The following is a 225,885-nucleotide window of genomic DNA, read 5'->3' on the forward strand; positions in this document are numbered from 1 at the left end:
GAGCCGTGTCCCGCGTCGTACCGGTACACCTCGTGGACGGCGCCGCGGGCCTCCAGGCGCTTGACGTAGTTGTCGATCTGGCGGATGGGACAGCGCGGGTCGTTGACGCCCGCCGAGATGTAGACCGGGGCCTTGACGCGGTCGACGTAGGTGAGCGGGGAGGACGCCTCGAAGCGCTCCGGGACCTCCTCCGGGGTGCCGCCGAGGAGCGTGCGGTCCATGGCCTTCAGGGCCTCCATCTCGTCGTGGTACGCGGTGACGTAGTCCGCGACCGGGACGACCGCGACGCCCACCGTCCACGCCTCGGGCTGGGTGCCGAGGCCGAGCAGGGTGAGGTAGCCGCCCCAGGAGGCACCGGTGAGGACGAGGCGGCCGGGGTCGGCGAGGCCGGAGGAGACCGCCCACTCGCGGACCGCGGCGACGTCCTCCAGCTCGATCAGGCCGACCCGGTGCTTGAGGGCGTCGGTCCAGGCGCGGCCGTAGCCGGTCGAGCCGCGGTAGTTGATGCGGATGACCGCGTAGCCCCGGTCGACCCAGGCGGCCGGGCCCGCGGCGAAGGAGTCGCTGTCGTGCCAGGTGGGGCCGCCGTGCAGGTCGAAGACGGTGGGCAGGGGGCCGCTCGCACCCGCCGGCTTCTGGATCAGGGCGTGGACGCGGCCGCCGGGGCCCTCCACCCAGACGTCCTCCACCGCGACCGACGGCGGGCAGGCCAGGCCGGGCGGGTCGAGGACGATGCCGCCCTTGGTCGACCGCACCGCCGGGGGCTCGGCGGCCGACGACCACAGGTACTCCACGCTGCCGTCGGGCCGGGCCGTGGCACCGGAGACCGAGCCGGGCGGGGTGGGGATGCGGGTCAGCTCGCCGTCCGCGAGGCCGTAGCGGAACAGTTCGCTGCGGGCCTCGAAGCTGTGGGCGATCAGCAGGGCCGCGCCGTCCGGGTACCACTCGGCGCTGACGTCACCGGGCAGGTCGAGGGCGAGGTCGGTCTCCCGGCCGGTGGCCACGTCCCACACCAGCGGCTCCCAGCGGCCCCGGCGCTGGTGCCCGATGAGGAGCCGGCTGTCGCCCTCGACCGGGGCGAAGCCCAGCACCTCCAGGCCCAGCTCCTCGGTGCCGCCCTTGGTGTCGTCCAGCTCGGCGACGGTCGTGCCGTCCGGGCGCAGCACGCGCAGCGCCGAGTGCATGGCGTCGCCGTGCTCGGTGTGCTCGACGGCGATCAGGGAGCCGTCGTGCGACAGGTCGCCGACGCCCGCCGACTCGCGGTGGCGGTAGATCTCGACGGTGCCCGCGCCCTCGCGCGCGAGGTGGATCGTGGTGCCGTCCTCGTCCGTGGAGCGGCCGACGACCGCCGTGCGGCCGTCGCGGGCCAGGGCCAGGCCGGCCGGGTAGGAGGGTTCGAGGCCCGGGACGCCCGGCTCGTCCGGCCCGCCCGTGAAGGGCTGGCGGCGCCAGACGCCGAACTCGTCGCCGTCCTTGTCGTCGAACCACCAGATCCAGGCGCCGTCCGGGGAGAGCACGCCGTCCGTCGTGCCGTTCGGCCGGTGTGTCGCCTGCCGTTGCTCGCCCGTGGCACGGTCCCAGGCGTACAGCTCGTACGTGCCCGTCGCGTTCGACACGAACAGGGAACGGTCCGGCGCGTCCTCCGCCCAGTCGGGCAGGGAGACCCGCGGCGCCCGGAAGCGCTTCTCCCAGTCGGGCGTGTCCGGCGTCTGCTGCGCGGGCGACGCGCCGCTCTCACTCATGGCCCCAGTCATGCGCCCATACTGCCTGGCCGCGGCGACAATTGGGTGGCGGGTGTGCGCAGCCTGTGGATAACTTTCCGATCATGAGCGCAACGACCGCGGCCGCGTCCGTCCCCGAGGGCTGGCGCGAGGACAACCGGGCCCTGTGGGACGAGCGGGTGCCGGTCCACCTCGCCGGTGAGTACTACGACCTCGCCGGCTTCCGCGCCCGCCGCGACGTGCTGCGGGACTTCGAGACGGCCGAGGTCGGCGACGTCACCGGCAGGACCCTGCTGCACCTGCAGTGCCACATCGGGCTCGACACGCTCTCCTGGGCGCACCGCGGCGCCGCGCGCGTCGTCGGCCTGGACTTCTCCGCCCCGGCCGTCGAGGCGGCCCGCTCCCTCGCCGCCGGCCTCGGCCACGGTCCGGAGCGCGCGGCCTTCGTCACCGGCGACGTGTACGACGCGGCGCGGACGGTGCCCGAGCCGTCGTACGACATCGTCTACACCGGGCTCGGCGCCCTGTGCTGGCTGCCCGACATCCGGCGCTGGGCCGAGACCGCGGCCTCGCTGGTCGCCCCCGGCGGCTTCCTCTACCTCGCCGAGTTCCACCCGATCACCGAGTCCCTGGACGACGCGACCGGCACCCGGATCGTGCGCGACTACTTCTCCCGGGACGCCCAGGTGTACGACGAGCCCGGCACCTACGCCGACCCGGACGCCGCCACCGTCCACAACCGCAGCGTGGAGTGGCAGCACACCCTGGGGGACGTCGTCTCCGCGCTCGCCGCGACCGGGCTGCGCCTGGAGTTCCTGCACGAGCACGACGTGTCGCTCTTCCCGCGCTTCGGGAACTTCGAGGTGCGCGACGGCTACCACCGCTTCCCGGCGGACCACCCGCGCATCCCGCTGGTCTACTCGCTGAAGGCCGTCAAGGACTGACCCCCGGGCGGGGCCCCGGCGGGGGCGCCGTACCGTGGAGGGCGTGTACCGGTTTCTGCTGACTCCCCGCTGGTGGGGCATCAACGTCTTCGTGCTGCTCGCCATCCCGTTCTGCATCTTCATGGGGACCTGGCAGCTGAGCCGGTTCGAGGGCCGGGTGCACGACAGCCGCGCCGCGACCCGGCAGGCCGCGTCCGACCAGCAGGAGGCCGCACGGCCGCTGGACTCGATGCTGCCCGTCGACAAGGCCACCTCGGGCCGCCGGGTCACCGCGCACGGCCACTACGGCAGTCAGCTGCTGGTGCCCGGCCGGCAGCTGGGCGACAGGAACGGCTTCTACGTGCTGACCCTGCTGCGCACCGGCTCCGGCAAGTCGCTGCCCGTGGTGCGGGGCTGGCTGCCGGGCCGGGCCGACGCGGCGAAGGCACCGGCCCCGCCCGCCGGCGAGGTGACCGTCACCGGCGCGCTGCAGGCCTCCGAGACGCCCGGCGACAACGGGGTCGGCGCACAGAGCGGACTGCCGGCCGGGCAGACCGCGGCGATCAGCTCGGCCTCGCTGGTCAACCTGGTGCCGGACCGGCTGTACGACGCGTGGGTGACGCTGGACCGGGCCGACTCGGGGATGAAGGCCGTGCCCGCGACCGCGCCCGAGGGCACCGGTCTCGATCTGAAGGCGTTCCAGAACCTCGGCTACACGGGCGAGTGGTTCGTCTTCGCCGGCTTCGTGGTGTTCATGTGGTTCCGCCTGGTGCGGCGGGAGGCGGAGGCGGCCCGGGACGCCGAGCTGGGTCTGGTGCCGGAGCAGGACTCCCCGGTCACCGTCGTCGGCGGCTGACCCCGCCGCGCTACGCCCCCGCCAGCACCCCGGTGTAGTACACGGTCCCCGCGCACTCCCCCGGCACCACCGCCGACGCGGCCGGCGAGCCGGTGGGGGCGGTGTGGGTGACCAGCACGCTGCCGTCGGCCGTGCCGTCCTCGGAGTACAGCTGGGTGGTGGTGCCGGCCGAGCCGCCGGTGTCGGTCGTGCCGTCGGTGGCACCCGCGTCCTGGGTGGGGGTCGGGTCGGGCGTCGCGCCGCCGCCGTCCGTGCCGCCGGTCGTGCCGCCGCCCGTGGTGGGGCAGGTCTCGGAGGGCACGAAGGCGAACTTCTCCTGGTAGGCCGAGCCCGGCTGGAGGACCAGTCCGGAGACCTCGAGGGACGGGTCGGGCAGGCCGGTCGCCGCGTCCCCGGACGTGTGCCGGGTGAGGACGATCTTGGCCTGGTCCGCGGCGCCCTGCGCGCTCGCGCCGATGGTGCCGGGACCGCCGACGGTGCAGGCGGTGGAGGAGACGTTCATGACGCGGAAGCTGCCGTAGACCACGCCCGCGGAGTCCGGTGCCGCGGCGCTGCCGGTGGCCGAGCCCAGCTGGGCGGCCGTGCACACCGGGACGCCCGCGGTCTCGCTGGCCGAGGGGTCGGCGCCGGTGGAGCCGGTGGCGCCGCCGCCGTCGCGGCCCTTCTGGTCGTTCTTCCCGGGCTCCTTGCCGGGCTTGACGCTGCTGCTGCCGGCGTCCTTGCCGCCGTCCGGGCCGCCGCCCTTGCCCTTTCCGGGGCCGGTGCCGCCCTGGGCCTGCGAGGACTGGCCGGCCATGGCGGTGTTGGGGTCGGTGCCGCCGCCGGAGTCCGAGACGTGGACGAGGGCGGGAACGGCCGTGCCGAGGAACAGGGCCGCGGCGGCCATGCCGACGGCGGCCTGCCGCTTGCGGGCCCGCCGGGCGGGTACGGCCCGGCGCAGGTGCTCCAGCGTGCCGGTGCGCGGCTCGATGTCGTCGACCGTGGAGTGCAGCAACCGGCGCAGGGCCGACTCGTCCGATTCGAGCCCGTCGGGGCCCTGGTCGAGCCCCCCGGTGCCCTTTTCGTCGGGGCCGTGGTTCACAGTTCTGTTCCCAGCGTGCGGTGACGTGTGGTCGTGCTCGTGATGCTTCGTCGGTTCAGGTCGTCCCTCATGCCGGCGCCTCCATGGCCACCCGCAGCGCGGCGATGCCCCGTGAGCCGTACGCCTTCACCGAGCCCAGCGAGATGCCGAGCGTCTCGGCGACCTGGGCCTCGGTCATGTCGGCGAAGTAGCGCAGCACGAGGACCTCGCGCTGGCGGCGCTGCAGGCCCTTCATCGCCTTGATGAGGTCCCGGCGCTCCAGCTGGTCGTAGGCGCCCTCCTCCGCGCTCGCCATGTCGGGCATCGGCTTGGAGAGCAGCTTCAGGCCGAGGATGCGCCGGCGCAGCGTGGAGCGGGAGAGGTTGACGACCGTCTGCCTGAGGTAGGCGAGGGTCTTCTCGGGGTCGCGGACGCGCTTGCGGGCCGAGTGGACGCGGATGAAGGCCTCCTGGACGACGTCCTCGCAGGAGGCGGTGTCGTCGAGGAGGAGGGCGGCGAGACCGAGCAGCGAGCGGTAGTGCGCCCGGTAGGTCTCGGTGAGGTGGTCGACGGTGGTCCCGGCGACCGCGGTGGTCTCGGCCGCCGCGGTCTCGTCGGAGCCGTCACGCTGACTGGGTATGCGGGCGGGCCGCGCTGCGGGCATGGGCGCGATCACCGGCATGCCGCCGGGCGTGCGGGGCCGGAGCGCCGCACGCGGCGGCCGGAGGGCCGCGGTGCCGCGGGCCGCAGTGAGTTCGAGTACCTCTGCCACGCCAGTTGGACACGTCTGCCCCCGCCAGGGTTGTACGTGCCGGGCGTCACATGTGCGACAGACGGTGGTGCCCCAAGTGCCGTCATGCGTCCCGCTCTTCCCCTATGTCCGGTATGGACGGGCGTGTCGACGCCCGGCCCGATCACGGCGCCCCCACGCCCCGAAGAGTGACCGCAAAGACGCTCCCCGCACTCCGCGCGGTTGCGGAGGGCGGGGAGGAAAATCCTCTGTTGCCCGGGGAAACGATTCAAGTGGTTTGGACCATGCTCCCGGCCACACTTCTTACCCGGATCCTACAAAGCGGCTACCCGAGGCCTTCGGGCCCGGTCCCCTCCTGCGCCACCAGCTCCGCGATCTGAGCGGTGTTCAGCGCGGCTCCCTTGCGCAGGTTGTCGCCGCACACGAACAGTTCCAGGGCGGTCGGGTCGTCCAGCGCCCGCCGCACCCGGCCCACCCAGGTGGGGTCGGTGCCCACGACGTCGGCCGGGGTGGGGAACTCGCCGGCGGCCGGGTCGTCGCAGAGCACCACGCCGGGCGCGGTGGCGAGGATCTCGCGGGCGCCGTCGACCGTGACCTCGCCCTGGAAGCGGGCGTGGACGGTCAGCGAGTGCGTGGTGATCACCGGTACCCGCACACAGGTCACGGCGACCGGCAGCCTGGGCAGCCCGAGGATCTTGCGGGACTCGTCGCGGACCTTCATCTCCTCCGACGACCAGCCGTCCTCCGCCAGCGACCCGGCCCACGGCACGACGTTCAGCGCGACCGGCTCCGGGAACGGCCCGGTGCTGTCCCCGACGGCCCGCCGCACGTCACCGGGGGCGGTCCCCAGCTCGGTCCCGGCGACCAGCGACAGCTGGGCCCTGAGCGTCTCCACACCGGCCTGCCCGGCCCCGCTCACCGCCTGGTACGACGACACCACCAGCTCGCGCAGGCCGAACTCGGCGTGCAGCGCGCCCAGGGCGACGATCATGGTCAGGGTGGTGCAGTTGGGGTTGGCGATGATCCCGCGCGGGCGGTTGCGCACCGCGTGGGCGTTGACCTCGGGCACCACGAGGGGCACGTCCGGGTCCATCCGGAACGCGCCCGAGTTGTCGACGACCACCGCGCCACGGGCGGCGGCGACCGGCGCCCACTGGGCGGCGACCGCGTCCGGGACGTCGAACATGGCGATGTCGACCCCGTCGAAGGCCTCCTCCGACAGGGCCACCACCTCGACCTCCTCGCCGCGCACGGCCAGCTTGCGGCCGGCCGAGCGCGGGGAGGCGATCAGACGGATCTCGCCCCAGACGTCCGCGCGCTGGGACAGGATCTGGAGCATGACCGCACCGACGGCTCCGGTCGCTCCCACGACCGCGAGCGTCGGCTTCGCGGTCATCGGCCGGTGCCTCCGTAGACCACGGCCTCGTCCGTGTCGGAGTCCAGCCCGAAGGCGGTGTGCACGGCGCGGACGGCCTCCGGCACGTCGTCCTTGCGGGTGACGACCGAGATGCGGATCTCGGAGGTGGAGATCAGCTCGATGTTCACGCCCGCGTCGGACAGCGCCTCGAAGAAGGAGGCGGTGACGCCCGGGTTGGTCTTCATGCCCGCGCCGACCAGGGAGATCTTGCCGATCTGGTCGTCGTAGCGCAGCGAGTCGAAGCCGATGCCGGAGCGGCCTCGCTCCAGTGCGTCGATCGCCTTGCGGCCCTCGGTCTTCGGCAGCGTGAAGGAGATGTCCGTCAGGCCCGTGGAGGCGGCGGACACGTTCTGCACGACCATGTCGATGTTGATCTCGGCGTCGGCGATGGCGCGGAAGATCGCGGCGGCCTCGCCCGGCTTGTCCGGGACGCCGACGACCGTGATCTTGGCCTCGGAGGTGTCGTGCGCGACACCGGAGATGATGGCCTGCTCCACCTTCTGGTCCCCAATCGGCTCACTGCTGACCCACGTGCCCTGCAGTCCGCTGAAGCTGGACCGGACGTGGATCGGGATGTTGTAGCGGCGGGCGTACTCCACACAGCGGTGGAGCAGCACCTTGGAGCCGGAGGCCGCGAGCTCCAGCATGTCCTCGAAGGAGATCCAGTCGATCTTCTTCGCCTTCTTCACCACGCGCGGATCGGCGGTGAACACGCCGTCGACGTCGGTGTAGATCTCGCAGACCTCGGCGTCGAGGGCGGCGGCGAGGGCCACGGCCGTCGTGTCGGACCCACCGCGGCCGAGCGTGGTGATGTCCTTCTTGTCCTGGCTGACGCCCTGGAAGCCGGCGACGATGGCGATGTTGCCCCGGTCGAGCGACTCCCGGATCCGGCCCGGCGTGACGTCGATGATCCGGGCTTTGTTGTGGACCGAGTCGGTGATCACACCTGCCTGGCTGCCGGTGAAGGACTGGGCCTCGTGGCCCAGGTTTTTGATCGCCATGGCCAGCAGGGCCATGGAGATCCGCTCCCCGGCGGTCAGCAGCATGTCGAATTCCCGCCCGGCAGGCATCGGAGAAACCTGCTCGGCGAGATCGATCAGCTCGTCCGTCGTGTCGCCCATCGCGGAAACGACGACGACAACCTGGTTGCCGTTCTTCTTCGCTTCCACGATCCGCTTGGCGACGCGCTTGATGCCCTCGGCATCGGCTACGGAGGAGCCTCCGTACTTCTGCACGACAAGGCCCACGTGCGCTCCTCGCTCGGTTCGTTTGTGTCGGCTCAGTCTATCGAGCGTCCGAATTCCACCATCGCGCTCCCGCATGGTGAGACATCGGCCGCTCGCTTCCGGAAGGGCTCTTGCCCACCACACGGGCGACCACGCGGAAAGTGCCCCGGGTCACAGAGACCCCGGTTGAATCGGCATTCAAACGTTCCGACGGCCAGGGGGGCCTGTCCATGACCGACACACTGCTCGCGGCGATCGTGCTGCTCGGTGCCTGCGTCCAGTGGCTGACCGGAATGGGGTTCGCCCTGGTCTGCGTGCCGGCGCTGGTGCTGCTGCTGGGCCCCGCCGACGGGGTGGTGCTCGCCAACTGCGCGGCCGGGGCGATCAGCGTCGTGGGCCTGGCGGGCGGCTGGCGGCGGGTGCGGCCCGCGGCGATGGTCCCGCTGTGCCTGGCCGCGGCCTGCACGGTACCGGCGGGCGCCTGGCTGACCCGCCATCTCCCGCACCCCGTACTGCTGTTGGTGATGGGCGGCCTGGTGACGGCGGCCGTCCTGCTCGTCATGCGCGGCGCCCGGGTGCCGGCCCTGCGCGGCGGCCGGGGCGCGGTGACCGCCGGGGCGCTGGGCGGCTTCATGAACGCGGCGGCGGGCGTGGGCGGCCCGCCGGTGTCCCTCTACGCCCTCAACGCGGGCTGGACGGTACGGGAGTTCGTGCCCAACGCCCAGTTCTACGGCGTGGTCGTCAACGCGTTCTCCCTCGCGGCGAACGGGCTGCCCCGGCTGGCCCCGCCCCAGTGGGCCCTGGCCGCCTCGGCGATGACCGCGGGCGCCCTCGCCGGCCACGCGGTCGCCGCCCGCATACCCGAGCACCGGGCCCGGCACCTGGTCCTCGTCCTGGCCCTGGCGGGCGGCGCCACGGCGATGACCAAGGGCCTGTGGGGGCTGTGGCCCGGCTGAGGCCGGCCGGGCCCGAAGGCTACCGGCCCTGCTGGATCCCCAGGGGGCCGCCGATCTCCTCCGCCATCACGCGGCCCGCCTCGAACTCCAGGGTCTCGTCGCCCATGGCGGGCTGGTCGGTGTCGAGACCGTCGAGCTCCTCGAGGGGCTGGTTGAGGCGGACGTGGATGAGGACCGACTGCAGGGCGCGCAGGACCGCGGACGCCGTGGGACCCCAGTTGGAGAAGTAGGAGAACTGCCACCACCACAGGGCCTCCGTGGTGCGGCCCGCACGGTAGTGCACCATGCCGTGGCGCAGGTCGGTGATGATGTCGGCCAGGTCGTCGGAGATACGGGCCGGCACGGGGGCGCGGCGCGGCTCGTAGGGGTCGAAGACCTCGGAGTAGACGTCGATGGGGTCCAGCAGACGCGCGAAGTTCTCGCGGATCGCGTCCACGTCCGCCTCGGGCCCCGGGTCGGGCTCGTAACGCTCCTCCGGAACGATGTCCTCGTGGGCGCCCAGACGGCCGCCGGCCAGCAGGAGCTGGGAGACCTCCAGGAGCAGGAAGGGGACCGCCGATTCGGGTTCGTCGCCCTTCGCCACCTCTGTGACGGCCACCAGGAAGCTCTCCACCTGGTCCGCGATCTGGACCACGAAGTCGTCCGGGTTCTGCGTCGTGTCGTGCAGCGTGGCGTCAGACATCTAGGAGTCGTCTCCCCTCGAAGGCGCGGCCGAGGGTGACCTCGTCCGCGTATTCCAGGTCGCCACCCACCGGGAGGCCGCTGGCCAGGCGGGTGACCTTCAGGCCCATGGGCTTGATCATGCGCGCGAGGTACGTGGCCGTCGCCTCGCCCTCGAGATTCGGATCGGTGGCCAGGATCAGCTCCGTGACCGTCCCGTCGGCCAACCGCGCGAGAAGTTCCCGTATACGCAGGTCGTCGGGTCCCACACCCTCGATCGGGCTGATCGCGCCGCCGAGCACGTGGTAGCGGCCGCGGAACTCGCGGGTGCGCTCGATCGCGACGACGTCCTTCGGCTCCTCCACGACACAGATGACCGTGGGGTCGCGGCGCGGATCGCGGCAGATGTTGCACAGCTCCTCCTGTGCCACGTTGCCGCAGGTCGCGCAGAAACGGACCTTCGCCTTGACCTCCAGGAGCGCGTGCGCGAGCCGTTTCACGTCCGTCGGCTCCGCCTGCAGGATGTGGAAGGCGATCCGCTGCGCGCTCTTGGGACCGACGCCGGGCAGCCGCCCCAGCTCGTCGATGAGGTCCTGGACCACGCCTTCGTACAACGGACTGCCCTTCCTGGAGACCTTTCGGTACGTACGCTAGTTGGCCCGGACTCAGAACGGCAGACCGGGGATGCCCGTGCCGCCGCCGAGACCCTGGGCCAGCGGTCCGAGCTTCTGCTGCTGGAGCGCCTGCGCGTTCTCGTTGGCCGCCTGCACGGCCGCCACGATCAGGTCGGCGAGGGTCTCGGTGTCGTCCGGGTCCACCGCCTTGGGGTCGATCTGCAGGCCGCGCAGCTCACCGGCGCCGGTCACGGTGGCCTTCACCAGGCCGCCGCCCGCCTGTCCCTCGACCTCCGTGTTCGCCAGTTCCTCCTGCGCCCGCTGCAGGTCCTGCTGCATCTGCTGGGCCTGCTGGAGCAACTGCTGCATGTTGGGCTGGCCACCACCGGGGATCACGATCAGCTCCTCTACGTTCTTCTCCTTGGCACGAGCCTACGTGGTCCGCGCGACCATCACACCGCCACTCTTTCGAGTGAGAAAGGTGCCAGTCCTATACCTGATCAAGGCGCCCTTCCGGGCGGAAAAGAGAGGAAAGCTACGTCCGGGCCACCCATTGGGCGGTAGGAAGGGTGCCGCGCGTCGGCATGGAATGTCACGCAACGTGACCGGTCGTGATCAGTAGGGAGTGCCGGGTGGGTCAGCCGGAGATGCAGCCCGAGGGTCCGCCTCAGGACGGGCGGGGCGAGGGTGCGGCCGGACTGCGGCCGGGTGATCTGACCGGTCGTGCCTTCCCGCTCGGGGACTGGGGGGAACCCGCCGAGCGGCTCGACGAGCTGTACCGGTGGGTCGAGCAGGGCGCGCTGCGGACGGCCGACTGGTACCTGCGGGACCGGGTGTGGAAGCGGCGCGGGGCCCGGGTGCTGCGGTCCGGGGCGGCGGCGGGCGCGGTTGCCGGGGCCGCGCTGCCCCTGCTGGACCTGACCGGGGCGGCCGCCGGGGTGGCGCCCTGGGGGTGCCTGGCGCTGCTGCTCGCGGTCTCCTGCGTGGGCGTCGACCGGTTCTTCGGGGTGACGTCCGGCTGGATGCGCGACGTGGCCACCGCGCAGGCGGTGCACCGGCGGCTGCAGGCACTTCAGTTCGACTGGGCCTCGGAGAGCGTCCGCGAGGTGCTGGGCCCGGCGGAGGGCACCGCGAGCGAGGCCGCCGACCGGTGCCTGGGCGTGCTGCGGCGCTTCTCGGAGGACGTGACGGAGCTCGTGCGCACCGAGACCACCGACTGGATGGTGGAGTTCCGCACCGGCGCGGCACCGCTCGGCATCCAGGCGGCGGTGGCGTACGTGCCGCGGCAGGAGTCGGGGGGCCCGGGCGGCCGTTTCCCGCTGCCGCCGGCGAACGGGACCCGCCCGAACATGCCCCGGCAGCGGCCGCCGGAGCCCCGGTGACCCGCCGGGCGGTTCCCCGGTAGCCCGCCAGGCGGCTACGCGCAGAGCTTCATCCCCTCCGGGGTCCAGCACGGCACGTGCCCGTGGGTGCGGATGACGTCCTGGCCGTTGCCCCGCGACAGATACGTCAGGAAGCTGGAGACCAGGGAGTCCGCGGGGGGCCGGCCGTAGGTGTAGGCGTACTCGATCTCGCGGTAGGGATAGCGGCTGTGCCCGTGCTCGATCGCGTCCACCGAGGGCGCGTCCCCGTCCAGGCCCAGCACGCGCAGCCCCTTCGCACCGGTCGCCAGGTTCAGCTCGCTGTAGCCGATCGCGCCGGGCAGCTGGGCCACCTCGGCCAGCACCTGGTCGGTGGAGTCGAGTTCGCAGCGGGTCACCGGCGCCGAGGGGTAGTCCTTGTGGACGCAGTCGACGGAGGAGTTGGCCGTCTCGCCCCGCCCCAGCACCCGCCGCTGGAAGACCTGCCGGGTCCCGGAGTTGGCGTCCCGGCTGACCAGGTGGACGGGGAGCGGACGGCCGCCCAGCTGGGCCCAGTCGGTGATCTGCCCCTGGTACAGCCGGCGCACGTCGGCGGTCGACAGGTTCCGCACGCCCACGTCGTCGTTGACCACCAGCGCGAAGACGGACAGCGCGACCCGGTTCTCGCGCAGCTCGGGCATGCCGCCGGGCTTGGGCCCGTCGGAGAGGGCGACGACCGGCGGTGAGCCCTTGGCCTTCCAGGCGGCGCCGTCGGCGGCCAGCTCCCGTGTCCCCGCGGTGGATCCGTGGGCGTCGACGGTGATGACGGCCCCCTTGCAGTCCTCCTGGTACTTCTTCGCCACCTCCCGCACGACCGGCTCGAACGCGGTCGACCCGGTCACGGTCAGCCGCCCCTTCTCGCAGCCGATCGGCGGCGGGCTGCCGTCGCGGGCGACGACGATCGCGGCCAGGGTCACCACGCACACGGTGAGCATGATGGTGATGGACCGGGAGGCCCGGCTGAACAGGGGCGGCTTGTCGTCCGGCGTGGCGCTGCGGTTGGGATGGACCTCGCCCTCCCGGATCCCGCCGATCAGCCGAATCCCGTGGCCCACGTCCCCGCCCGAGAGCAGCACCAGCAGCTTGAAGTGGTCGCCCTTGTTGAGCGGGACACGCGGGATGTGCAGGGTGTTGTCCGCATAGCCGAAGCCGCGCTCGGCGGTGAAGTGGTCCATCAGGTGGTCGGTGCCGCTCGGCTGGGTCACCGAGACCCCGCGGACGGTCCGGCCGGTGAACACCGCGGTCAGGCCGTGCCGTTCGGGGCCGGTGTAGTCGTCGCGGTCGATGCCCTGTGAGCCGTCGTTCTCGACGCGCAGCAGGACGAGCGTGGCGTCCGACATGCCCGGCACCTCGTCGAAGAGCCCCAGGCGCCGGTTGGCCCGCCCCGACCGCACGTCGTCACCGATCGGGTTGTCCATCTGCACGCGGTAGCCGACCCGCTTGCGCCGCGGCACCCGGCGCTCGTACCAGACCATGCCCGCGGACGCGGCGATGCCCAGCAGCGCCGTACCGACGGCGACGACGTTCTCCGCGCTCAGCCACTCCATGTGGGTGCCCCCGCCACTCCCCGGAGCCGGATGGAGGAGTCACGGTACGCGCCGGAAAGGGGACGAACGGGACGCGTCCACGGAAGTTCGCCGGACGTTCAACCACCCCGTGGGGCACGGGAGTCGGCCGCCGCCACCCCGTCACTGCTTGCTGTACGTCAGGCTCTCCCCGCCGCCCTGCTGGGTCCGCTTCAGCCGGCCGCCCGAGAGCAGGGAGACCTCGGTGGCCTCGCCGGGGGAGCAGGAGGAGGCCGGGGCGCCGGAGGTGACGGTGGACGGGCCGATCTCCAGCGGGCCGGGGCCGGGGGCCTGGGTGAGCTTGGCCGTGAAGACGCAGTGGTACGTCCCGCCGTCGTCGGTGGGCCCGTCCGCGACCAGCGTCAGCACGCTGTCCCCCACCTCGCCCTGCCGGATGGTCAGTTGGCGGGTTCCGGTCCCGCCGGTGCTGTCGATCGTCGTGGCCCAGGTCCCCAGGTACGCCTCCGGGACCGCCCCGTCGGAGGGGGTGGCGGCGGAGGCGGAGGGGGACGCCCCGGACGGGGCCGGGGTGGGCGCCGCGGAGCTCTCGGGCGGTGCGGGGGTGGCCGTCGGCGCGGGGCTGACCGTGCCACCGCCCTTGCCGTCGCCGTCGCCCTGGTTCATCAGCGCGTACACCGACCCGCCCGCGCCCAGCGCGACGACCAGCGCGATCACGACGAGCAGCGCGGTCGAACGGCCGTTGCGCCGCTCCGGCTCCGGCGGCACGCCGACCGGGACGGGCCCGTAGGGAGGAGTGGAGCCGAGGCCGCCGCCGTAGGGGCCCCCGGCGTAGGACTGGTACGGCTGCGGCGGGTACCCGTAGGCCGCGGCGGGCTGGGGGTGCTGCTGGGCCTGCTGCGGCGGGTACCCGTACGACCCCTGCGCCGCCCCGAACCCCGGGGGCAGCCCGGACGACGGGGTCCGCCCCGACACGACGGTCGGCTGGTACCCGTCCGCGGACCCCCCGTCAGCCACCCCCGGCACGGTCCCGTCGGAAACGGGGGCATGCTCGGGAGACCCCGCACTCCCGGGCCCGCCACCGGCACCGGCACCGGCAGCACCGAAGCCGTCAGACGCCCCGCCGAATCCCCCACCCGCCGGGGCCGCTCCCGCTTCACCGGAGCCACCCGCAGCCGCCGACGGTGCTCCCGCCCCACCGGGGCCACCCGCACCCGACGACGATGGCCGCACGGGTGGTGCGGGTGGGAACCCGGACCCGGCCGCAGGCCGGGTGCCCCCCGACGCACCGGCACCGGACGACGCACCGGACGACGCCCCCGCCCCGGAGGACGTCGTCCCCTCCGGGTCCTCCACCTCCAGCAGGCCCACCGCGTGCCGCCCCAGCTGGGCGACCAGCGAACCCGGGAGCCAGGGGTCGCGGGACCGGCCCCCGGTCACCGTGTCCTCCGCGCCGGTCCGTTCGAGGACGGCGTCCAGCGAGGGCCGGGCCCCGGGATCCTTGCGCAGGCAGTCCCGGACCAGGTCGGCGATCCCCTCCGGCACCCCCTCCAGGTCCGGCTCCTCCTGTGCGATGCGGAACATCAGCGCGTGCACACCGCTGTTGGAACTGCCGAACGGCAGCGCCCCGGTCGCCGCGTACGCCAGCACGGACCCGAGGCAGAACACGTCGCACGCCGGCGTGATGCGGTCACCCCGCACCTGCTCCGGCGCCATGAACCCGGGCGAGCCGACCAGCGAACCGGTCCGGGTCAGCCCCTCCCCGCCCACGGCGGTCGTCTCCAGCGCCCGGGCGATCCCGAAGTCGATCACCCGGGGGCCGTCGATGGTCACCAGCACGTTCGACGGTTTCAGGTCCCGGTGCACGATCCCGGCCGCGTGGATGTCCTTCAGCGCGTGCGCGAGCCCGGCCGCGAGGATCCGTACGGACCGCTCGGGCAGTGCGCCGTGGTCATGGCCCACCACCTGCTGCAGGCTCGGCCCGGCCACGTACCCCGTGGCCAGCCAGGGCACCTCGGCCTCGGTGTCCGCGTCCAGCACCGGCGCGGTCCAGTACCCGCCGACCCGCCGCGCGGCCTGCACCTCCTGCCGGAACCGCGCCCGGAACTCCTCCTGCTCGGCGAGCTCCTCGCGGACCACCTTCACGGCGACGGTACGGCCCCGGTCGGACCGGGCCAGGTACACGTGCCCCATGCCGCCCGCACCGAGCCGCGCCAGCAGCCGGTAGCCCCCGATGCTTCCCCGCGCCTCGCCCGGGGGCGCCCCCTGCGGGTCCCCCGGTCCCAGCTTCTCCATGGCCGCCCCGCCTTCCCCCCGGACATGTGCAACAGACCGAGAATAGTGCGGTCGTACAAGGTGCCGGGCGGGGCTGTCTCTACGGTTCCGTAACAGGCTCGCCCGGCCTCGGAAGCGGCCCGCGGGGGCCTGCGGGCACCTCCTGTCGACAACCTGTCGCTAAAACCCCCCGCCCACGGAACAGGACGCCGATACCCCGTCCGCATGCCGGACATTTACGCTCGCCCGCATGACCCCTCAGCCCAACCCCGGAGCCGGCGCCGCAGTGAAGGCCGCGGACCGTGCGCACGTCTTCCACTCCTGGTCCGCCCAGGACCTCATCGACCCGCTCGCCGTCGCCGGCGCCGAGGGGTCGTACTTCTGGGACTACGACGGCACGCGGTACCTGGACTTCACCAGCGGGCTCGTCTTCACCAACATCGGCTACCAGCACCCCAAGGTCGTCGCGGCCATCCAGGAGCAGGCGGCGACGATGACGACGTTCGCGCCCGCCTTCGCCGTCGAGGCCCGTTCGGAGGCGGCCCGGCTGATCGCCGAGCGCACCCCCGGCGACCTGGACAAGATCTTCTTCACCAACGGCGGCGCCGACGCCGTCGAGCACGCGGTGCGCATGGCCCGGCTGCACACGGGCCGCCCCAAGGTGCTCTCCGCCTACCGCTCGTACCACGGCGGCACCCAGCAGGCCGTGAACATCACCGGCGACCCGCGCCGCTGGGCCAGCGACAGCGGCACCAGCGGTGTCGTCCACTTCTGGGCGCCGTACCCGTACCGCTCCCGCTTCTACGCCGAGACGGAGGAGCAGGAGACCGCGCGGGCCCTGGAGCACCTGGAGACGACGATCGCCTTCGAGGGCCCGAGCACGATCGCCGCGATCATCCTGGAGACCATCCCCGGCACGGCCGGGATCATGGTCCCGCCGCCCGGCTATCTGGCCGGGGTGCGCGAGCTGTGCGACAAGTACGGCATCGTCTTCGTCCTGGACGAGGTCATGGCCGGCTTCGGCCGCACCGGCGAGTGGTTCGCGGCCGACCTGTTCGGCGTCGTACCGGACCTGATGACCTTCGCCAAGGGGGTGAACTCCGGCTACGTGCCGCTCGGCGGTGTGGCCATATCGCCGCGGATCGCGGAGACCTTCGGCAAGCGTCCCTACCCCGGCGGGCTCACCTACTCCGGGCACCCGCTGGCCTGCGCCGCCGCCGTCGCCACGATCAACGTGATGGCGGAGGAGGGCGTGGTCGACAACGCCCGCCGGCTCGGCGAGACGGTGCTCGCGCCGGGCCTCGCCGCCCTGGCCGACCGGCACCCGAGCGTCGGCGAGGTCCGCGGCGTCGGCATGTTCTGGGCGCTGGAGCTGGTGCGGAACCGGGAGACCCGCGAGCCGCTGGTGCCGTACAACGCGGCGGGCGAGGCGAACGCCCCGATGGCCGCGTTCGCGGCCGCCGCGAAGAAGCACGGCCTGTGGCCCTTCGTGAACATGAACCGCACCCACGTCGTGCCGCCCTGCAACACGACCGAGGCCGAGCTCAAGGAGGGTCTGGCCGCGCTCGACGCCGCGCTGGGCGTCGCCGACGAGTACACGGTGTGACACCGTGTGACCCCAGGCGTGGGCATCACGGACCGTGACCGGTCCAAGGCTGCCGCCGGGCCGATCCGAACGCGTAAGGTGACGTGCTCGTAAGACTTAGCGAGTACGTACGAGTACGTCACCCGGACGCGTGAGGAGAGGCCCGGACCATGCCCGCCAACGGCGCCGTGACGCGCAGCACCCTGCGCCAGCAGATCGCGGACGCCCTCCGTGACGAGGTGCTGGCGGGGCGGCTGCGGCCGGGCCGGGCGTTCACCGTCAAGGAGATCGCCGAGCAGTACGGCGTCTCGGCCACCCCCGTCCGCGAGGCGCTGGTCGACCTGTCCGCGCAGGGCATCCTGGAGGCCGACCAGCACCGCGGCTTCCGGGTGCCCGAGTACTCCCTCGCCGACTACCGGAACATGATCGAGGCCCGGGGCCTGGTCACCGACGGCATGTTCCGGGCACTCACCACCGGCCACCCCGCCTTCCGGTCACCGCCGGACGACCCCCGCACGGCGGCGGTCCTGGCGACGGTGCGGCGCCGCGGCGAGGAGGCCCAGCGGGCCGCCGCCGCGGGCGACCTCACCATCCTCATCGGCTACGACCTGCGCTTCTGGCGCGAGCTGAGCGTGCTGTTCGGCAACCCCTACCTCGCCGACTTCCTGCACCGGCTGCGCGTGCAGTCCTGGGTCTGCGCGGTGCAGCACCTGCTTCGCCTCCCCGACCTGCGCGGCCGTCTCTGGGCCGGGCACACGGAGCTGGTGGACGCGCTGGCCCGCCGCGAGGCCGAGACCGCCCGCCGGATCGTCGCCGCGGCCAACGCCCATTCCCTGGCGCTGCTCGAAGGACTGGCCGGTAGCTGAGCGGACGAGAGGGTATGGGACCCGCACCGCACCGACTACCCTTCCCTGACCACCTGCTGCCGTGCGGGTACGCACGCGCCGATGCGAGGAGCCCTCTTTGGCCTGTGACCTGTGGCTGGTACCGCTCGTCGACGTGTTGTGCCACACCCCGGACAACCCCTTCGCCGACGAACTCGCGCTCTACAACAACGCGCTGGCCGCGGCCGGGCTCCCACCGGTACCGGTGTACCAGTACATGCCGGGCCTGACCGGCGAGGTCGCCCCCGTGGCCGGCTTCGACTACGACGCCCTGCACTTTCTGCGCCGGGCGTATCTGCTCCAGCTGTGCGGGCTGCCGGTGACCCCGGTGGACGAACTGGGCGGCGACTACGAGCAACTGCTGGAGATGTTCGAGTCCACGGCCCAGCAGTCGCACCTGGTCTGGCACTACGACCACGCGGGTGCGTACGTGCCGGTCGACTTCCCCGAGCCGCTGTCCAACGACGAACTCCTCGCGGGCGGCGGCCCCTTGGGGTCCTCGCAGACGCTGCTGCGGGAGCTGCAGTCCGTGGCCCCGGCGATCGGGATCGATCCTGCCAACCCCCCGGCGGCGCCCGCCCCGCCGTCGGCCCCCACGGAGCTGGAGGAGCCGGCCGTCCCCGCCCCCTACGACCCCAGCCCCTTCGCCCGCGAACGCCACGTGTGGCTGGGCCTCCACGCGGCGGCGACACGGTCCCTCGCCCAGGGCTCGATGATCGTGTTCAGCTGAGTGCCGGGCAGGCGGGGCACCGGCAGCCCGTCGCACCCGCGGTGCGGCCCGTGCGCCCGTGTCCGGACGCACGGGCCGCACCGCGGTGCCACGTGCACGGCCCCTCCGGACCCCGGCGGGGTCAGCCCTGGGGCAGGGGCCGGCCGAGCTGTGCGAACAGGCCGAGGCGGGCGCCCTCACCCAGCGGCTCGTCCACCTCGTGTCACGGACGCCCGGCTCAGAAGACCGGCGTGCCGTTCTGCGTCAGCTTCCAGTTGGTGTCCGCGAAGTCGGCCGGGTCGAGGCTCTTCTTCGCCGTCACGTAGTCGATCATCAGCTGGCGGATCTCGTTGGTCGAGCTGTAGGCGATGTCCGCCGCGGCGATGTGCGGGTAGCCCGAACCACCGTTGGCACGGTAGTTGTTGACGGCCACGACGAAGACCTGGTCGGCGGCGACCGGGGCGCCGTTGTAGCTCAGGTTCTTGATCCGGGACCCCTCCGGCTGGGCGATGTCGATCTCGTAGTCGACGCCCGCCGCCGTGTCGTACATGTAGTCCCAGAAGCTGTTGGCGTTGGTGAGGGTCGCGGTGTCGACCTTCGTGCCCGCGGGGACCTGGTGGTAGTACTTCGCCGCGTACTCCAGGTAGTCCTTCAGCTGGGCACCCGTCAGCTTCTTGCCGTAGAGGGTGTTGTCGTAGATGTACAGGCCGGCGATGTCCTTGATGGTGACGTTGCCCTGGGGGATGTCCGCCGTGCGGCTGAAGGGCGCGGCCACGGAGATCAGCGGGAGCGCCGCGTCCGCCGCCGACAGGCCCGCCTTCACCGTCTCCGTCTGGACCTTGTGGATGAAGTCCATGATCGGGACGTCCTTCCAGCAGGAGTCCGCCGCCGAGAGGTCCGCCGTGCAGGTGCCCACGGGCGTGTTCACGTACTTCACGACCAGCTCGTGGTCGGCCTGCAGGAGCTTCTTGATCTCCGGGTCCTCGTCCACCGTGTTGGGGTTGAGGGTCTGGGCCTTCTTGCTCGTCACCTTCCACTGGCCGTGGTGGAGTTCGAGCTCGAAGTCGAAGACGCTCAGCCGGTAGCCCCAGCAGTACGGCTCGGAGAGCAGGACGTCCTCGCCGGTCTGCTCGTTCTTCACGGCGTACGACGGCACCTCGACGTGGGTGTGGCCCACCAGGATGGCGTCGATGCCGGGCACCTGCTCCGCGACCAGGTTCGAGGCGTTCTCCACGTAGGGGAGCTCGTCGCCGTAGGAGGACGAGCCGTCCAGGCCGGAGTGGTCGGTCAGGAACACCACGTCACAGCCCAGCGCGCGCAGCCGCGGCACGTACTTCCTGGCCTGCTCGACGAGGCCCGGGAAGACCATCTTGCCGCTGACGTTGTCCTTGTCCCACAGCGCGATGCCGGGGTTGGTGAGGCCGAGGATGCCGACCTTGATGTCGGGGGCGCCGGGGACGCGGATGCGCTTCACCGTGTACGGGTGGAAGGCGGGGCGCAGGGTCTTGGCGTCCAGGGCGTTCGCGCCGAGCAGCGGGAAGCGGCACTGGCTCTCGAACTTGCGCAGGACCTCGATGCCGTAGTTGAACTCGTGGTTGCCGAGCGCGGCGGCGTCGTAGCGCATGTGGTTCATGGCGACGGCCATCGGGTGCTTGGGGCCGGGCTTGCCGTTCGTGCCGGTGATCGGCTCGACGCGGGCGAAGTAGTAGGCCAGGGAGGTGCCCTGGATGATGTCGCCGGCGTCCACGAGGAGGACGTGGTCCTCGCCCTTGGCCTCGCGCTGCTGCTTGATGAGGGTGGCGACCCGCGCCACGCCCACGGAGTTGCCCGCCTTGTCGCTGTAGGCGGCGTCCAGGTAGTAGTCCCAGTCGAAGACGTGACTGTGCAGGTCGGTCGTGCCCAGGATGGAGAACGACCAGGTGCGCGGCTTGTGGCCGTGCTTCTGCTCGGCCGCCTGCGCGGGGGTCGCCGCGACGGTTCCGGCGGCGGCGACGGCCGCTCCGGTGACAGCCGACTTCTTCACGAACTCCCGGCGGTTCATGGGACTGTGAGGCATTCAGGGCTCCTGGGAGGACTGGAGTGCGAAGGGGGTGCGACGGTGCCGTGGGGAGGCTACCCGCGTAGATGGTTCTCGTCCACGCATCAACCGGGAACCAGGAGATGACCATGTCCGGGTCAAGGATGAGTCAGTACCGGGGAGTTCATGGACGGCGGGTGAACGTCAGGGGGCACCGGTGAACAGAGGGGAACGCCCGACTCGCCTCCCGCGCCGGGGAGTTCGGGAGCCTTCCGCGTCCGGCGCCGCCGGTGTCAGACGCGGCCGATGAGCTTGATCTCCGGCGGCCACAGCACCCCGCTCGCCACCAGCAGGGAGGGCCCGAGATGGATCGGGCACACCCGCAGCGGCGGCTTGTTGTGCCGGGCGACCTCGAAGACGGCGGGGTCGGAGCAGTCCGTGCCGTCGGCCCGGCCGCCCTCACCGCCGTACGGTCCCCGGCACAGTGCGTTCCGGTGGACGCTCATGGCTCCATTGTCCACCGGGCCCGGGACGGAGGAGCGCCCGCCGATCGCGCCCGGAGGCGGATCGGCGGGCGCTCCCACCAGCGGGTGTCGCCTAGAGGAACGAGTTGATCTCGATCGTCTCGTCCCGGCCCGGGCCCACGCCGATCGCGGAGATCGGGGCGCCGGACATCTCCTCCAGCGCCTTCACGTAGTTCTGGGCGTTCTTCGGCAGGTCGGAGAAGGACTTCGCCTTGGTGATGTCCTCGGACCAGCCCGGCAGCGTCTCGTAGACCGGCTTCGCGTGGTGGAAGTCGGACTGCGAGTACGGCAGCTCCTCGACCCGCTTGCCGTCGATCTCGTACGCCACGCAGACCGGGATCTGCTCCCAGCCGGTGAGCACGTCCAGCTTGGTGAGGAAGAAGTCGGTCAGGCCGTTCACGCGGGTCGCGTAGCGGGCGATCACGGCGTCGAACCAGCCGCAGCGGCGGTCACGGCCGGTGGTGACACCCCGCTCGCCGCCGATGCGGCGCAGCGCCTCGCCGTCCTCGTCGAACAGCTCGGTCGGGAAGGGGCCGGCGCCGACGCGGGTCGTGTACGCCTTCAGGATGCCGATGACCCGGCTGATCTTCGTCGGGCCCACACCGGCGCCGGTGCAGGCACCGCCGGCGGTCGGGTTGCTGGACGTCACGAAGGGGTACGTGCCGTGGTCGATGTCCAGGAGCGTGCCCTGGCCGCCCTCGAAGAGGACGACCTTGTCCTGCTCCAGGGCCTGGTTGAGGATCAGGACCGTGTCGGCGACGTACGGCCGGATCTGCTCGGCGTAGCCCAGCAGCTCCTCGACCACCTGCTCCGCGGCGATGGCCCGCCGGTTGTAGAGCTTGGTGAGGATCTGGTTCTTGACGTCGAGGGCCGCCTCGACCTTCTGCTCCAGGATCGACTCGTCGTACAGGTCCTGGACCCGGATGCCCACGCGGTTGATCTTGTCTGCGTAGGTGGGGCCGATGCCGCGACCGGTCGTGCCGATCTTCCGCTTTCCGAGGAAGCGTTCCGTCACCTTGTCCACCGTGACGTTGTACGGCGTGATGACGTGTGCGTTGCCGCTGATCAGGAGCTTGGACGTGTCCACGCCGCGCTCGTTCAGACCGCTCAGCTCGGAGAGCAGGACCGACGGGTCGACGACGACACCGTTACCGATGACCGGCGTACAACCGGGAGAGAGGATTCCGGAAGGGAGGAGGTGGAGTGCATACTTCTGGTCGCCGACGACGACCGTGTGGCCGGCGTTGTTGCCGCCCTGGTATCGCACCACATAGTCCACCGAGCCACCGAGCAGGTCGGTGGCCTTCCCCTTGCCTTCGTCACCCCACTGAGCACCGAGCAGCACAAGTGCGGGCACGCGCGTACACCCCTTCCGGGCGGGGCATGTCCAAGGTCAGGAGCGTGGGCGTAAGGTTCACCGCCGCGTGCCCACCGCGACCGTCGTTGGCCGCACAACCGTCGGACCGGATGCCCCGGAATAGACGAAGCCCCTGGCGCAATAGCGCAAGGGGCTCTTGCACAAAGATGCTACCCGAGGAAGCGAGGCAGGACCGAGGTGGCGACTTTCGCGACGTCCGATCAGCTGCTGGTGATCATCGATCCGGCGGCACGGCAGACGGACGGAGAGTCCGTACGCATCGTGAAAGACGTGCTCAGCGCGGGTGCGGCGGCCAAGGTCTGCCTCCCGGACGGGCCGGAGGAATTCGCCCGGGCCCTGGGCCGGCGGGGGTCCCGGCGGCCGGTGGTGGTGGGCGACGACCGCGCCCTGGTGCGTGCCGTGACCCTGCTGCACCGCCGGCGCGAGCTGACCGGATGCGCGCTGTCGGTGGTGCCGGTGGGCGGCTCGCTCGCCCTGGCGGCCTCCCTGGGGGTGCCGACGGGCGCGGTGGCGGCCGCGCGGGCGGTCCTGGACGGGGCCGAGCGGTGCCTGGACCTCCTCGTCGACGACAGCGACGGCCTGGTGCTGGGCGCGCTGGGCATCCCTCCGGCGCCGCCCCGGGCGGCCGCCCCGGCACGGATGCCCGTCGCCGCGGGCCGCACCTGGTACCGCTCGCTGGTCCGCACCCTGGCCCCGCGCCCGCCCCGGCTCGCGGCGGTGCCCTCACCCGGGCCCGCGCGGCTGCGCGTGGAGGTCGACGGCGAGACGGTGGTGGATCTGGGCCAGCCCGTGGAGGCGGTGTCGGTGACACCGGGCACGGGCGGGGTGGCCGAGGTGGAGGTACGTCCGCTGTCGGTGGGCGCGGAGGCGACGCCCCTGCGCGTCTCGGGCCACACGGTGACGGTCACGGGCGCGGACTTCCGCTACCGGGCGGACGCGGCCGTCTCGGGCCCGGTGCGCCGCCGGACCTGGCGGGTGGCGGAGGCGGCCTGGCGCCTCACACTGCCCCCGGCGTGACGTCGGAGGTCCGGCGACACCCGCGCGACCGCGCCGGCCCTTTGCCCGGCACCGTGGCCGGTGCCCCCAGGCGCGGCGGAGCCGTGCAGCTCGGCGGCAGCGAGGCCGGTGCCCCGGTCGCGGCGGCGGCGCGGTTCAGCTCCGTGGCAGCGAGGCCGGTCTCGGCGGCACGGTTCAGCTCAGCGGCACCGTGACTGGTGCTCCCGGTCGCGGCGGAGCCGTTCAGCGGCCGTACTTCTGCTCCCGGTAGGCCCGCCAGCGCTCCATCATCGCGGCCACGTCCTGCTCGACGAACTCGAAGAAGTCCAGCGTCTGGGCCAGCCTGCGGCCCGCCGGGGTGTCCGGGCCCAGGCTGGTCACGCCCTCGCGCAGGGCCTCCTCCCAGCGCTTGATGATCGCCTCGCGGCTGGTGAGGGCCTCGTACCACTGGTCGCTGTGCACCCGGTACCGCTCCCGGCGCGAGCCGGGCTCCCGCTCCCGCGAGACCAGGTGGACCTGGGCGAGGTAGCGCACCGCGCCGGAGACGGCCGCGGGACTGATCCGCAGCCGGTCGCCCAGCTCGGCCGAGGTCAGGGTGCCGGTGTCGGAGGCCAGCAGCGCGGCGAAGACCCGGGCCGGCATGCGCGGCACGCCCGCCTCGACCAGCTGGGCCGCGAAGCGCTCCACGAACTGCGAGACCGACTCCGGGTCCCGCTCCACCGCTCCCGTGCTCGACTCCGTCATGCCGCCACCCTATCGGGGATTCATGCCCTTCCTTAACTTCACAAATTTCTGAAGCGAGCGTACGTTCTGAAGCATGACGAAGGCAATCACGGCCGCCGGACTCCACAAGTCCTTCGGCCGTACCCACGCGCTGGACGGCCTGGACCTGGCCGTCGAGGCCGGTGAGGTGCACGGCTTCCTCGGCCCCAACGGCGCCGGCAAGTCCACCGCCATCCGGGTGCTGCTCGGGCTGCTGCGTGCCGACGCGGGCGCCGCGCAGGTGCTGGGACGCGACCCGTGGCGCGACGCCGTGGAGGTCCACCGGCGGATCGCCTACGTGCCCGGCGACGTGACCCTGTGGCGCAACCTCTCCGGCGGCGAGGTCATCGACCTCTACGGCCGTCTGCGCGGAGGCCTCGACGGCCGGCGCCGCGCCGAACTGGTCGAGCGCTTCGAACTCGACCCGACCAAGAAGGGCCGCACCTACTCCAAGGGCAACCGGCAGAAGGTCGCCCTGGTCGCCGCCTTCGCCTCCGACGTGGACCTGCTGATCCTGGACGAACCGACCTCGGGCCTGGACCCGCTGATGGAGGAGGTCTTCCGGCGCTGCGTCGAGCAGGAGCGCGAACGCGGCCGCACGGTCCTGCTCTCCTCCCACATCCTCAGCGAGGTGGAGCAGCTCTGCGACCGGGTCAGCATCATCCGCAAGGGGCGGACCGTGGAGACGGGGTCCCTGGCCGAACTGCGCCATCTGACCCGGACCAGCGTGAGCGCCGAACTCGCTGCCCCGCCCGACGGACTGGCCGGTCTGCCCGGCGTGCACGACCTCGACGTGCACGGCCTCCGGGTCCGGCTCCAGGTCGACACCGACAAGCTCGACGGCGTCCTGCGCGCGCTCGGCGCCTGTGGCGTCCGGACGCTGACCTCGACCCCGCCGACGCTGGAGGAGCTGTTCCTGAGGCACTACGCGAACGACACCGCGGACACCGGCGAGGTGCCGGTATGACCGCGCCCGCCCTCCGCGAACGGACCGGCGGCTCCCGCCCCTTCGCGGGCACCGGCACCCTGGTGCGCTTCGCGCTGCGCCGCGACCGGGCCATGCTCCCGCTGTGGATCGCGGTGATCGCGCTGATGGTCCTCTCCATGCCGGGCGCGCTGCAGAGCGTGTACGGCACCCCGGCCGCCCGTGCCGACCTGATGCGGCAGATGGCGACGAACACCTCCCTGCGCGCCATGGTCGGACCCGTCTTCGCCGACTCGCTCGGCGCGCTCACCGCCTGGCGCGTCGGCGTCTACGCGGGCGCGCTCGCCGCGGTGATGAGCCTGCTGGTCGTCATCCGGCACACCCGGGACGAGGAGGAGAGCGGGCGTCAGGAACTGGTGTCGTCCGGCATGGTCGGCCGGCGCGCCCCGCTGACGGCCGCCCTGCTGACGGCCGCGGCCGCGAACGCCGTGCTGGCGCTGCTGATCGCGGTGGGTCTGGCCGGGCAGGGCGGCGCTGGCGCGCCGGCCTTCGGGCTCGGGGTCGGCGGCGTCGGGATGGTCTTCGCCACCATGGCGGCGATCGTCGCCCAGCTGACGGAGAGCGCGCGGCTGGCCCGCGGACTGACGGCTGCGGTCCTGGGCGCGGCCTTCGTGCTGCGCGCGGCGGGTGACTCGGCGTCCGCCGACGGCTCCTCGGTGCTGACCTGGCTGTCGCCGATCGGCTGGCTGGAGAACGTCCGCGCGTTCGCGGCCGAACGCTGGTGGCTGCTGCCGCTGTTCGCGGTGGCCGCACTCGTCCAGGGCGCGGTCGCCTACGAGCTGGCCGGCCGACGGGACGTCGGTATGAGCTTCCTGCCCACCCGCCCGGGACCGGCCGCGGGCCGTCTGGGCACGGCGGGCGCCCTGGCCTGGCGGCTGCAGCGGGGCAGCCTGCTGGGCTGGAGCGCCGGGTTCCTCGTGGCGGGCGTGGTGTACGGCGGCGTCGCCACGGGGGCGGCCGATCTGGTGAAGGGCAACAGACAGGCCCAGGAGATCTTCCGGCGGATGGGCGGCCAGTCGGGCCTCACCGACGCGCTCCTGGCCGCGCTGATCGGCATGCTGGCCCTGGTCGCCGCCCTGTACATCGTGCAGTCGGTGCTGCGTCTGAACGGCGAGGAGACCTCCGGCCGGGCCGAACCGGTCCTCGCCTGCGCGGTCGGCCGGCTCCGCTGGGCCGCTGGTCATCTGGTGATCGCGTTCGGCGGCGCGGCCCTGATCATGCTCCTCGCCGGCCTGGGCTTCGCCGCCGGCTACGGCAGCGACGCCGGACCGATCCTGGGCGCCTGCCTGGTCCAGCTCCCGGCGGTCTGGACCGTCGGCGGCGTCGCCGTCCTCCTCTACGGCGCCCTGCCGCGTGGCGCGACGGCCGCGTGGGGCGTCGCGGGCGCCGTCCTGCTCGTCGGCTGGGTCGGCCCCGCCCTGAACGCGCCCCGGGCGCTGCTGGACCTCTCCCCCTTCGCCCACCTGCCGAAGCTGCCGGGCGGCGCGATGGACTGGACCCCCGTGCTCGCCCTCACGGCGCTGGCGGTGCTGCTGGTGGCGGCCGGTCTGGCGGCGCTGCGGCGCCGGGACATGACCGGCTGACGGCACCGGCCGGCCGGGGTGGTGCACCGCGGCCGGCCGGTCAGCCCACGGTCACCGGCAGCCCCCGCAGCCCCCTGATCACGAAGTTGGACCCCCGCTCCGGCTCTGCCGCCAGGGCCAGCGCCGGGGCCCGCTCCAGCAGGGCCCGCATCGAGGCGGCCAGTTCCATACGGGCCAGGGGCGCGCCGATGCAGTAGTGGATGCCCGCGCTGAAGGAGATGTGGGGGTTGTCGCCGCGGGTGAGGTCCAGGCGGTCGGGGTCGGTGAAGACCGCCGGGTCCCGGTTGGCGGAACCGAAGAGCATCGCGATCTCCGAGCCCCGCGGGATCGTCGTGCCGTCGATCTCGATGTCGTCCAGGACCCAGCGCTCGAAGAGCTGGAGCGGGGTGTCGTAGCGCATCAGCTCCTCGATCGCGGACGGGATCAGGGAGTGGTCGGCGCGCAGGGCGGCCAGCTGGCCGGGGTTGCGGAACAGCGCCCACCAGCCGTTCACCGTCGCGTTGACGGTCGCCTCGTGGCCCGCGTTGAGGAGCAGGACCGCCATGGAGATCATCTCCTGCTCGGTCAGCCGGTCGTCCTCCTCGTGCGTGGCGATCAGCGCCGAGATCAGGTCCTCTCCCGGCTCCTTGCGGCGGGCCGCGATCAGCTCGCGCAGATAGTCCGAGAACTCCACCGAGGCCCGCACCGCCCTGGCCGCCGTCTCCTGCGACGGGTTCAGCTCGTACATCCCGCAGATGTCCGCCGACCAGGGCCGCAGCAGACCCCGGTCCGCCTCCGGGACGCCCAGCATCTCCGCGATCACCGCCACCGGCAGCGGCTCCGCCACATCGGTCAGCAGATCGCCGCCGCCCGCCCGGACGAGGCCTCCCACCAGCTCGTCCGCCAGACCGTGCACATACGGCTTCAGCCGCTCCACCGTGCGCGGGGTGAACGCCTTCGACACCAGGCGCCGGATCCGGGTGTGGTCCGGCGGCTCCAGGTCGAGCATCCCGTGGTCGTTGAGCGTGTGGAACGGCTCGTGCTCCGGCGGGGGCGCGGTCCGGCCGAACTCCTCGTGCGAGAACCGGTGCAGGTACGTGCGGCCGAGCCGGCGGTCACGCAGCAGCGCGGAGACGTCCGCGTGGTGCGGGACCAGCCACTGGTCGGTCGGTTCGTACCGGATCACCCTGCCCCGCGCCCGCAGCTCGGCGTAGGCCGGGTACGGGTCCGCGACGAACGCCGGGTCCCAGGGGTCGAAAACGATCTCCGAAGCAGCTGCCATGGACGGACGTTAGCCCCCGGCATCCCCTGCTGACCAGGGCCTGCCGCACCCTCAGCCGGGCGTCACCAGCCGTGCCTCGTAGGCGAACACCGCTGCCTGGGTGCGGTCCCTGAGACCCAGCTTCACCAGGATCCGGCTCACATGGGTCTTGATCGTCGACTCCGCCACCACCAGCCTCCCGGCGATCTCCGCGTTCGACAGGCCCTGGGCGATCAGTACCAGCACCTCCGTCTCCCGTTCCGTCAGCTCCCCGTAGGCCGCCTGCGCCGACGGCATCAGACGCGGCGCCTCCGGCATCCGCGAGAACTCCGTGATCAGCCGCCTGGTGACCGACGGCGCGAGCAGTGCCTCACCGGCCGCCACCACCCGCACCCCGTCCGCCAGCTGCCGCGCCGAGGCGTCCTTGAGCAGAAAGCCGGAGGCTCCCGCCCGCAGCGCCTGGTACACGTACTCGTCCAGGTCGAACGTGGTCAGCACCAGCACCTTCGCCGCCGCGTCGGTCGCGACGATCTCCCGGGTCGCCTCGATGCCGTTCATCTCCGGCATGCGGATGTCCATCAGCACCACGTCGGGGGCGAGTTCCCGCACCCGCTCGACCGCCTCCCGTCCGTTGACGGCCTCGCCGACGACCTCGATGTCCGGCATCGCGTTCAGCAGGACCGAGAAGCCCTCGCGGACCATCATCTGGTCGTCCGCGATCAGTACGCGGATCGTCATGCCCCGTCCTCGATGCCGGTGTCGGCGGCCGGCACCGGCAGGAACACCGACACCTCGTAGCCGCCCTCGTCCGTCGGGCCCGCCGTCATCTCACCGTTCAGCATGGTGACGCGCTCCCGCATGCCCGTGATGCCGTGCCCGGCGCCGGGCGAGGCCTTGACCAGATTCGGGGCGGGCGGCGAGCCGTTGACTATGCGCAGGCCCAGGCCCCCCAGCACGTACCCGATCTCGACCCGGGCGCCCGCCCCCGGCGCGTGCCGCAGCGTGTTGCTCAGCGCCTCCTGCACGATCCGGTACGCCGACAGCTCCACGCCCTGCGGCAGCTCGCGCACCGCGCCGGTCACCGCCTTCTCCACCTCCAGGCCGGCCTCCCGCACGTTGGCGAGCAGCCCGCCCAGATCGGCGAGCGTGGGCTGCGGGGCGTCCGGCACCTCGTAGTCCTCGGCGCGCACGACCCCGAGGACCCGGCGCAGCTCGGTCAGGGCCGCCACCGCGTTCTCCCGGATGGTGGCGAACGCCTTCTCCAGCTCCGGCGGCGGGTTCTCCACCCGGTAGGGCGCGGCCTCCGCCTGGATGGCGACCACCGACATGTGGTGGGCCACCACGTCGTGCAGCTCCCGGGCGATGGTGGTGCGCTCCTCCAGCAGCGTGCGGCGCGAGCGCTCGTGCAGGGTCACCGTCTGCTGCGCGGTCACCTCCCGCACGGCCTGCCGGCGTATGTGCCGGACGGTGACCACGAGCAGGAGCAGCGCGGACAGGACCAGCATCTGGGCCACGTCGACGTCGTAGTGCGACCCGGCGAAGAGGCTCTGGGCGAAGAAGCCGTAGACCCCGGTCAGCACCCACATCCAGGCCGCGGTGCGCGGCCGGGTGCGTATCGCGACGACCGTGAGCACCACCAGGTGGGAGAAGAAACTGCTCGGCTGCCAGGGCCAGCCGCTCCACTCGTCCGAGGCGACGGCCGCGGTGACCGTGGACGCGGCGAGGGAGAGCCAGAACGCCCCGGCCGGACGCGCCAGGGTCAGCAGGACCGGCGCCAGGGCCAGCAGCCCGCACAGCAGGGACGGCACCCCGGAGTCGCCGGTGCGCGACAGTCCGAGCAGCATCGCCACCGCACCGAGGGCGACCACCACCGCGTGCGGGGCCCAGGTCGCGTACTCCCTCATGCGGCCGGAGCGGCGGCGGACGAGCGCACTGTCGGCACCCAGGCGGGGCAGCGGACGGTAGGCGAAGGCCTCGTGGAACAGGTCCTGCCGCAGCCCGCTCAGGGCGTCCGCGGCCAGCCGGAACTCCGGGCTGCGCGGCCTGCCCGCCACGCCCGGCGGCGTCGTCTGCGTGTGCGTCGTCTCGGTCACATCGAAAACGGTAGGCCCGGTCCGGGGGTCCGGTCGTCACCTTGGAGAGGGGTTCCGCCGGATCCCTCTCAGGTACTACGGGTCGCCCCGCAAGGGTTCAGCGGCTGCCGGGACGGACCACCCCGGACTCGTAGGCGAAGATCGCCGCCTGGGTGCGGTCGCGCAGGCCCAGCTTCACCAGGATCCGGCCCACGTGGGTCTTCACGGTCTGCTCGGCCACGACCAGGCGCTCGGCGATCTCCGCGTTCGTCAGCCCCTGTGCGATCAGCGCCAGCACCTCGGTCTCCCGCTCGGTGAGGTCGCCGACGCGCTGCCTGAGCGGGGTCCGGTGCCTGCCGTCCAGCCGGGAGAACTCCGCGATGAGACGGCGGGTGATGCCGGGGGCGAGCAGCGCGTCGCCGGCCGCCACGATCCGCACCGCCTCGGCCAGCTTGTCCGCGGAGGCGTCCTTGAGCAGGAACCCGGAGGCTCCGGCCCGCAGGGCGTCGTACACGTACTCGTCCAGGTCGAACGTCGTCAGCACCAGCACCTTGACGGCGGGAGCGTCGGCGGTGATGCGCTCGGTCGCCTCGATGCCACCGAGTTCGGGCATCCGGATGTCCATCAGCACCACGTCCGGGACCAGTTCGGCGGTCCGGGCGATCGCGTCCCGGCCGTCCACCGCCTGCCCGATCACCTCGATGTCGGGCTGGGTGTTGAGCAGCACGGTGAAACCCTGCCGGACCATCTCCTGGTCGTCGGCGATGAGTACGCGGATGGTGCCGGCGCCGCTCGTCATGGGCTCTGTTCTCCTGTCGGGGACTCGGGTCTGTGCGCATCGGACGCGGACGGGGGCAGGGACGGCGGCGGGGACCGCCGGGCCGGTGGCAGGCCCGGCGCCGTTCCGGCACGGTCCGGGGCGCCGTCGCGGGGGAGGAACGCCGAGACCAGCCAGCCGCCGTGCGGGTTCGGGTGCGCCTGGACGTGGCCGCCCAGCATCGCCGCGCGCTCCCGCATGCCCAGCAGTCCGAGGCCGCTGCCCGGCGACGGCTGGACGGGCCGCCGCGGCGGGCCGTTGACGACGCCCAGGTACATCCCGTGGGAGAAGTACCCGACCTCGACGCGGACCGTCGCACCGGGTGCGTGCCGCAGGACGTTGCTCAAGGCCTCCTGGACGATCCGGTACGCCGAGAGCTCCACCCCGGGCGGGTAGGCGCGCGGATCGCCGTCCACGACCTTGCGCACCTCGAGGCCGGCCGCCCTGGTGTTCTCGATCAGCGAGTCCAGGCGGGCCAGGTTCGGCTGCGGGGCGTCGGGGGCGGTGCCGGAGCCGGGCGCGGACAGCCCGTAGGCGTCCTCGGCTGCCTCGGGACCGTCCGGGCTCTCGGAACGCAGGACGCCCAGCACGCGCCGCAGTTCGGTCAGCGCCTCCAGGGCGTTGCCACGGATCCCGGCCAGGTTCTCCTTCAGCTCCTCGGAGGGGTTCTCCACCAGGTGGGGGGCCACCTGGGCCTGGATCGAGATCACCGCCATGTGGTGGGCGACCACGTCGTGCAGCTCCCGGGCGATACGGTTGCGCTCCTCCAGCAGGGTGCGGCGGGCCCGCTCCTCGGCGGTGATCGTCGTCTGCTGGACCAGTTCCTCGCGGGCCTCGCTCCGGCTTCGCAGGGCGGCGCCGATGACGGCGGCGGCGGCGAACAGCCCGACGGCGACCCGGCCCGTCGGGGAGTAACGCAGCGCCCCTATGAAGCCCTCGACGACCGCGGTCACCAGGACGGTCCCGCCGAGCGCCCCGACCGTGACGCGGAAGCGGACCCGCAGCGCGAGGAGGAGGAGCACGGCCGTGTGGGCCAGCAGCGTGGCCGTGGACCACGGCCAGTCGGGGCCCGCGAGCTGGAACCTCTCGATGTTCTCGCGGGCGAGCAGCGCGGTGAAGGCGGCGGCGGACAGGGACAGCGCCCAGGCGGGGAGGGGCCGCCGCAGGGCCAGGACGACGGCGGCGGCCTGGGTCACGGTGCTCAGGTACGCCACCGCGGGGAGGAAGCGGTAGCTGTGGGACAGGTCCTCCGCACCGGCAAGCGCTATGCCGTAGGCCAGCCAGCCGACGAGGAGATAGGTGAGGAGGCGGAGCCAGCGGTACTTGGAGAAGGGGGGCGACTGGCTGGAGGGCGACTCGCCCAGCCAGGCGCCCAGCCGGCTCTTCGGATCGGGCCCGGTGTCCGGGGTGGCGGCCGCGGGGGCGGGTACGGTACCGGCCGACGTGGGGGGCTTGTCGAGGTCGTCGCGGTCCGCGGGTTTCACGATGTCAACTTTAGGCACTGGACTCGGACTTCGCTCCGGGCACATGGCGGTGGACCACGTGCGACCTGCGGTTACGGGGACGGCGGGGACCCTGTTCGTGGTGGCGGAAGGCCGTCCAGCACAGGGCCAGCACGAAGGCGAAGACGGGCAGCCACAGGAGGCGGGAAGCCACCCAGTCGAGGGAGCCGGGCACGGTGTGCAGGCCAGGCAGCCGGCCGGCCAGGAGGCTCGTCGCCGTCGTCGCCATCATGGCCGTCTGGTGCCAGAGGAAGATCGTCATCGCGGACAGGTTGACCAGGGCCGTGGCCGCCCAGGGGACGGGACGCGCCATCACGCGGCGCAGGCGGTCGCGCAGCAGGAGCGCCAGACCGCACTGGGCCAGGCCGAAGGTGACGGCCGCCAGGGTCGGCGGGTCGAGGTTGGAGATCGCCTCGCCGGGCACGCCGACCATGGACGCCGGGTAGCCGGCCCAGAGGACCAGGGCCGCCGTGGCCGCGCCGCCGCCGAGGAGGAGCACCCAGCCCGAACGGCGGCTGCGCAGCTCGCCCCGGGCCCAGGCCGCTCCCAGGGTGTACGGGACCAGCCAGCCGGCCGCCACGTTCACCCAGCCGAGCCAGGACGGGCCGAGGTGCAGGCCGAAGCGGAGGACGTCCACGTGCAGGACCACGGCGAACGGCCACAGCGGGTGGAGGCGGGCGACCAGCGGGGTGGCGGCCGTGAGCGCGGCGAAGACCAGGAGGAACCACAGCGGGGACAGGGCCAGTTTGACCAGCGTGTGGACCGTCTCTTGCGAGGCGCCGGTGAGCAGGAGCGCCGCGGTCGTCACCGACCACAGGACGAGCAGCGCGGCCACGGGGCGGAGCAGGCGGACGAGGCGGGCGCGCAGCCAGGCGCCGTAGGTGTCGCCTCTCGTCCGGGCCGTGGCCAGGCCGCGGGTCGCCACGTGGCCGCCCACCAGGAAGAACACGGCCAGGGTCTGGAACAGCCAGGAGACGGGGGCCAGCCAGGGCATGTGCTGCAAGGGGCTCGCGGTGTGCAGGCCGCCGTCGCCCGCGACCAGTGCCGTCACCAGCCAGTGGCCGAGGACGACGCCGAGGATCGCGAAGGCGCGCAGGGCGTCTGTCGCTCGGTCCCGGGAGGCGGGGGTGACGGCGTCGACCTGGTGCGCGGCTCGGCGCAGGGCTTGGAGGGGGTTCAGGGCGTGGGGGGCTCGCGGGGATCGGGGGGCCTGGTGGCGGGGGTCGGGGAGTGCGGGGGGTGCGGGGGGTGCCGGGCGGGCTGTGGGTGTGTCGGCCGGGGGCTGTTCAGGCATGGGGCACCTCCGAGGTCTCGCCGAGGGTGATCCGGGCGAGGTTGGCCAGGGAGGCCGAGCCCGGGGTGAAGTAGCCGCTGTGGTCGGCGTCGGCCGCGTCGAAGACCCTTGCGCCGAAGGCGCGGGAGACGGGGTCGGTGCCGAAGCCGAGGGTGATGCCGAAGAGATGGGCGCGGACGTGCGGCACGTTCGCCACCCAGTCCTCGCTGCCGCGGGCCGCCCAGACGCGGGCGCGGGTGTGCAGGGCGGCGACCGAGTCGGCGCCGGTGCCGGGGCTGCCGAGCAGCGCCATGTCGTCCGCGTCCAGGCCGGCCGCTGCGCGGCCGCACACGACCGTGCCGTAGGAGTGGCAGACCAGGGTCATGTGCGCCTGCGCGGGGGCCACGGTGCGCAGTTGGCGTACGAAGGTGCGCAGGTGGGGGGCGGCTTCGTCGGCGCGGGTGGTGGTGGTCACCGTGGCGCTGACCGTCGCCGGGGTCTGGTAGCCGAGCCAGGCGACGACGGCGACGTGGGGAGTCGGGGTGGTGGGGGTGGTGGGGGTGGTGGGGGTGGTGAGGGCCGTGTACAGCGCTGCGGCCGCCTTGTGGAAGCGGGCGTAGGTGTCCAGGGAGGTGTCCGAGCCGGGGACCAGGACCGCGATGTGGTCGGCGTGGGCGAGGTCGCCCAGGACCTCCGTGGCCAGGCCTGTGCCTCGGCCGTCGAAGGAGAGGAGGTGACGGGACGGGGAGGCGAGGGCCTGGTCGGCGGCGGCGCGGTGGGGGTCGCCGTGGGAGGCGGCCATGCGGGCGGCCTGGGTGGCGTTGGCTCGGTTGGCGGCGTAGGTGGTGGAGAGGGTTGCCGCGGTGAGTGGGGGGAGGGTTGCGGGGGTGGGGGCGGGGATCGGGGGGCGGCCCGCGGCGGAGAGGGGGGCGGCTACGGCGGTGGTCAGGAGGGTGGCGAGGAGGGTGCGCAGCCACTTCTTTGGGCGGCGGGTGGGGTGGGGGTGCGCGTGTGGGTCTGGGTTCGGGTGCGGGTGCGGGTTCGGGTTCGGGTGCGGGTGCGGGTTCGGGTGCGGGTTCGGGTGCGGGTTCGGGTGCGGGTTTGTGGGTGGGTGCCCGGCCTCCGGCCGGGTCTGGATTCCCACCCGCACCCCCCGTGCAGCTTTCCTCGCCGACTGCGGGTGGCCCCCGCGGGGCGGAAGCGCCGTCGGCGGGTGCGGGTCGCTCCCGTGCGACGCGCGCGCGGTCGGCGGGAGTGGGTCGCCCTCGGGCAGCACGAGCAACGTCGACGGATGCGGGTCGCCCTCGGGCAGCGCGAGCGCCGTCGACGAATGCGGGTGGTCCTTGATGGGCGGCAGCGAAGTCGGCTGACTCAAGGTGCCCTTGTGGGGCGAAAGCGCCGTCGGCGGGTGCGGATCGCCCCCGGGCCGCACCAGGACCGTCGGCGGGAGTGAGACGTCCTCGGGCCGCGCGAGCAACGTCGGCGAATGCGGATCGCCCCCAAGCCGAGCGAGAACCGTCGGCGAATGGCAGTCGCCCTCGGACCGCGCGAGCACCGTCGGCGGATGCGCGTCGCTCCCGTGCGGCGCGCGCCCCGTCGGCGCATGCGGGTCGCCTCCAGGCTGCGCCGCGGCCGTTGGCGGATGTGGGATGCGGTCGGGGCGCGTAGGTGTTGTTGGGGGGTCGGGTGGGGTGGGCCCCATGGGGGGTTCCTTTCAGGTGGCCCGGCCATCGGGCTTTTCTGAAAGGGAAGTTAGGGATCGGGGCCTGTCGTCGGCGTCCCGCCAGGGGGCTGTCCTGCGGGGTAGCTCTCAGGTACTACGGGTATGACCGGGTCCGGTCTCAGGGGCGGACCCGGGTCGTCACCACGCCAGTTGGGCGATCTCCTCCGCCACCACCGCGCAGGCGTCCGCCGCCGGGTCGATCAGCGGGAAGTGGCCCACGTCCTCCAGCAGCGTCAGCCCCACCATCTCCCCCGCCTTGGCCGCGGCCTCCGCGTACGACTCGGCCACCGCGTGCGGCACCTCCAGGTCCGCGCGGCCCTGTACGAGCGTCGTCGCGATACCCGTGGGGAGGAGCAGGGCGGGATCCGCGTACGGGCGGCGCTCGGCGAAGTGAGCCTGTCCGCCGAGGAGTTGGAGGGACGCGTTGCCGCAGACGTCGAGCTTCTCCGCCACGGCGAAGTCGGCGATCGGGGCGAGTGCCACCACACCGCGCAGCGGGATGGGGCGGGCCGTGCGCCAGGGGGCGTCCGCGGGGAGGACGTGCCGGGCCGCCGTCCACAGGGCCAGGTGGCCGCCCGCAGAGTGGCCGGTGAGGACCATACGGCGGGCGTCGGCCTGCGGGAGCGCCTCGCGGGCCAGGGCCGGGAGCACGTCCAGGGAGGCCGCGACGTCGTCGAACGTGTCGGGCCAGCGGCCGGCGACCGGGGTGGCGCCGGTGCCCGCCGCCTCGGCCCCGTTGTGCTGCGCGGGGATCGGAGTGTCGGCGCCGCGCCTGTACTCGACGTTGGCCACCGCGAAGCCGCGGCGGGCCAGGTAGTCCGCGAAGGGGGTGATGTGGCGGCGGTCGTAACGGGCACGCCAGGCTCCGCCGTGCAGGACCACGACGAGGGGGGCGGCCTGCTCACCGGAACGGGGGGCGTAGAAGTCGATCACCTGGTCGGGGTGGGTGCCGTAGGCCGCGGTGGCGTCCGGGTCGACCGGGGGGTGCGAGAAGGCGGACTCCTCTTCGGCGGCGGCGCGGGCTGCGGCGGCGTCGTCCGGCATGCTCCAACCTCTCAGCGACGGGACGGGTTTGGCGCTCGGCGGACCAGGTGGGGACTGATCGTCGGTCGTTGGCGGGGACGGTATCAGGCTGGTGACGTGCGGGGACATGGGGATGTCACGCACGGTGAGGGGGAACGGTTCTGCGCCGGGGGGGAGCGGGGCGGAGTGGCCGAGCTGAGTCGAGTCGCGTTGCGGTGGGCTGCGTCGGGGTCCGGACCGCCGCGCGGTGCCGACCCGGTGTCCCGCGTTGTCGCCGGACACCGGGTCGGGTCGCTCACCGGCGCTCGCCGGGTGCCGCAGCGCCCACCCGTGCCGCCCCAGCGGCACGACTGCCCGCAGCGGGTGCCCGTACCGAAGCCGCACGACCGCCCACAGCGGGGGCCGGCCCCGAAGCCGCCCACCAGCCGCACGACCGCCCGCTGCGGGGCGGCGACGACAGCCGCTAAGCCGTCGTCAGTACGTCCGCCAGCGTGCGGGCTGCGCGTTCCGTGTCGGTGAAGGTGGTGTACAGGGGGGTGAAGCCGAAGCGGAGGACGTCAGGGTGGCGGAAGTCCCCCACGACGCCGGACGCGATCAGGCGCTTCATGACCTCCCCCGCGTCGTCGCAGCGCAGGGCGACCTGGCTGCCGCGCTCCTCGTGCGGCTCCGGGGTCACGGACTGCACGCGGCCCGGCTCCGTGTACGCGCCCACGCACTCCAGGAAGAAGTCCGTCAGGGCGAGGGACTTGGCGCGGACGGCGTCGATGCCGACGTCGTCCCAGACCTCCAGGGCCGCCTCCAGGGCCAGCATGGAGACGATGTCCGGGGTGCCGACGCGGCCGCGCAGCGCGCCCGGGGCCGGTGCGTAGGACGGGTTCATGCCGAAGGGCTCGGCGTGGGAGTTCCAGCCGGGGAGCGGCGAGTCGAAGCGGGGCTGCAGCTCCCGGCGCACATACAGGTACGCGGGTGAACCCGGGCCGCCGTTCAGGTACTTGTAGGTGCAGCCGACCGCCAGGTCGACCCCGTGCTCGTCCAGGCCGACCGGCAGTGCGCCCGCGCTGTGGCACAGGTCCCAGACCGCGAGGGCGCCCGAGGCGTGGATCGCGGCCGTCAGGGACGGCAGGTCGTGCAGCCGGCCGGTGCGGTAGTCGACGTGGTTGAGGAGCACCGCCGCCGTACGGGGACCGAGCGCACCCGGCACCTCCTGCGGTGTCACGGCGCGCAGGGTGCGGCCGGTCAGACGGGCCGCCGACCCGGCGATGTAGCCGTCCGTGGGGAAGGTCGTCGCGTCGACCAGGATCTCGGTCCTGTCGTCGCCCACCATGCGCGTGGCCGCGACAAGTGCCTTGAAGACGTTGACACTCGTGGAGTCGCCCACCACGATCTGGCCGGGTGCCGCGCCGACCAGCGGGGCGATCCGGTCGCCGATCCGCTCCGGCGCCGTCCACCAGCCGCTCTCCTCCCAGGAGCGGATGCGCAGCTCGCCCCACTGGCGGCGGACGACGTCCGCCACGCGGTCGGGGACGTTCGCGGGCAGCGCGCCGAGGGAGTTCCCGTCGAGGTAGACGACGTCGTCCAGGACGAAGCGGGACCGCAGCGGCGCGAGGTCGTCCGCGGCGTCCAGCTTTTCCGCCCGCAGTGCCTGCTCAGACATGGGACCTCGCCGTCCACAGCTCCGGGAACACGTTCTTGCGGGCGCGCTTCTCCAGCCAGGCCACGCCGGCGGAGCCGCCGGTGCCGGCCTTGGCGCCCATCGCGCGGCGGGTGGCGACGAGGTGGTCGTTGCGCCAGCGCCACACCAGTTCGGCCACGTCCGTCAGCGCCTCGCCGAGGCGGGCGGTCTCGGCGTCCTGGTCGCCCGCGTAGATCGCGGCCCAGGCCTGCTCGACCTCCTCGGAGGGCTCGTAGCGCTGGGTGAGGTCCCGCCGCAGGACGGGGTCGGGGATCGCGTGGCCGCGGCGGGCCAGCAGCCGCAGCACCTCGTCGTACAGGCTGGGCTCGTGCAGCGCCTTCTCCAGCTCCGCGTGGGCGCGGGGGGCGCCGCGGTGCGGTACGAGCATGGACGCGGACTTCTCGCCGAGCAGGAACTCCAGGCGCCGGTACATCGCCGACTGGAAGCCGGAGCCCTCGCCGAGTGCGCTGCGGTACGAGTTGAACTGGGCGGGGGTGAGCTGGCCGAGCGGAGTCCAGGAGGCGTTCAGGGCCTCCAGCTCACGCACGGAGCGCTTCAGCGCGGCGATCGCCGTCGGGACGTCGTCCGAGCGCAGGGCGTTGGCCGCCGTCTCCCACTCGTGGACGATGACCGTGAACCACAGCTCCATGACCTGGGTGGTGACCAGGAAGACCATCTCTCCGGGGTCGTCGGAGAGGGTGTGCTGCAGGTGGGTGAGGACGTCCGCCTTGACGTAGTCCTCGTACGGCGTGGTGCCCGCGAAGTCGAGGTTCGGGTCGAGATGCGGGGTCTCGGGCTCAGCGGCCTCGTGGGGGTGAGCCTTTTGGGACATCGCTGTCTCCTGTTGTTGCTACGGGTAGCGGTCCGCCCCTGCCGATGCCGGCACGGGGGCCCCGGTCCCCAACCGGCATCCTCCGCAATCACCTCCGTCACGGCAAGGCCCGTCTGCTGCCAGACGGGCCACACCGGTGACTCCTGACTCAGCCGAGGGTCTGGGCCGCCGTGGGCGAGGAGTCCTTCAGGAACTGGCTGCAGCGCTCGTACTCGTCCTGCTCGCCGATCGTCTGTGCGGCGCGGGCGAGGGCGTGCAGGGCGCGCAGGAAGCCGCGGTTCGGCTCGTGCTCCCAGGGGACCGGGCCGTGGCCCTTCCAGCCGCTGCGGCGCAGGGCGTCCAGGCCGCGGTGGTAGCCCGTACGGGCGTAGGCGTACGACTCCACGGCCGCGCCGCGCTCGAACGCGTCGTCGGCGAGCTGGGCCCAGGCGAGGGAGGAGGTGGGGTACTTCGCCGCGACGTCCGTGGGGGCGGTGCCGGACGCGAGCAGCTCGCGGGGCTCCGGGTCGTCGGGGAGGTGAGTGGAGGGCGGGCCGCCGAGGAGGTTCTCGTGAATCGTCATGCCCTCAGTCTCCCGCACGTGGCTCCGCCGGGTGTGCGGGGCGACCCGGCACCCTGAGCTGTCCGGGTGCCCCGCGCCCCGAAGGGGCGCGGGAAACTGCGCGCCCGGCCACGAAGCACCCGCACCCGGCGCCCGAGCCCAGCCACCCCCAAGCCCACCACGCCTCACACCTGACGCCCGACCCCCGCCACCCCCAAGCCCCGCACCCGCCCCTCGGACCCAGCCGCTCCCGAGCCCGCCCCGCCCCACACTCACCCGCACCGGCAGGCAACCAGGCCCGCCACCCCCTACCCCCGCCGCCCCCGCTCCAGCGGCGGAGCCGTCACGCAGCCGTGGGTCACGCATTCCGGCCGGCGGCAGTCGGGGGCGGGGCGGCGGACCAGGGTGAACGCCAGCAGCGAGCCGACCACCAGCACCCCCGCGCAGATCGGCATCGCCCACCGGAACGCCGCGTCGAAGGCCGCGGGAACCCGGTACGCCTCCGGTCCCATCCCCGCGAGCAGCGGCAGCGCGGCCACGGCGACGAGGCCCGCCGCCCGCGCGGCCGCGTTGTTGATGCCGCTGGCCAGGCCCGCCCGCGCGGTGTCCACGGAGGCCAGGACGGTGGCGGTCAGCGGGGCGACGAGGGTGACCATGCCGGTGCCCATGACCAGCACGGCGGGCAGGACGTGCGTGACATAGTCGGCGCCCGGCCCCACCCGGAGCATCAGCAGCATCGCCGCCGCGCACAGCAGCGGGCCTACGGTGAGCGGCAGCCGGGGCCCGATGTGGTCGGCGAGGGCGCCCGAGCGGGAGGAGAACAGCAGCATCAGGGCGGTGGTGGGCAGCAGGGCCGTACCCGCGGCCAGCGGCGAGTAGCCCGCGACCACCTGCAGCTGGAGGGCGGTGAGGAAGAAGTAGCCGCCGAAGGCCCCGTACACGCACAGGGTGACGAGGTTGACCGCGGTGAACTGGCGCGAGGAGAAGATGTCCGGCGGGAGCATCGGGTCCGGGCGGTGTCTTTCGACGTGGACGAAGGCCACGGCCGCCGCCAGTCCCGCCACCCCGGTCACGGCCACCGCCACGGTGCCGCCCTGGGCCTCGATCAGCGCGTAGGTGAGCAGCGCGAGGGCGAGGGCGCCGAGAGCCGCGCCGAGGACGTCGAAGCGGCCGTGCTCGCCCTCGTCGGCCGATTCCGGCACGTGCCGCAGCGCCACCGGCACGCACAGCAGGGCCAGCGGCACGTTGAGCAGGAACACCCAGCGCCAGCCGGGGCCGGACACCAGCCAGCCGCCGAGGAACGGGCCGACCGCCGCGCCGATCCCGCCGAAGCCGGACCAGAGGCCGACGGCCCGGCTGCGGTCGTCCCGGTGGAAGGAGGCCTGGATCAGCGCCAGGGAGCCGGGGGTGAGCAGCGCGCCGCCGACGCCCTGCAACGCGCGCGCGGCGACGAGCAGGACGGGGCTCGGGGACAGGCCGCACAGCAGGGAGGCGACCGCGAACCAGACCACGCCGAGCACGAAGATCCTGCGGCGGCCGTAGCGGTCTCCGAGCGAGCCGCCGAGGAGGATCAGGCCGGCCAGCGTGACCATGTAGGCGTTGACCGTCCACTGGAGCGCGGCGAGACTCGCGTCGAGGTCGCGGCCGATGGTCGGCAGCGCCACGTTGACGACGGTCGAGTCCAGCATGGCCATGCTGGAGCCGAGGACCGTGGTGAACAGGATCCACTTGCCCTGGGACGAGGCCAGCCGGACGTCGGGCACGTACCCAGGTATACAGCGAGACGGCGGGCCCGGCGGCACCAACGGCCGCGGGACCCGCCGGAACCACGTACCGCCTACTTGATCCGGTTGCCCGCCGAGCGCAGGTTCTGCGTGGCCTCGACGACGCGCGCGGCCATCGACGCCTCGGCCAGCTTGCCCCAGGTGCGCGGGTCGTAGGCCTTCTTGTTGCCGACCTCGCCGTCGATCTTCAGGACGCCGTCGTAGTTCGCGAACATGTGGCCCGCGACCGGGCGGGTGAACGCGTACTGGGTGTCGGTGTCGAGGTTCATCTTCACGACGCCGTTGTCCAGCGCGGTCTGGATCTCCTGCTCGGTGGAGCCGGAGCCGCCGTGGAAGACGAAGTCGAACGGGGACTCCTTGCCGAAGCGGGCGGCGACGCCCTCGTTCAGCTCCTTCAGCAGCTCGGGACGGAGCACCACGTTGCCCGGCTTGTAGACGCCGTGCACGTTGCCGAAGGAGGCGGCCAGCAGGTAGCGGCCCTTCTCGCCCAGGCCGAGGGCCTCCGCCGTACGGATCGCGTCCTCGACCGTGGTGTACAGGGAGTCGTTGATCTCGTGCGAGACGCCGTCCTCCTCACCGCCGGTCGGGGTGATCTCCACCTCCAGGATGATCCTGGCGGCGCGAGCCTGCTCCAGCAGCTCCTGCGCGATCTCCAGGTTGTCGGCGAGGGTCTCGGCGGAGCCGTCCCACATGTGCGACTGGAACAGCGGGGCGAGACCGGCGTCGACGCGCTTCTTCGACAGGGCGATCAGCGGGCGTACGTACCCGTCGAGCTTGTCCTTCGGGCAGTGGTCGGTGTGCAGCGCGATGTTGACCGGGTACTTCTCCGCGATGATGTGCGCGTACTCGGCGAGCGCGACCGCGCCGGTCACCATGTCCTTGCTGTACTGGCCGCCGAGGAACTCCGCACCACCCGTGGAGATCTGGACGATGCCGTCGCTCTCCGCCTCCGCGAAGCCGCGCAGCGCCGCGTTCAGGGTCTGGCTCGAGGTCACGTTGATGGCCGGGTAGGCGAACTTGCCTGCCTTCGCCCGGTCGAGCATCTCGTTGTAGACCTCGGGGGTTGCGATGGGCATCTGTCCGCTCCTTGTGTTGCGGTTGGCGTTCTGCGTTACGGCCCTGACCTAGACCTGAGGGGTGACGTCGTCGTCGCCCCTCATCCTTCCAGACACGTGGTGCTGGTCGACGCCCCCAAGTCCAGGTCAAAGGGGCGTGTCAGTCCAGACCCAGTTCATCCTTCGAGAAGGCGAACCGGTACGGAACGCCCGCGCCGGCCTCGATCTTCTCGGCGGCACCGGTCGCGCGGTCGACGATGGTCGCGACGGCGACGACCTCGGCCCCGGCCTCGCGCACGGCCTCCACGGCGGTCAGCGGGGAGCCGCCGGTGGTGGAGGTGTCCTCGACGACCAGGACCCGGCGGCCGGCGATGTCCGGGCCCTCGACCCTGCGCTGCATGCCGTGCGCCTTCGCCGCCTTGCGGACGACGAAGGCGTCCAGCCGCCTGCCGCGCGCGGCGGCGGCGTGCAGCATGGCGGCGGCGACCGGGTCGGCGCCCATGGTGAGGCCGCCCACCGCGTCGAACTCCAGGTCGGCGGTCAGATCCAGGAGCACCTGGCCGACCAGCGGAGCGGCCTCGCCGTCGAGGGTGATGCGGCGCAGGTCGACGTAGTAGTCGGCCTCCAGACCCGAGGAGAGGGTCACCTTGCCGTGCACCACGGCCTTGTCCTTGATCTGCTGCAGGAGCTCAGCACGTACGTCCGTCATGGCAGCCAGCTTAAAGGCGCCGCCAGCTCCAGGTCGTCGTCGCCTCCAGCGGCTCCAGGGGCGTGACCAGGCGCGGGTGGGTGTTCAGGCCGTTGGGCGGGCCGGTCTGCGGCTCCACGCAGACGGCCTCGGCCTGCTCGTCGTAGACGACGGCCCACTCCTCACGGCTCGCGACCTTCAGCTCCAGCCGGCCGGGCCAGGTGAGGGTGACGTCGACGCCGCCGGGCATGCCGAAACAGTCGTCCCACGGGCCGGGCCTCGGGTCGATCCGGTTCCCGGTGGGCAGGTGGTCGGCGCCGCGCTCCTCCTGCCAGCCGGGCTTGAAGTCCAGGATCACGTCCTCGCCGCCGAGGTTGCGGTGGAACCAGGGGTGCCAGCCGATCTGCGCCGGGAAGGAGTCGTCGTACGTCTCCACGGCCATCGTCAGCGTCAGGCTGTCCTCGGCGAGCGTGACGATCTGGGTGACGCGGCCGGAGTGCGGCCAGGGGTCGACCAGTTCGTACGTGATCACCGCCTCGGCCTCCGAGACGCGCGCGGTGCGCCAGGCGCCGTCGCGGACGGTGCCGTGGATGGCGTGGGGCGGGGAGTTGAGCGGCATCTGGCGGACGGTGGCGCCGTCCAGGAAGCGGCCGTCCCGGATCCGGCCGCACCACGGCACCATCGGGAAGCAGCCGAAGCGCTCGCCCTGCCGCAGCAGTTCCGTGCCGTCGATCCGCAGCCCGCCGATCCGGCCGCCGTTGCCCGGCTGTACGGTCACCTCCGCGTCGCCCGCGGTCAGCGTGATGTCTTCGTTACTCACGGCACGACCCTACTGGGGCGATCAAGGGGGCGTCGCGCGTACACGGGGTGCAGGGTGGGTCCGTGAAGTACATGGTGCTGATGTACGCCGATCCCGCGGCGACCGAGGCGATGACCGCCGGGCAGCGTGCCGAGGTGTTCCGCAGGCACGAGGCGCTGCACGCCGATCTGGCCGGTACCGGCGAACTGGTGAACGGCGCCGGGCTGGCGTATCCCCGGGACACCAGGACGCTCCGGTGGCGCCCGGACGGCCCGGCGACGGCGGCGCGGGGGCCGTTCGGGGAGGCGGCCGTGCACCTGACCGCCTACTACGTCGTCGACTGCGCGACCCCGGAGCGGGCCCGGGAGATCGCCGGACGCGTCCTCGACTTCCACGTCGTCGCGGTCGAGGTGCGGCCGGTCCACGACTCGTTCGGGATGGACCGGGACCCTTCGTGAGGCCGGGCCCGCGGGGCGGTTCCTAGGGCCTGTCCGACCATTCCCGTCTGCCGCGCGACGCCATGCACGCACTCTCGCCGCGCGGCCGCCCTTCGGGTCCGACGCGAATGGTCAGACGGGCCCTAGCGGCGGCGGCGCAGGGCCCGGGTCACCACGATCGCCGAGGCCAGGGCGAGGGCCGCCGCGGGGGCCGCCCAGCGCAGGGCCTGGCTGCCGGCGACGGTCTGGGGGGCCGGTACGGGGGCGTAGCGGCCGCGGGGCGGGGCGTGGTCGACCTCTTCGGCGCTGCGGCCGATCATCGTGCGGCGCGCGTGCGCGGCCTCGGCGGGCGGTACGCCGGTGTCGGCGAAGTCTCCCGCGGGCCGTTCCGCCGCGTCCTCGCCGGTGCTCCCGCTCTCGCCGTCCCCCGCGTCCCCGGCGTCCTCGTCGTCCTCGTCGGCGTCGAGGGACGGCGGGGGGATCTCGGTGTCGAAGACGGAGGTGTGCCCGGGCTCCGGCCGCGACGCCGACTCCGGCTCCGGGGCCGCGCCCTCCTGTGCCCCGAGGGATTCCAGGAAACGGTTCAGCAGCCGTGCCGCCGCCGAGGCCACCGCCTCCCCGGGCAGTTCCGTGATCCGGCCGTCCGCGTCCGCCGTGCCGGTCACGGTGACCGTGGTGCCGCCCTCGGCCCCGGCGACGCGCAGGGTGAGCGCGAGCTTGACCGACCCGGTGCCGCGGGCCTCGGTGGCGTCGCCCTCGACGGCGTACGTGCCGTCCTCGCGGGCGGCCACCCGCACCGCGCCGCGGTAGGTGACGGAGTGTCCGCCGACGCGCAGCTTCAGCCGCCCGGCGACGGGTTCGGCGCCGGCGTCCTGCTGGAGCCCTGGGACGGCTCGGGCGACTCGCGAGGGGTCGGCGAGTGCCGCTGCGAGCCGTTCCACCGGAACCGGAACGAAGACCTGGTGCTCCATGTCGGCTGAGCCTACCCAGGTGGGGCCGGATCGTACCCTCGGATGGACGCGCACATGCCCGGGTCGCCCCTCAGTAGCGCGGATGAACCAACGTGGAGGCCGGCAGCCCGCCGATCCGCGTCCGCTCGGCCGCCCTGCGGTCCGCCGCCAGCACGGCCCGCGTGAGGGTGCGCGGGTGATCCCCGGCGTCCAGGCGCAGGGGCGGGGCCAGGCGGCCCGGGGCGGCCAGCAGGAATCCCCAGTCGTGCGGTGCCCCGGGGGCGCCGGCCGAGCGGTCGGGGCCCGCCGGGAAACCGGAGTCGTGGCCGAGGACCCGGTAGGGGGTGGTGGCGAAGCCGGCCGCGCGCAGGGTGGCGGCGACGGTCCAGAAGGCGCGGGGGCGCGCGGCGACCGGTCCGGCGTGCACCAGGAGGCGGCCGCCGGGGGCCAGGACGCGGCGGGTCAGACCGTAGAACTCCTGGGAGTACAGCTTGGTGCTGGCGGTGATGCCGGGGTCGGGCAGATCGGCGATCACGACGTCGTACGCCCCCGCCGGGGCGTCGCGCAGCCACCCGAGGGCGTCGTCCGTTATCAGGCGGACGCGGGGGTCCTCGAAGGCGTGGCCGTTGGCGGCGGACAGCCCGGGGTCGCGACGGGCCAGGCGGACGAGCCCGGGGTCGAGTTCGACGACGTCGACGCGCCGCACCCCGCGGCGGCGCAGCACCTCGCGGGCGGCCAGGCCGTCGCCGCCGCCGAGGATCAGTACGCGCGCGTGGGACCCCGACATGGCCGGGTGGACCAGGGCCTCGTGGTAGCGGCGTTCGTCGCGGCCGCCGACGCGCAGCCGGCCGTCGAGGAAGAGGTCGAGGGGTTTGCCGTCGGTGCCGCCGGCCAGGACGACCTCCTGGACGCCGGTCTGCACGGCGACCCGCACGTCCCCGCCGTACACCGCGCGCCGGGCGGCCCGTTCGAAGTCGCCGGCGAGGGCGGCGGCGGAGCCGAGGACGCCGAGCACGGTGAGGCCGACCAGCAGGAGGGTCCAGCGGGCGCGGCGGGTGAGGTCGCGGCGGAAGAGGCCCAGCACCAGGGCGCCGCCCGCCACGACGTTGACCGTGCCGGTGAGCAGGGCGCCCGTCAACTGGCCGAGGAACGGCAGGAGAAGGAAGGGGAAGGCCAGCCCGCCGACCAGCGCGCCCACGTAGTCGGCCGCGAACAGGTCGGCCACCGCCCCGCCCGCGTCCTGCCGGCGGATGCGCTGGATCAGCTCCATCAGCAGCGGGACCTCGGCACCGATGAGCAGGCCGATGGCGAGGGAGAAGGCGACGAGGAGGCAGCGCGGGCCGTCGGCCCACACGCCGCCCCAGCCGCCGGTCCAGGCGAACACGGCGTACAGCGCCATCGCGCTGCACCCGCCGATCAGCGCGAGGGCCGACTCGACGGCGCCGAAGCCGGCGGCCGCGTGCCAGCGCAGCCGTTTGGCGCCGAGGGAGCCGATGCCCATCGCGAACACCATCACGGACAGCACGACGGAGGCCTGGGTGACCGAGTCGCCCATCAAGTACGACGCGAACGCGACCAGTTCGAGTTCGTAGACGAGCCCACAGGCGGCGCAGACGAAGACGCACACCAGGACCAGGAACCGCCCCGTGCCGGGTCGCACGGGCAGCCGGGCCGGCCCTGTCCAGGAGGGCGGGGCGCCCGGGGGCGCGGGGGCGTGCGGTTCGATCACTCCCCGACGTTACGTCACACGCCGGGTACGCCTCGTCACCCACACGTGTGGATCTGGGGACAGTTGACGCCTGGTGGGTTTATGCCGTTCCCGCCGTGGCACGGCGTGCCTCAGTCGGGCCGCGCCACCCGCACCCGTGCCCCGACGCGGGTCCTGGTGGCGACCAACTGGCCGTCCTGCGGATAGGCGTGCCAGGTCAGCCAGTGCACCTGCCCCTCCTGCCGCTTGGCCAGCATCGCGGTGAAGGCGTGCGGGCTGCCGGGGAAGACGCCCGCGAGGCCGTGCGGATGGTCGGAGACGAGGGCCAGCAACTCCTGGGCGCGGCCCGCGAACGAGCCGGGGGTGAGCACCTCGACGCGCGCCGCGAACTCGTACTCCCAGTCGCCGACGCGCTTGGCGACGCCGAGCGGCAGCGGGGTGCTGGAGCCGGCGATGCACGCGACCGTCTCCGAGCACACGCCCCGCTGCTCCTCCAGGAGCACCTGGTGGGACGCGCCGAGCAGCCGCAACTGGAGTTTCACGCCGGTCAGTTCGAGGTCGAGGGTGGCCAGTGCGGGCAGCGGCTCGCGTCCCAGGGCCCAGGCCAGGTCGGCCGCACGGGTATCGGTGTAGGTGGTGTTCAGGGTCGTGAGCATGGATCGGCTCCGCTAACACGCATGGAGGGGGAGTTCGGCCATGTCAGCCCGGCCGGCCCGGCCGGGAGGGGAGTCTGCGGGACGTCCGAGGGGCTGCGTTGGCGATTTAGAGGGAATCATGAACAGTGACGACGCCACAGCGTTTTTACCCAACTTCGTGGGGTTTCCATCCCTCAGAGGGCTCCTCTGCTCAACTGTTCAACCACGGCGCCCGCCGGGCGGGGTCCCGGGGCGGGCGGACGCCCGCCGGATGCCCAGCCCGGCGGGCGCCGTGGCGCGGCAGGCGCGGGCGCCGCAGGGCCGGCCCTCGCGGGTCAGTGGCCTCCTCCCCCGCAGCCGCCCCCGCCGCAGGAGTGACCCCCGCCGCACGAGTGACCGCCGCCGCAGAAGTGGTGACCGCCGCCGGAGTGGTGCCCTCCGGAGTGGTGCCCTCCGGACGAGCCGGAGTCCGTGCCACCGGCCCACCAGCTGCCGCCGTCGGACGACGAGGACGACGAGCTCCGTGCGCCGGACGACCGCCCGCCGCGCCCCTTGCCGCTCCTGTCGGCCACGGACGTGGCGATCACCGCGCAGACGATCACGACCGCCGCCACGACGAAGAAGGTTCCCATGACGCCACCTGCTTTCCGTTCCCCCGAGACAGCCCCCCGTGGGCCGCGGTGACCGGGGGATGCCCGGGCGCCACGGCGGCCAAAGCGGAGTTGAGGAACTTCAGAGGGTCCTTCGCCCGCCGGCGGTGCCTCTAGAGCTTCGGCTCCCAGGGGACGACCGTGAAGTCGCCGCTCTCCACCTTCTCGAACGGGGCGGAGCTCACGCACTTCGGCAGGTCGTCCGTGTCGCGCGGGCTGCCCGTCGCCGCCCAGCTGTAGCCGAGCCGATCGCCGTGCCCGCCCTTGTCGTCGACGGTGAAGCCCACCCGCTTGTCCACGGACCCGCTCAGGGTGGACCTGGTGATGACGCCCGTGGCCACGGCCACCTTGCCGCCCGTGACCAGGCAGTCGATCCGGCCCTGCGCCCACGCGCCCTCGCCGTGCAGGTAGTGGCTGAAGCGGAAGGTCCCGTGCGCCTTGTCCGGGCGCATCAGGTCCTTGGCGCCCAGGTGCGCGTCGAAGGTGAAGTGGATGTCGTCCCCCAGGGAGCGGTACAGCTTGCCGGTGCCCGTCAGCGAAGCGGCCTCGCGCCTCGGCCCGTGGCTCCCGGCCGCGTCGTCGGAGGCGACCGCCGTACCGGCGGCGGCGACGGCGATCAGCAGTGCGGCGCCCGCCGCGGCGGTCCGGATGCGGCGGCCGGGCATGACGGAACGGTTCATGGGAGGTCCTTCGCGATCGACCGGCGGCCGAGACCGCCGGGCCGGCGTCTCCGGCCGGATCCCAGCCTCCGCCTGGCATGCGCCGGACACATCGCGCCGCGGGCTGATCGCCCCTCACCCGAGCGAGGCAGGAACCATGGGACCTCGGTAGGACCGCGGGGGCCCGGAACAGGACACCGGTCACCTGCGCAGGCGCTCGTTCGGGGCGGCCGGTTGAGGAACTCCGGAGCTTGGGCGCAGGATGACCGCCATGACCTCCACCGCGCGCCCCCACCTCAATCGCCGGCTCGCCGAGTTCGGGACGACGATCTTCGCCGAGATGTCCGCCCTCGCCGTGGCCACCGGGTCGATCAACCTGGGGCAGGGCTTCCCCGACACCGACGGCCCCGAGGAGGTCAGGGAGGCGGCCGTGCGGGCGCTGCGCGACGGCCGGGGCAACCAGTACCCGCCGGGCCCCGGCATCCCCGAGCTGCGCACCGCGATCGCCGCGCACCAGCTGCGCCGCTACGGACTGTCCTACGAGCCCGACACCGAGGTGCTGGTCACGGCGGGCGCCACGGAGGCCATCGCGGCCTCGCTGCTGGCGCTGCTGGAGCCGGGCGACGAGGTCGTGGCCCTGGAGCCGTACTACGACTCCTACGCGGCGAGCATCGCCATGGCGGGCGGCAGGCGGGTACCGGTGACCCTCAGGCCGCACGACGGCAGCTTCCGCCTGGACCTCGACGAACTGCGCGCGGCCGTCACGGACCGCACCCGCCTGCTGCTGGTCAACACCCCGCACAACCCGACCGGCACGGTCCTCACGCGCGCGGAGCTGGCCGCGATCGCCGAGCTGGCGGTGGAGCGGGACCTGCTGGTGGTGACGGACGAGGTGTACGAGCACCTGGTCTTCGACGACGCCGAGCACCTGCCGCTGGCCACGTTCCCCGGGATGCGCGGGCGCACGGTGACCATCGGCTCGGCGGGGAAGACCTTCTCCTTCACCGGCTGGAAGGTGGGCTGGGTGACGGCCGCGCCCGAGCTGGTGACGGCGGTGCGCTCGGCGAAGCAGTTCCTGACCTACGTCTCCTCGGGCCCCTTCCAGTACGCGGTGGCCGAGGCCCTCGCCCTGCCCGACTCCTACTTCGAGGAGCTGCGCCGGTCCATGCTGGCCCGCCGGGACATCCTGGCCGAGGGGCTGGCGGAGGCCGGCTTCGAGGTCTTCCGGCCGGCCGGCACCTACTTCGTGACCACCGACATCCGGCCCCTCGGCGAGAAGGACGGCTTCGCCTTCTGCCGCGCCCTGCCGGAGCGCGCGGGCGTGGTCGCCATCCCCAACGCGGTCTTCTACGACGACCGGGAGGCGGGGGCGCCGTTCGTGCGGTTCGCGTTCTGCAAGCGCGAGGAGGTGCTGCGGGAGGCGGCGCGGCGGTTGCGGGCCATGTGAGGGACAGGGCACCGCCAGTTGGCCGCGCCCTGCTCGCATCCGCGCCCGGGCCCTTGCAAGGTGCGGAGGTGTGACTCACGCCAGCACCGTCCTCGCTCCGTCCGTCACCACACCCGAACCGGCGCCCGGGGAGCGGACCGCCACGTCCCTCGTCAGGGCGAGCGGCGTCGCCGTGGGGCTGTTCCTCGGCGTACGGCTCGCCGGTGCCGCCGTCCTGGCGCTGCTCGCCGAGGCCGTGGGCAGACATCCGCTGTCCCTGCTGGCCCGGTCCTGGGACTCGGTCTGGTACCTGGGCATCGCCGCCCACGGCTACGGCCGCGCCCTGAACAGCCACGGCTACAGCGACCTGGCGTTCTTCCCGCTCTACCCGGGGCTGGTGCGGGCGGTGACCGCGGTGACCCCGTTCGGCGGGGGCGGGGCCGGGCTGCTGGTGTCGTGGACCGCGGCTGCCGTGGCCGCGGCCGGGATCCACGCGCTGGGAACCCGGCTGTACGGGCGGGCCGTGGGCATCGCGCTGGTGCTGCTGTGGGGGCTGCTGCCGCACTCGGTGGTGCTGTCGATGGCGTACACCGAGCCGGTGCTGACCGCGTTCGCGGCCTGGTCGCTGTACGCGGTGCTGACCGGGAGATGGCTGTGGGCGGGCTCGCTGGCGGCGCTCGCGGGGCTCGCCCGGCCGAACGGGTTCGCGGTCGCCGCCGCGGTCCTGGCGTCGGCCGCCTGGGAGGTGTGGCGGCGGCGCGGCCGGGTTTCCCACAGGCTGTGGACGGGCGCGGCGCTCGCCCCGCTGGGCTGGACGGCGTATCTGCTCTGGGTCGGCCGGCGCCGGGGCGATCTGCTGGGCGGCTACTTCGACGTGCAGGCGCGGTGGGGCTCGCGGTTCGACTTCGGGCGGGGCTCGCTGCACGTCGTGCACACGCTGGTGACGCACCCCAGCCGCCTGGTGTTCCCGGTGACCCTGCTGCTGGTGGCCGTGGGGGTGCTGCTGTACCTGCTGCTGGTGCTGGACCGGGCCCCGCTCCCGCTCCTGGTGTACAGCGGGGTGCTGCTGCTGGTCGTGCTCGGCGGGTCGGGGGTCTTCGAGTCCAAGCCGCGCTTCCTGCTGCCCGCCTTCCCGCTGCTGCTGCCGCCGGCCCGGGCGCTGGTGCGTACGGCGAGAGCCCGGCCCTGGCACGCGACCGTGCTGGTCGCGTCCCTGGCCGGGCTCTCGTACCTCTACGGCGCGTACCTGGTCGTGCTCGCGCACGCGCCGCTGTAGAAGGCTGCGGAAGTCCCTCGGACCTACTCCTCGCCGTCCTCGGGCTCGTCGGTCCCTTCGGCCTCCTGCTCCAGGCCGAGCTGCTCGACCAGCCACTTGTCGAACTCGATCGCGGCCCGCACCCAGCTGACCGTGGAGGAGACGAAGTGGTTGAGGTCGACGCCCGCGCCGATCAGCATCTGGGCCTCGCCGATGAGGCGGACGGTGCCGTCGTCGTGGGTGTGGGTGTACACCTTGGGCCACAGGGTGCGGCGGTTCCAGTCGTCGACGGACTCCAGCAGCTGGGGCTTCTCGTCGATCTTGTGGGGGCGGTCGTAGAAGGTCCGCACCGAGAAGACCGCCTGTTCGGCCTCCCCACGGAACATGAAGTACGTGCGGAACTGCTCCCACGGCGCCGCGAGGTCACCCTCCTCGTCGACGACGTACTTCAGCTCCATCTGGTCGAGGAGCTGCTTCACGAGGTCCTGATCCGGGACGACGGGGCCACCCGGTCCCTGGGGCTGCGGCTCGGGCTGGCCCCCGAAGTTCGGAATCGAGGACGGGTCGATGCTCACCGTGTTTTTCCCTTCGTGCGGATTCCGCCATCCTCCCCCATCCGGGGAGGGGGGTGGCAAGCCCCGCCGGGGCCTGTCAGCCTTTGGCCGACATGATCCGGCTGCCGGGGTGGACGGCCGGTGGACGAGTGGGGGTCGGTGTGACGGGACGGGTGGCCGTCAGGTGGATTCTGATCACGCTCGCCGCGGGGCTCTGCTTCACGGCCGTGATGTGGCTGATCCCGCGGGTCGTGGGGTTCGTGGCCGGCCAGGCGGTGCAGCGGGCCACGGCTCCGCGCAGGGCGCCCTGCGCCGAGGCGCTGGCCTTCGGCGGGGCGAAGCTGCCCGAGGAGGCGTCCGGCGCGCACTGCACGGTGCAGGTCTGGCTGGACACCAGCTACGACGGCTCCTTCCGGATGCCGAGGAGCGGGGTACGCGGCTGGCTGAAAGCCGCCTATCCGCATGCGCCGGAACCGGAGACGGGTACGGACGACTGCGGCAAGGGGACGGACCTCTGCCTCTACCTCAACGGTCAGGGCGACGAGGCGCCCCCGGCCGGCACCGGGGCGGGACGCGGTCGAGGTGGAGGTGGCGTACGAGGGCCCGGACCGGGCCCTCGTACGGTTCAGCGCGTACACCGTGTGAGCGTCACAGCGTCTTCCCGGTGGCCGGGCCCACCAGCAGGCCCTCGCCGAAGCGGTCCACGCGGACCGTGTCGCCGTCCTTGATCTCGCCGGAGAGGATCTCCCGGGCGAGCCGGTCGCCGATGGCGCTCTGCACCAGGCGGCGCAGCGGACGGGCGCCGTACGCCGGGTCCATGCCCTCCTCCGCGAGCCAGGCCAGCGCCTCGGGGGTGACGTCCAGGGTGAGCCGGCGCTCGGCGAGCCGCCTGCCGAGCCGCTCCAGCTGGAGCGCGGCGATCCGCTCCAGCTCGGGCTTGGTCAGCGCGGAGAACACGACCAGGTCGTCCAGCCGGTTGAGGAACTCGGGCTTGAAGGACGTCCGGACGACCTCCAGCACCTGCTGCTTCTTCTCCGCCTCGCCGGTGAGCGGGTCGACCAGGAACTGGCTGCCCAGGTTGGAGGTGAGCACCAGGATGGTGTTGCGGAAGTCGACCGTGCGGCCCTGACCGTCCGTCAGGCGGCCGTCGTCCAGCACCTGGAGCAGGATGTCGAAGACCTCGGGGTGGGCCTTCTCCACCTCGTCCAGCAGGACGACGCTGTACGGGCGCCTGCGCACGGCCTCGGTGAGCTGGCCGCCCTCCTCGTAGCCGACGTAGCCGGGGGGCGCGCCGACCAGCCGGGCCACGCTGTGCTTCTCGCCGTACTCCGACATGTCGATGCGGACCATGGCCCGCTCGTCGTCGAAGAGGAAGTCCGCGAGCGCCTTGGCGAGTTCCGTCTTGCCGACACCGGTGGGGCCGAGGAAGAGGAAGGAGCCGGTGGGCCGGTCGGGGTCGGCGATCCCGGCGCGCGAACGCCGTACGGCGTCGCTCACCGCGCGGACGGCCTCGCCCTGGCCGATGAGCCGCTTGCCCAGCTCGTCCTCCATGCGCAGCAGCTTCTGCGTCTCGCCCTCCAGCAGGCGCCCGGCGGGGATGCCGGTCCAGGCGGCCACGACGTCGGCGATGTCGTCGGCGCCGACCTCGTCCTTGACCATCGTGTCCTTGGCGACCTCCTCCTCGGCCTCGGAGGCGGCCTCCAGCTCCTTCTCCGACTCCGGGATCTCGCCGTAGAGCAGCTTGGCCGCGGTGTCGAAGTCGCCGTCGCGCTGGGCGCGTTCGGCCTGGCCGCGCAGGTCGTCCAGCTTCTCCTTCAGCTCACCGACCCGGTTGAGGGACTGCTTCTCCTTCTCCCAGCGGGCGGTGAGTCCGCGCAGCTCCTCCTCCTTGTCGGCGAGGTCGCGGCGCAGCTTCTCCAGGCGCTCGCGGGAGGCCGGGTCGGTCTCCTTGCCGATCGCCAGCTCCTCCATCTTGAGCCGGTCGACGGCGCGCTGGAGTTCGTCGATCTCGACGGGCGAGGAGTCGATCTCCATGCGCAGCCGGGAGGCGGACTCGTCGACGAGGTCGATGGCCTTGTCCGGCAGGAAGCGGGAGGTGATGTACCGGTCGGACAGGGTGGCCGCGGCCACCAGGGCGCTGTCCGCGATCTGCACCTTGTGGTGGGCCTCGTACCGGCCCTTGAGGCCGCGCAGGATCGCGATGGTGTCCTCGACGGTCGGCTCAGCGACCAGCACCTGCTGGAAGCGGCGCTCCAGGGCGGGGTCCTTCTCGATCCGCTCCCGGTACTCGTCGAGGGTGGTCGCGCCGACCATGCGCAGCTCGCCGCGGGCCAGCATCGGCTTGAGCATGTTGCCGGCGTCCATGGCGGAGTCGCCGCCCGCGCCGGCCCCGACGACCGTGTGCAGCTCGTCGATGAACGTGATGATCTGCCCGTCGGAGTCCTTGATCTCGGCGAGGACGGCCTTCAGCCGCTCCTCGAACTCACCGCGGTACTTGGCGCCGGCCACCATCGCGCCGAGGTCCAGCGCGACCAGCCGCTTGTCCTTCAGCGACTCGGGCACGTCGCCCTTCACGATCCGCTGGGCGAGCCCCTCCACGACGGCGGTCTTGCCGACACCGGGTTCGCCGATGAGGACGGGGTTGTTCTTGGTGCGGCGGCTCAGCACCTGCACGACCCGCCGGATCTCCTGGTCCCGCCCGATCACCGGGTCGAGCCGGCCCTCGCGGGCGGCGGCGGTGAAGTCGGTGCCGAACTTCTCCAGGGCCTTGTACTGGCCCTCGGGATCGGCGGTGGTCACGCGGCGTCCTCCCCTGGCCTTCCGGAAGGCCTCCAGCAGCTTCTTCGCGGCGGCGCCCTGCCCCACCAGCACCTCGCCGGCCGCGCCGCCCTTCGCGGCGATGCCGATCAGCAGGTGCTCGGTGGACAGGTACTCGTCCCCGAGGTCCTTCGCGCGCTCACCGGCGTCGGCGATCACGGCCAGCAGCTCCCGGTTGGGCTGCGGGGGCGCGACGGTGGAGCCGGTCACGCTGGGCTGCCCGGCCAGCAGCTTCTCCGTGCCGGCGCGCACGGCGGCCTGGTCGGCCTCGACGGCGGCGAGCAGGTCGGTGATGTTCTCGTTGTCCTGGCCCTGGAGCAGAGCCAGCAGCAGATGAGCGGGGGTGAGGTCCGGGTGCCCCTCGGTCACGGCGCGGCTGCTTGCCGCGTTGATCGCGTCCCGGCTCCTGTTGGTCAGCTCGGCGTCCACGTTCGCGTTCTCCTCCTCGGCATCCCACTGCTGACTTGACCAACTTACACAAAGTTGAGTCTATTCCACTCAAGGCTATGGATGCACGGCCCTCCGGCTAGGTTTCCGGACATGGCGACATACTCCGTGGATCCGGGTGCCCCGGACGAGGCGTACCTCGACTTCTGGCGGGAGCGGCACCTGTGCACGCTGACGACGCTGCGGCCGGACGGCAGCCCGCACGTGGTGCCGGTGGGGGTGACGTACGACCCCGCGGCCGGTCTCGCGCGGGTGATCGCGAGCCGGGAGAGCGCGAAGGTCTCCCATGTGCGCGCGGCCGGCCCCGGGGGCGCCCGGGTCGCCGCGTGCCAGGTGGACGGGCGCCGCTGGGCGACGCTGGAGGGACGCGCGCGCGTGCGCACGGAGCCGGAGCGCATCGCGGAGGCGGAGCGGCGCTACGCCGAGCGCTACGGGCGCACGCCCAGGCCGAACCCCCTCCGCGTGGTCATCGAGATCGAGCTGGAACGGGCGCTCGGGCGGGGCTGACACACGGCTGTTTCCAGCCAGTGTGGAAGCACATCCATACCCCGAAATGTCTCCGCAAACTGCAGCGGGGTCACCGTGTTCAGGTCACGGTGACGCCGCTGCGGGGGGAAGCGCCTGAGCGATCTTTTACGACGGGGGAATCGCGTCAGGCACTGCGGGGGGTGGCCGAGATGGTCCTCAGATCGGGGTCCGCCGGCTCGGACAACCGGTGGTCCCGCTGGTCCAGATTCACAAAGATCATTCCGTACCGGATGGCGCAGCGCACCGGCTGTGGTGCGCCGCGCGGCTTGCGCAGGCACCGGAACGCCCGCACGTCGCCGTCCTCGTCCCGCGTGACGACGACCGGCTCACCGAACACGGTCACCATCAGCGAGTCACCACTGTGGGGGATGGCGGTGACCAGGTCGATGAAGTGCCATCCGGAGCGGTAGGCGGTGGCCATTTCACGACGGAAGGAGCGGTCGTCAGGCGGGGTAGTCACGTCAGCTCCTCACACCGTCCGTGGATTGCATCGGCCACGTGGTGTCACTGGCGACGGCGTGCCTTGCGGCCACGGTCGGCCAGGTGGTGTCCGCTCGTGCGTCACCCTTCTCACTCGTGAGGCCGCCGAGCGCCCCCACGGTCACCAGGACGGAGAATGCGGCGACAAGTATCGAGCGAAGCAGTCTCTTGCCCATAGTCGGCTTCGTCCTCACTTGAAGGTCCCCTCTTCCCCCGTCGAGTACGACGATGGCTCATTCGGGCACGTCGTGGCCACATAATCGATGCATCATGTTCCTGCATGTTCAGGACCCTGGGGGGTGGAGATTTGGCAACGAATCAGACTAAAGCTGCACATCCCCATGCGGTGACCGAGATGTGCGAGCAAGGGGGCCGCCTCTACGCCGACGCGCTGCGGGCCGGACGCATCGCCCGCGCCGAGGTCGAACCCGCCCCCTGCCTGCTGGAGTTCGCCCTTCTGCACCCCGACCCGGACGATCCGGAATGGCTGCGCCCGCTTCCCGCGCCCGTGGCCCTGGCACAGCGGCTCAGCCCCATCGAACGGGAGATCACCGAACGCAGGCGGTTGTCCATCCAACTTGCCGACGCTTTCGAGCCGTTCATGGCCCTCAGCAGCCACATGGCGACGACCAGCGACTCCATCACGGTGCTGGAGGGCGGCGAACGCATCAACGCGGCGCTGAACCAGGCCACCTCGCAGTGCCAGACCGAGGTGCTCACCGTCCAGCCCAGCGAGCGCCTGTCCGAACGGAGCCTGCTGCGCGGCCTGGAGCGCGACCGGCCGCTGATCGAACGCGGGGTGCGCATCCGCACCCTCTACCAGCACACCGCGCGCTACAACCCGGAGAAGCTGGCCTACGTCTCCCAGCTCGCCAACGGCAAGGCCGAGTACCGCACCATCGACGAGCTGGTGGAGCGTCTCATCATCTGCGACGAGACGGTCGCCTTCATCCCCATCCGGGACGACCAGCAGGTCGCCCTGGAACTGCGTCACCCGGGCCTGGTCCGCTACCTCATCAAGGTCTTCGAGTTCATGTGGGACCGGGCGGTCCCGCTGAGCGCCGGCGCCCGCTACGAGACGGCGCCCGACGGCATCACCGAGATCCAGCACTCCATCGCCAAACTCCTCGTCGAGGGCCACGTGGACGAGGCGATTGCGCGCCGCCTCGGCATGAACGTACGGACCTGCCGCGCGCACATCGCCAAACTGGCCCTGGCCCTGGGCAGCGGCAGCCGCGCCCAGCTCGGCTACCTCATCGCACAGTCGGGCCTGCTGGACCGGGACCACTGACGCGATGACAGGGCCGACACCCCACCCGGAGCACGGCATCGAGGAGTTGTGCGCCCAGGGCACGGCGCTGTACGAACGCGCCCTGCGGGACGGGCGGATCAGGGCCGCGGACGCCGAAGCCGCCCCCTGCCTGCTGCGGTTCGGGCTGCTGCAGCCGTCCCTGGCCGACATGAGCCGGCTCGAACCGGTCGCCGCCGCCGTCGCCCTGCAGGAACTGCTGTGCGCCTCCGCCGAACGCGTCGCGGACGAGCGCCGGCGCGAGGCACGCATCGCCAAGGCCCTCGAACCCCTGCTGCGGACGGGACCCGGCCTGCCGGACACCGCCCCCGGCGACCCGCCGACGATCCGGGTGCACAGCGGCATCGACCGCATCAACCAGGTCATCACCCACGCCATGACCGACGCCCGCACCGAGTGCCTGGCGATCCAGCCGCACGTCACCCACACCCGTACGACACCCGAGCTGCACGCCCTCGCCTTCGACCGGGACCAGGCCCTGCTGGACCGCGGCGGCCGCATCCGCACGCTCTACCAGCACACCCTGCGCCACGCCCCCACCGTCCAGGCCCGCTACGAGCGGCTGAGGGGCGACGTACAGGCCCGCACCCTGAACGAGATCACCGAGCGCCTGCTCGTGCTGGACCGCGAGGTGGCCTTCCTCCCGGCGAGCAAGGACCGCACCCTGGCGCTGGAGGTCCGCCACCCGGCGATGGTCGGCTATCTGGCGACGGTCTTCGACCGGCTGTGGCGCCTGGCCACCCCGCTGCACCCGCAGGCCGTCTCCCGCCCGTCCCTGGACGGTGTCACCCCGCGCCAGCGGGCCATCGCCGCCCTGCTCGTCGAGGGCCTCACCGACGCCGCCGTGGCCGAGCGCCTCGGGATGAACATCCGCACCGCCCGGCTGCACATCGCCAAGCTCGCCGCCACCCTCGGCAGCGACAGCCGCGCCCAGCTGGGCTACCTCATCGGGCGGTCGGGGATCCTCGACGCGCGTGAGGGGACGGCCGGGTGACCCACGGCCGCGCCCGGCCCGGACGTCTCAGCGCACGCTCGGGGACTCCGGGTCGGGAGCGCCGAGCCGGGAGGCCGGCAGGCCCCGGTGCCGGCCGTCCAGCCCCACCTGGGCGATGCGCACGCCCAGCTGGGCACGGCTCGCCGCGCCGAGCGTCTCCGACAGCCGGGCGATGTGCGCCCGGCAGGTGCGCACGCTGATGCCGAGCCGCTCGGCGATCACCGCGTCCTGATGGCCCTCGGCGAGCAGCGCGGCGATGGACTGCTCGCGGTGCGAGATGCCCTCGATACCGGTGTCGGGCAGCGGCGCGGTGAGCGGGATGGCCAGGCGCCAGAGCCGTTCGAAGACGGTCACCAGGTACTGCACCAGCGCCGGGTGGCGCAGTTCCAGGGCCATCGTGCGCTCGGCGTTGGCGGGGACGAAGGCCACCGTGCGGTCGAAGAGGATGAGCCGGTCGATGACCTCGTCCAGCGTGCGCGCCTCGACCGTGCCGCCCATCAGCTCCAGATAGTTGATGAGTCCCTGCCCGTGCCGCGCGACGTGCGTGTACAGGTCGCGCATCCGCACGCCCCGGCCGCGCAGGGCCAGGGCCCGGTGCAGCCCCTCGCTCAGCTCGGCCTCGCGCCGGATGCCGCCCGGCTGCACGGTGAGCACCTCGGTGGTGCACGCCTCGGTCGCCTCGTCCATCGCGGCCTGGATCCGGGAGAGCCCGTCCAGCACCCGCACCGCGCTGCCCCCGGCAGGTGCCGGCGACGCGTGCAGCTGCCCGAGGCCGGCGTACCACTCGAACGCGGCCACCGCCGAGCCCACCCGGCGCTGGCTCTCGCTGACCTCGTCGTGGACCCCGCGCAGCAGCCTGGTCATGACCTCCTGCGGGGAGGTCGGCACCAGCCAGTCCATGTCGTCGGGGTCGGGGTGCAGCAGGGCCAGTTCCAGCAGGCAGGGCACCGCGTCGGCGTCCGTGCGAGGCACCCGTCCCCGGCGTACGGCCCGGGAATACAACCGATCCCCGGCCTCGCACAGCCGGTCGGCACCGTGAGGATGCTCCTCCGCCCTCCGCCCGGCCATCGCCCATTCCACCCCCGGTGTGCTGCCACTTCCGCAGCGCAACTATGCGCGGCGCCGACCGGGTCCGCAACACGGCTCACCCCATCGTGGGAGTCGTAAACCGCCGATATGCCCCGGAATCGTCCAGGCTCCGCCCCTCGCATTGCAACAAGCTGACGGTTGGGGCGGGCACATGACCACGGCATCGTCGGCGTCGCTCCCCCGGGCGCCCGGAGCGGCACCGGCCCCGGTCCCCCGTCGCGCCGGGACCGCCGTGTCGCGCCCACGGGGGCGGCGCGCTGCCCGGGAGGGCCCCCAGGGGCCGTGGCGCGGCCCCACACGGCTGCGAGCCGTACGACCGGGGTCGTACGGCTCGCGGTACGCGCGGGGGCGGCTACTTCAGGCCGACGGCCAGGCACGCCGCCTTGTACTTGGGGGTGCAGATGTCGCCGACGGTGTAGATGCCGTCCGCGATGACCGTGTCCTTGACGGTCTTCTTGGTCAGGGCGGTCACCTGGACCAGCCGCGACGGGATGCCCTTGGTGGTGGGGCTGTCCACCTTGTCCTGGGTGAGGGCGTCGAACTGGATGTCCTTGCCCTGGACCTTGGCGACGGCCATCTGCGCGGCGGCCTGGGCCTCGTCGGGGTAGGACTTGTAGACGCTCATGTACTGCTCGCCGGCCACGACGCGCTGCACCGCGTCGAGTTCGGAGTCCTGACCGGTGATCGGGGGCAGGCTGGTGACGCCGGCCGCCTTCAGGGCCTTGATGACACCGCCCGCCATGCCGTCGTTGGCGGCGTAGACGGCCGCGATGTTGCCCTTGCCGATCTGGCCGATCGCCTGGGTCATCTCGGCCTCGGCGTTCTCCGGCTTCCAGTCCTTGGTGTCGAAGCTCGCCGCTATCGTCACCTTGCCGGTCAGCTCGGAGAGCGCGCCCTGCTTGAACTGCTTGGCGTTCGGGTCGGTCGGCGAGCCGTTCACCATGACGATCTTGTCGGAGGAGCTGGCGTTCGAGCCCAGCGCCTCCAGCAGGGAGCGGGCCTGCACCTCGCCGACGAGTTCGTTGTCGAAGGAGATGTACGCGTCGATCGGGCCCTCGGCGAGCCGGTCGTAGGCGATGACCGGGACGCCCGCGTCCTTGGCCTTCTTCACCTCGGAGGCGATGGCGTGCGAGTCGACCGCGTCGAGCAGGATGATGTCGACCTTCTCGTCGATCATCTTCTGCATCTGCTCGGCCTGCCGCGAGGCGTCCGCCGCGGCGTTGGCGTAGACGACCTTGCCCTGCTTGCCGGTGAGGTCGGACACCTGCTTCTTGATGATGGGGTAGTCGAACTTGTCGTAGCGGGTGTTGGCCGTCTCCGGAAGCAGCAGGCCCACGGTGATGTCGTTGCCCTTGGTCGGGCTCGCGCTCGCGCTGTCCCCCGTCGCGTCGAGCATGCCGCAGCCGGCGAGCGAGAGGGTCATGGTGGACGCGGCCACGGCTATGGCGATACGACGCATTCGGGGGCTCACTTCAGGTGCGTTCCGGACGTGGGCGCTGCAATACGACCCAGGTGTCTGAAAAGACAACGCGGAGGCCACACCCGGCGTCAAGAAGAACTACTTAACGAGTCCGCAACATCACGCACAGCTGACTCTGTGAAGGCATCGCGGAATCACCTCCAAACACTCTTTACGGACCCTCCATTCAAAGGGAGTTCATGGACCGGCAAAGAGCGGCACAACCGGATCGGGCACGACGAGGGCCCGCGGACGGGGTACGTCCGCGGGCCCTGGCCGTTCGTCCGACGGGCGTCAGTCGCCCGGCTGCTGCTGTCTCTTGGGCCGCCACACCACCAGCGCGCTGGTCTGCTGGACCTCCTGGTACGGGACCAGGTCGCGTCGGTAGGAGGCGTGGACGGCGGCCTCCCGCTGCTGCATCGCGGCCGCCGCGCCGTCCAGGGCCGCCTGCATCTCCACGAGACGGGACTGCAGGGCGGCGACCTGGTTCTCCAGTTCGATGATGCGCTTGATACCGGCCAGGTTGATGCCCTCGTCCTGCGACAACTGCTGCACCTGGCGGAGCAGTTCGATGTCACGGGCCGAGTAGCGCCGGCCCCGGCCCGCGGTGCGGTCCGGGGAGACCAGGCCCAGGCGGTCGTACTGGCGCAGCGTCTGGGGGTGGAGTCCGGAGAGCTGGGCCGCCACCGAGATGACGTAGACCGGGGTCTCCTCGGTCAGTTCGTACGGGTTGCGCCGACGCCCGTCCATCACTCTCAAGCTCCCTTCGCGGCCTCGAACAGCTCCGCCCGCGGGTCCTCGCCCGCGGTGGCCTCGCGATACGCCTCCAGTGCGTCACGAGCCTTCCCCGACAGGTCCTTGGGGACACTCACCTCGACGGTGACCAGGAGGTCGCCGCGGGTGCCGTCCTTGCGGACCGCGCCCTTGCCCCGCGCCCGCATGGTGCGGCCGTTGGGGGTGCCGGGCGGGAGCTTCAGGGTGACGGGCGGGCCGCCGAGGGTCGGGACCCGCACCTCGCCGCCGAGCGCCGCCTCGGTGAACGTGACCGGCACGGTGACGGTGAGGTTGTCGCCCTTGCGCCCGAAGACCGGGTGCTCGCCGACGTGCACGGTGACGTACAGGTCGCCCGCGGGTCCGCCCCGCTCGCCGGGCGCGCCCTTGCCGCGCAGCCGGATGCGCTGCTGGTCGGTGACGCCCGCCGGGATGCGGACCTGCATGGTGCGGGAGGACTTGGCGCGCCCGCTGCCGCTGCACTCCAGGCAGGGGTGCTCGGCGATCAGGCCGCGGCCCTTGCAGTCGGGGCAGGGGTCGGTCAGCGAGAAGCCGCCGCCGGAGCCCCGCGCGACCTGGCCGGTGCCGACGCAGGTCGGGCACACCCGCGGGGTGCCGTTCTTGTCGCCGGTGCCGGAACAGGCCTTGCAGGGCTGCTGGGAGGTCATCCGCAGCGGCACCGTCGCGCCCTCGATGGCCTCGGTGAAGCTGAGGGTCACTTCGGTGTCGATGTCCTGGCCGCGGCGCGGCTGGGTACGGGTCGTCCCCGTGCCGCCCCGGTTGAACAGGCCCCCGAAGACGTCACCGATGCCGCCGCCGAAGCCTCCGCCCTGGGCGTTGGTGCCGCCGCCCCCGAAGAGGTCGCCCAGGTCGAAGTTGAAGGAGCCGCCGCCCGCGCCCGGCCCGGGGCGGAAGCCGCCGTTGCCGAACAGGGCGCGAGCCTCGTCGTACTCCTTGCGCTTCTTGGGGTCGCCGAGGACGTCGTTCGCCTCGGAGATCTCCTTGAAGCGCTCCTCGGCCTTGACGTTGCCCTTGTTGGCGTCCGGGTGGAACTCGCGGGCGAGCTTCCGGTACGCCTTCTTGATCTCGGCCTCGGTGGCGTCCTTGGGGACGCCGAGGACCTTGTAGTAGTCCTTCTCGATGAAGTCCTTGGTGCTCATCCCCGACGTCCCTCCTTCCGGGCTCCAGTGATTACGTCAGCCCTCCTCCGGGCCACCGTTCTCCTCGTTGTCGGCGGCACCGGCCTTCTTCGGCTCGGTGTCCTCCTCGGCGTCCTCGGCCTTGACGGTCTGCGCGCCGGGCTGCGGTTCGGCCACGGCCACCCGCGCGGGGCGGATGGTGCGCTCGCCGATGCGGTACCCGGGCTGCAGGATCGCCACGCAGGTCGTCTCGGTGACGTCCGGCGCGTAGCTGTGCATCAGGGCCTCGTGGATCGTCGGGTCGAAGGGCTCGCCCTCCTTGCCGAACTGCTGCAGGCCCATCTTGGCCGCGACGGTCTCCAGCGACTCGGCCACCGACTTGAAGCCGCCGACCAGCTCGCCGTGCTCCCGCGCGCGACCGATGTCGTCGAGCACGGGCAGGAGTTCGGTCAGGAGGTTGGCGATGGCGATCTCCCGGACCGCGACCCGGTCCCGCTCGACCCGCCTGCGGTAGTTCTGGTACTCGGCCTGGAGGCGCTGGAGGTCCAGCGTGCGCTCGTTCAGCGCCGTGCGGACCTGGTCCAGCTGGGCGACCAGACCGGCGTCTGCGTGTCCGTCCCCGGCCGGGGCCGCCCCCTCCTCGGGGGCGGCCTTCGGCTCGGCGTCGTCGGAGGTGGCGCCGGAGGGGACGTCGGGCTTCTCTTCGAAGCCCGGGGTCTCCTCCGTCACGCGGCACCGTCCTTGCGCTCGTCGTCGACGATCTCGGCGTCGACGACATCGTCATCGGCCTTGGCCTCGCCGGCACCGGCGGACTCGCCGCCCGCGGCCTGCGCGCCCTGGGCGTCGGCGTACATGGCCTGGCCCAGCTTCTGCGAGACGGCCGCGACCTTCTCGGTGGCGGTGCGGATCTCGGCGGTGTCCTCGCCCTTGAGCGTCTCCTTCAGCTCGGCGACGGCGGCCTCGACCTCGGTCTTGATCTCGCCCGGGACCTTGTCCTCGTTGTCCTTGAGGAACTTCTCGGTCTGGTAGACGAGCTGCTCGCCCTGGTTGCGGCTCTCGGCGGCCTCGCGGCGGCGGTGGTCCTCCTCCGCGTACTGCTCGGCCTCCTGGCGCATCCGGTCGACCTCGTCCTTCGGCAGCGAGGAGCCGCCGGTGACGGTCATCTTCTGCTCCTTGCCCGTGCCCAGGTCCTTGGCGGTCACGTGCATGATGCCGTTGGCGTCGATGTCGAAGGAGACCTCGATCTGCGGGACGCCGCGGGGCGCCGGCGGCAGACCGGTCAGCTCGAACATGCCGAGCTTCTTGTTGTAGGCCGCGATCTCGCGCTCGCCCTGGTAGACCTGGATCTGCACCGACGGCTGGTTGTCCTCGGCCGTGGTGAAGATCTCCGAGCGCTTGGTCGGGATCGTGGTGTTGCGCTCGATCAGCTTGGTCATGATGCCGCCCTTGGTCTCGATGCCGAGGGACAGCGGGGTGACGTCGAGCAGCAGGACGTCCTTGACCTCGCCCTTGAGGACACCGGCCTGGAGCGAGGCGCCGATGGCGACGACCTCGTCCGGGTTCACACCCTTGTTGGCCTCCTTGCCGCCGGTCAGCTCCTTGACGAGCTCGGCGACGGCGGGCATACGGGTGGAGCCACCGACGAGGACGACGTGGTCGATCTCGTTGATGGAGATGCCGGCGTCCTTGATGACGTTGTGGAACGGCGTCTTGCAGCGCTCCAGCAGGTCCGCGGTCAGCTGCTGGAACTGGGCGCGGGTGAGCTTCTCGTCCAGGTGCAGCGGGCCCTCGGCGGACGCGGTGATGTAGGGCAGGTTGATCGAGGTCTCGGTGGACGAGGACAGCTCGATCTTGGCCTTCTCGGCGGCCTCGCGGAGGCGCTGCAGGGCCATCTTGTCCTTGGACAGGTCCACGCCGTGGCCGGACTGGAACTGCTTGACCAGGTAGTCGACGACGCGCTGGTCCCAGTCGTCACCACCGAGGTGGTTGTCGCCGTTGGTGGCCTTCACCTCGACGACGCCGTCGCCGATCTCCAGCAGGGACACGTCGAAGGTGCCGCCGCCGAGGTCGAAGACGAGGATCGTCTGGTCGTCCTTGTCGAGGCCGTAGGCGAGCGCCGCCGCGGTGGGCTCGTTCACGATGCGCAGGACGTTCAGGCCCGCGATCTCGCCGGCCTCCTTCGTCGCCTGGCGCTCGGAGTCGTTGAAGTACGCCGGGACGGTGATGACCGCGTCGGTCACCTTCTCGCCCAGGTAGGCCTCGGCGTCCCGCTTCAGCTTCTGCAGGATGAAGGCGCTCATCTGCTGCGGGTTGAACTGCTTCCCGTCGAGCTCGATCTTCCAGTCCGTGCCCATGTGGCGCTTCACGGAGCGGATGGTCCGGTCCACGTTCGTGACCGCCTGGCGCTTGGCGACCTCGCCGACCAGCACCTCACCGTTCTTCGCGAAGGCGACGACGGACGGCGTGGTCCTGGCACCCTCGGCGTTGGTGATGACGGTGGGCTCGCCGCCCTCCAGAACGCTGACGACGGAGTTAGTCGTGCCCAGGTCGATGCCGACCGCACGTGCCATGGTTGATTCCTCCAGCTGACTTGAGTGGAACAGGCTCAAGTGTGCACGAGCGGATCGCTGGGGTCAACAGACCTGAGTCGACAAGGCTCAAGTCTTATCCGTTCCTTACACGCAACTGCCCTCTGACCTGCGTCGATGCCGTGCGGCGAGGTTGCTGGACAGGGATGCGAAGGAGTACGAGCACGGCGAGCAGCACCCCTCCGGCGACCCACAGCGCCCCTTCCTCACCCGTCCAGCCGGTGTGCACCAGCACCCCGACGAGCACCGTGGCGAAGGAGCCGGCACCCAGCAGCACCACGGACCCCTGTGGGGTCAGCCCGAGCCGCCGCAGCCGGTGCGCGAGGTGGTCGGGGCCGCGCCTGAGCAGCGGGCGCCGGGCCAGCAGCCGGGCGAGGACCACCAGGACGGCGTCGGCGGCCGCGACCGCGCCGAGACAGAACACCACCGCCGCGCTCGGCCCGAGTTCGTACCCCGCGCGCGTGAAGACCACGGCGGAGGACAGCAGGAACCCCGTGAACAGCGAGCCGCAGGCGCCGAGCCCGATCCGTGCGGGGTGCCAGTTGTGCATCAGGAAGCCGGTGAGGGCGGCGGCGAACACGCTCAGCAGCACGGCGAGCCCGTCCATCACCTCGGCGGCGGCGCAGACGCCCGCCCCGAAGGCGGTGACCACCCCGACCGTGCCGGCCAGCCCGTCGGCGTGGTCGAGCCCCTTGAAGGCGACGGTGGCGAGGACGATCCAGCCGACGGCCAGCACGCCTCCCGGCACACCGGTCACGTCGTACGGCACCACACAGGCGGCCGCCACGGCCGTACCGGCGACGAGCACGCGCGTGCGCAGCCGCCACACGTCGGCGACCAGGCCAAGCGCGGCGACCGCGGCGGCGGCGACCAGCAGGTTCCCGACCCCGTCACCGAGAGGGGCGATGCGGGTGTACTCACCCGTCCACGCGACCAGGCAGGTGACGACCACGACGGCGAGGCCGCCGAGGAGCGGGAGGGGCCGCTGCCTGCGCCGGTCGACGACTCCCGCCCGCCGGGCGGGCACTCGCAGGAGTGCCGCCAGCACGGCGGTGAGCAGCAGGGCGGCGGTGGCCGCGGCGATCCCGTATAGCACGGATCTAAGGTAGGGGCAAATGTAGCAATTCGGTACGAATAACACGATCTGATTGCCTGCGGCATGATGGCGGAGGCGGCCCTCAGCGATCCAGATCACCCCGCGACCGGCTGCGTCGCGGCGGAAGATGGGGGTAGTCTCAGACGGACTGGATAAGTTACCGCTTAGTAATTTCGCACGGTCAATCCACTCAGCTACCTTCGCTCAGTCAACTCGAGGCCGCCTCAGGAGCCCCAATGCAACTCGCCGCGATCATCGTGTCGCTGGTCCTGATCGTGGTCGGCGTGGCACTGTTCGGCCGCGCCCTCCTCCAGATCTACCACTTCATGCGCCTCGGCCAGCCGGTACCGGCCGGGACCAGGACCAACGACCCCAAGCAGCGCACCATCACCGTGGCCAAGGAGTTCCTCGGCCACACCAGGATGAACCGCTGGGGCGTCGTCGGCGTGGCGCACTGGTTCGTGGCGGTGGGCTTCTTCTCCCTGCTGCTCACGATCGTCAACGCGATCGGGCAGCTCTTCAAGGCCGACTGGATCCTGCCGGTCATCGGCGACTGGGCGCCGTACAACGTCTTCGTCGAGTTCCTCGGCACGATGACCACGCTGGGCATCCTGGCCCTGATCGTCATCCGCCAGCTGAGCAAGCCGAACAGGCCGGGCCGCAAGTCCCGCTTCGCCGGCTCCAACTTCGGCCAGGCGTACTTCGTCGAGGCCGTCATCCTCATCGTCGGCATCTGCATCTTCACGCTGCACGCTCTGGAGGGCGCCCAGCACCACGTCGACGGCTACGAGGCGTCGTTCTTCGTCTCGTACCCGGTCGTCGCCTGGTTCAAGGGCATGAGCGTGTCCACGCTCCAGAACCTCACCTACTTCTTCGCCGGCCTGAAGATCGCCACCTCCTTCATCTGGATGATCACGGTCGCCCTGAAGACCGACATGGGTGTGGCCTGGCACCGCTTCCTCGCGTTCCCGAACATCTGGTTCAAGCGCAACGCGGACGGCGGCACCTCCCTCGGCGCCCTGCTCCCGATGACCTCCGGCGGCGAGCCGATCAACTTCGAGGACCCGGGCGAGGACGACGTCTTCGGCGTCTCCCAGGTCGAGCAGTTCTCCTGGAAGGGCCTGCTGGACTTCTCCACCTGCACCGAGTGCGGCCGCTGCCAGTCGCAGTGCCCCGCCTGGAACACCGGCAAGCCGCTCTCCCCGAAGCTGCTGATCATGTCGCTGCGCGACAACGCCCACGCCAAGGCGCCCTACCTGCTCGCGGGTGGCGGCAAGACCGTGGAGGGTGAGGAGAAGGCCTCCGAGGAGCAGCTGAAGGACGTTCCCGCCGCGGCCCTGGCCGAGGCCGAGCGCCCGCTGATCGGCACCGCCGAGGAGAACGGCGTCATCGACCCGGACGTCCTGTGGTCCTGCACCACCTGCGGCGCCTGCGTCGAGCAGTGCCCGGTGGACATCGAGCACGTCGACCACATCGTCGACATGCGTCGCTACCAGGTCATGATCGAGAGCGCCTTCCCCTCCGAGGCGGGCACGATGCTCAAGAACCTGGAGAAGAAGGGCAACCCCTGGGGCCTGGCCAAGAAGCAGCGCCTGGAGTGGACCAAGGAGGTCGACTTCGAGGTCCCGGTCGTCGGCAAGGACATCGAGGACCTCACCGAGGTCGAGTACCTGTACTGGGTCGGCTGCGCCGGCGCCCTGGAGGACCGCGCCAAGAAGACCACCAAGGCCTTCGCCGAGCTGCTCCACATCGCGGGCGTGAAGTTCGCGATCATGGGCGGCGACGAGAAGTGCACCGGTGACTCCGCCCGCCGCCTGGGCAACGAGCCCCTGTTCCAGGAGCTCGGCATGGAGAACGTGATGGCCCTGAACACGGCGTTCGGCGAGGAGCTGGACGACGACGGCAAGGTCACCGCGGAGTCGAGGAAGCCGAGGTCGGCGAAGAAGATCGTCGCCACCTGCCCGCACTGCCTCAACACGATCGGCAACGAGTACCCGCAGCTCGGCGGCGACTACGAGGTCATCCACCACACCCAGCTGCTGCAGCACCTGGTGGACGAGGGCAAGCTCGTCCCGGTCACCCCGGTCGAGGGCATCATCACCTACCACGACCCCTGCTACCTGGGCCGCCACAACAAGATCTACACGCCCCCGCGCGAGATCATCGGCAAGGTCCCGGGCCTGCGCAACGAGGAGATGCACCGCCACAAGGAGCGCGGCTTCTGCTGCGGTGCCGGTGGCGCCCGGATGTGGATGGAGGAGCGGATCGGCAAGCGCATCAACAACGAGCGCGTCGACGAGGCCCTCTCCCTCAACCCCGACATCGTCTCGACGGCCTGCCCGTTCTGCCTGGTCATGCTGACCGACTCGGTCAACGGCAAGAAGAACGAGGGCAAGGCCAAGGAGTCCGTCCAGGTCGTGGACGTGGCCCAGCTGCTCCTCGACTCGGTGAAGACCCCGGTCGACCCGGCCGGCGAGGCCGAGACCGAGACCGAGCCGGAACCGGAGCCGGTGAAGTAACGCCCCTTCCGAGACCCGACGGCGCCCCCTGACCCGCACAGGCAGGGGGCGCCGTCGTGTTCCCGGCGGGGGCGTGTCCCCGGGGCGTATCTCTGGGGGGTGTCCCCGGGGGCGCCGTCCGGCCGCTAAGCGCCCTTCGGGCCCGCCTGCTGGACCACCTCGAAGGACCACAGGGTGGAGCCGGAGGCGGCCGGCTTCGGGCGCTCGGCGCCCTCGCCGCCGCCCTGGTGCGCGGACTTCATCGGCCCCTCCATCCAGGCCTGGAAGGACTCCTCGTCACGCCAGCGCGTGTACACGAGGTAGGTGTCGGTGCCCTCGACGGGGCGCAGCAGCTCGAACCACTCGAAGCCGTCGGAGTTCTCCACGGCGTGGGCCCGCGAGGCGAACCGCTTCTCCAGGACCTCCCGCTGCTCAGCCGGGACGGTCAGCACGTTGATCTTCACTACGGTCATGCCACCATCCTGCGGCAGCCGCACGCTTCCCGCCGCCGCGGCCCCGTGCCGCACGCACCGAGCCCGCCATGTTTACCGAAATCACGTACAACCCTTACGCACCACGGTGGGTCTCATGATCGCCGACCGCTCGGTGAACCGCGGGACAACTCGCGACGAACACGGACGGTCCGCACCCCATCCTCTGCGGATGCCCGCCAGGCATCCCCCGCATGGCGCAGGAGAACACATGCACATGCCCACCCGGCTCGCCCTCGCGACGGCCACCGCGGCCGCGCTGACGGGCGGTCTCCTCACGTTCGCCGCCTCGCCCGCCACGGCCGCCGACTCCGCCAAGGTCGCGAAGGCCGACTTCAACGGCGACGGCATCGGCGACGTCGCCACCTCCGCGGCCGGCGCCTACGTCAGCGGCCGAACGCCGGCCAGGTCGTCGTCCTGTACGGCACGACGAGCGGCGTGACCTCCGCCAGGCACACCACCATCAGCCAGAACACCTCCGGCGTCCCCGGCACCGCGGAGGCCGGCGACTTCTTCGGCGCCGAACTGGCGTACGCCGACTTCAACGGCGACGGCTACGACGACCTCGCCGTCGGCACCCCGGACGAGAAGGTCGGCAGCGACACCAACGGCGGCGGACTCGCCATCCTCTGGGGGTCCAAGAGCGGCCTGACCGGCAAGGGGACCGACGTCCCCGACCCCGCCCCCAGCTCCCACGACTTCTGGGGCAAGGACCTGGCCGCCGGCGACTTCGACGGCGACGGCAAGGCCGACCTGGTCGTCGGCAGCTCCTCCAGCACCCTCTACCTCTACAAGGGCGGCTTCAGCACCGCCGGCACCCCGGGCAGCCGCACCACCGTCAAGCCGCCCATCATCTCCGGCACCAACGACGACCCCTACGGGCCGATGAGCCTGACCGCCGGGGACGTCAACGGCGACGGCCGCACCGACCTGGTGGTCGACGGCTACGAGACGAAGACCCAGTACGGCTGGAACACCAACTACTGGCTGCCGGGCAGCGCCGCCGGCCTGAGCGGCTCGACCGCCAAGGCCCTCAAGCCCGGCATCATCACCGCGATCGGCGACATCAACGGCGACGGCTACGGCGACATCGTCAGCGGCGCCGGCTGGGACTCCACCACCTCCGACGGCACCCCCGTCCCGGACTCCTCCGACGGCGGCCGGGTCAACGTCACCTACGGCTCGGCGTCCGGCCCGGCCTCGACGACCGGCATCAGCCAGAACACCGGCGGCGTGCCCGGCACCTCCGAGAAGGGCGACGGCTTCGGCTGGGACCTCGACCTCGGCGACATCAACGGCGACGGCTACCAGGACCTCGTCGTCAGCAGCCCCGACGAGGACATCGCCGGTGTCACGAACACCGGCATGGTCACCGTGCTGTACGGCTCCGCGTCCGGCGTGAACACCGCTTCCGGCGCCCAGTCCTTCGCCCAGAGCACCGCGGGCGTCCCCGGCAACGACGAGAAGAGCGACCTGTTCGGCGCCGACGTCAAGCTCGACGACGTCACCGGCGACGGCCGGGCCGACCTGGTCGTGGGCTCGTACGAGAACAGCGGCAACGGCGGCATCACGTACCTGCCGTCCAACGGCACGAAGATCACCACCAGCGGCTCGCGCTCCTTCGGCCCGTCCAACGTGGGCGTCTCGACGACCGGCACCCCCCAGTTCGGCGCCCTCTTCGCCGACTGACCCGCGAGGCACCACACCCCTGAGGAATCCCGGGGCAGGACCCGTGTCCTTCCCGGGTCCGCACCCTGACGGTCCCTTAGGGGATGTCACAGGTCGGCCGCAAAGCCGGGCCCGGACCGCCGGGCCCGGCACGTCACTTCGCGGGACCAGGTACGTTCGATGACGTGGCTGGATTCAGGATCGGACGTGGGGGCCGCGACAACCGCACCCCCCAGGGACAGCAGGCGCCGCAGGGACCGTCGTACGGCCGCCAGCGGCCGTCGGACGGACGGCAGGAACCGTCGTACGGGCAGCAGAGGCAGCCGTACGGACAGCCCGCGGGCCCCTCGTACGGGCAGCCCTCGGGGCCGTCGTACGGCTACCCGTCGGCGACCCGGCGGCCGTACCCGCAGCAGGGGCAGCCGAACGGCTACCCGGGCCGGCCCGACGACGGCCCGGAGTACTTCGACGACCGCGGTCACCCGGGCCGGGGCGGCGCGCCGGACCCCTATGCGGCCAACAATCCGGGCCACACCCAGGCCTTCTCGGTCGACGAGGCCGCCGGCTACACCCAGGGCTCGACCTACCAGGCCGGCTCCGCCGCGCCCGCCGCTCCGCTCGGCCCGCCGCTGCACTGGAAGGAACTGCTGAGGGGGATCGTCCTCTCCCCCGACCAGACCTTCCTGCGGATGCGTGACTACACCATGTGGGCCCCCGCCCTGATCGTCACCTTCCTCTACGGCCTGCTCGCGGTCTTCGGCTTCGACGGCGCCCGCAAGGAGGCGATCGACGCCACGCTGTCCAACGCGGTCCCGATCGTGCTGATCACCGCGGTCGTGATGGTGCTGGGCCTGTTCATCCTGGGCGTGGTCACCCACACCCTGGCCCGCCAGCTCGGCGGCGACGGCGCCTGGCAGCCCACGGTGGGCCTCTCCATGCTGATCACGGCCCTCACGGACGCGCCGCGCCTGGTCTTCGCGATGTTCGCGGGCGGCGACGCCGGCTTCGTCCAGCTGCTCGGCTGGGCCACCTGGATCGGCGCGGGCGCCCTGATGACCCTGATGGTCTCCCGCTCCCACGACCTGCCCTGGCCGAAGGCCCTGGGCGCCTCCGCGATCCAGCTGATCGCCCTGCTGTCGATCGTGAAGCTGGGCACGTTCTAGAGCCCGCGCCACGACACACGAAGGGCCCCCGGCGTGCCGCCGGGGGCCCTTCGCACGTCCTTGACGGCCTAGGCGTCGAGCACCTGCCCGGACCGCTTCACCACGGGCGACAGGACGCTCCACGGGAAGTTGATCCAGTCGTCCGTCCGCTTCCAGACGTACTCGCACTTCACGAGCGAGTGGGACTTCTCGTAGATCACCGCGGAGCGCACCTCGGCGACGGTGTCCAGGCAGAAGTCGCGGACCAGCTTCAGCGTCTTGCCCGTGTCCGCGACGTCGTCGGTGATGAGCACCTTCTTGTCGGAGAAGTCGATGACGTTGGGCACCGGCGCCAGCATGACCGGCATCTCCAGGGTGGTCCCCACGCCCGTGTAGAACTCGACGTTCACCAGGTGGATGTTCTTGCAGTCGAGGGCGTAGGCGAGCCCGCCGGCGACGAACACGCCGCCGCGGGCGATGCTGAGCACGATGTCGGGCTCGTAGCCGTCGTCGGCGATCGTCTGCGCCAACTCGCGGACGGCGGTCCCGAACCGCTCGTACGTCAGATTCTCCCGCACGTCACTCATGCCGCGACCGCCCTCACACCTGGGTCCGATGGAAATTCACGTAGGACCGCGAGGCCGTCGGCCCGCGCTGGCCCTGGTACCGGGAGCCGTAGCGCTCGCTGCCGTAGGGGAACTCGGCGGGCGAGGAGAGCCGGAACATGCACAGCTGCCCGATCTTCATGCCGGGCCAGAGCTTGATGGGGAGCGTCGCCAGGTTCGACAGCTCCAGGGTGACGTGTCCGCTGAAGCCGGGGTCGATGAACCCGGCGGTGGAGTGCGTGACCAGCCCGAGCCGGCCGAGCGAGCTCTTGCCCTCGAGGCGCGAGGCGAGATCGTCGGGCAGCGAGATGACCTCGTACGTGGAGGCGAGCACGAACTCGCCGGGGTGCAGGATGAACGGCTCGTCGCCCTCCGGCTCGACCAGCCGCGTCAGGTCCGGCTGCTCGACCGAGGGGTCGATGTGCGGGTAGCGGTGGTTCTCGAACACCCGGAAGTACCGGTCCAGCCGCACGTCGATGCTCGACGGCTGCACCATTGATTCGTCGTAGGGATCGATCCGTACCCGCCCGGCGTCGATCTCGGCCCGGATGTCCTTGTCTGAGAGAAGCACGTAGCGAGGATACGCAAGGCGCGCGGAGCCCAGACAATCGTGACGGCTCCGCGCGCCTGGTGTTACCGCGCGACTACGGCGGGTTTCGCCGCCGCGGCTCCCTGTCCCTGCTTCATCCCTGCTTCATCGTCTCCAGGGCGACCGGCACCACACTGCGGAGCCGGGCGCACCGGGGACACCTCATGAGCCGGCCGGGGCCGAGCCGGTCGGCCTGCTGCATCGGGAACGAAGCGGCGCTGAAGACGTGTCCATCCGCACAGCGGACGACGGTGCGTTCCATCAAGTCCCTCAAGTCCCTTCCCCAAGACCCTCGTCGGGCTTCCCGGCCCGACGGCGAAAGCCACATTACGGGATCAAAGAGACGACTCTCCAGGCGGCACTCCGGCCCCACCCGGAGCCTCTTCCACCCCTCCACGGTACGCCCCAACTCCGGTCGCCCACACCCGGATCCCCCTCCCGGACACGACGAAACCCCCGGGCCGTGAGCACCGGGGGTCCGCGATGAGGTACAGTGAGCGAGCGTCGGGCACCGGCCCCACCAGGCCGATCGTCCGTAGTCACGCGGGTGTAGTTTAATGGTAGAACATCAGCTTCCCAAGCTGAGAGCGCGAGTTCGATTCTCGTCACCCGCTCCAGTAGAAACCCCAGGTCATTGGCCTGGGGTTTGTTTGTTGTCTAGTCCAATTTGAGGGTGGCGTGCCCTCTGCGTGCCCTAAGTCGAGGCTGAGCGGTCATTTCAGGGGTTCCTGGACGCCTCTCTGGCCGCCCCCGCCCTGGTTAGTCTCGAATAGCGAGACGTATTTCGCATGATCCGCGCCACAAGTTGTGCAAATGATGGTGAAGTCGCTTACGCAAAGGGCGGCTTGCGGGCTGGCACGCAGCTGTCGACCATCCGGACTGCACTTCGGTCGTTTCGCAGCGGCAGCATGAGCGGGTGGTTCACAATGCGCGCCATGCCCACGAGGTACGACCGTTCTCGAAGACGCCGAACGTCATCGCGTTGTGGGCGTCCCACGAAGAAAGGGACGCCCTGCAAGCTCCCCCAGGAGATCGGCCGAGGCTGTCGGCACCACGCCACCCGAGCTGAGCGTGAAGCTGCCGCCGAGGAGGCAAAAGCTCGGACCGAAACGGCGAGGCAGCAGGCAGAACGAGAACAACGGACGATCAGAGTCGTGCTCTCGCTCGTCACCCTGGCCGTGTTTGTTGGCCTTGGCGTCGGTGTCTGGGATGCCTGGAAGGACGATCAGCACGAGTCCATGTGCCGGCCACACCGAACCGAGGCCCTTGCGCTGAGCGACAAGGCTCGCGCCGTACGGATTCCTTTGGTGTTCGCCGGCGACCCGAACATCAGCATCCTGCAGCTCGGGACCAAGCTCCCCGACGATCTCGGAAACCTCGACACCACATCAGCCACCGAGCTGGACATAGCAACGGCGTACGCCAAGAAGCGCGACCTGGCTGGTCAGGCTGCACGCTTCGTTCTCGACCATCAGGAGTGCTTCGACAGCGACTTCATCGCCGAGGCCACCCGCATAGATCAGGCCCCTACCGAGGTCAGCCGGGTAGAAATGCCCTCACCCGCTCACTGCAGCGACGGGTGGCCGTCCAGCTCCATCGGCCGACGAGGTGCATGTTCGCACCACGGCGGCGTTGCCGCTGGGCTCCCATGGGCCACGTTGTTCTTCGACTGATCACGTAGGACGCGGCAACCCAGGGCTTCGACCTTTGCCTTAGGCAGGCACCAGGTCTCCCAACGCTTCACGAAGGGCGGTGCCTACGACAGGTCCTGCCACGGCTACCTGCCGAAGCTCTTCGCCCTTCATGTAGCGGTAGCTCTGTGGAGGGTGGAAAGCCCCCGCGGAGCGCAGCGCGCTGAGCGTCACCGGCTCGCCGAAGGAGACGGGATCCTCCAGCGTGAGGCCGCTCGCCTGAGTCGCGCCACTCATGTAGGCGTCGTACTCACGCCGAGTGATTCCCGTCTGGGTGCTGTGGGCGGACCACACCTCCTTTGGGGAGGCGACATGGACTGAAGCGATGCGCGCCATGCCCACCACAGCCATGGTGGGCGCGGTCGCGTACAGCAGAACCGGGGTTCCGGGTGGCGCAGCGACGCGTTGGCGGCGGACCTCCACCGTCTTGCTGCCGGCCAAAATCGCGGTGGCGAAGCGCGGGTGGACGGACAGCAGCATCGCGCGTTCCGGATCGTTCACGTCGTTCGGTGCCCCTCTTGGTAGATCGCCTGGAACAGCTCCTCGCTGATCTTGGACAGCGAGATCAGCGAACTCGGCGACCACGGTAGTCCCCGCTCCCTGGCCAGCGAGGTCAATCGCCGCAGCGTCACCGGCTTCGGGAAGATCTCGGTGTCCGAGAACCTCAGTGCCATGGCGTGGCCGGAGGTGTCAGCAGCTGCTTGAACCTCAGCCCGACCATATACGCCCAGGTGTTCGAATTTCGAGAAGAGGGTGTCGGGCGTGTCGATGAGCACCTCGTCGAGTCGCGAACTGCCCACCACCATTTGGCCTTCGCCCGGGGAGCTGCCCTCGCTGACGTACCAGAGCAGGCGAGCCGGGACGCTCTCCCCACGACGGCCCGAGGAACGGTAGTAGACGTGCTCCCTGCTGATGCCCAGGGCGTCACTCCGAGGAATGAGCATGGCCGGGACGTTGAACAGCTCGGTTGACCAGCGCGGCTTGATGGGCACCAGGAAGGACGGCAGCTCCGAGTCGATGACCTTCGCCGGCCACCACGCCCGCTCCACCACGGCGGCCACCTCGGCGGGCATGTCGGCGCGGAGCGCGGTCGTCTCCACGGTCAGCTCGCGGGCCAGTCCGCCAGCCACAGCCTCCACCTCGGCAGCCGTCCCGCACACATTCACGAGGAGGGCGACAAGCCTGCCGTCATGCTCGAAGAACCCGTCGTCGCCTGCCGCGGACTTGGCGGCCGCGGAGGGATGCGGATCGCTGATGCGGATGATCTCTGCACCGCAGTCCCGGCCAAGCCGCTTGATCAGGAAGAGGAGCTGCCGGGCCAGAGTCTCTTCCAGTGGGTGGCTGGCCGTACGAAGGACGGGGACAACCAGCGTTCGCCCATCCAGCGCCCATGCGTAGAGGGCAACCGGGTGGCCCTGACCATCCCTGAGCAGTTCGCGGCGCCAGGCGACCGCACCCCCGTTCAGCGACCGCAGGCGCTCGGCGAAGGCCGAGCCGTCGTCGCCACCCGCCTGGTGGAAGAAGGCGACCAGTTCGCCCTCTGCGCCTGGTGCCACCTCGCCGGACCGGAACTCCGTCCCCATCAGATCGGCCGGGCGATACACCTGGGCCTGCCGCAACTCATCCACGTGCAGCGTCACGGTGGAAGGCGAGACGACCCGGACCCGGGCGACCTCCCAGGCCACGTCAGCCAGGCGGGACAACAGCGGATCGCGGGTCGCCAGGACTTGCAGACCGGCACATGAGGTCTCGGCCACGTACCGCAGGCAGAGCCGAAGCTCAGCGCCGACGGTCAGACTGGGGATGGCCTGCGTGGCGGCCACGAGCAGTTCACGGGTTCGCTCGTCCACAGCTGCCGAGTCGGGGGACAGCTTGCGCAGGCCGGTCAGAGCCGCCCGCTGGTGCTGACGCTCTGCCGTATCTGCGAGGTCCCGGATCTGATGAACCAGCTGGGGTGTGTAGGCGAGCTCGACGAGATCCGCCATCCATCCGGCTTCCAGTGCGCGGGATTCCTCCGCGCCAGCCGTGTCAGCGAGGCCGCGCAGATCGGCCAACACTCCATGGTCGACCGTCACCACCAGAAGCGCGTCGCTCTCCATCTCCGTGAACAGGTCCGGATGGCCGAGGTCCAACCACCATCCATCCAGGATCTCGCCGTCACGGCCCCGCCCTCGGACCTCGCCATCCGGGACGAAGCCCAGACTCTGCCACATCCCGCTCAGGTTGTAGTCCCGTCGGCACTTGGCCTTGATCCCGAGTCGTTGCGGGTACCGCTCTTTGATGCCCTCCACCAGCCGGCGGGCGATTCCCCGGCCGCGCTGTTCCTCCGCCACACACAGGTGTGCGAGCCGAATACGCGCGCTCCTCTTCGGCAGTCCGAACAGCGCATAGCCGAGCACCTCGTCCGCTTCAACCGCGGCCAGAAGGCCGCCATCCTCCGCTGCCTTCCGGTAAGCAGGAGGCGTCAGAAGCCCCAGCGTCTTCGTGTAGCGATCACCCAGGGCTATGGCCTTGTCGATCAGCTCGTCCTGCGCAGGCGAAACGGACACCAACTTGATAGCCATTGCTCCCCCTCCGGTTGGGCCGATCACGGCCGCCCACAACTCCCCTGTCAGTGCATGCAGGAAAAGCTGATCTCACTCACGGCCGTCTCTCAAGGGGGCACGAGGGGCGCACGGCACTGCGGAGGCTGTCGCACGCGGTGCCGACGTGTCGGAGTCCGGCCGACGAAACCGTCCGGCCGGACTCCGTCGGTCAGGGTTTCCTCACGCCTCCATGGCTCCCTGCTCGACGGCTGAATCACGAAGCTGTTGCCGCACCTCGGCGTCGATGCCCCGCGCCAGCTTGCGCTGGTGCTTCGTCGTCGAGTGCTGGTAGATCAGCTGGGCCCGCTCGGAGGACTGGCCAGCGCGGACCATGAGGTCCTTCAGCTTGGCTCCGGTGTCGGCGGCGAGGGTGTTGCCGGTGTGCCGGAGATCGTAGAAGCGGAAGTTGTCCGCCATGCCGACCTTCTTCCTGGCCTTGCGCCACTTCCGCCCGAAGGTCGAGCGGCGGAACGGTGCGCCCTTCTCCCCGACGAAAAGGAGGCCGTCCGGCTCCTTCTCGGCGAACCACTGCAGGTGGCGGCGCAGCTCGGGGAGCAGGAAGTCGGGCAGGTAGACGGTGCGCTTGCCCGCCCGGGACTTCGGATCGCCGGTGACCCGCTTGCCGTTCGTCAACTCCGGGGAAGCCTGCGTGATGCGCACGGAGCATTCGTCGAGATCGACACTGCGACGGCGCAGCTCGGCCAGCTCCTCGGGGCGGAGTGAGGCGAACGCGCCGAGCAGGACCATCAGGCGCCAGCGCGGGCCCATTGGTCGGCCAGGTCGAAGACCTGCTCGATCGTGGCCGTTGGACGCTCGTCGGCCTCCTCCTTGCCGACGCCCTTGATACGGCATGGGTTGCTGCGGAGCAGGTCATCGTCGACCGCCGTCTGCAGGATGGCCTTCAGCAGCCGGTACGACTTCGCGACAGTGGTGGCGCCGGTCGCCTTCAAGCGCTCGGCCCGCCAGGTACGGACGCTGGGCGGGGTGATCTCGTCCAGGTCCTTGCCCCCGAAGCTCGGCAAGATGTGCAGGTGCAGGAGACCGCTGTAGCGGTCGACCGTCGTGGGGGCCAGTCCACGCTCCTTCAGCCAGCGCTGGGCGTACTTCTTGAAGTTGACCGCACCGGCGTCCGGATCGCGCCACTGGTTGCGCTCGATGTCGGCGCGGGTGAGGTTGAGCCACTCCTGCGCGTCGGACTTGGTGTCGAACGTCTCCGGCGCGGTGTACCGCTGCCCGTCCGGTCCCAGGTAGCGGGCCTGCCACCGGCCGGAGGAGAGCTTGCGCACCGTGCCGAACTCGCGCCCCGCTGCGGCTTGCGTCCCGCCATCAGGCCGCCTTCCCGTAGCGGGCGCGGATGCGGCGGACCGGCTCAACGGTGCGTGCCTCGATGTACTCGGCAATCGCGCTTTCCGGAATGCGCACCGGGCGGCCGAGCTTGACGTAGCGGATCCGGCGCTCGGCGATCAGGCGGCGGACGAAACGCTCGCCCGTGCCGAGCAGGTCGCCGGCCTCGGCCACCGTCAGCAGTCGGTCAGCCATTCGCGGTCACCTCCTTGGCGGTGCGCTGGGGGTAGGGAAGGGCAGGGGGTATTGCGGGTCGGCGCAAAGGCGGTACGTCCTTTACTCGGAGAGGTTGTTTCGAGGCAGCAGCCCAGGCCGAGACAACACGGGCCTACGCGGCATGCACCCCGTGGAGAAGAGCCAGGGGTGAGACGCGGAGGGCCTGGGCGAGAGCGACGAGATCGTCGATGTCGCAGCGGCGCTGGGCGCGTTCGATGCGGGACAGCATCGTGTTGGACATCGGGCGGCCGAGGGCGGTGACGCGGGCGGCGAGCTCGCGTTGGGCGAGACCGCGCTCGGTACGGAGGATTTCGAGAGTGCGGGCGGTCCGTATTCCGCGGGACCTATTTCCAGGGATCGCGCTGCCATGGCTCCAAGTAGTAACTTGCGACCGCCGGTTTGGATAACCGGCGATCGTCGGCTATGTTTCGCCCGGCGCGCGGCCGGGCGTTGCCTCCGGGTGGGGTTCTGGGTATCCGGCAGAGGTTGGCTACGCCAGCCCGATGAGGCCCTCTGACGTAGGGTGTTGTGTTGTAGCTGGCCGCCGCAGCGGGGGTCAACGGTTTCCCGAAGTGATCCTTCTGCCTCGACATGCAGGGCAACTTTTTTGTCAACCGGCGATCCGGGTTTATGGTTTTGGAATTGCCGCGCACAGGACACGTTCGCCGTCAGCTGTCTGATTTCTCCGGCGGAATGCTGGACTCGTGCGGCATCCATGTGGCTGTCTTGGCTATACGGCGCCACCAGCCCTCCCCGGCGCCTTCGAGCCGGGGACCGTGCGCCGCCCCTCCCCGTGCACCCCCCCGAGGGCCAACCGCACCTTCCCGACCTAACCTAGGAGCCGCCACCCCATGAGCCACGACGCCCGCGAGTGGGTGTGGGACCACAGCCGCAGCAAGGGCACCGCCCGCATGGTGCTCGCCCTGATCGCCGACCGCTGCCGCGACGGGCACTGCATCGCGTACGCGTCCGTACCCGCCCTCATGAAGCGCGCGAACGCCTCCCGCACTGCCGTGCGCGATGCGCTGGACAAGCTGATCGCCAGTGGTGAGCTGGTGCAGCTCGCCAGCCGCAAGGGGCCGCGGGGAGAGACGTACTACCACCTCCCGGCCGCCGCCCGGTTCCTCGCCGAACAGGCCACAGCAGGGGGCCAGAATCCGGCCCTCTCGGGGGATCGGATTCCGACCCGCGGGGGACCGGAATCCGACCCTGCCGACCCCTTCGAGCGGGGACCGGAATTCGACCCGGGGGAACGGAATCCGGCCCCCGGGGGATACGGATTCCGACCCGGAGGGGGCACGGATTCCGACCCCCAGAACAGTAGAGAACCGAAGGTGAACGGTAAGAGCAGCAGCAGCTCGGCCCCGCTCATCGCAGCCACCGAGTGGCAGATCGACGACGAGGCCCGTGCCTGGCTCCAGCAGCACGGCCACCTCGACCGGCTCGGCGAGCACGCCCTGCAAGCGGCCGACGAGAAGTGGCGCTCGTACCGGGCGGCGTGGGCCCCTCGCACTGCCGCCGCATGGGCCGCCGACTGGCGCGCATGGATCGCCCGCGAACGCCTTCCCGCCCCTGGCCGGCCGAACCTCTACGCCCTGCCCGGCGGCGCTCCCACACCCACTGCGGGCATGACCCGCGCCGAGGCCCACACCGCCGCCCTGCTCGCCGCCCTCGACGAACCGACCGGATCGGAGTAATCCGCCCTTGGACCGACGCGAAATCGCCGCCATCCTCGCCTACATCGGCCGCCTCGATCCCCGGATCACCCGCAGCGGCACGGGCGAAGCCCGTGACCAGATCGCCCAGTGGCACGAACTGCTCCACGACGTACCCTTCGCCACCGCCCACGGCTGGGACGTCCGCGAGGCGATACGAGCCCACATCCTCGACTCCCCGTACCTGATCCTGCCGGTGGACGTCGCCCGCGCGTGGCGCGCCCACCGACGCAACCGCCTCGACCGGCACACCGACCCCACGCCGGTCGCCGATCCGGACGATCCAGCCGCCTGGCGTGCCGAACTGCTCGGCACCCGGCACGCCGTCGCCATCGGGCAGACCGCACCCGCGACGTACCGACAGATCACCAGCGGTGACTCTCGCCCGGACATCGAGGCCCGCACGCGCGCCATCGGATCGTGCATCCCGCCGGCCGTCCGCGCACAGCTGGCCCGCTACCGGCCAGCCCGTTCTGCACGCGAAGCCGCCGTCGCCGACGGGCGCCCGGACGCGCTCAGCGTCCGCTGCGCGTGGTGCCACGCCCGCGCAGGCGACCCGTGCCGTCAACGGCGCCTGGGCCCTGACGGCACCGCCCGAGGCAATGCGGTACGCGCCACGCCCCATCCGTCGCGCGTCGACCTCGCCGCTGCCCGGCTGGACCAGCAGCAGGCTGCCTGACGCACTCCAACATGCCTCGCTCCTCACCGCCGCTGTCCCCGCAGTCCGATACCCGGCGGTCCCCGGCAAGCCGTGCGCGGCAGGTGGGGACCGTCCCGACGAACACCATGCGGGACCTCATCTCGGGGACCGAGCCCACCGCAGCCGGGGACCGCAACGACAGGTCCTCCGGGGACCAGCAGGGACAGCGGTGGGGACCGTTCCCCCTGAGAAGCCCCTGCTCAGGGCGCTATAAGGCCGGTCTCCGCAACGGTCCACAACCACGGGGACCGGTCCCGCACAACCGACCCCGTTCACTTGGGGACCGTCTGTGCGACGGCGCCAGGACTGGGGACAGTCCCCCTGACGCGGCGTCAGGGGGACCGTCCCCAACGAACGTCGCAGTCTGGTCCCGAACGGTCCGGGGGACGGGGACCGTGGACGGCATCGCTTCGGGGACCGTATGCCCAAGTCACGGAGCGTCTCTAGCGGCCGCCGAGAACAGCCGCAGTCCCTACCCCGGGCGCCGTCCCCGCCCATTACCCGCTCGGAACGACGCCCCGCCCTCGCGACGTGGCCCCGCCTCTCAATCCCACATCCCCACGGAGTACCGCACGTGCACAACCAGCACTACGAATGCCCCGCCACCCAGCAGGAGACGAACACAGTGCCGACCTCAGCCGGAGCAAGTTATCCCCCAAGACCGTCTTCCCGGGTGAGGAAGACGGCACAAGCGCAACCCGCTCCGGGGGTGGCGGGTTCGGACTGGCACCAGGGGGCGCCAGTCCGGGAGGCAGCGGCCGTGGGGGGATCGCAGCCAGAAGGGCAGTCGCCAAGCTCCAAGCACCGCACCTCCGAGAAGACCGCGCGCAAGCGCTCGCCGAGATCCGGCAATGACAAGCGCGTTCACGTGTGCTGTGTCCGTCTCAACGACACCGAGAAAACCGTCCTCACCGCTGCTGCCGCGGCGACCCGAGCGAGTCTGCCCGCCTTCCTCGCCCGCAGCGGCCTCGCCGCCGCCAGTGACCTCAACAACACCGCCGCTGCCATAGCCGGACGACGAGAAACAATCTCGGAACTGTTCGCCGCACGCCGGCACCTCAACCAGGTCGGCAACAACCTCAACCAAGCCTCCAAGGCCCTCAACTCCGGTTCCTGGCCTGTCGAGATCGACGCCGTCCTCGCCGCCGTCAACCGCGCCGTTCACCGCGTTGACCACGCGGTGCAACAGCTCATCGCCCAGCGCTAGGAAGCAGCGCGGGCAGGATCCGCGAGCGCTGGGTAGCGTCTCCCAGAGGAGTCGGCCAGTGCTCAGACCAGTGCACCGAGCCGATGAGCTTCTCGCAAGGCGGCCAGCCGACCTGCCAGATCTCGCGGTCCGATCTTGCTCAAGGCCCAGAGGCTGCTGGCACGCCGAGCCCAGCACCAAAGCGGGTCCTCCGTATCCACAGGGGTGTGGAAGGGCAAGACGGAGATGCCGTGGGCATCGAAGGGGGCAGGGTCGAGGTAGCGCGTACCGCCGGTGCCGCACAGATAGTGGGTGCTGCCGGTGGCTGCCGCGAGATCGGCGAGGCGCTCCGATCGGTTGTGACGGGTGCGGGTCCGACCGCTGTCCAGCACCTCCCCAGCCCAGCCAAGCGCAGCGAGCATGGCGAGCGTCGATGCTCGCGCAATACGTGCCACACGATCAGTGGTGTCCAATGCGTCCAGGGCCGCGTCGAGAACATCGCGCACGGCGTCCCTGTGGCCACTGCGGCCGTAGTACTGGCGCACAAGCAGCTCGACAGTCCTGCGCGAGCAATGAGGATCAACGAGCCGCGCCTGGCTGATCAGTGTCGGCCGCCCGTGGGGAAGGTGTGTCGGTAGCGTGAGCCACTGCTGCCGACCGGGATCGTCCAAGGCGGCGAGGCGAGCGCGGTGCTGGTAGTCGCGCCGGGCGAACTGTACGTCGTCGAGGACGATCCAGCGGTCGGCGGCGAAGAGCTTCGCCAAGGTGGACAGGCGTGGGAACAGGTTCGGCTGATGGATCGCGCAGACCTCGCTTGGTGGACCGAAGCGGGATGGCTCAGGTGCTGATGAGGCGGCTGTCGAAACCGGCACCCAGGAGGCGCTCGTAAGCCTCATACACATCTCCCGGCACGTCCTGCTCGATGGCGAAGCCGAGCTTCGGGTACTCGATCACCCGTTGCAGGTCGCCGACGAGCATGTCGACGACGAGTTTCTCGTCGCCGATCGACTTGATGTAGTCGTCCAGCTCCAGCGGTTCGGATGCGCATACGACGTCCACTTCGGGCCACAGCTTGCGGCATGTCGCGTGCGAGCGCCGCTCCATGTACGGCTTGGAGATCAGAAGCAGCGACTCCACCTCCACGTTGGCCTCGGTGAGCAGCTCGCGGGAGAAGGTGATGTTCTGCCCGGTGTTCGCGGCCTTCGGCTCCACGAGAATCGCTTCGTCCGGCACGCCCAGGCTCAGGGCGTGCTCGCGGTAGTGGACAGCCTCACCGCGCGGGAAGCGGGCGCGGGTGGTGGGGCTGTTGCCGCCACTGAAGACCAGGACCGGGAAGAGACCGGCACGGTACATTTCGGCGGCCGTGGTGGCCACGCCCAGGTCATGGCTGCCCAGGCCGATCGCCGCCGAGCAGGGCCGCTGCTCGTGGCCCATTTGGTGGTAGTTCCAGATCAGCGTCGCGTCGTGGAACTGCTCGTCGGTGATCTGGCGCTGCTCGTGCTCCGGCACTGGCACTCCCTGGCTCATCCCTGCTGGTCCTTCCGGATGCCCTCGATACTGCGCAGCTGGTGGCTCAGCCCGTACTGCTGGGCCACCTGAGCCGCCTGATCGAGGACGGACAGCCCATCATTCCGGGTCGCCGCGTCCGACAGAAGGATGTGCCCGTAGGCGGTGTCCAGCCGCACTCGCTGCATCGGGGAGTCGACCGTGGCGGTAGTGCGCGCGACGTCGATGTAGTGCAGTGCCTGCTTCAGGTCGCCGGCGCCTCGGTGGGCGAGGGCCAGCTTCTGGTGGGCGACCGACCAGTCCTCCGGCTCGCCGAGGTCCTCGAAGGCACGGGTGGCGGCTGTCATGACCTGGGTGGCGTACTCGTTGTTGCCCTCCTTGCTCAGCGCGGTACCCACCCAGAGCCGCGCCCTGGCTCGATCGCGAGGGCTTAAACGCTCGTCCGTGGCAAGCAGTTCGTACTGGCGGGCGGAAGCGTCGAGCTGACCCGACATCTCCTGGACGACGGCGAGGGAAAGATCGATCTGGGCCACTCGGCGCGGGATGTCGAGCTCGGTGAACATGCCGCGAGCTGAGGTGTAGGAATGCCGGGCGGAGAGCGGGCCGAGGACCGCGCCCTGATCCCGTTGCAGGTCGCCGAGAAGCACGAGGGAACGGCCATAGAGGTACAGGCCCTTGTCGTCCAGGTGATGCGGGTCGAGGCGTCCCAGCCAGCGGTTCAGCAAGGTGGTGGCGAAGGGAAAGTCCTGGCGGCTGATGCAGACGACCGCGCGCTCGATGTCCTCGGTCCAGGTCTCGAAGTCCGCTGGTCGCGCGTTCTTACGCTCGGGGAACAGCAGCGCCTCGAAGCGCGCCTGGGCGGCAGGGTCCGCGCGGGCAAGCGCGGTGTCAAGGATGGCTTGAGTGTCCGGGCGGGGCTGGGTTTTGGTGCCGAGGCTCTCCCACTTGGCGACCGTGCGCAGCGCGACGCCGAGGTGCTCGGCGAAGGCGCGCGTGCTCATGCGCAGCGCTGCGCGCAGGGCGCTCGCTTCCCGGCCGGTCCATTGCTGCACGCTGACCACGGATGACCTCCCTCCGTCACGTATAGAAGCACTCTCGGTGACGACGCGGGGTGAGAAGTGCAACGGAAGTGCAACAGCAGGTCATTTCAAAGCCGTTCGCGGCAGCCGACGCTGGGGACATGGACGACGAACTCATCACGGAACGCCGCCCCGTCGCCTTCCCCCAGGTCTTCGGCTACCTGCGCCATGTCACCGGTGGCCTGGCCCGCCACGCGGCGCTCGTCTCCTGTCTTACCGAGTACTGCCGGCAGCACGAACTGCGCCTGTGCGGAGTGTTCACGGACCGAGAGGCGACGGCTGCCGTCCGGTCTCCCGCCTTCGTCGGGCTCCTCGACGCGCTCGAACTGCCCGACATCTATGGCGCCGTGGTTCCCGCCCTCAGCCACCTCGGCCCGAGGCGCGTTGTGACCGACCGACAGCGGCAGATAACGGCGCCAGGCACTCGTCTGATCGTGGTCCGCACCACCAGGCCGGCAATGGACCCCGCACCCTCCCTCAGTGCGAACCCCGGCCTCCTGCGCCAAGGGGGACGTGATGTCCCTTCGTGAAGCGCTGCGCAGCGCACCCATGGTCAACGACGTCCCCAGCCTGCGCCTGCTCCGAGTCGGCGACGGCTGGGACCTCGTACGAACCTCCGCGGACATCGGGTTCCAGGCCCTGGCCCACCTGCGGGCCACCGGTGCGGCGATCGGTCCGGTGCTCTACGACGGGCCCAATGAACGCCTCTATTACGCCGTTGGAACCGGCACTGCCGAAAGGTGGGGCGAACTGCCGGTACGGCATCTGTCCACCAACTCTTGGCTCGTCGCGCCCAGCCTGGAACAGATCGACGACTGGCTAGGCGGCTGGTGCGAGCTGCCTGACGACGACACCCTCACCGATGCCGACGCCCTCCACGCCGCGCTCCAGCACCCCTATGTCAGCGCCGCTCTGAAGGAGGTGGGCCGGTGAGTGTCCGAGCAGTCGTGTGCCCCAAGGAATGGACGCTCCAGCCCGACCGTGAGCCCGACGCCGAGCCCGCAACCTATGCGATGCAGTGCTCGGTCTGTGGTGACAACTCGCCGCCCAGCGTCGACTTCGCCGAACCCCAGAGCTGGGTGTTCGAGCACGGAGGCCGCAACCCCTCGCATCACACATACCGGGAGATCATCACGCGGCCGTGGCGGGCATGGTGGAAGCCCTGATGGACCGCATCGTGAGCCGACTGGCCCGCTACACGGGCCCGCTGCTGATCATGCTGATCTCCGCCTCATGCGGCTTCGTGATCGGCGTGACGGTCGCCACATCTCCGGCCCATCCCTGAGTTCCCGTCCCTGCCGGATGTAGCCGATCGAGACGTTCCCCCACTCCGAGAAGCCCTGGCAGGGGCGGGCTGCAAACCCCGCCCCGGGCGGATCAGCCGCCCGAGCCCATGGACAAGTCGAGCGCCGTCCAGGGCGGGTCCGCAATGCACCTCATCTCTCACACCAGGAGGAACCCATGCCGAACAGCACCACCACCGCCCCGACAGCCGGTCCGGTCCAGCCGGGCCTGGTCAAGGCCCGTCGCAGGATCCAGGCCGCCCGCGAGCGCGGCGTCACCCCGTCCGACGGCGGCAGCACCGGCCGTACCGACGGCAACGACTGATCCGGGAGGAAACGCGTTGTCGCCGCTGAACCTGGCGGCTCACCTGGGCCAGGACGAGTTCCTGGCCCAGGTGCTCCACCGCCACCACCGCCACGTCCCGGCCGCCATCACCAACCCCGGCAGCCTGATCACATGGGACGACGTCAACACCATCCTGGCCACCCATCGCCTGGAACCGCCCCGCTTCCGCCTCTCCGCAGACGGCGAGATGCTGCCCGCCCACCGCTACACCGCCCCGGTCACCACCCGCCGGCACACCGTCTGGCACCGCCTGCACCCAAGCGAACTGCACGCCCGCCTCGCCGAGGGCGCCTCCCTGGTCATCGACGCCGTCGACGAACTCCACCCACCCGTCGGCCGCGCCGCGATGGAGCTGGAGCACTGGCTGCGCACCGGAGTGCAGACCAACCTGTACGCCTCATGGACCGCCCGCGAGGGCTTCGGCGTGCACTGGGACGACCACGACGTGCTCGTCATCCAGATCGACGGCGCCAAACGCTGGAAGCTGTACGGCCCCACCCGCACAGCCCCCATGTACAAGGACACCGACGAGCCAGAGCACCCGCTGGAGCAGCCGATCACGGAGCTGGTCCTGCGCCCGGGTGACCTGCTCTACCTCCCTCGCGGCTGGTGGCACTCGGTGGCCGCCTCCGAAGGCGAACACTCCCTCCACCTCACGTTCGGCATCCAGACCACCACCGGCGCCCAGCTCCTGTCCTGGCTCGCCGATGACCTGCGCCGCCACGACGTCCTGCGCGAGGACCTGCCCGTCCACGCACCAGCCACCCAGCAGACGGCCTACCTGGAACGGCTGCGCAAGGAAGTCACCACCGCCCTGGAAAACTCGGATCTCGTCGACCGGTACACGGCGATGCGCGACGGCACCGACCTCACCCGTCTGCGGCCGAGCCTGCCCCACATCACCGGCATCCCCGCAGACCCGGACCTCCGCATCAGGCTGACCACCACACGATCTCGCCTGGAACCTACGGCCAACACGGACAGCGTGATCTTCCGAGCCTGCGACAACGAGTGGGAGATGGCTGAGGAAGTCCGGTCCCTCCTCCAGCACCTGCAATCCGCCGCACCCAGCGCCGTGTCCCTCGGCGAGCTGGCCACAGCAACCGGCTTCCCAGTCGCAGAGATCGCTGCCATCACCTCGGAGCTGAAGGACGGCCAAGCGATCACAGTGGAAGCAGACGGGCGATGAGGACAGCGGCCCTGGGGCTGGGCACGTACCGCATCCGCCCTTCCGCCCTGGACGAAGCGGTCGTCCGCGCAGCCACCGGCCCGGCCGACGCCTGGATCGACACAGCGCCCAACTACCTCGACGGTCAGGCCCAGTCGCTGCTCGCCCCCGCGCTCGCCCGGCACCCGATCCCGGTTTCGACCAAGGTCGGATTCCTGACCGCTCAGGCCACCAAGGACGCGCGCTCCGACAGGGCCCTCACCACCGAGGACGCCCAACACGGCCACTGCCTGAGCACCCCGTACGTCCACTGGCAGTGCGCCCGCAACCGCACCGAACTCGGCCGCGACCGCCTCGACCTCGTCTTCGCCCACAACCCCGAGCACGCCGCCAGCGACCCGTACGAGGCCCTGCGCGACGCCTTCACCGCCCTCGAAGCAGAAGCAGCGGTCGGCACCCTGACCGCCTACGGCGTCGCCACCTGGGACGGCTTCGACACCGGCACCCTGGCCATCCCCGCCCTCCACCAATTGGCCTCCGAAGCCGCCGGCACGGAACACCACCACCTGAGAGCCATCCAACTGCCCGTATCCCTGGTCACCGCAACCGCGTTCACCCAAGCTCTGGGCGAGGAGGGCCCCATCGCTCAGGCGGCGGAACTCGGATGGCAGGTGTACGCCTCAGCGCCTCTGTTCGGCGGCGAGCTGCCGCGCCTGGCCACCCTCGAACTCTCCGCACTTCTGGCCCCGCACCTCACCACGGCCCAGGCATGCCTGCTGGCGGCGGCATCATGCCCCGGAGTGACACGGATTCTGCTCTCCGCCTCCACCCCGGCACGCTGGGCCGAAGCCCAAGCCGCCCTACGAAGCCCGGCCATCCCGACCCCCAGGCTGCGAAAGGTGCTGGATGTACTCGCCGCCACCTGACCTCACGGATCAGCAGCGCATGCGCAGAGCCTTCGCACGGTCCGCAGAGACACTGGGCATCACGATCGCCGGCCCCGAGTTCTGGGGCTGGCACGGCCGCACCCTCAGCAGCCGTGCCGAGCACCCAGAACGAGGATCCTGTTGGCTGAGGGTGCTAACCGCGCCCCAGGGCAAGGGAACGGGAAAGATCTGGGAGGGCAACCGCCAGGCCGCCGCACTCTTCGACGGACGCATCCACAAGCCCCTGCTGCACGACAGCATGGAGTCAAGCTGTGACGGTTACGCCTACCAGGCTGAGCTACACGAGTACGTCACCGAACCCATCTGCTCCCCCAGCCCCGTCCTGCACACGGACCCGGACCTGCCGACCGCCTGGTGGGATTCCCTCCGCACCGACCTCGACCACGTGAGCACCGTCCCCACGGACCGCGTGGCCGTACGACAAGAGTGGGTGGACCGCACCGTCCCACGCTTCCTCGACATCCCCGGCCCTCCGATCACAGACTGGGCGACCGCCCACGGAGACCTGCACACCGCCAACCTCACCGCCGCCACCCCGTACCTGCTCGACTGGGAAGGCTTCGGTCTCGCGCCTGTCGGCTACGACGCCGCCATGCTGCTGGCCTACTCCCTGCTCACCCCCGCCTTCGCCCACCGCGTCCGCGATGCCTTCCCCGTCCTCAAGACAGAGCCAGGACGAGCCGCACAGATCATCGTCATCACCGAACTACTCCAGTCGGCCTCCCGCGGAGACCACCCCGAACTCGTACCGGCGCTCCGCCTTCTGGCGACGGAGCTGTCCTGACTCTCCTTCCACGACTGTGGAAGGAGAGTCCATTGGGGCTGCCGTCCTGGCCTTCGGTGTAGGCCAGGCGGGAGTGGTCGTCATCCAGTGCGGTGTGCAGGTAGACGAATCCGGTGCCGTCGCGCCGGTCCTGGTTGGCCAGCCAGCCGCGCGGCCGAGGACTTTGTGGCCGCCGCCGTCGGGTATGCGGCCGAAATTCTTGACGCCGATGTGGACCAGCTCGTCGGGCCGGTTGCGTTCGTCGCGGCGTCGGGTTCGCCGGTAGCCCTGTCGCAGGCGGCCAGAACGGACCAGGTGGTGGCGCAGAATGCGGTGGGCGTTTGGAGGCGGCGATGGCGGTGCGGGCGGCCAGCCGTACGGGTCCACGCGAGGCAGACCGGGCTGGGTGCGTAGCAGTTCCGGCCACAAAAGGTGAGCGCCACCCCCGTGACTACGCCTTGCGCCTCTTCGTCGCGGCGTGAGCCGAATTCGCGTTGGCAGCTGCGTTGAGACGGGCCAGATGTGCCCGTTGCGACACTTCGCCCCCATAAGACGACCAGCCGTACAAAGACGCAAGCAGTTCGGCTGCAACAGCCGCCGCTGCGGTTAAGCCAGCCATCGCCCTGGACATTGACGCAGGGGGCCTGGCAACCAACCGACCTCGGCTTTGCGTAGCCGTGATGGCACATTGTTCCGACCAGACCTCGAAGACCTGAGCGAGACGGGCCAAGAAGGCGGCCGCCGCGGCCAAGCAGGCGTAGAAGGCGACGAGCCCTTCACCAATGCGTGCACCGATGCCCGGAGCCGGCCCATGGTCGGTCCAAGGCCAGCCCATCACTGCATAGACGACGGCCAGACCCGCCGAAGCGGCAATCCATGCAGCCCCGAGCAGGGACGCCACACGATCCTCGTAGTCATCCCCTTCCTCGTCGTCCTGCTCGGGCTGTCGCTTCGTCGGCGCCGACTTGCTGGACGTGTTCTTCCCGTAGGGCGGGACAAAGACCTGCCAGAAGCCACCGTGCACGTCACCGCCCACAAACGTGCCAGAGCCGTGGTTGTGCTGTTCACGGTGCTCAGCGTCCGCCATCTGTCGCCCTGCCGTAGTTGAACGTCATGCCGCCGTGAACGTCACCGCCGATGAACGTTCCTGTGCCGGTGTTGTACTGGTTCCAGACCTTCGAGGCCGGCGGGGTAGGCACCGCGAGTTCGTCCACCTCGCTCATGGCGTCGCGGTGCTCGACGAGGTATTGAGCGATGAGCTGCGCCCAGGCGGTCGCTGCCAGCGCCTGAGCCTCTGGACCGGGCGCGGTGAGCTGCGCGGCGGTGTCATCCACTGCTTGGGCAGCCGCTCTCTGTTGATCCGGAGTGGCCCGGCGGAAAAAGTGCGCGACCTTCAGGCGCATCTTCTCAGCGCCCGACGTGGCTATGGCCGCGACGAGCGTGCTGGCCGCACCGGTGGCCACGGCCATTAATTCGGCGTCGTACATGATCGAGATGTCTCCCCGCTCGTGGTGGCGTGCCGCAGCAACCTACCGGGCACCACTGACACTCCGAGGGGATAATCCGCATACACAGACTCCGAGAGGGCCACGCAGCCGACCCGGCGACACCAGCTCCTGATCGGCGCGTCGCGGGGGCTCGAACGCGGCGCCTGACCAGGCAGAACATCGAGCACCTTGGTCTCAGTTCTGGTCTCATTCGCCCCGTCCGGCGCCGTCCAAGACCGCCGCCACCACCCGCTCCGCCCCAGGTCAGCCCCCCGTCCCCTACCGAACCCCCAGGCGAAGACTTGGAAAGCGTGTTGGGGCACCCCCTCACGAGTTTGAATCTCGTATCCTCCACCGCAGCCCACCTGGGCAAACGAAGGCCCCAACCGAATTTCGGGCGGGGCCATCGTCGTGCCGTGGTCTCTGTTTGGGTCTCAGTTGCCCAGGCTAGATCTGGGCGGACCGCGGTGGACGGTGACGCCTTGGGTTACGTGCACCAACTCCAGTGGTTGGTGCACGGCCGTCAGTCGAGCACCACTTCAAGTCGGTCTGTTCCAGGATCGAGCAGCCCCTACACCTGCAGGATGAGGGCCTCCACCTGGCTCAGCACCGTCGCACTGTCCTGAGCCGTCTTACGGGCGGACGCCAGGCGTTCCATCCACTGGATCCTTTGGTCGGCAGGCAATGGCTCCTCGCCCAACTGGGAACGCAGGCGGCTCGCTTCATCGAAGTCGACCAGGAGAGCGTTGGCCGCCTCGACGGCACGCTGGTAGATGCCTTCGGCCAGCTCGATCCGGGCCGGCAGCTCCCGTCGGAGTTCGGCCAGCCGGTCTCGCGGGTCGGATGGTGGTACCTGCCCATGGATGGTCGTGGCGCCATCCGACTGGTTGGTGCTCTCAGAGTCGCTCCCCCCGTCGCCGGCGTTGCTACCAGAGGCACCAGTCCGTGAGGCACGGCCCAGTTCCGCCGGGAAGAGGTGATCGAACCACGCCTTGTCGGCGACGAAAGAGGTGGCTTCACCATTGATGTCAGGAGCGAGCACCATCCCGGGCACGATCGGGGTCTGGTCCTCCTCACTCCAGAGGCTCTCGCCGTAGCAGACAAGCCGTCCGCCGCCGGGCGCTTCAGGCGCCTGGGTCGCGTCTGGGTGCTGCAGCACGGACCGGGCGAACGCGAGCAGAAGCTCCCTGCTGACGCCTGGCGCATTCTCGGTGTAAGCGAGCGTCAGGGCCGCAAGGGCATTCGTCGGGGTACGACGGACGCCCTTGCGCCCCGCTCCCGCCTCACTGCCCTGACCGGGGGTGATCAGCGGTTCGGGAGTGTGGATCAGTGCGGGTGCCATCCGCCGCACCAGTGCCGCCCACGCGGTGGCATCTCCAGCCTCGGCGCCGAGAAGCAGTTCCTTTAGCGGCCTCGGATCCTGCCCGGAGCCGTCCTTGACTTCGGGCACGCCGAACAGGCCGAGCGCGGAGAGAATGTTGGCGCGATGCAGAAACATCTGTGCGATAGCAGCGGACCAGAGCCTGGTACGGGCCTCTGCGGTCTTGGCCCGGATCTGGCTCCACGGGGCTTCCTGCAGGGCGGCCTTCACGATGGGCCAGTAGGGTCCGGTGTCCCGAACCTGACGTTTGCCGGTCTCCGGACCGGCGGGGGGTACGTCCGGGAAGACGAGGGTGGTGATGGCCCGGATGGCGATGTCCCGCAGGGTGACCGGCGAGACCTTCTCGTCGGCAGGCAGCAGGGGAGCCAGCGGGTCGAGGGAACCGTTTGCGGTGAGGGCGTCGCGCACGCCGCCCAGATCCAGCAGATCAGCCCCCTGGGCGGTGGGGAAGGCGTCCGCAAGGATCGGTCCCAGCTTGCCCTCCTTGGCATAGGTGTCCACGAGCGTGGCAAACAAGGCGATTAGGCGCGCATCCTCGTCGTACGGCTGGATACCGCGCAGGTGGTCGTTGACGTTCAACGCCCGCAGCACGTGCTCCAGCGCGGCAGGCTTGCTGCAGCCGATGACAATCTCGGCCGGCACGGTGGCGATCTTCATTGCGCGCAGGGCCTTGTGGTCCGGCTCCGTCGCATCTGCGGCACTGTCCTCGTTGAAGCCATGCGAGACGCGGTTAAGGATCTCCCGCTGGCTGAGCAGCAGCACGGTGGGGTCGTTCGGCCCCTTGGAAAGCGGCACAGCGGACTGGGGCATCCCGGTCACCAGGTGCTCTGAGCGCAGACCGAATACATCGAGTCGGGCCAGGGCGCGGTTATTGGCAGTCACTGCGACCATCCGCCACAGCCGGGAGGTACTGCCATCAGCGTTGGTAACTTGCCACTGCTGGAGAACACTCATGCCACGCGTCAGCTGACCGGCGGTGACCAGGGACTCGGCGAGGTCGTAGCCGCGGGTCTTGCCGGAGCGCCGCAGGTTCTCTACGGCGTAGCGGTGAACATGAACTGCCACCTCGTACGGCTGCTCGGCCAGGACGAGGGCGGTCTTGGGCTCGCCGTCTTCCTCTGCCGCGTGAACTACCGGACGCGGCCGGCGCTGGCCAAGTGCGGAAAGCAAGGCGGCTTTCGTGCGCTCAGCCTCCCGCACCCGCTTGCTGGCATGCACGTACTTCTCCTGCGCCGCGGCGAGGGCCGCAGCGGCGTGCGGATCATCACCGGGTGCGCGTCGCCGGGCGTCACACTCCTTCTCGGCGAGCTTCTTGGCCTTCTCCGCGTTCTCCAAGTCGGCTTCAGCGGTCACGAGTTCAACGACGCGCTGGGTGGCTTCCGGGCTGGGCGGAGCCCAGGAACTGACCGTGCGGTCGTTGAGGTCCCAGGGGACCACGGCAGCGCCGTGGACGTCGCAGATGAGCAACAGGACCTTGTCGTCACCCGAGTTGACCTCGCGCCAAGCGGAGGGGGTGAGGACCTTCTTGCCACGAGAGGTGACAACGATCTTCTTGATCTCGGTGTCGCCGAGGGCAGTGGCGATGCCCTCGGTGATCGCGGAACGCGGGGGCGGGATCACGCCCGCCTGCTCACAGGTGTTCTCGACGGCGTCCGCGAGTCGCTCTCCCCATGTATCGGTGCCGATGTAGGGGTAGATGCCGTCAGGCCGCTTGGTAGCCATGGAGTAGTCCTTCTCCCAGCCGCAGCTGGGTGACAGCACGCATCCGTCCGCCGGGCGCGTGACACGCACCCGAGGCGAAGCCTCGCGGCAGCGGGACGCAAGCCGACAACCCCGGTTGTTCGGCGTGTTCCGCTTCGTACGGTCCAGCTGCCAACGCCCGCAGAAGGATCAACCCGAACGGCACCGTGGGCCTGGGGATCTCTCGACTGGTTTCCTGCTCCGCCGACGGCGGCATGAGGCGGACGCCAGCGATAGACCACCGACGTGCGTGGTGGACTCTGCCACCGGAGTGTCCAGCTGCGCCCATTCACTTCGACAGCATTCACCCAATCGGGTGGGTTACCTAGTAATTTCCTGGTTAAGCATGGCTGTTGAGATAAGGCGCGGTAAGGATGCCGGAGCTGTTGCGCGGTGCGAACGCCCACGGACTTGGGCAGACGGTCTTCGGTGCACCCTCGGTCAAGAGGTCAGCAATCGGCCGCAGCAGCCACGGCAGCTACAGCCAGGCGGCTCCTCAACGGGCGAAGCGGTAGAACTTGGTGCCGGTCTGGATGATCGCGCCGTTGAAGGTCAGGCTGTCGACGATGGCAGTGCAGAGTCGGGGTCGGTGAAGGTTATCGTCCAGCCACTGAAGGGCTCCCCGCCAAGACGGTGTGTGCACTCGCGACGGGGCTTCTGATCCAGGCAGCGGAGCGAGCCAATCCCGGCACTTCGGCCATCGCGCTCACGGAATGTTCCGCCGATCCAGGACGCCGTGCCCATAGCGTGCCCTTAAGAGCGGAAAACCACGGTCAACAGCGGTGCGAACAGACCCGCCCGACCACCCCGGGGAGATGACGTCTGCCTAGGTCAGAGGCATAGCCCCCGCCCAAGCGCCGTCGCCTCCCAAGCTGAGAGCGCGAGTTCGATTCTCGTCACCCGCTCCATGAAGAAGGCCCAGGTCAGCGACCCGGGCCTTTTTGCTGTCCTCGATGATCAGTCGTCGCGTGCCAGATCCGTGCCAGAAGGCTTCTCGGCGGCCTCGGCTCGGACCTTCCGAACGGTGGCATCGAGGCCGGCGGCCACCTCTACTGCCGTTCGTCGTCGGAGTGCTGGTAGATCAGCGCGGCCTTCTCCGAGGACTGCCCGGCGCGGACCATCGTGTCCTCGAGGGTGGCGCCGGACCGGGTGGAGAGCGTGTGCCCGGTAGGCCTTGGCCGTGATGGTTTTGGCGCCGATCAGCCGTAACCGCTCGGCCCGCCATTCACGCACGCGCGGTGCAGTGATCTCGTCCAAGTCCGCATCGGTGAAGCCGGTCAGGTGCTTGTCCAGGAGGTACCGGTACAGGCGCCTGGTGAGCGGCGCCGGCTCCCGTTCCTCCACCCACTTGTCGGCGTAGGCTCGAAAGCTCACTGCACCGGCGCCAGGGTCTCGCCATTCGCCCCGTCGGATCTCGGTCTGCTTCTCCGCGAGCCAGTCGTCCGCGTCAGCGATCGTCGCGAAGGTCTCCGGCGCAGGGCACATCACCCCGTCGGGTCCCGGATACCGCGCCTGATAGCGGCCGGAGGGAAGCCGCCTGATCGCGCCGAAGCGGCGGCGCCTGCCCTTGGTGTTGGCCATCAGGCGGCCCGCCCGAAGCGCGCACGGGGACGCCTCAGCGGCTCCACCGTGCGGGACTTGATGAACTCCGCCACCGCGCTCTCCGGGATTCGCACGTGTCGGCCGACCTTCACGTACCGGATACGCCGCTCCTCGATCAGCCGCCGAGGGAAGCGGACGGTCGTGCCGAGCAGCTCGGCGACCTGGTCGACGGCAGATAGCGGTCGTTCATGGGGTGGTTCTCCTTCCGTTCCGGGGGCGGGTTCGAGGGATGCAGTGAGCCAGGCGTCGGCGTCGGCCAGGCCCGTGCCGGCGAAGACCCAGTGGGCGAGGACGTACGTCGTGTCGGTCGGGCGTTCGTCGGTGGCTGCCCGAGCGCGACGCCACTCGGCACGGGCGTCGCGAAGGGCACCGAGGGGCGTGGAGTAGCGGCGGGCTCGATCACTTTGAGTGATAACTTCAACACGCAAAGTGTTCGTATGGCATGTGGCACCCGTGCAGCTGCCGCTCCACGTCTTGATGGAGGTCCCTGGTGAATCGCTCTACGACTCGGGTTTTGGCATGCTTCAGCCTGGCTGGGATGGCTCTCCTACCCACCATCACCACGGCGCAGGCGAATCCGCTCTCCGCCGTCAAAGCTGCAAGCTTCGATCCCAACACCCCTGACTGCCCCCCGGACGCCACGCTGAAGCCGGTGAAGGTGCCCGACCCGAACGATCCCACCAAGTACTCCGTGTGCAGCTTCTTCTTCGGTGCCAAGTACAGCTGCCCCGAAGGCGAGGTGTTCGACGAGATTGTGCTGGAGTGTGGAGCTCCGAAGCCACAGGAAGAAGAGCCCTCGGCAGAGCCGGAGGGGGAAGCAGAGGAATCGCCTCAAGCGGAGACGGGGCTGTCCCTCTGAGAGAGACGAGCGTCCCCGATACCTTGGGGACGAAGCGGTTGTGCCACAACCGCGCCAGAACGAGCGGTCAGCCACCAAGTCGATCAACCGCTCTCCTAAAGCGGTGATTGTCCAGCCCACCGCTGCAGGCGGGCGCAGGCCACCCATGTGCTGCCGTCTTCGGTGAAGTAGATCAGGCAGGTCCATTTCTGATGATCATCTCGGGGGAGAAATCTTGTGTCGTACACGGTCGTGACGGTTGCCGGCGCCGATTCATCGAGTCAGCATCTCCAGCTGGCCGCCCTCACGGCGGTGGCGGCGGTCGTCTTCATATGGCTGGGGCGCAGGCAACGCCGCACGGGGCGCAGCCTCACCGCTGCGAACGAGACGATGAGAGTAGGCGAGCGGCTGATCCAACCGCCGCCGCCAAGCCGCGGTCATCGAACCGCCGGGGGCGTCTGGATCGGCGTCGGGAGCGTCTTCGTCCTGCCGGCGGTGTTCAACGTCATGGCGGCGATCCACGGGCTCATCGGCTAAGCCTCCGGGTGGCCCCGGCCCATGCCCGGCGCGGTTGTCGCTCCTCGGCGGTCAACGCGTTGCTGATCTCCCGCAGACGCCCTTCGGGCAGGGCGAAGGGGTTGCCCGGGTTTCGGTAGGAGTGCCCGCCGTCGTTGATCCGGACGCCGTCCGCAGACCTCCAGTGGGCGAGCTCCCACTGGCCCTGGCTCTCCAAAAGCATTACGGCCACTTCGGCGGGCTCTTCGATCAAGGTGAGAGCGGCAAGCGCGGCGGTGAGGGGAACAGCCGCGTCGTCGGGGAGACACGCATCGCCGAGTGTCGGGAAGAGCAGCAGAAGGCGAGCATCGGGGTCGCCGATGCCCTCGGTTGCCGGCTGCCGAGCAGTGGTCAGTAGTTCCGGCCAGGCCGTGCCGGGTCCCATGAAGTGGCCGTCATCGACCGCCAGGGTCTCCGCCGCGGGCCAAGCCGGGTGATGTATCAGGTAGTCCACCCCTCGGTCTCCGTCGAGGTTTCGGTAGATGACGTGGATGGTGTGGCCGGAGCGCAGGGGCACGCTGAACACCGGCCACTCGTGGTCGGCGGAGAGTACGCGGTACAGGTCCATGGCCGAGTCCCAGTCGGCACCGAACGCGGCTCGCTGCGCGTCCTCGCCGCGCAAGCAACTACCGAGATGGACCGGCCAGAACAACGGGTCGTCCAGATAGGCGCTCCCCGCCACCAGAGGGCCGCCTTCGTATCCCGGGATCCGCAGCACCTGAGGAGCATGGCACGGGACGCGGAGACCTGGTGCTGCGGTGTGCCAGGATGCGAACGCGCCGGGCCGACCTCAGATGGCCCTCCGTGTCCTCTTCTCCGGAACACCCGCGTACGCCTGTGCCGAGTGCCCGCTCCAGGTTCCCGGGCGACCGTGACTGATGAAGATCGGTACCTGGCAGCCAGGCAGTTCGGCCGCATACGCCGCCACCCGCACGCCGTCAGTGCCGGGCATCTGCAGATCCGGTGCGGCGGGCGCTCAGTCCCGTGATCACCTCGTCCGCGGTGGCGACCGGCGGCCTCTTGAGCGCGTCGATCCGCCGGTCGACGACATCGGCGCCCTCAGGGATGCACGTCATGCTCACCCATTTCCATCGGTGGCGCCTCCGCCGCGCAGCGCACGGGTGATCTCGTCGGGGGAGTCCGCCGAGATGTGGACCGTCGTCACCTCGACGGGGTCGTCGTCCCGGAGGTGGACGAGGACCGGGGGGTCGAGGTGGATCCTGACGTTGACCGATCCGCCGACCGAGCAGGCGAGGGCCGAGGGGTCGTCGGGCACGCGTCGCAGACCTCTGCCCTCTATCGTCCGCATCGCCCGGGAGGCCGAACGGACCGACTCCCGGGGCAGCACGATCTCTCCGAGGAACCCGGTCCGCAGGGCGACCCTGGACGGCGAGACGGTGTGGGGGTGCCGGGCCATGGTCGCCAGGATGCTGAATCGGTCGGAGTTACGCCGATTAGATGATGATACGGGTGTGTCTGTGCCGGTCTCGGGTGTGTCCACCGCACCATGAGGGAGACGCCCCGCTCGGGACCGCCGAGCCCTTTCCAGTAGGTAGAAAGCAGGTCAGCCATGCGCGCCGGACGCCGCTTCAGCCCCCTTTCCCGCAACCGAGGCATGTGGGCCGCCGGCCTCACGGCCCTGCCGGCACTCCTCGCCCTGAGCACGGCCACCCCGGCTCTGGCGGCCACCCACCAGAAGGACACCGCCCCGCCCGTCCGCTACGCGCAGGTGTCCAACACCCAGACGTGCGGGCAGGACACCTTCTGCACCTTCACCGCCAACTGCCCGCCCGGGACGGTGGTCACGGGCGGCGGCATCACCACCAACACCTTCATCAGCAGCGGTGTGTACGTCTACGAGCTCGGCCCGACCAGCGCCACCGCCTTCAGGGGCACCATCCGCAACACCACCCAGTTCACCTTCCCGGTCACCGTCAAGGCCATCTGCGCCCGCATCCCCAGCGTCTGACCCGGCAGGAACGAGAAGTCGTCCGCTGCCCGGGGGAACGCCCTCGATGGCCCGGACTCCGGGCCGTGGAACGAGACCGGGCCGCCTGTGCCCGGTCCGGCGCCGGGTGTCAGTCCCACAGGCGCGGAGCCTCCCGCGCCGGGCCAGTGCCCGGGCATCGGCCGGCCGCGGCGCTCGCGGCCACGACCAGGCGAGAGCGCGGGTCCTGCCCGCGATGTCACCGCTGCACACGGCCGCCGTCGCGGCCACCACCGGCATACCCAGGATCATCACCAGCACCGGCAGGACGCCGCCGCCCTCCTCACTGACCAGGACCTCGCCGAGGAAAAGCGTTCCGGCGACGAGTCCCGCCAGGAGCCGGCGGAGCAGCCCATGAGAGGTCAGCCGGCCGGGAGCGAGCGCCATCGTCGCACCGAGCAGCAGCCCCAGCACCGCACCCGCGAGCAGGCTGCCGCCCACGAGAACCGCTTCGGAGACGAGCCCCGAAGGCACGGCGCCCCAGCCGAGCGCGCAGACCCCTCCGAGGGCCAGGCCGAACCGCAGCCCTCGCACCACCACGCCACGTTTCACCGGTCCCCCTCCCGCGCCGCAGACTACCCCTGCGTGTCACACGGCATGCCGGACGCCGTCGTGGACCGGGTTCAGCGGGTCCACCAGGTCAGGCCCGTCGTCGTCAGGAACACGACGGCCGCCGCGAGCCAGACCGTGAGGCGGGTCGGGCGGGCAGGGGTGGGTCGGGGCCAACTCGCTTCTTCGTGGGACAGGAGCGCGTCCGCGAAGGTCCGGGCGGTCGGGGGGCGGTGCTCGGGGGACGCGGAGAGGGCGGCCCGGAGGAGTGTGGCGATGCCCGTGGGGACTCACCGAACCCGACCTCGACCTGGCCTTCCGGAGTGCCGCCCTGCTCCGCGTGCCGCCTACCTGGAGAAGTTCGCCGGCCAGAACCGCGACCGGCTCGCCGCGCTCGAAGCCATCCGCGACAACGTCGACCGGGTCGGCGACCCCGTCCAGGTCTGCGGCTGGCTCATCCTCGAATACGGCCTTCGCGGCTCCAAGGCCGCCGAGGAGTGGGCCCACTGGGCCACGGAGCAGCTCAGCGAGCACCTGTAGCCACGCTCCGGCGCCGAGGCCCAGGCCGAGGACCTGGGCCTTGTCAGCGGGCGCCGGGCGCCGTCAACCGCACCGGTGGTGACGGCACTTGAAGCGGTTCGTGGGGACCCCCGGCGCGGGCGCGGGGGTGGGGCGGACGTGCCTGCCGGGCCGGCCGGGGTGCTTGGCGGGGGTCGGCGAGGAAGAGGGCAGGCCGGGCTCGTCGGCCCCGCGGGGCCGGGCCGCGGGAGCCGGGAAGGAGAGGTTCGGGCTGCCGGTCAGGGCGTCGCGCATGTACTCGGTCCAGATCTCGGTGGGGATGTCGCCGCCGAAGACCTTCCGCAGGCCGCCCACGCCTGCCAGGGACTGGAGCTGGGGATGGGCCGGGTCCTCCTTGAAGAGGACCACGGACGTGGCGAGGCTGCGGGTGTAGCCGATGAACCAGGCCGAGCGGTAGTCGTCGGTGGTCCCGGTCTTGCCGGCCGCCGTCCGGCCGAGGGCCTGGGCCTTGGTGCCGGTGCCCCGGGTGATGACGCCCCGCAGGACGTCGGTCACGTTGTCGGCGACGGCCGTCGGCAGGGCCCGCAGCGGGGTGGGGGGCGTGAAGCCGGGCAGGAACACGCCGTCGTGGGTCACCCTCGTCACCGAGTACGGCGTCGCCTGCATCCCGGACGCCGCGAACGTCGCGTACGTGCCCGCCATGCGGATGGCGCTCGGGGTCGAGGTGCCGATGTAGAAGCCGGCGCTGGGCGCGGCGAGGCTCTCCGGACGCAGGCCCAGGGCCTTCGCCGTCCGGGCCACGCCGTCGTAGCCGACGTCCTCGCCCAGCTGCACGTACGGCGTGTTGACCGACTGCTCCATGGCCGTGCGCAGGGAGATGTACCCCCAGCGGTGGTCGGTGTCGTTGTGCTGGTGGAGGAGGCCGGTGGGGTCCTTGTCGTCGGCGACGTAGGTGCCCTGCCGGTCCTTGATGCGGATGCCGTCGTCGCCGTCGAACCTGCTGGCCGGGGTGATCGGCACCGGGGACGTACCGGGTTTCAGGACGGCTCCGTACTGGAGCGCGGCGGCGAGGACGACAGGCTTGAAGGTCGAGCCCACCGGGACACCGGAGGTGTCGGCGTTGTCCGAGTAGTGGGCCCGGTCGTAGCCGGGGCCGCCGTAGACGGCCAGGATCCTGCCGGTCGCCGGGTCCACCGAGGCGGCGCCCACCTGGACGTCCCGGTCGGCCCCCCGGTGGGCGGGGTCGAGGCGCTGGGCGCGCACGTCGGCGACGGCCTTGGCCAGTTCCGCGGTCTTCCTCCGGTCGAAGGTGGTGTGGATCTGGTAGCCGCCCCGGCTCAGGCTGCTGTCGGTGATCCGGGGGTCGTGCTGCTGGACGTACGACCTGGCCAGCTGGGCCAGGTAGCCGGTCTGGCCGGCGTGCCCGGAGCCGGGGGCCCACTTCCTGGGGGCCGGGAAGCCCGCCGCCGCGTAGTGGGCGCGCTGCTGCCCCGTCAGCCTGCCGGTCGTCACCATGCGGTCGAGCACCCAGGACCAGCGCGCCTTCGCCCGCGCCCGGGCCGCGGGGTCGGAGTCGGCGTACTGGAAGAGGCTCGGCTCGTTGACCGCGGCGGCGAGGAAGGCGCCCTGGCTCACGTCGAGCTTCTCGACCGGCAGGCCGTAGTACACGCGGGCGGCGGCCTCGATGCCGTTGGCCTGGCGGCCGAAGTAGCAGGTGTTCAGGTAGCCCTGGAGGATCTGCTGCTTGTTCATGCTCGCGCCGATCTTGGCGGAGATCAGCAGTTCCCTGAACTTGCGGGAGAGCGTCTGGGACTGGTCGAGGTAGGTGTTCTTGACGAACTGCTGGGTGATCGTGGAACCGGACTGGACGGAACCGCCCCCGGCCATGTGGACGAGGGCCCGCGCGATGCCCTGCGGGTCGATGCCCGGGTCGGTGTAGAAGGAGGCGTTCTCGGCGGCGATGAAGTCCCACTGCACGCCCGACGGGACCTGCGCGAGCTGGACGTTCTCCCGGTTGACGCTGCCGTCGGTGGCGAGGACGGTGCCGTCGGACCAGTAGTAGACGTTGTTCTGGAGCAGTGTCGAGGGGTCGGGGTCGGGGATGGTGATCGTGGCGTACGCGTATCCGACGGCCGCGGCCGTTCCGCCGACGCAGAACAGGAACGACGCCAGCACCTGACGCCACGACGGCAGCCAGCGGCGCGGGCCCTGACGGTCCGCCCGCGGATAGTCGATCCAGCGCCTGCCGGCGCCCGGACGGCGCGCGCCCGTCCGGCCCTGTCCCGCCCGCTCGCCCCGGCGACCGGGCGGCGCGGCGCGGCGCGCTCCCTCCCGGCCCGCCATGAGCTGGTCGATCCGGCCCGGCAGTGATCCCGCGAGCCGTGCTCCGCCCGCCGTCAGCCGGTCGGTCCAGCTCGGGCGTGATCCGGCGCGGCGCGTGCCGCGGCCGCCCGTCGCACGGCTGCCGGGGACGGGGCGCTGCGGTGGCCGGCGCCGGGTTCCGCTCATGGGCTCGGATCACGTTCCTTTCAGTACCACTGGGTGCTGTCGTGGGGTGCGGGCCGCGTCCCGGCCGGGGCGGGGCCCTCGTACGGTTCCGGCCGTACGGCGCCCTCGTCCGGTCCCGGCGCCCGCAGGGTCCCGTAGCGTTCCATGCGCTGCCAGCGCAGGCGGGAGCCGGACACGGCGGTGAAGAGGGACTGGATCACCACCAGGTACATGAGCTGCCGGTAGACGAACTGCTGCAACGGCAGGCTCCACAGCGGCCCGCGGCGCTCGCCGTCCAGACGGAACGCGTACAGGCCCATGCCGAGTTGCAGGAGAAGGAAGGCGAGCCACAGGGCGCTGATCCGGACCGGGTCCAGGAACACCAGGCCGTACAGGGCGAAGACGTCCACGGCCGGGGCGAGCAGCGGCAGCAGGACCTGGAAGAGGAGGAGGTAGACGAGGCCGCGGCGGCCCAGTTTGCCGGCGGCGCCGCGCTGGACCACCGCGCCGCGGTGCTTCCACATCGCCTGGAGGGTGCCGTAGCACCAGCGGTACCGCTGCCGCCACAGGGCGCCGAGGGACGCGGGCGCCTCGGTCCAGGCCACCGCGTCGCCCTCGTACACCACCCGCCAGCCGTCGCGGCACAGCGCCATGGTCAGGTCGGTGTCCTCGGCGAGGGTCGCGTCGCTGACGCCGCCGACGGCCCGCAGCGCCCTGCGGCGGAACGCTCCCACCGCTCCGGGCACGGTCGGCATGCACTCGGCGAGGTCGAACAGGCGGCGGTCGAGGTTGAAGCCGACGACGTACTCGATGTGCTGCCAACGTCCCAGCAGGCCACCGCGGTTGACGACCTTGGCGTTGCCCGAGACGGCGCCCACCCGGGGGTCGGCGAAGGGCTGCACGAGCGTGCGGACGGTGCCGGGTTCGAAGACCGTGTCGCCGTCGACCATGACCACCAGCTCGCAGCCCGCCGCGGCGAGCCCGGTGTTCAGCGCGGCCGGCTTGCCCGCGTTCTCCTGCCGGATCACCCGCACCCCCGGCAGCCGGAGCGACTCCACCAGCTCCGCGGTGCCGTCGGTGGAGCCGTCGTCGACGACGACGATCTCCACCGGGTGGTCCGAGGCGGCCAGTGACCGCACGGCCGCCTCGATCCCGGCGCTCTCGTCGTGGGCGGGGACGACGACGCTGACGGGTTCGGTCACCGGCGGTCCCCAGGACCTGCCCCCGGGACCCGTCCGCTTCCGCCGGTGCCGGCGGGCCGCGATCACGACGACCACCGCGCGCAGCACGCTGATCGCCCCGGCCGCGTACATCAGCGCGTCCAGCAGCCGTACGGCCAGGTCGCCGGTCCGCAGCACCGCGATGAGGGCCATCCCCTGGAGGTGGTCGGCCACTCCCGCGCGCTGGACGGGTCCGGCCATGCGGACGGCCGCGCCGACCGTGTCGAAGCGGAAGCCCCCCGCCTTCAGCCGGGGGATCAGGGTGCTGAGCGCGGCGACGGTCTGGGAGCGGTCGCCGCCGCCGTCGTGCATCAGCAGGATCTGGCCGGCGTTCCCGCGCGGCGTCGCGTTCGCGAGGATGCGGTCCGCACCGGGCCGCTGCCAGTCCTCGGCGTCCTGGGTGGAGAGCACCGTGACGTAGCCCGCCCTGTCAGCCTGCTGCAGGACGGACCAGTCGGCGTCGTCCAGCGCGGTGTTCCGCGAGGAGTACGGCGGCCTCAGCAGCGCGGTCGTGACCCCGGCCGCGCCGGCCACCGCCAGCTGGGTCTCGCGCAGTTCGAGGGAGCGCTGCCAGAGGGCGAGGCGGGACAGGTCGGGGTGGGTGAAGGTGTGGATGCCGATCTCGTGGCCGTCGGCGACGATGCGGCGGACGAGTTCGGGGTGGGCCACGACCTCGGTGCCGACGACGAAGAAGGTCGCGTGCACATGGTCGCGGCGCAGCACGTCGAGGATGCGCGGCGTCCACACGGGGTCGGGGCCGTCGTCGAAGGTCAGCGCGATGGTGCGGGCCTTCACCCGGGCGGTGTGCGCGGTGGTGGCGGCGTCGGCTATCACGGGGCCCCCGTGGACCACCTGACCGGGCACCCGGTCGTCGTGGCCGCGGGGTCCGGTCACGTCGTCCGGTGTGATGCCGAACAGGTGGTGGGTGTAGCCCTGCAGCAGGAGGGCCGTCGACAGGGTCACCGCGAGCACGCCGAGCAGCAGCCAGTGGGAGCGTGGGGTGATCCGGCGGGTGCGGCCGTGCCGGTGCGCGGGCGCACCGCGGCGCGGGCGGCCGGTCACGTCGGGGGCTTGGTTCACTTCGGGGCTTGGCTCACTTCGGGGGCTTGTGGGACGCGCCGAGGGCGCGCCCCTTGGAGAAGCGGGCGTGGGTGGGGCCGGACGTCGCCGTCGCGGTGCGGGAGGCGGTCCTGGTGGGCGCCGCGGTGGACGCGGGCGCGGCCACGGTGGCGGCGGGGGCGGTGGCGCGGCCGGGGCTGGTGTGCCGCGCCGCGGTCGCGCTCGCGCGTTGCGTGGAGTGGCCGGTGCCGGGCGGGGAGTCGGCCGCGGTCGCCCGGGGCGCGGCCGGGTGCGCGGGATCCGCCCCGGGGACGAACGGGGAGCTGATGCTGGGGCCGCCCAGCATCGTGCCGATCAGCAGCGCGACATAGCCGCCGGCCGGGATCACCAGCAGCCGGGCGGCGCGGCGCACATGGCGCTGGCGGCGGCCCGAGGAGTCGACGAAGACGGGTCGCACCGGCTCGTCCTCCGGCGGGGCGCCGGACTCCGGCGGCAGCGGCGGCACGGCGAGAACGTCACCGTGCGGATGGTCCCAGGGCTCCCAGGGCTGCCAGGGCTGCCGAGGTGGGGCGACGGTGTCCGGGCCGGCCGCGTGCAGCGGCATCGCGGGGGTCCCCGGGCCCGCTCCCGTCGCCCCGTGGCCGGTCACCGGGGGCGCCCACCGGTCCCAGGACGCCGAGGGCGTCCCGGGGTTGGCGCCGTACCCGTGCATCGTGGACATGTCGGGGCCGGTGCCGTAGCCGTACATCGTGGACATCTCGGCGGTGGCGCCGTACCCGTGGCCGGTGGCACCCGGCCGTCCGGCACCGTCGTACGGCTCACCGCCGTACGCTCCGCCGCTCTCGTTCGCCCACTGCACGAGTCGTGTCCCCTGTCCTGGCCGGCCGCCATGGCCGTCCGCATGGAGAGAGCGCGCGTGGCCGGAAGTGTTACACCCGGCCCCGCAGAACGTGCCGAGCCGGGCGGAAGGCGGCGAAGGGTGTCAATCGGGAAGCAGTTGGGCCAGGGCACGGTCGCGGACCGTCAGCCGCTTCACCACGGCGTCCCCGCTCTCGGCCGTCCGCGCGTAGAACGCCGTCAGCTCCCGGTGCCCCGCCGCGAACGCCCGCCATGCCGCGGGCTCGCCGGCGAGGCCTCCGTAGCGGGGCAGCAGCGCGTCCCGGGCGAGGAGCCACAGCGTGTCGAAGTCGGCCAGTGTCAGGAACTCGGCCACGCGGCGGGCCTGTGCGGCCGTCAGCACCAGGAAGGGCGGCTGGTGCGGGTCGGTGCGCCACAACGGGTGGCCGCCGAGCACCACCTGGGCCCCGGGCCGGTTCCCGGCCTCGTGCGGGAAGGCGCCGACGTAGATGCGTTCCTGGTCCAGGTAGCGCTCGTCCAGCACTTCCTCGCGGCGCCGGCCGGCCCGCCGGGGGTCGGCCTCCGGACCGTCGCCGAACAGTCGCTCGAGCCAGGTCGCACTGTTGCGCAGCGCCGGTGGCGGCACCGCCCGTAGACGTACGTAGGCACTCATGCCCCAAGGAGCGCACGGGGCCGCCGAAGCATCACGCGGGCCCGGCGGGACGGTGGCGGGGCGGCCCCTGCCCCGGGGTGCGACGCGCGGGGCGGCCGAACCCCTCGGTGGTGGGTGGGGTTTCGGCCGCCCCCTCCCTCGCCGTGCCGCAACCGGGGGGAGTCAGCGGCGGAACGGAGAGGGGCCCGGAGACCGGGGATCGCCGGCCGGCGTTCGGCCCGGGCACTCATGCAGCGCACGGCGGCCACCGAACGTCACCCGGCCGCCCGGGCGCCGGACGCGGGACGCCCTCCGCCCGGCCGGGCGCCGGTGCCGCGTGAAGGATGCGGGGTGCGTTGTGACACTTCTGTGCGGACGGACGCTGGACACCATGGGGCCGTCGATGCGACGGGGGCGCGGGGGCCCGCAGGGACTCGCGATGAACCCGGTGCGAACGAGGAAAGTCTTGGGCCAGGCACGGCAACCCCGTCGGGTACAGGCGTACGACGGGGAATTGGGCGCGGCGGTGACGCGGGCCCAGGACGGCGACGAAACGGCGTTCGCCGTCGCCTACCGGATCGTGCAGCCCGGCCTGCTCGGCTATCTGCACGGTCTCGTCGGCGACGACGCGGAGGACGTGGCGTCCGACGCCTGGTTGGAGATCAGCCGCGACCTGGGGCGTTTCCAGGGGGACGGGGCCGGGTTCCGCGGCTGGACGGCGACCATAGCGCGGCACCGGGCACTGGACCATCTGCGCCGGCAGCGGGTACGGCCCCGGGCGGGCGGCACGGAGCAGGACGTGCTCGACCTGCCCGCGTCGCACAGCACCCACGACCAGGCCCTGGAGTCCCTGTCCACGGAACGGGCCCTGGAACTGGTGCGCGGCCTGCCGCGGGACCAGGCCGAGGCCGTCCTCCTGCGGGTGGTCGTCGGCCTGGACGGTCCCGCCGCGGCGCGGGTCCTCGGCAAGCGCCCGGGAGCGGTGCGCACGGCCGCCCACCGCGGCCTGAAACGCCTCGCCTCCCAACTGGGTCTCGTCCGGGACCCGGACACGGGTGTGACGGATGAGGCTTCCCGAACGCTGGGGGAGTCGACATGAACGACGGCGGTGGGCGGACGGTCGGGCACCGGCCGGACCGAGGAACAGAACACACAGGACCGGAACGGAAGCGGACATGGGTGAACGAATGAGCGGCGGCCTGGATCCCGGCCGCCGGCATGCGCACCCCGCCGGCGCCGTGTCCGGGCCGCGGGACCAGGACAGCGCCGACACCGCCCTGCTGGAGACGGCGCTGGCCGCCGCCCTGCGCGCACCCGACGCCGGTGCCGAGGGCGAGCAGCGGGCCCGGGCCGCCTTCCGGACCGCCCGTGACGCGGGCGCGCACCGGGCGCGCACCCGGCGCCGGGACGACTGGCGGGTGCCGGCGCGGCGGCGTGCCGGGCGCTCCGCGAGGGCGACGCTCGGTGTGGTGTTCGCCAGCCTGACCCTGGGCGGTGTCGCGGTGGCCGCCATCGGCTCGGCCGGTTCGTCCGCGCACGGCCACGGTGGCGGCCGGGGCGCCCCCCATGCGTCGGCCACCGCCCCCGGCCGGACGGGCGGGGCGACGCAGCCGGCGTCCTCCGGCGGCCGCGGACCGGCGTACGGCACGGCCGCCCCCGGCCGGAACACCGCGGCCCACTGCCGCGCCTACGACCATGTGAAGGACCACGGGAAGGCACTCGGCGCGACGGCGTGGCAGCAGCTGGTCACGGCCGCCGGCGGGAAGGACCAGGTCGCCGCGTACTGTGCCGGGCAGCTCGCCCGGGCGGCGGACGCATCCGGCAAGCCGGGCAGCGCGCACAAACCCGGCAACGGCGGCCGCTCGAAGGGGAACACGGCGACTCCCGGCGGCGGCGTGTCGCGTAACGAATCCAACGGCACGGGGAGCGGGTCCGGCAGCGGCCGGACGGGCGGCGGCAAGGGCGGTGGGAAGCACAAGTAGCGCTCCCCCGGCCTGATGTGCGGGCGCAACCGCGGGCCGCGGCGGGTTCCGGTACCGCCGTCGGCAGCAACTCGGCAAGGGCCACATAGCGCCTCGCACAATTCCTCCACAAGCGGTGCTATCCACTCCCGCGGACGCGCGCGTGCCCCGCGCCGGGCACCACACCCGTGACGTCACGTCCGCAAAACAACCGGAGGACGCGACGGATCGGGCCCGCGGCGCGGGCCTGCGGACGACGCTCGCCGGCAGCCGGAAAACGGAAGCCGGGCGTGACCGTCTTCACCGGTGGTGGGCCTGTCATCAAGGAGGTGGGGACAGTCCTCCCGCCGCTGCGGCGGTACGGTGTGCGGCAGCCGATCGCCTGTTCCGCGATCGTTGAGCAATAGGGGGTTTCATGAAACACCGCCGCCCGCGCCAGAGTCGTAGAGCGATCGCCAGAGCGGTCGGTACGGCGGGTGCGCTGGCCGTCGCCCTGGGTGCGGGTATGACGCCGGCCATGGCCGCCGGGAAGACGACCGCCAAGCCCACGGCCACCGGGGAGTCACCCGACGAGAACGCGCCCTGGGCGCCCGAGAACGACGAGAAGACGCCGGAGCAGCACAAGGCGCTGCATCCGTCGGCCCTCTCGTCCGGCCAGACGAAGCGGTTCGGGGTCCAGCTCACCATGCCGGCGCCGAGCGGGAAGTACTCCGTGGGCATGGTCGGCCTCCACCTCGTCGACAAGTCCCGCACGGACCCGTACGTGCCCGGCAGCAAGTCGCGCGAGCTGATGGTCTCGCTGTGGTACCCGACCGCGTCCCCGTCCGGCCACTACCAGGCGCCGTGGATGCCGTCCATATCCGGCGCCCACTTCCTCGCCACGCGCGGCCTCTCGCCGCAGGTGGTGACCCTGCCGACGACCGCGGGCCACGTCCTCGCCCCGGTGGACAGCAAGCTGGGCAAGCTGCCCGTGCTGCTGTACTCGACGGGCCTGCACTCGGACCGCGCCATGGGCACCCAGTTCGCCCAGGACCTCGCGAGCCGCGGCTACCTCGTCGTCACCGTCGACCACACGCACGACGCCAACGAGGTGCAGTTCCCCGGGAACCGGCTCGAGGTGAACCAGATGCCGTCGGGGGCCCACTCCTCCGACACGCTCAAGGTGCGCGCGGCCGACATGAAGTTCGTCGTCGACTCGCTCAGCACGCTGAGCAAGGGCGGCAACCCGGACGCCGGCAAGGCCACGCTGCCCACCGGGCTGACGAAGGCCGTCGACATGTCCCGCATCGGGATGTTCGGCTGGTCGCTGGGCGGCGCGGCGGTCGACACCGCCATGCAGCTCGACCACCGCATCGCCGCCGGCGCCAACCTGGACGGCCAGTTCTTCGGCACGGCGCCGAGCAAGGACCTCGACCGTCCGTTCATGCTCTTCAGCTCCGGCACCCACAACCGCAACAACGACAGCTCGTGGCGGACGCTGTGGCCGCACCTGAAGGGCTACCACGTCGACGTCCAGCTCCACGGCTCGGCGCACCTGTCGTTCAGCGACAACGAGTGGATGGTGCCGCAGGAGGCGCAGCTGCTCGGGATGTCCCAGGCCCAACTGCAGCAGCAGTACGGCACGATCGACCCGGACCGCGCGGTCAAGGTCCAGCGCGACTACCTCGCCGCCTTCTTCGACCAGACGCTGCGCAAGCAGCACAGCACCCTGCTCGACGGGCCGAACAAGAGCTACCCGGAGATCTCCTTCGTCAAGTGACCGGGGCTCCGAAGGGCGGGCCCGGCATGCCGGACCCGCCCTTCGCATGTGGCTCGATCGCACCCATGTGGTCCCCGTCGCACGGACGACACAGGGACAAAAGTGTGATGGTTATGTAATCCTGTGCAGCTAGAGTGTTCGCTTGATCGAACGCTCGTGCGCTCGGCGCCATGTAGAGAGGATTTCCGCCCTGCCCACCGCCAACCGGGCGCCGCGCCGACACCGGATCCGCCGCCGCGCCGATATGCCGCTGCTCGGCGGGGTCCGTCCGCCGATCGCCGCTCTCCTCGTACTGCTCCTGGTCGTCGCCGCCCTGACGGTGATCGGTCTCGGGAACGTCCACGCCGAACGGGTGCCGCAGGCCGTGCTCAACGGCGAGCAGCAGATCGCCGCGGACACCGCCCTGTCGGTGCGCACCACCGTCGACGCCGAGGCGAGCACGGTACGCCGTTCCGCCGACTCCTACCCGGCGACCAGCACGTCGACCCCCGCGACCACCCTCAAGGCGCTGACCTCCGCCAAGAAGGGGATCCTCGGCAGCGCCCTGCTCGACCCGCACTCCGGCAAGCTGCTGGCGGCCGGCGGCAAGCCGGTCTCGCTGGGCGGGACCGGCGCCGTCAGGACGGCGTCCGGGCACGGCGCGATCCAGCCCCGGCTGGTGACCTCGGGCGGCACGCCCGAACTGCTGTACTTCGCCAGGGTCACGCTGCCCGCGCAGAAGGCGGACGCCAACCAGGACCAGAACCAGGCCCCGAGCCGCGAACGGCAGTGGCTGCTGGCGGTCTCCGAGCCGCTGCCCACCCTCACCACGTACGGCGACGGGCGCACCACCCGGGTGCTGGACGCGAGCGGCAAGGCGCTCGTCACCGCGGCCCACGGCACGGCGTCGCCCGCCACGGCCGACAGCGGCCTGCCCGCAGCGGCGGCCCGCGCGGCCGGCGACTCCGGGCGGGACGCCGACGCCTCGGGAAGCATGCTCGGCGACACCACGGGCGGCCGGCGCACCGTCGCCGGCTGGGCCCAGGTCGCCTCCGCTACCGGTCCGGGCGACACCGACGGCCTCGGCCTGACGGTGCTCACCTCCCGTGCCGTTCCCGCCACGTCCGCCGCCGCCGACTACTCGCAGTTCGCGCTGGAGGCCGCGGGCGCCCTGTCCGCGATCGCGCTGCTGCTCGGGCTGGTGCTGCACCTCGTCGTGCAGCGGCCGCTGCTCCGGCTCTACCTGTCGGCCGGCCGCCTGTCCCGGGGCGCGACCGAGGACGGCCCCGCCGCGATGGAGGAGCTGACCCGGCCGGTACCCGTGCACGGCTTCGGGGAACTGGCCCGGATCGGGCGCGCGCTGGAGTCGCTGCGCCGGCAGCTGCTCGGCGAGAGCGGGCCCGAGGAGCTCCCGGCCGGGCGCGGACCGGGCTACCGGGCGCTGGCCGTGGTCGGCGTGGTGCTGGTGGCCTGCTGGTCGGCGCCGATGATCTTCATGCTGAACCGGGCGGACACCGCGACCGCGGTCCCGGCCCCGGTCCTCGCCGCCCAGCAGGTGCGCACCGAGATAGCCACGAACCGGATCCGGCAGTCGCTGGACCAGTCGTACACCGACCTGAACGACGTGGCCGCGAGCCTGCCGGGCCGGGACCGGGGCGCCCAGAGCCAGGTCCTGCAGCACACGCTCGACGACCACAAGCAGTACCGCTCGCTGTACCTCCTGAACCGCGACGGCGACATCACGCTGCGCGTGGGCGACACCCCGCTGCGCACCCTGGTCCACGTGCCGGACGGCGGCGGCATCACCACCGTCAACACCTCCGGCCGGATCCCCGCGATCGCCGCCTACGCCCAGGTCCGCCCCGCCAAGGGCAAGGCCCCGGCGGCGGGGGTGGTCCTGTTCGGCGAGATCGACGTCAACACGCTCAACTCCAACCTGGCGAGGCCCAACCTGGGCAGCGTCTGGGTGACGGACGACAACTACAAGGTGCTGGCGTCGAGTGTGGGCTACCGCGCCTTCCAGGAGCTGCCCGACTCCGCGCTGACCCGCCTCGCCCGCTCCGGCAAGGGCGCCCCGGGCACCGCGGGCACCGCGACCTCGGCGGTGCTCTCCTCGTCCTCCGGCCCCTCGGTCGACGCCGCCGCGCCGCTGGCGCAGACCGGCCCGACGGCCCGCCTCGGCTGGCACGTGGTGACCGCGGAACCTGCGGCGGCGCTCCAACTGCCCGCGGTCCAGGCCGAGCAGCGCACCATGCTCGCCGGAATCCTCGGCCTCACGCTGGGCGCGGCCTGCCTGGGCTGGCTGCACGTCGTGGTGATCCGGCCGCTGCGCTCGGTCGCCGTGCTGATCGAGCGGCTCGCCGGCGGTGACCGCCGTACCGTGCTGCACCCGGTCAACCACGACGAGGTCGGCTCGGTCACCCGCAGCCTGGAGCTGATCCGCCAGGCCCTGGCGGAGCGCGGCCGGGCGGCCAAGGCCAGTGCCGCCACCGGGCTTTCCCAGCCCCGGTACGACCACACCCTCCAGCGGTAGAAGGACGGACTCGGCGTGCTATTCCTCTATGTCGTACTCCTGATGTGCTGCGCCGCACTGTGGGTCGCCGGAATCCTGGAGCAGAAGCGGCACTTCGACTCGCTGGAGCAGATACCCACGCGGGTGCTGGTCAACGGCATCCGCGGCAAGAGCTCGATCACCCGGCTGTGCGCGGGCGCGCTGCGCGGCGGCGGCCTGGTCACGGTGGCCAAGACCACCGGCACCGCGGCCCGGTTCATCCACCCGGACGCCACCGAGGAGCCGGTCTACCGCAAGTTCGGGCTGTCCAACATCGTCGAGCAGATCGGCATCGTCAGGCGGGCGGCCACCTACCGGCCGGACGCGCTGGTGATCGAGTGCATGGCGGTCATGCCCGCCCTGCAGGAGATCAACCAGGAGAAGCTGATCCGCTCCACCATCGGCGTGCTGTGCAACGTCCGCGAGGACCACCTGGAGGAGATGGGCCCGACGCTGGACGACGTCGCCCGCTCGCTCTCCCGCTCGATGCCCGTGGGCGGCATCTGCGTCACGGCGGAGAAGGACCGGCTGCACATCCTCCAGGAGGAGGCCGACAAGCGGAACTGCCGGCTGATCGCGGTCGATCCGGAGACGGTGACCGACGCCGAGCTGCGCGGCTTCAGCTGGTTCACCTTCAAGGAGAACGTGGCCATCGCGCTCGCCGTCGCCGAACTGCTCGGCGTGGAGCGCCAGACCGCGCTGCAGGGCATGTGGGACGCGCCGCCGGACCCGGGCGTGCTGTCCGTGGAGCGCTACGTCACCCCGGACGGCAAGCGGCTGCGGTTCGCCAACGTCTTCGCGGCCAACGACCCCGAGTCGACGCTGATGAACGTCCAGCAGCTGGAGGACCTGGGCGCGATCAGGCGGCCGCTCAACGTGGTCATCAACTGCCGCCCCGACCGGGTGGAGCGCAACGGCCAGATGGGCGCGATCGTGCCCGACCTGCGCGCCGAGGTGGTCTTCCTGATCGGCCACCCGACCAAGAGCGCCCGCGACGCCATCCCGGCCGACTTCACCGGGCGCGTGGTGGACCTCGGCGGCGACCGCCGCGACCCCGAGGAGCTGACCGCGGCGCTCCTCGCGGAACTCGCCCCGACCTCCTCGCTGGTGGCGATCGGCAACATCCACGGCCAGGGCGAACTGTTCCTGGAGTGCCTCGCCGAGCTGCCGCTGGACGAGACCGAGGACGAGCCCGCCGTCGTTCCGCAGGGCGACGGCCTGGACCAGGAGACCATGCAGATCGCGGTGGTCAGGCACATGGCGGTGGCCCGGCCGCCCGAGCCGGAGCCGTTCAGCTGGGTGGCCCCCCTGGAGACACCGGCGTACGGCGTGCACATCCCGTCGCAGCGCGAACTGGCCCGCAAGTTCGCCGACCTCCACGGCAGGCCCCACGACGAACGGCCCGAGGACGGCCGGCACCACTCCTACGATCCGTACCAGTCCACGAGGAACCGTAAGTGATCCCCGCCAACCTCACCGCACAGACCGCCGCGCTCGGGATCGCCCTCGGGCTGGTCTTCTCGCTGGTCTGCTACCTGACCACCAACCTCTCGCCCGGGGGCATGATCACGCCCGGCTGGATCGCCCTGACGCTCGTCACCGACGTGCAGATGGCCGGGCTGATGGTCGGCGTCGCGGCGCTCTCGTTCTTCGCGACGAAGCTGCTGCAGCGCACCGTGATCCTGTACGGCAAGCGGCTGTTCGCCGCCGTCGTGCTGTGCGCGGTGCTGATGCAGACCACCGTGATGCTCGCCCTCAACCACGAGTTTCCGCTGCTGTACACGTCACAGACGCTTGGCTTCATCGTCCCCGGCCTGGTCTCCTACCAGATGGTCCGCCAGCCCCTGGCGCCCACGCTCATCTCGACCACGGCGGTGACGCTGGCCACGTACGTGGTGCTGGTCGCCGGTCTGCTGCTCGGCGCCCTGCCCACCGGCTGAACCGGCCACCGCCCCTCGACACCGCATTCCCAGGAGGATCGGCCATGCACTCTGAACCCGCCGGCAGGCGCAGCCGCCCGACTCGCCGCGCCGTGCTCGGGACGATCGTGGGCGTGGCGGCCGCGGGGGCGGTGGGCGGATACGCCTGGGAGCAGCACAGCGGCGGCGGCAGCGGCGGCAGCGGCGGCAGCGGGAGCAGCGACGCCGGTGGCGGTACGGGCGGCGGCTCCGGCACCCGGCACTCAGGGCCGCACAGCTATGAGCGGCTGTCCTCCCCCAGCCGCACCGTGGTGCGCGACTCCGACGGGGACACGATCGCCACCTTCACCGACGGCGCCCGCACCGCCGTGCTCACCGGGCCCAACCGCAGCTTCAGCGAGCCGCGGACCACCACCGCCACGCTGACCACCAACGCCTGGGTGCGGGTGCTGCCGCACGAGTGGCGGCAGGGCATGGAGAAGTCCGCCTGGTTCAAGGGCTGGTTCCCCAGGACGCTCGCCGACACCAGCCCCGACGTCTTCGCGGTGGCGTTCCAGTACAGCAGCGCCGGGGCCCCCGACAAGCACAACGGGTCCGGCCTGCGCTACGCGGGCACGGCGCACTTCGGCCCGCGCAACGATGGCGTCAGCAACCCCCTGGACTTCGCCTACCACGACGAGCAGTCCGACTTCTACGACTACCTGGGCGTCCCCTGGACCTTCCCGGACGGCACCCGCGTGCAGCCGGAGCAGGCCCGCTACGGCGACGTCGACTGCTCCGGCTTCCAGCGTCTGGTGTGGGGCTACCGCATGGGCATCCCCGTGCACAACACCAACGCCCAGGGCGTGGGCCTGCCGCGCCGCGCCTTCGCGATCGCCGCCTACGGTCCCGGCCGCCTGGTCATTCCCAACACCGGCGCACAGCCCACCGACCTGGGCGCCCTGCAACCCGGCGACCTGGTCTTCTTCGCCATCATCAAGGACCGGCCCGACCTGATCGACCACTGCGGCATGTACATGGGCCTGGACGACCAGGGCCGGCACCGCTTCTACTCCAGCCGTTCCGCCGCCAACGGCCCCACCATGGGCGACCTGTCGGGCCGCTCGCTGCTGGACGGCACCGACTTCTACGCCCGCGGCTTCCGGGCCGCCCGCCGCCTGTGAACCCGCCGCTCCACCCGACCCGCTGATCCGAGGACCACTGTCATGGCCACCATCCCCGCCGCCCAGTCCGCCGGCGCCCACCGGCGCAGCCGGGCGGACCGTAGCTCCGGCCTGCCGGAAGCCGTTCCGCGCTGGGAGCGCCCGGCGCTCGCCGCGGTGCTGGTCCTCGCGGTGGTCCTGTACGCCTGGGGCATCGGGAACGCCGCGATCCACCCGTTCTACGGTGCGGCCGTGCGGTCGATGGCCGCCGGCTGGCGCGCGTTCCTCTTCGGCGGGCTCGACGCGGCCGGTTCGATAACCATCGACAAGCTCCCCGGCGCCTTCTGGCCCGAGGCGGCCTCCGTCTGGCTCTTCGGCGCGCACACCTGGGCGGCCGCGCTGCCGCAGGTGGTCGAGGGCGTGCTCACCGTGTGGCTGCTGCACCGGATCGTACGGGCCTGGGCCGGACCGCTCGCCGCGCTGGTCGCGGCGCTGGTGCTGACCCTCACCCCGGTCACCGTGGTCCTCACCCGGGCGACCATCCCGGACACCGCGCTCACCCTGCTGCTGGTGGCGGCCGCCGGGGCGCTGCAGAAGGCGCTGCGCACCGGCCGGCTGCTGCCGCTGATCACCTGCGCGGTCTGGGTCGGGCTCGCCTTCCAGGCGAAGATGCTGCAGGCGTGGCTGGTGCTGCCGGTCTTCGCCGCGGTCTACCAGTTCGCCGCGCCCGGCACGCGCCTGAACCGGGCGCTGCGCGTGCTGCTGGCCGGTGCGATCGCCCTCGCGGTCTCCTGCTTCTGGGTGCTGCTCGCCTGGGCGACCCCGGCCGCCGACCGCCCGTACCTCGACGGGACGACCAACAACGACCCGTTCACCCTGGTCTTCGGCTACAACGGCCTGAGCCGCTTCAGCAGCGACTCCACCGCGTTCGGCGCCGTCGCGGGCACCGCGGCCAGCCGCACCACCGGCAACACCGGCTGGACGATGCTGATCAACCACACGGTCGGCCCGCAGGTCGCCTGGTTCCTGCCGCTCGCCGTGCTCGCCATGGTCCTGGGCGTCCTCTGGCGCGCCGGGCAGCCGCGAACCGACCTGGTGCGCGCGGGATTCCTGCTCTGGGGCGGCTGGCTGGTCGTGCACGCCGTGGTGTTCAGCGCCTCCAACGGCAACCACGCCTACTACACCGCCGTCATCGCCCCCGCGCTCGCCGCGCTGGCCGGCGGCGGGCTCGCGCTCTTCCGGGAGGAGTACGAGGAGGGCGGCCGGCGGCGCGCGGCACTGCCCGCGGCGATCGTGCTGACGGCGCTCTGGGCGCTGGTGCTGGACTGGCCGACCCGGTTCGTCTCCTGGCTGCTGCCGGTCGCCCTGATGCTCGCGGGCTGCGGCGCGCTGGGCCTGTGGACCCGGGGGCCGCGCACCTCCCAGCGGATGGTCCACGGCGCCCTCGCCGCCGGGATCGCGGCCACCCTGGTCATACCGGCCGGCTGGGCCTTCTCCTGCCTGAACCCGGCCTACGCGGGCGCCTCCACCTCGCCGATGGCGGGCCCGGTCGGCCTCAGGTACTACGACGCCGTCCACCACCGCCGCTCGCTCACCAGGGTCGGGCTCGGCGAGCCCAGCTCCCGCGACACGGCCCTGCTCAGCTATCTGACCTCGCACCGCCACGGCGAGAAGTACCTGCTCGCCACCCAGGCCGCCTACACCGCCGAGCCGTTGCTGCGCGCGGAGTCCGAGCCCATGCTCGTCATGGGCGGCTTCACCGGCAGCACGCCCTTCCCCACCGCCCAGCAGTTCGGCTCCCTGGTCTCCTCCCACCAGGTGCGCTACGCGCTGCTCACCACCGCGCGTCCCACCACCGCCGCCACCACCTGGATCAAGTCGCACTGCACGCGCATCCGTTCCACCGCGTACGGCCGCGCGCACGACGGCAGCTTCCGCCTCTACGACTGCAAGCCCCAGGGCTGAGCCGGCGGTGCACACCGCGCCCGACGGCCCGGGGCGCCGGGAGGCGGTCGTTCAGAGCAGTGGGAAGTCCTCGGCCGTGTAGCACTCCGGAGGGAGGGGGCTGGGCCGGGTGGCGGGGGACAGGAGGTGTGCCACCAGGTGGGCGGTGGTGCGGTGCCAGAAGCGGTGGCGGCGGAGCATCGAGTGGTCGCCGTCGCGGACGAGGGCCATCGCCGCCCCGGCCGCCGTGCCGCGCGCCCGGCGCACGTAGTCGGCCGAGTCGGCGGGCGAGGTGACCCGGTCCCGTTCACCGTGCAGGACGACGATGTGCCGGTCCGTCGTCTGCCGTACCGGCTCGCCCGGCGGCCACCAGGGTGCGAGGGCGAGCACGGCGCGCACCTGCGGGTGCCCGGCGGCGTGCAGCGCGGCCCGGCCCCCCATGGAGTGGCCGACGAGCACCGTGGGCACGGGTCCGGCGAGTTCGGCGAGGCGGTCCAGCGCGTCGAGGGTGTCCGGCACGGGGTCGGCCCGGGTGCCGTTCCAGCCGCACAGGCGGTAGCGCACCTGGGCGACCAGGACGTCGTCGTACGGCAGCCCGGCCGAGATCGCCCGGTGGAAGGGGCGCATGCGCAGCGCCGCGGGGTGCCAGGGACGGGCGGCCCGGCGGCTGAACTCGCTACCGCCGTGCAGCAGCAGTACGGCGGCCCGGGGGTGCGCCGGCAGCAGCCGCGGCACGAGGGCTTCCGCGGGCGGGCGGCGGAGCCCCGTCTCGTCCTGGTGCACGGTGGTCACCCCTTCTCGCTGTGCCGGCACCGGCGGGAGCGGGCCGCGCCCCCGATTCTCGCCCGTGGGCGCACGGGTTGCCGGGGCGGGGCGGGGGTGGCGCGGCAACGGCGCAGGCCCACGGCTTCCGGAACGGTCGGAGCCGTGGGCCTGTTCAGTGCCGCGTGCCGGCCGGGCGGCCGGTCAGCGGACCGGTGCCGCGGGGCGCGGGCGCCGGGGCGGCGGGGCACTCGCCCGGGAGAGTGCCGTGCCACCCCTCAGGGAGCCGTGGCCGCCGGGGACGGACCGGTCAGTGGTGGCGGCGGCCGCCCCAGGAGGCGTCGTCGACGACACGGCCGTGGTCGTTGCGCAGGGTCGCCGTGTCCTCGCGGTTCCACACGGAGTTGCGGCGGTCCTGGAACAGGTCGCTGCGGGTGTTGTGGCCGATGCCGGTGTGGACGCGGACGGTCGACCGGCCGCCGAGACGGTAGTGGTGGAAGGTGTAGGTGTGGCCGTCACGGTCGGAGAGGGTCCAGCCGTCGAGGTTGAGGGTCTGGCGCGAGCTGTTGGTGATGTCGACCCACTCCCTGACCAGGGCGCGGTTGGAGTGCTCGTCGCGGCCCGAGGAGGCCTGCACACCGCTGATGTAGACGTCGCGGCGGTGCGACTGGTGCGACCCGTGGTCGGCGGCCGCGGCCGGCAGTGCGACGGCGCCCACGGCGGCGGCCGCCACGGCGGCAACGGCGGTCATACGGCGCACGGAAGCGGAAACGGTCACGAGGATCCCCCTACAGAGGTCCGGAGCACCTCCCGCGTGACGCCGCGATCGCAGGAACGTCGCAGGCCGGCGGTGGTGCGTGGTGCGGTTGGCGGCCGGCTGGCCGCGCACTCACACTCTGCAACCCGGGCGCCCGGTATGTGGGGGAGATGTGCCTGGCATTACCGTTTCAACATATTCCTGTGACTGACCCCTTCAATATCCATATATCTCTCGAAGGCTCTGATTGACCTTTTGTCAGGCACTTTCGCCGCCCCAGCACTGGCCTGTGCAACCCGCCGTCCGAGCCGCGGGTCCCGGCTACGGACGGCACGTCACCCGAAAGTGAGTAACAGCGTTCCGGCCCGCCGGGACGGACTAGTCCGCCCCGGCACGGACGTCACCCGAGCTGGAACGTCGCCTCGACCGGGTAGTGGTCGCTGGGGGCGTTGGTGTCGGTCTGACCGGAGGTCCAGCCGGCCTGGGGGTCGAAGTCGACCTTGACGGCGGACATCGACGCCGGAGCCGGGCGGCCCGGCGCGTTCAGGTAGCCGATGTAGTCGAGGTCGTCCCGGTAGGCCTTCGGGAACGACTCGACGCCCGACATGTACTGGCACCAGGAGGAGACCGGGCAGTCCATGGTCCGCAGCGTCTGGGCGGGGTCGGTGGCCGGGGTGCCGAGCACACCGCCCACCGCGGCTTGGGCGTTGGCGTAGTCGCCGCGCGAACGGCCGCCGTAGTACTCCACGTTCAGGTCCCCGCCGATCAGCACCGGCGCGCCGGAGCCGGCGATGCCGTCCACCCAGGTGCGTATCTCGCCGAGTTGGGCGAGGCGGGTGGCCTGCGTGGTGTCGGTGGAGGTGTCGGACTCGTCGGCCTGCAGATGGGTGCCGACCACCCAGCTCTTCACCCCGCCCTTGTCGATCTGCACCAGCGCCGCGCCCTTGTTGGCGTGGTAGTCCCAGGTGCCGTAGGTGGAGTTGCCGAAGACGTGGGCGTACTGGGCGGTGATCGGGTACTTCGACAGGATCAGCGTGCCGCCGTTGATGACGAACAGCGAGTTGGAGCAGTCGCCGCTGATGCCGGTCCAGCCGCCGCCGGAGCAGGTCTGGCCGACCACCGGGGTGTGGTACGGGTAGAGATCGGCCAGCTTGGCGGTGATGTCGGCGGTCGAGCTGTTGTTGAAGTCCTCGTCCAGCACCACCACGTCCGCGCCGTGCTTGCGGATGACCGACTCGATGGTGGGGGTGCGCCGGGCCGCCTTCTCGTTCTGGGTGCTGTCGACGACGGGGGTGGCGAGATCGACGTTCCAGGCGAACACCGACAGGCCGGTGCCGGTGGTCGCGTTCGCGGCGGGGGCCGTGTAGCCGCCGGTGGCGAACAGCGTGACTGCCGCCGCGGCGGTGAGGACGGCGGCGGTACGACGCGAGACCATGCGCTCTCCTGAGGGAAGTGGGGGCTGCCCCGGCCCGTGACCGACCGGCGGGGCGCGTACATGACAGGCACACGGTAGGCACTCGGCGGTACCGCCGAGGGAACATCGGCCGATCGGTCCGTGGAGAAAAGGTGTATGGACAAGTTCGGGCCCGCGCGAGCGGATCCGGACGGATGGATACCGCCGGACCACCGGGTTCGGGGGCGCGGCCGTAACGGCGGGCTCAGGAGGTGCCGACAGCAGCGGCCAGGACAGGGGCGGCCGGGCCGATCCGCCGCGCGGGCCCGCCGGGACGGTCCCGGCCCCGCGCCCGGGACCGGCCCCGGGCCCTCGCGGTCGTGGCTCCGCTACGCGTCCGGGGCGTGGTGGTGGCGGCCGTGGTGCGGGGCGGACGCGCGGCACAGGGCGATGACCGCGGCGTCGTCGTCGAGGCGTCCGCCGACATGGGAGAGGAGATCGCGCCGGACGCAGTGCAGCAGCTTCTCGGGACCGCTGCCGGCCCACTGGGCGACCCGCTCCGCGAGCGGGTAGAAGGCACCGCTCGGGTCGCGGGCCTCGATGACGCCGTCGGTGTAGAGCAGCAGGGTGTCCCCGGGCTGGAAGGAGAACACGTCGACGGCGTAGCCCCCCGTCCCGGTCCCGCTGATGCCGAGCGGGAGGGCCGGGTGCACGGGGACCGTGACGGCGCTGCCCGGGCTCAGCAGCAGGGGCGGCGGATGCCCGCAGCTGATGATCCGGGTGATGTGGTCCGTCTCGGGCACCTCCACCAGCAGCGCGGTGGCGAAGCGTTCCCCCGACTCCTCCACGGGTTCGAGCCCGGCGAGGTTGCGGGTCACGCTCTGTTCCAGGGCGGTGGCCAGTTTCGGCAGGTCGGCGTGCTGGTGGGCGGCCTCGCGGAACGCGCCGATCAGCAGGGCCGCCTCGCCGATGGCCGACAGCCCCTTGCCCCGCACGTCCCCGATCATCACCCGCACCCCGTTGTCGGTGGGCGTGGCGGCGTAGAGGTCGCCGCCGATCTGGGCCTCGTCCTCGGCCGCCATGTACAGGCAGGCGATCCTCAGGGGGCCGATCTCCTCCGGCAGCGGCCACAGCAGTACGTGCTGCGTCGCCTCGGCGACGGAGCGCACCCGGGCCAGCTGACGGCGGTGGCGCTCGCGTATCACGCAGTAGAACACGCAGAAGGCCGACAGCACCGCGAGGGCGAGGATCTGCACCAGCACGTTGCGGGAGAACAGCACGCCGAAGTGCCAGCCGATGTACGCCTGGGCCCCCACGGCCAGGAATCCGACCAGCCCGGTCAGCCAGGGGCCGGCGAAGGAGGCGGTGATCGCGGGGGCGATGACCAGCATGGGACCGAGGTGGATGTCGGCCGGGACCAGCTGGTCCACGGCCGTGATCACCACGATGAGCACGATCGGGATCAGCAGCAGCGCATGGCTCCGCTGCCGCCGCGCCCACATATCAGCCCATCCTTGCTGATAGTCCACATATCCCACAGTGCCTCGTCCGCGGTGCGGCGGCGAGCGCGCGCGGCCCCGTCCGGCCGGACGCAGTCGGCGGACGGGAAGTCATCGGATCGGGTGATATGCCGGGCCGCCTGCCACGGCCCCCCGAATGCCCGGCGTGAACTGTGTCCCGTCCACACGTCGTGAGAAAGGAACACCGGATGCGCGCACTGCGTGCCCTCGTGGGGGGCGCCCTGGCGTCGTTCCTCCTGCTGCTCGGCATCTCCCCGGCCACCGCCCAGCCGGACCACCCCCGGGCCGCCGCCCACAGCGCCGACTGCCCGACGTCGCACCGCGATCGCGGCACCAACTCCGCGCCGACGACGGCGTACCAGAGCTACTACCTCGGCGACTGGCGGCTGGGGCCGAGATACCTGCCGCAGACCGGTGCCCTCGGCCGGATGCTGAAGGGCTATCACCGCACGGACCACACCTCCGCGTACTGGTTCCTCGGCTGCTACTGGCAGACGGACCCCTCGACGGGGAAGTCGGGCTGGTGGTACCCCGACAACCACGGCTTCGTGCTGAAGAACGGCAAGCCGGTCGAGCACGAGGCGACGCTCCGCGAGGGCCAGCTGGTCGACCTCTTCGGCAGCGGCTTCGGCAACTTCCTCGCCCCCGCCGGCACGCCGTACGCCAAGCGCGCGATCCCGCCGGGCAACCTGGACACCTACGTCCCGGACGTCCCGTTCAGCTACCACCTCTACCGGGTCACCAGGCCGTTCACCGTCGAGGCCGGTCCGATCCGGCCCTGGTTCGGCCAGCCCGGTCTGGGGCTGCAGTACCTGACGGGCCCGACCGTCGCCGACCTCGTCCGGATGAACTACCTGGACGCGCTGCCGGTGGCCTGAACCGCCGGCGAGGTGGGATCCGATGGACGGCACGGAACTCGTCGCACGACTGCGCGGGGCGGGCGTGCCCGAGGCGTTCTACGAGATCGCCGGCGTCCACGACGTGACCGTCCAGCCGGACGCCTACTACTTCCTGCGCCCCGCCGCGGACGCCTGGACCGTCGGCCTGCGCCAGCGGTCCGAGGACCGTGTGCTGCGCCGCTTCGCCAGCGAGGACGAGGCCTGCCGGTACCTCTACGACACCCTCACCTCGATGCCCCCTCCCCCGTCGGGCCCCGGCCGCCCGCTGGAGGAACTGCTCGCGGACCCGGAGGAGATCCAGCGGCAGGCATGGGAGGACTTCCGGCGCGGCGACCCGGGCGGACCGTGAGGCCGGGCCCGCGGACCTCGGGTACGGCCTCCCTTCGCCACCCCCTTCCCAATATACCCTCGGGGGGTATGCTCGGTCGTCAGTGGCACGCCACGGCGAAGGGATGCGCACCATGCATGCGATCGGGCACGCGCTGGCCATTGCCGGGTCGATGACCTGGGAGATCACCTGGGCCCTGATCCTCGGCTTCACCCTCTCCGCCGTCGTCCAGGCGGTGGTGCGCCGGGAGACGGTCGTACGGCTGCTCGGGGACGACCGGCCGCGCACCCTCGCCCTGTCCGCGGGGCTCGGCGCGGCCTCGTCGTCCTGCTCCTACGCCGCCGTCGCCCTCGCCCGCTCACTGTTCCGCAAGGGGGCGGACTTCACGTCGGCGATGGCCTTCGAGATCGCCTCGACCAACCTGGTGATCGAACTGGGCGTGATCCTGGCCCTGTTGATGGGCTGGCAGTTCACCGCCGCGGAGTTCGTCGGCGGCCCGGTCATGATCGTCGTGCTCGCGGTGCTGTTCCGGGTCCTCCTGCGCGAGCGGCTGCTGCGCCGGGCGCGGGCGCAGGCCGATCGGGGGCTGGCGGGGGCGATGGAGGGACACGCGGCGATGGACATGTCGCTGCGGGGGGAGGGCGCCTTCGCCCGCCGGCTGCTGTCCCGGGACGGCTTCACGTCCGTGTCGCACATCTTCGTCATGGAGTGGGCGGCGATCCTGCGCGACCTGGTGGCGGGGCTGCTGATCGCCGGGGCGATCGCCGCGTGGGTGCCGGACGAGTTCTGGCACACGTTCTTCCTGGCCGGGCATCCGCTCGCGGCCAAGCTGGTCGGGCCGCTGGCCGGGCCGGTGGTGGCCATCGCCACGTTCGTCTGCTCGATCGGCAACGTGCCGCTGGCCGTGGTGCTGTGGAAGGGCGGCATCAGCTTCGGGGGCGTGATCGCGTTCATCTACGCCGACCTGCTGATCCTGCCGATCCTCAACATCTACCGGAAGTACTACGGGGCCCGGATGGCGGTCTTCCTGCTGGGCACCTTCTTCGCCGCGATCGCGGTGGCCGGCTATGTCGTGGAGTTCGCGTTCGGCGGCCTCGGCCTCGTCCCCGACCAGGCCGACGCGAAGGTCCCCGAGGAGGGGGTGAGCTGGAACTACACGACCTGGCTCAACATCGCCTTCCTGGTGCTGGCCGCCGCCCTCGTCGTCCGCTTCCTGCGCACCGGCGGCCCGGCGATGCTGCGGATGATGGGCGGCTCACCGGCCCGGGAGGAACACGGGCAGGGGCAGGGGCACCTGCCCGACGAGCACCGTCAGTAGGGTGAGGCCGTGACCGTCGCGCAGTGGACCCGCCGAGCGGCCCGGCCGGCCGTGCTCGTCGCGCTGCTGCTCGGCCTGTTCCTCATGCACGGCAACCCGGCCACGGCGGCCCAGGGCTGCCACGGCTCCCTGCCGGACCGGACGGCCGGCCGCACCACCGCCCACTCCATGCCGGCCGCGATGGCCGCGCGCGCCGTCGGCCTCCCTCGTACGGCCCATGGCGACCGGGGTCCCGCGCGCTCGGACCGGACGGCCGCCCACCCCCTGTCCGGGCCGGCCGGCACGGCCGCCGTGCATCCGGGCCGGGCCGTGCGGGGCGCGATGTGTGTGGCCACGATGCACCGGGCCGGGGTGGCGCTGCCGCCGCTCGCCGCCGGCGCCGTCGTCGTTCCGGCCGCCGGGCGGCCGGCCTGGGCCCGGTGCCGGGCCGGGGAGGTGCGGCGGCGCGGGCCGCCGGCCGGCGGATGTGACCTCCTCCTCCAGGTGTGCGTCGCGCGGACGTGACACGGCCGACCGGACCCCGGTCCGGTACCGGCCCACGTTCACCCGCGCCGCAGCACGGCGCCCACCTGGAAAGACATCCGCATGTCCCAGCGTTTCCGCACGCCCGGCCGCGCCCTCGCGGCGGCCGCCGCCACCGCCGCACTCACCCTTGCCCTGGCCGCCTGCTCCGGCGGATCCGGCGCCCGGCCCGGCGCTCCGTCCCAACCGGCGGCGTCCGGCGGCATGGCCTCCATGCCCGGGATGGGCGCCGCCGCCACCGGCGACGGCCTGGCCGCCGCCCGGGACGGCTACCGGATGACCTCCCCGGTCACCGCCCTCCCGGCCGGCCGGGCGACGCCGTACCGCTTCGCCCTCGTCGGCCCGGACGGCGAGAAGGTCACCGACTTCGCCGTCGACCAGACCAGGCGGATGCACTTCTACGCCGTCCGCTCCGACCTCACCGGCTTCCAGCACCTGCACCCCACCATGGCCGGGGACGGCACCTGGACCGCGCCGCTGGCCGCGCTGCGGCCCGGCACCTGGCGGCTGTACGCCTCGTTCAGCCCGGGCAGCGGCCCCGGCAGGGGCGAGGACCTCGTCCTCAGCCGCACCGTGCGCGTGCCGGGCACGGCGACGGGCGAGCCGCTGCCCGGGCCGTCCGGCACCACCACCGTCGACGGCTACACCGTCGCGGTGCGCGGCGGCCTGATGGCCGGCATGGCCCACCGGCTGACCGCGACCGTCACCCGGGACGGCAGGCCGGTCACCGGACTCCAGCCGTACCTGGGCACCTACGCCCATCTGACCGCCTTCCACCACGGTGACCTCGCCTTCGCCCACCTCCACCCGGAGACCGGGGCCGACGCGGGTCACGGCGGCCCGGCGCTCACCTTCCACGCCGAGTTCGCCCGCTCCGGCGACTGGCGGCTGTTCCTCCAGTTCCGTGCCGAGGGCCGGCTGCACACCGCGGCCCTCACCCTGCACGTGGCCTGACCGACCGCCCCGCCCGGTGGCTAACCTGCTCCAGTGACCACCGAGTTGACCCTGCTGCCCCGAGTCGCCCACCGCGGGCGGGAGATCACCGCGCCCCGCCTGCGGGGGCTGCTGGCGCTGCTCGCCGACGAGCTGCGCACCGGCTGCAGCACCGGCCGGCTGGTCGAGGGGCTGTGGCCCGAGGAGCAGCCGGAGCGGCCGGGCAAGGCGGTGCAGGTGCTGGTGTCCCGGCTCCGGTCGCAGCTGGGCGCCGACCTGGTCGAGAGCACACCGACGGGGTACCGGCTGGCGCTGGACGAGACGCAGGTCGACAGCTCGGCGCTGCTGTGCCACGAGGCGGCGGGCGCCGAGTGCGCCCGGGCCGGGGACCACGAGGGGGCCCTGGCGCAGGCGGAGGCCGGGCTCGCCCTGTGGGACGGGAGCGTGGCCGCCGGTGCGGGCGAGGACCTGCACGACCCGGTGGTGGCCCTGCGCGCGAGCCGGGTCCGGGCGCACCGCTCGCTGGTGCGCTCCCGGGCCCTCGCGCTGGCCCGGCTGGGCCGCCGGGAGGAGGCCGCGGCCCCGCTCGCCGGACTGCACCGGGAACTCCCGAGGGACGAGGAGCTGCTGGCGGAGCTGCTGCGCTGCGAGGCCGCCACGGCGGGGCGGGCGGCCGCGCTGACCCGGTACGACGGCTACCGTCGCGCGCTGCGCGAGGACCTCGGCACCGATCCGGGCCCCGGACTGCGGTCCGTGTACCAGGAGCTGCTGCGTCCGGAGGCGGCGCCGGTCCGCCACGGGGTGCCGCACGAGCCGAACCCGCTGCTCGGCCGGGACGCCGACGTCGCCGCCGTGGCCGGGCTGCTGCGCGAGGCCCGGGTGGTGACCGTCGCCGGACCCGGCGGGCTCGGCAAGACCCGGCTCTCCCACGCGGTGAGCCGGGCCGCCGAGCAGCCGGTGGTGCACTTCGTCCCGCTGGCCGGTGTCACCTCCGACGAGGACGTGGCAGGCGAGGTGGTCTCGGCCGTCTGCACCGGCGAGGCACGGCAGGCCGCCACCGCCGACGCCGTGCGCGGCATCCTCACCGCGCTCGGGCCGGGGCCCGCGCTGCTGGTGCTGGACAACTGCGAACAGGTCGTCTCCGGCGCCGCCGACCTCGTGCGGGACCTCGTGTCCCGCTCGAAGGAGCTGCGGGTGCTGACCACCAGCCGGGCCCCGCTGGGCCTGTCCTCGGAGTCCGTGTACCCGCTGCCCGAGCTGTCCCCGGCCACCTCGGTCGAACTGTTCGAGCAGCGGGCGCGGGCGGCCCGGCCCGGCGTGGAGCTGCCCGCCGACCTGGTGGCGGAGATCTGCCGGCACCTCGACGGGCTGCCGCTCGCCGTGGAACTCGCCGCGGCCCGGGTGCGGGTGCTCTCCGTGGCCGACATCTCCCGCCGGCTGCGCGACCGCTTCGCGCTGCTGCGCGGCGGCGCCCGCGACGCCCCCGAACGGCACCGCACGCTCCAGGCCGTGGTCGAGTGGAGCTGGAACCTCCTGGAGCCGGACGGCCGGACGGCGCTGCGCGCGCTGTCGGTGTTCCCCGGCGGCTTCGCCGAGGACGCGGCCGAGTACGTGCTCGGCGGGGCCGGTGACACGCTCGGCCTGCTGGAGCAGCTGGCCGGGCAGTCCCTGATCAGGGTGGACGACGGCCCCTGCGGGGTGCGCTTTCGCATGCTGGAGACGCTGCGCGAGTTCGGTGCCGCCCGGCGGGCCGCGGCGGGCGAGGAGGAGACGGTCACCGACCGGTTCCTCGCCTGGGCGCGGTACTTCGGCCGCGCCCACCACGACATGATGTTCAGCAGCGACCCCGTGCCCGCCTGGCTGCGCATCCGGGCCGAGCAGGACAACCTCGTCCTGGCGCTGCGCCACGCCCTGGCCCGCGCCGACGGGCCCACCACGGCCGCCGTCACCGCCGTACTGGCCTCGCTGTGGGCCACCGACTCCAACTACCCCCGGCTCGCCGCGCTCACCGACGAGACCGGCGGGCCGCTGTCCCGGTTCCACCCCGGGCCGGAGAGCCCCGAGGACGTGGAGGCGGCCCGCAGCGCGGCGGCCGTGTGCGCGACGAGCCTCTTCATGGGCCGCGGCCCGCACGCCGTACGGCAGTTGGTCATCCTGCGCCGGCTGCCGCCCGCACGGCCGGACACCCTGCTGCGGGCGCTGGCCGTCGTGCTGAGCGCCATACCGGAGATCCGTCCGCCGCGGTTCGACCGGCTGACGGAGCTGTGCGACGCCGACGAGCCCCTGCTGGCAGGCGTCGCGGCCGGCGTGGCCAGCTATCTGTGGGACTCCCAGCACGAGACGGAGCGCGCGCTGGAGTACGCCCGCCGGATGCTCGACGCGCTGCGCCCGCACGGGAATCCGGCCATGGCGATGCTCGCTCACGGGCGGATCGCCGAGCTGTGCCTGCAGTCCGAGCGGGGCGCGGAGGCGTACCGGCATCTGCGGGCCGCGCTGGACGCGCTCGGCGAGTTCAGCCGGTTCGGCGACTGGTCGGACTCGGTGGGGGTGCGCTGGGCCCTGGTGCTCGCCTGTCTGCAGCTCGGGGACATCGACGAGGCGGAGTACTGGATGGGACTCGCGACGCTGGACCAGCCGCCGGAGTCCGCCCGGGTGTTCGCCCCCGACCTGCCGGCCAGGGCGGAGATCGCGCTGGCCCGGGGGCTGACCGAGGTCGGGCTCGGGCTGTGGCGCCGGGCGGCCGCGCGGACCGGGGCGGACGGTCTGCTGTATCCCGACGACCCGTTCCTCGACTCGTGGTCGCTGCAGGTGCGGTCGGCGGCGCTGGCGGCGCACGCGCAGGCCGGCCGGCTGGAGCCGGTGGCCGGCCTCGCCGAGGAGCTGCGCGAGCGGCTGCTCGGGATGCTGTCCGGCGCCCCGGCGGACGGCGTCCCGGCCGGCGGCTCTCCCGTGGAACTGCCGGTGTGCGGCACGCTGTTGCTGGCGCTCGGCTTCGCCGGGCTGGCCCGGGGCGAGGCGCGCGCCGTACGGCTGATCGCGCTCACGGAGCGGATGCCCGCGGTGCGGGAGTTCCCCACCCTGTCCGTCAGCCGGTCCCGGGAGGCGGCCGAGAACGCCGACCGGGCGGCGTACGCCGACGCCCGGTCGGAATACGCCGCCCTGGGGCGGGAGGAGCTGCGGAGCGCGGCCCTGCGCGAGCTGGCGGCGGGGCCCACCGGCTGAGGGCGCCGCGGGCGCCGGGATCAGCGCTTGGGCTCACGGGTGAACCGCGCCCTCGACCACAGGTAGCCCAGGACGATCAGGCCCAGGCTCCAGGCGACGGCCAGCACCGCGTTCTTCGTGCCGATCCCGCTGCCCAGCAACAGCCCGCGCAGGGTCTCGATGGCGGGCGAGAAGGGCTGGTACTCGGCGAACCAGCGGAACCAGCCCGGCATGGCCGAGACCGGCACGAACGCGCTGGACAGCAGCGGCAGCACCATCAGGGGCAGCCCGATGTTGCTGGCGCCCTCGGCGTTGGGGCTGACCAGGCCGATGCCGACCGCGAGCCAGGTCAGGGCGAGGCTGACCAGCGCCAGCAGCCCGGCCGCCGCGATCCACTCCACCGGCGTCGCGTTCGGCCGGAAGCCGATGGCGACACCGATGCCCAGCACCAGCGCCAGCGCCATCAGGCACTGGAGCACGCTGCCGACCACGTGCCCGACCAGCACCGAGGCGCGGGAGATGGCCATGGTGCGGAACCGGGCCATGATGCCCTCGGTCATGTCGGTGGCCACGGAGACCGCGGTGCCGAGCGCGGTGCCGCCCACGGTCATGAACAGGATGCCGGGGACGATGTAGGCGACGTACTCGGAACGGTCCGCGTGGCCGCCGGTGATACCGGCGCTCATCACGTCGCCGAAGACGTACACGAAGAGCAGCAGCAGGATGACGGGGGTGAGCAGGAGGTTCAGGGTGAGCGAGGGGTAGCGGCGCGCGTGCAGGAGGTTGCGCCGGAGCATGGTCAGGTTGTCACGTACGGCGTGGCCGGCGGCGCTCATCGGACGGTCTCCTCGTGGGTGGCGGGGGCGGGCTGGGCGGGGACGGTGTTCGCGGTCAGGGCGAAGAACACGTCGTCCAGGTCGGGGGTGTGCACGGACAGCTCGTCGGCCTCGATGCCGGCTGCGTCGAGCCAATCGAGGACGGCGCGCAGCTCGCGCTGGCTCCCGTCGCTGGGGATCTGCAGGGTGAGGGCCTCGTCGTCGCGGGTGGCCTCGCGCAGGGCCAGCGCCGCCCGTTCGTGGTCCGCCGGGTCGGAGAAGCGCAGCCGCACGTGCCCACCGGGGACGAGCCGCTTGAGTTCGGCGGCGGTGCCCTGGGCGACGAGCCCGCCGCCGTGCAGCACCGCGATGCGGTCGGCGAGTTCGTCGGCCTCGTCCAGGTACTGGGTGGTGAGGAAGACGGTGGTGCCGCCGGCCACCAGTTCGCGGATGATCTGCCACATGGTGTGCCGGGAGCGCGGGTCGAGGCCGGTGGTCGGCTCGTCCAGGAAGATGATCCGCGGGTCGCCGACCAGGGTCATGGCGATGTCGAGGCGGCGCTTCATGCCGCCGGAGTAGGTGGAGGCGGGCTTCCTCGCCGCCTCGGTGAGGTCGAAGCGCTCCAGCAGTGCGGCGGTGACCCGCCGTCCCTCGCGCTTGGAGAGGTGGTGCAGGTCGGCCATGAGGAGCATGTTCTCCTCGCCGGTGATCAGGCCGTCCACCGCGGAGAACTGGCCGGTGACGCCGATCGCGGCGCGCACCGCCTGGGCCTCGGTGGCCAGGTCGTGCCCGCCGACCGCGGCCCGCCCGGCGTCGGCGGAGATCAGGGTGGTCAGGATGTTGACCGCGGTGGTCTTGCCCGCTCCGTTCGGCCCGAGGAGGGAGAAGATCGTGCCGGCCGGCACCTCGATGTCGATGCCGTCGAGGACGGTCTTGTCCCCGTAGGACTTCCGCAGCCCGGTGGCCGCGATCGCGAGTTCGTTCTTCGTCGCCGTCATGCCCCGGAGCATGCGCGCCCGGCGGTTCAGAACGGCTTCAGCCCGGTTTCGGTCCCCGGGAGGGGCTGAAACCGGGCCGCTCGCGGCCCGGTCGGATCAGAGTCCGCGGGACCGGGTGATCGCGGACTCCACCGCCGCGACGCGGTCCGCGAGCAGGCCCAGCGCGGCCACGGCCCGGGCCAGGGGGTCCTCCTCGGGGCCGCCGAGGGTGCGGGCGCGGACGTGGGCGGCCCGCACCTCGGCCCAGCGGTCCGCCTGTGCGGCGCTCAGCGTGCCGCGCAGTGCGGCGAGTTTGAGCAGGTTGGCCTCGGCGCCCGTGGTGAGGGTCTGGGCCTCGGCGGTGTAGTGGTCGTGGACGACGGCCTCGCGTTCGGAGTCGTTCATGACCGGCCGCAGCCGCTGGGCGATCTTGTTCATGTCGCGGTAGGAGCCCTGCAGGCGGAACGGGGGCTCGGTGCGCGCCGCCTCCGACTGGGCGGCGGAGGCGATGTAGGCCGCGTTGACGGTGAGGACCGTGTCGCGGACCGCCAGGAGGTGCCGCAGCACGGCCACCGCGCGGTCGAGTTCGGCCGGGGGCAGCGCGTGGGCCAGCCGGTCGGCGCGGGCCGTGGGGTCGGCGGCGGCCAGCCGGACCAGCAGGTCCAGGTCGGCCCTGTCGCGGGCGGCGAGCGGGGCGAGCACCGGGTTGGCGGTGAGGGCGTTCTCGACGAAGCTGAACGCGAAGGCGTCCTCCTTGCCGGTGAGGACGTCGCCGAGGTTCCACACGTCGGCCCGGTTCGCGAGCATGTCGGGGATGCGGAACCGCTCCCCGGACTCGGTGTACGGGTTGCCGGCCATGCACACGGCGAACCGCTTGCCGCGCAGGTCGTAGGTGCGCGGTTCGCCGTCCCACACGCCGTCCACCCGCCGGGTGGCGTCGCACAACGGGATGAACTTCTGCAGCAGTTCGGGCGAGGTGTGCTGGATGTCGTCCAGGTGGAGCAGGGTGTTGTTGCCGGCCGCCAGCGCGAAGTTGATCTTCTCGATCTCGCGGCGGGCGGTGGCGTTCGGCGCGTCGGCCGGGTCCAGCGAGGTGACGGTGTGGCCGAGCGCCGGGCCACTGACCCTGACCAGCATCAGCCCGAGCCGGTCGGCGACGTACTCCATGAGCGTCGTCTTGCCGTAGCCGGGCGGGGAGACCAGCAGGAGCAGCCCGCCGGTGTCGGTGCGCCTGCTCTCGCCGGTGGTGCCGAGCTGGCGGGCCAGGCTGTCGCCGATCAGCGGCAGGTAGACCTCGTCCACGAGCCGGCCCCGCACGAACGCCGGCATCACCCGGGGACGGTGGTCGTCCAGGCGGAGCCGGTCGCGTTCGGCGGCCAGCAGGGCGCCGCGGCGGCGCTGGTAGGCACGGAAGGCGGGCACCTCGTGCGCCGCGTGCCGGGCCGTGCGGGCCAGGAACTCGTCCAGCCGCAGCTCCAGCCGCCCACCGCGCACCCGGGGGTGGGTGCCGAGGAGGCCCTCGGCGGTCGCGGTCAGCGGGGCGTCGCCGTCGTGGCGGGGCAGGCCGGGGCACAGTTCGGCGGCGACCGCCTCGGCCAGCTCGCCGGGGCCCGCGTCGCTGCCGCTCGCGGTGGCGTACGCGGTGAGCCAGGCCTCCACGACCTGCCGGCGCGCCCGCAGTTCCGTCAGACCCTCCAGGTCCCGGCCGTAGTCCGAACCCGCGAGCGCGTGGCGGAACTTCTCCAGCAGGGCGCGGGCCGCGGCGCCCAGGACGAAGCCCTCGGGGCCGCCGGTGGTCAGCTCCTCGAAGAGGTACGCGGCGGCGGCCTCCGGGAGCGCCCGGGCGGCCTCCGCCTGCTGCGCGGACGGCGCCAGGGCCGGCCGGTCCTCCTGCCCGGCGGCGTGCCAGGCCCCGATCGCCGCCGTCAGCTCACCGGCCAGCTCGCCGAGCGCGGCCGACGGCCCGAAGGCGTCCCGGGCGCGGGCCAGCGACAGCGCCCGCCGTGTCCAGCCGGCGCGGTCCCGGTCGGTGGTGCCGTGGGCCCAGAACAGCTGGGCCGCGGCCCGGGCGGCGGGCTCGTGGCGCAGGGTGCCGGCGCCGTCGTACAGCGGCAGCAGGGCGGTGAGGATCACGGTGGTGTCGTGGTCGTGGACACCGCGCTCGTAGCCCTCGTCGTACGACTCCTGCGCCGCCCGGCGGACGAGGTCCGGCAGGTCGTCGGCGGCGGCGAGGGCGGCCGGGCCGTGCTCGGCCAGCAGGCGCGCGGCGAGGTGCTCGGCGCGGTAGACCGCGGGCGACTCGGACGGCAGCTGCCGGTCCCAGTACGCGCGGGTCGCGGCGAAGTCCGGGTCGGTGACCGGGGCGCGGTAGTCGGTGCCGGTGACGGCGAGGGCCAGGCCGTCGCCGTGCGGGACGAGGGTGAGGTCGAGCGGCTGGGTGTTGACGGCGAAGCGGTGGCCGCCGAGCAGCAGGGTGCGGCCCTCGTCGGCGTACAGGTCACCGCGGTCCCGCAGGGCGCGTGCCGCCTCCTGGCGGGCGGCCTTGAGGCGGCCGTCGAGTTCCTCGGCGCGCACGCTGTCGCCGAGGGCGCGCAGTTCGTCCGCCGTGCGGCGGACCTTGGCGACCAGCGGGTCGGAGGCGAAGTAGGTGGTGACCGCGTCGGCGTCGGGGAGCGTGGCCGCGCGCCGGGTCACCGTCTCCAGCACCCGGCCCGCCGAGACGGCGAGCTGCTCGGCGCGGCGGGCGCGGGCGTCGGCCAGGGACTGCTTGCGGGCGGCGAACGCCTCGTAGATCCCGGTGCGTTTGTCCGCGAGTTCGGTCAGGAAGTCGTCGTACTCGGCGAACCGTCCGTCGAGGTCCTCCAACCGGGCGAGGACGGCGTTGAGTTGGTCGTCGCACGCCTCGGGTGTGCCGGAGGCGGCGAGGGCGGCGGTGACGGCCTGGGCGAGCAGGGCCGTCTCGGCGGCGAACTCGGCGCGCCCCTCGTGGTCCCTGAGGCCGCGGCGGCGGGCGTCGAGCGTGGCACGTGCCCGGTTGACGCCGCCCAGCACGTCGGCGATCCGCTCCAGCACGGCGGTGCGTACGGTGGCGTCGGCGATGTCGAGGCCGGTGACGACCTCCGAGACCGTGCCCAGTTGTCCGGCGAGTTCGTCGAGGCGGTCGGTGACGGGCCCGGCGGCGGCGACCGTCTCGATCGCGTCCGCGTCGGCGACCAGCCGCTCCACCTCGGCCCGCTGCCCGGCGAAGGCGTCCTCGCGGGCCAGGAACGCCACCGCGCGCCGCCCGAAGGCGGCGAGGTCGGCCTCCGTCTCGGCGGCCAGCGCGTCCACCCGGGCGGTGTCCGCGTACCGCAGCTCCCTCAGCGTGAGCAGGTGGCCGTGCGCGTGCCGGAGCTCGGTCAGCCCCCGCACCCAGGCGGCGGCCTCGCGCGGGGCCTCCCCGCGCAGCCGGCGGACCACGGCGGCGATCCGCTCGGCGGCCTCGTCCAGCGCCACGGCGGCCTGCCGGGTCAGGTCCTGCACGGTCTCGAACTCGGCGAGCACCTGGTCGGCGGTCTCCCGCACCGCCGACAACGGCTCGTACAGATCGCCCAGTTCGGGCTCGGTGAGCCAGTGGTGGGCGTCCCCGGCGCGCACGCAGGCGGCGGCCAGCGCCCGGTAGCCCTCGCTGGTCCGGATGCCGTCGGCCACCAGCCGGGCGACGGACAGGCAGTCGGCGAGCCCGCGCACCAGGTCGGCGTTGCCGACCCGGGCGAGCGCGCCGGTGCCGGTGCGCAGGGCGGCCGCGTGGGTGTCCGAGACGTACGGCGAGGTCCACCACTGGAGCGGATGGGTGTGCGCGGGCTCGTCGCCGCCGGCGCGCAGCACGGCGAGGGCGCCGTCCTGGAACAGCGCCCAGCCGCGGCACGGCAGCGGGGTCGCGACCTCCTTGCGCAGGGTGTTGTACGACAGCAGCAGCGTGCGGCCGCCGGCCCGGGACCGGAAGGCGTAGAGCACGTCCTCGCCGTTCGGCGCGCGTACCTCGCACTCGTACTCCAGGCCCGCGGTCTCGAGGTCGTACGTCTTGTGCGCGCCGGTGGCCAGGCAGTACCCGCCCGGGAACACGACGCCCTGCTCCTCGGGCAGCAGACGGCAGGCCTGGCCGAGGCCGTCGAGGCGGACCACCGTGCGGGTCAGGGTGTTGAACACCAGGTACCGGTCGGCGTCCTCCTTGTACGGCCGCACCCGCAGCAGCACCAGCGGGCCGACGCACGCGTGCGCGACAGCGGCGTCCGCGAGGGCCTGCAGCGGCTCCTGCACCGGCTCCGCGTACAGCTCCTCCCCCTGCGGGGTGCGCACGGTGAGCCTCCCGCCGACGGTGGCCACGCCCAGCCCACCGGGCACGGCCACGTACGGCTCCCGGCCCAGCACGTGGTCCTCGCGGCTGGTCCCCGTCCACGTCACGTCCTGGGCGGGCGGGAAGACGTCGTCCCGGTCGCCGCGCGCGTCCAGGAACTGCGCCCGGCCGTCCTCGGTCAGCGACCAGCGCAGGGCGCGGACGTCCTCTGCCTTGTCGCCGGTGCGGAACACGGCCAGCAGGCGGCCCTCGACCCGGCGCAGCCTGAGCAGCCGGGCCTGCCGGTAGTACCGGTGCAGGGCGGTGAACTCCCGGACGAACGCCGGGTCGTCGAGCAGGCCGGGGACGGCGTCGCCGGCCAGCCGGTCGCCGTCCCGGTCGTACAGCGCGAGCACGTCGGCGACGGCGGTCTCGGCGCCGTCGGCCGACCTGCCGGTGCCGCCGAACAGCAGGGCGTCCCCGACGGCCACGATGTCGCAGGGCACGCACGGGTGACCGGTGCTCAGCCGGGTGGTGGCGGCGAGGTCGAGCCGGACCGAGCCGAACTCCTCGGCCCGCCGGGCGTTGAGCGCCTCGGCCCGCCGGGCCAGCTCGGCCGCCTGCCCGGCGAGCCGGTCGCGCAGCACCTCGTAGGTACCGGCGTCTGCGGCACCGGCCACGGGCGGCTCTGGGGCGGTGGACATGGGTTCCCTTTCCTACGGACACGCCTTCATACGGGACGGACACGGGGGCCGCCGGGTGGGGTGCGGGTGCGGCGCGGCGGGGGCCGCAGGGCCGGGTGCGCGTAGGTCGACGCGGTCCGACCGGGTGCCGCCGGGCGGGGTGCGGGCCCCCACGTCACACGGGCGGAAGCAACCCGGCCGAGTGCCGGCGCCCCCATGTCGACCGGGCGGAAGCAACCCGGCCGGGTGCGGGTCCGGCAGCGCCGCCGGGGCGGGGGCCGCCGGGCCGGTGCGGGTCCGGCCCGGGTCGCTCGCGCAGCTCCCCGCGCCCCTTCGGGGCGCCGGCCTCAGCCGTGTACCGCGGTGCCGTTCATGGCGGCCAGCGGTGTGTCCGACAGGCCCAGTTCGCCCGCCCGGTCCAGCAGCTTCTGGAACCGGCCGGCCTCCGCCCCGCCCCCGCTCATCAGCTTCATCAGCAGCGCCGACACCGTCAGGTTCTGCACATCGGCGCTGCCGACCGAGCCGAGGATCCGGCTCAGGTCGTCCGTGAAGCTGCCCGACCCGTCCAGCCAGGGCCTCGCCAGGGCCTGCGCGGTGTGCGAGCTGTCGACGAAGCCGTCCACGCCCTTGCCCAGCGAGACCGCCGAGACCAGCCGGTCGAAGAAGACGGACTCCCCGCCCACGATGTCGATGTCGGCGTGCTCCAGGCCGGTGGCGAGGACCGTGGCCTGCGCCTCGGCGACCTGCCGCTGCGTCTCCAGACCGGCCAGCCGGATCTCCTTCTCCGCCTGCAGCCGCAGCCGGTACTCCTCGTGCCCGCGCGAGGCCTCGTCCAGTGCGGCCATCGCGGCGGCCTTGTCGGTCAGACCCGCGGCCTCGGCCTTCAGCTTCTCGCCGATGCCGGTGGCCTCGGCGAGCGCCTTCGCCCGGGCACCCTCCGCCTCGGCCTTCAGCCGGGCCTCGGTGGCCTCCGCCGCCGCCCGCGCGCCCTCGGCCTCCGCGAGCCCCTTCGCCCGCGCGCCCTCCGCCTCGGCGAGCGCCTTGGCCTGGTTGCCCTCGGCCTCGGCCCGCAGCAGCGCCTCGGTGGCCTCCGCCTCCGCGCGGCCGGCCTTCACGGTGACCTCGGCCTCCCTGTCGCGGACCTGCTGGGCGGCGAGCCCCTCGGCGGCGGCCTCGGCCTGCACGCCCTCGGCGAGCCGCAGCTTGGCCCGTGCGTCGAGGTCGGCGGTCTTCAACCGGGCCTCGGCGAGGGTGAGTTCCTCGGCGGCACGGTGCGTGGCGGCCTGCTCGGCGGCCTCCGCGGCCTTGATGTCCTTGACCAGCCTCTCCTGCGCCTCCGCCTCCGCCGCGATGACGATCGCCTGCCGGTCGCGTTCGGCCTGCTCCACCGCGCGCAGCTTCTTGATGGACTCCTCCTGCTCGGCGACCGTACGGTCCACCGCGACCCGCTCCCGGATGACCTCGGCGATCTCCCGCTTCTCCGCCTCGACCTCCTTCTCGGCGGAGATCTTCGTCAGCTGGGTCTCCCGTTCCCGGGCGATGACCTCCAGCAGCCGGTCCTTCTCGATGCGCTCGTTCTCCACGGCGATGACCCGCTCGCGGTTCTTCGAGGCGACCGCGATCTCCCGGGCCTGGTTCTCGCGCTGCACGCCCAGCTGTTCCTCGGTGCGCAGGAAGGCGCTCTGCGCGCGCAGCCGCTCCTCCTCCATCACCCGGGCGGTCTCGGCCTCCTCGCGGGCACGGGAGGTCTCGATCTCCCGGCGCTGCTTGATCTCGGCGTCCGCCTGCCTGCGCTCCAGCTCCAGGATGGCCTCGCGGGCGTCGACGTCCTGCCGGGTGATCTCCTTCTGCTCCGTGCGCTTGGCCTCGTTGGTGCGCACGTGCTCGATCGCCGTCAGCTCGGTGATCTTGCGGATGCCCTGGGCGTCGAGGACGTTGGCCGGGTCCAGCTGGGTGAGCGGCGTCTGCTCCAGGTAGTCGATCGCCGCGTCCTCCAGGTGGTAGCCGTTGAGGTCGACGCCGATCAACTCGATGATGTGGTAACGGAGTTCCTCGCGCTTGGTGTAGAGGTCGGTGAAGTCCATCTGCTTGCCGACGGTCTTCAGCGCCTCGGAGAACTTCGCGTGGAACAGTTCCTGCAGCGTGTCCTGGTGGCTGGCGCGCTCGGTGCCCACGGACTGGGCGACCTTGATGACGTCCGGGACGGTCTTGTTGACCTTCACGAAGAACAGGATCCGGATGTCGGCGCGGATGTTGTCCCGGCAGATCAGACCGTCGCGGCCGGAGCGGCTGATCTCGATGGTCTTCACCGAGATGTCCATGACCTCGGCCTTGTGCAGGATCGGCAGCACGACCTGTCCGGTGAAGGACACGTCCACCCGCCGCGTCCTGGACACGATCAGGGCCTGGCTCTGGTCCACCTTGCGGTAGAGCCGGGAGAACGCGAACAGCACGAGCACGGCGGCGACCAGGCAGGCGGCCGCCAGCACGCCAAGGGCTTCCATGGCATACGTCCTTGCGTCAGACGATGAGTTCGGAGCTCCCCCGTGGCCCCGGTGCCGGACATCTGCCGGTACCCGGCACCGGAACCCTCCGTAGTGCTCCCCACCGAGGATGGTGCGACCACGGCGCGCGCCCGCGCATTGCCGGTTTCCGGCAGTGTTCACTACTGTCTGGGTGCCGGAGTTGCGCCAGGAAAACGTCACCGGCACGTCAAGATCACGGGGGAACGGGGCAGGGTGACGGACCACGACATACCGGAGCACTATCTGGAGGGCTTCGCCCGGACGCTGGCCGAGGTCGCGGACACCGGCCGGCGCCTGAGCCGGGAGGAGCTGAAGACCCGTCGCACGCTCGGCGAGCAGGCCGCCGAGGCCGGTCACGGACTGCGCGCCCTGATCGTCGCCCATCTGGCCGCCGCGCGGGGCGCCTGGCCGACCGGGCCGGGCTCGACGGAGAGCACACTGGCCGCCCTGGCCGCCGTGGAGCAGGCGGTCGACGCGTTCGCCGACGGCTACGAGCGCGCCCAGCGGCTCACCGTGCGCCGGGAGGAGGCGGGCCGCCGGGAGTTCATCGACGACCTGCTCTACGGCCGCAGCGACCTGGGCCGGCTCGCCGAGCGCGCCGAGCGCTTCGGCCTCCGGCTGTCCCGCGCGCACGCGGTGGCCGTCGCCGAGGGCCCGGCGTCCTACGCCGAGGGCGGCCCGGTCGCCCGGCAGGTCGAGGCCGCGGTCCTCGCCCGGTTCGACTCCCACAACATCCTGCTCACCACCAAGAACGGCCGCCTGCTGTGCGTCGCGCCCGGCGACGAGGACGACGTCCTCACCCACTTCGCCCGGCAGGCGTACGCGGCCACCGGCGGCGGCCGGGTCGCGATCGGCCGCCCGCAGTCCGGTCCCGGCGGGGTGGTGCAGTCGTACGAAGAGGCGCTCGCCGCACTGGAGATGGCCGATCGCCTCGCCCTGGACGCGCCACTGCTGCGCGCCGCCGATCTGCTGGTCTACCCCGTTCTCGCGCGCGACCGGCAGGCGATGGCCGACCTGGTGCAGCACACGCTCGGGCCGCTGACCTCGGCCCGGGGCGGGGCGGCCCCGATGCTGGACACCCTCGCCGCGTACTTCGACGCCGGGTGCGTGGCCGCCGAGGCGGCCCGCCGGCTCTCCCTCAGCGTGCGCGCGCTCACCTACCGCCTGGAGCGCATCCACCAGCTCACCGCCGCCAACCCGGCCGACCCGGCCCACCGCTACATGCTGCAGACGGCCGTGATCGGGGCCCGCCTGCTGGACTGGCCGAACCGGCCGCTGTGACCCCGGCGGCGGGCCGGCGGCGGCACCGGCGCGTGCGGCCCGCCTCGCTCCGGCCCGGCGGCTACTCCTCCTCGACCGGCCGGGTGCGGCCCGGTTCGGGCAGTTCGCCCATCTCCTGGCGCACGACCAGGACGTCGCCGATGAACAGGTCGTACACCAGGACCCCGATGACCCCGCCGATGAACGGACCGACGATCGGGATCCACCAGTAGTCGCTGAACGCTCCCGCCTGGGTGCCCGGGAACGCCAGGCTTCCCCAGCCCGCAACCCAGGTGAACAGCCGGGGCCCGAAGTCGCGGGCCGGGTTGATGGCGTAACCCGCGTTGGCGCCGTAGGACATGCCGATGGCGGCGACGGCGAAGCCGATGATCAGGGGGCCGAGGTTCGCCTTCACGGCCTGGTTGCGCAGGTCGATGACGGCGACCACGAACATGACCAGGAACGCCGTGCCGACGATCTGGTCGATCAGCGGACCCGCGACACCCCCGTGGAAGTACGCGGCCGGGAAGGTGGCGAAGATGGAGAACGAGGCAAGCGTGTGCCCGTTCGTCTTCGGCGCGTTCAGCGCGGAGTCGAAGGCGCTGATGGCGCTGTGGTAGACGAGGTAGACCAGCGCCGCGCCGACGAACGCCCCGGCCACCTGCGAGAAGATGTACGGCACCACCTTGGCCCAGGCGAACCCGCGGCGCACGGCCATGGCCAGCGTCACCGCCGGGTTGATGTGGGCGCCGCTGACCCCGCCGGCCACGTAGACGCCGAAGACGACGGCCATCGCCCAGCCCCAGGTGACCAGCAGCCAGTCACCGGCGGCGAGGAAGATCGTGGTGGGTGTGGCGGCACGGCCCGAGCCGGGCAGCGCGGCCACCGCCATCGCGACCACACCACAGCCGAAGGCGATGAGGACGAACGTCCCCAGGAACTCGGCGAGGCACTCGCCCAGCAGACCTCCCCTGGCCCGCAGCCGGGAAGGCTTGATCAACGCAGGGATTTCGACAGCCATTGAGGCCCCCTCTGAAGAGAGCAATGCGGCCAACATCACCATATTGGCCCATAAATGCTCTTGACGCAGGGTGAACGCCGACCGGCGGGCCGTCCAGCCCCCCGCGCGGGGGCGCCGTGACCGGCTCTCAGCGGCTGTCGAGGTCGTCCGCGAAGTGCCGGAACCCGCGCCGCTCGCGGTGCATGTTCCACAGCATCCCGGCGAGCACGTCGGGGTCCTTGCGGGGGTGGCCCGGGGTGATGGCCCCCGGGATGACCAGCTGCGCGACGTGGATGCCCTCCCGGGCGAGCCGTTCGTGCAGCAGATGCCCGTACGCGCTCTCCGCGGCGAAGGCTATGGAGGTCCCGGCCCGCTCGGTGTGGGGCACGACGGCGGTCCCGCCGTTGACGAAGAGGATCGTGCCGCGTCCGGCCTCGCGCATCCCCGGCAGGACCTGCTGCACGGCGGCGACCGGCCCGTACACGGAGAACTCGATCGGCCCGATCAGCTGCCGGTGCCCGGTCTCCAGGACGGGCCGCATGAAGTCCCGGTGCGGCACCGGACTGTACTGGAGCACCTCCACGGTCCCCAGCTCCCGGCCGGCCTCGCCGAGGGCGCGGGAGAGCTCCTCCGGCTCCCGCACGTCGGCCGGGAAGGCGCGCGCGCGGACCCCGCTCCCGTCCAGCTCCCGGACCAGCGCGTCCAGCCGCTCCCGGTCCCGCGCGACGAGGGCGATGTCGTAGCCCTCCCGCCCGAACCGCCGTGCGACGGCGGCCCCGAGCCCCGGCCCGGCTCCCACGATGGCGAAAACGCTCACGCCACCCATCCGTACCGCACCGGGCCCCGGCCCGCATCCCGGGGCGGGGATCAGCCCCGGGCCGCCGGCACGGCGCCCTCCTGCGCCCGCACCGCCTCCCGGATCCGCTCCGCCTGCACGGCGGTGACGGCCCGCACGGCGAGGGCCCCGGCGACCGCGGCCCCCACGACGACCGCGTCGGACACGAGCAGCGGCCACACCGCGGTGTACGCGCGGGCGATGATGTCGTCGGTGGAGTTGTCGTAGAGGATCCCCACGCCGGTGGTCATGCCGACGAGCCACAGCCCCCACCACACGTTCACGGACACGGGCAGCCGCCGTTCCGGGGCGGTGCCGCGGAAGGCGTCGGCGACGATCCCGCGCGGGAACCACAGGTTGACGACGGGCACGACCCACCCGAGCCACACCCAGATCCCGGCGTACTTGGCCGGCTGCCCCGACAGCGCACGCGCGTTGTCCCGCAGCCGCCACAGCCAGCCGACGAACAGCAGCGCGCAGAGCACGACGAAGCCGTTCGCGACGGTGGTGACGAAGTGGTACGAGTTCTCCAGCGCGTCGAGCGGCCGGTGCACCCCGCCGCCCTGGTCGGGCGGCCCCGCGTCCGGCTCCCCGGCCATCGCGAGCCGCACCTCCCAGGCGCCCCGCGCGACCCAGCCGAGTCCGGCGAGCAGCAATCCCCCGACGGCCAGCCGCCCCGCGCCCTCGACCTGCCTGAACTCAAGCGGTTGGTATGTCTGTTCGGTCATCCGGTCATCCTGGCGCACCCGCGGGCCCGCCCGCCAGGGACGCCTCCTGACGCCTCCCTCAGGGCCCCGGTGGTGTCCTCACCGGGGGCGGGGCCCCCGTCCGGGGCAGCCGCGCCGCCGCGGAGAGACCGCCGAGCCCGATGACGCCCAGGACGATCATCGCCGCCGCGTAGGCGCCCTTGGTCAGACCCGAGACCAGGATGGTGCCGGCGATCGCCGTGCCGAAGGAGGAGCCGAGGTTCGACACGCTCCGGGACAGGCCCGAGATCTCCCCCTGCTGCGCCTCCGGGAAGCTCGACTGCACGACGTTGACCGACGGGGTCAGCATGACGCCGAGGCCGAGCCCGATCAGCAGCAGTCCGGGGACGAAGGCCCAGGCGGTCGAGGTGGCCGCGGCCAGGGCGACCAGGACGGCAACGCCCGCGATGCAGACGGCGAAGCCGGTCATGATGAGCGTGCGCTGGGCGTACCGTCGGGCCAGACGCTCCGCGGACAGCGACGTGACCAGCAGCCCGAGCGTGGCCGCGGTGAAGATGACACCGGTCTGGATGGCGTTGTAGCCGCGTACGACCTGGAGGTAGGCGGCCACCGTGAACGACGAGCCCAGGAGCATCAGCCACTGGACGTTCTGGGTGACCAGGCCGAGGTTGGACGTGCGGTTGCGGAACAGGCTCAGCGAGAGCAGCGGCTCCTCCCCGGCGGCCTCCTTGGCGCGCACGGAGCGGAAGAACCACACCAGCACGAGGGCGCCGAGGACCAGCAGTCCGACCATGAGCCAGATGTTGTTGTCCGCGGCCAGGATGCCCATGACGACGAGGACGAGACCGACGGCGGAGAGCACCGCACCCGAGATGTCGAAGGAGCGGGTCGGGTCGGGCGGCAGCGGGTCCTCGATGTGCCGGCTCAGCCACACGATCACCGCGATGACCAGGGCCTGGAAGACGAAGGCCGCGCGCCAGCTGATCCCCGTGGTGATGAGGCCGCCGATCAGCGGTCCGGCGGCGGCGCCCACCCCGCCGGGCGCCATGATGACGCCGAACGCGCGCGCCCGGGAGGCCGTGTCGGGGTAGAGGACGGTCGTCAGGATGTAGACGGGCGGGATGAGCAGGGCGGTGCCGACGCCCTCCAGGACCGAGTTGCCGAGGATCAGCACCCCGAGGCCGGGGGCGGCGGCGCTGAGCAGGGCGCCGATCGCGTACACGACGAGGCCGGTCAGGAAGCAGCGCTTGCGTCCGTAGCGGTCGGTGAGCTTGCCGCCGGGGATCATCAGCGCCGCCATCACCAGCAGGAAGAGCGTGATGGCGATCTGCACGCCCTGGACGGTGGTGTCCAGGTCCCTGCTGATGTCGTTGATCATCACGTTCATGTTGGAGCCGGCGAAGCTGCAGATGAACTGCGCGAGGGCCAGGGCAGCGAGGACGCGTCCCTGTCCCGCCGCCTGCTTCGGCGCGACCGTCTCAACCACCGGTGTCGTCCCGGGCCGTGCTCTCGGTGGGGACCCTCAGGCCGAGGGTCGCCGGGTTGCGATGCTCGTGAACGTGCGGGCGGAGCCCCGACTCCGCCCGGCCCAGCTCCTCGTCGAGGGCCACCGCGGCGGTGACCAGCGCGAGGTGGGTGAAGGCCTGCGGGAAGTTGCCCAGTTGCTCGCCCGAGGGGCCGATCTCCTCGGCGAACAGGCCGACGTGGTTGGCGTAGGTGAGCATCTTGTCGAAGGCGTGCCGGGCCTGGTTGAGCCGGCCGCTGCGGGCGAGCGCCTCGACGTAGAGGAAGCTGCACAGGTTGAAGGTGCCCTCGGAGCCGCGCAGCCCGTCGGGGGAGGCCGCGGGGTCGTAGCGGTAGACGAGGCTGTCGCTGACCAGCTCGTCCTCCATGGCGTCGAGGGTGCTGAGCCAGTCGGGGTCGTGGGGCGAGAGGAAGCCGACCTTCGGCATGAGCAGCAGGGAGGCGTCCAGGACGTCGGTGTCGTAGTGCTGGACGAAGGCGTGCCGTTTCTCGTGCCAGCCGCGCTCGACGATGTCCCGGAACACCGCGTCGCGGATGCCGGTCCAGCGGGCCACGGCGGCCGGGCGGGAGAACTCGTCCGCCGCGTGGATGGCGCGGTCGAACGCCACCCAGGTCATGAGCCGGCTGTAGGTGAAGTTCTGCCGGCCGCCCCGGGTCTCCCAGATGCCCTCGTCCGGCTGGTCCCAGTGGTCGGCGAGCCAGTCCAGGGTGCCGCTGAGCGCCTTCCACCCCCGCACCGCGCCGATGTCGCCGCCCACGATCAGGGCGTCCGAGGCCTCGCCGTAGATGTCGAGCTGGAGCTGGTCCGCGGCCGCGTTGCCCGCCCGCACCGGACGCGACCCGCGGTAGCCCTCCAGATGGCCGAGGATCTCCTCGGTCAGCAGGGGGTCGCCGTCGACGCGGTACATGATCTGCAGGGGGTCGCCCGAGGCGGTGGCGCCGGCCTCGATGCGCTCGCGCAGCCAGTGCCGGAAGGCGTGCGCCTCGTCGTGGAAGCCCAGGTCGATCAGGACCCGCACGGACAGGGACGCGTCCCGGATCCAGGTGTAGCGGTAGTCCCAGTTGCGCTCGCCGCCGATCTGCTCGGGCAGTCCCATGGTGGCGGCGGCGATGGGCGCGCCGGTGGGCGCGTAGGTGAGCAGCTTCAGGGTGATCGCCGAGCGGTTCACCACGCCCTGCCAGCGGCCGTGGTAGGTGCACGAGCGCAGCCAGTCCAGCCAGAAGGCGCGGCACGCCTCGAAGTCGTCGGCGACGCCCTCCAGCGAGGGCCGGGGCGGGGCGGGGGTGCCGCTCGCCGCGCTGGTCAGCACGAACGCGGCGGCCTCGCCGGCCGACAGGGTGAAGCGTGCCGTGATGTCGTCGCCCCGCGCGCGCAGCGGGGCCCCGGTGGTGGACTGGAGGTGCAGGTCCGTGCCGGGGCCATGGAAGAGCGCGGCGTGGCTGTCGGCCAGGTCCAGGGTGTGGGGGGCACGGCCGTAGTCGAAGCGCGGCTCGCAGGCGAAGGTGAAGGGCAGGCTTCCCCGCACCACCCGGGCGACCCGCACCAGCCGGTGAGCGTCCTGCGGCACCGGTGAGTCCAGGGGCGGCATGAAGTCGGCGATCTCCCCGACTCCCCCGGGTGTCATGAACCGGGTGACCAGCACGGCCGTGTCGGACAGGTACAGCTGCCGGACCGTCATGCCGTCGCCCTCCGGGAGCTCCACGGCGAGCCGGCAGTGTCCTCCGCGCTCGCTGTCCAGGAGTGAGGCGAAGAGGCTGGGGGAGTCGAAGCGTGGCGTGCACCACCAGTCGATGTCTCCGTCGGAGGACACCAGGGCGGCGGTCTGGAGATCGCCGACCATGCCATGGTCGGCGATGGGCGGGTACCGGTTCACAGGGGCTCTCCCTCGTCGGGCTGACGCACCTCAGCGGCCTGGGCAGGCCGGCACCGGCCTGCGCACGGCAAGGGTCCGGCAGCCCGGTGGGCGCCGCCTCACCCCCCACGGGTGAACTCAGCCCGGGCCCGGTGCGCCGTCGTCCCCCTGCGCCTCGCCCTCCTGCACGCCCCTCAGCTTGTCCGGATTCACCTGGACGCGCAGGTTCTTGATGCCGTCCTCCGCCAGGTCGAACGTCAGGGCCGCGACGGGCGTGTCCCCGACGGCGCACAGGACGCCCAGTTCGCCGTTGATGTGGGTCGGGCGGAAGGTGACACCGGCCGCCTGGGGCTTGGTCAGCACGCCGAGCAGCCAGCGGGCCACGTGGTCGGGGCCGTGCAGCGGGCGGCGGGCGGCGGTGACCTTGCCGCCGCCGTCGGACCAGGCCGTGACGTCGGGGGCGAGGAGTTCCATCACCGCGTTGAGGTCGCCGCCGGCGCAGGCCTCGATGAAGCTGCTGGTGACCTGGGCACGGCGCCCGGTGTCCGTGTCGAAGCGGGGGCGGCGGGCCTGGACGTGACTGCGGGCGCGGTGGGCGATCTGGCGGACGGTGGGTTCGGGGCGGTCGAGGATCGCGGCGATCTCCGCGTGGGAGTAGCCGAAGACCTCGCGGAGCACGAAGACCGCGCGTTCCACGGGGGCCAGGGTTTCCAGGATCACCAGCATCGCCGTCGACACGCTGTCCGCCAGTTCCGTCCCCTCCGAGGCGTCGGGGGACGTGAGGAGGGGTTCGGGGAGCCAGGGGCCCACGTACTGTTCCCGGGTCGCGCGGGCCGAGGTGAGACGGTTCAGGGAGAGGTTCGTGACCGTGCGGACCAGGTAGGCGCGGGGGTTGCGGACGGCCGTGCGGTCGGCCGTGTGCCACTTCAGCCAGGTGTCCTGGAGGACGTCCTCCGCGTCCGTCACGCTGCCCAGCATCCGGTACGCCGTCGCGAACAGCAGGCGGCGGTGGGTGAAGTACGGGTCCGTGGGGGCCTGGGTGTCGTTCTCCATGGGGTTCAACCTGCCAGAGTCCGCGCCCCGGCGGGGGCGGTGGCGGCCGCCGGCCTCGACACCGTCACCGGCGGGTTCAGCCCCCTGCCGGTACACCGGCAGGGGGCTCGCGCTGACCAGCTCCTTGTAGCGGACCGCCGCCCTGCCCCGCAGGTACGCCCGCCGGGGTGTGTCGTCGGCGTGGGTGAACCGGATCACGGCGTCGCGGCGGCCGAGGGAGACGGGCTGGTGGACGTAACCGAAGCGGAAGGGGCGCGGGGTGCGGCCCCTGAGCAGCCGGGCGACTTCGACATGTCCACTCCCCGGACGGGTCACCGGCCCGGGTGGGGCCCCGGGCCGTCACCGTTCACCGGTGACGGCCATGGGACAGCTGGGCGGCCGCGGATGTGACAGCCTCAGGCCATCCAGAAGAACACCGCGGTCATGCGCTTCTCCTCCAGCGTGCCGCCGGAGTAACCGGTGGCGCTGTGCACGAGGTTGGCGTTGTACAGCAGGAGGCGGTTGTACTTGTGGGGGACACGGACGTCCTCCTCGAAGGCGTCCGGGGCGACGAAGCGGGTGCCGAGGGCCTCGACGAGGTTGTTGTGGGGGGCCTGGACGACATTGCCGCCGAGCCGGCCGCCGGGCAGGTGCTGGCGGTAGAAGCTGGTGCCGCAGTCCTTGGGCACGTGCGGGTTCAGGTACAGCACGGCCGCGTACCGGCACAGCGCGCGGGAGTCGGTGTGCGGGCGGGGCTCGCTCTCGCCCTCGCCGACGACCTGGACGCAGTTGTGGTTGAGGGTGCCGCCGCCGGGCGCCTGCTGCACCCACAGCTTCCTGGCACCGGTGGCCTTCTGCACCAGCCGCTCGATGTGGGCGAGTTCGGCGGCTTCGAGGCCGGGCATGGCGCGCAGGCCCGGCCAGGTCTCCGAGGTGTACGGGTATCCCTCGACCCAGTCGTCCTTGGCCAGGCACCGCTCGCGCACGGCGTCCGCGTCGGGCAGGACGTCGTCCAGGACCCAGTAGTCACGGCCCCTGGTGGGCTTGCGGTAGGGCAGCACGGGAAGGGCCGCGGGCATCCTGGGAGGTGGCTGTGGGGGCATGCCGCGAATCTAGGCCCGCGTTCGGCCCGCCTTCTCCCGAGGGAAAGTCAACGTTTCGCCAACCGTTCGTCAGGAACGGTCAACGGGGCCGCCGGGGAGCCCGGTTGGGCGACCGGCGGGATTTTTACCCGCGCGACAGAGACGGATCGCCTCCGTTTCCGTACTGCTGTGCGTCCGAACCTCCCACGCCGTCCTCGTGGGCGGATCCACGACCGGGCAGGAGGCACGGTGCGCTTTTCGCGGAACGCGACGGGAACTCTCTTCGTAGGCGGTGCGATGGCCATGACACTCGCGGCACTGGTCTACCCGGGCATGCTCGGCATGACCAAGGTCACCACCGCCCAGGACCGCGTCATCGCCAACACCCAGTGGGGGCCGCTCACCGAGCAGGACCGGGACTTCGTGGTGAAGGTGCGGGCCGCCGGCCTGTGGGAGTACCCGGTGGGGCAGCTCGCCCTGCAGAAGGGGACCACACCGGCCGTCGTCACCGCGGGCCACCATCTGCTCGACGGCCACGCGGCACTGGACATCACCTGCCGCAAGATCGCGCCGATGCTGAACATCACGCTGCCCGATCTGCCGAGCCCCCAGCAGCAGGGCTTCCTCGACACGCTGCGGGCGGACAAGGGCCGGAAGTTCGACTCCGACATGGCCAACATCCTGCGGATGACGCACGGGGCCATCTTCAACGCCATCGCGAAGATCCGCTCCACGACCAAGAACTCGCTGGTGCGCGCGCTCGCCGACCAGGCCAACGACACCGTGCTCGACCACATGACGGTGATGGAGAAGACCGGTTTCGTCGACTTCGACCAGACCATCTTCCAGCAGACGACCCCGCCGAAGCTGCCCAACTCCGACCTGACCCCGCCGCCCCCGGCCGCAGGTCAGCCCGAGGTGGTGCTCACCCCGCCGCCGAACCCCACGTCCACGCCGGTGGACATCAACGGCCTCACCGGGGGCGGCGGGGCCACCCCGAGCCCCAGCCCGACCGTGGGCTAGGCCAGCCAGACCGTGGTGTCCGGCGGCAGCGTCCCGTCGCCGGGCAGGGGGCCGCTGCTCAGCAGGACCTCGCCCGGCGGCAGGGGCACCGGCCCGGCGGCGAGGCTGGTGACGCAGCGCCAGGCGTCGGAGCGGGCGAAGCCGAGCACACCCGCGGGCGTGCCGGCCGTCCAGGTCAGGCCCTCGCCCGCGAGGAGCCCCCGGCGCAGCCGCAGGGCGGTGCGGTACAGCTCCAGCGTGGAGCCCGCCACCCCGGCCTGCGCCTCCACCGCGTACGCCGCGAAGGACGGCGGCTGCGGCAGCCAGGCGCCGCCGGGCCCGAAGCCGTACGACGGCCCGGTCGTCGTCCAGGGCAGCGGCACCCGGCAGCCGTCGCGGCCCTTGCGGACATGGCCGGTCTGCTCCCAGATCGGGTCCCGCAGCACCTCGGTGGGCAGGTCGGCCACCTCGGGCAGGCCCAGTTCCTCGCCCTGGTAGAGGTACGCCGATCCGGGCAGCGCGAGCATCAGCAGGGTCGCGGCCCGGGCCCGGCGAAGGCCCGCCCCGGCGTCGACCGCGGGCGCCTGCCCGCCGGACAGCAGCCAGGCGCCGGGGTCGGTGCCGGGCGGGAGCATCAGCCGGGAGGCGTGCCGGACCACGTCGTGGTTGGAGAGCACCCAGGTGGGCGAGGCACCGGCGGCGCGCGCGGTGGCCAGTTCCCCGGTGATGACCCGGCGCAGCCCCGCCGCGTCCCAGTGCGCCTCCAGGTACTCGAAGTTGAAGGCCTGCCCGAGTTCGTCGGGTCGGGCGTACAGGGCGCGGCGGGCGCCCGGCACCCAGGCCTCGGCGACGGCGGAGCGCGGCGGGCGGTAGGCGTCGAGGACCTTGCGCCAGTCCCGGTAGATCTCGTGGACCTCGTCGCGGTCCCAGTACGGGTGGCTGCCCGGCGCGACGCGCGGCAGGGCCGTCTCGCCGGTGGCGCCGAGGCCGCCGGTGTCCCGCAGCGGCTCGGTCAGGTCCTTGGCCAGGCCGTGGGCCACGTCGACGCGGAAGCCGTCGACGCCCCGGTCCGACCAGAACCGCAGGGTGGTGCGGAAGTCGGCGCGGACCTCCTCGTTCTCCCAGTTCAGGTCGGGCTGTTCGGGGGCGAACAGGTGCAGGTACCACTCACCGTCGGAGGTCCGCCGCCAGGCGCTGCCGCCGAAGACGGACTGCCAGTCGGAGGGCGGGAGTTCGCCGTACCCGCCGCGGCCGGGCCGGAAGACGTAGCGGTCGCGGGCCGGGGAGCCGGGCCCGGCCCGCAGCGCCTCCCGGAACCAGGGGTGCCGGTGCGAGGTGTGGTTGGGGACGACGTCGACGACGACCTTCAGGCCGAGCCGGTGGGCCTCGGCGACCAGGGCGTCGAAGTCGTCCAGGGTGCCGAGGCGCGGGTCGACGTCCCGGTGGTCGGCGACGTCGTAGCCGCCGTCGGCGAGTTCGGAGGGGTAGAAGGGGCTCAGCCACAGGGCGTCGACGCCGAGCGCGGCGAGGTGGTCCAGGCGCCGCGTGACGCCCCTCAGGTCACCGAGGCCGTCACCGTCCGCGTCGGCGAAGCTGCGCGGGTAGACCTGGTAGATCACGGCCTGCCGCCACCAGTCGGGGTTCCTGGACGAGAGGTCTGCCATAAGCGTTCCGTTCGGGCGGTACGACGTTCACGGACGCGGAGAATCTGTCCACATCGCCCGGAAAGGGAACCTCGGTCCGGCGGCGGCAGCGGGCCGCGGGTGTCAGGGCCGCTCGACGGTCTCCAGGTACAGCTTCACGTACCGGTCCACGTCCACGTCCAGCGCGACGTCCACCAGCGCCTGTTCGCGGCGGCCCTCGTGGATCTCGGACTCGCCGGGGCGGGGGCGGCGGTCGACGACGGTCTGGCCGCGGGCCGGGCCGGGGTCGAGGCAGACCTCCACCGGCAGCGGCCCCCGGCCGGTGACGCTGGTCCCCACCGCGCCCCAGACCAACATCGCTCTGCTGCTGCGGACCCACCCGGAGGTGACCCGCAACATCCGCTCACCCGGACGGCGCGCACCCGGACGGCCCGCCGCGCTGGTGGGCCTCCCGGGGCGGTGGTGCCGTGAGAGCAGGCATCCCCCACCGGCCGGCCGTCAAGGAGGCACCCCGATGTACACCGAGATACGCCCGCACGGCCGCCTCCTGCTCTCCCTCGTCGGCACCGGCCTCCTCGCCTTCGGGGGCTGCGCGGCCCTCGCCCTGAAACAGCCGGCGACCGCGCCGCAGCCGCTGCCGACCATCGACCGGCCGGCCCCGGCGCACAAGACGCCCACCCGGAGCGACGGTTCCACACTCACCGACGAGCAGGTGCAGGCCGCGCTTCTCACCCAGACCGACCTCGGCGCCCCCTGGACCGCGACGCGCGGCGCGGCGACCTGGCGCGACGGCCTGCTGAAGTCCACCACGTCGGCCGGGCAGTGCCAGCGGCTGCTGGACGCCCTCTACAGCGACCAGCTGCTCGGCGGTCCGGCCCGCGCCGCCGTCGGCCTCGACAACGCCGACACCGACGCCCAGCTCCGCTACCAGATCGGTTCTCGCCGCCCGTCGGACGTGGACGCCACGCTGGCCTGGCTGCGGACGATGCCGGCGCAGTGCGCGCGGTTCACGGCCACCACCCAGGACGGGACCGTGGAGGACGTGCAGGTCTCCGAGGCCCCGCTGCCGGAGGTCGGGGACGCGCGCCAGGGGCTGCGCGTCACCCTCGCCGCCATGACCACCGACGGGCAGGAGACGACCCTCTCGCTGGACGTGGCCGCGGTCCGGGTCGGCGACGACTCCTTCGCCCTCACCAACGGCGGCCTCGGCGCCGTGCCGAACGACGCCACGCAGGCCGCCGTCCAGGTCGGCGCGCTGCGGCTCGCGGAGATCCGCAGGCAGGGCCGCGCCCAGGTGTGACGCTCCCCGGGCCCCGTGAGGCACCGCCGGTTCACAGCGGCGGCTGGGCCGGGGCCGGGCCGAGGGTGGTGGTGCCGGGGGCGGTGCGGTGGCCGAGGCCGGTGCGGTAGGCGTCGAGGGCGGCCTCGACCCGGCCCGTGCGGCGCAGCAGGTCGCCCAGCAGGCGGCACAGGTCACCCAGGTCGCCCGCGGCGCCCGCGCGTTCCAGCAGGCTGAGTGCGCGCACGTAGTGCTCCTCGGCGGCCTCGGTGTCGCGGGCGTCCTCGGCGATGATGCCGAGCAGGCGGTGGGCGGCGGCCGCGTGCACGGCGCCGCGTTCGGAGGAGAGGTCCCCGAGGACCCCCTCCAGCAGCGCGGCGGCCTCGGCCGACTTCTCGCGGCGGTGCAGGACGTCGGCGAGCTCGACCGTGACCTGGCTGCGGTAGAGGGCGGCCTGGCTCTCCGCGAGCATGTCCAGTGCCTGGCGCAGCTCCCGCTCCGCGCCGTCCAGCTCGCCGTTCTGCGCGTGGACGTAGCCGCGCATCCAGTGGCAGTTGGCCAGCTCGGTGCGCAGGCGGAGCCGGCGGTACAGCTCGGCGGCCTTGGCGAGGGAGGCGTCCGCCTCGGCGACCCGGCCTTCGGCGAGCAGGGTGCGGGCGACCGAGCGGTGCATCCGGGCGATCAGCGCGGGTTCCCCGGCCTGCGGGGCGAGGGCGAGCGCGAACTCGGCGGCCTGGGCGGCGCGGGCGTGGGCGCCCATGTCCATGTACGGGCCGATGACGCTCGCGTACAGCAGCAGCAGCGCGTCGGGGTCGTGCAGCCCGCCGCGGTTCAGCTCGTCGAGGGTGGACTCTAGGAGGTAGACGGCGTACCGGAGTTCGCCCGCGAGGTAGTGGGAGACCGCGCGGCCGCGTACGGCGGGCACGCGCGCCGCCAGCGAGTCGCCGGCCAGCCGTTCCTCGGCGCGTTCGAAGTGCTCGCGGGCCCGGGCCAGCTCGCCGGTCACCAGGGCGCATTCACCGAGACCGAGCAGGGCGGTGGCCTGCTCACGGCGGAGGTCGTGCGCCTCGGCGTCGGCGAGCAGTACGGCGTACGAGGTCGCGGCCTCCTCGGCCCGGCCGTCGGCGAGGACGCGCTGGGCATCGGTGAGGCGCAGCCGCAGATCCGTGGCGAGGTGGGCGGGGCGGCCCACGGCCAGTTCCTCGAAGGCCACGCCGAGCCGCCGCGCGATGTGCCGCAGCGCCTCGTCGGAGGCGCGGACGCGGCCCGCCTCCAGGGTGGAGATGTAGGCGGGTGTGTAGGCCGGTTCGGCCAGTTGCCGCTGGGTCAGGCCGCGCTCGGTGCGCAGGCGCTGCACGCGCCGGCCCACGACCTCCGGATCGTCCCGTTCCCGCATCCCCGTGAACCCCTCAACTGGCCCGGCAGGCCTTGCCGTTCGGCTCGGCCTGCCTCTAGGTTAAACGGCGGATTAAGCCTGCTTAATACGCCGCTGTCGTGTTGCGAGGTCACCGTGCCCGGACGTGTATCCGAACCTTACGGAAACTCCACCGCACGGAGGGCGGTCGCCGCAGCCGTCATCGCCGCAGCGGCCCTGATCATCGCCGCGAACGCCGGCCCGGCCCGCGCGGCGACGGCGTCTCCGGCCACACACGTCGCGGCGCCGGCCGTGTCGGCTCACCGCTGAGGGGCCCGTCCGGGGATCACGAGAAGGCCCGCACGAACGCGGTCCACGCCTGCGGCGCGACGGCGAAGTGCGCGGAGTCGGGGTCCTTGGAGTCACGAACGGTTACGAGGGCGGGGAGTTCGGCGACCTCGATGCAATCACCTCCGGTGGTGCCGCTGTACGAAGACTTCCGCCATGCGGCGGTGCCGAGTGTGGCGCACTCGACGCATTCACCGCCGTTGGGGCCGCTGTAGCTGGACTTACGCCACCGCGCGGCCTTGAGCTGCTTGCTGGTGTCCATAGCGTTCCTCCATCACGCGGGCGACCAGTTCGGCCGAGTCCTCCGGCGAGAGGGCGGTGGCCTGCAAGCGAGCGTAACCGACCGAACGCTCCCTGATTACTTGCGGATTGGCCGTCATGTGGCCCTGGTCGTAGCTCTCGCAATAGAAGAGGTCGGGGTGGTCGCCGAAGCGGAGGACCGTGAACGAGCCCAGCATCCCGGTATGCGCACCCGTGGAGTACGGCAGCACTTGGACATGCAGCCAGGGGTCGTCCCGGAAGTCCAACAGCTGCGCGAGTTGCCCGCGCATGACCTCCTGATCGCCGACCATCCGATACAGCACCGACTCGTCCAGCACCACCCACAACGCAGGGACCTCCGCACGGTGCAGGATGCGCTGCCGCTCCAGACGCGCCGCGACCATCTCCTCCACCCGGTCCGGGTAGTCCACCTTCAGCAGCGCAGCCGCGTACGCCTCCGTCTGAAGCAACCCGTAAACCAGTTGGCACTGATACGTCGAGATGTACGCCGCCTTCGCCTCCATGTCGGCGTACGGCTGGAACCACGTAGGCAACTGGCTCCGTAACACCAGCCCCACCAGACGCGTAAAGACCCCGTCCGTCAGCAGCGCGGCGTCCACGCGCTCGGCGAACTCCCTCGTCGGGACCTTGAGCGTCGTCTCGATCTGGCCGATCAGCGAGCCCGTGCAGAAGACGATCGCGCCGAGTTCCTTCTGCGTCAGCCCCGCCTCCTCCCGCTTTCTGCGCAGTTCGTAGCCGAAGTAGTCCAACGGAGAGGCGCTGGGGTCGAGTTCGCGGATGTGGGCCATGCCGTACGGCACCTCCTCGTGAGCGAGATGTCACCCAGGGTAATCGGACGATCGCGCCGGGGTCCCCGAAACCGCGAAACAGACCTACGCTGCGCCCATGACCTCAGCCGCCGCGCGTACCGCCCTGGACCTGACCTCCGACCTCCCCGTCACGGACCTGGAGGGGCTCTACCGCGACCTGCACCGGCATCCCGAGCTGTCCCTGCGCGAGCACCGCACCGCCGGGAAGCTGGCCGGTCTCCTGAAGGAGGCCGGGTTCGAGACGGCCGAGGGCGTCGGCGGCACCGGCGTCGTGGGCCGGCTGCGCACCGGCGACGGCCCCACCGTGCTGCTGCGCGCCGACATGGACGCGCTGCCCGTGCGGGAGGCGACCGGGCTGCCGTACGCCTCCGAGGCAGACGGGGTGATGCACGCGTGCGGACACGACCTGCACGTCACCTGGCTGGCCGGGGCCGCCGCGGCGCTGGCCGCCGGCCGGGACACCTGGCGGGGCACCCTGTTGGTGGTGGGCCAGCCCGCCGAGGAGACCGGGCAGGGCGCCGGGAGGATGATCGGGGACGGGCTGTACGAGCGGTTCGGGCGGCCGGACGTCCTGCTCGGGCAGCACGCGGCGCCCGGACCGGCGGGGCTCTACCCGCACGTGCCGGGTCTGATCATGTCCGCCTCGACGGAGGTGGACATCGTGGTCCACGGCCGGGGCGGGCACGGTTCGCGCCCGGAGGCCACCGTGGACCCGGTGGTGACCGCCGCCTACCTGGTCACCCGGCTGCAGACGGTGGTCTCGCGGGAGATCGCCGCGGGCGAGTCCGCGGTGCTCACGGTGGGCCGCATCGAGGCGGGCACCCGGCACAACATCATCCCGGACGAGGCGCGCGTCGCGCTGAACCTGCGCACCCAGTCCGAGGCGGTCAGGCAGCGGATGCTGGACGCGATCCGGCGCATCGCGCGGGGCGAGTGCCTGGCCGCGGGCTGCCCGCGGGAGCCCGCGGTGAGCGTCGGCAGCACCTTCCCGATGACCGTGAACGACGCCGGCACCGACGCCACGGTGGCCGCCGTGCACAGCGAGGTGTTCGGCGCGGGCACGGTGTTCGACCCGGGCCCCGCGATGGGCAGCGAGGACTTCCCGGAGCTGGCGCTCGGCTCGATCCCGTACTCGTACTGGTTCGTCACCACCACCCCCGGCGCGGTGTGGGAGCAGGCGCCCGGCGACTCCCTGCCGGAGAAGCTCGCCGGCGTGCCGAGCAACCACAGCCCGCGCTTCGCGCCCGACCTGTCGGTGATCGCCCCGGGGGTGCGCACCCTGGTCTCGGGCGCCCTGGCGATGCTGCCGGCGGCCTGAGCCCTACGGCGCCGCCTGGAGCTGGCGCAGGTGCCGCTGGACGTTCTCCAGCGCGCCCTGCCGCCGGCCGGGCACGCGGAGCCTCAACTCCGCGAGCGAGGAGCCCAGTTCACGGGCGCGGGCCGGGTCCCCGATGCGGCCCCACTGGTGGTGGGCGCGGTCCACGGCGGACTCCACGGCGGGTGCGTCGGCCGGCTGCCCCGCGGCCAGCCGCACCCCGGCGACCCGCAGCCACGCCTGGCAGCTGCGCACCGTGTCCCCGGCGAACATCGCGAGGTCGGCCCGCACCTCGGCCCAGTGCAGCGCGTCCTCCGAGGCGGGGCCGAGGGTGCGCACGGCGGCCTCCTCGTGGCGGGCGGCCAGCGCGTCGGCCTCGGCGTGGCGGCCGGAGCGGACGGCGGCGCTGATGGCGTCGTGCGGGTCGGCGCCCTGCCCGGGCGGCGGGGCCAGCAGGATGTTCGTGGCCGCCTCGTCCGCGATCCGGGCCAGCGCCTGCCCGTGCAACTCCTCCAGGGGCGGCCGGTGCCCGCTGCGCAGCAGCGTCGCCACGGTCTTCATGTACGTCGGCTCGGCGAGCCCGCGCCGGCCGTTCGGGGGTGCGATGCGGCCGTAGACCGCCGCGGTGCGGCCCGAGTCGAGCGGCCGCTCGGCCAGTTGCCGCCACACCTCCGCGTCCGCGTGCAGATCGACCACCAGGGCGGTCTGCCCGGCCGGGCGCAGCCGCAGCTCCTCGCGGATCCAGTGCCAGGGCAGCGCGGTGTAGCGGACGGTGGCCGCGGTGGTGCGGGCCAGCGCCAGGTGCGGCAGCCGCTGGCGGCGGTCCAGGTGCAGCTGGCCGGTGAGGTACACGGTGAGCGGGCCGGGCGCGGCCGCGGCGGCCCGCAGCCGGGTGAGCACGGCCTGCGGCTCCAGCGGGTCCGCGAGTTCGACGACGTTCGCGGTGCCGGTGCCGGAGAGCACGGCGGGGGCGACCGCGGCCAGCACCGGCAGCACACCGGCCGCGTCCACCAGGCGTCCCCGGCCCAGCGGCGAGGCCGCGAGCAGCAGCACGGTTCCGGGCATCGGCCCTCCCCCTGTCGACCCGCGGACCCCCCGTGGATCCGCTCTCCCGTCAGCACCGTAGTCGCTGCGAGCGCGAACCCGCGCCTCAGGACGGCGAACGTCCCCGTTCGGGGGCCTCGCCCGGCCGCCGGGCCGGCTCCCGGCCCGCACGGATCCGCCGTACCGCGAACACGGTGGTGTCGTCGTCCAGCCGGCCGCCGCTGTGCCGCAGCACCCCGTCGCGCACGCGCCGCACCAGACGGCGCGGTTCGCTGCGGCGCGGGTCGGCGGCGACCATGCGGGCCACCTCGCGGGCCACCTCGTAGAAGTCGCCGGCGCCGTCGCGGGCCTCGGTCACCCCGTCGGTGACCAGCAGCAGGGTCTCGTCGTCGGCCAGCGTCACCCGGTGCACCGGCGGGAGCCCGCCGACGAGGTCGCCGAGCCCGAGCGGCAGCCCGTCCCCGCAGGGCAGTTCGCGCACCCCGTGCGCGCCGACCGCGAACGGGGGCTCATGGCCGAAGTTGACGAGGTCGATCATCGCGGGAAGGTCGTCGGGGAAGGCGATCAGCACGGCCGTGGCGAAGCGGTCGCCCTCGTCGCGGCCCAGCGCGGTCATGTCGTGGCGGTGCCGGCGCATCCGGCTCTCCAGCCGGTCGGCGACGGCCACCAGGTCGCCCTCGTGGTAGCCGGCCTCGCGGAAGGTGCCGAGCAGCGCGGCGGCCGCCTCCACGGCGCCCAGGCCTTTGCCCTGCACGTCCCCGACGAGCAGCCGGGTGCCGTGGGGGCCGGGCTGGATGTCGTAGAAGTCGCCCCCCACCCGGGCGTCCACGTCGGCGGCGAGATAGACGCCCGCGTGTTCCAGACCGCCCCAGCGCGGCGGGAGCGGGCGCAGCACGGTGCGCCGGGTGGTCTCGGCGATGTCGCGGATGTGCAGCATCTGGGCTTCGTGGCGCATCCGCACGGTCGAGGCCAGCGTGGCCAGGAAGCCGCCGAGGGCGACCAGGACGAAGTCGGCGGGACCGGCCTTGTACTGGGCGGGCCAGAGCGCGTCGACGAGTATGTACGCCAGTACCGCCAGCACGCTGTAGACGGCCGTCGCCCACACCGAGCAGATCGCGGCGGCGATGCCGGGGACCAGGACGATCCAGGAGATCATCCGGAACTTCTCCCCGGTGTAGTAGTCCACCAGCACGATGCCGACGAGCAGCAGCAGCGGCAGCAGCCAGGCGATGCTCCGGCCGCCGACCACCAGCGGCCGGCGCCGCCGCCCGTAGTCCATCTCCGTCACGGCGGCCGGCTCTCCATGTCCCCCAGAGAAACACGGGGGCGAACCGCCCGCATCCGGGCACCCGTCACTCTCCCGGCCGACTTGCCAGGCCTCGCCCCCAGGTGTGCCCTGGAACCCGGGGGCGAGGAGAGAGAGGAGTGCTGTCATGGCTCAAGCGGCACCCGCGTCACGGGCCCCGGCCCTCGCCGGCCCGCGTCCGCCCGACGTCTTCAGCGAACGGTCCCACTCGATCGGCAGGTGGGCGGTGCCCGCGGTGCTCGGCCTGGTCTACGGGTACTGGGCCGCGTCCAACGTCCGTTACGGCGGGCCCATCACCGGCTGGAACCTGGTGTTCGGCTTCCTCACGGCCCTCGTGTTCTTCGCCGTGTACTGGGCCCTGGAGACCTTCGCCAAGCGGATGAAGCGCGAGCTGCGCGCGGCGCTGTGGGCGGCCTTCACCGGCATCGCGGTCGGTTTCCTGTACAGCCTGAGCGGCCGCGGCCACACCTGGCAGGCGTCCACGGTCCTGGCGCTGGCGATCGCCGTGCCCACGTTCTTCGTGGTGTTCTACCGCTACTACACGCACGAGGACGCGGCCGGACACCGCATCCGCTGACGCACGCGCGGGCCCCGGCCGGTCCTGCCGGGGCCCGCGACTCCCCGTGCCGGGAGGCACCCGTCCGGCCGTACGCGCCGCCCGGCCGGCCGGTCCCCCGAACGGCTCCGCTCCACTCGCGTCCGCGCCCCGCGGGCCGTTGCCTGAAGGGGTGCCACCACGCCTCAGGAGTGCCCTCTCGGCCGTACTGATCGCCCTGTCCTGCCTGCTCGTGCCCTTCGCGGCGCTGGCGGCCTGGGCGGCGTACGGGCTCACCGACACGGGCCGGTACGTCACCACGATGGCCCCGCTCGCCGCCGACCCGGACGTGCGGGAGGCCGTCGCGGACACCGTCGGTGACGGCATCCTGCAAGAAGTGGACCGGCACCTGGACGTCCGCCCGCTGCGCGGCTCCGTCCGCCCCTTCGTGCACGACGCGGTGCGCTCCTTCACCCAGACCCAGGCCTTCCGGCTGGCCTGGGACACCGGCAACCGGGTCACCCACGACGCGGTCCTGCACGCGCTGCGCGACGACCCCGACGACGCGGCCGCCCAGCCCGTCACCGTCGACTTCGCCCCCGTCACCGCCCAGGTCAAACGGCAGCTCACCCGTGACCACATACCGCTCGCCGCGCGCATCCCCGTGGAGCACACCGCCGTCGCGGTGGTTCCGGCGGACGAACTGGCCTCGCTCCGAAAGGGGTTCCACGTGCTCGAAGTCGCCGGGTTCTGGCTGCCGGTGGCGGCCGTGGCCTTCGCCGTCGCCGGGATCGCCCTGGCCGTGCACCGCCGCCGGGCCGTCACCGCCACCGCCCTGGGCACCGCCCTGGGCGGCGCGCTGCTCAGCCTCGCGGTGGCGGCCGGCCGCAGCCTCACCCTCGCCGGCCTGCCCGCGGACGTGCCCCACCCGGCCGCGGGCGCCGTCTACGACGCCCTGACCGGCACCCTGCGCACCGCCTCCTGGCTGCTGCTCGCCCTCGGCCTCGCGGTCGCGCTCACCGCCTGGCTGACCCGGTATCTGCGCCTGGGCCGCCCCGCGCGACGGCGGCGAGGGCGGCAAGAGCCCGCGCCAGCCGCGGCTCAGGAACCGACGCGAGTGCAAGCCTGACCGCGTCCGGGGTGCGGCTGGGACCGACGGAGAAGGCCGTGCCCGGCGTGACGGCGATCCCGTGCGCCCGCGCGGCGGCCGTGAAGGTGTCGGCCCGCCAGGGCGCGGGCAGCTCCCACCAGGCGAAGTAGCCGGCCGGGTCGGACCGCACGGCGAAGCCGGACAGCTGCTCGGCGACCAGCCGCTGCCGCCGCGCCGCGTCCCGCCGCTTGGCGGCCGCCAGCCGGTCCACGGTGCCGTCGGCGAGCCATCGCACGGCCGCCTCCAGCGCGAAGCCGCCCGCGTTCCAGCCGCCGGACCGGATCGCCAGCGCCACCGCCTCGGCGCGCCCGTCCGGCACGGCCACGAAACCGGCGGTGAGGCCGGGCGCGACCCGCTTGGACAGCCCGTCGACGAGGTGCACGAGGTCCGGCGCGAGCGCGGCGAGCGGCGGCGGGCCGCCCGGGTGCAGGAAGGCCCAGACCCGGTCCTCGACCACCGGTATCCCCAGCCTGTGGACGGCGTCGGCCAGCTCCGCCCGCCGGGCGGCGCCGACGGTGCGCGAGGTGGGGTTGTGCAGCGTCGGCTGGAGGTAGAGGGCGGACAGGGGCGCGGTGCGGTGGGCGGCGGCGACCGACTCGGGCCGCGGCCCCTCCTCGTCCGCGGGGAGCGGCACGAGGGTGAGGCCGAGACGGCCCGCGATCTCCTTGACCAGCGGATACGTCAGCGCCTCCACCCCGACCCGGCCGCCGGGCCGCACCAGGGAGGCGAGCGTGGCGGCGATCGCCTGGCGGGCGTTGCCGGTGAACAGGATCCGCGCCGGGCCGGGCCGGGCGCCGTCCCGGGCCAGCAGCGCGGCGACGGCCTCCCGGGCGGCCGGGGTACCCGCGGCGGCGGCCGGCCGCAGCGCGAGGCCCAGCGCGTCCGGCCGCAGCAGCGGCGCGAGGGCCGGGACCAGCAGCTCCTCCTGGCCCGCCACGGAGGGGTAGTTCAGCTCCAGGTTCACCGGCGCGGTACCGGCCGCCTCGGTCAGCGCGTGCCCCGGCTGCCGGTCCGGCTCGGTGGCCCGCACGAACGTGCCGCGCCCGACCTCGCCCACCACCAGCCCCCGGCGCACCAGTTCGCTGTAGACCCGGCCCGCGGTCGAGGGCGCGATCCCGTGGCGGCGGGCGAACGCCCTTTGCGGCGGCAGCCGTTGACCCGGCCTGAGGCGCCCGCCGGTGATGTCGGCGGCGATCCGGTCGGCGATGCCCCGGTAGTCGTCCACAAGTCCCCCTGTCTCCCGGCGCGATGGATTGCACCGAGGGCAAAGATTTTATTGCACCGATCAGTTGGGCCGTCCTAGGGTCGCTCACATGGCACCGTTCCTCGCGTACACGGACAAAAACCCGGAGACCTCCCGCACTCCTCTCCTCCTCGTCCACGGCCACCCCTTCGACCGCACGATGTGGGACCCGCAGCTCGCGCGGTTCGGCGCCGAACGCCGGGTGATCGCCCCCGACCTGCGCGGCTACGGCGCCTCCCCGGTGACCCCCGGCACGGTCCCGCTCTCCCGCCACGCCCAGGACCTGGCGGAACTCCTGGACCGGCTCGGCGTGGACACCTTCGTGCTGGCGGGCCTGTCGATGGGCGGCCAGATCGCCATGGAGTGCCACGACCGCCTCGGCGGCCGGATCCGCGGCCTGGTCCTCGCCGACACCTTCCCCGATCCGGAGACCCCCGAGGGCGGACGGGGCCGCAACGCGACGGCCGACCGGCTGCTCGCCGAGGGCATGCGGGGCTACGCCGACGAGGTGCTGGAGCGCATGGTCGCGCCGTACGCCCGCCCCGACGTCAAGGCCCATGTGCACCGCATGATGACGGCCACCGCGCCCGAAGGCGCCGCCGCGGCGCTGCGCGGCCGGGCCGAACGCCCCGACTACCGCGGCCTGCTGACCCGGGTGACCGTGCCCGCGCTCGTCGTGGTCGGCGCGGACGACACCTACACGCCCGTCTCCGACGCCGAGGCCATGCACGCGGCCCTGCCCGACTCCACGCTGCACGTCGTCGAGGGCGCGGCCCATCTGCCCAACCTGGAGCGGCCCGAGGAGTTCAACCGGGTGCTCGGGGATTTCCTGGCGCGCGTGGACGACGGCTCGTAGGCTCGGCCCCGTGAACCGACGCGCTGGTCACCACCCCGGCCCATGACCCGACCCCTGGCCCCCGGGCACCGGCCCCTCACCCGGCAGCCGCATCACAGCCAACGACCCCTGTCCGGACGCCCGGACCGCAGCCACCGGCCACGGACCCGGCAGCCGTGTCGCAGCCACCGGCCGTCGACCCGACACCCGCATCGAAGCCACCGGCCGCTGACCCGACGTCCGGATCACACGCACCCGCCCCTGCACCAGCGCCCGCGCACGACCACGGCGACGCACCGGACCCAGGCGGAGCCCACGAGCCGCCACCCGGGCCGCGGGCTCCAGCCCTTGACCCGACACCCGGACCGCACACACCGGCCCATGACCCGCCCCCTGGACCGCAGCCACCGCCCGCCGCCCCGACCCCCGGATCACACGCACCCGCCCCTGCACCGGCACCCGGACCACGCGCACCGGCCCCTGCCCCGGCAGGCGAGTCGTAGGCCTTGTTCTCTGGTCCGGCGGCCCGGGCGCGGGCGTCCGGGCGTGATCGCCGTCGTCGTCCGGGCGTGGGCGGGGCGGTGTCACGGACTCGGGCGGAGGCCATGAGCCGGACGCCCGGACGCAGGCTCGGCGCCTGGTGCGCCGGGCTGCTGCTGGCCGGGGTGAGCGTGCTCGTCGGCTGCCGGGCCGCCGGCACCGACGGCATCACCCCCGTCCCCCAGCTGCTCGCCTTCCTGCCCTGGCTGCTGGCCCCCACCGCCTTCGCCCTGCTGTGCGCGCTGCTCGCCCGCTGGTGGACCGGACTGGTGTGGGGGATCGCCGTACTCGGCCTGCTCGCCTGGTACCTGGACCCCTACGGCAGGGTCGGCGAACCCGCCGGCCCGCCCCTCGCCTCCCTTCGCGTGATGACCTCGAACGTCGAGTTCGGCCGCGGCACCCCCGCGCTGGTCCCGCTGATCCGCGACCGGCGTCCGGACCTGGTCTTCGTGGAGGAGTGCGAGTACACCTGCCAGGCCACCCTGGAACGCGACTTCGCGGCCGTCTACCCCTACCGCCAGGCGGTGCGCGCGGCCGGATCCCACGGCTCCCTCATCCTCAGCCGCTTCCCCCTGAAGCCGACCGCCGGTGTCCCCGGCACCATGGGCATGCCCGGCGCCGTCGCCGACGTCCACGGCCACGCCGTACGGCTGCAGCTCGCCCACCCCATGCCCCCGCTGCCCGGCCAGGTCGCCCTGTGGCAACGCGAACTGGGCCGGCTGCGCGCCTTCGCCGCCGCCGGCCCGCACACCCCGACCCTCCTCGCCGGCGACTTCAACGCCACCCAGGACCACGCGGCCTTCCGCCGCATCCTGGACACCGGCCTGACCGACGCCGCCCGCCTCGCCGGGCACGACCGCACCCCCTCCTGGCCCGCACGCACCGCCTCCGTCATCGGCGCCCAGATCGACCACGTACTGCTCTCCCCGGACTTCGGCGCCACCGGCGCCCACTTCCTGCGCGTGACCGGCAGCGACCACCGCGCGCTCGTCGTGGACTTGACGCTCTACCGGCGGGGATGACCCCAGGTCGGCGGGGGCCAACCGGTCATAATGGGCGCATGTCCCGAGAGTTCCCCATCGGCCTCACCCCTCCCGACTGGCTGGTGCGGAACCTCCAACCCCAGCGGGCACCGCTCAACCGGCCGGCCATGACCCGGGCCGCCGTCGGGCTGGCACTCCCCCTGGCCGTGGGCCTGGCCACCGGCCGCCCCGCCTACGGCGCCCTCGCCTCCATGGGCGCCCTGTCCGGCGTCATCGGCGACACCGCCGACGCCTACCGCATGCGCATCCTCAACATCGCCGTGCCCCAGCTCTTCGGCGCGGTCGGCGTCACCCTGGGCGCGCTGGCGTACGGGCACGGGTGGTACGCGGTGGCCGTGGTGACCGGGGTGGCCCTGGTCTCCGGGATGATCTCCACGATCGGCGCGGTGGCCTCGGTCTCCGGCCTGCTGCTCCTGCTCAACTGCGTGGTCGGCGCGGGCCTTCCGCTGCCCCGCCCCTGGTGGCTGGCCCCGGCCCTGATGACCGGCGGCGGCCTGCTGATCCTCCTGCTGGCGCTGCTGGCGTGGCCGTTGCGCTCCGGCGTCCCCGAACGCTCCGCGGTGGCCGCCGCCTACCGCACGGTCGCGGCCCTCCTGTCCGTCTCCGGCACGGACCGCACCGAGGAGTACGACGAGGCCCGCCGGGCCGTCACCCATTCCCTGAACCAGTCCTACGACCTGATCCTGGGCCGGCGCGCCCGCGAGCACGGGCGCAGCCCCGAACTCACCCGCATGCTCGCCCAGTTGAACGCCATCACCCCGGTGGTCGAGGCGGCCCCCGCAGCCCATCTCTCGGGCCGCCCGCTGCCCGGGCAGTTCCCCGCCGCCCTCCACCACCTGGCCCACGCCGTCGAGACGGGCTACACCGGCCCGATAGCCCTCGACCTGCCCCTGCCCACCACGGAGACGGCCCGCGCGATGGACCACGCCCTGCGCCACACCGCCGAGGTGGTGTCCGCCCCCGACGTGGACCCCCGGGGCATCGACGACCGCCTGGGCCGCCCGGCCGCCCTGGGCATCCGCACCGCCCGCGCCACCCGCAACGTCGTCCTGTCGGCGAACTCCTGGCGCTACGGCCTCCGACTCGCCCTGTGCATCGCCATCGCCCAGTCCCTGGTGTCCCTGGTCCCGGTCCCCCGCTCCTACTGGGTGGCCCTCACCATCACCTTCGTCCTCAAACCCGACTTCGGCTCGGTCTTCTCCCGCGCCCTGCTGCGCGCCCTGGGCACGGTGGCCGGTCTGGTGATCGCCGCGGTGGTCCTCGCGGAGGTCCCGCTCGGCTGGGGCGTCGTCGTCGCGCTGCTGGTCCTCGGTCCCCTGATCCCGGCGCTCACCCCGCGCGGCTACGGCTACCAGACGATGGCGATCACACCGGTGATCCTCCTGCTGTCGGACATCCTCAACCGCCAGGGCACGGCCCTGCTGCTGCCCCGGCTGGCCGACTCGCTGCTGGGCTGCGCGATCGCCCTGGTCGCGGGCTACCTGCTGTGGCCGGAGAGCTGGCACACCCGTGTCGGCGACCGGCTGGCCGACGCGGTGGCGGACACGGCGACCTATGTGGAGACGGCGTTCGGCACCGGCCAGGACCCGGCGGGCCGGGCCCGTATGCGCCGCCGCCTCTACCGCGACCTCTCCGTCATCCGCACCGAGTTCCAGCGGGCCCTGACCGAGCCGCCGCCGACCGGCCGCCGCGCCGCCGCGTGGTGGCCCCTGGTCGTCGCGGTCGAACGCATCGTCGACGCCACGACCGCGGCCCGCGTGCGCGTCCGGCACGGGGCGGCCGCGCCGTCGGCCGCCGAGATCGCCCAAGTCGCCCTGCAACTGCGCGAACTGTCCGAGGGCGTCCGCAGCGCGGAGACCCTGACCCCGGTCCGCACCGACCTCACCGGACCCGCGGGCAGCGTCCTCGAACCCCTCCGCCAGGAGGTGGCCACGGCCCGCTCGATCGCGTCCCCGCACTGACCGATCCCGGGGCCGCTAACCTTACGTGTCCGTCCTGGCCAGCGATTGACGGTTTCACCTCACGCGAAGGGTTGCGCACATGGGCATTCTCACTCTCCTGCGGAACGCATTCGGCCGCTCACGCAAGTCCCGGGCCGCCGATGCAGAGGGTGCGGCCCCGACCCCGACCCCCGCGGCTCCGGAGCCGACCGCCACCGTCCCGGAGCCCCGCCGGTCGGCCCCCACCGGGCCGGCCCCGACCGTCCCGGAGCCCCGCACCTCGGGCCCCGACGAACACGACCTGGTGGCAGCGGCCTTCAACAACATCCAGGTCCCCCGCCCAACGGAGGAACCCCCGGCAACCGACCCCGAGAAGGCCGCCGCGGCAACGCCACCGGCTGAGCCCGAGGAGTCCGCGGAGGCAACGCCACCGGCTGAGCCCGAGGAGTCCGCGGAGGCAACGCCGTCGGCCGAGCCCGAGAAGGCCGCCGAGGCCACCGCCGAGCCGGAGACCGAGGAGAAGGCCGCGTCGGAGACCGAGGCGACCGCGGAGCCGGAGGCCGAGGCCGAGAAGGCCGCCGAGGCCACCGCCGAGCCGGAGACCGAGGCGACCGCGGAGCCGGAGGCCGAGGCCGAGAAGGCCGCCGAGGCCACCGCCGAGCCGGAGGCCGAGGAGAAGACCGAGGTCAGCCCCACCGCCGAGACGACGGCCGAGACCGACGCACCGGCCGCCGAGGAGGCCGAGCCCGAGGCCGAGGCGAAGCCCGCGGTCGAAGGGGAGACCGAGGTCAGCCCCGCGGCCGAGCCCGCGGTCGCGGAGGAGGCCGCTGAGGCTGCGCCGCAGGCTGAGGCCGAGGCCGAGTCGCCGGTTGAGGCTGGAACGGCGCCCGAGGCTGCGGTCGGCGCCGAGGCGGAGAAGGTTGCCGAGCCGGAGGCCGAGGTCGCTGCTGAGGCGGAGACCGAGGCGAGCGCGGAGCCGGAGACCGAGGAGGCAGAGGCCACCGCCGAGCCCGCGGTCGAGGAAGGAGCCGAGGTCAGCCCCGCCGCCGATACGGCCGAGACCGAGGAAGCCGAGACCGACGCCGAGGCCGAGGCTGAGGCGAAGACGGAGCCCGCGGCCGAGGCTGAGGAACCGGCCGCCGAGCCCGAGGCCGAGAAGGCGGCGGAGCCGGTGGCGGTCGTAGAGGAGCAGACCGCCGAGGCGCCGGAGGCCGAGACGGCAGCCGAGCCTCAGGAGGCCGAGGAACCGGCGCCGGCACAGGCGGACGAGGCGGCGAGCCCGGCCGAGGAAACCGCCGCCCTGGCCGAAGCCACGGACGAGCCGCAAGCCGCCGACGGCGAGAACACCCCGCAGGGGCCACCGGCAGCCGACGACGAGACCCGCACGGGCGGTGCGGGTGGGAACACGGATGCCGACGCGCCGCAGGCAACCCCCACCCCCGCCACCCCCCTCCCCAAGGTCAAGGCCGCCGCCCCCGCCCTCGCGACCGCGTACAACGCCGCCACCACCACCCTCGCGAAGACCGACCTCACCGGCACCCGAGCGAAGCTCTACCTCGTGCTGGACCGCTCCGCGAGCATGCGCGCGTACTACAAGGACGGCTCGGCCCAGGCCCTCGCCGACCAGACCCTCGCCCTCGCCGCCCACCTGGACCCCGAGGCCACGGTCCACGTCGTCTTCTTCTCCACGGAGGTCGACGGCACCACCGACCTCACCCTCGCCGAGGACCACGAGACGAAGATCGACGACGTCCACGCGTCCCTCGGCCGCATGGGCCGTACGAGCTACCACGCAGCCGTGGAGGCCGTACTCGCCCACTACGAGAAGAACGCCGACCCCGGCACCCCCGCCCTCGTGGTCTTCCAGACCGACGGCGCCCCGGACGCGAAGACCCCCGCGACCCAGGCCCTCACCGCAGCCGCGGACACCCACCCCGCCGTCTTCTTCTCCTTCGTCGCCTTCGGCGAGCACGACAACAAGGCCTTCGACTACCTCCGCAAGCTGAAGACCGCCAACACGTCCTTCTTCCACGCGGGCCCCACCCCCCGCGAACTGACGGACGCCGAGCTGTACGAGGGCGTGCTCGCGACCTGGCGCCCGTGACACGGCGTAACCCCCCGTGACCATGCCGCCCCTTCCCAGTCCGTAAAACGGGAAGCGGGCGGCATACACACGTCGGCTACGATTTCAAGGTTCGTAAACTCAGCGACCTGGGAGCAGCCCGCGATGGCTCGACACCTCATCACCAGCGCCCTTCCCTACATCAACGGGATCAAGCACCTGGGCAACATGGTGGGGTCCATGCTCCCGGCGGACGTGTACTCCCGGTACCTCCGCCAGCGCGGTCACGACGTCCTCTACATCTGCGCCACCGACGAGCACGGCACCCCGGCCGAGCTGGCCGCCAAGGAGCTGGGCCTCCCGGTGGACGAGTTCTGCGCCCAGGCGCACGACGCGCAGAAGGCGGTCTACGACGGCTTCGCGCTGGCCTTCGACTACTTCGGCCGCAGCTCCTCGCCGGAGAACCGCGACATCACCCAGCACTTCGCCCGCAAGCTGAACGAGAACGGCTTCATCGAGGAGCGGGCGATCCGCCAGGTGTACTCCCCGGCCGACGGCCGCTTCCTCCCGGACCGCTACGTCGAGGGCACCTGCCCGCACTGCGGGTACGACAAGGCCCGGGGCGACCAGTGCGAGAACTGCACCCGGGTGCTCGACCCCACCGACCTGATCAACCCGCGCTCCGCGATCTCCGGCTCGACCGAGCTGGAGGTCCGCGAGACCAAGCACCTCTTCCTGCTCCAGTCCAAGCTGCAGCACGAGGTCGAGGCGTGGGTCGCCCGGCACGAGAACGACTGGCCGCAGCTGGCCTCCTCCATCGCCCGCAAGTGGCTGAACGAGGGCCTGCACGACCGCGCGATCACCCGTGACCTGGACTGGGGCGTCCCGGTCCCCGCCGACACGTGGCCGGAGCTGGCCGCCGAGGGCAAGGTCTTCTACGTCTGGTTCGACGCCCCGATCGAGTACATCGGCGCGACGAAGGAGTGGGCCGACCAGGACCCGGAGAACCGCGACTGGAAGTCCTGGTGGTACGAGGCCGACGACACCGTGCGCTACACGGAGTTCATGGCGAAGGACAACGTCCCCTTCCACACCGTGATGTTCCCGGCCACCGAGCTGGGCGTGCGCGAGCCGTGGAAGAAGGTCGACTACGTCAAGGCCTTCAACTGGCTGACGTACTACGGCGGCAAGTTCTCCACCAGCCAGAAGCGGGGCGTCTTCACCGACCAGGCCCTGGACATCCTGCCCGCCGACTACTGGCGCTACTTCCTCATCGCCAACGCCCCCGAGTCGGACGACTCGTCCTTCACCTGGGAGCACTTCACCGCCACGGTGAACAAGGACCTCGCCGACACCCTCGGCAACTTCGTCAACCGCGTCCTGTCCTTCTCCAGGAAGCGCTTCGGCGACGAGGTGCCGGCCGGCGGCGCGCCCGGCGACGCGGAGGCACGGCTCGGCGAGGAGATCGCCCGTCTCCTCGCCGAGTACGAGGAGCACATGGAGGCCCTCCAGTTCCGCAAGGCCGCGGCCGCCCTGCGCGCCCTGTGGTCGGCCGGCAACTCCTACCTGGAGGAGAAGGCCCCCTGGCTGGAGATCAAGACCGACAAGGACGGCGCGGCCCTCACCCTGCGTACCGCGATGAACCTCATCCACCTGTACGCGGTGGTCTCCGAGCCGTTCATCCCGAGCACGGCGAAGACGATGCGCGAGGCGTTCTCGCTGGCCGAGGACACCGCGGTCTGGGTCACCGAGGACGAGGCCAGGGCCCTGGCCGCCGTCCCGGCCGGCACCCCGTTCACGGTCCCGCCGGTGCTGTTCGCCAAGCTGACGGACGAGGACCTGGCGGCGTACAAGGAGCGCTTCGGCGGTGAGGAGCCGGCCTGATCGCCGGCCGCACGCAGTGAACGAGCCCCCGGGTCGGTGGACCCGGGGGCTCGCTGGCACCTGTTCGGAACGGGCCGGCACCGCCCTCCCTCAGGCCGCCCACCCCAGCACCAGCGCGCCGACCACCGGAGCGGCGTAGACGAGCGGGAAGGAGATGTGGGCGTACCAGCGGGCGCGGGCCACGGTGACGGCCGCTCCGGTGAAGTACAGGACCAGGCCGATGCCGGCGAGCACGCCGATCACCGGTACGAACAGCCCGGCCACCAGCCCGACGGCCCCCGCGGCCTTGGCCACCCCGAGCCAGGTCCACCACGACCTCGGCACCCGGTAGTCGGTGAGCGCCTTGACGATCCAGTCGGCACGCATCAGGAGCACGGTCCCGGAGAACCCGGCCATCAGCGCGGCGAGCAGGGTGACGACGACATGGGCGATACGCATGAGGGGCTCCCGTGGAACGTTCGGACGACTACGGACACCCCCCTGACACCCGCCCCGCCGCCCGTGTGACATCACCCGGAAAAAATCCCCGCCCCCTTCCGGAGGCCGTACGCACCGGCGCGGATGCGCACGGGTCCGGTGTCGGTTCTGGCAGAGTACGGGTGCCGTGAACCTTCCCGAACCCCACCGGCGGCTGCTCGCGGACGTCGTAGCGGCGGGCGGCCCGTACGGTCTGGTGCTCGCCGGCGGCTACGCCCTCGAGGCGCACGGGCTGCTCCGGCGCCCGCACGGCAATCTGGACCTCGCCACCGAGAGCGCCGAGCCCATGGACCGAATCGCCCGAGCCGTCGCCGCGGCCCTGGAGGCGCGCGGCCGGCCGGTGCGGGCCGGGGCCGCCACCGCGCGCACCGCGCAGCTGACGGTCACCGACCCGCCGTCCGGTGAGCCCTGCGTCCTGGCGCTGCACAAGGAGGCCTTCTGGCAGCCGCCGGAGCTGACGGAGTACGGCCCGGCGCTCTCGCTGGAGGACGCCGTCGGCACGAAGATCCGCGCGCTGTACGACCGGGGCGCGGCGGTCGACCTGATCGACGCGCAGGCCGCGGCCGCCCGTTTCCCGCTGCCCGGCCTGGAGGAACTGGGCCGCAGGCACGCCCACGACGTCTTCGACCTGCCCACCCTGCAGTCCCGGCTGACCGGCACGGACTTCTACTCCGTCGGCGAGTTCCTGCGGTACGGCGTGGAGGAGGCGCGGATCGACGGGCTGCGCGCCTGGGCCCAGCGGTGGTCCGACGACATCGCCGAACGCCTGATGGAGGACGGCGCCTCCCCGGACGAGGAGCCCGGCCCCGACACCGACGAGTGAGCAGCCGCCCGCTTCAACGACGTCCTGGTCAGGCTGAGCAGCGGCACCCCGCGGCTGTACAAGCCGGGCCCGGCGCTGCGGTCAAGAAGAAGGTCCCGGGACCGGTTCCGGTCCCGGGACCTTCTCCCGCGTTCGTGGCGCGCCCTACTTCGGCTGCGGCTTCCTGATGTTCAGGTGCAGCTCACGCAGGCGGGACTCCTCCAGCTCGGTCGGGGCGCCCATCATCAGGTCCTGGGCGTTGCCGTTGAGCGGGAAGGCGATCGTCTCGCGGATGTTGGGCTCGTCCGCGAGGAGCATGACGATGCGGTCCACGCCGGGGGCGATGCCGCCGTGCGGCGGGGCGCCGAAGCGGAAGGCGCGCAGCATGCCGGCGAACTTCTCCTCGACGGTCTCACGGTCGTAGCCCGCGATCTCGAAGGCCTTGAGCATGATGTCCGGCTCGTGGTTCCGGATCGCGCCGGAGGACAGCTCGACGCCGTTGCAGACGATGTCGTACTGCCAGCCCAGGATGTCCAGCGGGTCCTGGGTCTCCAGGGCCTCCAGTCCGCCCTGCGGCATGGAGAAGGGGTTGTGCGAGAAGTCGATCGCGCCGGTCTCCTCGTCCTTCTCGTACATCGGGAAGTCGACGATCCAGCAGAAGCGGAAGACGTTCTCCTCGAAGTGGCCGGCCCGCTTGGCGGCCTCGACGCGGACCGCGCCCATGATCTTGGAGACCTCGTCGAACTCGCCCGCGCCGAAGAAGATCGCGTGGCCGGCGGCGAGCGAGAGGCGCTTGGTCAGCTCGGCGACGTTCTCCTCGGTGAGGAACTTCGCGATCGGGCCGGACAGCGTGCCGTCCTCGCCGACGCGGACCCAGGCCAGGCCCTTCGCGCCGAGGGACACGGCGAAGTCACCGAGCTGGTCGAAGAACTTGCGCGGCTGGTCCTGAACCGCCGGCACCGGCAGCGCACGGACGTGCTTGCCGGCGAAGGCCTTGAACTCCGAGCCCTCGAAGACGTCGGTGATGTCGACCAGCTCCAGCTTGGCGCGCAGGTCCGGCTTGTCGGAGCCGTACTTCAGCATCGCCTCGCGGAACGGGATCCGCGGGAAGGGGGAGGTGACGTGGCGGCCGTTGCCGAACTCCTCGAACAGCTCGGTCATCAGCTGCTCGATCGGCTGGAAGACGTCCTCCTGCTCGACGAAGCTCATCTCGACGTCGAGCTGGTAGAACTCGCCCGGCGAGCGGTCGGCGCGGGCGTCCTCGTCGCGGAAGCAGGGCGCGATCTGGAAGTAGCGGTCGAAGCCGGAGATCATCAGCAGCTGCTTGAACTGCTGCGGGGCCTGCGGCAGGGCGTAGAACTTGCCCGGGTTCAGCCGGGAGGGGACCACGAAGTCGCGCGCGCCCTCGGGGGAGGTCGCCGACAGGATCGGGGTCGCCATCTCGTTGAAGCCCAGCGCCGTCATCTTGTGGCGGATCGCCGAGATGACCGCCGTACGCAGCATGATGTTGCGGTGCATGCGCTCGCGGCGCAGGTCGAGGAAGCGGTACTCCAGGCGCCGCTCCTCGTTGACCCCGTCCTCGGCGTTGATCGTGAAGGGCAGCGGGGCGGCGGCGCCGAGCAGCTCGACCTCGGACACCTCGACCTCGACCTCGCCGGTGGGCAGGTCGGGGTTGATGTTCTCGGTTCCACGTGAAACAACGCTGCCGTCGACGCGGACCGTGGACTCCTTGGAGATCTTGTCCAGGGCCTCGTACGCCGGGGTGCCGGGGCGGGCGACCAGCTGCGTGATGCCGTGGTGGTCGCGCAGATCGATGAAGAGGATGCCGCCCAGGTCGCGCCGATTGTGCAGCCAGCCACTGAGCCGGACGTCGGTGCCGACGTCAGAGGCGCGGAGCTGGCCGCAGGTGTGGGACCTGTACCGATGCATCGTCGTTCATCGTCCTTCGTGTGTGAGGTCTGCGGGGTGGTCCCCGCGAGAACGGGCACGGGGCCCGGACCCATCAAGGGTACCGGGCAGGCCAAGATCGGCTCCCCACCATTACTGTGCGCCCACCCGGGCCCGGCACCAGGCCTTCGGCGGTACCTCCAACCCTGGAACCGATCCCATCAGATCTACTTACAGTGGCACCTACCAAGGGGATCTTCCTAAAGTGGGGCAATGCGCACAGGCGAGCCCCTCCCGTACGTCGGGGACGTCCTCGCCGCCCTCGCGACCGGCATGTGGCACTGGGACACGGCCACGGGACTGGTCACCGTCGACGCGGAGGCGGCGCGGCTGCTCGGGCTGCCCGCGGAGCGGACCACTCTCACGGAGGCCCGGACCCGGGCCCGGCTGCACCCCGTCGACTGGAACGAGATCACCGGGGTGGTGCAGCTCGCCGTCGCCGAGGGCACGCTCGCCGAGGTCCGCATCCGGATCATGGACGAGCAGGGCGAGATCCTCCGGGTCGTCCGCAGCCGTTCCAAGCCCTCCTACGACCCCGAGCGGCACGCCTACGAGCTGATCGGCACCCTCCAGGAGGTCACCGAGCCGGGTCCGGACCGGGCGATGGGCCGGACCACGGTCACCGGCGACTGGCGGCGCTCGCGGGAGGCGTTCCTGCTCGACGCGGGTCGGGCGCTGGCGGAGGCGCGCTCCACGGCCGAGGTGCTGCGGGTGGCGGGCGGCCTGTCGATGCCCGGGTTCTCGCCGGACGGGCTGGTGGTCTTCGGGGTGGAGGGCGACCGGCTGACGATCACCGGCCAGCACGGGCACCAGCCCGGCGACATGGGCCCCTTCTCGGACATGCCGCTCACCCTGGACTATCCGGCGGCCGAGGTCGCCCGCACGGGCCGCGCGGTGTACCTGTCCTCACCCGCGGAGTACAAGGAGCGCTACCCGGCAACGTGGCCGCTCGCCCGCCCCTTCGGCCGCCGCTCCTGGGCGTTCCTGCCGCTGACGGCCGGCGGGCGCACCATGGGCGCCTGGATGGCGGCCTTCGCCTACCCGGTGGTGTTCACCCCGGACGAGCGCGCGGTCCTGACGACGGTCGCCCGGATGCTCGCCCAGGCGCTGTCCCGGGCCGGTGCCGCCGAGTCCGAGCGGGAACTCACCGAGGGGCTGCAGCGCTCCATGCTGCCCTCGCTCGGCCCGGAGATACCGGGCATGCGGATCGCCGCCCGGTACATCCCGACCGGCGGCGGACTGCAGGTGGGCGGCGACTGGTACGACATGATCCCGCTGCCCTCCGGCCGCTTCGCGCTGGTCATCGGGGACGTGCAGGGTCATGACGTGCGGGCGGCCGGGCTGATGGGCCAGCTGCGCATCGCCCTGCGCGCCTACGCCTCCGAGGGGCACCGCCCGGACGCCGTGCTCTCCCGCGCCTCCCGCTTCCTGCACGGCATCACGCACGACGAGCAGATGTCCGACCTGCGGTTCGCGACCTGCCTGTACGTGGAGGCGGACCCGGTGACCGGGCTGCTGGAGATCGCCCGCGCGGGGCACCCGGACCCGGTGATCCGGATGGCCGACGGCACGGTGATGCTGCGGCCGACGACGGGCGGGGTGCCGCTGGGCGTCGACCCGGACGCCGACTATCCGACCACCCGGTTCGCGCTGGAGCCCGGCGAGACGCTGGTGCTCTGCACCGACGGTCTGATCGAGACCGGCGGGCACGACATGGACAGCGGCTGGCGGCGGCTGCGGGCGATCCTGGAGGACCACCGGGGCGACATGGAGTCGCTGGCCGACGCGCTGGTGCAGGGCGTGCACGGTCCGTCCTCGCACCACACCACCGGCCCGCTGGCCGACCGCAGGGAGGACGACATCGCGCTGCTGCTGCTCTGCCGTCCCGGCGAGGGCTGCGGCTGCGGCGACACCACGACCGTACGGCCCCGGGTGCGGCGCACGCTGCTGTCGGTGGGGCAGGACGAGCCGGAGCGGATCGCCGAGGCCCGCCAGCACCTGCGCGAGCTGCTGCACGACTGGGCCGCGGAGGAGCAGGTGGACTCGGCGGTGCTGCTCGTCTCCGAGATGTGCACCAACGTGCTGGTGCACACCGACGCCGACGCGCTGCTGCTCGCCGAGGTCACCGGGCAGACGGGCGGGCGCCGGCTGCGGGTGGAGGTCTTCGACACGGGCGACGACCTGCCCCACAAGCGCCGCCCCGGCGAACTGGCCTCCTCCGGGCGCGGTCTGATGCTGATCGGCATCCTCGCGGACGCCTGGGGCGTGGACCCCCGGGGCGAGGGCAAGAGCATCTGGTTCGAGCTCTACGAGCCGAAGGGGCCGGGGGACGGCCCGGACGGTTCCGGCGGCCCGGACGGTTCCGGCGGTCCCGACGGCCCGGGGGACTGGGCGGACGCTCCGGAGGACGCGTTCGGCGGCCTGGACGGGGAGCCCGGGTAGCGGGTCCTCAGCTCCTGTACGACCCCGAAAACGGCCGCGGTCAGCGGCACCGCGAGGAGCATCCCGAGGATGCCCGCGACGGAGGCGCCGGCGGTGATGGTCACCATCACCACGGCGGGGTGCATCTGCACGGTCCGGCTCTGGATCAGCGGCTGGAGCACGTGCCCCTCCAGCACCTGGACACCGAGGACCACGCCGAGCGCCCACAGCGCGACGACGAAGCCGCGGTCGGCGAGGGCGACCAGCACGGCCAGCGTGCCCGAGACGAAGGCCCCGAGGTAGGGGATGTAGGCGCCGACGAAGACCAGCGCGCCGAGGCCCACGGCACCGGGCACCCGGAGGATGAGCAGGCCGAGGGTGATGCACAGGGCGTCGATGAGCGCGATCAGGGTCGTGCCGCGCATGAACCCCTCGACGGCCAGGAAGGCGCGCCGGGCGACGGCCTCCAGGGTGTCGGCGGTGTCCCCGGGGGCGACGGTGCGCAGGGCCTCCACCGCACGGTGGGAGTCGCGCAGGAAGAAGAAGACCAGCAGCAGGGCGAGCACGGCCATGGCGATGCTCTCGCCCACCACGCTGACCCCGCTGATGACGTTGGACGCGGCCGTCCCGCCGAACCTGCCCAGCAGTTCGCGCGAGTTGACCGCGAGGTCGTCCAGGCCGTGCCCGGCGGCCCCGAAGTGCCGCGAGACGGCCTTGGCCGCGTCGCGCAGGGAGGCGATGATCTGGTCGCCGTTGTCGACGAGCGCGGTGACCACGATGTAGAGGGCACCGCCGACGACGGTCACCACGGCGACGCAGGTGAGCCCGGCCGAGACCGAACGCCGCACCCCGGCCCGCACCAGTCTCCGGTGCAACGGCCCGAGCAGCGCGGTGCCGAGCAGCGCGAGCAGCACCGAGGTGACGGCCGTACGGAACTGCCCGCACAGCCGCACCCCGACCCACCCGACCCCGGCGGCGAGCAGCAGCACGACGCACCAGGCGGCGAGCCGGCGGACGGGGTCGGGCAGCAGGTGCACGAGCCCAGCGGATCACGGGCGCCGACGGGTGTCCTGCCGCAGGAGTCCGGGCGGGTGAGCCGCGGGGCGCCCCGGTCACGGGAACGGCCGCCCGCCCCGCGAAGGCGGGCCGGGCGGCCGTAAGGACCGGGTGCGTCAGCCCTGCGGGCCGCTCTCCGTCATGCCGTGGACGGCCGGGATCGTGCCCAGGCGGCCCTTCTGGAAGTCCTCGAAGGCCTGCATCAGCTCGTCCTTGGTGTTCATGACGAACGGGCCGTAGTGGGCCATGGGCTCACGGATCGGCTGCCCGCCGAGGAGGACGACCTCCAGGTCCGGGGTGTGCGAGTCCTGCTTCTCGTCCGCGCGGACGGTGAGCGAGGAGCCGGCGCCGAAGACCGCGGTCTGGCCGAGGTGGATCGGCCGCCGCTCGGTGCCGACGCTGCCGCGGCCCGCGAGGACGTAGGCCAGGCCGTTGAAGTCCGCGCGCCAGGGCAGGGTGAGCTCCGCACCCGGGGCGAGGGTCGCGTGAATCATCGTGATCGGGGTGTGGGTGACGCCGGGGCCCTGGTGGCCGTCCAGCTCACCGGCGATGACCCGCAGCAGCGCGCCGCCGTCGGGGGTGCTGAGCAGCTGGACGTTGCCGCCGCGGATGTCCTGGTAGCGCGGGGCCATCATCTTGTCCCGGGCGGGGAGGTTCACCCACAGCTGCAGGCCGTGGAAGAGGCCGCCGGACATGACGAGGGACTCCGGCGGGGCCTCGATGTGCAGCAGGCCGGAGCCCGCCGTCATCCACTGGGTGTCCCCGTTGGTGATGGTGCCGCCACCGCCGTTGGAGTCCTGGTGGTCGAAGATCCCGTCGATGATGTAGGTGACGGTCTCGAAGCCGCGGTGCGGGTGCCAGGGCGTGCCCTTGGGCTCGCCGGGCGCGTACTCCACCTCGCCCATCTGGTCCATCATGATGAACGGGTCGAGATGGCGGTAGTTGATCCCCGCGAACGCCCGGCGCACCGGGAAGCCCTCGCCCTCGAAACCGCTCGGGGCGGTCGTGACGGCGAGCACGGGGCGGGCCACGGCGTCGGCGGGTGCGGTCACACGGGGCAGCGTCAGCGGGTTCTCGACGGTCACTGCAGGCATGGTGGGTACCTCCTTGGTACGCCCACTTTAGTTGAGCGTTGAACTTCTTGTCACCAGGAACAGAGAAAGCCCGGAGGGAATTCCCTCCGGGCCGCGTCACTCTCGCCGACGGCTCAGCCGCCGCCGTACATCCGGCGCATCGCGAAGTCGACCATCTGCTCCACCGCCTTCGCGTCGAACACCATGCGGTGCTCGCCCTCCATGTCCAGGACGAAGCCGTAGCCCGTCGGCAGCAGGTCGATCACCTCGGCACCGGTGATGACGAAGTACTTGGACTCCTTGCCCGCGTACCGGCGCAGCTCCTTGAGCGAGGTGAACATGGGGATCACCGGCTGCTGGGTGTTGTGCAGGGCGAGGAAGCCGGGGGTGTCGCCGCGCGGGCAGTAGACCTTCGACGTGGCGAAGATCTGCTGGAAGTCCTCGGCGGGCATCTGCCCGGTCGTGAAGGCCCGCACCGCGTCCGCGAGCGAGGGCGGGGACGGCTCCGGGTAGAGCGGCGACTGCTGGCCGTACCCGCCGACACCGCCCATCTGCTGCTGCGGCTGGGCGTACTGCTGCTGAGCAGCACCACCGTCCATCGGCTGGCCGTATCCGTACATGGGCGCAAGCGTACCGAGGGACCGGCCCGCGAGGGCGCCCCGGACGATTTGTACCAGGCGGCGCGGACTAGACCCTTCTCACACTTGGCCGGGCAGGGGTTGCTTCTTATTACCGACGGGTAGCATCATCGGAGCTACTTGTTGGTACGTGAACTAGGTGCGAGGAGCCAGTGCCTCGCCGATCCCTCTAACGGAGCCGTCGCCATGGGGCACTACAAGTCGAATCTCCGCGACATCGAGTTCAACCTCTTCGAAGTACTGGGGCGCGACAAGGTGTACGGCACCGGCCCGTTCGAGGAGATGGACGTCGAGACCGCCAAGAGTGTGCTGGAGGAGCTGACCCGCCTCTCGGAGAACGAGCTGGCCGAGTCCTTCATCGACGCCGACCGCAACCCGCCGGTCTTCGACCCGGAGACCAACACCGCGCCGGTCCCCGCGTCCTTCAAGAAGAGCTACCAGGCCTTCATGGACTCGGAGTACTGGCGGCTCGGCCTGCCCGAGGAGATCGGCGGCACCACCTCCCCGCGCTCCCTGATCTGGGCCTACGCCGAGCTGATCCTGGGCGCCAACCCGGCCGTGTGGATGTACTCCTCGGGCCCGGCGTTCGCCGGCATCCTCTTCGAGGAGGGCAACGAGGTCCAGAAGCACATCGCCAAGGTCGCCACCGAGAAGCAGTGGGGCTCCACCATGGTCCTCACCGAGCCCGACGCGGGCTCGGACGTCGGCGCCGGCCGCACCAAGGCGGTCCAGCAGGAGGACGGCTCCTGGCACATCGAGGGCGTGAAGCGCTTCATCACCTCGGGTGAGCACGACATGTCGGAGAACATCCTCCACTACGTGCTCGCGCGCCCCGAGGGCGCCGGCCCCGGCACCAAGGGCCTCTCCCTCTTCCTCGTCCCGAAGTACCTCTTCGACTTCGAGACCGGCGAGCTCGGCGAGCGCAACGGCGCCTACGCCACCAACGTCGAGCACAAGATGGGCCTGAAGGCCTCCAACACGTGCGAGATGACCTTCGGCGACCAGCACCCCGCCAAGGGCTGGCTCATCGGTGACAAGCACGACGGCATCCGCCAGATGTTCCGCATCATCGAGTTCGCCCGCATGATGGTCGGCACGAAGGCGATCTCCACGCTGTCCACCGGCTACCTGAACGCGCTGGAGTACGCCAAGGAGCGCGTGCAGGGCCCGGACCTGGCCAACTTCATGGACAAGACCGCGCCCAAGGTCACCATCACCCACCACCCCGACGTGCGCCGCTCGCTGATGACGCAGAAGGCGTACGCGGAGGGCATGCGCGCCCTCGTGCTGTACACCGCCTCCATCCAGGACGCCATCCAGCTCAAGGAGGCGAACGGCGAGGACGCCTCGGCCGAGGAGGCGCTGAACGACCTGCTCCTGCCCATCGTCAAGGGCTACGGCTCCGAGAAGGGCTACGAGCAGCTCGCCCAGTCGCTGCAGACCTTCGGCGGCTCCGGCTTCCTGCAGGAGTACCCGATCGAGCAGTACATCCGGGACTCCAAGATCGACACCCTGTACGAGGGCACCACGGCGATCCAGGGCCAGGACTTCTTCTTCCGGAAGATCGTCCGCAACCAGGGCGCCGCGCTGAACTCGCTGGCCGAGGACATCAAGAAGTTCCTCGCGCTCGGCACCGGCGGCGAGGAACTGGCGGGCGCCCGCGAGCACCTGGCCAAGGCGGCCGTGGAGCTGGAGGCGATCGTCGGCCTGATGCTGACCGACCTCGCCGCCACCGAGCAGGACACCAAGAACATCTACAAGGTGGGCCTGAACACCAGCCGGCTGCTGCTGGCCTCCGGTGACGTCGTCGTCGGCTACCTGCTGCTCAAGGGCGCCGCGATCGCCGCCGAGAAGCTGGCCACGGCCTCGGCCAAGGACAAGGCGTTCTACACCGGCAAGATCGCCGCGGCGCGGTTCTTCGCGGCGAACGTCCTGCCGGGTGTCACGCTCGCCCGCAAGGTCGCCGAGAACGTCGAGCTGGACCTGATGGAGCTGGACGAGGACGCGTTCTAGACGCTCCAGACCTTCTGGACGTCCCCGTCGATTCCCCGCACGGGCCCGCTCCCCTTACCGGGAGCGGGCCCGTGCACGTCGTTAAGGTGAATCCCATGAGCGCACCAGCCCGCTTCGACCGCGGCCACACCGACGACCTGATGTCCTTCCTGGCGGCGAGCCCGTCCCCGTACCACGCGGTGGCGAACACCGCCGAGCGGCTGGAGAAGTCGGGCTTCAGGCAGGTCGCCGAGACGGACGCCTGGGACGGGACGAGCGGCGGCAGGTACGTGCTGCGCGGCGGCGCCATCGTGGCCTGGTACGTCCCGGAGGGCGCCGAGGCCCACACGCCCTTCCACATCATCGGCGCGCACACCGACTCCCCCAACCTGCGGATCAAGCCGCGCCCGGACACCGGGGCGCACGGCTGGCGCCAGGTCGCCGTGGAGATCTACGGCGGCCCCCTGATGAACTCCTGGCTGGACCGGGACCTCGGCCTGGCCGGCCGGCTGACCCTGCGCGACGGCTCCACGGCCCTGGTCGACGTGGACCGGCCGCTGCTGCGCGTCCCGCAGCTCGCCATCCACCTGGACCGTTCGGTCAGCACCGAGGGGCTCAAGCTGGACAAGCAGCGGCATCTGCAGCCGGTGTGGGGCCTCGGCAACGACGTGCTGGACGGCGACCTGATCGCCTTCCTGGAGCAGGAGGCCGGGCTCGCGGCCGGCTCGGTGGCCGGCTGGGACCTGATGGTGCACCCGGTGGAGCCGCCGGCCTACCTCGGCCGGGACCGGGAGCTGGTCGCCGGGCCGCGCATGGACAACCTGCTGTCGGTGCACGCCGGCGCGGCCGCGCTGGCCGCCGCCGCGACCTCCGGCGCCCCGCTCACCCACATCCCGGTGCTGGCCGCCTTCGACCACGAGGAGAACGGCTCCCAGTCCGACACCGGCGCCGACGGCCCGCTGCTCGGATCGGTGCTGGAGCGCTCGGTGTTCGCGCGCGGCGGCTCGTACGAGGACCGGGCCCGCGCCTTCGCCGGCACGGTCTGCCTGTCCTCCGACACGGGCCACGCCGTGCACCCCAACTACGCGGAGCGGCACGACCCGACGCACCACCCGCGGGTCAACGGCGGCCCGATCCTGAAGGTGAACGTCAACAACCGCTACGCCACGGACGGTTCGGGCCGGGCGCTGTTCGCCGCCGCCTGCGAGCGGGCGGGCGTGCCCTTCCAGTCGTTCGTCTCCAACAACTCCATGCCGTGCGGCACCACCATCGGCCCGATCACCGCGGCCCGCCACGGCATCCGCACGGTCGACATCGGTGTCGCGATCCTCTCGATGCACAGCGCGCGCGAACTGTGCGGCGCCGACGACCCGTTCCTGCTGGCGAACGCCCTGACCGCCTTCCTGGAGGGCTAGTACGGGAACCGCCGGGTACCCGGACGGCACCGGAGATTCCGGAACCGGAAGGGGAGGCGAGGTCTCATGGGACTCGGCGGCTGCATCATCCTCATCGCCGTGGGCGCCATCCTGACGTTCGCGACCGACTGGCACATGCACGGCGTCAATCTCACCGTCGTCGGTGTGATCCTGATGGCCGTGGGCCTGATCGGCGTCGCGACGTTCAGCGGCATCGCCCGCCGCCGGCGGGTGGTCATGCCCCCGTCGCCGGTGGTGGAGGAGGAACCGCGTCACCACCACGTCGACGGCTACAGCGACGGCTACGGCGTGTGAGTGCGGACGGCACCGGCGGGCGGCCCGCCGACGCCGGTGTTCGGCCGCCGGCCGGGACCCCCCGCGCCGGGCGGCCGGTACACGTCGTCCCGGCTTGAAAGGTACATGACACCCACAGCGGGGCAGGACCGGGCACGTTGCCCAATCCGTGATGTGCGTCGGCTTGTGGGAATGTGTGAATATCGTGAAGACTCTGGGTCGACGGGGGCCCGGGGGGAAGAGGGGCGGACCCCTGCGCACCATCTCGGGGGCTCCCGCCATGCTCGACCTCGCCGCGCCGACGGCAGCCGACCCGGCACACGCCGCACGGTCGCGACGCGCCGCCCGCCACGCCGCCCGCCGGGCCCACGCGGCACGTGAGGAACCCGCCGTCCGCCCGCGCCTCGCGGTGCTCATCCCGGCCCACAACGAAGAGGACCGCATCGCCGCGGCCATCGAGGGCCTGTGGAACCAGGAGCGACGCCCCGACCTGATCGTCGTCGTCGCCGACAACTGCACCGACGCCACCGCGGGGATCGCCTCCCGGCACGGCGCCCAGGTCTTCCACACCCAGGGCAACACCCACAAGAAGGCCGGCGCCCTCAACCAGGCCATCGCCTGGATCCTGCCCCACATGGACGACCGCGACCTGCTGCTCGTGCAGGACGCCGACACCGTCCTCGACCCCTGGTTCACCGAGACCGCCGAGAGCACCTTCAACCGAAGGGTCGGCGCCGTCGGCGGGGTCTTCTACGGCGAGGAGGGCGGCGGACTCCTCGGCCTCCTCCAGCGCATGGAGTTCCACCGCTACGCCTGGGAACTGGAGCGCACCGGCGGCAAGGCACAGGTGCTCACCGGGACCGGGACCATGTTCCAGGCCCGGGTGCTGCGCGAGGTGCGGGCCGCCCGCCGCTCCGGGCTCATCGGCGGCGGCGCCGGCTACTACAGCCTCGCCTCGCTCACCGAGGACGACGAGATGACCAAGGCGGTCAAGACCCTCGGCTACCGCACCATGTCCCCGGCCGGCTGCGCCGTCACCACCGAGGTGATGACCACCCTGCCCAAGCTGTGGCACCAGCGGCTGCGCTGGCAGCGCGGCGCCCTGGAGAACCTGCGCGACTACGGCTGGACCAAGGTCACCGCCCGCTACTTCGTGCAGCAGTTCCTGATGGGCTTCGGCGCGCTGTCCTTCCTCGTCTACCTCACCTTCATGACCATGTCGATCACCCTCTACGGCTGGCCCGGCCTCTCGCCGTTCTGGACCTCGATCGGCCTGATCTTCGTGCTGGAGAAGACGGTCTCGGTACGCCGCGCCGGACCCCTCGCGGTCCTCGTCGCCGTGCTGATGATCCCGGAGATGCTCTACGACCTGTTCCAGCACGCCGTCTACTTCTCGTCGCTGTGGGGCCTGCTGCGCCGCAGCGAGGAGAAGTGGGTGGCCACCTGAGACCCACCCCCCGACACCCCCGAACCACCAGGAGAGACAAGCATGTACGGAAGAGTGATCGGCGCCGGCACCACCGGCGCCGGAGGGGCCACGCTGGCCGCGACCGGCCTGTGGATGAACAGCATGGCCATGATGGTGGCGGCCACCACGCTGGTGGCCGCCGGCATCGCCGTCTTCAAGCTGGCGCCGCGCCCGCGCCGCCGCTGACCGCCCGTCAGGGGTCCTGGCTGGCCGAGCCGGCCAGGACCGGCGGCAGCCGGCCCGCCGCACCCAGGTCAGGGCAGGGCGTGGCCCGTGGTCGCGTCGATGTGGGCGGGGACCTCCTCGTGGCGGTCGCCGACGGTGAGGGTGCCGGTCGGCTCGAAGAGGAGGATCTCGCTGGGGACGGGGGCGTACGGCTTGTGCTCGATGCCGCGCGGGACGGTGAACACCGAGCCCTTGGGCAGGACGACCGTGCGCTCACCGGCCGGCTCGCGCAGGCCGATGTGGAGTTCGCCCTCCAGGACCAGGAAGAACTCGTCGGTGTGGTCGTGGACGTGCCAGATGTGCTCGCCCTCCAGCTTGGCGACGCGGACGTCGTAGTCGTTGACGGCCGTGACGATGCGCGGGCTCCACCGCTCGGTGAAGGAGGCGAGCGCCTTGTCCAGGGAGATGGGTTCGCTGCTCATGCCGTCATCCTCGGCCCTGGCCCGCGGCGCGGACGAGTGCTAGGAATCGCACATGGCGCAAGGATCCTCTCACGCCCCGCACCGGGTCGTCGTGATCGTCGACGCGGGCACCAACCCCTTCGAGGTGGGCGTCGCCACCGAGCTGTTCGGGCTGCCCCGGCCGGAACTCGGACTGTCCGGACCGCTGTACGAGGTGACGCTGTGCACGCCCGCCCACGAGGTGCGGATGAACCACGGCCTGTTCACGATGAGCGGCCTGCCGGGACTGGAGGCCGTGGACCGGGCGGACACCCTGATCGTGCCCGGCCGCCCCGACAACGTGGTGCCGCGCGACCCCGAGGTCCTCGACGCCGTCCGGCGCACCCACGCGCGCGGGGCGCGTCTCGTCAGCTTCTGCACCGGGAGTTTCGCGCTCGCCGAGGCCGGGCTGCTGGACGGCCGCCGCGCCGCGACGCACTGGCTGTGGGCCGACTCGTTCCGCGCGCGGCACCCGAGGGTGCTGCTGGAGCCGGACGTGCTGTTCGTCGACGACGGCGACATCCTGACCGCGGCGGGCAGCGCGGCCGCGCTCGACCTCGGCCTGCACATCTGGCGCCGCGACCACGGCGCCGAACGCGCCAACGCCGTGTCCCGGCGGCTGGTCTTCGCCGCCCACCGGGACGGCGGGCAGCGGCAGTTCGTGGAGCGCCCCGTGCCCGAGGTGCCCGACGAGTCGCTCGGCCCGCTGCTTGCCTGGGCGCAGGAGCGGATCGGCGAGCCGCTGACGGTGGCCGGGCTCGCGGCCCGCGCGGCGGTCAGCCCGGCCACGCTGCACCGCCGTTTCCGGGCCCAGCTCGGCACCACCCCGCTGGCCTGGCTCACCGGTGAACGGGTCGCGCTGGCCTGTCGGCTGATCGAGCGGGGCGAGGAGCGGCTGGACGTGGTGGCGGCCCGCAGCGGGCTGGGCACGGCGGCCAACCTGCGGGCACGGCTGCGCCGGATGACGGGGCTCAGTCCGTCGGCTTACCGCAGGCGGTTCGGGCCGGGCGTCCCGTGAGGATCACGCCGTACCGGGGAAGCGCTAAGGACATGAGATTCCTCGTACGCGACCGGCTCCTCGGCATCGGTGAAGACTATTGGATCGAGGACGAGCACGGGCAGAAGGTGTTCCTCGTCGACGGCAAGGCGATGCGGCTGCGGGACACCTTCGAGCTGAAGGACGCCCACGGGCGGGTCCTGATCGACATCCACCAGAAGATGTTCGCCCTGCGCGACACGATGGTGATCGAGCGGGACGGCGAAGGCCTCGCCACCATCCGGCGCAAACGGCTGTCGCTGCTGCGCAACCACTACCGGGTCGCCCTGGTGGACGGCACCGAACTGGATGTCAGCGGCAAGATCCTCGACCGGGAGTTCGCCGTCGAGTACGACGGCGAGCTGCTCGCGGTGATCTCCCGGCGCTGGCTGCACATCCGCGAGACGTACGGCGTGGACGTCGTACGGGACGACGCGGATCCGGCGCTGCTGATCGCGGTGGCGGTGTGTGTGATCCACCTGGCGGAGAAGGAACGGGAGCACGACTGACGGGTGCGTGCCGTCGGCCCGCCGGGGGTCACCGGTGGGCCGTCGGCGCGTGGGCGTCGGCGCGTGGGCGTCAGCGCTTCGGCGGTGCCAGGCCCAGGACGCGGTCCTTCAGCGCGGGGAACTGCTCGCGGGTGGCCGCCACCTTCGCCGGGTCGAGGTCGACCGTGAGGACCTCCTCGTCCGGACCCGCCTCGGCGAGCACCTCGCCCCACGGATCGACCACGATCGAGTGACCGGCCTGCGGAACTCCGGCATGGGTCCCGGCCGTTCCACAGGCGAGCACGAACGCCTGGTTCTCGACCGCCCGCGCCTGAGCCAGCAGCGTCCAGTGCGCGCGTCGCCGTTCGGGCCAGCCCGCCGGGAGCACCAGCAGCTCGGCGCCGGCGTCGACGAGTCCGCGGAAGAGCTCGGGGAACCGGAGGTCGTAGCAGGTGCCGAGGCCCAGCGTGGTCCCGGGCAGCCGGACCGTCACCAGGTCCTGTCCGGCGCCCATCAGCACGGCCTCGCCCTTGTCGAAGCCGAAGCGGTGGATCTTGCGGTAGACGGCGGCCAGGGCGCCGGAGGGGGAGAAGACGAGGGAGGTGTTGAAGAGCGGCCCGTCGGGGTCCCGCTCCGGGACCGACCCGGCGTGCAGCCACACGCCCGCGTCGCTCGCGGCCTTGGCCATGGTCTCGTAGGTGGGCCCTTCGAGCGGCTCGGCCTCGCGGCCGAACTCCTCGTAGGCGAAGGCGCCGGTGGTCCACAGTTCGGGCAGAATCACGAGGTCGGCCCCGGCCTGCTCCCGTACCAGCGCGGCCGCCCGCTGCCTGCGCGAGGCGACCGGTTCCCCCTCGTCGACGGCGATCTGGATCAGAGAGGCGCGCACACTACCACCGTCCTGGCATTCGAGTCGTCCACACAGGCCTACGATCGTCACACGAAAGCACTGCCGGGGTGCCTGCCAGCAGCGTAACTTAGCCTCTCAAGACGCCCGCCGAAGTGCAGCCGCCGCCCGCTGGCAACGCCGCCACAACCTGCCCGTGTACCAACCGCCGAGGGGTCCCGTTCCGTGAGTCTGCATCCCACCCTCCAGCCCTACGCCGATGCCTGGACGCACTCCATCGACGCGATATCCGAGATCGTGCAGTCGCTGGCCGAGGGCGAGTGGAACCGGCGGACCCCGTGCCCCGGCTGGTCGGTGCGGGACATCGTGTCGCACGTCATCGGCCTGGACTGCGAGATGCTCGGCGATCCGCGTCCCATCCACTCCCTGCCGCGCGACCTGTTCCACGTCACGACCGAGCAGCAGCGCTACAACGAGATCCAGGTGGACATCCGCCGTCACCACACCGCGCCGGAGATGACGGCCGAGCTGGAGTACACGGTCATCCGCCGCAACCGCCAGCTGCGCAACGAGGCCCGCGAGCCCGGTACGAAGGTGCGTGGTCCGCTGGGCACGGAGGTCACCCTGGAACAGGCCTACCGGGCGCGCGCGTTCGACGTCTGGGTGCACGAGCAGGACCTGCGTACGGCTCTCGGCCGGCCCGGCAACCTGGACTCGCCGGGGGCGCACGTCGTGCGGGACGTGCTGCTGGAGGCGCTGCCCAGGGTGGTGGCGAAGGACGCCGAGGCGCCGCGCAGTTCGGCCGTCGTCTTCGACGTGCACGGGCCGGTCGAGTTCCTGCGCACCATCCGCGTCGACATCCAGGGCCGGGGCACCCTGGAGAGCGCCCCCGCGCTCGGCCCGGTGGCCGCGCTCACCCTCGACTGGGAGACGTACGTCCGGCTGGCCTGCGGCCGGGTGGCGCCGGAGGCGGTGGCCGACCACATCAAGACCGAGGGCGACCCGGACGTGACGGCGGCGATCCTGAACAACTTCACGGTGACCCCGTAGCGGTCGCGGTCCGCTCCGCCCCACGGCCGGCCGCCAAAACAGGTGGTGCGTGGATCGAGGGGCGTCCTAGCGTGCCCGGCATGACGCTCCCACCCAGGCTCACCCGTCTCACCTTCCACGGCCCCCTCTCCGAGTCCCGGGCGACCGCCATGGTCCGGCGGCTCACCGCGGGCCGCCCCGGCACCGTGCTGGACATCGGCTGCGGCTGGGGCGAGTTGCTGCTGCGCGTGCTGGAGGCCGTACCGGACGCCCGTGGCACCGGTGTCGACGTGAACGGCGAGGATCTCGCCCGGGGGCGTCGCAATGCGGAGGCCCGCGGGCTGTCGGCGCGGGCCGAGTTCGTCGAGGAGTCGGCCGTGGGTACCCGGCGCGGCCCCGCCGACCTGGTGCTGTGCCTCGGCGCGACCCAGGCGCTGAGCGCTGCGGAGCCGCCCACCGCCGAGGCGCTGCGGGAGCTGCGGCGGCTGGTCACCGACGGCGGGCGGGTGCTGCTCGGCGAGGGCTTCTGGCAGCGTCCGCCCGGCGGGAGGGAGCTGGCCGGCATGTGGCCGGGGGCCACCGCCGCCGACCACCACGACCTCGGGACCCTCCTCGACCTCGCGGTGGAGGCCGGTTTCCGGCCGGAGTGGACGGAGACGGCGAGCGAGGCGGAGTGGGAGGAGTTCGAGTCGGCGTACCAGGCGGACCTGGAGGTCTGGCTCGCCGGGCATCCGGGGCATCCGCTGGCGGCCGAGACGCGTGAGCGCCTCGACCGGCACCGGGCGCAGTGGATGAGCTACCGGGGGGTGCTGGGCATCGCGTACCTCACCCTGGTGCCGGACGGGCGCTGACTCACGCGGCGGGCACGTGCACCGTCTCCACCCGGCTCGCCACCAGCCGCTCCTCGCGCCGGGCCGCGCGTGAGCGCAGCCGCAGGATCTGGCTGACGCCGAGGGCCTGGAGGACGAAGACGGCGGAGAAGGCCACGGTGTAGTCGTCGCCGGTCGCGTCCAGCAGTACGCCGATCGCGAAGAGCGTCGTCATCGAGGCGATGAAACCACCCATGTTGGTGATCCCGGACGCGGTGCCCTGTCGCTCGGGCGGGTTGGCCGGGCGGGCGAAGTCGAATCCGATCATCGAGGCGGGTCCGCAGGCGCCGAGCACCGTGCAGAGCACCACGAGCAGCCACATCGGGGCGTGCGCGCCCGGGTAGGCCAGCGTGGCCGCCCACAGCAGCGCGGTCGCCCCGGCCGTGCCGAGCGCCAGCGGCAGCCGCGCCGCGTGGTGCCGGGCGACGACCTGGCCGTAGACGAGCCCGACCACCATGTTCGAGAGCACGACCAGGGTGAGCAGTTCGCCGGCGGTGGCCCGGCCGAGTCCCTGTGCCTCGACCAGGAAGGGCAGGCCCCACAGGAGCAGGAACACCATCGCCGGGAACTGGGTGGTGAAGTGCACCCACAGGCCGAGGCGGGTGCCGGGCTCGCGCCAGGAGGCGGCGATCTGCCGGCGGACGTAGGCGGCGCCCTGGTGCGGGGACGGCCCGGGCTCGTGGCCCTCGGGGTGGTCCTTGAGGAACAGCAGCGTCAGTACGAGGACGACGACTCCGGCCAGCGCGCTGCCGGCGAACGCCGGTGTCCAGCCGACGCTGTGCAGCAGCCGGGCGAGGACGAGGGTGGAGATCAGGTTGCCCGCCATGCCGACCAGGCCGGCGAGCTGCGCGACGAGCGGTCCGCGCCGGGCCGGGAACCAGCGGCTGCCGAGGCGCAGCACGCTGATGAAGGTCATCGCGTCGCCGCAGCCGAGCAGTGCGCGGGAGGCGAGCGCGGTGCCGTAGGAGGGGGAGAAGGCGAAGCCCAGTTGCCCGGCGGTGAACAGTACGGTGCCGATGCTCAGCACCCGCTTGGTGCCGAGGCGGTCGACGAGGAGGCCGACGGGTATCTGCATGCCGGCGTAGACCAGCAGCTGGAGGATGGAGAAGGTGGACAGGGCGGAGGCGTTCACGTGGAAGCGGTCGGCCGCGTCGAGCCCGGCCACTCCGAGTGACGTACGGAAGATGACGGCGACGAAGTAGACGGCGACGCCTATGGACCACACGGCAACCGCGCGCCGGCCGCCCGGCGGGTCACCCGGAAGGGTGGCCTTGGTCATCGGACCTCCCCCCGCGCGAGGTGCGAGAACCAGCTCACGTGCCGGTGTACGACGCCGACGGCCGCCTCCGCGTCCCCGGTGCGCAGGGCGTCCAGGATCTCCCCGTGCTCGGCGAGCGTCTTGGCGATCCGGTCGGGGTGCGAGTGCATGACGGCGACGCCCATCCGCAGCTGGCGGTCGCGCAGCTGGTCGTAGAGCCGGGAGAGGATCTCGTTGCCGCCGCTGCGGACGATCTCGGCGTGGAAGCAGCGGTCGGTCACCGCGGCCGCGGCGAAGTCGCCCGCGGCGGCCTGCGCCTTCTGCTTCTCCAGCAGCTCGGTCAGCCGCTCGACCAGGCCCGGCGGTGCGGGTACGGCCTTGCGGGCGGCGTGCGCCTCCACCAGCAGCCGGGTCTCGACGACGTCGGCGATCTCCTGCGCGGAGACGGGCAGGACCAGGGCGCCCTTCTTCGGGTAGAGCCGGATCAGGCCCTCGGCCTCCAGCCGCAGCAGCGCTTCCCGCACGGGGGTGCGGGAGACGCCGACGGCCTCGGCCAGCTCCCCCTCGGTCAGGAGGGTCCCACCCTCGTAGCGGCGGTCGAGGACGCCCTGCTTGACGTGCGTGTAGACGCGGTCTGCCGCGGGTGGCTGCTTCATGGTCGGGGCGGGCTGCTGGACGGCCGTGTTCATGCCGACAGGATAGATACAACACGTACGCAAGCGGCGGCGGCGTCCAGGATGCGGACGTGGCGAAAATCCCCTGCACCAACCGCACAACCTTCTGTGCTACTTACGTGTCACACACGTGCGGCCCCACTTTCTTGCCAGTCAACTCGGCCGCACCTCAGGGGCATTCAAGACAATCGGGGTACATCACTTGATTACCGGCATTAAGGGCACCCGCCTCCGCAGAGCAACCGCCGTCGCCGTATCCTCCGGCGCGCTGCTCGCCACCGGTGCCCTCACCGCGACGCCCGCGCAGGCCGTCACGACGCCCTCCATCATTGCCAAGGGCGGCTACGTGATGAACAACACGAGCGGTTCGACGCTGTACACCAAGGCAGCGGACACCCAGCGGTCCACCGGGTCCACCACCAAGATCATGACCGCCAAGGTCGTGCTCGCGCAGTCGAACCTCAACCTCGACAAGAAGGTGACGATCCAGAAGGCGTACAGCGACTACGTCGTCAAGAACAACGCCTCCCAGGCCCACCTGATCGTGGGCGACCAGGTCACCGTCCGCCAGCTGCTGTACGGCCTGATGCTGCCGTCCGGCTGCGACGCCGCCTACGCGCTCGCCGACACCTACGGCTCGGGCTCCACCCGCGCCGCGCGTGTCAGCAGCTTCATCGGCAAGATGAACTCGGCCGCGAAGAGCCTGGGTCTGAAGAACACCCACTTCGACTCCTTCGACGGCATCGGCAACGGCGACAACTACTCGACGCCGCGCGACCTGACGAAGATCGCCAGCAGCGCGATGAAGAACTCGACGTTCCGCACGGTCGTCAAGACGAAGTCGTACACCGCCAAGACGATCACCAAGTCGGGCGGCACCCGCACGATGGCCGCGTGGACCAACACCAACGGGCTGCTCAGCAGCTACAGCGGCACCATCGGCGTGAAGACCGGCTCCGGCCCCGAGGCCGGCTACTGCCTGGTCTTCGCCGCCACCCGGGGCGGCAAGACCGTCATCGGCACCGTGCTCTCCTCCACCTCCATCCCCAACCGCGAGGCGGACGCGAAGAAGCTCCTCAACTACGGCTTCGCCAAGCTCGGCTGACCCAGAGCCGCAACCGGGGCCCGTCGCAGCCGGCGACGGGCCCTTTCTGCTGCCCGGGAACCGGCCGGGGTGGCGCGACGGGCCGTGCTGTCACTCCGTCACGTTTTCGTGCGCGCTTTGTGCGTTCTTGAGAACGGCCGGTGAAAGTACCTGCCCCGGTGTCGGCGGCCGTCCGTAGGATGGCGGCGTCAACTGAGGTGGCGGTGTTGCCTATGTGTCGGGGGGACGCACAGGACATGGTTCGGAAAACGGGGTCCGAGAGCGGCAAAGGCGCCGACCTCCACGTGTCGCCCAAGGATCTGACCAAGCTCGCGTCGGATCTCGACGACATGCAGGACCATCTCGACAAGCAGGTCCGGCGCATGGACGAACTCGTCGACCGCATCGAGGCCGGCTGGAGCGGACCGGCCGCCACGACGTACCGGGAGTTCCACCGCGCGGCCGCCGGGGACGCCGTCCGCATCCGTGAAGTGATGAAGCAGTTGGAGGAGGCGGTACGGCTCAGCCGGGACGGCTTCTCCACACGGGATCTGGACATACTCGAACGAATGCGCGGCATCCACGTCGACATCGACAGCGAGGTCGACAAGCTCTCCACTCCGAACGTGGAGACCGGGACGACGGCCGCCGGACCGTCGCAGCCGCGCAGCAGTCTCGACTCGTACTGATACGAGCAGCCATGACGTACCTGCGGTTCGGCACACGCAGGGAGCAACGGGGGGTGACATGTCGACCGGATCGCATCCTGCCGACGACCACATATCGGTGTCCTTCGCCACACTTCGGGATCTCGCCGTGGAGTTGGAGGACATCCTCAAGCAGCTCAACCGCAAGCTCGACGACCTCTACGACCGCACCGAGCCCGTCGTCCTGTCCTGGAAGGGCGAGGCCCGCGAGATCTTCGTCCAGAAGCTCGACGAGTGGGACCGCACCGCCCAGGACCTCCAGGCGGCGCAGAAGTGGCTGCACGCGTACGTCACCACCGGCCACGCCAACTACACGGCCGCCCACCGGGCGGTGCTGCGCGGCTGGGGAGCGGCCTGATGGGGACTCGGCCGAGCGATGCCGAACGCCAGAGGGAGCGGGACCAGCTCACAACGACGGCCCCGGACGCCGGTGGTGGATTCGATCTGAAGCCGCAGCACCTGTACTACACCTCGGCCGTGGTGCGCGACGGGCAGTTCGACTACGACAAGGGCGCGACCACGCTGGTGAGCGCCCTCGATCAGTACAGCCAGTCGGCGGGCACGGGATCGGGACCCGACGCCTTCGCCGAGGCCTACCTGCAGATCGCCGAGAAGTTCGTCGAGGTCTGGGCCACCAGCGTGGTGAGCGTCGGCGGCGTAGCCGTCGGCCTGACCCTGACGGCCAACAACTACCAGGCCGCTGACTGGGCTTCGCGGGGCATGTACGGCCCGCCGCCCCGCCGCACCCCGCCCGCCGTCATCGACAAGGCGCCCGACTACGGGAAGATCAACGACATCAAATGGTCCGGGACCGGCCGGGACGCCGACTCCTGGGCGATCTCAGGCGCTCTCGGCGAGATACCCGACTTCCTCGCGGACGTCATCCGGCCCGCCGTCGAGTACGGCCTGAACCTGGGCAAGACCCATGAAATAACCCCTGGCGCCCGTGAGGACGACCTCAACGGCATGGCCAGTGCATGGCAGGAGGCCGGAAAGACCGCGCTCCACGCCGGCGACACCTTCACCGGCGCCATCGGCTACATGACGGACCCGGGCGGCAACCACGAGTGGCAGACGGCGATGAAGGCCTTCTGCCAGTCCATCTGGGGCACCACCGCCTGGGGAAGGACCCGGGACGCACAGGGGCAGATCGCGCAGCAGGGCGGCCGCAGCTGGAAGACCTCGGGCACCGTCGCGCCCGCGCAACGCCGGCCGATCCTGGAGGTTCTCCACCACACCGCGGAAACCCTGCACACGACCTGCTCCGACCTGGCCCAGGCCGCGCACGCATGCCGTCAGACCACCACCGAGCTCGCCAAGAAGGCCGCCCAGGGCATGGTGGAGGAACTGTCGAGCGGCAACCCGCTGAAGATCCTCGAACTCGCGGGCCCCCAGATGTTCGCGACACTGGTCTGGACGTTCCGGAAGCATATGGACCGAGCGGCGGCGGACAAGGCCGTCGAGATCTACCAGCAGAAATTCCACGAGGCCGCCACCACGCTGACCGCCCTGGAATGGGAGCTGGAGGAAGCGCTCAGGAGCGCGCCGACGTTCGTCGCCGAAGAGGCGAGAGCCGAGGCTTTCGGCGGCCGTTCGCTGAACGACTTCAAGCAGGAACACAAAATCCTCAACGGGGAGAATCCGTTCCCCTACAAGTACACGATCGACCTGGCCATGGAGGAGGACCTCTACGGCGGTCACACCATCGACAAACACGTGGGGAAGACCGACGCCCAGCTGCTGCAGCGGCTGCGCGACCAGGCCAAGGGAAACGGAGAGCCGAAGATTCCGGCGGCATCCTCCTTCCCCGACCTGGACACGGCCCAGAACTACACGCTGGACTGCATTCGGCAGCGAACCCCCGAGATCGACGCATGGCTCGCCACCGGAAACCCGCCCAACCCGCCGACCAAGGTCTTCTCGGTGCCTGCGGTGGGCCCGGCGGCCGGCAACCCGCTGGCCGTGCCCCCGGTCACCGGGCGGACGTCGAGGGTGGTCAACGGGCGCCCGACGCCCGTGACCGACGCCCACGGAGTCGCCACCCGCCTCAAATATGATGGCTCCCTGAATCCGCCGTTCGTCGTCGTCACCTCCATGCCCGAATAACCCCGAGACTTCGCCGCGCAGGGCGATCGCCGTCAGGAGGAGCCGCATGTCGTCCCCGGATGCCGAGGCCTGGGCCGAGGCACTCGCCATGTACGAGGCGCGCTACTCGTACGTCCTGGTGGGACCTCGTGCGCATCAGGACTGGGTGCGGGACGTCGCGGCCCTGATGCGCCGAGAGGTGACGGATCCCCGGTCCTGGAAATGGATCGACGTCGACGAAGGCGAGGAGGAACGCCTGGACGACCCCGTCTTCCCCTTCGTCCCGCCCCCTGCCGGCGGAGAGGAAGAAGAGGCATGGCGGCGCCAACTGCTGGTGGTACCGCGGGAATCGGTGGTAAGGCTGCTCGTCATGCTGGCCACGACATGGCTGGACGTCCCCCGGGAGACCGCCCGCAACGACTTCGAGAGCCGGCGGCCGGAACTCGAACGGAAGGCGCGCGTCATCCTTTCCCGATTCCCCCCGGAGACGGTCTTCCACACGAATTCCGGACTTCCGGGCGGAGGCGGTCAGGGCCGAAGCGGATCGGCCGCCCCCGATTTCTACGAGGAGATCACCGGCTGCGCACCCGTCTCACGGTACGACTGGGATCTCGGACTGATCGCGGTGTCCAGCGCGGAAGTAGGGCTCTTCTGGTCCTTCGACGCGACGTGACGGAATGCCACGCGGAGCCGTGGCCAGCCACCCGAAGCCCCATCGACCCTTCTGGACGGACTCCGTGAACAACGCCGGCAACGCTGACGAGAACACCGCCCCGCCGCCCGAAGCACCCGCCCCGGTGCCCACCCGTTCCGCCACCTACCCCGACCGCGAGACCGCCCAGTGGGCCACCCAGCACGTCGTCACCGCGAACGAGCAGGTCGTCCACCGCTGGCTCGCCCGGTCCACGCGTTCACGGCTGACGATCGAGGCGGCCTGGCCGTCACGGGACGAACCCGTCGGGCGCGTGCTGCTGCAGGCGATGATGCTGGCCGGCCGGGAGCCGGTCGATGTGCGGGCCGCCCGGGTGGTGCTCAGGCGCGACGCGTCCCGGCCGCACGGATTCGCCGTCCACGCCACGTTCCCGGTCTATCTGTAGACACCGCAGACACCCGTAGAGGCTGACCACCGTGCCCCTGAGCCCCCTCGAACACGACCGCCGCCACGGCGAACTCGACCAGGTGATGCGCGCCTATCTGGGGCAGCCCGCCGACGACACCCCGGAACGGCCCGGCCAGGCGCTGACCGCGTACCTCCGGCACACCTGGCACAGCCGGCCGTGGGCCCTCGCCCTCGCCGAGCGGCAGTTGCGGGACTACGCGGACAACCCCCCGGGCCGACTGCGGCTGCGCCTCGGCGAGTTCTACGCCGTACCCGACGTCGGCCTGTCCCAGGACGAGGTCCAGCCGTGGCTGTACTGCCTCGCCGACCACATCAGGCACAGCATCGAGACCGGTGAGGTACCGCCCCCCGCCGCGCCCGCCACCCACTGGGAGTGGCACGCCCGGTTCCCCGAGCTCGGCCAGTTCCTCGGCGGCTGGTTCTCGCAGGACATGCCGGACGAGTTCACGGATCACGATGCCGCCGTCGACGACTACCGGGACTCCACCGACCCCCAGCTCGTCGCGCGACTCGTCGGGGAACTCCACGAGTTGCTCGCGCTGCACCTGGACGAGTCCGACCACGCCCTCGCGGTCGCCGAACTGGGCATGGAGGTCGACCCGCCGGCACCGTACTCGCCCGGCGCCTGGCTGACGCTCGTAGCCGCACGACTCGCCGCCCCGCGCCCCGGGCGGCATCCCGGGGCATGACCGACACGGGGCGCCAGCGCCCGGACGAGCTCGCGCCGCTGATGAAGCGACTGGCACACCGGCAGCGGGTGTACGTCCGCTCCGGACGGCTCCCGGCGACGACCGACGGCCTGAACGGCGTCCGGGCCGCCGTCGCGTGCGAGGTGCACGGTCTGCTGCGGGAGTTGTGGAAGGACTGGCGGCAGTACGCCTCGGACCCGCAGGGCCCCGTCCCGGTCCAGCAGGTCGAGGCGTCGCTGGAGGCCTTCGGCGCGCAGCGGGCGACGGAGTTGATGGGCCGCTTCGCCGCCACGTGTCTCGTGTGGCCCGGGGCCCGGTTCAAGGAACAGGCCGAAGCGGACGCCCTCGCCCGCCGGGTGGCGGGGCTGCTCGGGCCCGGGGCCCACTGGTGGTCCAACTACGAGGCGGAGCTGGAAGGGTGCTGGAGCGGCCTCTCCGGCTGCACCTTCGACGGTCTCGTCGCCGGTACCGACAGGGATCGGTTCGTCGTGCTGATCCAGGTCGGCGAGGACTGATCCCCGAATCCCCGGGGCTTCCCGGCCCGCTGTCGCGTGCTCCGGGTGGCGCGTCGCGAGAGGGCGGCCGCTGAGTCGTCTCGCGGCCGCCCTCTCGCGGTGTCCGGGGTCACTCGGTGGTCAGTGCCTCACGCCCAGGTGATCAGCCGCTTCGGTTCCTCCAGGATCGCGGCCACGTCGGCCAGGACCTTGGAGCCCAGTTCGCCGTCGACCAGGCGGTGGTCGAAGCTCAGGGCCAGCGTGGTGACCTGGCGCGGCTTGACCTTGCCCTTGTGGACCCACGGCTGGAGCTTGATCGCGCCGACCGCGAGGATCGCCGACTCGCCGGGGTTGAGGATCGGCGTGCCGGTGTCGATGCCGAAGACGCCGACGTTGGTGATGGTCACCGTGCCGCCCTGCATGGCGGCGGGGGACGTCTTGCCGTCCCTCGCCGTCGACACCAGGTCGCTGAGGGCGTCCGCCAGCTGGGGCAGCGTCCTGTCGTGCGCGTCCTTGATGTTCGGCACGATCAGGCCGCGCGGGGTGGCCGCGGCGATGCCCAGGTTCACGTAGTGCTTGACCACGATCTCCTGCGCCGCCTCGTCCCAGGACGCGTTGATGTCCGGGTTGCGCTTGATCGCGACCAGCAGGGCCTTGGCGATCAGCAGCAGCGGGTTGACCCGCCTGCCCTGCATCTCCTTGTCCTGCTTCAGCTCCTCGACCAGCTTCATGGTGCGGGTCACGTCCACCGTCACGAACTCCGTGACGTGCGGTGCCGTGAACGCCGAGCCGACCATGGCCGCCGCGGTCGCCTTGCGCACGCCCTTGACGGGGATGCGGGTCTCGCGGGCGCCCTCGGTGGCGACGGCGGGCGCGGGGACGCCGGCGGCGGGGGCCTCGGCGACCGGCTCGGCGGCCTTCGGGGTGACCGCCGCGTGGACGTCCTCGCGGGTGATGACGCCGTCCGGGCCGGACGGGACGACCGTGGCCAGGTCGACGCCGAGGTCCTTGGCCAGCTTGCGCACCGGGGGCTTGGCCAGCGGGCGGGGCCGGTCCGCCACGGGGGCGTGGCCGTTCAGCTCCGACTGGATCGCCTGGGCCGGTGCCGGCACGGTGACCTCGGGGCCCTTGCGCGGACGGCGCTTGGTCGAGGAGGTGGCCACGCCGTAGCCGACCAGCACCGGCTGGCGGCCCTCCGGCTTCGGCTCCTCCTGGGCCTCGGCGGGCTGCTCCGTCTTCGGCTGCTCCGCCTTCGGCTGCTCGGCCGGGGCCTGAGCGGGCGCGGGCGCGGCGCCGGCCACCTCGACCGTGATGATGGCCGTGCCCACGTCGACCGTGCTGCCCTCGGGGAAGCGCAGCTCGCGGACCACGCCGTCGTAGGGGATGGGGAGTTCGACGGCCGCCTTGGCGGTCTCGACCTCGCACACGGCCTGGCCGTCGGTGACCGTGTCACCCGGCTGCACGTACCACTTGAGGATCTCGGCCTCGGTGAGTCCCTCGCCGACGTCCGGCATCTTGAACTCGCGTACGGACGCTTCCGTCATCGTCGTCACGACCTTCTCCTCAGTACGCCAGCGAGCGGTCGACGGCGTCGAGCACGCGGTCCAGGTCCGGCAGGTACTCCTCCTCCAGGCGGGCCGGCGGGTACGGGGCGTGGTAGCCGCCGACCCGGAGCACCGGGGCCTCCAGGTGGTAGAAGCAGCGCTCGGTGATCCGGGCGGCGATCTCCGCGCCGGAGCCGAAGAACACCGGTGCCTCGTGGACCACGACCAGGCGGCGGGTCTTCTGCACGGAGGCCTGGATGGCGTCGAAGTCGAGGGGCGAGACCGAGCGCAGGTCCAGGACCTCGAGGGACTTGCCCTCCTCGGCGGCCGCGGCGGCGACCTCCTGGCACAGCTTCACCATCGGGCCGTAGGCGGCCAGGGTGAGGTCGGTGCCCTCGCGGACGACCTGGGCCTTGTGCAGCGGGGCGGGGATGGCCTCGGCGTCGACCTCGGCCTTGTCCCAGTAGCGCCGCTTGGGCTCGAAGTAGATCACCGGGTCGTCGCTCTGGATGGCCTGCTGCATCATCCAGTACGCGTCGGAGGCGTTGGACGGGGAGACGATCTTCAGTCCGGCGACGTGCGCGAACAGCGCCTCGGGGGACTCGGAGTGGTGCTCGACCGCGCCGATGCCGCCGCCGTAGGGGATGCGGACGACGACCGGCATCTTGACCTTGCCCAGCGAGCGGGCGTGCATCTTGGCGAGCTGGGTCACGATCTGGTCGTAGGCCGGGAAGACGAAGCCGTCGAACTGGATCTCCACCACCGGGCGGTAGCCGCGCAGGGCCAGGCCGATCGCGGTGCCGACGATGCCGGACTCGGCGAGCGGGGTGTCGATGACCCGGCTGTCGCCGAAGTCCTTCTGCAGGCCGTCCGTCACCCGGAAGACACCGCCGAGCTTGCCGACGTCCTCACCCATGACGAGGACCTTGGGGTCGGCCTCCAGGGCGCGGCGCAGCGACTCGTTGATGGCCTTGGCCATCGCCATCTTCTCGGCCATCTCAGTGACCCCCTTCAGCATCGGCGAACGACGCCTGGTAGGCGGCGAACTGCGCTCGCTCCTCGTCGACGAGCGCGTGCCCGTCCGCGTACACGTTCTCGAAGATGGCGAAGTGGTCCGGGTCGGGCATGGCGCGGACCGCTTCGCGCACTCGCTTGCCCAACGCCTCGGACTCGGCCTCGAGTTCCGCGAAGAATCCCTCGTCCGCGTGGTTCGACGCCTCCAGGTACCGGCGAAGGCGCAGGATCGGGTCCTTCGCCTCCCAGGCCTGCCGTTCCTCGTCGCCCCGGTAACGGCTGGGGTCGTCGGAGGTGGTGTGGGCGCCCATGCGGTAGGTGAACGCCTCGACCAGGGTCGGGCCCTCGCCGTTGCGGGCGCGCTCCAGGGCCCACTTGGTGACGGCGAGGCAGGCCAGCACGTCGTTGCCGTCGACACGGACGCCCGGGAAGCCGAAGCCCTGGGCGCGCTGGTACAGCGGGACACGGGTCTGCTTCTCGGTGGGCTCGGAGATCGCCCACTGGTTGTTCTGGCAGAAGAACACCACGGGGGCGTTGTAGACCGCGGAGAACGTGAACGATTCCGCCACGTCGCCCTGGCTGGAGGCGCCGTCGCCGAAGTACGCGATGACCGCCGAGTCCGCGCCGTCCTTGGCGATGCCCATGGCGTAGCCGGTGGCGTGCAGCGTCTGGGAGCCGATGACGATCGTGTACAGGTGGAAGTTGTTGCTGTTGGGGTCCCAGCCGCCGTTGTTCACCCCGCGGAACATGCCGAGCAGGTTGGTGGGGTCGACGTCGCGGCACCAGGCGACGCCGTGCTCGCGGTAGGTCGGGAAGACGTAGTCGTCGTGGCGCAGGGCACGGCCCGAGCCGATCTGGGCGGCCTCCTGGCCCAGCAGGGACGCCCACAGGCCCAGCTCGCCCTGGCGCTGCAGGGCGGTGGCCTCGGCGTCGAAGCGGCGGGTGAGCACCATGTCGCGGTACAGGCCGCGCAGTTCGTCGGGCGTGATGCCGGCGACGTAGCCGTCGTACTCGGCGTTCTTGACCCGCTTGCCCTCGGGCGTCAGAAGCTGCACGAGCTCGGTGGCCGTGCTCTTCTTCGCGGTGGCGCGGGTGGTCGTCCGCTTGGTGCCGGCGGCTCCGGACTTGTTCCCGGCCGTGCCGGTGTCGGTGCCGGTGGTGCCGGCCTTGCCTGCGGCGCTGCGTCGCGGCTTGCGCGCGGCACTGCTGTCCACGGTCACGTGTGCTCCTCCGTCGTTCCGGCCCCCGGGGTTGCCGGTAGGCCAGTGCGGCTCACCTGTTTCGACCACCGGGCACGGGGTGGGTGCCACTCGGCCGGGAACAGGCGTGACAGGTGCCCCGGCGAGCGCCCTGCAACCATTACGTTACCCAGTGCTCCACATTTCTGTGAAACCCCTCTTGACCTGCGATTTTGCTTGGATTTCCAAGTAAATCGAGGAGACGCGGAAGCGCGCTGGTCACAGGCCTGTGGCCAGTCCGGAGCACCCGCACGTTATCCCGGTCACCCTGGTCTCGGGAAGAGCCGAAAGCATTCCGGAAGGACCGGAAGGTCTTTAGGGCGCGGCACTTTTTGTCGGACCTTTTAAGGGCGCTTACGTCAGTTCACCGCAGACCGTCGCGTGACCGAATGCGATCGACGGCGACTGCCTGTGACAAGGCCCAGCTCACAGCGTCTTTTCGTGCCCTAGCATCTGCCGCGTGCCGCGCTCTTGTGTACCACCCCTCGTGCCCCACGCGCCCCCTCTGAGCACCCTGCTGCGCCTGTATGCCGCCGGTAGCGCCCTCACATGTGATCCCGTCGACCAAGGCCTGCTCAACCGCGGCTACCGGCTGTGCACCACTCGCGGCCGATACTTCCTCAAGCACCACTTCGATCCCGACACGGCCGACCCGGCCGCCATCGAGCGCCGGCACCGGGCCACCCAGCGCCTGGCCGACCTCGGCGTCCCGGTCGCCCCGCCGCTGGCGCACCGCGGGGGCCGCACCGTCGCCGTCGTCGGCGGCCACGCCTATGCGCTGCACCCCTGGATCGACGGCAGGCACCGCCACGGGGGCCAGCTCACGCGGGGGGAGAGCGCGCGCCTGGGAGCGCTGCTGGGCGCCGTGCACGCCTGTCTGGAGCGCGTGATGCCGCCCAAGGGGCGCACGCGCCCGGCCACCAGCCCGCACCCCGTGGAGAGCGCGGACCCGACCGACACCTTCGCCCTCATCGACGACCTGCTCGCCCACGTCAGCCGGCACCGCCCCGCCGACGCCTTCGACGAGCTGGCCCGACACCGGCTGCTGGAACGCCGCGCGCTCCTGGAGCAGCACACGGAACGGCGCCCGCCGCGCGGCGGCTCGGTGGGCTGGGTGCACGGGGACTTCCACCCGTTCAACCTGCTCTACAAGGACGACGCCCCCGCGGCCATCGTCGACTGGGACCGGCTCGGGGTGCAGCCGCGCGCCGAGGAGGCCGTACGCGCCGCCGCGATCTTCTTCGTGCGCCCCGCGGGCGCCCTGGACCTGCCGAAGGTGCGCGCCTACGCGCGCGCGTACCGGCGCGCGGCCGGCGCTCCGCCCTCGGAGCTGGCGGCGGCCGTGCACCGGGTGTGGTGGGAGCGGCTGAACGACTTCTGGATGCTGCGCTGGCACTACGAACGCGGCGACACGCGCGCGGACTGCCAGTTCCCGGCCGCCTCGGCGCTCGTGGTGTGGTGGACGCGCGAGTACGAGGCGGTGTGCGACGCCTTCGCCGGCTGACCTGCCGGGGACGGCGTCACCTCAGGGTGACGCCGTCGCGGCGGGCGGCGTGGGTGTCCTTCAAGGAGTGGTGTCGCCCGTGGTGTCGCCCGTGGCGCCGCCGTCCGTGCCGACCGTGGCACCGCCGTCCACGCCGCCGTCGGCCGGGTCCGTCGACTGCGACTGCGAGGTCTGCGGGTCCGTCGGCTGCGACTGCGAGGTCTGCGGGTCCGTCGGCTGGCCGGTCGGGCCCGTGCTGGGCGTCTGGGACGGGGTGTACGACGGGGTGTACGAGGGCGTGTAGCCGGAACCGGAGCCGGTGCCCGTGCCGTTGTCCGTGGAGGAGTCGGTGGGCCGGCCGGTGTTGTCGTCGGAGGGCCCGGAGGAGGCCGAGTCGTCCTTCGTGCTCTTGGTGTGCGTGGCCGGCGGCTTGGTGTCGGTGCCCGTGCCGTTTCCGTTGCCCCCGCCGTTCAGGGCCAGCGCGACGCCCGCCGCGATCGCGATCACCGCGAGGACGGCGAGGATCCACAGCTTGCCGCGGCCGGCGCCCCTGTTGCCGTGCCCCTCGAAGCCGCCGTCGTCGCCGTTGCCGTAGCCGGTGGGCAGGATCTGCTGCGGGATCTGTGTCGTGCCGGAGCCGGCCATCGGGTGGGGCATGGCCGTCGTGCCCGCGAAGCCGCCCGGCGGGGTGTGCCGTCCGTCGTGCGTCCCGACCGGGCCGGTGTTCCAGGTGCCGGTGTGGCCGCCCTGGTCATACAGCATCTGCAGGCCGTACTGGACCAGGCCGCGCATCTCCTCGGCCGTCTGGAACCGGTCGTCCGGCTCCTTGGCGAGCGAGCGCATGACCAGGCCGTCCAGCTCCGGCGGGCAGGCGTCGGCGACCTGGGACGGCGGGGTCGGCAGGTCCTGGACGTGCTGGTAGACCACCGACAGCGGGGTCTCGCCGGTGAACGGGGGCCTGAGGGAGAGGAGTTCGTAGAGCAGGCAGCCCGTCGCGTACAGGTCGGAGCGGTGGTCGACGGCCTTGCCGAGCGCCTGTTCCGGGGACAGGTACTGCGGGGTGCCCATGACCATGCCGGTCTGCGTCATCGTCGTGGACGCGCCGTGCAGGGCACGGGCGATGCCGAAGTCCATCACCTTGACGGCGCCGCTGTCGGTGATGATCACGTTGGCGGGCTTGATGTCGCGGTGCACGATGCCGTGCTGGTGCGAGTAGGCGAGGGCCTCCAGGACGCCGGAGACGATGATCAGCGCCTGCTCGGGGCCGGGCGCCTCCGCGTTCATCAGGAGGTCGCGGATGGTGCGGCCCTCGACCAGCTCCATCACGATGTACGGCACGGACTGGCCGCCGACGAAGTCCTCGCCGGAGTCGTACACGGCGACGATCGCGTGGTGGTTGAGGCCGGCGACCGACTGTGCCTCACGCGTGAAGCGGGCCTTGGACACCGGGTCCTCGGCCAGGTCCGCGCGGAGCAGCTTGACGGCGACCAGACGGCCCAGGCGCACGTCCTCGGCCGCGAACACCTCGGCCATGCCGCCCCGGCCCAGCCGGTGGGTGAGCCGGTACCGGCCGTCGCCGACGAGCCCGCCGTTGCCCCACATCTCCGGCGTGTCCGACATGCCGCCGCCAGTCGCCTCGGGGTCGGACGGGCCCTGGGCGCGCTGCGTCTGTGCCATCAGTCCTCGCCGTCGTTTCTGCCCGCGGTGCGCGCGGTGTTGTTACGGTCTCCGTCGGCCACGCTACAGCCTTCGCGGGGGCCACCGGTTCGGAACCGGAACCGGGACCGGCCCGAGACGGACCGGCCATGAAACCTCTAGCACGCGCTGTCGTGCAAATTCCGTGTGCCGGTCGTACGCCCGCTGTAACGCTTGCGCGACGCTTCTTGCGCGTACGGTCACGGAACGGGCACCGAGCTTGACGTGTCAGTGCCCTGGGGCAGACTTGGCCGGGAATGACACATTCGATCAAGGCCAGTTCGCGGGGTGACGGCGCCGGACGGCCAGTGGGGGACGCGGAGAGATGAGCCAGGACGGCGCACACGGCCGGTACACGGGGCAGGCGCTGGCCGGCGGCCGATACCAGCTGCGCGACTTGCTCGGTGAGGGCGGAATGGCCTCGGTCCACCTGGCGTACGACGCCGTGCTGGACCGCCAGGTCGCCATCAAGACGCTGCACACCGAACTCGGCCGGGAACAGGCCTTCCGAGAGCGCTTTCGCCGCGAGGCCCAGGCCGTGGCGAAGCTCACGCACACCAATATCGTCTCCGTCTTCGACACGGGCGAGGACGCGCTGAACGGCGTGACGACGCCGTTCATCGTCATGGAGTACGTCGAGGGCCGCCCGCTCGGCTCGGTCCTCGAGGAGGACATCCGGCAGCAGGGCGCCATGCCGGCCGACAAGGCGCTCAAGGTCACCGCCGACGTGCTGGCGGCGCTGGAGATCAGCCACGAGATGGGGCTGGTCCACCGCGACATCAAGCCGGGCAACGTGATGGTGACCAAGCGCGGCGTGGTCAAGGTCATGGACTTCGGCATCGCCCGCGCCATGCAGTCCGGTGTGACGTCGATGACGCAGACCGGCATGGTCGTCGGCACCCCGCAGTACCTCTCGCCCGAGCAGGCCCTCGGCCGCGGCGTGGACGCCCGCTCCGACCTGTACTCGGTCGGCATCATGCTCTTCCAGCTGGTCACCGGGCGGCTGCCGTTCGACGCGGACTCGCCGCTGGCGATCGCCTACGCGCATGTGCAGGAGGAGCCGGTGGCTCCCTCCTCGGTCAACCGCTCGCTGCCCCCGGCGGTGGACGCGCTGGTCGCCCGCGCGCTGAAGAAGAACCCGAACGAGCGCTTCCCGACCGCCGAGGCCATGCGCGACGAGTGCCTGCGGGTCGCCGCCTCCGTCCAGGCGGCTCCGCCGAGCATCGTGCCGGGCGCCGGGCCGCAGCAGAGCGGCGCCGGGGTCGGCTCGGCGGTGTTCCCGCCGGTCGACCAGTCGGTCCAGGCACCCGCCGGGCCGGTGCAGACGCCGTACCAGCCGGGTCCGTACGGCCCGGCCACGCCCGCCCCGGCCACGCCCGCGGGCTACGGCTACCCGCAGCAGGGCGGCTACCAGACGCCTCCGGTGGGCTACGGCCCGCAGGGCCAGACCGCCCCGGGCACGCCGCCGCCGTACACGATCTCCCCGCAGACGGCCACGCAGTCGTCCGGCTCCGGCGGCGGCAGGAACAACAAGCCGGTGATCATCGGCTCGGTCGTGGTGTCGCTCGTCGCGGTCGCCGGCCTGATCGTCGCGCTGACGCTCAACAACGCCGGCAGCGACGACAAGGGCGGCAGTGGCGGCGCGAGCGCCTCGACCTCGACCTCGCAGCGGGCGGGCTACCGCGGGCCGGACACCAGCCGGGTGATCGACAAGACCAAGTGCACCGAGCCCGACGAGTCCTACAGCGACCCGAAGAAGATCCGGCTGCCCGACTTCCGGTACAAGGACATCGACTCCGTGAAGGCCTGCTTCCAGGCCGCGGGCTGGCAGTGGACCATCAAGAACGAGGACGAGAACACCTGGGGCCAGGGGACCGTGCTGGACCAGTTCCCCACCGCCGGCACGGACGTCGACCCGAAGAACCCGGGCAAGGTCGAGCTGAGCGTGTCCACGGGCAATCCGCAGTAGTGACGCACCCGCCTCGGTGAGGCACACGGGAAAGGGGCCCGGCGCAGTGCGCCGGGCCCCTTTCCCGTGTCGTCCTACAGGTACGGGCCGCCCGAACGGCCCACGGTGCGGGGGTCGTCGCCCTCGGGACCCGTCACGCCCGGCGGGAGGGCGCGGCGCATCGACTCCAACTGGGCCCGCGCGGCCATCTGCTGGGCGAACAGCGTCGTCTGGATCCCGTGGAAGAGGCCCTCCAGCCAGCCCACCAACTGCGCCTGCGCGATGCGCAGTTCCGCATCGCTCGGGGTCGCGTCGTCGGTGAACGGCAGCGAGAGCCGCTCCAGTTCCTCGACCAGCTCGGGTGCCAGACCGTCCTCCAGCTCCTTCACCGAGCTGGCGTGGATCTCCTTCAGCCGCACCCTGCTGGCCTCGTCCAGGGGAGCCGCGCGCACCTCCTCCAGGAGCTGCTTGATCATGCTGCCGATCCGCATGACCTTGGCAGGCTGCTCGACCTGCTCCGTCACCGGAATCTCGCGGGAGTCGTCGTCCCCGTTGCCGCCGCCGAGCGCCATCCCGTCCTGGCCCACGACAAGGATCTGGGGACTCTCCGGCGACCGTTCGTTCCTCGGCATCTCCATGCCGCCATTCTCTCGCACCGGTACACCTCATCACCGTGGTGCCCCCTCTTGGGGATGATCCACCGTTTAGACCTGTCGGCCCAATCCGGAATGCCCCTTAAGTCAGTGAATGTGAGGCTGGATTCCGTCGGTTTTTTCCATCGATCACGACAACCTGGGCTCCGGGAGGTCACCGACGTGACTCCATGGCTGCGATCCGAGCTCCGCGCTCTACGACTGCTGCTCGTCCTCACCACGGCCCTGCCGGTGTACGGCACCGCCACCGCGTACGCCTCCGAGCCCGGCCCGCCGCGCTCGTCCGCCGCGGGACACGCGGGCCATGAGCGCCCCGGCCGCCCCGGCCGCTCCGACCACCCCCAGCACCCCGACCACCCCGGCGACGACCACGCGCACGAGCACGCCTCCACCGCCGACGGCGGCCCTGCCACCTCCGTGCCCCTGCCCTCGGACTCGGCCTCGTACACGCCGGAGGCCGCGCGGCCGTCCCGCGCCGGGAGCCCGGCCGGGGAGGGCCGGATGCGGCCGGGCCGGCCGGACGGACCCATGGCCGAGGTGGAGGGCGACGACGATCCCGTGCACACCCGGACCCCCGGCACGGCCGCCGCGCGGCCGGAGGAGCCGGAGACCGCGGAGACCCCGGTCCGGTCACCGGCGGCCTCACAGCCGCCCGCGGAGGCGGGCCTCGACCCCGCGCGGCCCTCGCGGCAGCCGGCCGGCCAGAGCGCGGCCCAGCAGGGCGACGACGCCGACGGGCCGGTCCTGCGCATCCTGCCGCTCGGCAGCGGCCTCGTCCTCATCGGACTCGGCCTGGGCCTCGCGTTCCTGGGCCTCCGGCTCCGCAAGAGCTGACCACCGCGCACGCGCGCCCGGGGTGCCCCTTCGGGGGGACCCCGGGCGCCGCCGTCACCGGACCCCGGGCGCCGCGGTCACGGGGTCACGGGGTCACGGGGTCACGGGGTCACCAGCAGCACCTTGCCGATGTGGCCGCTCGCCTCCACCACCTCGTGCGCCCGAGGGGCCTCCGGCATCGGCAGCTCGCGGTCCACCACCGGCCGCACCTGCCCGGCGGCGAGCAACGGCCACACATGCTCACGCACGGCGGCGACGATGGCCGCCTTCTCGCCCAGCGGACGCGCCCTCAGCGAGGTCGCGCTGATGGCGGCCCGCTTGTTCAGCAGCGTGCCGATGTTCAGCTCGCCCTTGATCCCGCCCTGCATTCCGATGATCGCCAGACGCCCGTTGACGGCGAGCGTCTGGACGTTGCGGCCCAGGTACTTGGCACCCATGTTGTCGAGGATGACATCGGCGCCCGCCCCGTCCGTGGCCTGCATGACCTCGGCGACGAAGTCCTGCTCCCGGTAGTTGACGAGGATGTCCGCCCCCAGCTCGGCACACTGGTCCAGCTTCTCCTTGGTGCCGGCGGTCACCGCGATCCGGGCACCGACGGCCTTGGCCAGCTGGATCGCCATGGTGCCGATGCCGCTGGCACCGCCGTGCACCAGCAGCGTCTCGCCGGGGCGCAGGTGGGCGATCATGAACACGTTGGACCAGACCGTGCACACCACCTCGGGCAGCGCGGCCGCCTGCCGGAGGTCGACGCCCTCGGGCACGGGCAGCAGCTGCCCGGCCGGCACGGCGACCTTCTGGGCGTAGCCGCCGCCCGAGAGCAGCGCGCACACCTCGTCGCCGACGGCCCAGCCGGACACTCCGGGGCCGAGGGCGGCGATCCTGCCGGAGCACTCCAGGCCGGGGTAGGGGGAGGCGCCGGACGGCGGGTTGTAGAAGCCCTGCCGCTGCAGGATGTCGGCGCGGTTGACGGCGCTGGCCACCACCTCGACCAGCACCTCGCCCTCGCCGGGCACCGGGTCGGGGACCTCGTCCCACACCAGCGCCTCGGGACCACCAGGTTCGGGAATCGTGATCGCATGCATACCGGCGACGCTACTCCCCCGTACGGTTCGCTACCGGGCAGGGCACCTGGGATGTTTCACGTGAAACACACGCCGATGCCCGCCGCCGCCCACGGCAGGTCCAGCAGCTCCGTCTCCTCGCCCTGCCGGGCCCCGCCCGGCGGTACGACGGCCAGCGCGTCGGAGGCGGCGACGCCGCGCAGCATGGCCGGACCGTTGTAGTGCAGCGGTACGGCGCGGTCGCCGCGCAGCACCACCGGGATGAGCCGGGTGTCGTACGGGTGCCCCTGCACCGCCTCCTTCAGCGGCAGCGTGTACGGCTCGGGGGCCGGGCGGGCGGCCAGCGTGCGCAGCAGCGGCTCGGCGAGCGTGAGCAGGCCGGAGACGGCCGCGAGAGGGTTGCCGGGCAGACCGACCAGGTGCTGTTCCTCCTTGAGGCGGGCCAGCAGCATCGGATGGCCGGGGCGCACCTTGACGCCGTCGACGAGGAGTTCGGCGCCGATGCGCTCCAGGGTGGGGTGGACATGGTCGACCGGGCCGGCGGCGGTGCCTCCGGTGGTGACGACGAGGTCGGCCGTGGAGCCGGTGACGGCCTTGCGCAGGGCCCTGGCGTCGTCGCCGATCCGGCGTACCGCGACGACCTCGGCGCCGAGTGCCCGCAGCCAGGGCGGCAGCATGGGGCCGAGCGCGTCCCGGATCAGTCCGTCGTGCGGAAGGCCCTCGGTGAGCAACTCGTCACCGAGGACGAGAACTTCGGCGCGGGGACGGGGGACGACGGTGACCGTGTCGTATCCGGCGGCCGCGGCGAGTCCCAGGACGGCCGGGGTGATCAGGGTGCCGACGGGCAGCAACTGGTCGCCGGTGCGGCACTCCTGGCCGCGGGGGCGGATGTCCTGACCGTGGGCCGCCTCCCGGGTGGCGTGCAGCCGGCCCTGGGCGTCCGTGCGGCCGTGCTCGCTGCGCAGTACGGCGGTGGTGTCGGCGGGGATGCGGGCGCCGGTCGCGATGCGGACCGCCTCGCCGTCGGTGAGCGGCTCGGGCTGCGCGTGCCCGGCGAGCACTCCCTCGTCGCGCACCTCCCAGGGCCCGGGACCGGCGACCGCCCAGCCGTCCATCGCGGAGGTGTCGAAGGAGGGCAGGTCGGTGAGCGCGTCGAGGGGCGCGGCCAGCACCAGGCCGAGGGCGTCGCCGAGGGCCACGGAGACCGGGGCGCGGCGGGCGCGGGACCGGACGGCCCGGGCGGCGATCTCGCGGGCCTCCGGCCAGGGGGTCGCGCGGTGCCGTGCGGTGTGCCGCCCGCCCGTCGCCTGGGATGCCGGGGCGGGGACATGGCCGCTGCTGTCGTCCTTGGCTTCCCTCACTAGGGCCAGGGCCTCCTCGACGTCGAGGTCGTCGCGCTCCTGTGCGGGCGCCCCGGTCCGGGTGCCGGGGGCGGTCATCCGGCGTCCGGGGCGCCCGGGCCCCCGCTGTTCTCTTCCTTGCCCCCGTCGTGCTCCTCCGCCCAGCGCAGCGCCAGCGCGGCGGCCTTGTGGGCGGCCTCGGCGACGGCCTCGGGGCCGCCCTTGCCCTGGGCGGCGGCGTAGCCGACGAGGAAGGTGGTCAGCGGGGCGGCGGGACGGTCCACGCCGTGCGCGGCGTCACGGGCCAGGTCGAGCAGGCCACGGATGTCGACGTCCAGGTCGATGCCCAGCTCGTCCTTGACTGCGGAGATCCATTCATCCAACACGTGACCATGCTCCCTGATGCGTGCCCTGGCGTCGGCGATGTCGTCCCAGGTGTCGCAGTCGAAGGACGCGAGCGGGTCCGGGACACGGGTGAGGCGGAGGGGACCGGTCAGCCGGCGCAGCGGCAGGCCGGTGAGGCCGCCCGGCGCGGCCGCGAGGGCGGCCAGCTCGCGGCGCAGCGCGTCGGTGCGGTAGGCGGCGACGAGCGGCTGGTCGCGGCCCTCCGCGTCGGTGAGCAGCGCACCGTCGGCGCCGGCCCCTCGGAGCGTCTGCAACAGACGGTGCAGGGTGGCCGGTTCGAGGAAGGGCAGGTCGGCGGAGAGGACCACGGCGTGCTCGGCCGTGGTGTACCGCAGGCCGGCCGCCAGCGCGGCGACCGGTCCGCCGCCGGGCGGTTCCTCGCGCGCCCAGCGCACCGGGCGCGCGGTGGGCCGGGGCGCGGCCACCACGACGGTCGTGGCGGCGCCCGCGCAGGCCGTCAGCACCCGGTCGAGCAGCGCGCGGCCGCCGACCCGGACCCTGGGCTTGTCGGCCCCGCCGAGCCGCCGCGCGGCGCCACCGGCCAGCACGACGGCGTCGTACGGACCCGGGGACGCGGTGGGGGCGTTGTCGGTCACTCCCCGAGTATGCGTGCCCGGCTGATCACAGGGAACCGACCGGCCGGGACGCGACCCGGCCGGGGACGGCCCGCACGGACCGTCCCCGCCGGTTCCCGGGGGGTCACAGCGTGCGCAGCAGCACCGCCGGCTGTTCCACGCAGTCCGCCACGTAGCGCAGGAAGCCGCCCGCCGTGCCGCCGTCGCACACCCGGTGGTCGAAGGTGAGCGAGAGCTGCACGACCTGGCGCACGGCCAGCTCGCCCTCGTGCACCCACGGCTTGGGGATGATGCGGCCGACGCCGAGCATGGCCGCCTCGGGGTGGTTGATGATCGGCGTGGAGCCGTCGACGCCGAAGACTCCGTAGTTGTTCAACGTGAAGGTGCCGCCGGTGAGTTCCGCGGGGGTGAGCGTCCCCGCGCGGGCGGACTCGGTGAGCCGGGCGAACTCCGCGGTGAGCGACTCGGCGTCGCGCGCGTGGGCGTCCCGGACCACCGGTACGACCAGGCCGCGTTCGGTCTGCGCGGCGAACCCGAGGTGCACATGGGCGTGCTGGACGACCTCGCGGGCCTCGGTGTCGACGGAGGAGTTCAGCTCGGGGAACCGGGCGAGGGCGGCGGTCGAGATGCGGGCGAGCAGCGCGAGGAGGGAGATCTTCGGCGCTCCGGCCGCGTTCATCGCGGCCCGCGCGCGCATCAGTTCCGTCGCGTCCGCGTCGACCCAGCAGGTCGCGTCCGGGATCTCCCGGCGACTGCGGGACAGCTTGTCGGCGACGGCTCCGCGCACGCCCTTGAGCGGGACGCGCAGGACCGTGGCACCCGGGGCCGTGAGGGCCGGGGCGGCTGCTCGCGGGGCCGCGGCGGCGGGCGTCGCGGCCGTGTGGTCCTGGGCGGCCCTGGTCCGCAGCGCACCCTCGACGTCGGCCCGCAGGATCAGCCCCTCAGGTCCGGAACCGGCGAGCTGCCGCAGGTCCAGGCCGTTGTCGCGGGCGAGCCTGCGCACCAGCGGGGAGATCACCGGGACCGGCCCCTCGGCGGGGGCCGGCACGGCCTCCCGCGGCTGCGGCGCCGTCCGGGCGGCCTCGGTCACGGGCGGGTGCGCCGCCGGAGCGGTCGCGGGGCCCTTCGCCTGCCCGTTGACGGCGGCCGTCCCCGCCGCGGCGGCCCGTACCCGGCGCCGCCGGGCCGCGGGGGCCTGGGTGCCGTAGCCGACCAGGACGTTGCCGGAGCCCTCGGGCTCCGCCGCCGGGCTGCCCACCGCCACGGTCAGCAGCGGGGCGCCGACCGGCAGTTCCGTGCCCTCCTCGCCGAAGCGCGCGGTGACCACGCCGCCGTAGGGGCAGGGGACCTCGACCATCGCCTTGGCCGTCTCGACCTCGACGACCGGCTGGTCGATGGCGACGACGTCACCGACCTGGACCAGCCAGCGGACGATCTCCGCCTCGGTGAGTCCCTCGCCGAGGTCGGGGAGCTTGAACTCCAGCACCTGTGCCATCAGCCCTCGGCCTCCCACTGCAGCCGGCCCACGGCGTCCAGGATGCGGTCGACGCCGGGCAGATGGTGCCGCTCCAGCATGGGCGGCGGGTAGGGGATGTCGAACCCGGCCACGCGCAGCACGGGGGCCTCCAGGTGGTGGAAGCAGCGCTCGGTGATGCGCGCCGCGATCTCGCCGCCCGGACCGCCGAAGCCGGTGGACTCGTGCACGACGACCGCGCGTCCGGTGCGCCGGACGGCCGCGCAGACCGTCTCGTCGTCGAACGGCACCAGGGAGCGCAGGTCGACGACCTCCAGGTCCCAGCCCTCGGCCCGCGCGGCCTCGGCCGCCTCCATGCAGACGGGCACGGAGGGGCCGTAGGTGATGAGGGTGGCGCTGGTGCCCGGACGGCGCACGACCGCGCGCCCGATGGGCTCCACGTCCGTGGGCTGCTCGGGGTTCCAGGAGTCCTTGGACCAGTACAGCCGCTTGGGCTCCATGAAGACGACGGGGTCGTCGGAGGCGATGGCCTGGCGCAGCAGACCGTAGGCGTCGGCGACGGTCGCGGGCGTGACGACGTGCAGGCCGGGGGTGGCCATGTAGTACGCCTCGGAGGAGTCGCTGTGGTGCTCGACGCCGCCGATGCCGCCGCCGTAGGGCACGCGCACGGTGATCGGCATCGGCATCCGGCCGCGGGTGCGGTTGCGCATCCGGGAGACATGGCTGATCAGCTGCTCGAACGCCGGGTAGGCGAAGGCGTCGAACTGCATCTCCACCACCGGGCGCAGGCCGTACATGGCCATGCCGACGGCGGTGCCGAGGATGCCGGCCTCGGCGAGCGGGGTGTCGGTGCAGCGGTCCTCGCCGAACTCCTTGGCGAGCCCGTCGGTGACCCGGAAGACACCGCCGAGGGTGCCGACGTCCTCGCCCATGACGTGCACGGTGGGGTCGGCGGCCATCGCGTCGCGCAGCGCGCGCGTGAGGGCCTGCGCCATGGTGGCGGGCTTGACGGCGACGGTGGTCATCGGACCCCGCCTTCCCGGATGCCGTGCCCGTCCTGCTCGGCCTCCAGCTCGGCCTGCAGCAGGGCGCGCTGTTCGCGCAGCTGGGAGGTGGTCTCGGCGTAGACGTGGTCGAAGAGTTCCATGGGGTCGAGTTCGGGGTCCCGGTTCATGCGCTCACGCAGGGAGGCGGCCATCGCCTCCGCGTCCTCCCGTACGGCTTCGAGGCCGGCCTCGTCGATCAGGCCGCGCGCGGTCAGCTCCGTCTCCAGCAGCGTGACCGGGTCGTGGGCGCGCCAGGCCTCGATCTCGGAGTCGCCCCGGTAGCGGGTGGCGTCGTCGGCGTTGGTGTGGGCGTCGATGCGGTACGTCACCGCTTCGACCAGGGTCGGTCCGCCGCCCGCGCGGGCGTGCCGTACGGCCTTGCTGAGGACCTCGTGCACCGCGGCCGCGTCGTTGCCGTCGACCAGACGGCCCGGCATGCCGTACCCGACGGCCTTGTGGGCCAGGGAGGGCGCGGCGGTCTGCTTGGCGAGCGGGACGGAGATGGCGAAGCCGTTGTTCTGCACGAGGAAGACGACCGGCGCCTGCCAGACGGCGGCGAAGTTCAGCGCCTCGTGGAAGTCGCCCTCGCTGGTGCCGCCGTCGCCGACCATGGCGAGCGCGACCACGTCGTCGCCCTTGAGGCGGGCGGCGTGGGCGAGGCCGACGGCGTGCGGGAGCTGGGTGGCCAGCGGGGTGCTGAGGGGGGCCACCCGGTGGGCGTAGGGGTCGTAGCCGGTGTGCCAGTCGCCGCGCAGCAGGGTGAGGGCCTCGACGGGGTCCACGCCCCGGCTGACGACGGCGAGGGTGTCGCGGTAGCTGGGGAAGAGCCAGTCGCGCTCCTCCAGGGCCAGGGCGGCGGCGACCTCGCAGGCCTCCTGGCCGGTGCTGGAGGGGTAGACGGCCAGGCGGCCCTGCTTGGTGAGCGCGGTGGCCTGCGTGTTGTAGCGGCGGCCGCGCACCAGCTGGGCGTGGAGCCTGCGCAGCAGGTCCGGGTCGGCCTTGGCGGCCGCCTCGGTGCCGAGCACGCGGTAGGGCTCGGCGTCGGGCAGCAGTGGCGCGGGGTCCGTGCGGGGCTGCCAGGCGGGCGGCGGGGACGGCTTGTACGCGCCCCGCTGCTCCATGACCGTCATGACGGCACCTCCTCGTGGGAGCGGCTACGGAGACGTGTCGCCTGTGACCCGCCTCACCTACCGATTGTTCGGTCGTCGGCACATTTTGGCTACAGGCACCTCCAGGCTGTGGACAAACGGTTCTCCACAACCTGGAATGAACGCAGGACGTCCACGGCGATGAAGCGGGGGGACATGCCACCTGAACAAATGGCCGACGGCACGCAGGGCGGTGCCCTTCTGCCGCCGCGCCCGCTGGACACCATCGACCAGGACATCCTGAAGATCCTGCAGTCGGACGGCCGTGCCTCGATACGCTCCGTGGCCGAGCGCGTCCACGTGTCCCGCGCCAACGCCTACGCGCGCATCAACCGGCTCGTCGAGGACGGGGTGATCCGGGGCTTCAGCGCGCGCGTGGACCACGAGCGGGCGGGCCACGGCACGTCGGCCTACGTCACGCTGAAGATCGTCCAGAACACCTGGCGCACGGTCCGCGAGCACCTCAGACAGCTGCCCGGCGCCTCCCACATCGCGCTGGTCGGCGGCGACTTCGACGTGCTGCTCCTGGTGCACACGCCCGACAACCGGGCACTGCGCGAGCTGGTGCTCACGCGGCTCCAGGCGATCCCGGAGGTGCTGAGCACCCGCACGCTGCTGGTGTTCGAGGAGGAGGACCTGGAGCCGGAGGCATAGGAACGGGACAGGAAGGGGAGGCGAAGGGGCCGGGCGGAGGCCGGGCCGGCGGCCTCAGGCCTGCCGCAGGCCCGAGAAGACGAGCCGTACGACCGCGTCGGCCACCTCTCGGTCCGTGACGCCGTGCGGGTCCGGCCGGTACCACTCCACGATGGAGTTGATCATCCCGAAGACCAGCCGGGTGGCGAGCCGGACCTCCACGTCCGCCCGTACGTCCCCGTCGGCCGCGGCCGCCTTCAGCAGCTCGGCGACCCGGTGGTCGAAGTCGCGGCGCCGGTCCAGCGCCCACCGCTCGGTGGCGGTGTTGCCCCGCACCCGCAGCAGCAGCGTGACGTAGGGCAGCTCGGTTATCAGCACCTCGACCATGCGCCGCACGACGTGCTCCAGGCGGTCGACGGACCGGCCCTCGCGCGCGTGCTCCTCGTCGAGGATGGCGAACAGGCCGTCCAGGGCGCGGCTGACCGCCCGGCGCAGCAGCTCCTCCTTGCCGCTGACGTGGTGGTAGATCGACGACTTGGAGATGCCGGCCGCCTTGGACAGGTGCTCCATGGAGGTGCCGTCGTAGCCGCGCTCGTTGAAGACCTGCACGGCGACGGAGAGCAGCGTCTCGGGGGTGTACGTGTCGCGCTTGACCGTGGTCATGAGGCGCCCTCCCGCTTGTCGATGGCGTAGGCGTGGCGGTAGAGCGCGAGGGAGGGCGCGTAGCGTCCGGAGGGGTCGCGCTCGTGCATCTCGTCCAGGACGTCGAAGGCGAACTCGTGGCCGAGCCTGCGGTCCCACTCGAAGGGGCCGAGCGGGTAGTTGACGCCCAGGCGCATCGCGGTGTCGACGTCCTCCTCGGTGGCCACGCCCTTGGCGACGGCGTCGTGGGCGAGGTCGATGATCCGGGCGACGGTGCGGGCCACGATCATGCCGGGGACGTCGCCGATGACGCTGACGTCCTTGCCGAGCGCCTGGAACAGGCCGGTGGCCTCGGCGAGGGTCCCGGGCGCGGTGTCCTGGGAGGCGGACAGGGCGACGCGGGTGGCGCCGCGGTAGTCGAGGGCGAGGTCGAAGTGGACGACGTCGCGGAACTCCACGGAGGTCTGGCCGTCGGCGAGGACCAGCTGGCCGCCGCCGGGCAGCACCAGGCGGGTGCCGTTGTCCTCGTCCTCCTCGCGCACCCGGATGCCCGCCTCGCGGATCAGCGTGAGCAGCTCGGCGGCGGGGCCGAGGTCGCCCTCGGCGACGACGTACGCGGGCGGCTGCTCCTTGTCGGCGGTGTGCGGCTCGGGCCGCTCGGCGCCGTCGGCGTGGTCGTACCAGCCGTGCCCGCTCTTGCGGCCGAGCCGGCCGGACTCCACCAGCCGGCGCTGGGCCAGGGAGGGCGTGAAGCGCACGTCCTGGAAGAAGGCCTGCCACACCGAGTGGGTCACCGACTCGTTGACGTCCTGCCCGATCAGGTCGGTCAGCTCGAACGCTCCCATCCGGAAGTCGCCGCACTCGCGCAGCACCGCGTCGATGGTGGCCGGGTCGGCGGCCTGGGCCTCGTACACGGCGAACGCCTCGGCGTAGAACGGCCGGGCGATCCGGTTGACGATGAAGCCGGGGGTGTCCGCGCAGGCCACCGGGGTCTTGCCCCAGGCGCGGGCGGTCTCGTACGCGCGCGTGGCCGACGTGACGTCGGTGGCGAAGCCGGAGACGACCTCGACCAGCGGCAGCAGCGGCGCGGGGTTGAAGAAGTGCAGGCCCACGAAGCGGCCGGGATGGCGCAGGGCGCCGCCGATCGCCGTCACCGACAGCGAGGAGGTGTTGGTGGCGAGCAGGCAGTCCTCGGCGACGAGGTCCTCCAGCTCGGCGAAGAGCTGCTGCTTGACGTCCAGCCGTTCCAGGACGGCCTCGACGACCAGCGCGCAGTCGGCCAGCCCGGCGAGGTCGTCCACGGGCGTGAGCCGGGCGCGGGCCGCGTCCCGGTCGGCGGCGGTGAGCCGGCCCTTGTCCACGAGCCGGTCGAGGCGGGCGCCGATCGCCGCGGCCGCGTCCCGGGCCCGTCCGGCCACGGCGTCGTAGAGCCGCACCGGATGGCCGGCGGCCAGCGCGACCTGGGCGATGCCCTGGCCCATGGTGCCGGTGCCGACGACGGCCACGGGGCTGCTGAGGTCGATTGCTGTCATGTGCGCGATCCTCCCGCACGGGGTTTTCCACAGATGCGGCAGGCCCCCTTGTCCCGACCGATCGTTCGGTTACTCTAGCTCTGACCGTCCCATCCCGCTGCTCTTTATGCCAGGTCGTGAACTCGGCTCAGAGTTCTCCAGACGAGGAGTTGGTCCCGCATGGCCGCCGAACTGACCGCGCCCGAGCTGATCGCCAAGCACCGGCCCACTCTCGACCAGGCCCTGGAAGCGATCCGCACACGTGCGTACTGGTCACCGCACCCCGAGCACCCGAAGGCCTACGGCGAGCACGGCAGCCTGGACGCGGCGGCGGGCAAGGCCGCCTTCGACGCCCTGCTGGGCACCCGTCTCGACCTCGGCCAGCCCGGCACGGACGGCTGGGTGGACGGCGAGGTCTCGCCGTACGGCATCGAGCTGGGCGTGAGCTACCCGCACGCGGACGTGGACGTGCTGATCCCGGCGATGCGCGCCGGTCAGCGGGCCTGGCGGGACGCCGGCGCCGAGGTGCGGGCCGTGGTCTGCGTCGAGATCCTCAAGCGGATCAGCGACCGGACGCACGAGTTCGCCCACGCGGTGATGCACACCAGCGGCCAGGCGTTCATGATGGCGTTCCAGGCGGGCGGCCCGCACGCGCAGGACCGCGGCCTGGAGGCCGTGGCGTACGCGTACGCGGAGCAGGTCCGCACCCCCGAGACGGCGGAGTGGACCAAGCCGCAGGGCAAGCGCGACCCGCTGGTCCTCACCAAGCACTTCACGTCCGTTCCGCGCGGCATCGGCCTGGTCATCGGCTGCAACACCTTCCCGACCTGGAACGGCTACCCGGGCCTGTTCGCCTCCCTGGCGACCGGCAACGCGGTGCTGGTCAAGCCGCACCCGCGCGCGGTGCTGCCGCTGGCGCTGACCGTGCAGGTGGCCCGCCAGGTGCTCACCGAGGCCGGCTTCGACCCGAACCTGGTGGCCCTGGCCGCCGAGCGCCCCGGCGAGGGCGTCGCCAAGACCCTCGCCACCCGCCCGGAGATCAGGATCATCGACTACACCGGGTCGACGTCCTTCGGCGACTGGCTGGAGACCAACGCCCACCAGGCGCAGGTCTACACGGAGAAGGCCGGCGTCAACACGGTGATCGTGCACTCCACCGACGACTACAGGGGCATGCTGTCCAACCTGGCGTTCTCGCTGTCCCTGTACAGCGGCCAGATGTGCACCACCCCGCAGAACCTGCTGATCCCCCGGGACGGCATCGGCACCGACCAGGGCCCGAAGTCCTTCGACGAGGTCACCGCCGACCTCGCCCGCGCGGTCGACGGCCTGCTCGGCGACGACGCGCGCGCGAACGCGCTGCTGGGCGCGATCGTCAACCCGGACGTCAAGGCCCGGCTGGAGGCCGCGGCCGGTCTCGGCGAGGTCGCCCTCGCCTCCCGCGAGGTCAGCAACCCGGAGTTCCCCGGCGCGGTCGTCCGCACCCCCGTCATCGTCAAGCTGGACGGCGCCAAGCCGGACGCCGAGGCCGCCTACATGAGCGAGTGCTTCGGGCCCGTCTCCTTCGCCGTCGCGGTCGACTCGGCGGCCGACGCGGTGGAGCTGCTGCGCCGGACGGTCCGCGAGAAGGGCGCGATGACCGTCGGCGCCTACACCACCGACCCCGAGGTCGAGCAGGCCGTCGAGGAGGCGTGCCTGGAGGAGGCGGCCCAGCTGTCGCTCAACCTCACCGGCGGGGTGTACGTGAACCAGACCGCCGCCTTCTCCGACTTCCACGGTTCGGGCGGCAACCCGGCGGCGAACGCGGCCCTGTGCGACGGCGCGTTCGTGGCGAACCGGTTCCGGGTCGTCGAGGTGCGCCGGGAGGCGTGACGCTCCCCGCCCCCTAAGGGGCGCGGTGCGCCCCCTGGGTCGCACTCCAGTGGTACAGCGTCATCGCCACGCTGGTGGCGAGGTTGTAGCTGGAGACCTGGGGGCGCATCGGCAGCCGCAGCAGATGGTCGGCACGCGCGCGCAGTTCCCCGGACAGCCCGCTGCGTTCCGACCCGAAGGCGAGCACGGCGTCGTCGGGCAGCCCGGTGCCGCGGATGTCCTCGCCCTCGGGGTCGAGGGCGAACAGCGGCCCGGGAGGCAGCTCGTCGGCGCCGAGGCGCTCCACGGCGGTCGCGAAGTGCAGGCCCGCACCGCCGCGCACCACCGTCGGATGCCAGGGGTCGAGCGTGCCCGTGGTGACCACGCCGGTCGCCCCGAAACCGGCGGCCAGCCGGATCACGGCACCGGCGTTGCCCAGGTTGCGCGGGTTGTCGAGGACCACGACGGGGGCGGGGCGGGGCGTCCGGGCGAGCGCCCGCAGATTGGCCTCACGGGACGGCCGTACGGCCAGCGCGGCCACTCCCGTGGGATGGGGCCGCGGGACGAGTGAGGCGTACGCCTCGGCAGGCACCTGCGTGAGCAGTGCGTCCAGGGTGTCCCGTACGTCCTCGGCCAGCTCGTCCGCCAGGGCGAGCGCGGCCCGCCGGTCGGTGGTGACCGCCACCGGCACCTCGGCCCCGAAGCGCAGCGCGTGCTTGAGGGCGTGGAAGCCGTCGAGCAGCACGGCGGAACCGGCGTGCTCGCGCCAGCGGGAGAGCGGGTCCGTCATGCCGTGAACCCTACGCGCCCGGCCGTGCTCTCCTCGGGGGTGCGCGGCGACGGCAGCGTGGGGCCCTCGCGCCGGACGAGACGCCCGGCCGCCCGTGTCACCAGGGCGCCCAGCCCGCGCAGGAAGGACGTCGGCAGGAAGACCGCGTCCGCGGTGATCATCGCCAGCGAGAAGAACGGCAGTCCGAGGACGACCGCGATCACCGAGTGCTCCAGCATCATCAGCACCAGCAGGACGTTCTTCACCCGCCGGTTGAACAGGGTGAACGGGAAGGCGACCTGCACCATGACGGTCCCGTAGGCCACGATCATCATGATCGTGCCGCTCGAGGACATCAGGTCGGCGAGGCCGGGCCAGGGCGAGAAGTAGTCCAGGTGGAGCGGGTAGTAGACGGCGGTGCCGTCCTGCCAGCGCGAGCCCTGGATCTTGTACCAGCCGGCCGTGGCGTAGATCAGGCACGCCTCCGCCATGATCACGACCAGCGCGCCGTTGTGCAGCACGTTGGCGATCACGTCCAGCATGATCCGCGGCTCCGCCGACCCCGGGCGGCGGCCGGCCGCCCACCACAGGCCGAGCACCGCCCACGCCGTCCACAGCAGTGCGGGGACCAGCCATCCGTTGTCGAACCGGCCGGTCGCCGTCGCCGTGACGAGCGCCAGGCCGAGCAGCACCCACAGCACCGGCCCCACCCGGTCGGCGGGCACCCGCTCCCCACGGGCCCGTGCCGCCTCGTGGCGTGCCCGGCGCCGGGCGTCGAGGGACCACACCTGCCCGCACCGGGTGAACACGAGGTAGAAGGACATCAGGTGCAGCACGTTGTCGCCGCCGTCGCCGACGAAGACGCTGCGGTTCTGCAGCGACAGCACGCCCACCATGAACAGGACGGACGCGGTGCGGGTGCGCCAGCCGAGCATCAGGGCCGCGCTCGCGAGGGCCGCCACCGCGTAGCAGAGCTCGAACCACGCCTGGCCGTTCGACCACAGCAGGGCCGTGAAGGCGTGGTTGTCGCCGGTCAGCTGCTTGGCGAGGTTCCAGCCCCAGGGTCCCGCGGGGCCGTACAGCTCCTGGCGGTGGGGGAACTCGCGCAGCAGGAACAGCATCCAGGTGCCGGCGAACCCGATCCGGATCACAGCGCTCTGGTACGGCCCGAGGGCCGCCTCCGTGACGCGGGCGATCCCGCGCGACAGGGTCAGGGAGAAGCGGTTCACCGCACACCTCCGGCGGCCTCGGCGGCGGTCGGGGTCCACCAGGGCAACTGCCGGTAGACGGGTTTGTCGGGCACCTGCTCACCGCTCCAGGCGGGGGGCTGCACATTGGTGGTGCAGGAGCGGACCTGCACCTGCTGGATGACGCCGGCCCGGCTGGTCGGGTCGGTGCGGTACAGGCGCATCACCACGATCCGGCGCAGGTACTCCTCGGAGAGCGAGCCGCGCATGCCCACGGGGCGGTTGTCGGCGCCGTGCGTGGCGGTGAAGAAGTCCCAGGCCCGGCGCAGCTCGTTCTGCTCGGTGTGGCTCGGCACCAGGTTGCCGTCGATGGCCGCGCCGTCCTGGGCGGACAGGTCGGTCCAGCCGGTGGTGCGCAGCCCGCCGTCCTTCATGCGCACCTCGGCGCGCACCTGGACGGCTATGTTCTGCTGCAGCGGGTTCGGCGCGAACAGCTTCCAGTTCTGCTCGAACTCCGGGTACACCCACTCCTCGACCGCCTTGCCGTGCTGCTTCGACACCGTGTTGTCCGGTGCCAGGCTGAGGAACACCATCAGCAGGTGCACACAGGCTCCGACGGCGACCACCGCGAGCGCCAGCGCGGCGCCGACCTGGTAGCGGGGCGAGAGGGCGGCGACCCCGGTACGGGGCGGCACGGGGGCGGCGGTCTCGGCGTCCTCGGTGCGGGGCCCTGCCGCGGCGGCGTCCTCGGACCCCGGCGGGGACGGGGCGGCGGTCGCGGTGCCGGGCGCCGCCGGAGCGGTGGCGTCCTCGGGGCCGGGCGGGGACGGCTCGGGAGCGCCGGGGTCGCCGGAGTGCTCGCCGCCCGGGAGGCCCTTCGGCCGGTCCTCCGGGAGACGCGCTCCGGCCGACCCGTCCGGGCCGCGCGCGGCCCCCGAGTCCTCGTCGTACGCGTCCATTCCGCCCCGTCCCCGTTCCGGTCAGTCGTTCGGCTGGGTCAGCCCAGTGGTACGGCTTCCCGTCACAGGCGCCGCATCGTGCACGAGCACCACAGCTCGGCACCCGCACGGAACGGTACTCAGACCCGGCCACCGGGCGCAGCCCCGGGTACGGGCCGACGTGCGTGGTCCTCGCCACGCGGTACGCCGGGACCGGTGCGCCCGCGTCCGGCGCCGGGGCCTGGCCTGCGGCGGTGTGCCCGGACGGGGCGGCTCTGGGCGGTGAACGGTGCGGGGCGGTTCACTTCTCCTAGAACCTGTTCTATCTTGACGGCCCGTCAGATGACCGCACCGTCGGAGGGACAGGCGTGGACTTCACCTTCACCGAGGAGCAGCGGGCCGCGGCCGAGGCGGCGCGCGGAGTGTTCGCCGGTGTCGCACCCGACGCGGTGCCCAGCCCGGCGCTCACCAGGGGCGCCGTGGCCGACGGCCTCGACCGGGACCTGTGGTCCCGGCTCGCCGGGGCGGACCTGCTGAGCCTGCTCCTCGACGACGCGTACGGCGGCGCGGGCCTGGACGCGATCGCGCTGTGCCTGGTGCTGCGCGAGTCGGCGAAGGTCCTCGCGCGGGTGCCGCTGCTGGAGCACAGCGCGGCCGCGGCGGCCGTGGGAACCTACGGCGGCCCGGACCTCGGGGAGCGTCTGCTGGAGCGGGCGGGGCGGGGTGAGCTGGTGCTGACCGTCGCCGCGAGCGGCCGTACCGGGCACGACCCCGCCGAACTGGCCGTCACCGCCAGGCGGGACGGGCCGGCGTGGGTGCTGGAGGGGGTGCAGACGGCGGTGCCGTGGGCGTACGACGCGGACCTCGTCGTCGTACCGGCGCACATCGAGGGCACCACGGCCGGACGGAGCGTACTCGCGCTCGTGCCCCGCGAACTGGACGGTGTGACGCTCGCCGAGCAGGTGTCCACCAGCGGGGAACGGCTGGCCGAGCTGCGGCTGACGTCCGCCCGCGTCGGCGCGGGCGAGGTCATCGAGGCCGAGGGGGCGTGGGAGTGGCTGCACGCGCTGCTCGCGACCGGCACCTGTGCGCTGGCGCTCGGGCTGGGCGAGCGGGTGCTCGGCATGACCGGCGAGTACACCGGCAAGCGGGAGCAGTTCGGGTATCCGATCGCGACCTTCCAGGCGGTGGCCGTGCAGGCCGCCGACCGGTACATCGACCTGCGGGCCATGGAGGCCACCCTCTGGCAGGCCGCCTGGCGGATCGCCTCGGGGGCCCCGGGTCCGCTGCCCGCCGCCGGGGACGTCGCCGTGGCGAAGATCTGGGCGGCGGAGGGCGTACGGCGCCTCGTGCAGACGGCACAGCATCTGCACGGCGGGTTCGGCGCGGACACCGACTACTCCCTGCACCGGTACCACGCCTGGGCCAAGCACCTGGAGCTGGCGCTCGGCCCGGCGGCGGCGTACGAGGAACGGCTCGGGGACCTGCTGGCGGCGCATCCGCTCGGCTGACCGGGCGGCCGCGGGAACGGCCGGGGGGCTACAGCACGTGGCCCGGGTTGCCGTCCGCGGTAATCACCGGGCGGCCCGCGGCGGCCCAGGACTGCATGCCGCCGTCGATGTTCACCGCGTCGACGCCCTGCTGCACCAGGTACATGGTGACCTGCGCGGACCGGCCGCCGGAGCGGCAGATGACGTGCACCCGGCCGTCCTGCGGGGCGGCCTCGGTCAGCTCGCCGTAGCGGGCCACGAACTCGCTGATCGGGATGTGCAGTGCCCCCTCGGCGTGGCCCGCCTGCCACTCGTCGTCCTCGCGGACGTCCAGCAGGAAGTCGCCGTCCTTGAGGTCCGTGACCTCGACCGTGGGCACACCAGCTCCGAAATTCATGTCTCCGACGCTACCCGAAGGACGGTGCGGTTCAGTCCTGCCCCAGGAGGTCCGCCAGCTCCGTCTCCCGCTGGGTGATGTCGGCACGGAGCCTGTCGGCGATCTCCTCGAGCAGCGCGTCGGGGTCGTCCGGGGCGAGGCGGAGCATGCCCGCGATCGCGCCGTCCTCCAGTTCCCGGGCGACGAGGTTGAGCAGTTCCTTGCGCTGGGCGAGCCATTCGAGGCGGGCGTACAACTCCTCGGCGGGGCTCGGGCGCCGCTCCGGCGGGACCGGACCGGCGGCCCACTCCTCGGCGAGCTCCCGCAGCAGGGTCTCGTCGCCCCGGGCGTAGGCGGCGTTGACGCGGCTGAGGAACTCCTCGCGGCGCTTGCGCTCGTCCTCCTCCTGCGCCAGGTCGGGGTGGGCCTTGCGGGCCAGCTCGCGGTAGAGCTTGCGGGCCTCCTCGCTGGGCCGCACCCGCTCCGGGGGCCGAACCGGCTGGTCCGTGAGCATGGCCGCGGCCTCCGGGTAGAGGCCTTGGCCGTCCATCCAGCCGTGCAGCAGTTCCTCGACGCCGGGGATGGGCAGGACGCGGGCGCGGGCCTCCTCGGCGCGGCGGATGTCCTCCGGGTCGCCGGTGCGGGCGGCCTTCGCCTCCGCGATCTCGGCGTCCAGTTGCTCGATGCGGGCGTAGAGCGGGCCGAGTCTCTGCTCGTGCAGCCGGGCGAAGTTCTCGACCTCGACGCGGAAGGTCTCTACGGCGATCTCGTACTCGATCAAGGCCTGCTCGGCGGCCCGTACGGCCTGCTCGAGCCGCTCCTCGGGCCGGGGTGGCTGGGGCTGCTCAGCTTCCGGGGTCGTCACCCGCCCAGCGTAGCCGCTGCGCTCGGCTTGGGCCGTGGGCCCGGGTGGGGAAGAGTGCGGATTCGCTGCCGGGTGCGGGGCTTGGGGGCCGGGTGGGGAGGGGTTCGGGTTCGTTGCCGGGTGCGGGTTGTGGGGGGTGTTCGCGCAGTTCCCCGCGCCCCTGGGGAGCTGCCGTGCCGTTCGCGATATCGCTCGGCCGGTTGGCCGCGCCCTTGGGGGCTGCCCTGCTCCCCGCTGGGGCGGCCGGGCTCGGCCCTGTCCCTCGCATCCCCGGCTCTCCGTTACACCCCTATCTCTCCCTCACCACCCGGACCTCCTCACAGCGGCCCGCCCTCACGCGCCGGCTCTCTCGCTCCCCGGCTCTTCCTCACACGCCCAGTTCTGCGGGGATTCGCCCTGTTTGGATGGCCTTGGTCAGGTGGGTGTGATCTGCTTCGGTGAGGTTGGCGTAGGTGAGGGCGAAGGTGGCGGTGGCCTCGTCCAGTTCCTCGTTCTTGCCGCAGTAGCCGGCGATCAGGCGGGGGTCGGCGCCGTGGGAGTGGGCGCGGGCCAGGAGCGCGCCGGTCATGCGGGCGTAGTCGTCGATCTGGTCCACGGCGAGCGCGGCCGGGTCGACGCTGCCCTTGCGGTTGCGGAACTGGCGCACCTGGAAGGGTCGACCGTCGACCGTCGTCCAGCCCAGCAGGATGTCGCTGACCACCTGCATCCGCTGCTGCCCGAGGACGACCCGGCGGCCCTCGTGCGTCACCCGCGGTGTCTCGAACCCGGCCGTGGCCAGGTGCGGGACCAGCGCTGAGGGGCGGGCCTCCTTCACCTGGAGCACCAGCGGCTCCCCGCGGTGGTCGAGGAGCAGCACCACGTACGACCGGGTGCCGACGCTGCCGGTGCCGACCACCCGGAAGGCCACGTCGTGCACGGCGTGCCGGGCGAGCAGGGGGTGCCGGTCCTCGGACAGCGTCGTCAGGTACTCCTCCAGGGACGCGGCCACCGCCGCGGCCTCGGCGTCGGGTATCCGGCGCAGCACGGGGGAGGCGTCGACGAACCGCCGTCCGCCGTCCCCGGCCACCTCGGTCGACTTCGCCGCGAACCGGCCGCTGGTGTTGGCCCGCGCCTTCTGCGAGACCCGCTCCAGGGTGCCGAGCAGGTCGTGCGCGTCGGTGTGGGAGACCAGTTCCTCGT

198 protein-coding genes, 1 tRNA gene and 9 pseudogenes (2 of these 208 running past the window's edge) are annotated in these 225,885 nt (G+C 72.3%); 85 read left to right on the forward strand and 123 right to left on the reverse strand.

Features of this window, described 5'->3' with window-relative positions; translation table 11 throughout:
• A protein-coding gene (locus tag ACZ7FF_RS09155) for a S9 family peptidase (RefSeq protein WP_470810745.1) crosses the window boundary here: on the reverse strand, window positions 1-1,742 show its 5' portion. 76 nt of this gene lie to the left of the window's left edge; only the first 1,742 of its 1,818 coding nucleotides appear in the window; the start codon lies at window positions 1,740-1,742; its stop codon lies off the left edge, out of view.
• A gap of 83 nt (window positions 1,743-1,825) precedes the next feature.
• Between ACZ7FF_RS09155 and ACZ7FF_RS09160 the strand changes: the two genes are divergently transcribed.
• Window positions 1,826-2,665 (forward strand): class I SAM-dependent methyltransferase, encoded by an 840-nt coding sequence (locus ACZ7FF_RS09160; RefSeq protein ID WP_470810746.1) that lies wholly within the window; start codon window positions 1,826-1,828, stop codon window positions 2,663-2,665.
• A gap of 43 nt (window positions 2,666-2,708) precedes the next feature.
• A complete protein-coding gene (locus ACZ7FF_RS09165) occupies window positions 2,709-3,500 on the forward strand; it encodes an SURF1 family protein (protein WP_470810747.1) in 792 nt (263 codons plus the stop codon).
• Window positions 3,501-3,510: 10 nt separating this feature from the next.
• On the opposite strand, the gene ACZ7FF_RS09170 is transcribed toward ACZ7FF_RS09165, so the two are convergent.
• The 4 genes from ACZ7FF_RS09170 to ACZ7FF_RS09185 all read right to left on the reverse strand — a co-directional run bounded on the left by ACZ7FF_RS09170 (window position 3,511) and on the right by ACZ7FF_RS09185 (window position 7,975).
• Window positions 3,511-4,581, reverse strand: coding sequence for a hypothetical protein (locus ACZ7FF_RS09170; protein WP_470810749.1), 1,071 nt, complete (start codon window positions 4,579-4,581; stop codon window positions 3,511-3,513).
• 67 nt (window positions 4,582-4,648) lie between these two features.
• The gene (locus ACZ7FF_RS09175; protein ID WP_470810750.1) at window positions 4,649-5,332 is read right to left on the reverse strand and encodes a SigE family RNA polymerase sigma factor; all 684 of its coding nucleotides are present in this window, start codon (window positions 5,330-5,332) and stop codon (window positions 4,649-4,651) included.
• 304 nt (window positions 5,333-5,636) lie between these two features.
• A complete protein-coding gene (locus ACZ7FF_RS09180) occupies window positions 5,637-6,707 on the reverse strand; it encodes an aspartate-semialdehyde dehydrogenase (RefSeq protein ID WP_470810751.1) in 1,071 nt (356 codons plus the stop codon).
• Entirely contained in the window at window positions 6,704-7,975 is a 1,272-nt protein-coding gene (locus ACZ7FF_RS09185) for an aspartate kinase (RefSeq protein WP_470810752.1), read from the reverse strand. The genes ACZ7FF_RS09180 and ACZ7FF_RS09185 overlap by 4 nt, the downstream gene beginning before the upstream one ends.
• Before the next feature lie 209 nt (window positions 7,976-8,184).
• Between ACZ7FF_RS09185 and ACZ7FF_RS09190 the strand changes: the two genes are divergently transcribed.
• A complete protein-coding gene (locus tag ACZ7FF_RS09190) occupies window positions 8,185-8,910 on the forward strand; it encodes a sulfite exporter TauE/SafE family protein (RefSeq protein ID WP_470810753.1) in 726 nt (241 codons plus the stop codon).
• A 19-nt stretch (window positions 8,911-8,929) separates the two neighbouring features.
• Here ACZ7FF_RS09190 and ACZ7FF_RS09195 read toward each other — a convergent pair whose 3' ends face one another.
• Genes ACZ7FF_RS09195 through ACZ7FF_RS09205 form a run of 3 tightly spaced genes read right to left on the reverse strand, consistent with a single transcriptional unit; the run spans window position 8,930 to window position 10,580 of the window.
• Complete coding sequence (locus ACZ7FF_RS09195) at window positions 8,930-9,592, reverse strand: DUF5063 domain-containing protein (protein ID WP_470810754.1); 663 nt, start codon at window positions 9,590-9,592, stop codon at window positions 8,930-8,932.
• Window positions 9,585-10,184 (reverse strand): recombination mediator RecR, encoded by a 600-nt coding sequence (recR, locus tag ACZ7FF_RS09200; protein ID WP_470810756.1) that lies wholly within the window; start codon window positions 10,182-10,184, stop codon window positions 9,585-9,587. Before recR ends, ACZ7FF_RS09195 begins: the two co-directional genes overlap by 8 nt.
• A gap of 51 nt (window positions 10,185-10,235) precedes the next feature.
• On the reverse strand, window positions 10,236-10,580 hold the full coding sequence (locus ACZ7FF_RS09205; protein WP_470810757.1) for a YbaB/EbfC family nucleoid-associated protein: 345 nt from the start codon (window positions 10,578-10,580) through the stop codon (window positions 10,236-10,238).
• Between the two features lie 236 nt (window positions 10,581-10,816).
• Here ACZ7FF_RS09205 and ACZ7FF_RS09210 point away from each other — a divergent pair, with 236 nt between their 5' ends.
• Window positions 10,817-11,566 carry an SLATT domain-containing protein gene (locus ACZ7FF_RS09210; RefSeq protein WP_470810758.1) on the forward strand — a complete coding sequence of 250 codons (750 nt, stop codon included), beginning with the start codon at window positions 10,817-10,819 and terminating at the stop codon, window positions 11,564-11,566.
• Between the two features lie 35 nt (window positions 11,567-11,601).
• Here the strand turns inward: ACZ7FF_RS09210 and ACZ7FF_RS09215 are convergent, their stop codons facing one another.
• Together ACZ7FF_RS09215 and ACZ7FF_RS09220 are read right to left on the reverse strand one after the other, a co-directional pair.
• Window positions 11,602-13,131 (reverse strand): substrate-binding domain-containing protein, encoded by a 1,530-nt coding sequence (locus ACZ7FF_RS09215; protein ID WP_470810759.1) that lies wholly within the window; start codon window positions 13,129-13,131, stop codon window positions 11,602-11,604.
• Window positions 13,132-13,272: 141 nt separating this feature from the next.
• A complete protein-coding gene (locus ACZ7FF_RS09220; RefSeq protein WP_470810760.1) occupies window positions 13,273-15,402 on the reverse strand; it encodes a serine/threonine-protein kinase in 2,130 nt (709 codons plus the stop codon).
• A 229-nt stretch (window positions 15,403-15,631) separates the two neighbouring features.
• Between ACZ7FF_RS09220 and ACZ7FF_RS09225 the strand changes: the two genes are divergently transcribed.
• The 3 genes from ACZ7FF_RS09225 (at window position 15,632) to ACZ7FF_RS09235 (ending at window position 18,580) form a co-directional block, all read left to right on the forward strand.
• A complete protein-coding gene (locus ACZ7FF_RS09225; RefSeq protein WP_470810762.1) occupies window positions 15,632-16,987 on the forward strand; it encodes an aminotransferase class III-fold pyridoxal phosphate-dependent enzyme in 1,356 nt (451 codons plus the stop codon).
• A gap of 149 nt (window positions 16,988-17,136) precedes the next feature.
• On the forward strand, window positions 17,137-17,832 hold the full coding sequence (locus tag ACZ7FF_RS09230; RefSeq protein ID WP_470810763.1) for a GntR family transcriptional regulator: 696 nt from the start codon (window positions 17,137-17,139) through the stop codon (window positions 17,830-17,832).
• Between the two features lie 97 nt (window positions 17,833-17,929).
• Window positions 17,930-18,580: a hypothetical protein gene (locus ACZ7FF_RS09235; protein ID WP_470810764.1), complete on the forward strand. Its 651-nt coding sequence runs from the start codon at window positions 17,930-17,932 to the stop codon at window positions 18,578-18,580.
• Between the two features lie 217 nt (window positions 18,581-18,797).
• Here the strand turns inward: ACZ7FF_RS09235 and ACZ7FF_RS09240 are convergent, their stop codons facing one another.
• The 3 genes from ACZ7FF_RS09240 to ACZ7FF_RS09250 form a co-directional block, all read right to left on the reverse strand.
• The gene (locus tag ACZ7FF_RS09240; RefSeq protein WP_470810766.1) at window positions 18,798-20,615 is read right to left on the reverse strand and encodes a bifunctional metallophosphatase/5'-nucleotidase; all 1,818 of its coding nucleotides are present in this window, start codon (window positions 20,613-20,615) and stop codon (window positions 18,798-18,800) included.
• A 254-nt stretch (window positions 20,616-20,869) separates the two neighbouring features.
• The gene (locus ACZ7FF_RS09245) at window positions 20,870-21,082 is read right to left on the reverse strand and encodes a hypothetical protein (protein ID WP_470810767.1); all 213 of its coding nucleotides are present in this window, start codon (window positions 21,080-21,082) and stop codon (window positions 20,870-20,872) included.
• 91 nt (window positions 21,083-21,173) lie between these two features.
• Complete coding sequence (locus ACZ7FF_RS09250; protein ID WP_470810768.1) at window positions 21,174-22,457, reverse strand: adenylosuccinate synthase; 1,284 nt, start codon at window positions 22,455-22,457, stop codon at window positions 21,174-21,176.
• A gap of 198 nt (window positions 22,458-22,655) precedes the next feature.
• On the opposite strand from ACZ7FF_RS09250, the gene ACZ7FF_RS09255 reads away from it, so the two are divergent.
• Window positions 22,656-23,495 (forward strand): diacylglycerol kinase family protein, encoded by an 840-nt coding sequence (locus ACZ7FF_RS09255; protein WP_470810769.1) that lies wholly within the window; start codon window positions 22,656-22,658, stop codon window positions 23,493-23,495.
• Between the two features lie 222 nt (window positions 23,496-23,717).
• On the opposite strand, the gene ACZ7FF_RS09260 is transcribed toward ACZ7FF_RS09255, so the two are convergent.
• Window positions 23,718-24,218 (reverse strand): GbsR/MarR family transcriptional regulator, encoded by a 501-nt coding sequence (locus ACZ7FF_RS09260; RefSeq protein ID WP_470810771.1) that lies wholly within the window; start codon window positions 24,216-24,218, stop codon window positions 23,718-23,720.
• A gap of 73 nt (window positions 24,219-24,291) precedes the next feature.
• Between ACZ7FF_RS09260 and ACZ7FF_RS09265 the strand changes: the two genes are divergently transcribed.
• Together ACZ7FF_RS09265 and ACZ7FF_RS09270 are read left to right on the forward strand one after the other, a co-directional pair.
• Complete coding sequence (locus ACZ7FF_RS09265) at window positions 24,292-25,203, forward strand: ABC transporter ATP-binding protein (RefSeq protein ID WP_470810773.1); 912 nt, start codon at window positions 24,292-24,294, stop codon at window positions 25,201-25,203.
• Complete coding sequence (locus ACZ7FF_RS09270; RefSeq protein WP_470810775.1) at window positions 25,200-26,804, forward strand: ABC transporter permease; 1,605 nt, start codon at window positions 25,200-25,202, stop codon at window positions 26,802-26,804. Before ACZ7FF_RS09265 ends, ACZ7FF_RS09270 begins: the two co-directional genes overlap by 4 nt.
• 40 nt (window positions 26,805-26,844) lie before the next feature.
• Here the strand turns inward: ACZ7FF_RS09270 and ACZ7FF_RS09275 are convergent, their stop codons facing one another.
• The 15 genes from ACZ7FF_RS09275 to ACZ7FF_RS09345 form a co-directional block, all read right to left on the reverse strand.
• On the reverse strand, window positions 26,845-28,065 hold the full coding sequence (locus ACZ7FF_RS09275) for a cytochrome P450 (RefSeq protein WP_470810776.1): 1,221 nt from the start codon (window positions 28,063-28,065) through the stop codon (window positions 26,845-26,847).
• 51 nt (window positions 28,066-28,116) lie between these two features.
• The gene (locus ACZ7FF_RS09280) at window positions 28,117-28,782 is read right to left on the reverse strand and encodes a response regulator (RefSeq protein ID WP_470810777.1); all 666 of its coding nucleotides are present in this window, start codon (window positions 28,780-28,782) and stop codon (window positions 28,117-28,119) included.
• Window positions 28,779-30,137: a sensor histidine kinase gene (locus ACZ7FF_RS09285; protein WP_470810778.1), complete on the reverse strand. Its 1,359-nt coding sequence runs from the start codon at window positions 30,135-30,137 to the stop codon at window positions 28,779-28,781. The genes ACZ7FF_RS09280 and ACZ7FF_RS09285 overlap by 4 nt, the downstream gene beginning before the upstream one ends.
• Window positions 30,138-30,234: 97 nt before the next feature.
• Window positions 30,235-30,915, reverse strand: coding sequence for a response regulator transcription factor (locus tag ACZ7FF_RS09290; RefSeq protein ID WP_470810779.1), 681 nt, complete (start codon window positions 30,913-30,915; stop codon window positions 30,235-30,237).
• Window positions 30,912-32,417 (reverse strand): sensor histidine kinase, encoded by a 1,506-nt coding sequence (locus tag ACZ7FF_RS09295; RefSeq protein ID WP_470810781.1) that lies wholly within the window; start codon window positions 32,415-32,417, stop codon window positions 30,912-30,914. The genes ACZ7FF_RS09290 and ACZ7FF_RS09295 overlap by 4 nt, the downstream gene beginning before the upstream one ends.
• 10 nt (window positions 32,418-32,427) lie before the next feature.
• Complete coding sequence (locus ACZ7FF_RS09300) at window positions 32,428-33,729, reverse strand: acyltransferase family protein (RefSeq protein ID WP_470810783.1); 1,302 nt, start codon at window positions 33,727-33,729, stop codon at window positions 32,428-32,430.
• On the reverse strand, window positions 33,722-34,681 hold the full coding sequence (locus ACZ7FF_RS09305) for an alpha/beta hydrolase (protein WP_470811434.1): 960 nt from the start codon (window positions 34,679-34,681) through the stop codon (window positions 33,722-33,724). The genes ACZ7FF_RS09300 and ACZ7FF_RS09305 overlap by 8 nt, the downstream gene beginning before the upstream one ends.
• A gap of 888 nt (window positions 34,682-35,569) precedes the next feature.
• The gene (locus ACZ7FF_RS09310) at window positions 35,570-36,475 is read right to left on the reverse strand and encodes an alpha/beta hydrolase (RefSeq protein WP_470810784.1); all 906 of its coding nucleotides are present in this window, start codon (window positions 36,473-36,475) and stop codon (window positions 35,570-35,572) included.
• 442 nt (window positions 36,476-36,917) lie between these two features.
• On the reverse strand, window positions 36,918-38,108 hold the full coding sequence (gene kynU / locus ACZ7FF_RS09315) for a kynureninase (RefSeq protein ID WP_470810786.1): 1,191 nt from the start codon (window positions 38,106-38,108) through the stop codon (window positions 36,918-36,920).
• Window positions 38,101-38,958, reverse strand: a complete 858-nt coding sequence (locus ACZ7FF_RS09320; protein WP_470810788.1) for a tryptophan 2,3-dioxygenase family protein — start codon at window positions 38,956-38,958, stop codon at window positions 38,101-38,103. Before ACZ7FF_RS09320 ends, kynU begins: the two co-directional genes overlap by 8 nt.
• 148 nt (window positions 38,959-39,106) lie before the next feature.
• The gene (locus tag ACZ7FF_RS09325) at window positions 39,107-39,520 is read right to left on the reverse strand and encodes a DUF3151 domain-containing protein (protein ID WP_470810790.1); all 414 of its coding nucleotides are present in this window, start codon (window positions 39,518-39,520) and stop codon (window positions 39,107-39,109) included.
• A gap of 287 nt (window positions 39,521-39,807) precedes the next feature.
• Entirely contained in the window at window positions 39,808-41,262 is a 1,455-nt protein-coding gene (locus ACZ7FF_RS09330) for an MFS transporter (RefSeq protein WP_470810792.1), read from the reverse strand.
• Window positions 41,263-41,336: 74 nt separating this feature from the next.
• Entirely contained in the window at window positions 41,337-42,359 is a 1,023-nt protein-coding gene (gene fbaA / locus ACZ7FF_RS09335; RefSeq protein WP_470810793.1) for a class II fructose-bisphosphate aldolase, read from the reverse strand.
• A gap of 139 nt (window positions 42,360-42,498) precedes the next feature.
• A complete protein-coding gene (gene pyrE / locus ACZ7FF_RS09340) occupies window positions 42,499-43,047 on the reverse strand; it encodes an orotate phosphoribosyltransferase (RefSeq protein ID WP_470810795.1) in 549 nt (182 codons plus the stop codon).
• Between the two features lie 10 nt (window positions 43,048-43,057).
• A complete protein-coding gene (locus ACZ7FF_RS09345) occupies window positions 43,058-43,846 on the reverse strand; it encodes an aldose epimerase family protein (protein WP_470810796.1) in 789 nt (262 codons plus the stop codon).
• A 71-nt stretch (window positions 43,847-43,917) separates the two neighbouring features.
• Between ACZ7FF_RS09345 and ACZ7FF_RS09350 the strand changes: the two genes are divergently transcribed.
• Window positions 43,918-44,283 carry a YciI family protein gene (locus tag ACZ7FF_RS09350; protein WP_470811436.1) on the forward strand — a complete coding sequence of 122 codons (366 nt, stop codon included), beginning with the start codon at window positions 43,918-43,920 and terminating at the stop codon, window positions 44,281-44,283.
• A 122-nt stretch (window positions 44,284-44,405) separates the two neighbouring features.
• On the opposite strand, the gene ACZ7FF_RS09355 is transcribed toward ACZ7FF_RS09350, so the two are convergent.
• From ACZ7FF_RS09355 to ACZ7FF_RS09375, 5 genes are all read right to left on the reverse strand, one after another.
• Entirely contained in the window at window positions 44,406-45,233 is an 828-nt protein-coding gene (locus tag ACZ7FF_RS09355) for an SRPBCC family protein (RefSeq protein WP_470810797.1), read from the reverse strand.
• A gap of 70 nt (window positions 45,234-45,303) precedes the next feature.
• Window positions 45,304-46,941, reverse strand: coding sequence for a polyamine aminopropyltransferase (locus ACZ7FF_RS09360; RefSeq protein ID WP_470810799.1), 1,638 nt, complete (start codon window positions 46,939-46,941; stop codon window positions 45,304-45,306).
• A gap of 110 nt (window positions 46,942-47,051) precedes the next feature.
• Window positions 47,052-47,576: a DUF2617 family protein gene (locus ACZ7FF_RS09365; RefSeq protein WP_470810800.1), complete on the reverse strand. Its 525-nt coding sequence runs from the start codon at window positions 47,574-47,576 to the stop codon at window positions 47,052-47,054.
• A gap of 314 nt (window positions 47,577-47,890) precedes the next feature.
• Window positions 47,891-48,187, reverse strand: coding sequence for a hypothetical protein (locus ACZ7FF_RS09370; RefSeq protein WP_470810802.1), 297 nt, complete (start codon window positions 48,185-48,187; stop codon window positions 47,891-47,893).
• Window positions 48,188-48,318: 131 nt separating this feature from the next.
• Window positions 48,319-48,885: a hypothetical protein gene (locus ACZ7FF_RS09375; protein WP_470810804.1), complete on the reverse strand. Its 567-nt coding sequence runs from the start codon at window positions 48,883-48,885 to the stop codon at window positions 48,319-48,321.
• Between the two features lie 241 nt (window positions 48,886-49,126).
• Here ACZ7FF_RS09375 and ACZ7FF_RS09380 point away from each other — a divergent pair, with 241 nt between their 5' ends.
• Together ACZ7FF_RS09380 and ACZ7FF_RS09385 are read left to right on the forward strand one after the other, a co-directional pair.
• Window positions 49,127-50,311, forward strand: a complete 1,185-nt coding sequence (locus ACZ7FF_RS09380) for a pyridoxal phosphate-dependent aminotransferase (protein ID WP_470810805.1) — start codon at window positions 49,127-49,129, stop codon at window positions 50,309-50,311.
• Between the two features lie 70 nt (window positions 50,312-50,381).
• Window positions 50,382-51,566 carry a hypothetical protein gene (locus ACZ7FF_RS09385; protein WP_470810807.1) on the forward strand — a complete coding sequence of 395 codons (1,185 nt, stop codon included), beginning with the start codon at window positions 50,382-50,384 and terminating at the stop codon, window positions 51,564-51,566.
• A 23-nt stretch (window positions 51,567-51,589) separates the two neighbouring features.
• Here ACZ7FF_RS09385 and ACZ7FF_RS09390 read toward each other — a convergent pair whose 3' ends face one another.
• From ACZ7FF_RS09390 to clpB, 3 genes are all read right to left on the reverse strand, one after another.
• Entirely contained in the window at window positions 51,590-52,120 is a 531-nt protein-coding gene (locus tag ACZ7FF_RS09390) for a type III secretion system chaperone family protein (protein WP_470810809.1), read from the reverse strand.
• A gap of 76 nt (window positions 52,121-52,196) precedes the next feature.
• Window positions 52,197-52,493, reverse strand: a complete 297-nt coding sequence (locus ACZ7FF_RS09395) for a hypothetical protein (protein WP_470810810.1) — start codon at window positions 52,491-52,493, stop codon at window positions 52,197-52,199.
• A gap of 254 nt (window positions 52,494-52,747) precedes the next feature.
• Window positions 52,748-55,345, reverse strand: a complete 2,598-nt coding sequence (gene clpB / locus ACZ7FF_RS09400; protein WP_470810812.1) for an ATP-dependent chaperone ClpB — start codon at window positions 55,343-55,345, stop codon at window positions 52,748-52,750.
• A gap of 111 nt (window positions 55,346-55,456) precedes the next feature.
• Between clpB and ACZ7FF_RS09405 the strand changes: the two genes are divergently transcribed.
• Complete coding sequence (locus ACZ7FF_RS09405) at window positions 55,457-55,870, forward strand: pyridoxamine 5'-phosphate oxidase family protein (RefSeq protein ID WP_470810813.1); 414 nt, start codon at window positions 55,457-55,459, stop codon at window positions 55,868-55,870.
• 145 nt (window positions 55,871-56,015) lie between these two features.
• Here the strand turns inward: ACZ7FF_RS09405 and ACZ7FF_RS09410 are convergent, their stop codons facing one another.
• Window positions 56,016-56,351 carry a hypothetical protein gene (locus tag ACZ7FF_RS09410; protein WP_470810815.1) on the reverse strand — a complete coding sequence of 112 codons (336 nt, stop codon included), beginning with the start codon at window positions 56,349-56,351 and terminating at the stop codon, window positions 56,016-56,018.
• A gap of 300 nt (window positions 56,352-56,651) precedes the next feature.
• Here ACZ7FF_RS09410 and ACZ7FF_RS09415 point away from each other — a divergent pair, with 300 nt between their 5' ends.
• Window positions 56,652-57,662: a helix-turn-helix transcriptional regulator gene (locus tag ACZ7FF_RS09415; RefSeq protein ID WP_470810817.1), complete on the forward strand. Its 1,011-nt coding sequence runs from the start codon at window positions 56,652-56,654 to the stop codon at window positions 57,660-57,662.
• Window positions 57,663-57,666: 4 nt separating this feature from the next.
• Entirely contained in the window at window positions 57,667-58,674 is a 1,008-nt protein-coding gene (locus ACZ7FF_RS09420) for a helix-turn-helix transcriptional regulator (RefSeq protein ID WP_470810819.1), read from the forward strand.
• Window positions 58,675-58,701: 27 nt separating this feature from the next.
• On the opposite strand, the gene ACZ7FF_RS09425 is transcribed toward ACZ7FF_RS09420, so the two are convergent.
• From ACZ7FF_RS09425 to ACZ7FF_RS09455, 7 genes are all read right to left on the reverse strand, one after another.
• The gene (locus tag ACZ7FF_RS09425; protein ID WP_470810821.1) at window positions 58,702-59,742 is read right to left on the reverse strand and encodes a helix-turn-helix transcriptional regulator; all 1,041 of its coding nucleotides are present in this window, start codon (window positions 59,740-59,742) and stop codon (window positions 58,702-58,704) included.
• Between the two features lie 373 nt (window positions 59,743-60,115).
• Window positions 60,116-61,222: a substrate-binding domain-containing protein gene (locus ACZ7FF_RS09430; RefSeq protein WP_470810822.1), complete on the reverse strand. Its 1,107-nt coding sequence runs from the start codon at window positions 61,220-61,222 to the stop codon at window positions 60,116-60,118.
• 294 nt (window positions 61,223-61,516) lie between these two features.
• Window positions 61,517-61,972, reverse strand: coding sequence for a heat shock protein transcriptional repressor HspR (locus ACZ7FF_RS09435; protein WP_470810824.1), 456 nt, complete (start codon window positions 61,970-61,972; stop codon window positions 61,517-61,519).
• Window positions 61,973-61,977: 5 nt separating this feature from the next.
• Entirely contained in the window at window positions 61,978-63,153 is a 1,176-nt protein-coding gene (dnaJ, locus tag ACZ7FF_RS09440; RefSeq protein WP_470810826.1) for a molecular chaperone DnaJ, read from the reverse strand.
• 36 nt (window positions 63,154-63,189) lie between these two features.
• Window positions 63,190-63,861: a nucleotide exchange factor GrpE gene (gene grpE / locus ACZ7FF_RS09445; protein ID WP_470810827.1), complete on the reverse strand. Its 672-nt coding sequence runs from the start codon at window positions 63,859-63,861 to the stop codon at window positions 63,190-63,192.
• Complete coding sequence (gene dnaK / locus ACZ7FF_RS09450) at window positions 63,858-65,702, reverse strand: molecular chaperone DnaK (RefSeq protein ID WP_470810829.1); 1,845 nt, start codon at window positions 65,700-65,702, stop codon at window positions 63,858-63,860. Before dnaK ends, grpE begins: the two co-directional genes overlap by 4 nt.
• Window positions 65,703-65,796: 94 nt before the next feature.
• Window positions 65,797-66,816, reverse strand: coding sequence for an MraY family glycosyltransferase (locus ACZ7FF_RS09455; protein ID WP_470810830.1), 1,020 nt, complete (start codon window positions 66,814-66,816; stop codon window positions 65,797-65,799).
• 236 nt (window positions 66,817-67,052) lie between these two features.
• Between ACZ7FF_RS09455 and ACZ7FF_RS09460 the strand changes: the two genes are divergently transcribed.
• The gene (locus ACZ7FF_RS09460) at window positions 67,053-69,335 is read left to right on the forward strand and encodes a (Fe-S)-binding protein (protein WP_470810831.1); all 2,283 of its coding nucleotides are present in this window, start codon (window positions 67,053-67,055) and stop codon (window positions 69,333-69,335) included.
• A gap of 125 nt (window positions 69,336-69,460) precedes the next feature.
• Here the strand turns inward: ACZ7FF_RS09460 and ACZ7FF_RS09465 are convergent, their stop codons facing one another.
• Window positions 69,461-69,787, reverse strand: a complete 327-nt coding sequence (locus ACZ7FF_RS09465) for an antibiotic biosynthesis monooxygenase family protein (RefSeq protein WP_470810832.1) — start codon at window positions 69,785-69,787, stop codon at window positions 69,461-69,463.
• 229 nt (window positions 69,788-70,016) lie between these two features.
• Between ACZ7FF_RS09465 and ACZ7FF_RS09470 the strand changes: the two are divergent.
• Window positions 70,017-71,494, forward strand: a pseudogene (locus ACZ7FF_RS09470) (FG-GAP and VCBS repeat-containing protein).
• 83 nt (window positions 71,495-71,577) lie between these two features.
• Window positions 71,578-72,636: a Yip1 family protein gene (locus ACZ7FF_RS09475; protein ID WP_470810833.1), complete on the forward strand. Its 1,059-nt coding sequence runs from the start codon at window positions 71,578-71,580 to the stop codon at window positions 72,634-72,636.
• 68 nt (window positions 72,637-72,704) lie between these two features.
• Here the strand turns inward: ACZ7FF_RS09475 and ACZ7FF_RS09480 are convergent, their stop codons facing one another.
• On the reverse strand, window positions 72,705-73,202 hold the full coding sequence (locus ACZ7FF_RS09480) for a phosphoribosyltransferase (RefSeq protein WP_470810835.1): 498 nt from the start codon (window positions 73,200-73,202) through the stop codon (window positions 72,705-72,707).
• Window positions 73,203-73,215: 13 nt separating this feature from the next.
• Window positions 73,216-73,791: a dCTP deaminase gene (gene dcd / locus ACZ7FF_RS09485; RefSeq protein ID WP_362111351.1), complete on the reverse strand. Its 576-nt coding sequence runs from the start codon at window positions 73,789-73,791 to the stop codon at window positions 73,216-73,218.
• A gap of 561 nt (window positions 73,792-74,352) precedes the next feature.
• On the opposite strand from dcd, the gene ACZ7FF_RS09490 reads away from it, so the two are divergent.
• Both ACZ7FF_RS09490 and ACZ7FF_RS09495 read left to right on the forward strand, forming a co-directional pair.
• A tRNA-Gly gene (locus ACZ7FF_RS09490) sits at window positions 74,353-74,426 on the forward strand.
• Window positions 74,427-74,963: 537 nt separating this feature from the next.
• Window positions 74,964-75,482 (forward strand): hypothetical protein, encoded by a 519-nt coding sequence (locus tag ACZ7FF_RS09495; protein ID WP_470810836.1) that lies wholly within the window; start codon window positions 74,964-74,966, stop codon window positions 75,480-75,482.
• A 39-nt stretch (window positions 75,483-75,521) separates the two neighbouring features.
• On the opposite strand, the gene ACZ7FF_RS09500 is transcribed toward ACZ7FF_RS09495, so the two are convergent.
• The 5 genes and pseudogenes from ACZ7FF_RS09500 to ACZ7FF_RS09520 all read right to left on the reverse strand — a co-directional run bounded on the left by ACZ7FF_RS09500 (window position 75,522) and on the right by ACZ7FF_RS09520 (window position 80,014).
• Complete coding sequence (locus tag ACZ7FF_RS09500; protein ID WP_470810838.1) at window positions 75,522-76,001, reverse strand: ASCH domain-containing protein; 480 nt, start codon at window positions 75,999-76,001, stop codon at window positions 75,522-75,524.
• Entirely contained in the window at window positions 75,998-78,064 is a 2,067-nt protein-coding gene (locus ACZ7FF_RS09505) for a GNAT family N-acetyltransferase (protein WP_470810839.1), read from the reverse strand. Before ACZ7FF_RS09505 ends, ACZ7FF_RS09500 begins: the two co-directional genes overlap by 4 nt.
• A 201-nt stretch (window positions 78,065-78,265) precedes the next feature.
• A pseudogene (locus tag ACZ7FF_RS09510) lies at window positions 78,266-79,412 on the reverse strand (tyrosine-type recombinase/integrase).
• Window positions 79,412-79,624, reverse strand: coding sequence for a helix-turn-helix domain-containing protein (locus tag ACZ7FF_RS09515; RefSeq protein WP_470810841.1), 213 nt, complete (start codon window positions 79,622-79,624; stop codon window positions 79,412-79,414). Before ACZ7FF_RS09515 ends, ACZ7FF_RS09510 begins: the two are co-directional and overlap by 1 nt.
• A 133-nt stretch (window positions 79,625-79,757) precedes the next feature.
• A pseudogene (locus ACZ7FF_RS09520) lies at window positions 79,758-80,014 on the reverse strand (helix-turn-helix domain-containing protein).
• A 482-nt stretch (window positions 80,015-80,496) separates the two neighbouring features.
• On the opposite strand from ACZ7FF_RS09520, the gene ACZ7FF_RS09525 reads away from it, so the two are divergent.
• The 3 genes from ACZ7FF_RS09525 to ACZ7FF_RS09535 all read left to right on the forward strand — a co-directional run bounded on the left by ACZ7FF_RS09525 (window position 80,497) and on the right by ACZ7FF_RS09535 (window position 83,267).
• Window positions 80,497-81,342: a helix-turn-helix domain-containing protein gene (locus ACZ7FF_RS09525; protein ID WP_470810842.1), complete on the forward strand. Its 846-nt coding sequence runs from the start codon at window positions 80,497-80,499 to the stop codon at window positions 81,340-81,342.
• A gap of 7 nt (window positions 81,343-81,349) precedes the next feature.
• Entirely contained in the window at window positions 81,350-82,039 is a 690-nt protein-coding gene (locus ACZ7FF_RS09530; RefSeq protein WP_470810844.1) for a zinc finger domain-containing protein, read from the forward strand.
• Window positions 82,040-82,820: 781 nt separating this feature from the next.
• The gene (locus ACZ7FF_RS09535) at window positions 82,821-83,267 is read left to right on the forward strand and encodes a plasmid mobilization relaxosome protein MobC (RefSeq protein WP_470810846.1); all 447 of its coding nucleotides are present in this window, start codon (window positions 82,821-82,823) and stop codon (window positions 83,265-83,267) included.
• 62 nt (window positions 83,268-83,329) lie between these two features.
• On the opposite strand, the gene ACZ7FF_RS09540 is transcribed toward ACZ7FF_RS09535, so the two are convergent.
• The 3 genes from ACZ7FF_RS09540 to ACZ7FF_RS09550 are packed head-to-tail and all read right to left on the reverse strand — an operon-like array spanning window position 83,330 to window position 85,813.
• The gene (locus ACZ7FF_RS09540) at window positions 83,330-84,142 is read right to left on the reverse strand and encodes a WbqC family protein (RefSeq protein WP_470810847.1); all 813 of its coding nucleotides are present in this window, start codon (window positions 84,140-84,142) and stop codon (window positions 83,330-83,332) included.
• Entirely contained in the window at window positions 84,084-84,773 is a 690-nt protein-coding gene (locus ACZ7FF_RS09545) for a YdcF family protein (RefSeq protein ID WP_470810849.1), read from the reverse strand. Before ACZ7FF_RS09545 ends, ACZ7FF_RS09540 begins: the two co-directional genes overlap by 59 nt.
• Entirely contained in the window at window positions 84,770-85,813 is a 1,044-nt protein-coding gene (locus ACZ7FF_RS09550; protein ID WP_470810851.1) for a helix-turn-helix domain-containing protein, read from the reverse strand. Before ACZ7FF_RS09550 ends, ACZ7FF_RS09545 begins: the two co-directional genes overlap by 4 nt.
• Before the next feature lie 119 nt (window positions 85,814-85,932).
• Here ACZ7FF_RS09550 and ACZ7FF_RS09555 point away from each other — a divergent pair, with 119 nt between their 5' ends.
• The 7 genes from ACZ7FF_RS09555 (at window position 85,933) to ACZ7FF_RS09585 (ending at window position 90,359) form a co-directional block, all read left to right on the forward strand.
• Window positions 85,933-86,361 (forward strand): recombinase family protein, encoded by a 429-nt coding sequence (locus tag ACZ7FF_RS09555; protein ID WP_470810852.1) that lies wholly within the window; start codon window positions 85,933-85,935, stop codon window positions 86,359-86,361.
• Window positions 86,348-86,764: a hypothetical protein gene (locus tag ACZ7FF_RS09560; RefSeq protein WP_470810853.1), complete on the forward strand. Its 417-nt coding sequence runs from the start codon at window positions 86,348-86,350 to the stop codon at window positions 86,762-86,764. The genes ACZ7FF_RS09555 and ACZ7FF_RS09560 overlap by 14 nt, the downstream gene beginning before the upstream one ends.
• Entirely contained in the window at window positions 86,761-86,997 is a 237-nt protein-coding gene (locus ACZ7FF_RS09565) for a DUF7848 domain-containing protein (protein ID WP_330338762.1), read from the forward strand. The genes ACZ7FF_RS09560 and ACZ7FF_RS09565 overlap by 4 nt, the downstream gene beginning before the upstream one ends.
• A gap of 295 nt (window positions 86,998-87,292) precedes the next feature.
• On the forward strand, window positions 87,293-87,439 hold the full coding sequence (locus ACZ7FF_RS09570; protein WP_470810855.1) for a hypothetical protein: 147 nt from the start codon (window positions 87,293-87,295) through the stop codon (window positions 87,437-87,439).
• Window positions 87,440-87,455: 16 nt separating this feature from the next.
• Complete coding sequence (locus tag ACZ7FF_RS09575) at window positions 87,456-88,649, forward strand: cupin domain-containing protein (RefSeq protein WP_470810856.1); 1,194 nt, start codon at window positions 87,456-87,458, stop codon at window positions 88,647-88,649.
• A complete protein-coding gene (locus ACZ7FF_RS09580) occupies window positions 88,646-89,554 on the forward strand; it encodes an aldo/keto reductase (RefSeq protein WP_470810858.1) in 909 nt (302 codons plus the stop codon). The genes ACZ7FF_RS09575 and ACZ7FF_RS09580 overlap by 4 nt, the downstream gene beginning before the upstream one ends.
• 151 nt (window positions 89,555-89,705) lie before the next feature.
• Window positions 89,706-90,359: a phosphotransferase gene (locus ACZ7FF_RS09585; RefSeq protein ID WP_470810859.1), complete on the forward strand. Its 654-nt coding sequence runs from the start codon at window positions 89,706-89,708 to the stop codon at window positions 90,357-90,359.
• Between the two features lie 52 nt (window positions 90,360-90,411).
• Here ACZ7FF_RS09585 and ACZ7FF_RS09590 read toward each other — a convergent pair.
• The 8 genes and pseudogenes from ACZ7FF_RS09590 to ACZ7FF_RS09625 all read right to left on the reverse strand — a co-directional run.
• Window positions 90,412-90,608, reverse strand: a pseudogene (locus ACZ7FF_RS09590) (IS481 family transposase); the annotation flags it as partial.
• Between the two features lie 181 nt (window positions 90,609-90,789).
• Complete coding sequence (locus ACZ7FF_RS09595) at window positions 90,790-91,425, reverse strand: hypothetical protein (protein WP_470810861.1); 636 nt, start codon at window positions 91,423-91,425, stop codon at window positions 90,790-90,792.
• A complete protein-coding gene (locus ACZ7FF_RS09600) occupies window positions 91,412-91,825 on the reverse strand; it encodes a hypothetical protein (protein WP_470810862.1) in 414 nt (137 codons plus the stop codon). Before ACZ7FF_RS09600 ends, ACZ7FF_RS09595 begins: the two co-directional genes overlap by 14 nt.
• Before the next feature lie 571 nt (window positions 91,826-92,396).
• On the reverse strand, window positions 92,397-94,928 hold the full coding sequence (locus ACZ7FF_RS09605; RefSeq protein ID WP_470810864.1) for a hypothetical protein: 2,532 nt from the start codon (window positions 94,926-94,928) through the stop codon (window positions 92,397-92,399).
• 514 nt (window positions 94,929-95,442) lie between these two features.
• A pseudogene (locus ACZ7FF_RS09610) lies at window positions 95,443-95,567 on the reverse strand (IS21-like element helper ATPase IstB); the annotation flags it as partial.
• A gap of 336 nt (window positions 95,568-95,903) precedes the next feature.
• Window positions 95,904-96,527, reverse strand: a complete 624-nt coding sequence (locus ACZ7FF_RS09615) for a hypothetical protein (RefSeq protein ID WP_470810865.1) — start codon at window positions 96,525-96,527, stop codon at window positions 95,904-95,906.
• Window positions 96,527-96,700 (reverse strand): excisionase family DNA-binding protein, encoded by a 174-nt coding sequence (locus ACZ7FF_RS09620; protein WP_470811438.1) that lies wholly within the window; start codon window positions 96,698-96,700, stop codon window positions 96,527-96,529. The genes ACZ7FF_RS09615 and ACZ7FF_RS09620 overlap by 1 nt, the downstream gene beginning before the upstream one ends.
• A gap of 42 nt (window positions 96,701-96,742) precedes the next feature.
• A pseudogene (locus ACZ7FF_RS09625) lies at window positions 96,743-96,952 on the reverse strand (replication initiator); the annotation flags it as partial.
• Window positions 96,953-97,086: 134 nt separating this feature from the next.
• On the opposite strand from ACZ7FF_RS09625, the gene ACZ7FF_RS09630 reads away from it, so the two are divergent.
• Both ACZ7FF_RS09630 and ACZ7FF_RS09635 read left to right on the forward strand, forming a co-directional pair.
• Complete coding sequence (locus ACZ7FF_RS09630; RefSeq protein WP_470810867.1) at window positions 97,087-97,407, forward strand: carbohydrate-binding module family 14 protein; 321 nt, start codon at window positions 97,087-97,089, stop codon at window positions 97,405-97,407.
• Window positions 97,408-97,623: 216 nt separating this feature from the next.
• A complete protein-coding gene (locus tag ACZ7FF_RS09635; RefSeq protein ID WP_470810868.1) occupies window positions 97,624-97,923 on the forward strand; it encodes a hypothetical protein in 300 nt (99 codons plus the stop codon).
• Here ACZ7FF_RS09635 and ACZ7FF_RS09640 read toward each other — a convergent pair.
• The 4 genes and pseudogenes from ACZ7FF_RS09640 to ACZ7FF_RS09655 all read right to left on the reverse strand — a co-directional run bounded on the left by ACZ7FF_RS09640 (window position 97,913) and on the right by ACZ7FF_RS09655 (window position 99,358).
• The gene (locus ACZ7FF_RS09640; protein ID WP_470810870.1) at window positions 97,913-98,659 is read right to left on the reverse strand and encodes a hypothetical protein; all 747 of its coding nucleotides are present in this window, start codon (window positions 98,657-98,659) and stop codon (window positions 97,913-97,915) included. The genes ACZ7FF_RS09635 and ACZ7FF_RS09640 overlap by 11 nt on opposite strands.
• 106 nt (window positions 98,660-98,765) lie before the next feature.
• Window positions 98,766-98,911, reverse strand: a pseudogene (locus ACZ7FF_RS09645) (response regulator); the annotation flags it as partial.
• Window positions 98,880-99,017: a hypothetical protein gene (locus ACZ7FF_RS09650; RefSeq protein WP_470810871.1), complete on the reverse strand. Its 138-nt coding sequence runs from the start codon at window positions 99,015-99,017 to the stop codon at window positions 98,880-98,882. The gene ACZ7FF_RS09650 and the pseudogene ACZ7FF_RS09645, both read right to left, overlap by 32 nt.
• Before the next feature lie 2 nt (window positions 99,018-99,019).
• Window positions 99,020-99,358 (reverse strand): hypothetical protein, encoded by a 339-nt coding sequence (locus tag ACZ7FF_RS09655; RefSeq protein ID WP_470810872.1) that lies wholly within the window; start codon window positions 99,356-99,358, stop codon window positions 99,020-99,022.
• Window positions 99,359-99,511: 153 nt separating this feature from the next.
• Between ACZ7FF_RS09655 and ACZ7FF_RS09660 the strand changes: the two genes are divergently transcribed.
• Window positions 99,512-99,910 (forward strand): hypothetical protein, encoded by a 399-nt coding sequence (locus ACZ7FF_RS09660; RefSeq protein WP_470810873.1) that lies wholly within the window; start codon window positions 99,512-99,514, stop codon window positions 99,908-99,910.
• Window positions 99,911-100,753: 843 nt separating this feature from the next.
• Window positions 100,754-101,017 carry a hypothetical protein gene (locus tag ACZ7FF_RS09665; RefSeq protein ID WP_470810874.1) on the forward strand — a complete coding sequence of 88 codons (264 nt, stop codon included), beginning with the start codon at window positions 100,754-100,756 and terminating at the stop codon, window positions 101,015-101,017.
• 63 nt (window positions 101,018-101,080) lie between these two features.
• Here ACZ7FF_RS09665 and ACZ7FF_RS09670 read toward each other — a convergent pair whose 3' ends face one another.
• The 4 genes from ACZ7FF_RS09670 to ACZ7FF_RS09685 form a co-directional block, all read right to left on the reverse strand.
• Window positions 101,081-103,504 carry a transglycosylase domain-containing protein gene (locus ACZ7FF_RS09670; RefSeq protein WP_470810876.1) on the reverse strand — a complete coding sequence of 808 codons (2,424 nt, stop codon included), beginning with the start codon at window positions 103,502-103,504 and terminating at the stop codon, window positions 101,081-101,083.
• A 20-nt stretch (window positions 103,505-103,524) separates the two neighbouring features.
• The gene (locus ACZ7FF_RS09675) at window positions 103,525-105,783 is read right to left on the reverse strand and encodes a bifunctional polysaccharide deacetylase/glycosyltransferase family 2 protein (RefSeq protein WP_470810877.1); all 2,259 of its coding nucleotides are present in this window, start codon (window positions 105,781-105,783) and stop codon (window positions 103,525-103,527) included.
• Window positions 105,784-105,796: 13 nt separating this feature from the next.
• Window positions 105,797-106,621, reverse strand: coding sequence for a hypothetical protein (locus tag ACZ7FF_RS09680; RefSeq protein WP_470810878.1), 825 nt, complete (start codon window positions 106,619-106,621; stop codon window positions 105,797-105,799).
• Between the two features lie 123 nt (window positions 106,622-106,744).
• Complete coding sequence (locus ACZ7FF_RS09685) at window positions 106,745-107,272, reverse strand: DUF1877 domain-containing protein (protein ID WP_470810880.1); 528 nt, start codon at window positions 107,270-107,272, stop codon at window positions 106,745-106,747.
• Window positions 107,273-107,717: 445 nt separating this feature from the next.
• Between ACZ7FF_RS09685 and ACZ7FF_RS09690 the strand changes: the two genes are divergently transcribed.
• From ACZ7FF_RS09690 to ACZ7FF_RS09725, 8 genes are all read left to right on the forward strand, one after another.
• Window positions 107,718-108,350, forward strand: a complete 633-nt coding sequence (locus tag ACZ7FF_RS09690; protein ID WP_470810881.1) for an RNA polymerase sigma factor — start codon at window positions 107,718-107,720, stop codon at window positions 108,348-108,350.
• A gap of 76 nt (window positions 108,351-108,426) precedes the next feature.
• Window positions 108,427-109,233: a hypothetical protein gene (locus ACZ7FF_RS09695; RefSeq protein WP_470810882.1), complete on the forward strand. Its 807-nt coding sequence runs from the start codon at window positions 108,427-108,429 to the stop codon at window positions 109,231-109,233.
• A 496-nt stretch (window positions 109,234-109,729) separates the two neighbouring features.
• Window positions 109,730-110,971 carry an alpha/beta hydrolase family protein gene (locus tag ACZ7FF_RS09700; RefSeq protein ID WP_470810884.1) on the forward strand — a complete coding sequence of 414 codons (1,242 nt, stop codon included), beginning with the start codon at window positions 109,730-109,732 and terminating at the stop codon, window positions 110,969-110,971.
• A gap of 142 nt (window positions 110,972-111,113) precedes the next feature.
• A complete protein-coding gene (locus tag ACZ7FF_RS09705) occupies window positions 111,114-113,483 on the forward strand; it encodes a HAMP domain-containing protein (protein WP_470810885.1) in 2,370 nt (789 codons plus the stop codon).
• Window positions 113,484-113,498: 15 nt separating this feature from the next.
• Complete coding sequence (gene pgsB, locus ACZ7FF_RS09710) at window positions 113,499-114,962, forward strand: poly-gamma-glutamate synthase PgsB (RefSeq protein ID WP_470810886.1); 1,464 nt, start codon at window positions 113,499-113,501, stop codon at window positions 114,960-114,962.
• Window positions 114,959-115,441 (forward strand): poly-gamma-glutamate biosynthesis protein PgsC/CapC, encoded by a 483-nt coding sequence (locus ACZ7FF_RS09715; protein WP_470810888.1) that lies wholly within the window; start codon window positions 114,959-114,961, stop codon window positions 115,439-115,441. The genes pgsB and ACZ7FF_RS09715 overlap by 4 nt, the downstream gene beginning before the upstream one ends.
• 44 nt (window positions 115,442-115,485) lie before the next feature.
• Window positions 115,486-116,583, forward strand: coding sequence for an NlpC/P60 family protein (locus ACZ7FF_RS09720; protein ID WP_470810889.1), 1,098 nt, complete (start codon window positions 115,486-115,488; stop codon window positions 116,581-116,583).
• 42 nt (window positions 116,584-116,625) lie between these two features.
• A complete protein-coding gene (locus tag ACZ7FF_RS09725; RefSeq protein WP_470810891.1) occupies window positions 116,626-118,527 on the forward strand; it encodes an ArnT family glycosyltransferase in 1,902 nt (633 codons plus the stop codon).
• Between the two features lie 51 nt (window positions 118,528-118,578).
• Here the strand turns inward: ACZ7FF_RS09725 and ACZ7FF_RS09730 are convergent, their stop codons facing one another.
• The 4 genes from ACZ7FF_RS09730 to ACZ7FF_RS09745 form a co-directional block, all read right to left on the reverse strand.
• Entirely contained in the window at window positions 118,579-119,289 is a 711-nt protein-coding gene (locus ACZ7FF_RS09730) for an alpha/beta fold hydrolase (RefSeq protein ID WP_470811440.1), read from the reverse strand.
• 289 nt (window positions 119,290-119,578) lie between these two features.
• Window positions 119,579-120,019, reverse strand: a complete 441-nt coding sequence (locus tag ACZ7FF_RS09735) for a lamin tail domain-containing protein (protein ID WP_470810892.1) — start codon at window positions 120,017-120,019, stop codon at window positions 119,579-119,581.
• Between the two features lie 406 nt (window positions 120,020-120,425).
• Window positions 120,426-121,460 carry a sphingomyelin phosphodiesterase gene (locus tag ACZ7FF_RS09740; RefSeq protein ID WP_470810894.1) on the reverse strand — a complete coding sequence of 345 codons (1,035 nt, stop codon included), beginning with the start codon at window positions 121,458-121,460 and terminating at the stop codon, window positions 120,426-120,428.
• Between the two features lie 347 nt (window positions 121,461-121,807).
• Window positions 121,808-122,920: a PP2C family protein-serine/threonine phosphatase gene (locus tag ACZ7FF_RS09745; protein WP_470811441.1), complete on the reverse strand. Its 1,113-nt coding sequence runs from the start codon at window positions 122,918-122,920 to the stop codon at window positions 121,808-121,810.
• A 206-nt stretch (window positions 122,921-123,126) separates the two neighbouring features.
• Between ACZ7FF_RS09745 and ACZ7FF_RS09750 the strand changes: the two genes are divergently transcribed.
• The 6 genes from ACZ7FF_RS09750 (at window position 123,127) to ACZ7FF_RS09775 (ending at window position 130,160) form a co-directional block, all read left to right on the forward strand.
• Window positions 123,127-123,816, forward strand: a complete 690-nt coding sequence (locus ACZ7FF_RS09750) for a TNT domain-containing protein (protein WP_470810896.1) — start codon at window positions 123,127-123,129, stop codon at window positions 123,814-123,816.
• Between the two features lie 22 nt (window positions 123,817-123,838).
• Window positions 123,839-124,186, forward strand: a complete 348-nt coding sequence (locus ACZ7FF_RS09755) for a hypothetical protein (RefSeq protein ID WP_470810897.1) — start codon at window positions 123,839-123,841, stop codon at window positions 124,184-124,186.
• Window positions 124,187-124,298: 112 nt separating this feature from the next.
• Window positions 124,299-125,483 carry a permease gene (locus tag ACZ7FF_RS09760; protein ID WP_470811443.1) on the forward strand — a complete coding sequence of 395 codons (1,185 nt, stop codon included), beginning with the start codon at window positions 124,299-124,301 and terminating at the stop codon, window positions 125,481-125,483.
• A gap of 9 nt (window positions 125,484-125,492) precedes the next feature.
• Window positions 125,493-125,987, forward strand: a complete 495-nt coding sequence (locus ACZ7FF_RS09765) for a hypothetical protein (RefSeq protein WP_470810898.1) — start codon at window positions 125,493-125,495, stop codon at window positions 125,985-125,987.
• Window positions 125,988-126,068: 81 nt separating this feature from the next.
• The gene (locus ACZ7FF_RS09770) at window positions 126,069-126,959 is read left to right on the forward strand and encodes a hypothetical protein (RefSeq protein WP_470810899.1); all 891 of its coding nucleotides are present in this window, start codon (window positions 126,069-126,071) and stop codon (window positions 126,957-126,959) included.
• A gap of 33 nt (window positions 126,960-126,992) precedes the next feature.
• Window positions 126,993-130,160: an ATP-binding protein gene (locus tag ACZ7FF_RS09775; RefSeq protein WP_470810901.1), complete on the forward strand. Its 3,168-nt coding sequence runs from the start codon at window positions 126,993-126,995 to the stop codon at window positions 130,158-130,160.
• 20 nt (window positions 130,161-130,180) lie between these two features.
• Here ACZ7FF_RS09775 and ACZ7FF_RS09780 read toward each other — a convergent pair whose 3' ends face one another.
• From ACZ7FF_RS09780 to ACZ7FF_RS09795, 4 genes are all read right to left on the reverse strand, one after another.
• A complete protein-coding gene (locus ACZ7FF_RS09780) occupies window positions 130,181-130,975 on the reverse strand; it encodes an ABC transporter permease (protein WP_470810903.1) in 795 nt (264 codons plus the stop codon).
• Entirely contained in the window at window positions 130,972-131,952 is a 981-nt protein-coding gene (locus ACZ7FF_RS09785; RefSeq protein ID WP_470810905.1) for an ATP-binding cassette domain-containing protein, read from the reverse strand. The genes ACZ7FF_RS09780 and ACZ7FF_RS09785 overlap by 4 nt, the downstream gene beginning before the upstream one ends.
• A gap of 96 nt (window positions 131,953-132,048) precedes the next feature.
• Window positions 132,049-136,950: a DNA repair ATPase gene (locus tag ACZ7FF_RS09790; RefSeq protein ID WP_470810907.1), complete on the reverse strand. Its 4,902-nt coding sequence runs from the start codon at window positions 136,948-136,950 to the stop codon at window positions 132,049-132,051.
• Window positions 136,951-137,276: 326 nt separating this feature from the next.
• The gene (locus ACZ7FF_RS09795; protein ID WP_470810908.1) at window positions 137,277-139,433 is read right to left on the reverse strand and encodes a flotillin family protein; all 2,157 of its coding nucleotides are present in this window, start codon (window positions 139,431-139,433) and stop codon (window positions 137,277-137,279) included.
• Between the two features lie 234 nt (window positions 139,434-139,667).
• On the opposite strand from ACZ7FF_RS09795, the gene ACZ7FF_RS09800 reads away from it, so the two are divergent.
• Window positions 139,668-140,735 (forward strand): PucR family transcriptional regulator, encoded by a 1,068-nt coding sequence (locus ACZ7FF_RS09800; protein ID WP_470810909.1) that lies wholly within the window; start codon window positions 139,668-139,670, stop codon window positions 140,733-140,735.
• A 61-nt stretch (window positions 140,736-140,796) separates the two neighbouring features.
• Here the strand turns inward: ACZ7FF_RS09800 and ACZ7FF_RS09805 are convergent, their stop codons facing one another.
• The 7 genes from ACZ7FF_RS09805 to ACZ7FF_RS09835 form a co-directional block, all read right to left on the reverse strand.
• Window positions 140,797-141,735 carry an MIP/aquaporin family protein gene (locus tag ACZ7FF_RS09805; RefSeq protein WP_470810911.1) on the reverse strand — a complete coding sequence of 313 codons (939 nt, stop codon included), beginning with the start codon at window positions 141,733-141,735 and terminating at the stop codon, window positions 140,797-140,799.
• A 127-nt stretch (window positions 141,736-141,862) separates the two neighbouring features.
• Window positions 141,863-142,540, reverse strand: coding sequence for an SDR family NAD(P)-dependent oxidoreductase (locus ACZ7FF_RS09810; RefSeq protein WP_470810913.1), 678 nt, complete (start codon window positions 142,538-142,540; stop codon window positions 141,863-141,865).
• Between the two features lie 41 nt (window positions 142,541-142,581).
• Window positions 142,582-143,277 (reverse strand): DUF4328 domain-containing protein, encoded by a 696-nt coding sequence (locus tag ACZ7FF_RS09815; protein ID WP_470810914.1) that lies wholly within the window; start codon window positions 143,275-143,277, stop codon window positions 142,582-142,584.
• A gap of 58 nt (window positions 143,278-143,335) precedes the next feature.
• On the reverse strand, window positions 143,336-144,742 hold the full coding sequence (locus ACZ7FF_RS09820; protein ID WP_470810916.1) for an MFS transporter: 1,407 nt from the start codon (window positions 144,740-144,742) through the stop codon (window positions 143,336-143,338).
• Window positions 144,735-146,654 carry a glycoside hydrolase family 15 protein gene (locus ACZ7FF_RS09825; RefSeq protein ID WP_470810918.1) on the reverse strand — a complete coding sequence of 640 codons (1,920 nt, stop codon included), beginning with the start codon at window positions 146,652-146,654 and terminating at the stop codon, window positions 144,735-144,737. Before ACZ7FF_RS09825 ends, ACZ7FF_RS09820 begins: the two co-directional genes overlap by 8 nt.
• Before the next feature lie 117 nt (window positions 146,655-146,771).
• Window positions 146,772-147,686, reverse strand: coding sequence for an RNA polymerase sigma-70 factor (locus tag ACZ7FF_RS09830; protein ID WP_470811445.1), 915 nt, complete (start codon window positions 147,684-147,686; stop codon window positions 146,772-146,774).
• A 395-nt stretch (window positions 147,687-148,081) separates the two neighbouring features.
• On the reverse strand, window positions 148,082-148,768 hold the full coding sequence (locus tag ACZ7FF_RS09835) for a DUF6445 family protein (RefSeq protein ID WP_470810920.1): 687 nt from the start codon (window positions 148,766-148,768) through the stop codon (window positions 148,082-148,084).
• A 282-nt stretch (window positions 148,769-149,050) separates the two neighbouring features.
• Between ACZ7FF_RS09835 and ACZ7FF_RS09840 the strand changes: the two genes are divergently transcribed.
• A complete protein-coding gene (locus ACZ7FF_RS09840) occupies window positions 149,051-149,770 on the forward strand; it encodes a DUF4142 domain-containing protein (protein WP_470811447.1) in 720 nt (239 codons plus the stop codon).
• Here ACZ7FF_RS09840 and ACZ7FF_RS09845 read toward each other — a convergent pair.
• Window positions 149,767-151,413 carry a glycoside hydrolase family 13 protein gene (locus ACZ7FF_RS09845; protein ID WP_470810922.1) on the reverse strand — a complete coding sequence of 549 codons (1,647 nt, stop codon included), beginning with the start codon at window positions 151,411-151,413 and terminating at the stop codon, window positions 149,767-149,769. The two genes, ACZ7FF_RS09840 and ACZ7FF_RS09845, sit on opposite strands and share 4 nt — an antisense overlap.
• A gap of 102 nt (window positions 151,414-151,515) precedes the next feature.
• A pseudogene (locus ACZ7FF_RS09850) lies at window positions 151,516-151,701 on the reverse strand (nucleoside hydrolase); the annotation flags it as partial.
• A gap of 205 nt (window positions 151,702-151,906) precedes the next feature.
• Between ACZ7FF_RS09850 and ACZ7FF_RS09855 the strand changes: the two are divergent.
• On the forward strand, window positions 151,907-152,692 hold the full coding sequence (locus ACZ7FF_RS09855) for a hypothetical protein (RefSeq protein WP_470810923.1): 786 nt from the start codon (window positions 151,907-151,909) through the stop codon (window positions 152,690-152,692).
• 31 nt (window positions 152,693-152,723) lie between these two features.
• Here the strand turns inward: ACZ7FF_RS09855 and ACZ7FF_RS09860 are convergent, their stop codons facing one another.
• The 3 genes from ACZ7FF_RS09860 to ACZ7FF_RS09870 all read right to left on the reverse strand — a co-directional run bounded on the left by ACZ7FF_RS09860 (window position 152,724) and on the right by ACZ7FF_RS09870 (window position 155,443).
• A complete protein-coding gene (locus tag ACZ7FF_RS09860) occupies window positions 152,724-154,067 on the reverse strand; it encodes a helix-turn-helix domain-containing protein (RefSeq protein ID WP_470810925.1) in 1,344 nt (447 codons plus the stop codon).
• Window positions 154,068-154,371: 304 nt separating this feature from the next.
• Window positions 154,372-154,635 carry a DUF397 domain-containing protein gene (locus ACZ7FF_RS09865; RefSeq protein WP_470810927.1) on the reverse strand — a complete coding sequence of 88 codons (264 nt, stop codon included), beginning with the start codon at window positions 154,633-154,635 and terminating at the stop codon, window positions 154,372-154,374.
• Complete coding sequence (locus ACZ7FF_RS09870; protein WP_470810929.1) at window positions 154,595-155,443, reverse strand: helix-turn-helix domain-containing protein; 849 nt, start codon at window positions 155,441-155,443, stop codon at window positions 154,595-154,597. The genes ACZ7FF_RS09865 and ACZ7FF_RS09870 overlap by 41 nt, the downstream gene beginning before the upstream one ends.
• A 97-nt stretch (window positions 155,444-155,540) precedes the next feature.
• On the opposite strand from ACZ7FF_RS09870, the gene ACZ7FF_RS09875 reads away from it, so the two are divergent.
• Window positions 155,541-156,782, forward strand: coding sequence for an amidohydrolase (locus ACZ7FF_RS09875; RefSeq protein ID WP_470810930.1), 1,242 nt, complete (start codon window positions 155,541-155,543; stop codon window positions 156,780-156,782).
• A 3-nt stretch (window positions 156,783-156,785) separates the two neighbouring features.
• On the opposite strand, the gene ACZ7FF_RS09880 is transcribed toward ACZ7FF_RS09875, so the two are convergent.
• Together ACZ7FF_RS09880 and ACZ7FF_RS09885 are read right to left on the reverse strand one after the other, a co-directional pair.
• Entirely contained in the window at window positions 156,786-157,844 is a 1,059-nt protein-coding gene (locus ACZ7FF_RS09880) for a hypothetical protein (RefSeq protein WP_470810932.1), read from the reverse strand.
• An 85-nt stretch (window positions 157,845-157,929) separates the two neighbouring features.
• Entirely contained in the window at window positions 157,930-159,102 is a 1,173-nt protein-coding gene (locus tag ACZ7FF_RS09885; RefSeq protein WP_470811448.1) for a PP2C family protein-serine/threonine phosphatase, read from the reverse strand.
• Window positions 159,103-159,256: 154 nt separating this feature from the next.
• On the opposite strand from ACZ7FF_RS09885, the gene ACZ7FF_RS09890 reads away from it, so the two are divergent.
• Window positions 159,257-159,706 (forward strand): hypothetical protein, encoded by a 450-nt coding sequence (locus tag ACZ7FF_RS09890; protein WP_470810934.1) that lies wholly within the window; start codon window positions 159,257-159,259, stop codon window positions 159,704-159,706.
• A gap of 151 nt (window positions 159,707-159,857) precedes the next feature.
• Entirely contained in the window at window positions 159,858-160,793 is a 936-nt protein-coding gene (locus ACZ7FF_RS09895) for a hypothetical protein (protein WP_470810935.1), read from the forward strand.
• On the opposite strand, the gene ACZ7FF_RS09900 is transcribed toward ACZ7FF_RS09895, so the two are convergent.
• Window positions 160,681-162,039, reverse strand: a complete 1,359-nt coding sequence (locus tag ACZ7FF_RS09900; protein ID WP_470810937.1) for an aminotransferase-like domain-containing protein — start codon at window positions 162,037-162,039, stop codon at window positions 160,681-160,683. The genes ACZ7FF_RS09895 and ACZ7FF_RS09900 overlap by 113 nt on opposite strands.
• An 88-nt stretch (window positions 162,040-162,127) precedes the next feature.
• On the opposite strand from ACZ7FF_RS09900, the gene ACZ7FF_RS09905 reads away from it, so the two are divergent.
• From ACZ7FF_RS09905 to metG, 5 genes are all read left to right on the forward strand, one after another.
• The gene (locus ACZ7FF_RS09905) at window positions 162,128-162,913 is read left to right on the forward strand and encodes an alpha/beta fold hydrolase (protein WP_470810938.1); all 786 of its coding nucleotides are present in this window, start codon (window positions 162,128-162,130) and stop codon (window positions 162,911-162,913) included.
• Window positions 162,914-163,497: 584 nt separating this feature from the next.
• A complete protein-coding gene (locus ACZ7FF_RS09910; protein WP_470810940.1) occupies window positions 163,498-164,454 on the forward strand; it encodes an endonuclease/exonuclease/phosphatase family protein in 957 nt (318 codons plus the stop codon).
• Window positions 164,455-164,492: 38 nt separating this feature from the next.
• Entirely contained in the window at window positions 164,493-166,436 is a 1,944-nt protein-coding gene (locus ACZ7FF_RS09915) for an FUSC family protein (RefSeq protein WP_470810942.1), read from the forward strand.
• A 79-nt stretch (window positions 166,437-166,515) separates the two neighbouring features.
• Window positions 166,516-168,519, forward strand: coding sequence for a VWA domain-containing protein (locus tag ACZ7FF_RS09920; protein WP_470810944.1), 2,004 nt, complete (start codon window positions 166,516-166,518; stop codon window positions 168,517-168,519).
• Window positions 168,520-168,642: 123 nt separating this feature from the next.
• Window positions 168,643-170,361 (forward strand): methionine--tRNA ligase, encoded by a 1,719-nt coding sequence (gene metG / locus ACZ7FF_RS09925; protein WP_470810946.1) that lies wholly within the window; start codon window positions 168,643-168,645, stop codon window positions 170,359-170,361.
• A 90-nt stretch (window positions 170,362-170,451) separates the two neighbouring features.
• On the opposite strand, the gene ACZ7FF_RS09930 is transcribed toward metG, so the two are convergent.
• The gene (locus ACZ7FF_RS09930; protein WP_470810948.1) at window positions 170,452-170,799 is read right to left on the reverse strand and encodes a DoxX family protein; all 348 of its coding nucleotides are present in this window, start codon (window positions 170,797-170,799) and stop codon (window positions 170,452-170,454) included.
• Window positions 170,800-170,965: 166 nt separating this feature from the next.
• On the opposite strand from ACZ7FF_RS09930, the gene ACZ7FF_RS09935 reads away from it, so the two are divergent.
• Window positions 170,966-171,661: a nucleotidyl transferase AbiEii/AbiGii toxin family protein gene (locus ACZ7FF_RS09935; protein WP_470810949.1), complete on the forward strand. Its 696-nt coding sequence runs from the start codon at window positions 170,966-170,968 to the stop codon at window positions 171,659-171,661.
• A 144-nt stretch (window positions 171,662-171,805) separates the two neighbouring features.
• Here the strand turns inward: ACZ7FF_RS09935 and aspS are convergent, their stop codons facing one another.
• Window positions 171,806-173,569, reverse strand: coding sequence for an aspartate--tRNA ligase (gene aspS / locus ACZ7FF_RS09940; protein ID WP_470810951.1), 1,764 nt, complete (start codon window positions 173,567-173,569; stop codon window positions 171,806-171,808).
• Window positions 173,570-173,800: 231 nt separating this feature from the next.
• Between aspS and ACZ7FF_RS09945 the strand changes: the two are divergent.
• A pseudogene (locus ACZ7FF_RS09945) lies at window positions 173,801-175,942 on the forward strand (SpoIIE family protein phosphatase); the annotation flags it as partial.
• On the opposite strand, the gene ACZ7FF_RS09950 reads toward ACZ7FF_RS09945, so the two are convergent.
• The 3 genes from ACZ7FF_RS09950 to ACZ7FF_RS09960 form a co-directional block, all read right to left on the reverse strand.
• A complete protein-coding gene (locus ACZ7FF_RS09950; protein WP_470810952.1) occupies window positions 175,894-177,045 on the reverse strand; it encodes an AI-2E family transporter in 1,152 nt (383 codons plus the stop codon). The pseudogene ACZ7FF_RS09945 and the gene ACZ7FF_RS09950 sit on opposite strands and share 49 nt — an antisense overlap.
• 135 nt (window positions 177,046-177,180) lie before the next feature.
• Window positions 177,181-178,158, reverse strand: a complete 978-nt coding sequence (locus ACZ7FF_RS09955) for a pirin family protein (RefSeq protein ID WP_470810953.1) — start codon at window positions 178,156-178,158, stop codon at window positions 177,181-177,183.
• A gap of 113 nt (window positions 178,159-178,271) precedes the next feature.
• A complete protein-coding gene (locus tag ACZ7FF_RS09960; protein ID WP_470810955.1) occupies window positions 178,272-178,757 on the reverse strand; it encodes an SseB family protein in 486 nt (161 codons plus the stop codon).
• 204 nt (window positions 178,758-178,961) lie between these two features.
• Between ACZ7FF_RS09960 and ACZ7FF_RS09965 the strand changes: the two genes are divergently transcribed.
• The 5 genes from ACZ7FF_RS09965 (at window position 178,962) to ACZ7FF_RS09985 (ending at window position 184,130) form a co-directional block, all read left to right on the forward strand.
• Entirely contained in the window at window positions 178,962-180,788 is a 1,827-nt protein-coding gene (locus tag ACZ7FF_RS09965) for an acyl-CoA dehydrogenase (RefSeq protein WP_470810957.1), read from the forward strand.
• 95 nt (window positions 180,789-180,883) lie between these two features.
• A complete protein-coding gene (locus ACZ7FF_RS09970) occupies window positions 180,884-182,182 on the forward strand; it encodes a M18 family aminopeptidase (protein ID WP_470810959.1) in 1,299 nt (432 codons plus the stop codon).
• A gap of 66 nt (window positions 182,183-182,248) precedes the next feature.
• Window positions 182,249-182,497: a DUF6458 family protein gene (locus ACZ7FF_RS09975; protein WP_470810961.1), complete on the forward strand. Its 249-nt coding sequence runs from the start codon at window positions 182,249-182,251 to the stop codon at window positions 182,495-182,497.
• Window positions 182,498-182,756: 259 nt separating this feature from the next.
• A complete protein-coding gene (locus ACZ7FF_RS09980; RefSeq protein WP_470810963.1) occupies window positions 182,757-183,923 on the forward strand; it encodes a glycosyltransferase family 2 protein in 1,167 nt (388 codons plus the stop codon).
• Between the two features lie 42 nt (window positions 183,924-183,965).
• Window positions 183,966-184,130, forward strand: a complete 165-nt coding sequence (locus ACZ7FF_RS09985) for a hypothetical protein (protein ID WP_167382888.1) — start codon at window positions 183,966-183,968, stop codon at window positions 184,128-184,130.
• A 68-nt stretch (window positions 184,131-184,198) separates the two neighbouring features.
• On the opposite strand, the gene ACZ7FF_RS09990 is transcribed toward ACZ7FF_RS09985, so the two are convergent.
• Window positions 184,199-184,591 (reverse strand): cupin domain-containing protein, encoded by a 393-nt coding sequence (locus ACZ7FF_RS09990; RefSeq protein ID WP_470810965.1) that lies wholly within the window; start codon window positions 184,589-184,591, stop codon window positions 184,199-184,201.
• 52 nt (window positions 184,592-184,643) lie between these two features.
• On the opposite strand from ACZ7FF_RS09990, the gene ACZ7FF_RS09995 reads away from it, so the two are divergent.
• Together ACZ7FF_RS09995 and ACZ7FF_RS10000 are read left to right on the forward strand one after the other, a co-directional pair.
• On the forward strand, window positions 184,644-185,627 hold the full coding sequence (locus tag ACZ7FF_RS09995) for a GlxA family transcriptional regulator (protein ID WP_470810967.1): 984 nt from the start codon (window positions 184,644-184,646) through the stop codon (window positions 185,625-185,627).
• A 32-nt stretch (window positions 185,628-185,659) separates the two neighbouring features.
• Window positions 185,660-186,154: an LURP-one-related/scramblase family protein gene (locus ACZ7FF_RS10000; protein ID WP_470810969.1), complete on the forward strand. Its 495-nt coding sequence runs from the start codon at window positions 185,660-185,662 to the stop codon at window positions 186,152-186,154.
• A 70-nt stretch (window positions 186,155-186,224) separates the two neighbouring features.
• Here the strand turns inward: ACZ7FF_RS10000 and ACZ7FF_RS10005 are convergent, their stop codons facing one another.
• Window positions 186,225-187,019 (reverse strand): carbon-nitrogen family hydrolase, encoded by a 795-nt coding sequence (locus ACZ7FF_RS10005; RefSeq protein ID WP_470810971.1) that lies wholly within the window; start codon window positions 187,017-187,019, stop codon window positions 186,225-186,227.
• Window positions 187,020-187,202: 183 nt separating this feature from the next.
• Between ACZ7FF_RS10005 and ACZ7FF_RS10010 the strand changes: the two genes are divergently transcribed.
• Window positions 187,203-188,027 carry a maleylpyruvate isomerase family mycothiol-dependent enzyme gene (locus ACZ7FF_RS10010; RefSeq protein ID WP_470810973.1) on the forward strand — a complete coding sequence of 275 codons (825 nt, stop codon included), beginning with the start codon at window positions 187,203-187,205 and terminating at the stop codon, window positions 188,025-188,027.
• A gap of 80 nt (window positions 188,028-188,107) precedes the next feature.
• On the forward strand, window positions 188,108-188,857 hold the full coding sequence (locus tag ACZ7FF_RS10015) for an SAM-dependent methyltransferase (RefSeq protein ID WP_470810975.1): 750 nt from the start codon (window positions 188,108-188,110) through the stop codon (window positions 188,855-188,857).
• A gap of 1 nt (window position 188,858) precedes the next feature.
• On the opposite strand, the gene ACZ7FF_RS10020 is transcribed toward ACZ7FF_RS10015, so the two are convergent.
• Together ACZ7FF_RS10020 and ACZ7FF_RS10025 are read right to left on the reverse strand one after the other, a co-directional pair.
• Window positions 188,859-190,154 carry an MFS transporter gene (locus ACZ7FF_RS10020; protein WP_470810977.1) on the reverse strand — a complete coding sequence of 432 codons (1,296 nt, stop codon included), beginning with the start codon at window positions 190,152-190,154 and terminating at the stop codon, window positions 188,859-188,861.
• The gene (locus tag ACZ7FF_RS10025) at window positions 190,151-190,822 is read right to left on the reverse strand and encodes a GntR family transcriptional regulator (RefSeq protein ID WP_470810978.1); all 672 of its coding nucleotides are present in this window, start codon (window positions 190,820-190,822) and stop codon (window positions 190,151-190,153) included. The genes ACZ7FF_RS10020 and ACZ7FF_RS10025 overlap by 4 nt, the downstream gene beginning before the upstream one ends.
• Before the next feature lie 187 nt (window positions 190,823-191,009).
• Between ACZ7FF_RS10025 and ACZ7FF_RS10030 the strand changes: the two genes are divergently transcribed.
• From ACZ7FF_RS10030 to ACZ7FF_RS10065, 8 genes are all read left to right on the forward strand, one after another.
• Window positions 191,010-191,912: a D-alanyl-D-alanine carboxypeptidase family protein gene (locus tag ACZ7FF_RS10030; RefSeq protein ID WP_470810979.1), complete on the forward strand. Its 903-nt coding sequence runs from the start codon at window positions 191,010-191,012 to the stop codon at window positions 191,910-191,912.
• A gap of 236 nt (window positions 191,913-192,148) precedes the next feature.
• Window positions 192,149-192,580 (forward strand): WXG100 family type VII secretion target, encoded by a 432-nt coding sequence (locus ACZ7FF_RS10035; protein WP_470810981.1) that lies wholly within the window; start codon window positions 192,149-192,151, stop codon window positions 192,578-192,580.
• A gap of 58 nt (window positions 192,581-192,638) precedes the next feature.
• Window positions 192,639-192,956 (forward strand): WXG100 family type VII secretion target, encoded by a 318-nt coding sequence (locus ACZ7FF_RS10040; protein ID WP_470810982.1) that lies wholly within the window; start codon window positions 192,639-192,641, stop codon window positions 192,954-192,956.
• Window positions 192,956-194,704: an RNase A-like domain-containing protein gene (locus tag ACZ7FF_RS10045; protein ID WP_470810984.1), complete on the forward strand. Its 1,749-nt coding sequence runs from the start codon at window positions 192,956-192,958 to the stop codon at window positions 194,702-194,704. The genes ACZ7FF_RS10040 and ACZ7FF_RS10045 overlap by 1 nt, the downstream gene beginning before the upstream one ends.
• A 46-nt stretch (window positions 194,705-194,750) precedes the next feature.
• Window positions 194,751-195,356, forward strand: coding sequence for a hypothetical protein (locus ACZ7FF_RS10050; protein WP_470810986.1), 606 nt, complete (start codon window positions 194,751-194,753; stop codon window positions 195,354-195,356).
• Window positions 195,357-195,480: 124 nt separating this feature from the next.
• On the forward strand, window positions 195,481-195,780 hold the full coding sequence (locus tag ACZ7FF_RS10055) for an RNase A-like domain-containing protein (protein ID WP_470811450.1): 300 nt from the start codon (window positions 195,481-195,483) through the stop codon (window positions 195,778-195,780).
• Window positions 195,781-195,811: 31 nt separating this feature from the next.
• Window positions 195,812-196,492, forward strand: a complete 681-nt coding sequence (locus ACZ7FF_RS10060) for a contact-dependent growth inhibition system immunity protein (protein WP_470810988.1) — start codon at window positions 195,812-195,814, stop codon at window positions 196,490-196,492.
• Window positions 196,489-197,007: a hypothetical protein gene (locus tag ACZ7FF_RS10065; RefSeq protein WP_470810990.1), complete on the forward strand. Its 519-nt coding sequence runs from the start codon at window positions 196,489-196,491 to the stop codon at window positions 197,005-197,007. Before ACZ7FF_RS10060 ends, ACZ7FF_RS10065 begins: the two co-directional genes overlap by 4 nt.
• Window positions 197,008-197,135: 128 nt before the next feature.
• Here the strand turns inward: ACZ7FF_RS10065 and ACZ7FF_RS10070 are convergent, their stop codons facing one another.
• Genes ACZ7FF_RS10070 through pdhA (ACZ7FF_RS10080) form a run of 3 tightly spaced genes read right to left on the reverse strand, consistent with a single transcriptional unit; the run spans window position 197,136 to window position 200,764 of the window.
• Window positions 197,136-198,539, reverse strand: coding sequence for a dihydrolipoamide acetyltransferase family protein (locus ACZ7FF_RS10070; protein ID WP_470810991.1), 1,404 nt, complete (start codon window positions 198,537-198,539; stop codon window positions 197,136-197,138).
• 10 nt (window positions 198,540-198,549) lie between these two features.
• Entirely contained in the window at window positions 198,550-199,527 is a 978-nt protein-coding gene (locus ACZ7FF_RS10075; protein ID WP_470810993.1) for an alpha-ketoacid dehydrogenase subunit beta, read from the reverse strand.
• A 1-nt stretch (window position 199,528) separates the two neighbouring features.
• Complete coding sequence (gene pdhA, locus ACZ7FF_RS10080) at window positions 199,529-200,764, reverse strand: pyruvate dehydrogenase (acetyl-transferring) E1 component subunit alpha (RefSeq protein ID WP_470810995.1); 1,236 nt, start codon at window positions 200,762-200,764, stop codon at window positions 199,529-199,531.
• Window positions 200,765-201,269: 505 nt separating this feature from the next.
• Between pdhA (ACZ7FF_RS10080) and ACZ7FF_RS10085 the strand changes: the two genes are divergently transcribed.
• Window positions 201,270-202,286, forward strand: a complete 1,017-nt coding sequence (locus ACZ7FF_RS10085) for a phosphotransferase (protein ID WP_470811451.1) — start codon at window positions 201,270-201,272, stop codon at window positions 202,284-202,286.
• A gap of 60 nt (window positions 202,287-202,346) precedes the next feature.
• Here ACZ7FF_RS10085 and ACZ7FF_RS10090 read toward each other — a convergent pair whose 3' ends face one another.
• On the reverse strand, window positions 202,347-203,942 hold the full coding sequence (locus ACZ7FF_RS10090) for a protein kinase domain-containing protein (protein WP_470810997.1): 1,596 nt from the start codon (window positions 203,940-203,942) through the stop codon (window positions 202,347-202,349).
• A gap of 343 nt (window positions 203,943-204,285) precedes the next feature.
• Between ACZ7FF_RS10090 and ACZ7FF_RS10095 the strand changes: the two genes are divergently transcribed.
• Entirely contained in the window at window positions 204,286-205,929 is a 1,644-nt protein-coding gene (locus tag ACZ7FF_RS10095) for a protein kinase domain-containing protein (RefSeq protein ID WP_470810999.1), read from the forward strand.
• 74 nt (window positions 205,930-206,003) lie between these two features.
• Here the strand turns inward: ACZ7FF_RS10095 and ACZ7FF_RS10100 are convergent, their stop codons facing one another.
• Complete coding sequence (locus tag ACZ7FF_RS10100; RefSeq protein WP_470811001.1) at window positions 206,004-206,546, reverse strand: bacterial proteasome activator family protein; 543 nt, start codon at window positions 206,544-206,546, stop codon at window positions 206,004-206,006.
• A 177-nt stretch (window positions 206,547-206,723) separates the two neighbouring features.
• Between ACZ7FF_RS10100 and ACZ7FF_RS10105 the strand changes: the two genes are divergently transcribed.
• Window positions 206,724-207,395, forward strand: a complete 672-nt coding sequence (locus tag ACZ7FF_RS10105) for a hypothetical protein (protein ID WP_470811003.1) — start codon at window positions 206,724-206,726, stop codon at window positions 207,393-207,395.
• A gap of 101 nt (window positions 207,396-207,496) precedes the next feature.
• Here ACZ7FF_RS10105 and ACZ7FF_RS10110 read toward each other — a convergent pair whose 3' ends face one another.
• From ACZ7FF_RS10110 to pdhA (ACZ7FF_RS10135), 6 genes are all read right to left on the reverse strand, one after another.
• Entirely contained in the window at window positions 207,497-208,477 is a 981-nt protein-coding gene (locus ACZ7FF_RS10110; protein ID WP_470811005.1) for an NAD(P)H-quinone oxidoreductase, read from the reverse strand.
• A 56-nt stretch (window positions 208,478-208,533) separates the two neighbouring features.
• Entirely contained in the window at window positions 208,534-209,895 is a 1,362-nt protein-coding gene (locus ACZ7FF_RS10115; RefSeq protein ID WP_470811006.1) for a molybdopterin molybdotransferase MoeA, read from the reverse strand.
• Window positions 209,892-210,797: an NTP transferase domain-containing protein gene (locus tag ACZ7FF_RS10120; protein WP_470811007.1), complete on the reverse strand. Its 906-nt coding sequence runs from the start codon at window positions 210,795-210,797 to the stop codon at window positions 209,892-209,894. Before ACZ7FF_RS10120 ends, ACZ7FF_RS10115 begins: the two co-directional genes overlap by 4 nt.
• Before the next feature lie 103 nt (window positions 210,798-210,900).
• On the reverse strand, window positions 210,901-212,271 hold the full coding sequence (locus ACZ7FF_RS10125) for a dihydrolipoamide acetyltransferase family protein (RefSeq protein ID WP_470811009.1): 1,371 nt from the start codon (window positions 212,269-212,271) through the stop codon (window positions 210,901-210,903).
• Window positions 212,271-213,275, reverse strand: a complete 1,005-nt coding sequence (locus ACZ7FF_RS10130; protein WP_470811011.1) for an alpha-ketoacid dehydrogenase subunit beta — start codon at window positions 213,273-213,275, stop codon at window positions 212,271-212,273. Before ACZ7FF_RS10130 ends, ACZ7FF_RS10125 begins: the two co-directional genes overlap by 1 nt.
• Window positions 213,272-214,426, reverse strand: coding sequence for a pyruvate dehydrogenase (acetyl-transferring) E1 component subunit alpha (pdhA, locus tag ACZ7FF_RS10135; RefSeq protein WP_470811013.1), 1,155 nt, complete (start codon window positions 214,424-214,426; stop codon window positions 213,272-213,274). The genes ACZ7FF_RS10130 and pdhA (ACZ7FF_RS10135) overlap by 4 nt, the downstream gene beginning before the upstream one ends.
• Before the next feature lie 174 nt (window positions 214,427-214,600).
• Here pdhA (ACZ7FF_RS10135) and ACZ7FF_RS10140 point away from each other — a divergent pair, with 174 nt between their 5' ends.
• Complete coding sequence (locus ACZ7FF_RS10140; protein ID WP_470811015.1) at window positions 214,601-215,098, forward strand: Lrp/AsnC family transcriptional regulator; 498 nt, start codon at window positions 214,601-214,603, stop codon at window positions 215,096-215,098.
• A 54-nt stretch (window positions 215,099-215,152) separates the two neighbouring features.
• Here ACZ7FF_RS10140 and ACZ7FF_RS10145 read toward each other — a convergent pair whose 3' ends face one another.
• Window positions 215,153-215,740, reverse strand: a complete 588-nt coding sequence (locus ACZ7FF_RS10145; protein ID WP_470811017.1) for a TetR/AcrR family transcriptional regulator — start codon at window positions 215,738-215,740, stop codon at window positions 215,153-215,155.
• Entirely contained in the window at window positions 215,737-217,251 is a 1,515-nt protein-coding gene (locus ACZ7FF_RS10150; RefSeq protein ID WP_470811019.1) for a 3-hydroxyacyl-CoA dehydrogenase, read from the reverse strand. The genes ACZ7FF_RS10145 and ACZ7FF_RS10150 overlap by 4 nt, the downstream gene beginning before the upstream one ends.
• Before the next feature lie 159 nt (window positions 217,252-217,410).
• Here ACZ7FF_RS10150 and paaN point away from each other — a divergent pair, with 159 nt between their 5' ends.
• On the forward strand, window positions 217,411-219,102 hold the full coding sequence (gene paaN, locus ACZ7FF_RS10155) for a phenylacetic acid degradation protein PaaN (RefSeq protein WP_470811021.1): 1,692 nt from the start codon (window positions 217,411-217,413) through the stop codon (window positions 219,100-219,102).
• A 13-nt stretch (window positions 219,103-219,115) separates the two neighbouring features.
• Here paaN and ACZ7FF_RS10160 read toward each other — a convergent pair whose 3' ends face one another.
• Genes ACZ7FF_RS10160 through ACZ7FF_RS10170 form a run of 3 tightly spaced genes read right to left on the reverse strand, consistent with a single transcriptional unit; the run spans window position 219,116 to window position 221,996 of the window.
• Window positions 219,116-219,871 (reverse strand): TrmH family RNA methyltransferase, encoded by a 756-nt coding sequence (locus ACZ7FF_RS10160; RefSeq protein ID WP_470811023.1) that lies wholly within the window; start codon window positions 219,869-219,871, stop codon window positions 219,116-219,118.
• A complete protein-coding gene (locus ACZ7FF_RS10165; protein WP_470811025.1) occupies window positions 219,868-221,079 on the reverse strand; it encodes an HTTM domain-containing protein in 1,212 nt (403 codons plus the stop codon). The genes ACZ7FF_RS10160 and ACZ7FF_RS10165 overlap by 4 nt, the downstream gene beginning before the upstream one ends.
• Complete coding sequence (locus ACZ7FF_RS10170; RefSeq protein WP_470811026.1) at window positions 221,076-221,996, reverse strand: DUF5819 family protein; 921 nt, start codon at window positions 221,994-221,996, stop codon at window positions 221,076-221,078. The genes ACZ7FF_RS10165 and ACZ7FF_RS10170 overlap by 4 nt, the downstream gene beginning before the upstream one ends.
• Before the next feature lie 347 nt (window positions 221,997-222,343).
• On the opposite strand from ACZ7FF_RS10170, the gene ACZ7FF_RS10175 reads away from it, so the two are divergent.
• Entirely contained in the window at window positions 222,344-223,486 is a 1,143-nt protein-coding gene (locus tag ACZ7FF_RS10175; RefSeq protein ID WP_470811028.1) for an acyl-CoA dehydrogenase family protein, read from the forward strand.
• A gap of 28 nt (window positions 223,487-223,514) precedes the next feature.
• Here the strand turns inward: ACZ7FF_RS10175 and ACZ7FF_RS10180 are convergent, their stop codons facing one another.
• The 3 genes from ACZ7FF_RS10180 to ACZ7FF_RS10190 form a co-directional block, all read right to left on the reverse strand.
• Window positions 223,515-223,844 (reverse strand): rhodanese-like domain-containing protein, encoded by a 330-nt coding sequence (locus ACZ7FF_RS10180; protein ID WP_470811452.1) that lies wholly within the window; start codon window positions 223,842-223,844, stop codon window positions 223,515-223,517.
• Between the two features lie 49 nt (window positions 223,845-223,893).
• A complete protein-coding gene (locus ACZ7FF_RS10185) occupies window positions 223,894-224,706 on the reverse strand; it encodes a hypothetical protein (RefSeq protein ID WP_470811030.1) in 813 nt (270 codons plus the stop codon).
• A gap of 367 nt (window positions 224,707-225,073) precedes the next feature.
• Window positions 225,074-225,885, reverse strand: the 3' portion of a protein-coding gene (locus tag ACZ7FF_RS10190; protein WP_470811032.1) for a DUF2252 domain-containing protein. It continues 619 nt past the right edge of the window; the window shows 812 of its 1,431 coding nt (coding positions 620-1,431); its start codon lies beyond the right edge, outside the window — the gene reads right to left on this strand; the stop codon is at window positions 225,074-225,076.

The sequence above is a fragment of the Streptomyces sp. NPDC037126 genome, from assembly GCF_055605965.1.

What these genes read in the sequence shown, in the direction of transcription:
- ACZ7FF_RS10075 (WP_470810993.1), bottom strand. Translation starts at nt 199,527, where the DNA reads ATGGCCGAGAAGATGGCGATGGCCAAGGCCATCAACGAGTCGCTGCGC.
- ACZ7FF_RS10145 (WP_470811017.1), bottom strand. Translation starts at nt 215,740, where the DNA reads ATGACCACGGTCAAGCGCGACACGTACACCCCCGAGACGCTGCTCTCC.
- ACZ7FF_RS09660 (WP_470810873.1), top strand. Translation starts at nt 99,512, where the DNA reads ATGCGCGCCGGACGCCGCTTCAGCCCCCTTTCCCGCAACCGAGGCATG.
- ACZ7FF_RS10130 (WP_470811011.1), bottom strand. Translation starts at nt 213,275, where the DNA reads ATGACCACCGTCGCCGTCAAGCCCGCCACCATGGCGCAGGCCCTCACG.
- ACZ7FF_RS09230 (WP_470810763.1), top strand. Translation starts at nt 17,137, where the DNA reads ATGCCCGCCAACGGCGCCGTGACGCGCAGCACCCTGCGCCAGCAGATC.
- kynU (WP_470810786.1), bottom strand. Translation starts at nt 38,108, where the DNA reads ATGTCTGAGCAGGCACTGCGGGCGGAAAAGCTGGACGCCGCGGACGAC.
- ACZ7FF_RS09630 (WP_470810867.1), top strand. Translation starts at nt 97,087, where the DNA reads ATGGCTCTCCTACCCACCATCACCACGGCGCAGGCGAATCCGCTCTCC.
- ACZ7FF_RS09225 (WP_470810762.1), top strand. Translation starts at nt 15,632, where the DNA reads ATGACCCCTCAGCCCAACCCCGGAGCCGGCGCCGCAGTGAAGGCCGCG.
- ACZ7FF_RS09415 (WP_470810817.1), top strand. Translation starts at nt 56,652, where the DNA reads ATGTTCAGGACCCTGGGGGGTGGAGATTTGGCAACGAATCAGACTAAA.
- ACZ7FF_RS09420 (WP_470810819.1), top strand. Translation starts at nt 57,667, where the DNA reads ATGACAGGGCCGACACCCCACCCGGAGCACGGCATCGAGGAGTTGTGC.
- ACZ7FF_RS09930 (WP_470810948.1), bottom strand. Translation starts at nt 170,799, where the DNA reads ATGCGTATCGCCCATGTCGTCGTCACCCTGCTCGCCGCGCTGATGGCC.
- ACZ7FF_RS09555 (WP_470810852.1), top strand. Translation starts at nt 85,933, where the DNA reads ATGGACGACGAACTCATCACGGAACGCCGCCCCGTCGCCTTCCCCCAG.
- ACZ7FF_RS09755 (WP_470810897.1), top strand. Translation starts at nt 123,839, where the DNA reads ATGGACGGCACGGAACTCGTCGCACGACTGCGCGGGGCGGGCGTGCCC.
- ACZ7FF_RS09245 (WP_470810767.1), bottom strand. Translation starts at nt 21,082, where the DNA reads ATGAGCGTCCACCGGAACGCACTGTGCCGGGGACCGTACGGCGGTGAG.
- ACZ7FF_RS09290 (WP_470810779.1), bottom strand. Translation starts at nt 30,915, where the DNA reads ATGACGAGCGGCGCCGGCACCATCCGCGTACTCATCGCCGACGACCAG.
- ACZ7FF_RS09990 (WP_470810965.1), bottom strand. Translation starts at nt 184,591, where the DNA reads ATGAGCAGCGAACCCATCTCCCTGGACAAGGCGCTCGCCTCCTTCACC.
- ACZ7FF_RS09505 (WP_470810839.1), bottom strand. Translation starts at nt 78,064, where the DNA reads ATGGCTATCAAGTTGGTGTCCGTTTCGCCTGCGCAGGACGAGCTGATC.
- ACZ7FF_RS09760 (WP_470811443.1), top strand. Translation starts at nt 124,299, where the DNA reads ATGCATGCGATCGGGCACGCGCTGGCCATTGCCGGGTCGATGACCTGG.
- ACZ7FF_RS10170 (WP_470811026.1), bottom strand. Translation starts at nt 221,996, where the DNA reads ATGGACGCGTACGACGAGGACTCGGGGGCCGCGCGCGGCCCGGACGGG.
- ACZ7FF_RS09560 (WP_470810853.1), top strand. Translation starts at nt 86,348, where the DNA reads ATGTCCCTTCGTGAAGCGCTGCGCAGCGCACCCATGGTCAACGACGTC.
- pyrE (WP_470810795.1), bottom strand. Translation starts at nt 43,047, where the DNA reads ATGACGGACGTACGTGCTGAGCTCCTGCAGCAGATCAAGGACAAGGCC.
- ACZ7FF_RS09995 (WP_470810967.1), top strand. Translation starts at nt 184,644, where the DNA reads ATGGCGCAAGGATCCTCTCACGCCCCGCACCGGGTCGTCGTGATCGTC.
- ACZ7FF_RS09515 (WP_470810841.1), bottom strand. Translation starts at nt 79,624, where the DNA reads ATGGCTGACCGACTGCTGACGGTGGCCGAGGCCGGCGACCTGCTCGGC.
- ACZ7FF_RS09310 (WP_470810784.1), bottom strand. Translation starts at nt 36,475, where the DNA reads ATGCCGGACGACGCCGCCGCAGCCCGCGCCGCCGCCGAAGAGGAGTCC.
- ACZ7FF_RS09955 (WP_470810953.1), bottom strand. Translation starts at nt 178,158, where the DNA reads ATGCCTGCAGTGACCGTCGAGAACCCGCTGACGCTGCCCCGTGTGACC.
- ACZ7FF_RS09665 (WP_470810874.1), top strand. Translation starts at nt 100,754, where the DNA reads ATGCCCGTGGGGACTCACCGAACCCGACCTCGACCTGGCCTTCCGGAG.
- ACZ7FF_RS09810 (WP_470810913.1), bottom strand. Translation starts at nt 142,540, where the DNA reads ATGGGTGGCGTGAGCGTTTTCGCCATCGTGGGAGCCGGGCCGGGGCTC.
- dnaJ (WP_470810826.1), bottom strand. Translation starts at nt 63,153, where the DNA reads ATGAGCACCAAGGACTTCATCGAGAAGGACTACTACAAGGTCCTCGGC.
- ACZ7FF_RS09835 (WP_470810920.1), bottom strand. Translation starts at nt 148,768, where the DNA reads ATGCCCCCACAGCCACCTCCCAGGATGCCCGCGGCCCTTCCCGTGCTG.
- ACZ7FF_RS09540 (WP_470810847.1), bottom strand. Translation starts at nt 84,142, where the DNA reads ATGAGGCTTACGAGCGCCTCCTGGGTGCCGGTTTCGACAGCCGCCTCA.
- ACZ7FF_RS09745 (WP_470811441.1), bottom strand. Translation starts at nt 122,920, where the DNA reads ATGTGGGCGCGGCGGCAGCGGAGCCATGCGCTGCTGCTGATCCCGATC.
- ACZ7FF_RS09845 (WP_470810922.1), bottom strand. Translation starts at nt 151,413, where the DNA reads ATGGCAGACCTCTCGTCCAGGAACCCCGACTGGTGGCGGCAGGCCGTG.
- ACZ7FF_RS09280 (WP_470810777.1), bottom strand. Translation starts at nt 28,782, where the DNA reads ATGACGATCCGCGTACTGATCGCGGACGACCAGATGATGGTCCGCGAG.
- ACZ7FF_RS09830 (WP_470811445.1), bottom strand. Translation starts at nt 147,686, where the DNA reads ATGGAGAACGACACCCAGGCCCCCACGGACCCGTACTTCACCCACCGC.
- ACZ7FF_RS09885 (WP_470811448.1), bottom strand. Translation starts at nt 159,102, where the DNA reads ATGGACTACGGGCGGCGGCGCCGGCCGCTGGTGGTCGGCGGCCGGAGC.
- ACZ7FF_RS09915 (WP_470810942.1), top strand. Translation starts at nt 164,493, where the DNA reads ATGTCCCGAGAGTTCCCCATCGGCCTCACCCCTCCCGACTGGCTGGTG.
- ACZ7FF_RS10160 (WP_470811023.1), bottom strand. Translation starts at nt 219,871, where the DNA reads ATGACGGACCCGCTCTCCCGCTGGCGCGAGCACGCCGGTTCCGCCGTG.
- ACZ7FF_RS09865 (WP_470810927.1), bottom strand. Translation starts at nt 154,635, where the DNA reads ATGGACACCAGCAAGCAGCTCAAGGCCGCGCGGTGGCGTAAGTCCAGC.
- ACZ7FF_RS09870 (WP_470810929.1), bottom strand. Translation starts at nt 155,443, where the DNA reads ATGGCCCACATCCGCGAACTCGACCCCAGCGCCTCTCCGTTGGACTAC.
- ACZ7FF_RS09910 (WP_470810940.1), top strand. Translation starts at nt 163,498, where the DNA reads ATGAGCCGGACGCCCGGACGCAGGCTCGGCGCCTGGTGCGCCGGGCTG.
- ACZ7FF_RS09905 (WP_470810938.1), top strand. Translation starts at nt 162,128, where the DNA reads ATGGCACCGTTCCTCGCGTACACGGACAAAAACCCGGAGACCTCCCGC.
- ACZ7FF_RS10025 (WP_470810978.1), bottom strand. Translation starts at nt 190,822, where the DNA reads ATGAACACGGCCGTCCAGCAGCCCGCCCCGACCATGAAGCAGCCACCC.
- ACZ7FF_RS10095 (WP_470810999.1), top strand. Translation starts at nt 204,286, where the DNA reads ATGAGCCAGGACGGCGCACACGGCCGGTACACGGGGCAGGCGCTGGCC.
- ACZ7FF_RS09465 (WP_470810832.1), bottom strand. Translation starts at nt 69,787, where the DNA reads ATGACCGTAGTGAAGATCAACGTGCTGACCGTCCCGGCTGAGCAGCGG.
- ACZ7FF_RS09265 (WP_470810773.1), top strand. Translation starts at nt 24,292, where the DNA reads ATGACGAAGGCAATCACGGCCGCCGGACTCCACAAGTCCTTCGGCCGT.
- ACZ7FF_RS09180 (WP_470810751.1), bottom strand. Translation starts at nt 6,707, where the DNA reads ATGACCGCGAAGCCGACGCTCGCGGTCGTGGGAGCGACCGGAGCCGTC.
- pdhA (WP_470811013.1), bottom strand. Translation starts at nt 214,426, where the DNA reads ATGACGGTCATGGAGCAGCGGGGCGCGTACAAGCCGTCCCCGCCGCCC.
- ACZ7FF_RS09840 (WP_470811447.1), top strand. Translation starts at nt 149,051, where the DNA reads ATGACACTCGCGGCACTGGTCTACCCGGGCATGCTCGGCATGACCAAG.
- ACZ7FF_RS09570 (WP_470810855.1), top strand. Translation starts at nt 87,293, where the DNA reads ATGCCGAACAGCACCACCACCGCCCCGACAGCCGGTCCGGTCCAGCCG.
- ACZ7FF_RS09525 (WP_470810842.1), top strand. Translation starts at nt 80,497, where the DNA reads ATGAGCCACGACGCCCGCGAGTGGGTGTGGGACCACAGCCGCAGCAAG.
- ACZ7FF_RS09890 (WP_470810934.1), top strand. Translation starts at nt 159,257, where the DNA reads ATGGCTCAAGCGGCACCCGCGTCACGGGCCCCGGCCCTCGCCGGCCCG.
- ACZ7FF_RS09430 (WP_470810822.1), bottom strand. Translation starts at nt 61,222, where the DNA reads ATGCGTCGTATCGCCATAGCCGTGGCCGCGTCCACCATGACCCTCTCG.
- ACZ7FF_RS09805 (WP_470810911.1), bottom strand. Translation starts at nt 141,735, where the DNA reads ATGGCTGTCGAAATCCCTGCGTTGATCAAGCCTTCCCGGCTGCGGGCC.
- ACZ7FF_RS09370 (WP_470810802.1), bottom strand. Translation starts at nt 48,187, where the DNA reads ATGGGAACCTTCTTCGTCGTGGCGGCGGTCGTGATCGTCTGCGCGGTG.
- ACZ7FF_RS09920 (WP_470810944.1), top strand. Translation starts at nt 166,516, where the DNA reads ATGGGCATTCTCACTCTCCTGCGGAACGCATTCGGCCGCTCACGCAAG.
- ACZ7FF_RS10000 (WP_470810969.1), top strand. Translation starts at nt 185,660, where the DNA reads ATGAGATTCCTCGTACGCGACCGGCTCCTCGGCATCGGTGAAGACTAT.
- ACZ7FF_RS09880 (WP_470810932.1), bottom strand. Translation starts at nt 157,844, where the DNA reads ATGCCCGGAACCGTGCTGCTGCTCGCGGCCTCGCCGCTGGGCCGGGGA.
- ACZ7FF_RS09750 (WP_470810896.1), top strand. Translation starts at nt 123,127, where the DNA reads ATGCGCGCACTGCGTGCCCTCGTGGGGGGCGCCCTGGCGTCGTTCCTC.
- ACZ7FF_RS10040 (WP_470810982.1), top strand. Translation starts at nt 192,639, where the DNA reads ATGTCGACCGGATCGCATCCTGCCGACGACCACATATCGGTGTCCTTC.
- ACZ7FF_RS09615 (WP_470810865.1), bottom strand. Translation starts at nt 96,527, where the DNA reads ATGGCCAACACCAAGGGCAGGCGCCGCCGCTTCGGCGCGATCAGGCGG.
- ACZ7FF_RS09650 (WP_470810871.1), bottom strand. Translation starts at nt 99,017, where the DNA reads ATGACGTGCATCCCTGAGGGCGCCGATGTCGTCGACCGGCGGATCGAC.
- ACZ7FF_RS09700 (WP_470810884.1), top strand. Translation starts at nt 109,730, where the DNA reads ATGGCCGCCGGGAAGACGACCGCCAAGCCCACGGCCACCGGGGAGTCA.
- ACZ7FF_RS09405 (WP_470810813.1), top strand. Translation starts at nt 55,457, where the DNA reads ATGGCGACATACTCCGTGGATCCGGGTGCCCCGGACGAGGCGTACCTC.
- ACZ7FF_RS09770 (WP_470810899.1), top strand. Translation starts at nt 126,069, where the DNA reads ATGTCCCAGCGTTTCCGCACGCCCGGCCGCGCCCTCGCGGCGGCCGCC.
- ACZ7FF_RS09365 (WP_470810800.1), bottom strand. Translation starts at nt 47,576, where the DNA reads ATGCTCACGACCCTGAACACCACCTACACCGATACCCGTGCGGCCGAC.
- ACZ7FF_RS09480 (WP_470810835.1), bottom strand. Translation starts at nt 73,202, where the DNA reads ATGAGTGACGTGCGGGAGAATCTGACGTACGAGCGGTTCGGGACCGCC.
- ACZ7FF_RS09780 (WP_470810903.1), bottom strand. Translation starts at nt 130,975, where the DNA reads ATGAGCGCCGCCGGCCACGCCGTACGTGACAACCTGACCATGCTCCGG.
- ACZ7FF_RS09275 (WP_470810776.1), bottom strand. Translation starts at nt 28,065, where the DNA reads ATGGCAGCTGCTTCGGAGATCGTTTTCGACCCCTGGGACCCGGCGTTC.
- ACZ7FF_RS09350 (WP_470811436.1), top strand. Translation starts at nt 43,918, where the DNA reads ATGGTGCTGATGTACGCCGATCCCGCGGCGACCGAGGCGATGACCGCC.
- ACZ7FF_RS09725 (WP_470810891.1), top strand. Translation starts at nt 116,626, where the DNA reads ATGGCCACCATCCCCGCCGCCCAGTCCGCCGGCGCCCACCGGCGCAGC.
- ACZ7FF_RS09375 (WP_470810804.1), bottom strand. Translation starts at nt 48,885, where the DNA reads ATGAACCGTTCCGTCATGCCCGGCCGCCGCATCCGGACCGCCGCGGCG.
- ACZ7FF_RS09160 (WP_470810746.1), top strand. Translation starts at nt 1,826, where the DNA reads ATGAGCGCAACGACCGCGGCCGCGTCCGTCCCCGAGGGCTGGCGCGAG.
- ACZ7FF_RS09720 (WP_470810889.1), top strand. Translation starts at nt 115,486, where the DNA reads ATGCACTCTGAACCCGCCGGCAGGCGCAGCCGCCCGACTCGCCGCGCC.
- ACZ7FF_RS09435 (WP_470810824.1), bottom strand. Translation starts at nt 61,972, where the DNA reads ATGGACGGGCGTCGGCGCAACCCGTACGAACTGACCGAGGAGACCCCG.
- ACZ7FF_RS09740 (WP_470810894.1), bottom strand. Translation starts at nt 121,460, where the DNA reads ATGGTCTCGCGTCGTACCGCCGCCGTCCTCACCGCCGCGGCGGCAGTC.
- ACZ7FF_RS09670 (WP_470810876.1), bottom strand. Translation starts at nt 103,504, where the DNA reads ATGAGCGGAACCCGGCGCCGGCCACCGCAGCGCCCCGTCCCCGGCAGC.
- ACZ7FF_RS09325 (WP_470810790.1), bottom strand. Translation starts at nt 39,520, where the DNA reads ATGACGATTCACGAGAACCTCCTCGGCGGCCCGCCCTCCACTCACCTC.
- ACZ7FF_RS09685 (WP_470810880.1), bottom strand. Translation starts at nt 107,272, where the DNA reads ATGAGTGCCTACGTACGTCTACGGGCGGTGCCGCCACCGGCGCTGCGC.
- ACZ7FF_RS09785 (WP_470810905.1), bottom strand. Translation starts at nt 131,952, where the DNA reads ATGACGGCGACGAAGAACGAACTCGCGATCGCGGCCACCGGGCTGCGG.
- ACZ7FF_RS09655 (WP_470810872.1), bottom strand. Translation starts at nt 99,358, where the DNA reads ATGGCCCGGCACCCCCACACCGTCTCGCCGTCCAGGGTCGCCCTGCGG.
- ACZ7FF_RS09260 (WP_470810771.1), bottom strand. Translation starts at nt 24,218, where the DNA reads ATGACGGAGTCGAGCACGGGAGCGGTGGAGCGGGACCCGGAGTCGGTC.
- ACZ7FF_RS10015 (WP_470810975.1), top strand. Translation starts at nt 188,108, where the DNA reads ATGACGCTCCCACCCAGGCTCACCCGTCTCACCTTCCACGGCCCCCTC.
- ACZ7FF_RS09300 (WP_470810783.1), bottom strand. Translation starts at nt 33,729, where the DNA reads ATGCCTGAACAGCCCCCGGCCGACACACCCACAGCCCGCCCGGCACCC.
- ACZ7FF_RS09980 (WP_470810963.1), top strand. Translation starts at nt 182,757, where the DNA reads ATGCTCGACCTCGCCGCGCCGACGGCAGCCGACCCGGCACACGCCGCA.
- fbaA (WP_470810793.1), bottom strand. Translation starts at nt 42,359, where the DNA reads ATGCCCATCGCAACCCCCGAGGTCTACAACGAGATGCTCGACCGGGCG.
- ACZ7FF_RS09855 (WP_470810923.1), top strand. Translation starts at nt 151,907, where the DNA reads ATGTACACCGAGATACGCCCGCACGGCCGCCTCCTGCTCTCCCTCGTC.
- ACZ7FF_RS09475 (WP_470810833.1), top strand. Translation starts at nt 71,578, where the DNA reads ATGTCACAGGTCGGCCGCAAAGCCGGGCCCGGACCGCCGGGCCCGGCA.
- ACZ7FF_RS09815 (WP_470810914.1), bottom strand. Translation starts at nt 143,277, where the DNA reads ATGACCGAACAGACATACCAACCGCTTGAGTTCAGGCAGGTCGAGGGC.
- ACZ7FF_RS09795 (WP_470810908.1), bottom strand. Translation starts at nt 139,433, where the DNA reads ATGGAAGCCCTTGGCGTGCTGGCGGCCGCCTGCCTGGTCGCCGCCGTG.
- ACZ7FF_RS09355 (WP_470810797.1), bottom strand. Translation starts at nt 45,233, where the DNA reads ATGGAGCACCAGGTCTTCGTTCCGGTTCCGGTGGAACGGCTCGCAGCG.
- ACZ7FF_RS10125 (WP_470811009.1), bottom strand. Translation starts at nt 212,271, where the DNA reads ATGGCACAGGTGCTGGAGTTCAAGCTCCCCGACCTCGGCGAGGGACTC.
- ACZ7FF_RS09240 (WP_470810766.1), bottom strand. Translation starts at nt 20,615, where the DNA reads ATGCCTCACAGTCCCATGAACCGCCGGGAGTTCGTGAAGAAGTCGGCT.
- ACZ7FF_RS09975 (WP_470810961.1), top strand. Translation starts at nt 182,249, where the DNA reads ATGGGACTCGGCGGCTGCATCATCCTCATCGCCGTGGGCGCCATCCTG.
- ACZ7FF_RS10045 (WP_470810984.1), top strand. Translation starts at nt 192,956, where the DNA reads ATGGGGACTCGGCCGAGCGATGCCGAACGCCAGAGGGAGCGGGACCAG.
- ACZ7FF_RS10035 (WP_470810981.1), top strand. Translation starts at nt 192,149, where the DNA reads ATGGTTCGGAAAACGGGGTCCGAGAGCGGCAAAGGCGCCGACCTCCAC.
- ACZ7FF_RS10065 (WP_470810990.1), top strand. Translation starts at nt 196,489, where the DNA reads ATGACCGACACGGGGCGCCAGCGCCCGGACGAGCTCGCGCCGCTGATG.
- ACZ7FF_RS09320 (WP_470810788.1), bottom strand. Translation starts at nt 38,958, where the DNA reads ATGTCCCAAAAGGCTCACCCCCACGAGGCCGCTGAGCCCGAGACCCCG.
- ACZ7FF_RS09595 (WP_470810861.1), bottom strand. Translation starts at nt 91,425, where the DNA reads ATGGCGGACGCTGAGCACCGTGAACAGCACAACCACGGCTCTGGCACG.
- ACZ7FF_RS09580 (WP_470810858.1), top strand. Translation starts at nt 88,646, where the DNA reads ATGAGGACAGCGGCCCTGGGGCTGGGCACGTACCGCATCCGCCCTTCC.
- ACZ7FF_RS09735 (WP_470810892.1), bottom strand. Translation starts at nt 120,019, where the DNA reads ATGACCGCCGTTGCCGCCGTGGCGGCCGCCGCCGTGGGCGCCGTCGCA.
- ACZ7FF_RS10140 (WP_470811015.1), top strand. Translation starts at nt 214,601, where the DNA reads ATGCCACCTGAACAAATGGCCGACGGCACGCAGGGCGGTGCCCTTCTG.
- ACZ7FF_RS09600 (WP_470810862.1), bottom strand. Translation starts at nt 91,825, where the DNA reads ATGTACGACGCCGAATTAATGGCCGTGGCCACCGGTGCGGCCAGCACG.
- ACZ7FF_RS09970 (WP_470810959.1), top strand. Translation starts at nt 180,884, where the DNA reads ATGAGCGCACCAGCCCGCTTCGACCGCGGCCACACCGACGACCTGATG.
- ACZ7FF_RS10110 (WP_470811005.1), bottom strand. Translation starts at nt 208,477, where the DNA reads ATGCATGCGATCACGATTCCCGAACCTGGTGGTCCCGAGGCGCTGGTG.
- ACZ7FF_RS09790 (WP_470810907.1), bottom strand. Translation starts at nt 136,950, where the DNA reads ATGTCCACCGCCCCAGAGCCGCCCGTGGCCGGTGCCGCAGACGCCGGT.
- aspS (WP_470810951.1), bottom strand. Translation starts at nt 173,569, where the DNA reads ATGCATCGGTACAGGTCCCACACCTGCGGCCAGCTCCGCGCCTCTGAC.
- ACZ7FF_RS10090 (WP_470810997.1), bottom strand. Translation starts at nt 203,942, where the DNA reads ATGGCACAGACGCAGCGCGCCCAGGGCCCGTCCGACCCCGAGGCGACT.
- ACZ7FF_RS09545 (WP_470810849.1), bottom strand. Translation starts at nt 84,773, where the DNA reads ATGAGCCAGGGAGTGCCAGTGCCGGAGCACGAGCAGCGCCAGATCACC.
- ACZ7FF_RS09270 (WP_470810775.1), top strand. Translation starts at nt 25,200, where the DNA reads ATGACCGCGCCCGCCCTCCGCGAACGGACCGGCGGCTCCCGCCCCTTC.
- ACZ7FF_RS09220 (WP_470810760.1), bottom strand. Translation starts at nt 15,402, where the DNA reads ATGGAGAAGCTGGGACCGGGGGACCCGCAGGGGGCGCCCCCGGGCGAG.
- ACZ7FF_RS09425 (WP_470810821.1), bottom strand. Translation starts at nt 59,742, where the DNA reads ATGGCCGGGCGGAGGGCGGAGGAGCATCCTCACGGTGCCGACCGGCTG.
- ACZ7FF_RS09605 (WP_470810864.1), bottom strand. Translation starts at nt 94,928, where the DNA reads ATGGCTACCAAGCGGCCTGACGGCATCTACCCCTACATCGGCACCGAT.
- ACZ7FF_RS09860 (WP_470810925.1), bottom strand. Translation starts at nt 154,067, where the DNA reads ATGCGGGAACGGGACGATCCGGAGGTCGTGGGCCGGCGCGTGCAGCGC.
- ACZ7FF_RS09695 (WP_470810882.1), top strand. Translation starts at nt 108,427, where the DNA reads ATGGGTGAACGAATGAGCGGCGGCCTGGATCCCGGCCGCCGGCATGCG.
- metG (WP_470810946.1), top strand. Translation starts at nt 168,643, where the DNA reads ATGGCTCGACACCTCATCACCAGCGCCCTTCCCTACATCAACGGGATC.
- ACZ7FF_RS09380 (WP_470810805.1), top strand. Translation starts at nt 49,127, where the DNA reads ATGACCGCCATGACCTCCACCGCGCGCCCCCACCTCAATCGCCGGCTC.
- ACZ7FF_RS09195 (WP_470810754.1), bottom strand. Translation starts at nt 9,592, where the DNA reads ATGTCTGACGCCACGCTGCACGACACGACGCAGAACCCGGACGACTTC.
- ACZ7FF_RS10100 (WP_470811001.1), bottom strand. Translation starts at nt 206,546, where the DNA reads ATGGAGATGCCGAGGAACGAACGGTCGCCGGAGAGTCCCCAGATCCTT.
- dnaK (WP_470810829.1), bottom strand. Translation starts at nt 65,702, where the DNA reads ATGGCACGTGCGGTCGGCATCGACCTGGGCACGACTAACTCCGTCGTC.
- ACZ7FF_RS10150 (WP_470811019.1), bottom strand. Translation starts at nt 217,251, where the DNA reads ATGACAGCAATCGACCTCAGCAGCCCCGTGGCCGTCGTCGGCACCGGC.
- ACZ7FF_RS09460 (WP_470810831.1), top strand. Translation starts at nt 67,053, where the DNA reads ATGCAACTCGCCGCGATCATCGTGTCGCTGGTCCTGATCGTGGTCGGC.
- paaN (WP_470811021.1), top strand. Translation starts at nt 217,411, where the DNA reads ATGGCCGCCGAACTGACCGCGCCCGAGCTGATCGCCAAGCACCGGCCC.
- ACZ7FF_RS10020 (WP_470810977.1), bottom strand. Translation starts at nt 190,154, where the DNA reads ATGACCAAGGCCACCCTTCCGGGTGACCCGCCGGGCGGCCGGCGCGCG.
- ACZ7FF_RS10115 (WP_470811006.1), bottom strand. Translation starts at nt 209,895, where the DNA reads ATGACCGCCCCCGGCACCCGGACCGGGGCGCCCGCACAGGAGCGCGAC.
- ACZ7FF_RS10050 (WP_470810986.1), top strand. Translation starts at nt 194,751, where the DNA reads ATGTCGTCCCCGGATGCCGAGGCCTGGGCCGAGGCACTCGCCATGTAC.
- ACZ7FF_RS09215 (WP_470810759.1), bottom strand. Translation starts at nt 13,131, where the DNA reads ATGGAGTGGCTGAGCGCGGAGAACGTCGTCGCCGTCGGTACGGCGCTG.
- ACZ7FF_RS09190 (WP_470810753.1), top strand. Translation starts at nt 8,185, where the DNA reads ATGACCGACACACTGCTCGCGGCGATCGTGCTGCTCGGTGCCTGCGTC.
- ACZ7FF_RS09965 (WP_470810957.1), top strand. Translation starts at nt 178,962, where the DNA reads ATGGGGCACTACAAGTCGAATCTCCGCGACATCGAGTTCAACCTCTTC.
- ACZ7FF_RS09985 (WP_167382888.1), top strand. Translation starts at nt 183,966, where the DNA reads ATGTACGGAAGAGTGATCGGCGCCGGCACCACCGGCGCCGGAGGGGCC.
- ACZ7FF_RS09875 (WP_470810930.1), top strand. Translation starts at nt 155,541, where the DNA reads ATGACCTCAGCCGCCGCGCGTACCGCCCTGGACCTGACCTCCGACCTC.
- ACZ7FF_RS09960 (WP_470810955.1), bottom strand. Translation starts at nt 178,757, where the DNA reads ATGTACGGATACGGCCAGCCGATGGACGGTGGTGCTGCTCAGCAGCAG.